General features: G+C 71.5%; 207 protein-coding genes (2 of these 207 only partly in view). 111 read left to right on the forward strand and 96 right to left on the reverse strand.

The window, feature by feature from the left end:
* Positions 1–562 carry the 5' end (the start) of a ligand-binding sensor domain-containing protein gene (locus H4W81_RS06235; RefSeq protein WP_192773892.1) on the reverse strand. 1412 nt of this gene lie to the left of the window's left edge, so only the first 562 of its 1974 coding nucleotides appear in the window; it begins with the start codon at positions 560–562; its stop codon lies beyond the left edge, outside the window.
* Between the two features lie 835 nt (positions 563–1397).
* On the opposite strand from H4W81_RS06235, the gene H4W81_RS06240 reads away from it, so the two are divergent.
* The 4 genes from H4W81_RS06240 to arfA all read left to right on the forward strand — a co-directional run bounded on the left by H4W81_RS06240 (position 1398) and on the right by arfA (position 8993).
* On the forward strand, positions 1398–3059 hold the full coding sequence (locus H4W81_RS06240) for a hypothetical protein (RefSeq protein WP_192773893.1): 1662 nt from the start codon (positions 1398–1400) through the stop codon (positions 3057–3059).
* A 105-nt stretch (positions 3060–3164) separates the two neighbouring features.
* The gene (locus H4W81_RS06245) at positions 3165–6665 is read left to right on the forward strand and encodes a hypothetical protein (RefSeq protein ID WP_192773894.1); all 3501 of its coding nucleotides are present in this window, start codon (positions 3165–3167) and stop codon (positions 6663–6665) included.
* Positions 6666–6723: 58 nt separating this feature from the next.
* Complete coding sequence (locus tag H4W81_RS06250) at positions 6724–7401, forward strand: histidine phosphatase family protein (RefSeq protein WP_192773895.1); 678 nt, start codon at positions 6724–6726, stop codon at positions 7399–7401.
* A gap of 89 nt (positions 7402–7490) precedes the next feature.
* A complete protein-coding gene (arfA, locus tag H4W81_RS06255) occupies positions 7491–8993 on the forward strand; it encodes an arabinosylfuranosidase ArfA (RefSeq protein WP_192773896.1) in 1503 nt (500 codons plus the stop codon).
* Here the strand turns inward: arfA and H4W81_RS06260 are convergent.
* Positions 8971–9531, reverse strand: coding sequence for a uridine kinase family protein (locus H4W81_RS06260; protein ID WP_318781555.1), 561 nt, complete (start codon positions 9529–9531; stop codon positions 8971–8973). The two genes, arfA and H4W81_RS06260, sit on opposite strands and share 23 nt — an antisense overlap.
* A 106-nt stretch (positions 9532–9637) precedes the next feature.
* Here H4W81_RS06260 and H4W81_RS06265 point away from each other — a divergent pair, with 106 nt between their 5' ends.
* Entirely contained in the window at positions 9638–10795 is a 1158-nt protein-coding gene (locus tag H4W81_RS06265; RefSeq protein WP_192773897.1) for a CaiB/BaiF CoA transferase family protein, read from the forward strand.
* Between the two features lie 43 nt (positions 10796–10838).
* Positions 10839–12329 carry a carboxyl transferase domain-containing protein gene (locus H4W81_RS06270; protein WP_318781556.1) on the forward strand — a complete coding sequence of 497 codons (1491 nt, stop codon included), beginning with the start codon at positions 10839–10841 and terminating at the stop codon, positions 12327–12329.
* Here H4W81_RS06270 and H4W81_RS06275 read toward each other — a convergent pair.
* From H4W81_RS06275 to H4W81_RS06315, 9 genes are all read right to left on the reverse strand, one after another.
* Positions 12326–14170 carry a hypothetical protein gene (locus tag H4W81_RS06275; protein ID WP_192773899.1) on the reverse strand — a complete coding sequence of 615 codons (1845 nt, stop codon included), beginning with the start codon at positions 14168–14170 and terminating at the stop codon, positions 12326–12328. The genes H4W81_RS06270 and H4W81_RS06275 overlap by 4 nt on opposite strands.
* Entirely contained in the window at positions 14167–14652 is a 486-nt protein-coding gene (locus tag H4W81_RS06280) for an RNA polymerase sigma factor (RefSeq protein ID WP_192773900.1), read from the reverse strand. Before H4W81_RS06280 ends, H4W81_RS06275 begins: the two co-directional genes overlap by 4 nt.
* A gap of 58 nt (positions 14653–14710) precedes the next feature.
* Positions 14711–15106, reverse strand: coding sequence for a hypothetical protein (locus H4W81_RS06285; protein WP_192773901.1), 396 nt, complete (start codon positions 15104–15106; stop codon positions 14711–14713).
* Positions 15103–15555, reverse strand: coding sequence for a hypothetical protein (locus H4W81_RS06290; RefSeq protein WP_318781557.1), 453 nt, complete (start codon positions 15553–15555; stop codon positions 15103–15105). Before H4W81_RS06290 ends, H4W81_RS06285 begins: the two co-directional genes overlap by 4 nt.
* A 24-nt stretch (positions 15556–15579) precedes the next feature.
* A complete protein-coding gene (locus tag H4W81_RS06295) occupies positions 15580–16356 on the reverse strand; it encodes a carbon-nitrogen hydrolase family protein (RefSeq protein WP_192773902.1) in 777 nt (258 codons plus the stop codon).
* 10 nt (positions 16357–16366) lie between these two features.
* Positions 16367–16843, reverse strand: coding sequence for a hypothetical protein (locus tag H4W81_RS06300; protein WP_192773903.1), 477 nt, complete (start codon positions 16841–16843; stop codon positions 16367–16369).
* Positions 16840–18477, reverse strand: a complete 1638-nt coding sequence (locus tag H4W81_RS06305) for a RyR domain-containing protein (RefSeq protein ID WP_192773904.1) — start codon at positions 18475–18477, stop codon at positions 16840–16842. Before H4W81_RS06305 ends, H4W81_RS06300 begins: the two co-directional genes overlap by 4 nt.
* Before the next feature lie 67 nt (positions 18478–18544).
* Positions 18545–19387, reverse strand: coding sequence for a DUF418 domain-containing protein (locus H4W81_RS49170; protein ID WP_318781558.1), 843 nt, complete (start codon positions 19385–19387; stop codon positions 18545–18547).
* Positions 19384–21084: an alpha/beta fold hydrolase gene (locus H4W81_RS06315; protein WP_192773906.1), complete on the reverse strand. Its 1701-nt coding sequence runs from the start codon at positions 21082–21084 to the stop codon at positions 19384–19386. Before H4W81_RS06315 ends, H4W81_RS49170 begins: the two co-directional genes overlap by 4 nt.
* Positions 21085–21109: 25 nt before the next feature.
* On the opposite strand from H4W81_RS06315, the gene H4W81_RS06320 reads away from it, so the two are divergent.
* Positions 21110–22273 carry a pyridoxal phosphate-dependent aminotransferase gene (locus H4W81_RS06320; RefSeq protein ID WP_192773907.1) on the forward strand — a complete coding sequence of 388 codons (1164 nt, stop codon included), beginning with the start codon at positions 21110–21112 and terminating at the stop codon, positions 22271–22273.
* A gap of 19 nt (positions 22274–22292) precedes the next feature.
* On the opposite strand, the gene H4W81_RS06325 is transcribed toward H4W81_RS06320, so the two are convergent.
* Entirely contained in the window at positions 22293–23237 is a 945-nt protein-coding gene (locus tag H4W81_RS06325; protein WP_192773908.1) for a LysR substrate-binding domain-containing protein, read from the reverse strand.
* A 95-nt stretch (positions 23238–23332) separates the two neighbouring features.
* On the opposite strand from H4W81_RS06325, the gene H4W81_RS06330 reads away from it, so the two are divergent.
* From H4W81_RS06330 to H4W81_RS06340, 3 genes are all read left to right on the forward strand, one after another.
* The gene (locus H4W81_RS06330) at positions 23333–23884 is read left to right on the forward strand and encodes a peroxiredoxin (protein WP_318781559.1); all 552 of its coding nucleotides are present in this window, start codon (positions 23333–23335) and stop codon (positions 23882–23884) included.
* Positions 23881–24417: an alkylhydroperoxidase, AhpD family gene (ahpD, locus tag H4W81_RS06335; RefSeq protein WP_192773909.1), complete on the forward strand. Its 537-nt coding sequence runs from the start codon at positions 23881–23883 to the stop codon at positions 24415–24417. Before H4W81_RS06330 ends, ahpD begins: the two co-directional genes overlap by 4 nt.
* Positions 24418–24508: 91 nt before the next feature.
* On the forward strand, positions 24509–25060 hold the full coding sequence (locus H4W81_RS06340; protein WP_192773910.1) for a TetR/AcrR family transcriptional regulator: 552 nt from the start codon (positions 24509–24511) through the stop codon (positions 25058–25060).
* A 1-nt stretch (position 25061) separates the two neighbouring features.
* On the opposite strand, the gene H4W81_RS06345 is transcribed toward H4W81_RS06340, so the two are convergent.
* A complete protein-coding gene (locus H4W81_RS06345; protein WP_318781560.1) occupies positions 25062–25706 on the reverse strand; it encodes an alpha/beta fold hydrolase in 645 nt (214 codons plus the stop codon).
* 69 nt (positions 25707–25775) lie between these two features.
* Here H4W81_RS06345 and H4W81_RS06350 point away from each other — a divergent pair, with 69 nt between their 5' ends.
* The gene (locus H4W81_RS06350; RefSeq protein WP_318781561.1) at positions 25776–26675 is read left to right on the forward strand and encodes a carbamate kinase; all 900 of its coding nucleotides are present in this window, start codon (positions 25776–25778) and stop codon (positions 26673–26675) included.
* A complete protein-coding gene (gene bar, locus H4W81_RS06355) occupies positions 26676–27767 on the forward strand; it encodes a barbiturase (RefSeq protein WP_192773912.1) in 1092 nt (363 codons plus the stop codon).
* Between the two features lie 80 nt (positions 27768–27847).
* On the opposite strand, the gene H4W81_RS06360 is transcribed toward bar, so the two are convergent.
* Positions 27848–28279: an RpiB/LacA/LacB family sugar-phosphate isomerase gene (locus H4W81_RS06360; protein WP_192773913.1), complete on the reverse strand. Its 432-nt coding sequence runs from the start codon at positions 28277–28279 to the stop codon at positions 27848–27850.
* Positions 28280–28282: 3 nt separating this feature from the next.
* Complete coding sequence (locus tag H4W81_RS06365; RefSeq protein ID WP_192773914.1) at positions 28283–29146, reverse strand: NAD(+)/NADH kinase; 864 nt, start codon at positions 29144–29146, stop codon at positions 28283–28285.
* A 54-nt stretch (positions 29147–29200) separates the two neighbouring features.
* Here H4W81_RS06365 and H4W81_RS06370 point away from each other — a divergent pair, with 54 nt between their 5' ends.
* The 10 genes from H4W81_RS06370 to H4W81_RS06415 all read left to right on the forward strand — a co-directional run bounded on the left by H4W81_RS06370 (position 29201) and on the right by H4W81_RS06415 (position 36974).
* Positions 29201–29746 carry an SseB family protein gene (locus tag H4W81_RS06370; RefSeq protein WP_192773915.1) on the forward strand — a complete coding sequence of 182 codons (546 nt, stop codon included), beginning with the start codon at positions 29201–29203 and terminating at the stop codon, positions 29744–29746.
* A 159-nt stretch (positions 29747–29905) separates the two neighbouring features.
* Complete coding sequence (locus H4W81_RS06375) at positions 29906–30538, forward strand: prepilin peptidase (protein ID WP_192773916.1); 633 nt, start codon at positions 29906–29908, stop codon at positions 30536–30538.
* Positions 30539–30580: 42 nt separating this feature from the next.
* A complete protein-coding gene (gene aroC / locus H4W81_RS06380; protein ID WP_192773917.1) occupies positions 30581–31762 on the forward strand; it encodes a chorismate synthase in 1182 nt (393 codons plus the stop codon).
* Complete coding sequence (locus tag H4W81_RS06385) at positions 31759–32259, forward strand: shikimate kinase (protein ID WP_192773918.1); 501 nt, start codon at positions 31759–31761, stop codon at positions 32257–32259. The genes aroC and H4W81_RS06385 overlap by 4 nt, the downstream gene beginning before the upstream one ends.
* Entirely contained in the window at positions 32256–33326 is a 1071-nt protein-coding gene (gene aroB / locus H4W81_RS06390) for a 3-dehydroquinate synthase (RefSeq protein ID WP_192773919.1), read from the forward strand. Before H4W81_RS06385 ends, aroB begins: the two co-directional genes overlap by 4 nt.
* Positions 33323–33751, forward strand: a complete 429-nt coding sequence (gene aroQ, locus H4W81_RS06395; protein ID WP_192773920.1) for a type II 3-dehydroquinate dehydratase — start codon at positions 33323–33325, stop codon at positions 33749–33751. The genes aroB and aroQ overlap by 4 nt, the downstream gene beginning before the upstream one ends.
* Positions 33748–34512, forward strand: a complete 765-nt coding sequence (locus tag H4W81_RS06400) for an SGNH/GDSL hydrolase family protein (RefSeq protein WP_192773921.1) — start codon at positions 33748–33750, stop codon at positions 34510–34512. The genes aroQ and H4W81_RS06400 overlap by 4 nt, the downstream gene beginning before the upstream one ends.
* A gap of 49 nt (positions 34513–34561) precedes the next feature.
* A complete protein-coding gene (locus tag H4W81_RS06405; protein ID WP_192773922.1) occupies positions 34562–35137 on the forward strand; it encodes an NADPH-dependent FMN reductase in 576 nt (191 codons plus the stop codon).
* Between the two features lie 20 nt (positions 35138–35157).
* Entirely contained in the window at positions 35158–36132 is a 975-nt protein-coding gene (locus tag H4W81_RS06410; protein WP_192773923.1) for an ATP-binding cassette domain-containing protein, read from the forward strand.
* Positions 36129–36974 (forward strand): ABC transporter permease, encoded by an 846-nt coding sequence (locus H4W81_RS06415; RefSeq protein WP_192773924.1) that lies wholly within the window; start codon positions 36129–36131, stop codon positions 36972–36974. The genes H4W81_RS06410 and H4W81_RS06415 overlap by 4 nt, the downstream gene beginning before the upstream one ends.
* A gap of 431 nt (positions 36975–37405) precedes the next feature.
* On the opposite strand, the gene H4W81_RS06420 is transcribed toward H4W81_RS06415, so the two are convergent.
* Positions 37406–41155 (reverse strand): AAA family ATPase, encoded by a 3750-nt coding sequence (locus tag H4W81_RS06420; RefSeq protein ID WP_192773925.1) that lies wholly within the window; start codon positions 41153–41155, stop codon positions 37406–37408.
* Between the two features lie 106 nt (positions 41156–41261).
* Here H4W81_RS06420 and H4W81_RS06425 point away from each other — a divergent pair, with 106 nt between their 5' ends.
* The gene (locus H4W81_RS06425; protein WP_192773926.1) at positions 41262–42080 is read left to right on the forward strand and encodes an MOSC domain-containing protein; all 819 of its coding nucleotides are present in this window, start codon (positions 41262–41264) and stop codon (positions 42078–42080) included.
* A gap of 84 nt (positions 42081–42164) precedes the next feature.
* Here the strand turns inward: H4W81_RS06425 and H4W81_RS06430 are convergent, their stop codons facing one another.
* The gene (locus H4W81_RS06430; RefSeq protein WP_192773927.1) at positions 42165–44162 is read right to left on the reverse strand and encodes an ATP-dependent DNA helicase; all 1998 of its coding nucleotides are present in this window, start codon (positions 44160–44162) and stop codon (positions 42165–42167) included.
* Between the two features lie 237 nt (positions 44163–44399).
* On the opposite strand from H4W81_RS06430, the gene H4W81_RS06435 reads away from it, so the two are divergent.
* A complete protein-coding gene (locus H4W81_RS06435; protein WP_192773928.1) occupies positions 44400–45644 on the forward strand; it encodes a hypothetical protein in 1245 nt (414 codons plus the stop codon).
* An 86-nt stretch (positions 45645–45730) separates the two neighbouring features.
* On the forward strand, positions 45731–47299 hold the full coding sequence (locus H4W81_RS06440; RefSeq protein ID WP_192773929.1) for a Na+/H+ antiporter: 1569 nt from the start codon (positions 45731–45733) through the stop codon (positions 47297–47299).
* Here the strand turns inward: H4W81_RS06440 and H4W81_RS06445 are convergent.
* Positions 47296–47553 (reverse strand): ubiquitin carboxyl-terminal hydrolase 14, encoded by a 258-nt coding sequence (locus H4W81_RS06445; RefSeq protein ID WP_192773930.1) that lies wholly within the window; start codon positions 47551–47553, stop codon positions 47296–47298. The genes H4W81_RS06440 and H4W81_RS06445 overlap by 4 nt on opposite strands.
* A gap of 112 nt (positions 47554–47665) precedes the next feature.
* Here H4W81_RS06445 and H4W81_RS06450 point away from each other — a divergent pair, with 112 nt between their 5' ends.
* From H4W81_RS06450 to H4W81_RS06480, 7 genes are read left to right on the forward strand one after another with little or no spacing between them, the layout of a single operon-like run.
* Positions 47666–48442 carry an ABC transporter ATP-binding protein gene (locus tag H4W81_RS06450; RefSeq protein ID WP_192773931.1) on the forward strand — a complete coding sequence of 259 codons (777 nt, stop codon included), beginning with the start codon at positions 47666–47668 and terminating at the stop codon, positions 48440–48442.
* On the forward strand, positions 48439–49224 hold the full coding sequence (locus H4W81_RS06455; protein ID WP_192773932.1) for an ABC transporter ATP-binding protein: 786 nt from the start codon (positions 48439–48441) through the stop codon (positions 49222–49224). Before H4W81_RS06450 ends, H4W81_RS06455 begins: the two co-directional genes overlap by 4 nt.
* Complete coding sequence (locus H4W81_RS06460) at positions 49221–51053, forward strand: AMP-dependent synthetase/ligase (protein ID WP_192773933.1); 1833 nt, start codon at positions 49221–49223, stop codon at positions 51051–51053. The genes H4W81_RS06455 and H4W81_RS06460 overlap by 4 nt, the downstream gene beginning before the upstream one ends.
* Complete coding sequence (locus H4W81_RS06465) at positions 51050–51937, forward strand: branched-chain amino acid ABC transporter permease (RefSeq protein ID WP_192773934.1); 888 nt, start codon at positions 51050–51052, stop codon at positions 51935–51937. The genes H4W81_RS06460 and H4W81_RS06465 overlap by 4 nt, the downstream gene beginning before the upstream one ends.
* On the forward strand, positions 51934–53076 hold the full coding sequence (locus H4W81_RS06470) for a branched-chain amino acid ABC transporter permease (protein ID WP_192773935.1): 1143 nt from the start codon (positions 51934–51936) through the stop codon (positions 53074–53076). The genes H4W81_RS06465 and H4W81_RS06470 overlap by 4 nt, the downstream gene beginning before the upstream one ends.
* Before the next feature lie 49 nt (positions 53077–53125).
* Positions 53126–54382 (forward strand): ABC transporter substrate-binding protein, encoded by a 1257-nt coding sequence (locus H4W81_RS06475; protein WP_318781562.1) that lies wholly within the window; start codon positions 53126–53128, stop codon positions 54380–54382.
* Between the two features lie 39 nt (positions 54383–54421).
* Positions 54422–54808, forward strand: a complete 387-nt coding sequence (locus tag H4W81_RS06480) for a hypothetical protein (RefSeq protein ID WP_192773937.1) — start codon at positions 54422–54424, stop codon at positions 54806–54808.
* On the opposite strand, the gene H4W81_RS06485 is transcribed toward H4W81_RS06480, so the two are convergent.
* Positions 54805–55722 carry a DUF3500 domain-containing protein gene (locus H4W81_RS06485; RefSeq protein WP_225958488.1) on the reverse strand — a complete coding sequence of 306 codons (918 nt, stop codon included), beginning with the start codon at positions 55720–55722 and terminating at the stop codon, positions 54805–54807. The two genes, H4W81_RS06480 and H4W81_RS06485, sit on opposite strands and share 4 nt — an antisense overlap.
* A gap of 62 nt (positions 55723–55784) precedes the next feature.
* Here H4W81_RS06485 and H4W81_RS06490 point away from each other — a divergent pair, with 62 nt between their 5' ends.
* Together H4W81_RS06490 and H4W81_RS06495 are read left to right on the forward strand one after the other, a co-directional pair.
* Entirely contained in the window at positions 55785–56120 is a 336-nt protein-coding gene (locus H4W81_RS06490; protein ID WP_192773938.1) for a DUF202 domain-containing protein, read from the forward strand.
* 2 nt (positions 56121–56122) lie between these two features.
* Complete coding sequence (locus H4W81_RS06495; RefSeq protein WP_192773939.1) at positions 56123–56455, forward strand: YidH family protein; 333 nt, start codon at positions 56123–56125, stop codon at positions 56453–56455.
* Positions 56456–56469: 14 nt separating this feature from the next.
* Here the strand turns inward: H4W81_RS06495 and H4W81_RS06500 are convergent, their stop codons facing one another.
* Positions 56470–57351 carry an SCO6745 family protein gene (locus H4W81_RS06500; RefSeq protein ID WP_192773940.1) on the reverse strand — a complete coding sequence of 294 codons (882 nt, stop codon included), beginning with the start codon at positions 57349–57351 and terminating at the stop codon, positions 56470–56472.
* Between the two features lie 128 nt (positions 57352–57479).
* Here H4W81_RS06500 and H4W81_RS06505 point away from each other — a divergent pair, with 128 nt between their 5' ends.
* Positions 57480–57791 (forward strand): hypothetical protein, encoded by a 312-nt coding sequence (locus H4W81_RS06505; RefSeq protein WP_192773941.1) that lies wholly within the window; start codon positions 57480–57482, stop codon positions 57789–57791.
* 54 nt (positions 57792–57845) lie between these two features.
* Here the strand turns inward: H4W81_RS06505 and H4W81_RS06510 are convergent, their stop codons facing one another.
* Positions 57846–59666 (reverse strand): ABC transporter ATP-binding protein, encoded by a 1821-nt coding sequence (locus H4W81_RS06510; protein ID WP_192773942.1) that lies wholly within the window; start codon positions 59664–59666, stop codon positions 57846–57848.
* The gene (locus tag H4W81_RS06515) at positions 59663–61369 is read right to left on the reverse strand and encodes an ABC transporter ATP-binding protein (RefSeq protein WP_192773943.1); all 1707 of its coding nucleotides are present in this window, start codon (positions 61367–61369) and stop codon (positions 59663–59665) included. Before H4W81_RS06515 ends, H4W81_RS06510 begins: the two co-directional genes overlap by 4 nt.
* A 229-nt stretch (positions 61370–61598) precedes the next feature.
* Here H4W81_RS06515 and H4W81_RS06520 point away from each other — a divergent pair, with 229 nt between their 5' ends.
* Positions 61599–62975: a sensor histidine kinase gene (locus tag H4W81_RS06520; RefSeq protein WP_192773944.1), complete on the forward strand. Its 1377-nt coding sequence runs from the start codon at positions 61599–61601 to the stop codon at positions 62973–62975.
* On the forward strand, positions 62972–64381 hold the full coding sequence (locus tag H4W81_RS06525; RefSeq protein WP_192773945.1) for a pyridoxal phosphate-dependent decarboxylase family protein: 1410 nt from the start codon (positions 62972–62974) through the stop codon (positions 64379–64381). Before H4W81_RS06520 ends, H4W81_RS06525 begins: the two co-directional genes overlap by 4 nt.
* A 64-nt stretch (positions 64382–64445) precedes the next feature.
* Here the strand turns inward: H4W81_RS06525 and H4W81_RS06530 are convergent, their stop codons facing one another.
* A complete protein-coding gene (locus tag H4W81_RS06530) occupies positions 64446–65561 on the reverse strand; it encodes a ferritin-like domain-containing protein (RefSeq protein WP_192773946.1) in 1116 nt (371 codons plus the stop codon).
* Positions 65562–65640: 79 nt separating this feature from the next.
* Here H4W81_RS06530 and H4W81_RS06535 point away from each other — a divergent pair, with 79 nt between their 5' ends.
* Positions 65641–66288 (forward strand): TetR/AcrR family transcriptional regulator, encoded by a 648-nt coding sequence (locus tag H4W81_RS06535; RefSeq protein ID WP_192773947.1) that lies wholly within the window; start codon positions 65641–65643, stop codon positions 66286–66288.
* Between the two features lie 47 nt (positions 66289–66335).
* Here H4W81_RS06535 and H4W81_RS46795 read toward each other — a convergent pair whose 3' ends face one another.
* Both H4W81_RS46795 and H4W81_RS06545 read right to left on the reverse strand, forming a co-directional pair.
* Entirely contained in the window at positions 66336–66881 is a 546-nt protein-coding gene (locus H4W81_RS46795) for an aggregation-promoting factor C-terminal-like domain-containing protein (protein ID WP_225958489.1), read from the reverse strand.
* 315 nt (positions 66882–67196) lie between these two features.
* Positions 67197–67592, reverse strand: coding sequence for an aggregation-promoting factor C-terminal-like domain-containing protein (locus tag H4W81_RS06545; protein WP_192773948.1), 396 nt, complete (start codon positions 67590–67592; stop codon positions 67197–67199).
* 179 nt (positions 67593–67771) lie between these two features.
* On the opposite strand from H4W81_RS06545, the gene H4W81_RS06550 reads away from it, so the two are divergent.
* Positions 67772–68257: a glutathione peroxidase gene (locus H4W81_RS06550; RefSeq protein WP_192773949.1), complete on the forward strand. Its 486-nt coding sequence runs from the start codon at positions 67772–67774 to the stop codon at positions 68255–68257.
* Positions 68254–68646 (forward strand): YchJ family protein, encoded by a 393-nt coding sequence (locus H4W81_RS06555; RefSeq protein ID WP_318781563.1) that lies wholly within the window; start codon positions 68254–68256, stop codon positions 68644–68646. Before H4W81_RS06550 ends, H4W81_RS06555 begins: the two co-directional genes overlap by 4 nt.
* On the opposite strand, the gene H4W81_RS06560 is transcribed toward H4W81_RS06555, so the two are convergent.
* The gene (locus tag H4W81_RS06560) at positions 68612–69661 is read right to left on the reverse strand and encodes a LacI family DNA-binding transcriptional regulator (protein WP_192773951.1); all 1050 of its coding nucleotides are present in this window, start codon (positions 69659–69661) and stop codon (positions 68612–68614) included. The two genes, H4W81_RS06555 and H4W81_RS06560, sit on opposite strands and share 35 nt — an antisense overlap.
* Before the next feature lie 168 nt (positions 69662–69829).
* On the opposite strand from H4W81_RS06560, the gene H4W81_RS06565 reads away from it, so the two are divergent.
* Positions 69830–71044, forward strand: coding sequence for an ABC transporter ATP-binding protein (locus H4W81_RS06565; protein WP_192773952.1), 1215 nt, complete (start codon positions 69830–69832; stop codon positions 71042–71044).
* A 74-nt stretch (positions 71045–71118) separates the two neighbouring features.
* Here H4W81_RS06565 and H4W81_RS06570 read toward each other — a convergent pair whose 3' ends face one another.
* The 4 genes from H4W81_RS06570 to H4W81_RS06585 all read right to left on the reverse strand — a co-directional run bounded on the left by H4W81_RS06570 (position 71119) and on the right by H4W81_RS06585 (position 74753).
* Positions 71119–71688 (reverse strand): CGNR zinc finger domain-containing protein, encoded by a 570-nt coding sequence (locus H4W81_RS06570; RefSeq protein WP_192780659.1) that lies wholly within the window; start codon positions 71686–71688, stop codon positions 71119–71121.
* A gap of 2 nt (positions 71689–71690) precedes the next feature.
* Entirely contained in the window at positions 71691–72308 is a 618-nt protein-coding gene (locus H4W81_RS06575; protein ID WP_192773953.1) for a pyridoxamine 5'-phosphate oxidase family protein, read from the reverse strand.
* A gap of 76 nt (positions 72309–72384) precedes the next feature.
* Positions 72385–73941 carry a phospholipase D family protein gene (locus H4W81_RS06580; RefSeq protein ID WP_192773954.1) on the reverse strand — a complete coding sequence of 519 codons (1557 nt, stop codon included), beginning with the start codon at positions 73939–73941 and terminating at the stop codon, positions 72385–72387.
* 59 nt (positions 73942–74000) lie between these two features.
* Entirely contained in the window at positions 74001–74753 is a 753-nt protein-coding gene (locus tag H4W81_RS06585; RefSeq protein WP_192773955.1) for an SDR family NAD(P)-dependent oxidoreductase, read from the reverse strand.
* Positions 74754–74846: 93 nt separating this feature from the next.
* Between H4W81_RS06585 and H4W81_RS06590 the strand changes: the two genes are divergently transcribed.
* Both H4W81_RS06590 and H4W81_RS06595 read left to right on the forward strand, forming a co-directional pair.
* Positions 74847–76022: a PQQ-dependent sugar dehydrogenase gene (locus H4W81_RS06590; RefSeq protein ID WP_318781564.1), complete on the forward strand. Its 1176-nt coding sequence runs from the start codon at positions 74847–74849 to the stop codon at positions 76020–76022.
* The gene (locus tag H4W81_RS06595; RefSeq protein WP_192773956.1) at positions 76019–76471 is read left to right on the forward strand and encodes a flavodoxin family protein; all 453 of its coding nucleotides are present in this window, start codon (positions 76019–76021) and stop codon (positions 76469–76471) included. The genes H4W81_RS06590 and H4W81_RS06595 overlap by 4 nt, the downstream gene beginning before the upstream one ends.
* On the opposite strand, the gene H4W81_RS06600 is transcribed toward H4W81_RS06595, so the two are convergent.
* Positions 76461–76754: a carboxymuconolactone decarboxylase family protein gene (locus H4W81_RS06600; protein ID WP_192773957.1), complete on the reverse strand. Its 294-nt coding sequence runs from the start codon at positions 76752–76754 to the stop codon at positions 76461–76463. The genes H4W81_RS06595 and H4W81_RS06600 overlap by 11 nt on opposite strands.
* Before the next feature lie 304 nt (positions 76755–77058).
* Here H4W81_RS06600 and H4W81_RS06605 point away from each other — a divergent pair, with 304 nt between their 5' ends.
* Both H4W81_RS06605 and H4W81_RS06610 read left to right on the forward strand, forming a co-directional pair.
* Positions 77059–77754, forward strand: a complete 696-nt coding sequence (locus H4W81_RS06605; protein WP_192773958.1) for a hypothetical protein — start codon at positions 77059–77061, stop codon at positions 77752–77754.
* Positions 77755–77764: 10 nt separating this feature from the next.
* The gene (locus H4W81_RS06610) at positions 77765–80698 is read left to right on the forward strand and encodes an AAA family ATPase (RefSeq protein WP_318781565.1); all 2934 of its coding nucleotides are present in this window, start codon (positions 77765–77767) and stop codon (positions 80696–80698) included.
* 294 nt (positions 80699–80992) lie between these two features.
* Here H4W81_RS06610 and H4W81_RS06615 read toward each other — a convergent pair whose 3' ends face one another.
* From H4W81_RS06615 to H4W81_RS06625, 3 genes are read right to left on the reverse strand one after another with little or no spacing between them, the layout of a single operon-like run.
* Complete coding sequence (locus tag H4W81_RS06615) at positions 80993–81646, reverse strand: HAD family hydrolase (protein ID WP_192773959.1); 654 nt, start codon at positions 81644–81646, stop codon at positions 80993–80995.
* On the reverse strand, positions 81643–81990 hold the full coding sequence (locus tag H4W81_RS06620; RefSeq protein ID WP_192773960.1) for a nuclear transport factor 2 family protein: 348 nt from the start codon (positions 81988–81990) through the stop codon (positions 81643–81645). Before H4W81_RS06620 ends, H4W81_RS06615 begins: the two co-directional genes overlap by 4 nt.
* A 10-nt stretch (positions 81991–82000) precedes the next feature.
* On the reverse strand, positions 82001–82534 hold the full coding sequence (locus H4W81_RS06625) for a hypothetical protein (protein WP_192773961.1): 534 nt from the start codon (positions 82532–82534) through the stop codon (positions 82001–82003).
* Between the two features lie 56 nt (positions 82535–82590).
* Here H4W81_RS06625 and lysS point away from each other — a divergent pair, with 56 nt between their 5' ends.
* Both lysS and H4W81_RS06635 read left to right on the forward strand, forming a co-directional pair.
* Entirely contained in the window at positions 82591–84252 is a 1662-nt protein-coding gene (lysS, locus tag H4W81_RS06630) for a lysine--tRNA ligase (RefSeq protein WP_192773962.1), read from the forward strand.
* A gap of 10 nt (positions 84253–84262) precedes the next feature.
* A complete protein-coding gene (locus tag H4W81_RS06635) occupies positions 84263–84649 on the forward strand; it encodes a thiol-disulfide oxidoreductase DCC family protein (protein ID WP_192773963.1) in 387 nt (128 codons plus the stop codon).
* Here the strand turns inward: H4W81_RS06635 and H4W81_RS06640 are convergent.
* From H4W81_RS06640 to H4W81_RS06670, 7 genes are all read right to left on the reverse strand, one after another.
* Entirely contained in the window at positions 84545–85408 is an 864-nt protein-coding gene (locus H4W81_RS06640) for a hypothetical protein (RefSeq protein ID WP_192773964.1), read from the reverse strand. The two genes, H4W81_RS06635 and H4W81_RS06640, sit on opposite strands and share 105 nt — an antisense overlap.
* Positions 85393–85836 carry a hypothetical protein gene (locus tag H4W81_RS06645; protein ID WP_192773965.1) on the reverse strand — a complete coding sequence of 148 codons (444 nt, stop codon included), beginning with the start codon at positions 85834–85836 and terminating at the stop codon, positions 85393–85395. Before H4W81_RS06645 ends, H4W81_RS06640 begins: the two co-directional genes overlap by 16 nt.
* 61 nt (positions 85837–85897) lie before the next feature.
* Positions 85898–87472, reverse strand: a complete 1575-nt coding sequence (locus tag H4W81_RS06650; RefSeq protein ID WP_192773966.1) for an ABC transporter permease — start codon at positions 87470–87472, stop codon at positions 85898–85900.
* A complete protein-coding gene (locus H4W81_RS06655; RefSeq protein WP_192773967.1) occupies positions 87469–88350 on the reverse strand; it encodes an ABC transporter ATP-binding protein in 882 nt (293 codons plus the stop codon). The genes H4W81_RS06650 and H4W81_RS06655 overlap by 4 nt, the downstream gene beginning before the upstream one ends.
* A 181-nt stretch (positions 88351–88531) precedes the next feature.
* Entirely contained in the window at positions 88532–89185 is a 654-nt protein-coding gene (locus tag H4W81_RS06660; protein WP_192773968.1) for a potassium channel family protein, read from the reverse strand.
* A 23-nt stretch (positions 89186–89208) separates the two neighbouring features.
* A complete protein-coding gene (locus H4W81_RS06665; protein ID WP_192773969.1) occupies positions 89209–90510 on the reverse strand; it encodes an ArsB/NhaD family transporter in 1302 nt (433 codons plus the stop codon).
* Positions 90507–90944 (reverse strand): CBS domain-containing protein, encoded by a 438-nt coding sequence (locus tag H4W81_RS06670; RefSeq protein ID WP_192773970.1) that lies wholly within the window; start codon positions 90942–90944, stop codon positions 90507–90509. The genes H4W81_RS06665 and H4W81_RS06670 overlap by 4 nt, the downstream gene beginning before the upstream one ends.
* Positions 90945–91016: 72 nt before the next feature.
* Here H4W81_RS06670 and H4W81_RS06675 point away from each other — a divergent pair, with 72 nt between their 5' ends.
* Positions 91017–91484, forward strand: a complete 468-nt coding sequence (locus H4W81_RS06675) for a hypothetical protein (protein ID WP_192773971.1) — start codon at positions 91017–91019, stop codon at positions 91482–91484.
* Between the two features lie 16 nt (positions 91485–91500).
* On the opposite strand, the gene H4W81_RS06680 is transcribed toward H4W81_RS06675, so the two are convergent.
* Positions 91501–92106, reverse strand: a complete 606-nt coding sequence (locus H4W81_RS06680) for a TetR/AcrR family transcriptional regulator (RefSeq protein WP_225958490.1) — start codon at positions 92104–92106, stop codon at positions 91501–91503.
* Between the two features lie 59 nt (positions 92107–92165).
* Here H4W81_RS06680 and H4W81_RS06685 point away from each other — a divergent pair, with 59 nt between their 5' ends.
* The 9 genes from H4W81_RS06685 (at position 92166) to glnII (ending at position 101914) form a co-directional block, all read left to right on the forward strand.
* On the forward strand, positions 92166–93230 hold the full coding sequence (locus H4W81_RS06685; protein WP_225958491.1) for a calcium:cation antiporter: 1065 nt from the start codon (positions 92166–92168) through the stop codon (positions 93228–93230).
* Between the two features lie 40 nt (positions 93231–93270).
* Entirely contained in the window at positions 93271–93576 is a 306-nt protein-coding gene (locus tag H4W81_RS06690) for a Rossmann-fold NAD(P)-binding domain-containing protein (protein WP_192773972.1), read from the forward strand.
* Positions 93570–94670, forward strand: coding sequence for an adenosylhomocysteinase (locus H4W81_RS06695; protein WP_192773973.1), 1101 nt, complete (start codon positions 93570–93572; stop codon positions 94668–94670). The genes H4W81_RS06690 and H4W81_RS06695 overlap by 7 nt, the downstream gene beginning before the upstream one ends.
* A complete protein-coding gene (locus tag H4W81_RS06700; protein WP_192773974.1) occupies positions 94667–96268 on the forward strand; it encodes an ABC transporter ATP-binding protein in 1602 nt (533 codons plus the stop codon). Before H4W81_RS06695 ends, H4W81_RS06700 begins: the two co-directional genes overlap by 4 nt.
* 17 nt (positions 96269–96285) lie before the next feature.
* A complete protein-coding gene (locus tag H4W81_RS06705) occupies positions 96286–96849 on the forward strand; it encodes an ECF transporter S component (RefSeq protein ID WP_192773975.1) in 564 nt (187 codons plus the stop codon).
* A gap of 3 nt (positions 96850–96852) precedes the next feature.
* Positions 96853–97674 carry an energy-coupling factor transporter transmembrane component T family protein gene (locus H4W81_RS06710; RefSeq protein WP_192773976.1) on the forward strand — a complete coding sequence of 274 codons (822 nt, stop codon included), beginning with the start codon at positions 96853–96855 and terminating at the stop codon, positions 97672–97674.
* Positions 97671–98906: an amidohydrolase family protein gene (locus H4W81_RS06715; protein ID WP_318781566.1), complete on the forward strand. Its 1236-nt coding sequence runs from the start codon at positions 97671–97673 to the stop codon at positions 98904–98906. The genes H4W81_RS06710 and H4W81_RS06715 overlap by 4 nt, the downstream gene beginning before the upstream one ends.
* A gap of 2 nt (positions 98907–98908) precedes the next feature.
* Positions 98909–100810: a sensor histidine kinase gene (locus tag H4W81_RS06720; protein ID WP_192773978.1), complete on the forward strand. Its 1902-nt coding sequence runs from the start codon at positions 98909–98911 to the stop codon at positions 100808–100810.
* 84 nt (positions 100811–100894) lie between these two features.
* The gene (gene glnII, locus H4W81_RS49175) at positions 100895–101914 is read left to right on the forward strand and encodes a glutamine synthetase (protein WP_192773979.1); all 1020 of its coding nucleotides are present in this window, start codon (positions 100895–100897) and stop codon (positions 101912–101914) included.
* A 95-nt stretch (positions 101915–102009) separates the two neighbouring features.
* Here glnII and H4W81_RS06730 read toward each other — a convergent pair whose 3' ends face one another.
* The 6 genes from H4W81_RS06730 to H4W81_RS06755 form a co-directional block, all read right to left on the reverse strand.
* Positions 102010–102450 carry a hypothetical protein gene (locus H4W81_RS06730; RefSeq protein ID WP_192773980.1) on the reverse strand — a complete coding sequence of 147 codons (441 nt, stop codon included), beginning with the start codon at positions 102448–102450 and terminating at the stop codon, positions 102010–102012.
* Positions 102447–102707 (reverse strand): hypothetical protein, encoded by a 261-nt coding sequence (locus H4W81_RS06735; RefSeq protein ID WP_192773981.1) that lies wholly within the window; start codon positions 102705–102707, stop codon positions 102447–102449. The genes H4W81_RS06730 and H4W81_RS06735 overlap by 4 nt, the downstream gene beginning before the upstream one ends.
* A gap of 77 nt (positions 102708–102784) precedes the next feature.
* Complete coding sequence (locus H4W81_RS06740) at positions 102785–104794, reverse strand: CehA/McbA family metallohydrolase (protein ID WP_192773982.1); 2010 nt, start codon at positions 104792–104794, stop codon at positions 102785–102787.
* Between the two features lie 117 nt (positions 104795–104911).
* Positions 104912–106447, reverse strand: a complete 1536-nt coding sequence (locus tag H4W81_RS06745) for an aldehyde dehydrogenase family protein (RefSeq protein ID WP_192773983.1) — start codon at positions 106445–106447, stop codon at positions 104912–104914.
* A gap of 67 nt (positions 106448–106514) precedes the next feature.
* The gene (locus H4W81_RS06750; protein WP_192773984.1) at positions 106515–106877 is read right to left on the reverse strand and encodes an iron chaperone; all 363 of its coding nucleotides are present in this window, start codon (positions 106875–106877) and stop codon (positions 106515–106517) included.
* A gap of 18 nt (positions 106878–106895) precedes the next feature.
* Positions 106896–107441: a cupin domain-containing protein gene (locus H4W81_RS06755; RefSeq protein WP_318781567.1), complete on the reverse strand. Its 546-nt coding sequence runs from the start codon at positions 107439–107441 to the stop codon at positions 106896–106898.
* 186 nt (positions 107442–107627) lie between these two features.
* On the opposite strand from H4W81_RS06755, the gene H4W81_RS06760 reads away from it, so the two are divergent.
* The 5 genes from H4W81_RS06760 (at position 107628) to H4W81_RS06780 (ending at position 114699) form a co-directional block, all read left to right on the forward strand.
* On the forward strand, positions 107628–108599 hold the full coding sequence (locus H4W81_RS06760) for an SWIM zinc finger family protein (RefSeq protein WP_192773985.1): 972 nt from the start codon (positions 107628–107630) through the stop codon (positions 108597–108599).
* On the forward strand, positions 108596–109924 hold the full coding sequence (locus H4W81_RS06765; RefSeq protein WP_318781568.1) for a DUF5691 domain-containing protein: 1329 nt from the start codon (positions 108596–108598) through the stop codon (positions 109922–109924). Before H4W81_RS06760 ends, H4W81_RS06765 begins: the two co-directional genes overlap by 4 nt.
* Positions 109921–110988: an ATP-binding protein gene (locus H4W81_RS06770; protein ID WP_192773986.1), complete on the forward strand. Its 1068-nt coding sequence runs from the start codon at positions 109921–109923 to the stop codon at positions 110986–110988. Before H4W81_RS06765 ends, H4W81_RS06770 begins: the two co-directional genes overlap by 4 nt.
* Positions 110989–111016: 28 nt before the next feature.
* Positions 111017–113482 carry a DUF5682 family protein gene (locus tag H4W81_RS06775; protein WP_192773987.1) on the forward strand — a complete coding sequence of 822 codons (2466 nt, stop codon included), beginning with the start codon at positions 111017–111019 and terminating at the stop codon, positions 113480–113482.
* Between the two features lie 83 nt (positions 113483–113565).
* Positions 113566–114699 carry a VWA domain-containing protein gene (locus H4W81_RS06780; RefSeq protein WP_192773988.1) on the forward strand — a complete coding sequence of 378 codons (1134 nt, stop codon included), beginning with the start codon at positions 113566–113568 and terminating at the stop codon, positions 114697–114699.
* A gap of 206 nt (positions 114700–114905) precedes the next feature.
* Here the strand turns inward: H4W81_RS06780 and H4W81_RS06785 are convergent, their stop codons facing one another.
* A complete protein-coding gene (locus tag H4W81_RS06785) occupies positions 114906–116348 on the reverse strand; it encodes a DHA2 family efflux MFS transporter permease subunit (RefSeq protein ID WP_225958492.1) in 1443 nt (480 codons plus the stop codon).
* Between the two features lie 104 nt (positions 116349–116452).
* Here H4W81_RS06785 and H4W81_RS06790 point away from each other — a divergent pair, with 104 nt between their 5' ends.
* From H4W81_RS06790 to H4W81_RS06800, 3 genes are read left to right on the forward strand one after another with little or no spacing between them, the layout of a single operon-like run.
* A complete protein-coding gene (locus H4W81_RS06790; RefSeq protein ID WP_192773989.1) occupies positions 116453–117178 on the forward strand; it encodes a TetR/AcrR family transcriptional regulator C-terminal domain-containing protein in 726 nt (241 codons plus the stop codon).
* 48 nt (positions 117179–117226) lie between these two features.
* Positions 117227–118603, forward strand: a complete 1377-nt coding sequence (locus tag H4W81_RS06795; RefSeq protein ID WP_225958493.1) for an MFS transporter — start codon at positions 117227–117229, stop codon at positions 118601–118603.
* Between the two features lie 8 nt (positions 118604–118611).
* Entirely contained in the window at positions 118612–119616 is a 1005-nt protein-coding gene (locus H4W81_RS06800; protein WP_192773990.1) for an enolase C-terminal domain-like protein, read from the forward strand.
* Between the two features lie 7 nt (positions 119617–119623).
* On the opposite strand, the gene H4W81_RS06805 is transcribed toward H4W81_RS06800, so the two are convergent.
* Positions 119624–120619, reverse strand: coding sequence for an NADP-dependent oxidoreductase (locus H4W81_RS06805; RefSeq protein ID WP_192773991.1), 996 nt, complete (start codon positions 120617–120619; stop codon positions 119624–119626).
* 47 nt (positions 120620–120666) lie between these two features.
* On the opposite strand from H4W81_RS06805, the gene H4W81_RS06810 reads away from it, so the two are divergent.
* Positions 120667–121089 (forward strand): MarR family winged helix-turn-helix transcriptional regulator, encoded by a 423-nt coding sequence (locus H4W81_RS06810; protein ID WP_192773992.1) that lies wholly within the window; start codon positions 120667–120669, stop codon positions 121087–121089.
* A gap of 13 nt (positions 121090–121102) precedes the next feature.
* Here the strand turns inward: H4W81_RS06810 and H4W81_RS06815 are convergent, their stop codons facing one another.
* Entirely contained in the window at positions 121103–122134 is a 1032-nt protein-coding gene (locus H4W81_RS06815) for an endonuclease/exonuclease/phosphatase family protein (protein ID WP_318781569.1), read from the reverse strand.
* 192 nt (positions 122135–122326) lie between these two features.
* On the opposite strand from H4W81_RS06815, the gene H4W81_RS06820 reads away from it, so the two are divergent.
* Entirely contained in the window at positions 122327–123799 is a 1473-nt protein-coding gene (locus H4W81_RS06820) for a mannitol dehydrogenase family protein (RefSeq protein WP_192773994.1), read from the forward strand.
* Here H4W81_RS06820 and xylB read toward each other — a convergent pair.
* Positions 123774–125219 (reverse strand): xylulokinase, encoded by a 1446-nt coding sequence (gene xylB, locus H4W81_RS06825; RefSeq protein WP_192780668.1) that lies wholly within the window; start codon positions 125217–125219, stop codon positions 123774–123776. The two genes, H4W81_RS06820 and xylB, sit on opposite strands and share 26 nt — an antisense overlap.
* A 172-nt stretch (positions 125220–125391) precedes the next feature.
* Between xylB and H4W81_RS06830 the strand changes: the two genes are divergently transcribed.
* From H4W81_RS06830 to H4W81_RS06855, 6 genes are read left to right on the forward strand one after another with little or no spacing between them, the layout of a single operon-like run.
* Positions 125392–126831: an extracellular solute-binding protein gene (locus H4W81_RS06830; protein ID WP_318781570.1), complete on the forward strand. Its 1440-nt coding sequence runs from the start codon at positions 125392–125394 to the stop codon at positions 126829–126831.
* Positions 126832–127767 carry a carbohydrate ABC transporter permease gene (locus H4W81_RS06835; RefSeq protein ID WP_192773996.1) on the forward strand — a complete coding sequence of 312 codons (936 nt, stop codon included), beginning with the start codon at positions 126832–126834 and terminating at the stop codon, positions 127765–127767. It abuts the gene before it with no gap.
* Positions 127764–128642, forward strand: a complete 879-nt coding sequence (locus H4W81_RS06840; protein WP_192773997.1) for a carbohydrate ABC transporter permease — start codon at positions 127764–127766, stop codon at positions 128640–128642. Before H4W81_RS06835 ends, H4W81_RS06840 begins: the two co-directional genes overlap by 4 nt.
* A 5-nt stretch (positions 128643–128647) precedes the next feature.
* Positions 128648–129661, forward strand: coding sequence for an NAD(P)-dependent alcohol dehydrogenase (locus H4W81_RS06845; protein WP_192773998.1), 1014 nt, complete (start codon positions 128648–128650; stop codon positions 129659–129661).
* An 11-nt stretch (positions 129662–129672) separates the two neighbouring features.
* Positions 129673–130803 carry an ABC transporter ATP-binding protein gene (locus H4W81_RS06850; RefSeq protein WP_192773999.1) on the forward strand — a complete coding sequence of 377 codons (1131 nt, stop codon included), beginning with the start codon at positions 129673–129675 and terminating at the stop codon, positions 130801–130803.
* A complete protein-coding gene (locus tag H4W81_RS06855; protein ID WP_192774000.1) occupies positions 130800–131765 on the forward strand; it encodes a carbohydrate kinase family protein in 966 nt (321 codons plus the stop codon). The genes H4W81_RS06850 and H4W81_RS06855 overlap by 4 nt, the downstream gene beginning before the upstream one ends.
* On the opposite strand, the gene H4W81_RS06860 is transcribed toward H4W81_RS06855, so the two are convergent.
* Positions 131740–133173, reverse strand: a complete 1434-nt coding sequence (locus tag H4W81_RS06860; protein WP_318781571.1) for an LCP family protein — start codon at positions 133171–133173, stop codon at positions 131740–131742. The two genes, H4W81_RS06855 and H4W81_RS06860, sit on opposite strands and share 26 nt — an antisense overlap.
* Before the next feature lie 141 nt (positions 133174–133314).
* Between H4W81_RS06860 and H4W81_RS06865 the strand changes: the two genes are divergently transcribed.
* Both H4W81_RS06865 and H4W81_RS06870 read left to right on the forward strand, forming a co-directional pair.
* Positions 133315–134232 carry an enoyl-CoA hydratase-related protein gene (locus tag H4W81_RS06865; protein WP_192774001.1) on the forward strand — a complete coding sequence of 306 codons (918 nt, stop codon included), beginning with the start codon at positions 133315–133317 and terminating at the stop codon, positions 134230–134232.
* Position 134233: 1 nt separating this feature from the next.
* On the forward strand, positions 134234–135142 hold the full coding sequence (locus tag H4W81_RS06870) for an alpha/beta hydrolase (RefSeq protein ID WP_318781572.1): 909 nt from the start codon (positions 134234–134236) through the stop codon (positions 135140–135142).
* Here the strand turns inward: H4W81_RS06870 and H4W81_RS06875 are convergent, their stop codons facing one another.
* Entirely contained in the window at positions 135143–136636 is a 1494-nt protein-coding gene (locus H4W81_RS06875) for an alpha/beta hydrolase family protein (RefSeq protein WP_192774003.1), read from the reverse strand.
* A 106-nt stretch (positions 136637–136742) separates the two neighbouring features.
* Here H4W81_RS06875 and H4W81_RS06880 point away from each other — a divergent pair, with 106 nt between their 5' ends.
* The 4 genes from H4W81_RS06880 to H4W81_RS06895 all read left to right on the forward strand — a co-directional run bounded on the left by H4W81_RS06880 (position 136743) and on the right by H4W81_RS06895 (position 144667).
* On the forward strand, positions 136743–137855 hold the full coding sequence (locus H4W81_RS06880) for an exonuclease SbcCD subunit D (RefSeq protein ID WP_192774004.1): 1113 nt from the start codon (positions 136743–136745) through the stop codon (positions 137853–137855).
* Complete coding sequence (locus tag H4W81_RS06885) at positions 137856–142652, forward strand: AAA family ATPase (protein ID WP_192774005.1); 4797 nt, start codon at positions 137856–137858, stop codon at positions 142650–142652.
* A gap of 245 nt (positions 142653–142897) precedes the next feature.
* Positions 142898–143269: a VOC family protein gene (locus H4W81_RS06890; RefSeq protein ID WP_192774006.1), complete on the forward strand. Its 372-nt coding sequence runs from the start codon at positions 142898–142900 to the stop codon at positions 143267–143269.
* A gap of 114 nt (positions 143270–143383) precedes the next feature.
* Positions 143384–144667, forward strand: coding sequence for an MFS transporter (locus H4W81_RS06895; protein WP_192774007.1), 1284 nt, complete (start codon positions 143384–143386; stop codon positions 144665–144667).
* 195 nt (positions 144668–144862) lie between these two features.
* On the opposite strand, the gene H4W81_RS06900 is transcribed toward H4W81_RS06895, so the two are convergent.
* The 4 genes from H4W81_RS06900 to H4W81_RS06915 are packed head-to-tail and all read right to left on the reverse strand — an operon-like array spanning position 144863 to position 151755.
* Positions 144863–146158: a threonine/serine exporter family protein gene (locus H4W81_RS06900; protein ID WP_192774008.1), complete on the reverse strand. Its 1296-nt coding sequence runs from the start codon at positions 146156–146158 to the stop codon at positions 144863–144865.
* Positions 146159–146167: 9 nt separating this feature from the next.
* The gene (locus H4W81_RS06905) at positions 146168–149326 is read right to left on the reverse strand and encodes a coiled-coil domain-containing protein (RefSeq protein WP_192774009.1); all 3159 of its coding nucleotides are present in this window, start codon (positions 149324–149326) and stop codon (positions 146168–146170) included.
* Positions 149327–150559, reverse strand: a complete 1233-nt coding sequence (locus H4W81_RS06910; protein ID WP_192774010.1) for a hypothetical protein — start codon at positions 150557–150559, stop codon at positions 149327–149329. It lies immediately after the preceding gene.
* Complete coding sequence (locus H4W81_RS06915) at positions 150556–151755, reverse strand: hypothetical protein (protein WP_192774011.1); 1200 nt, start codon at positions 151753–151755, stop codon at positions 150556–150558. The genes H4W81_RS06910 and H4W81_RS06915 overlap by 4 nt, the downstream gene beginning before the upstream one ends.
* Positions 151756–151884: 129 nt before the next feature.
* On the opposite strand from H4W81_RS06915, the gene H4W81_RS06920 reads away from it, so the two are divergent.
* Together H4W81_RS06920 and H4W81_RS06925 are read left to right on the forward strand one after the other, a co-directional pair.
* Positions 151885–153312 carry a hypothetical protein gene (locus tag H4W81_RS06920; protein WP_192774012.1) on the forward strand — a complete coding sequence of 476 codons (1428 nt, stop codon included), beginning with the start codon at positions 151885–151887 and terminating at the stop codon, positions 153310–153312.
* Positions 153313–153467: 155 nt separating this feature from the next.
* Positions 153468–154490 (forward strand): winged helix DNA-binding domain-containing protein, encoded by a 1023-nt coding sequence (locus H4W81_RS06925; RefSeq protein ID WP_192774013.1) that lies wholly within the window; start codon positions 153468–153470, stop codon positions 154488–154490.
* A 19-nt stretch (positions 154491–154509) separates the two neighbouring features.
* Here the strand turns inward: H4W81_RS06925 and H4W81_RS06930 are convergent, their stop codons facing one another.
* The 3 genes from H4W81_RS06930 to H4W81_RS06940 form a co-directional block, all read right to left on the reverse strand.
* Positions 154510–154941 (reverse strand): hypothetical protein, encoded by a 432-nt coding sequence (locus H4W81_RS06930; protein ID WP_192774014.1) that lies wholly within the window; start codon positions 154939–154941, stop codon positions 154510–154512.
* On the reverse strand, positions 154938–155750 hold the full coding sequence (locus tag H4W81_RS06935; RefSeq protein ID WP_192774015.1) for a serine/threonine-protein kinase: 813 nt from the start codon (positions 155748–155750) through the stop codon (positions 154938–154940). Before H4W81_RS06935 ends, H4W81_RS06930 begins: the two co-directional genes overlap by 4 nt.
* A 66-nt stretch (positions 155751–155816) precedes the next feature.
* Positions 155817–156533: a M50 family metallopeptidase gene (locus H4W81_RS06940; RefSeq protein ID WP_192774016.1), complete on the reverse strand. Its 717-nt coding sequence runs from the start codon at positions 156531–156533 to the stop codon at positions 155817–155819.
* Positions 156534–156590: 57 nt separating this feature from the next.
* Here H4W81_RS06940 and H4W81_RS06945 point away from each other — a divergent pair, with 57 nt between their 5' ends.
* From H4W81_RS06945 to H4W81_RS06955, 3 genes are read left to right on the forward strand one after another with little or no spacing between them, the layout of a single operon-like run.
* Positions 156591–157445 carry an amidohydrolase family protein gene (locus tag H4W81_RS06945; protein WP_192774017.1) on the forward strand — a complete coding sequence of 285 codons (855 nt, stop codon included), beginning with the start codon at positions 156591–156593 and terminating at the stop codon, positions 157443–157445.
* A gap of 15 nt (positions 157446–157460) precedes the next feature.
* Positions 157461–157934, forward strand: coding sequence for a nuclear transport factor 2 family protein (locus H4W81_RS06950; RefSeq protein WP_192774018.1), 474 nt, complete (start codon positions 157461–157463; stop codon positions 157932–157934).
* Between the two features lie 12 nt (positions 157935–157946).
* Entirely contained in the window at positions 157947–159041 is a 1095-nt protein-coding gene (locus tag H4W81_RS06955) for a magnesium and cobalt transport protein CorA (protein ID WP_192774019.1), read from the forward strand.
* A gap of 42 nt (positions 159042–159083) precedes the next feature.
* On the opposite strand, the gene H4W81_RS06960 is transcribed toward H4W81_RS06955, so the two are convergent.
* Complete coding sequence (locus H4W81_RS06960) at positions 159084–161306, reverse strand: thiamine pyrophosphate-dependent enzyme (RefSeq protein ID WP_192774020.1); 2223 nt, start codon at positions 161304–161306, stop codon at positions 159084–159086.
* Between the two features lie 189 nt (positions 161307–161495).
* On the opposite strand from H4W81_RS06960, the gene H4W81_RS06965 reads away from it, so the two are divergent.
* Entirely contained in the window at positions 161496–162860 is a 1365-nt protein-coding gene (locus H4W81_RS06965; protein WP_192774021.1) for a hypothetical protein, read from the forward strand.
* A gap of 26 nt (positions 162861–162886) precedes the next feature.
* Here the strand turns inward: H4W81_RS06965 and H4W81_RS06970 are convergent, their stop codons facing one another.
* The 7 genes from H4W81_RS06970 to H4W81_RS07000 all read right to left on the reverse strand — a co-directional run bounded on the left by H4W81_RS06970 (position 162887) and on the right by H4W81_RS07000 (position 168576).
* A complete protein-coding gene (locus tag H4W81_RS06970) occupies positions 162887–163507 on the reverse strand; it encodes a response regulator transcription factor (protein WP_318781573.1) in 621 nt (206 codons plus the stop codon).
* Positions 163483–164610: a sensor histidine kinase gene (locus H4W81_RS06975; protein ID WP_192774022.1), complete on the reverse strand. Its 1128-nt coding sequence runs from the start codon at positions 164608–164610 to the stop codon at positions 163483–163485. The genes H4W81_RS06970 and H4W81_RS06975 overlap by 25 nt, the downstream gene beginning before the upstream one ends.
* 1 nt (position 164611) lies before the next feature.
* On the reverse strand, positions 164612–165310 hold the full coding sequence (locus tag H4W81_RS06980; RefSeq protein ID WP_192774023.1) for an ABC transporter permease: 699 nt from the start codon (positions 165308–165310) through the stop codon (positions 164612–164614).
* The gene (locus H4W81_RS06985; protein ID WP_192774024.1) at positions 165307–166011 is read right to left on the reverse strand and encodes an ABC transporter ATP-binding protein; all 705 of its coding nucleotides are present in this window, start codon (positions 166009–166011) and stop codon (positions 165307–165309) included. Before H4W81_RS06985 ends, H4W81_RS06980 begins: the two co-directional genes overlap by 4 nt.
* 80 nt (positions 166012–166091) lie before the next feature.
* A complete protein-coding gene (locus H4W81_RS06990) occupies positions 166092–166949 on the reverse strand; it encodes an ABC transporter permease (RefSeq protein WP_192774025.1) in 858 nt (285 codons plus the stop codon).
* Positions 166946–167911: an ATP-binding cassette domain-containing protein gene (locus tag H4W81_RS06995; protein ID WP_192774026.1), complete on the reverse strand. Its 966-nt coding sequence runs from the start codon at positions 167909–167911 to the stop codon at positions 166946–166948. The genes H4W81_RS06990 and H4W81_RS06995 overlap by 4 nt, the downstream gene beginning before the upstream one ends.
* 86 nt (positions 167912–167997) lie before the next feature.
* On the reverse strand, positions 167998–168576 hold the full coding sequence (locus H4W81_RS07000; RefSeq protein ID WP_192774027.1) for an SACE_7040 family transcriptional regulator: 579 nt from the start codon (positions 168574–168576) through the stop codon (positions 167998–168000).
* 38 nt (positions 168577–168614) lie between these two features.
* Here H4W81_RS07000 and H4W81_RS07005 point away from each other — a divergent pair, with 38 nt between their 5' ends.
* From H4W81_RS07005 to H4W81_RS07035, 7 genes are all read left to right on the forward strand, one after another.
* The gene (locus H4W81_RS07005) at positions 168615–170135 is read left to right on the forward strand and encodes a carboxyl transferase domain-containing protein (RefSeq protein WP_225958494.1); all 1521 of its coding nucleotides are present in this window, start codon (positions 168615–168617) and stop codon (positions 170133–170135) included.
* 2 nt (positions 170136–170137) lie between these two features.
* Positions 170138–172078, forward strand: coding sequence for an ATP-binding protein (locus H4W81_RS07010; RefSeq protein WP_192780671.1), 1941 nt, complete (start codon positions 170138–170140; stop codon positions 172076–172078).
* Positions 172079–172083: 5 nt separating this feature from the next.
* A complete protein-coding gene (locus H4W81_RS07015) occupies positions 172084–172989 on the forward strand; it encodes a hydroxymethylglutaryl-CoA lyase (RefSeq protein WP_192774029.1) in 906 nt (301 codons plus the stop codon).
* 5 nt (positions 172990–172994) lie between these two features.
* Positions 172995–174131 carry an acyl-CoA dehydrogenase family protein gene (locus tag H4W81_RS07020; RefSeq protein WP_192774030.1) on the forward strand — a complete coding sequence of 379 codons (1137 nt, stop codon included), beginning with the start codon at positions 172995–172997 and terminating at the stop codon, positions 174129–174131.
* Between the two features lie 56 nt (positions 174132–174187).
* Positions 174188–174622, forward strand: coding sequence for a GNAT family N-acetyltransferase (locus H4W81_RS07025; protein WP_192774031.1), 435 nt, complete (start codon positions 174188–174190; stop codon positions 174620–174622).
* A 33-nt stretch (positions 174623–174655) separates the two neighbouring features.
* On the forward strand, positions 174656–177637 hold the full coding sequence (locus tag H4W81_RS07030) for a helix-turn-helix transcriptional regulator (protein WP_192774032.1): 2982 nt from the start codon (positions 174656–174658) through the stop codon (positions 177635–177637).
* Between the two features lie 230 nt (positions 177638–177867).
* Positions 177868–178440: an NADAR family protein gene (locus H4W81_RS07035; RefSeq protein ID WP_192774033.1), complete on the forward strand. Its 573-nt coding sequence runs from the start codon at positions 177868–177870 to the stop codon at positions 178438–178440.
* Positions 178441–178460: 20 nt separating this feature from the next.
* Here H4W81_RS07035 and H4W81_RS07040 read toward each other — a convergent pair whose 3' ends face one another.
* The 5 genes from H4W81_RS07040 to H4W81_RS07060 form a co-directional block, all read right to left on the reverse strand.
* Positions 178461–178958 carry a hypothetical protein gene (locus tag H4W81_RS07040; RefSeq protein WP_192774034.1) on the reverse strand — a complete coding sequence of 166 codons (498 nt, stop codon included), beginning with the start codon at positions 178956–178958 and terminating at the stop codon, positions 178461–178463.
* 106 nt (positions 178959–179064) lie between these two features.
* The gene (locus tag H4W81_RS07045) at positions 179065–181662 is read right to left on the reverse strand and encodes a hypothetical protein (RefSeq protein ID WP_192774035.1); all 2598 of its coding nucleotides are present in this window, start codon (positions 181660–181662) and stop codon (positions 179065–179067) included.
* A 68-nt stretch (positions 181663–181730) separates the two neighbouring features.
* Positions 181731–182657 (reverse strand): carbohydrate kinase family protein, encoded by a 927-nt coding sequence (locus H4W81_RS07050; protein WP_192774036.1) that lies wholly within the window; start codon positions 182655–182657, stop codon positions 181731–181733.
* Positions 182654–183580, reverse strand: a complete 927-nt coding sequence (locus H4W81_RS07055) for a pseudouridine-5'-phosphate glycosidase (RefSeq protein ID WP_192774037.1) — start codon at positions 183578–183580, stop codon at positions 182654–182656. The genes H4W81_RS07050 and H4W81_RS07055 overlap by 4 nt, the downstream gene beginning before the upstream one ends.
* A gap of 350 nt (positions 183581–183930) precedes the next feature.
* Positions 183931–184932, reverse strand: a complete 1002-nt coding sequence (locus tag H4W81_RS07060; protein WP_192774038.1) for a YeiH family protein — start codon at positions 184930–184932, stop codon at positions 183931–183933.
* 70 nt (positions 184933–185002) lie between these two features.
* Between H4W81_RS07060 and H4W81_RS07065 the strand changes: the two genes are divergently transcribed.
* Genes H4W81_RS07065 through H4W81_RS07090 form a run of 6 tightly spaced genes read left to right on the forward strand, consistent with a single transcriptional unit; the run spans position 185003 to position 190447 of the window.
* Positions 185003–185893: a LysR family transcriptional regulator gene (locus H4W81_RS07065; RefSeq protein WP_192774039.1), complete on the forward strand. Its 891-nt coding sequence runs from the start codon at positions 185003–185005 to the stop codon at positions 185891–185893.
* 33 nt (positions 185894–185926) lie between these two features.
* Entirely contained in the window at positions 185927–187420 is a 1494-nt protein-coding gene (locus H4W81_RS07070; RefSeq protein ID WP_192774040.1) for a phytoene desaturase family protein, read from the forward strand.
* Between the two features lie 33 nt (positions 187421–187453).
* Complete coding sequence (locus tag H4W81_RS07075) at positions 187454–188152, forward strand: response regulator transcription factor (RefSeq protein ID WP_192774041.1); 699 nt, start codon at positions 187454–187456, stop codon at positions 188150–188152.
* On the forward strand, positions 188149–189498 hold the full coding sequence (locus tag H4W81_RS07080; protein ID WP_192774042.1) for a HAMP domain-containing sensor histidine kinase: 1350 nt from the start codon (positions 188149–188151) through the stop codon (positions 189496–189498). The genes H4W81_RS07075 and H4W81_RS07080 overlap by 4 nt, the downstream gene beginning before the upstream one ends.
* Entirely contained in the window at positions 189498–189758 is a 261-nt protein-coding gene (locus H4W81_RS07085) for a hypothetical protein (RefSeq protein WP_192774043.1), read from the forward strand. Before H4W81_RS07080 ends, H4W81_RS07085 begins: the two co-directional genes overlap by 1 nt.
* A 53-nt stretch (positions 189759–189811) precedes the next feature.
* The gene (locus H4W81_RS07090; RefSeq protein WP_192774044.1) at positions 189812–190447 is read left to right on the forward strand and encodes a TetR/AcrR family transcriptional regulator; all 636 of its coding nucleotides are present in this window, start codon (positions 189812–189814) and stop codon (positions 190445–190447) included.
* A gap of 126 nt (positions 190448–190573) precedes the next feature.
* On the opposite strand, the gene H4W81_RS07095 is transcribed toward H4W81_RS07090, so the two are convergent.
* Genes H4W81_RS07095 through H4W81_RS07110 form a run of 4 tightly spaced genes read right to left on the reverse strand, consistent with a single transcriptional unit; the run spans position 190574 to position 195109 of the window.
* The gene (locus H4W81_RS07095; protein WP_318781574.1) at positions 190574–191923 is read right to left on the reverse strand and encodes an ABC transporter ATP-binding protein; all 1350 of its coding nucleotides are present in this window, start codon (positions 191921–191923) and stop codon (positions 190574–190576) included.
* Positions 191920–192702 (reverse strand): ABC transporter permease, encoded by a 783-nt coding sequence (locus H4W81_RS07100; RefSeq protein ID WP_192774045.1) that lies wholly within the window; start codon positions 192700–192702, stop codon positions 191920–191922. The genes H4W81_RS07095 and H4W81_RS07100 overlap by 4 nt, the downstream gene beginning before the upstream one ends.
* On the reverse strand, positions 192699–193619 hold the full coding sequence (locus tag H4W81_RS49180; RefSeq protein WP_192774046.1) for an ABC transporter permease: 921 nt from the start codon (positions 193617–193619) through the stop codon (positions 192699–192701). The genes H4W81_RS07100 and H4W81_RS49180 overlap by 4 nt, the downstream gene beginning before the upstream one ends.
* Positions 193595–195109: an ABC transporter substrate-binding protein gene (locus H4W81_RS07110; RefSeq protein ID WP_192774047.1), complete on the reverse strand. Its 1515-nt coding sequence runs from the start codon at positions 195107–195109 to the stop codon at positions 193595–193597. The genes H4W81_RS49180 and H4W81_RS07110 overlap by 25 nt, the downstream gene beginning before the upstream one ends.
* 165 nt (positions 195110–195274) lie before the next feature.
* Here H4W81_RS07110 and H4W81_RS07115 point away from each other — a divergent pair, with 165 nt between their 5' ends.
* Entirely contained in the window at positions 195275–195472 is a 198-nt protein-coding gene (locus tag H4W81_RS07115) for a DUF5708 family protein (protein ID WP_192774048.1), read from the forward strand.
* A gap of 51 nt (positions 195473–195523) precedes the next feature.
* On the opposite strand, the gene H4W81_RS07120 is transcribed toward H4W81_RS07115, so the two are convergent.
* The 6 genes from H4W81_RS07120 to H4W81_RS07145 all read right to left on the reverse strand — a co-directional run bounded on the left by H4W81_RS07120 (position 195524) and on the right by H4W81_RS07145 (position 200189).
* On the reverse strand, positions 195524–195787 hold the full coding sequence (locus H4W81_RS07120; RefSeq protein ID WP_192774049.1) for a hypothetical protein: 264 nt from the start codon (positions 195785–195787) through the stop codon (positions 195524–195526).
* Positions 195788–195860: 73 nt separating this feature from the next.
* Positions 195861–196712: a helix-turn-helix domain-containing protein gene (locus tag H4W81_RS07125; protein ID WP_192774050.1), complete on the reverse strand. Its 852-nt coding sequence runs from the start codon at positions 196710–196712 to the stop codon at positions 195861–195863.
* 61 nt (positions 196713–196773) lie between these two features.
* Positions 196774–196977: a hypothetical protein gene (locus H4W81_RS07130; RefSeq protein ID WP_192774051.1), complete on the reverse strand. Its 204-nt coding sequence runs from the start codon at positions 196975–196977 to the stop codon at positions 196774–196776.
* A gap of 63 nt (positions 196978–197040) precedes the next feature.
* The gene (locus H4W81_RS07135) at positions 197041–198309 is read right to left on the reverse strand and encodes an acyl-CoA dehydrogenase family protein (protein WP_192774052.1); all 1269 of its coding nucleotides are present in this window, start codon (positions 198307–198309) and stop codon (positions 197041–197043) included.
* Entirely contained in the window at positions 198294–199304 is a 1011-nt protein-coding gene (locus tag H4W81_RS07140) for a phosphotransferase family protein (RefSeq protein ID WP_318781575.1), read from the reverse strand. Before H4W81_RS07140 ends, H4W81_RS07135 begins: the two co-directional genes overlap by 16 nt.
* Positions 199305–199373: 69 nt before the next feature.
* Positions 199374–200189, reverse strand: a complete 816-nt coding sequence (locus tag H4W81_RS07145) for a GNAT family N-acetyltransferase (RefSeq protein WP_192774053.1) — start codon at positions 200187–200189, stop codon at positions 199374–199376.
* Positions 200190–200553: 364 nt separating this feature from the next.
* Between H4W81_RS07145 and H4W81_RS07150 the strand changes: the two genes are divergently transcribed.
* A complete protein-coding gene (locus tag H4W81_RS07150) occupies positions 200554–201411 on the forward strand; it encodes an ROK family protein (RefSeq protein WP_318781576.1) in 858 nt (285 codons plus the stop codon).
* 119 nt (positions 201412–201530) lie between these two features.
* Here H4W81_RS07150 and H4W81_RS07155 read toward each other — a convergent pair whose 3' ends face one another.
* The 7 genes from H4W81_RS07155 to H4W81_RS07185 form a co-directional block, all read right to left on the reverse strand.
* A complete protein-coding gene (locus tag H4W81_RS07155; protein ID WP_192780674.1) occupies positions 201531–203228 on the reverse strand; it encodes an acyclic terpene utilization AtuA family protein in 1698 nt (565 codons plus the stop codon).
* Complete coding sequence (locus tag H4W81_RS07160; RefSeq protein ID WP_192774055.1) at positions 203222–203995, reverse strand: enoyl-CoA hydratase-related protein; 774 nt, start codon at positions 203993–203995, stop codon at positions 203222–203224. The genes H4W81_RS07155 and H4W81_RS07160 overlap by 7 nt, the downstream gene beginning before the upstream one ends.
* Positions 203992–205857: an ATP-binding protein gene (locus H4W81_RS07165; protein WP_192774056.1), complete on the reverse strand. Its 1866-nt coding sequence runs from the start codon at positions 205855–205857 to the stop codon at positions 203992–203994. The genes H4W81_RS07160 and H4W81_RS07165 overlap by 4 nt, the downstream gene beginning before the upstream one ends.
* On the reverse strand, positions 205854–207443 hold the full coding sequence (locus tag H4W81_RS07170) for an acyl-CoA carboxylase subunit beta (RefSeq protein ID WP_192774057.1): 1590 nt from the start codon (positions 207441–207443) through the stop codon (positions 205854–205856). The genes H4W81_RS07165 and H4W81_RS07170 overlap by 4 nt, the downstream gene beginning before the upstream one ends.
* Positions 207440–208093: a TetR/AcrR family transcriptional regulator gene (locus tag H4W81_RS07175; RefSeq protein WP_192774058.1), complete on the reverse strand. Its 654-nt coding sequence runs from the start codon at positions 208091–208093 to the stop codon at positions 207440–207442. The genes H4W81_RS07170 and H4W81_RS07175 overlap by 4 nt, the downstream gene beginning before the upstream one ends.
* Before the next feature lie 276 nt (positions 208094–208369).
* Entirely contained in the window at positions 208370–210322 is a 1953-nt protein-coding gene (locus tag H4W81_RS07180; protein WP_192774059.1) for a serine/threonine-protein kinase, read from the reverse strand.
* Between the two features lie 380 nt (positions 210323–210702).
* Complete coding sequence (locus tag H4W81_RS07185) at positions 210703–212058, reverse strand: FAD-binding oxidoreductase (RefSeq protein WP_318781578.1); 1356 nt, start codon at positions 212056–212058, stop codon at positions 210703–210705.
* Between the two features lie 57 nt (positions 212059–212115).
* On the opposite strand from H4W81_RS07185, the gene H4W81_RS07190 reads away from it, so the two are divergent.
* Both H4W81_RS07190 and H4W81_RS07195 read left to right on the forward strand, forming a co-directional pair.
* On the forward strand, positions 212116–212697 hold the full coding sequence (locus H4W81_RS07190) for a hypothetical protein (RefSeq protein ID WP_192774060.1): 582 nt from the start codon (positions 212116–212118) through the stop codon (positions 212695–212697).
* A gap of 18 nt (positions 212698–212715) precedes the next feature.
* Positions 212716–213192 (forward strand): VOC family protein, encoded by a 477-nt coding sequence (locus H4W81_RS07195; protein WP_192774061.1) that lies wholly within the window; start codon positions 212716–212718, stop codon positions 213190–213192.
* Positions 213193–213246: 54 nt separating this feature from the next.
* Here H4W81_RS07195 and H4W81_RS07200 read toward each other — a convergent pair whose 3' ends face one another.
* From H4W81_RS07200 to H4W81_RS07215, 4 genes are all read right to left on the reverse strand, one after another.
* Entirely contained in the window at positions 213247–214500 is a 1254-nt protein-coding gene (locus tag H4W81_RS07200) for an aspartate aminotransferase type Ic (protein WP_318781579.1), read from the reverse strand.
* Positions 214501–214594: 94 nt separating this feature from the next.
* Entirely contained in the window at positions 214595–215680 is a 1086-nt protein-coding gene (locus tag H4W81_RS07205) for a methyltransferase (RefSeq protein WP_192774062.1), read from the reverse strand.
* Between the two features lie 197 nt (positions 215681–215877).
* Entirely contained in the window at positions 215878–217233 is a 1356-nt protein-coding gene (locus H4W81_RS07210; RefSeq protein ID WP_192774063.1) for an MFS transporter, read from the reverse strand.
* Between the two features lie 74 nt (positions 217234–217307).
* Positions 217308–217886 carry a TetR/AcrR family transcriptional regulator gene (locus H4W81_RS07215; protein ID WP_192774064.1) on the reverse strand — a complete coding sequence of 193 codons (579 nt, stop codon included), beginning with the start codon at positions 217884–217886 and terminating at the stop codon, positions 217308–217310.
* A gap of 31 nt (positions 217887–217917) precedes the next feature.
* Here H4W81_RS07215 and H4W81_RS07220 point away from each other — a divergent pair, with 31 nt between their 5' ends.
* On the forward strand, positions 217918–218694 hold the full coding sequence (locus tag H4W81_RS07220; protein WP_192780677.1) for an alpha/beta hydrolase: 777 nt from the start codon (positions 217918–217920) through the stop codon (positions 218692–218694).
* 31 nt (positions 218695–218725) lie between these two features.
* Here H4W81_RS07220 and H4W81_RS07225 read toward each other — a convergent pair whose 3' ends face one another.
* Positions 218726–219502, reverse strand: coding sequence for an IclR family transcriptional regulator (locus tag H4W81_RS07225; RefSeq protein WP_192774065.1), 777 nt, complete (start codon positions 219500–219502; stop codon positions 218726–218728).
* A gap of 43 nt (positions 219503–219545) precedes the next feature.
* On the opposite strand from H4W81_RS07225, the gene H4W81_RS07230 reads away from it, so the two are divergent.
* The 8 genes from H4W81_RS07230 to H4W81_RS07265 form a co-directional block, all read left to right on the forward strand.
* The gene (locus H4W81_RS07230) at positions 219546–221246 is read left to right on the forward strand and encodes an IlvD/Edd family dehydratase (RefSeq protein WP_192774066.1); all 1701 of its coding nucleotides are present in this window, start codon (positions 219546–219548) and stop codon (positions 221244–221246) included.
* 123 nt (positions 221247–221369) lie between these two features.
* Positions 221370–223097 carry an aa3-type cytochrome oxidase subunit I gene (ctaD, locus tag H4W81_RS07235; protein ID WP_318781580.1) on the forward strand — a complete coding sequence of 576 codons (1728 nt, stop codon included), beginning with the start codon at positions 221370–221372 and terminating at the stop codon, positions 223095–223097.
* A gap of 77 nt (positions 223098–223174) precedes the next feature.
* Positions 223175–223408, forward strand: coding sequence for a hypothetical protein (locus H4W81_RS07240; protein WP_192774068.1), 234 nt, complete (start codon positions 223175–223177; stop codon positions 223406–223408).
* A gap of 3 nt (positions 223409–223411) precedes the next feature.
* Positions 223412–225145 (forward strand): fumarate reductase (quinol) flavoprotein subunit, encoded by a 1734-nt coding sequence (gene frdA, locus H4W81_RS07245; RefSeq protein WP_192774069.1) that lies wholly within the window; start codon positions 223412–223414, stop codon positions 225143–225145.
* Positions 225146–225166: 21 nt separating this feature from the next.
* A complete protein-coding gene (sdhB, locus tag H4W81_RS07250) occupies positions 225167–225931 on the forward strand; it encodes a succinate dehydrogenase iron-sulfur subunit (protein WP_192774070.1) in 765 nt (254 codons plus the stop codon).
* Entirely contained in the window at positions 225928–226314 is a 387-nt protein-coding gene (locus H4W81_RS07255) for a succinate dehydrogenase/fumarate reductase transmembrane subunit (RefSeq protein ID WP_192774071.1), read from the forward strand. Before sdhB ends, H4W81_RS07255 begins: the two co-directional genes overlap by 4 nt.
* The gene (gene frdD / locus H4W81_RS07260) at positions 226311–226652 is read left to right on the forward strand and encodes a fumarate reductase subunit FrdD (RefSeq protein ID WP_192774072.1); all 342 of its coding nucleotides are present in this window, start codon (positions 226311–226313) and stop codon (positions 226650–226652) included. Before H4W81_RS07255 ends, frdD begins: the two co-directional genes overlap by 4 nt.
* 111 nt (positions 226653–226763) lie before the next feature.
* A protein-coding gene (locus tag H4W81_RS07265; RefSeq protein ID WP_318781581.1) for an immune inhibitor A domain-containing protein crosses the window boundary here: on the forward strand, positions 226764–227978 show its 5' portion. Its footprint extends 1464 nt past the window's final position; 1215 of the gene's 2679 nt are visible here — the first part of the coding sequence; it begins with the start codon at positions 226764–226766; its stop codon lies beyond the right edge, outside the window.

Below are 227978 nucleotides of genomic sequence, written 5' to 3' on the forward strand. Positions count from 1 at the left end.
CGGGGACCGGGCTGCCGAGGTCGGTGATCTCCCGCGTCGCGGTGTCGTAGCGGACGAGCTTGCCGTGGGGCGAGGTGCCCGCGTACACGGCCGTGCCGTCGGGGCTGGCCGCGACGGTCCACACGAACGACTCGCCTGGGGCGGCCATGCCGAGCTCGCCGACCTGGTCGGTGGACGGGTCGTAACGGTACAGCCGGCCCATCGCGCCCACGGTGGCGTTGTAGCTGCCGACGTAGACCGCGTGGTCGGGAGCGACGGTCACCGCCCACGAGCCGAGGGCGAGGGGGAGGGGGCGTTCGGCGATCAGGCTGCCGTCGTTGGCGTTCCTGATGCCGAGCATCGCGGGGCCCGAGGCGCTGGAGGTCACCGAGTAGACGCGGGGGCCGCCGGGGTGGGTCGCGTCGAGCGCGGTGCCCGCGGTGGTGGCGCCGGTGAGCGGCAGGGTGCCGAGGTTCTTGAAGCCGCAACCGGTGGGCGGAGCGGCGGTTTCGGCCTGGGCCGGGACTAGGGGGGTGAGGGCGAGTAAGAGGGCCAGAGCCGCTGCCCTCCAAGATACGGTCATGGCCGTAATCCTGCCAGCTCCCCTCCTCCCAACGGAAGCACCACCCGCTGCCACGGCGGGGTTCGCCGGCGGTCAGGGCGACCGGGCACCCACCTGACCAGCATCAAACCGCTCCAACGAACCAGGAAGGACACCCTCGGGCCCGTGGAACCCCGCCTACCCGGCGCGTCAACCGGTCTTCACGCTGACCACAGCGTGAAATCAACCCTCAGTCGAACTACTCAACCGACCAGATCGAGGATGGGGCAGGCTTCGAGCAAAGATGCACGCCGATCCTGCGCCGCCAGCCAAACCGCAGATCCGCGAGTCGATCGCGTTCTCCATGATTTTCACAGGTCCCACGTGGCTCCAACCTGCTACAGGCCCCGTGTCGTGATCTGGCAATTGGTTTGCGTATTGCGAGTTAACCTTTACAGAACTTCGGAAATGACAACCGGTGGCGTCACGGAATCGAATCAGAGAGTGAATTCAGATCCATTCAAGTCAAGTAGCGATCTGGCGCCTTTATCATCTGGAACCCAAAAAATCATACCTCTGGATAAGAAATCAAGCTTTTCAATCGTGCCTACCCCGACCACTGGATCTATCGGGCCCAGTCCGCGAATGCTTTTAAACGAAGACGCTGTCGTCCCGGTTTTGGCCCCAAGCCTCCATCTACTCTCGATTCTGGCAAAAGGGCGGCCCGTTCCGATTAATTCCTATTGGCTCAATGTAATCGAGTCCAGGAGACGCTGATCAAGCGACACTTAACGATGTTCGCTGCTTTCCATGGACTCACTTCAAGCAGAGTGGTGCGCTTTTTTTTGCGGCCACCTTCATAAAAAGGAAGCGTTTTATGAGTGCTCAGGATTCCAATCTCTCGTCGACCGGATTCGACTATGTCGTCGCGGTGACGCAGGACAGCATCAACGGTACCCTGGAGGAATACCTCTACAGCGGTCTGCCCGAGGTCATCCTGTGCTACGTTTACAATAACGATTTCCAGCCCATTCCGATCGACTTCGCCACATTCGTGGCCAGCGCCGGCAACACGGATCCTTTCAGCGTGCCCGACGGCACAGAACCATCCGACGCGAGGGTGCAGAATCTCAGCAACGCCAGTTTCGCGTTCGCGATCAAGGCAAAGCTGGGTCTTCCGCCCGGTATCGATCCGGCGTCGCTGCCGCCGATCATCGCCCTGAAGCCGGGGCAGTCGAACGTGACGTACACGCTGATGTTCGGCGAGTTCGTCGCGACGGAGATCAGCTACGGTCCGCATGGGCCGATGGGCTGGTTCAACCAGTCGCAACCGTCCGGCACGAGCTGGTCTTTCTCCGGCGCCGTCGACCTGGACTTCCAGGACGCCTCCTTCACCAGCCTTCCCTCGGACGCGCAGGAACGGCTCAAGGGCATCGGCGACCCCGACATGTTCAGCGTCCAGCAGCTCTACTACGACCTGAACAGCTCCGACCTGGAGCAGGGCTTCCAGTTCAACAACATCCCGACGAACAGCGCCCTCAACGCGTTCATGACGGCCGACTTCATCAACACCTACTGGAAGGCGCTCGGTGGCGCCGAGGTGCTCGGCTACGCCGCGACGCAGGTGGCGCCAACCCAACCGACCTCGCTCGCGGTGACGGACCTGAACTTCTTCACACCGGACGCCGTCGGCTCGGACAATGCACCGCTCACGCTGAACTACCTGTGTGCCGTCAACAACGACCAACTGCCGGATACCACGCACGCCGGGTTCGGCTGGAACTGGATCGAGCCCGACGAGGTTTCCCAGTACGACGGCGTGGCCGCGCTGAACCGGAACGCGTTCGCCAACTATCTCCTCAATACCGACAACAATGGACAATCACTGGCCGCATACATCCAAGGGAATTGCCAGAGGCCTGAGGCGACCGTCCAATGCAGCGGTCAGGAGGCTAAGCATTTCTATATGTATTTCTTCCCCGGTGACCCGACGATAACCTGTCCCCCGTCCGGCCCAGTCATCCTCTCCTGCAACTACACGAGCACCACTTCTGATAAGTGTGGAGGTCCCCTCCTCGGCGGGTCCATACAGATCACCATCACCTACGACATAACGGTGAGCGTCCAAGGCAACACGATGACGATCGCCCAACATCTCGTCGGCTACACCTACATCAGATATCAGGGGAGCAGCGATGGTGGCAATGTCGTCGACAAAAGCATCACAGACGTCTACACGATAGGAGTCAACGACACGGGCCAGATCGTGACTGCCCTGCAGAGTTCGACTCCGGTCGACAATTCAAAGACGCCCGGAGTGAACGGCTTCCTGAACTGGTTCACGGACATCAACGATCTCCTCGATTGGGCGACCGACGCCGTGCGAGGATGTACTGAAACAAGTTTCGCGGATGTCCCGGTCTCGTTCCTGCAGAACTTCGTCTTCCCGGGCGGATCGTCGTTCGTGTTCAACGACGCCGTTTTCTCGGACAACCAGGACCTCGTCGGTCACATCACGTACGCCGACCCGACACTGTGACTTCTTTCTCGGATTTCTGATCCCGATTCCTGGGGTAGTTCCGGACAATCCTCGAGCGGGCGGCGTGTGCCGCCGCCCGTCATGGCCGAAAGCGCTGACATTCCCATGAAAATCTCTTTCGAATCCGAGCTGATGGAGAACCACAAGGCCGCCGTGGTCATGGCCCCCGACCAGGCTTTCGAGGTGCTCCAGTCGCAGGACGGCGACGCGCTCTTCTTCTCGATCGGAACCGACAACGTCTGCTACCTCACCCGCGAGGTGACCGAGACCCCGACCGGTTGGAACAGGATCGACCTCAGCAGCGCACTGTCGGCGAACTACGGCGGCGCGCCGGTGACGGCCAAGGCGTTCGCCGTCACTCAGAACGCCCAGACCCTCGCCATCGACCTCGCGCTCGCGGTGACCGTCAACGGCGCGGACGCCCTGTACCTCTCCCTCGGCAACGCGAACACGGACGCGGCCTGGGCGGACGGCGTCACCTGGACGGCCGTCCCGTTCGACGCGGGCACCGCCCCGGACCCGCTCGGCATCGCCGACGTGAACATCATGAACATCCCCGCGTCCGGCGGCTCCGGGGCCGTCGAGAACATCTTCGTCGACGTCCTGCGCCGGTCGGATGACCCGCTGCGGCTGCTCGACCGCTACTACATCACGCCGGGCAACTCGCCCCAGTGGCGCCCGCACAAGCTCGCCGCCGACCTCGCCGCCAAAAGCATTGTGAACTGCCTCGGGCAGCGGCCGAACGACCCGCGTCCCGACTTTCACATTCCCGGCATCTACACCTTCGGCACGATCAGCGGTGAGCCGCAACTGCTCTTCACGCCGCAGTACAACTACGTCCAGCCCACCCATGCGCCCACCCCCGCCCGGCTGACGCCGCCGCCGGGGACCAGCGCGATCGCATCCGCGCTCAACGGCTCCGGCGTGACCAACCTGTTCGTGGCCGCCGCGGACGGCCTGTACCTCTTCACGCCGGACAACCAGCACGACCTGGCGACGCCGGTCCAGATCGTGACCGACGATCTCATCGCAGGCGCCACCACCCTCGCCGCGGCGACCGACGCCAACCGCACCGCGGTCTGGGGTCTCGGCCCGCAGGGCACTCTGTGCTACGTGAGCTGCCCCGCGGGCAGCGAGGCGGACCCGACCGCATGGTCGACACCGGTGCCGTTGCTGCCTAGCGTGGAGCAGTTCGCGTTCTTCCTGAACATCGGCGCCGGCAACAACGTCCTGTTCGCCGACGTGGACGGCCAGGACCTCGTCCAGCTCACCCAGGATCCCGTCACCACCGACTGGCTCCAGCGCTCCATCCTGTTGCCCGCCACCGATCCGGACGACGTGATCGTCTACAACAGCTTCACCACCCACGTCGCCGTCACCGACGACAGCGGCCTCGCGGCGCCGAACACCGCGGTGGCGGTGACCGCGACCAGCCCGGTGAGCGTCTACCTGAACGACGTATACCACCTGCTCTCGCCGACCGTGCCGGTGAACACGACCACCGACGCGACCGGGGTGCTGACCGTCGTCCAGGAAACCCAGTCCCTGGCCGCCGTCTGCTTCCACATCGTCCTGACCGACACACCGGACGTCGCGGCCGACGTCAACCCCATGAGCAAGGCGACCGCGACGCTGGCTGCCGTACAGACGGGTGACGACCTGCGAGCCGTCGTGGTCACGAACGCGGATGGAACGCAGCAGCCGCTCGTGCCGTCCAGCGTCGCCACGGCGGACAGCGACGCGGCGGCCCAGGCCATCGTGCAGTTCATGAACGTCAATGCCGGACTGCCGCAGGACGGCTCCCGGCAGCGCTCCGGCGACTCCGCCATTCACGTGGCCAGGGCCGACGCCATGCCGCAGGTGTGGGGCATCTCGTTCGCCGGCGGTGGGCTCACCTACCACGAGGGGGCCGACGCCGTCGCGCACCTCGCCCCCCGGGCGGTCGGGGAGGCCCCGCTCGGCATCGGCTCGGACATCGCGGTTGCGATGGGTGACTTCTTCTCATGGCTGAAGCACTGCTTCGAGGATGTCGAGAAATTCGTCGTGCAGGAGGTCGAGGGCATCTACCACTTCGTCGCGACGATTGCGGGCGAGGTCTACGACGTGTTGCTCGACTGCGTCGCCGCGGTGGCGCACGCCGTGGAGTTCATCTTCAACAAGATCAAGGTGTTCTTCGAGGACCTGATCAAGTGGCTGGGCTTCCTGTTTGCCTGGTCGGACATCGTGCGCACGCACAACGTGCTGAAGAACATCTTCACGCGGTATCTGGCGAAGTGCATCGACGGGCTCGGCGACGCCGAGACCCAGGTGCAGAACACGTTCATCCAGCTGCAGGGCTACGTCAACGCGTGGGCCGGCCTGCCGAATGACATTCCGGCGAGCCTGGGCGGCACCACCCGGAGCAGCGCCATGGCGGCCGCCACGCCGGTGCCCGGCCAGGACAGCCCGCAGAGCAACTGGGGGCTGCACCAGCTGAAGAGCAACGCGACCAACGGCACCACGACCGCCGAGCCCAATCAGGGGGTCACGGGTGACGTGACGGCCACGCTCCAGCCGCTGGTGGAGGCCCTGGGCAGGGAGAAGGACATCCTCGAGCTCGCCTTCCGCAGCTTCAAGAGCAACGTCATCGACAAGATCGACCAGCTCTCGTTCACCCAGCTCCTTGAACAAGCGATCGCGATCATCACCGACGCGCTGTTGCAGAGCATCGAGAACGTCCTGGTCGCGGCGATCAACGTACTGGCCGAGCTCGTCGAGGGCTGCATGGAGATCCTGAACGCGACCATCGAGATCCCCGTCCTGTCGTGGCTGTACAGGAAAATCTCCGGCAACGACCTGAGCCTGCTGGACGCGGCCTGCCTGGTGGCCGCGATTCCGGTCACGATCGGCTACAAGCTCATCGCCGACGCTGCGCCATTCCCGGACAACGCCACCACGACCGCGCTGATCGACGCACCGGACTTCGCGACCATCCAACGGATCTGCAGCTCCACGCCCGCCCCGTCCGTCAGGTCGGCGGCCGGGCAGGGCCAGACCTCGGTCAACGACGTCATGGTGCTCACCGGTGGTGTCAGCTCCGTTATCGGAGCGGTGTTGCTGAGTGTGTTCCAGCCGCTGGCCAAGAAGTACCGGCAGAGCGAGATCTTCCCTATGATCAACGGCCCGGCGTACCTGCTCTACGTGACTCCCGACGTCGTGGGCCAGCTTTCCGAGCCGAAGAACCCGAAGTGGTGGGACATCACCAACCAGGTCCTCGGGGATCTCATGACCGTGAAGGCAGTCGTAGACTCGTGCGTCGGGTTGACCGAGGAAGGGTCGGCCGCGGACAAGGCATGGGGCCCGGTGTCTCCCTGGCTGGACTTCGGCGCGAACATCGTGTGGCAGGTCCCGACCCTCGCCGCGTTCGCCTGTTCGGAGGGGGACAAGATCGACGAATTGAACGTCTGGGGCGGCACCTGTTTCGACCTCAACGGCATCATGTCGCCGGTGCTGGCGGACGACAGTGACCCCACCTCCTGGGTCATCGCGGTCGGCATCGCAACAGTGCTCAACCTCGCCTACGGCTCGATGTCCTGCGCGGCCAGCGCCCTGACGTTCAAGTCCTGACACAGATAGCCAGCGGCCTGGCAAGCTGCCCGGCTGCTGATCGGGGCACAATGATCACATGACCGGGCCCCAGCGGATCATCGCGGTACGACACGGCCAGAGCGCGGCGAACCTCGCCTTCCAGGAGTCGATCGGCGTCCCGCTGTTCTACGAGCCGGGCGACGACGAGATCGCGCTGACCGAACTGGGCCGCGCCCAGGCCGCCGCGCTGGGCCGGCACCTGGCCGGCCTCCCGCCGGAGGAGGCGCCCGAGATCGTGTGGTGCTCGCCGTACCTGAGGGCGCGGGAGACCTGGAGGCTCGCCGAACGGTCACGGGGCGGCCCTGCGCTGCCCGTCAGCGTGGACGCGAGGCTGCGCGACAGGGAGTGGGGCGACCTGCGCTTCTACAACCTGGCCGCGTTGGAGCAGCGCTACCCCGAGGAGGTGGCGCGGATGCTGGCCCAGGGTGAGTACGGCTACCGCCCGCCGGGCGGCGAGTCGTTCGGCGATGTAGCGGCCAGGCTCAGGGGGTTCCTCGCCGACCTGGCCGCCCAGGCCGCGGGGCTGCGGGTGCTGATCGTGGCCCACGACTCGGTGGTGCTGATGCTGCGCCACGTCATCGAGCGGGCGCACGACGCCGACCTGGCGGCCGTCGACGCGCACGCGCCGATCAGGAACGCCTCGGTCTCGACGTGGGCGGCGGCGAACGGAAGCCTCGAGCTGGTGTCGTTCAACGAGGTCGGGCACCTCGGCTGAGACGGGGGTTGACCCGGGCAGGGCGCAGCGTTGAGACTCATCTCCGAGTGCTCGAGATGTTAACGCTAACATAATGAGGAGATCCTCCAGTGCTGACCGCGCACCTCACCCTGGATCCCGCCTTCCGGGTGGCCCCCGTGCACCGCCGCACCTTCGGCACCTTCGTCGAGCACCTCGGCCGCTGCGTCTACACCGGGATCTACGAGCCCACGCATCCGACCGCCGACCAGAACGGCTTCCGCCAGGACGTCCTCGACCTGACCAGGCAGCTGGGAGCGACGAGCGTTCGCTACCCGGGCGGCAACTTCGTCTCCGGCTACCGGTGGGAGGACGGCACCGGCCCGCGCGAGCAGCGTCCCACCAGGCTCGACCTCGCCTGGCACTCCACCGAGACCAACGAGTTCGGCCTCGACGAGTTCATGGCCTGGTGCCGCAAGGCGGGCGTCGAGCCGATGATGGCCGTCAACCTCGGCACCAGGGGCATCGAGTCGGCCCTCGACCTGCTGGAGTACTGCAACATCGACTCGGGCACCCACCTGTCCGACCTGCGTGTCGCCAACGGCGCCAAGGAGCCGCACGCCGTCCGCATGTGGTGCCTGGGCAACGAGATGGACGGCCCCTGGCAGATCGGCCACAAGACCGCCAGGGAGTACGGCAGGCTCGCCGCCGAGACCGGCAGGGCGATGCGCGTGATCGACCCCGGACTCGAGCTCGTCGCCTGCGGCAGCTCCGCCTCCAGCATGCCGACCTTCGGCGCGTGGGAGGCGACCGTGCTGGAGGAGGCCTACGACGTGGTCGACTTCGTCTCCTGCCACGCCTACTACGAGGAGCACGACGGCGACCTGGCCAGTTTCCTCGCCTCGGCCACGGACATGGACCACTTCATCGACTCCGTGGTGGCCACCGCCGACAGCGTCGGAGCGCGGCTCAAGAGCAAGAAGAAGATCAACATCTCCTTCGACGAGTGGAACGTCTGGTACCTGTCGCGCTTCCAGAACGCCGAACCCATGACCGACTGGCCGGTCGCCCCTCCGCTGCTGGAGGACCACTACCACCTGGCCGACGCCGTCACGCTCGGCGGGCTGCTCATCTCGCTGCTGCGCCACAGCGACCGCGTCACCTCGGCCTGCCTGGCCCAGCTCGTCAACGTGATCGCCCCGATCATGACCGAGCCCGGCGGGCGCGCCTGGAAGCAGACCACCTTCCACCCCTTCGCCCAGGCCGCGGCCTTGGCCACAGGTGAGGTCCTGCGGGTGGAGTTGACCTCGCCGCGCCACGAGACCAGCAGGTTCGGCGAGGTCACCGCGCTCGACGCGGTCGCCACCCACGACGGCGACTTCACCACCGTCTTCGCGGTCAACCGCTCCGTGGACCGGCCGCTGACCCTCACCGCCGACGTGCGCTCCCTCGGTTCCGTACGGCTGGCGCAGGCCACCACCCTGTCGGGCCCCGACCCCTACGCCCGCAACACCGCCGACACCCCTGACGTGGTGGCCCCCCGCGCCAACCCCGACGCCCGGCTGGCGGACGGCAGGCTCGAGATCACGCTGCCCGCCGTCTCCTGGAACGTCATCCGCCTGGCCCGCTCGTAATCCTGCCCGGTCGCGTCCCGTCGAGGACGGCGTCGGCCCCGCTCCTGGTGCCGTCCTCGGCGAACCACCGCTCCTCCGCCGCGAACCACGCCAGCCACCGTGGCTCCAGCTCGGGCCCGTCGCGCTCCAGCACCCTGGCCATGCGCACCTGCCTCGGCGCCTCGATCCAGACCCTGAAGGCCACAAAGGGCGTACGGCGGGCGGTGCCGACACCTTCGATGACGAGCACGGGCGCCACCGGCACGCGCACCGGCTCGGCGTAGGCCCCGCGCACCCAGTCGTAGCGGCGGAAGGCGCCCGGCCGGCCCGCGGCGAGGGGGCGCAGCACCTGCTCCTCCAGCGCGGCGAACCACGGTCCTGGCCCCTCCTCCCACGGCACGGGGAAGTCGTCGCTGTGCACCACCTGCGCGCCGAGCGCCAGCCCCAGCCGCGCCGCGAACGTGGTCTTGCCGGAGCCGGCGGGCCCGTCGACCGCGACCACCCTGGTGCGGCCGCACGAGGGGGGCCGCTCCATGATGCGTTTCACCAGCTCGTCCACGCACCAGATCCTGCCACGGCGGAACGGGGACCTGACTGTCGAGCGCAGCCTCTCGCCTGAAAGGCTGGAAAGCCGTAGGCTCGGCGACCATCACAGGAGGTTGATCTTGCGCGGACCCCTCGGCGACATCGTCGTCCTCGACCTGTCCAGGGCCCTGGCCGGGCCGCACGCCGCCCAGATGCTCGGCGACCTCGGCGCCAAGGTGATCAAGGTCGAGCATCCGCGCGGTGGCGACGAGTCGCGCGGCTGGGGCCCGCCCTTCGTTGGCCCCGACCACGACATCTCCACCTACTTCCTGGCGGCCAACCGCAACAAGCAGTCCATCGCGATCGACCTGAAGTCCGACGAGGGCAGGCAGCTCGTCGAGCGGCTGGTGCGGCAGAGCGACGTCCTGATCGAGAACTTCCGCACCGGCGTGCTGGATCGCCTCGGCTTCTCCGTCGAGCGCCTGCACGAGCTCAACCCGCGCCTGGTGATCCTGTCCATCACCGGCTTCGGCCACGACGGGCCCGAGGGCGGCAGGCCGGGATACGACCAGATCGCCCAGGGCGAGGCCGGGCTCATGTCGCTGACCGGGCCGTCCAAGGACGAGCCGTACCGGGTGGGCGCCTCCATCGCCGACCTGCTGGCCGGCATCCACGGCGCCTACGGGGTGGTCGCCGCCCTCTACGCGCGTGAGCGCACCGGCAGGGGAGAGGTCGTGCGCACCTCCCTGCTGGCCGCCGTGACCGGGGTGCACTCCTACCACGGCACGGCGTGGACGGTCGGCGGCACGGTGCCGGTCGCGGGCGGCAACCACCACGCCTCCATCGCCCCCTACGGCGCCTTCCGGTGCGCCGACGGGATGCTGCAGATCGCCGCCGCCAACGACGGCCAGTGGCGCAAGGTGGCCGCGTTGCTGGACATCGACCCCGATGACGCGAAGTATGCGACCAACAGGGAGAGATTCGCGCACAGGGATGAGCTGATCGCGGAGATGGAGAAGGCGCTCGCCCGTCACGGCAGGGACAGCTGGCTGACCGCGCTCGCCGACCTGGGCGTGCCCGCGGGCGCCATCCGCACGCTGGATGAGGTGTACTCATGGGAGCAGACGCGTTCCCAGGGGCTGGTCGTGGAGGTGGAGCACCCCGTGCTCGGCCGGATCGAGCTGCCCGGCCCGCCCCTGCGGTTCGAGGGCGGCTCGGCGGTCGAGCACACCGCCCCTCCGGCCCTCGGACAGGACGGCGAGGTCGTGCTTTCGTGGTTGGCGGAACGGGAACGGTGACCCGCGCGTCAACATTGCAGCACTCGACAACAGCAGGGGAGCAGTGGTGAGCCGGCCGGATGCGCGCACTCTCATCGAGACGGTCCTCGACAAGGGGTCGTGGAAGTCATGGGACACGCCGCCCGCCGACCCCGCCACGCCCGGCTCCTCCTACGCCGACGAGCTGACCGCCGCGCGCGCCAAGACCGGGTTCGACGAGTCGGTGATCACCGGCGAGGGCTTCCTCGGCGGGCGCAGGGTGGCCATCGTGGCCTGCGAGTTCGCCTTCATGGCCGGCTCCATCGGGGTGGCCGCGGCCGAGCGGCTGGTGCTGGCGGTCGAGCGCGCCACCCGCGAACGGCTGCCGCTGCTGGCCTCACCCGCCTCGGGCGGCACCCGCATGCAGGAGGGCGCCCTCGCCTTCGCCCAGATGATCAAGATCACGGTGGCGGTGCAGCGGCATCGCGACGCGGGCCTGCCGTACATCGTCTACCTGCGCCACCCGACCACCGGCGGCGTGTTCGCCAGCTGGGGCTCGCTCGGCCACGTGACGGCGGCCGAGCCGGGCGCGCTGATCGGCTTCCTCGGGCCGAGGGTGTTCGAGTCGCTGCACGGCTACGCCTTCCCCGAGGGCGTCCAGGTGGCGGAGAACCTGTTCACGCACGGACTGGTCGACGCCGTGGTCTCCGCCGAGGACGCGAGGGACGTCGCGATCAGGGCGCTGACCGTGCTCGCCGCCGAGAAGGAGGGCCTGGTCACCGGGCCCGCGCCGGACGAGGCGCTGCGCCCGGTGGAGGCGTGGGAGGCCATCACCCGCTCGCGCCGCGACGACCGGCCCGGCATCAGGACCCTGCTCAAGCTCGCCGCCACCGACGTCACCCCGCTGAACGGCACCGGCGAGGGCGAGGCCGACCCCGGGCTGCTGCTCGCCCTGGCCAGGTTCGGCGCGGCGCCCGCGGTCGTGCTCGGCCAGGACCGGCGCAGGCAGCGCGCGATAGCGCCACTGGGCCCTGCCGGGTTGCGGGTGGCCAGGCGCGGCATGCGGCTGGCCGCCGAGCTGGGTCTCCCGCTCGTCACCGTGATCGACACGGCGGGGGCCGCGCTGTCGAAGGCAGCCGAGGAGGGCGGCCTGGCCGCCGAGATCGCCCGCTCGCTGGCCGACCTCGTCATGCTCGAGGCCCCGACGGTCTGCCTGCTGCTCGGCGAGGGCGCGGGCGGCGGCGCGCTGGCCCTGCTGCCGGCCGACAGGGTGCTGGCCGCCCAGCACGCCTGGCTGTCACCGCTGCCGCCGGAGGGGGCCTCGGCGATCCTCTACCGCAGTGTCGACTTCGCCCCCGAGATCGCCCAGGCGCAGGGGGTGCGCGCCACCGACCTGCGCCGCGACGGCATCGTGGACAGGGTCATCCCCGAGGAGCCCGACGCCGCCTACGAGCCGAGGGCCTTCTGCGAACGGGTGGCCAGGGCGCTGGAGTTCGAGATCATCGAGCTCCTGGCGACGCCGAAGGCGGACAGGTTGCCTGCCCGCCTCGCACGCTACCGCGATCTCGGGATCTAGTCGAGTCGCCAGAGCTCCTTACCGGCGGCGTCGTAGCCGATCACCAGATGACCACCCTCGATCTTCGTCGCCGGAGTGGAGAACAGCGTGAGACCGAGGCCCCACGGGTCGGGTGTGGTCGCCGCCGCGCTCAGCCGAGACCCGTCGTCGAAGACCATCTCGACCCGGGCCGTGCCCTTGATCGCGATGCCGGCGAAGACCTCATGGCCGTAGGTGTAGGTGGCGTCCTCGAAGTCACGCATTTCGACGGTGAACTGCTGTTCGCCCTGCCACATGATCAGGCAGTCGTCCTGGTAGGTGACGGTGACCCCACCCGCCAGCGTGGCGGCCGGGCCGACCGGAGGGGAGACCGAGCAGCCGGAGGGCGGCTCGCCGCCGATCGCCATGCCGAGTTCACCCTCGGCGTCGCGCAGGTCGAACGTCTCCGTACCGCCCGGGTAGGGGACGGTCCAGATCTTCAGCGGCGCGCCCGCAGGGGCGTGGATCGTCCCCTTGGCGCCGGACTTCTCCGCCCTCACCTGCGTGATACCGGTCCCTGCCACACCGATCGCCATCTTGCCGAGGTCGGGCAGGCGGCGGGCGTAGTGGGCGCCGACCGGCCGGAAGGCGTCGCAGGTGGTCTTCTTGCCGGGGAGCGAGCGGCACAGGCCGTCCCAGGTCCTGCCGTCGGCGAGCGTCACCTGGCTGAACCACACCTTCGCCTCGCCGATGGTGACGACCTCGCCGATCGGCGGGTGCGGGTCCCAGGCTGGCTTGTCGGCGGGGTGGTCCTCGCGCCACAGCTCCTTGCCGCCGGAGTCGTAGCCGACGAGGGTAAAGCCCTCCAGGTAGAGGTCGCCGGAGACGGCCTCCTCACCGGCGAACAGCCGTACGCCGAACTTCCACGGGTCCTGCTTGACCGCCGCCCTGAGCACCTTGCCGTCCTTGCGGACCAGCTCGACCTTCGCGGTGGCCGGGCGGGCGATGCCGAACCAGCGACCGCCGTTGACCTGCAGGTCGACGTCCATCGGCTTGCCGCCCATGTTGCGCAACAGCTCCTTGGCGCTGTGGTTCAGCCCCAGCTCGCGGCCGTCGAGGCTCCAGATGAGCGTCCTGTCGGGCGTCTTGTAAGGCCGCACGCTCAGCCCGGCGACCTTCGTCGCGTCGCCCGCGGGCTCGCCCTGCTCGGCCTCGGGCGGCATCGCGAAGGGTCTGGCGACCCGCGACAGGAGCCTGCCGTCGGTGGCGGTGAACTCGTAGGCGGTGACCTGGTCCGTGTCCGGGAAGACGACCGTCCAGATCTTGAAGGGCGCGCCGGAGGGCCGGTGGACGGCTCCGGCGACGCGCGTCCCCTTCTTGGTCACCGCCGTCACCGTGGCGACGTCCAGGCGTGCGCCGCCGTAGTCGAGCACGCTTTCGCGCGGAGGGACGGACTGCGTCGTCCCCTCGAACCAGCCGACGCTCTTCATCGCCTGGGCCCCGACGTCGCCGCCGCAAACGGTGTGGGGGGCGTCGCCCGCGTACTGCACGGCCCGGCAGAAGACGAGCAGGCCCTTATGGTCGGTGGCGTACCACAGCCGCATCGGCCGGTTCTCGGCCGGGTTGTCGATGACCAGTGCCTGGCCCACCGGCGTCGGCTTCGGCGGCGAAGCCGTGACCGTCTGCCTGTCCAGGCCCCCGTTGAGCAGGACGGGCACGAGCACGGCCACCAGGGCGACCGGCAGGGCCGCCAGGATGACGGGCCACGCCCACCGGCGGCGTCCGGCCCGCTGCTGGACCTTCGTCCACGCCGTCGGGCTCGCCTCGTACGTCGCGGCGCGGGCGTCGAGCGCGGCGCGCAGCCGCTCTTCCAGGTCGTTCACAGCTTCCCCCTCAGCGCCGCCAGGCCGCGGCTGGCGTGCGTCTTCACCGAGCCCGGCGTCACGCCCATGGCCTCGGCGATCTCACGTTCGGACAGGTCGAGCCAGTAGCGCAGGATCAGCGCCTCGCGCTGGCGGCGCGGCAGCGCGTCGAGGGCGGCCAGCAGCTCGCGGTGCTCCTCGGCGACCAGGACGGCGTGCTCGCTGCTGCGGGCGTGCTCGGGTGGGTCGGGACGGCGCAGCCGCACGATGCGCAGGTGCCGCAGCCGGTTACGGGTCAGGTTGCAGACGGTCGAGCGCAGGTAGCCGAGGGCGGCGCCCTCGTCGCGCAGGCGCCGGGTGTGCAGCCTGGCGAACGCCTCCTGGGCGATGTCCTCGGGGTCGTCCGCGCCCAGGAGCCCCGCCAGCCGGACGAGCGACTGGTAATGGGCGGCGAACAGCTCCGCGTGGCCCGGCGGCGCGGGCGCCATGGTGGGTGTTTCCATCACACCTCAGAGACCCTTGAGCGGGCGGCGGGTTGACGGGGCGGCGAAAGTTCTTTCGCTAGGTGACGGGCAGGCGCTCGACCCTGATCGAGAAGACCTCCTCGCGCGGCACGACGACCTCGTAGGCGCCGTGGTCGACCATCCAGTAACCGAGCGCCTCGGCCTTCATGCCGCTGTGGCCGGTGTAGGCGATGTGCAGGCCGTCGTCGTCCTCGTCGAGGATGACGCACGGCTCGCCGCCGAAGGCGCCGACGGTGCGCACCAGCACGAGCCACTCGAGATCGGAGCGATCGACGGTGCGCCGCCAGTAGCCGGAGACGGCCTCGAAGCCCTCGAGCTCCTCCTCGCTGAACAGCACGACCTCGTCGCTGTCGGGCCCGATCGCGGCCGGATGGGTGCGTCCCCTGTGGCGGGCGACGAACCCCGAGGCCACGGGAACGATCTCGTCGCTCATGCGGCGGGCCGCCAGGTGAGCCCGTCGTAGACGGCGAAGGGCCGCTCGCCCTCGCCGCTCACGTGTACGATCTCGGCCCCCGCGGGAATCGGCATCGGCGCGGTGTGGAACTGGGGCACCACGTGCTCGCGCGAGGTGGTGAACCCGTTGCCGGCGAACGGCGGCGCGTCGCTCCAGTCGCCCCCCATATGCGGCCCGTACGGCACCGCGTAGGTGTCGACGTCACGCGCGTACCACCGCATCACGTACAGCTCGGGCACGTCCGCACTCAGCTCCGATCCCTCGAACGACAGGTCGAGCCCCAGGAACAGGGTCCGCGGCGTGGTCAGCCGCGCGCAGTCCTGTACCCGGTAGACGTAGCCGGAGATGACCGTGCGCTTGCCCGACAGGTAGGGCACGAGCAGCCGAGGCGGCACCACCTTCTGCATCTGCGTCCTACGCTCGTTCACGACACCACTTTACGATCTCTTGGCCTACAGCACTCTGTGTTCGAGGCAGGGCAGGGCCGTGCGAGCCGAAGCGGTCACCTCGGGATCGATCTCGACCACCTGCACCGCGGGTCCGCTACCCAGGTCGGCGCGGACCACGCCCAGCGGATCGACCAGCATGCTGCGTCCGATGCCGAATCCGTCGCCCGACTCGGCGGGGTTGGGCGCCTGGCCGACGGCGGCGGTCCACATCGTGTTCTCCAGCGCCCTGGCCCGCACCAGCGTGATCCAGTGGTCCTCCTTGAGCGGGCCCGAGCCCCAGGCGGCGATCACCGCGAAGAGCTCCGCGCCCCTGTCGACCAGCGCCCTGGCCAGCTCGGGGAAGCGGATGTCGTAGCAGGTGAGCAGCCCGATCCTGAGCCCGGCCAGCTCGACCACGGCGGGCTCGGAGCCGGGGGCGACCAGCTCGGACTCGCGGAAGCCGAAGGAGTCGAACAGGTGGATCTTCCGGTAGGCGGCCACCAGAGAGCCCGAGGCGTCGATCGCCACGGTGGTGTTGTGCACCCGATCCTCGGCGGGCTCGAACACCCCGGCGAGCACCGCGACGCCGTGCTCGCGGGCCGCGTCGGCCAAGCCGGTGACGAAGGGTCCGTCGAGCGGCTCGGCCAGCTCTCCGACGCGCCTGCCGAACCTGGTCAGGGTCGCCTCAGGAAAGATCGCGAGGTCGGCGCCCCCGGCCCTGGCGAGGGCCTCCCTGGCCCGCTTGAGGTTGGCGGCCGGGTCGGGGGAGACGGGCAGCTGGCACAGGGCGATTCTCGTCACGTCTCCGAGACTATGCCCGCATGGAACCGGGCGGCCAGATCACCCGCACCGGCTTGCCCGCCCGCCTGGCCATCGCGACGACGTCGGCCGTGCCGCCGGGCCCCGCGGGCGGCTCGCCGTCCCAGACGGCCACCAGCTCGTCGGCCGCCTCCAGCATCGCCCTGGCGGCGGCGAGATAGGCCGGCTCGCCCGCGTCGTCGAAGGGCAGCTCGACGACGTGGCTGGCCTTGCCGAGCAGCATGTCGTAGGAGTGGCGGGCCTCAGCGGGCAGGCTGTCCCTGTAGCGGTGGGCGGGCAGGACCGCGCGCAGCTCGCCGCCCGCCGCGATGGTCGCGGCCGCGAAGATCTGGTCGGCGCCCTCGGCCAGACAGGAGAGCCCGACCAGCCCGGGTCCCGCGCCGGACAGCTCCTCCCGCAGCGCCCTGCTGACCAGCTCCACGGTGTGCGGGGTCAGCTCGCGGTGACCGGTCACGGCGATCCTCGTCATCGGGTGCGCACCACCTGGAAGCCGGCGATGGCCAGGATGTCGGGCAGGTTCCTGACCGTGTCGCGGTCCTTTTCCTTCGCCGTCGCCGACAACGTCGCCCAATCTCCTATGTCGGGATGTGTCCTCCTCGCATCATCCCTCAGGGGCCCATTCGTCCAGCCACGGGCCAGCATCATCCGCACCCACCGCACGTGCTCCATCTCGGCGAGGATCTCGATCTCCTCCCCGGTGAAGGCGAAGCCGAGGTCGGGGTCGACCCGAGGGCCGAGGGCGCAACCGACCTCCTTGAGCTTCCTGCCGATGTCCTCGGCCAGCAGCCGGTTCGACTCCTTCTTGTCCTCCTCCAGCTCCTCCCACGGCACCAGCGAGGCGTTCAGGGACCGCCTGCCGCCCCTGCTCGCCTGGTCGGCGAGGTAGTGCGTGTGCGCGGCCATGGCCAGGGTCTCCACCAGGTCCTCGGCGATCAGCCCGGGATCGGCGGCGGCGTCGGTGACGGGGAAGACCCTGAGCGCGCCGTCGAGGCCCTCCAGCAGGCCGGCGTCGAAGGCCGCGGCGTGGTCGACGCGGACGACCAGTGACCCGGGCCCGCCGCCCCACAGCCGCAGCGAGGTCAGCGCCGTCTTCAGCGCGAGGTCCTGGTCGGGATAGCAGACATAGACCCGGCGCCAAGGCCCGCCCCGCAGCGCGTCGGGCAGGCTCACCTGCTCGGGCTCCAGATCGGCGGTGGTCAGCTCGCAGGCCTTCAGCAGCAGGTCGTGCCTGGTGGACAGGGTGGCGACGGCGCTCGTCGCGTCCGCGTCGACGACTGTGACGGGCAGCGGACCGGCCGTGGGCGCCCGCAGGCGCCACTGCCTGGCCAGCTCCAGCAGCAGTGTCCTGCCGAACGCCCCGAGACCGATGATCATCACGGGGGCCGGCTCGTCGAGCGGGTCGTTCTTCAGCAGCACCCTGGCCGCCAGCGCGTCGGGGTTGAAGAAGTCGAGATGCAGCCCGGTGGGGCGGGTCAGGCCCAGCCGCCTGGCACGCAGCGCCGCGCACATGTCGGGATCGGAGATGAGCCCGTAGGCCGCCAGCGGGCGGGCCCTGGGCCGCGGCAGGGCGTGCGCGGCCAGCGCGATCGCGGTGTTGGTCGCGCTGTCGGCCTCGCAGGCGTACAGGACCGCGGCGCGTTCGATGCCCGCGGCGCGCAGCACGGCGGCGTCCCTGGGGTCGCCGACGACGTGCAGGACGCCCATGTCGGCACTGGGCGCAGCGGCGATCTGCACCACGCCGCGGCCCGCCGTACGCAGGCGCTGGGTCAGCACGCCCGCGATCGGGCCGGTGCCGCAGATCACCGCGTGCCCGCGCGAACGGCGGGCGCGCAGGCGCCTGATCTCGGTGGAGAACAGCAGCAGGAGACCGGCGACGAGGGCGTAGATGGTCGCCGCCGGCGCGGTGAAGCGGGCCACCTCGAGCGCCCATCCCAGCGGCTCGTGGTCGACGTCGAACGGCGCGGGATCGAGGACGAACAGCTGTAACGAGTAGTAGACGAGGTCGAACACCGAGGAGCCGGGCCCGAGGAAGGCGGCGAACCCGGTGAACCCGAGCACGAACGAGGCGACCACCAGCACGGCGAACGACAGCCGTAGCGTCACAGTGTCTCCCGACCTTGGACAGTTTTCCCGCTTCCCGTGTATCCGCAGGCGCGGGCGCCGTCAACGGTCAGGACCGGACGAGCCTGTTCCCCACCGGCTTCCACCAGGTGAGCATCCGCCACACCCATTCGAGCGGGCCGTACCTGAACCGCGACAACCACCACCAGCTGAACAGCGCCTGCGCCAGCAGCGTCACTCCGGTCACCGCCAGCACCGGCCAGCGCATCGGGCCGGTCAGCACGATGACCACCGTGCCGGCGACGTAGTTGGTCAGCGCCATCCTGCCCATCGGCTCCAGCCAGCGCGGCCGCAGGAACAGGATCGCCGTGGAGTACGCCGCCGCGCCCGCCAGCCCCGCGACCACGTAGATCCACCACTGGTCCATGATCGGATAGACCCAGGTGAGCACCGCCGAGACGGCCGCCGACACCGCGAACCCCGGCAGCAGCCAGCGACGGCCGGGCCGCAGCTCCATCAGCGCCATGCCGATCAGGAAGAGCCCAGGGATGAGCAGGATGCCGCCGCCCATCCAGGTCGCCCACCCGAGCGCCGCCATGCCGAGCACCAGGATCGGCCACCCGGCCGACAGGAACGAGGCGGGCAGCAGCACGCCGAGCCCGAACAGCGCGTAGTCGGTCAGCACCTCGCCCTCGTACCAGGTGTGCTGGACCAGCCCGAACAGCAGCAGCCACAGCAGCCTGCGCAGCAGCACCCACCGCGAGGAGCCGCGCAGCACCAGCACGAAGCTGATGCCGAACAGCAACGAGAAGATCGGGTAGAAGCGGCCCTGGAAGAAGGTGTCGATCCACCACTCGCCCTTGGGCCCCTGGTGGTGCTGCCAGGTGTTGACCAGCATGATCCCGCACACCGCGAAGCCGCGGAGCGCGTCGAGCTCTCTGATGCGCGTCACAGGAACCAGGACCACCACCATACGAGGAACCCCGCCGCGACGACCGTGGCCAGGATGTTGGGGATTGTACGGGCGCGCGCGAAGGCCGCCGCGGTGAGAACCGCGGAGCCCACCGCGACCCACCCGTACGGCTCCAGCACCCGTGGCACGCCGACGGCCAGCGCGGTCTCGTTCACCTTCATCATCCCCCACACCGCGTCGGCGGCCAGACCGGTGAACGCCAGGCCCGTCAGTCCCGCGAAGGCGGTCAGCGCCCGGCCCCTGACGGCGCCGCCGGCCAGCTGGGCCAGGCTCGCCAGCACGAACAGCGCCAGCGGCGCGGCCAGCCACGGGGCGGTCATCGCCTGGTAGGGGGCGCCGGTGACGTGCAGGTCGCCCGGCCGTACCGGGGGGAGGCCGCGCCGGGAGGGGTCGCAGGGCTGAGTCCACCCCTCGGGGTCGGCCAGGAAGGCGGCGATGGTGCGGGCGCCGCACCGGTTCGAGAGGAACACCGCGTGGCCCACACCGGCGAACTCCACGAAGCGGGCGCCGGGCAGCCGTTCCGCGGCGGGCCTGGCGGTCCTGGGCGGCGTGGTCGGGTCGTACTGGCCGCCCAGCACCAGCACGGGCGCCTTCGTGGTGGCCTTTGTGGGTGTGGAGACGGGCAGCTGCCACGCCGCGCATACCGCTTTATCGGCGTTCACAGTGAAGAGTCGCGATTTTTCGGGGAATGTGGCTTCGTCCTGGCACTGGACGGCGTGGTAGAGCCCGAACTCGTGGGAGGTCAGGCCCGGGCCGGTCTGGTCGGCGAGCGGGCGCAGCAGCTCGTCGTGCCCCTCGGCGAGCGCGTCGACCAGCGCGGGAGCCGCGGCGATCACGCTCGCGTCGTGCAGCCCCTCGGCCAGCACCGTCGCCACGTCGTCGCCGGTCAGCCTGGCGGTGAACGTCCTGCCGGTCAGCGGGTCGGTGGTCGGCACCTCGGCGGGGTCGGTGTTGAGCCGCCTGACCATCGCCTCGAACCTGTCGCCGATCCCCAGCGCGGTCACCGTGTCGCTCAGGTTGCGGTCGGCGTCGCCGTACCAGGAGACCTCCTGCGGCAGGAACGAGTCGAGCACCAGCGCGCGGGTGCCACCGGGATCGGCGGCGGCCGCGTCCACCATGACTCTCGTGGAGTAGCTGACCCCGAACAGGTTCCACGTGCGGTAGCCGAGTGCCTTCCGCAGGTCCACGACGTCGGCGGCGATCTCCTTGGTGGTGTACCCGCGCAGGTCGACACCCGCCTGCTGATGGCGCTCGCGGCAGTCGCGCGCGCCCTCGGCCACGTCGGCGGCGGGGGCGCGCAGCCGGTCGAGCATCGCCGCCACGGTCTCGGGGCAGCCGAGGGTGGGCTTGGAGAACCTGCTGCCGCGCTGTTCGAGGGCCACGACGTCACGGTCGGGGAAGAGCGCCGCCAGGTAGCCGGTGAGCTGGATGGAGGCCGAGCCTGGCCCGCCGCTCATGTACACCACAGGGTCGCCCGCGGGGTCCTTCGACCGGTGGACGGCGTAGCCCACCCTGACGGTCTTCCTCGGCTCGTCGCGCCGCTCGGGCACCACCAGGAAGCCGCACCTGGTTCCTTCGGGCACCTCGACCGGGCACGCCCTGCTCTCCAGCGGCGGCGGAGCCACCGTCAAGGGGGCGGACACGAGGGCGAGGGCGAGGGCGACCCGGGTGATCACCTCTCGAGACTAATAGTGTGGGCCCGTGAGCGATCCCCTTGTTTCCCGAATGCGACAGTTCGGCACCACCATCTTCGCCGAGATGAGCGCGCTGGCCGTACGGACCGGATCGATCAATCTCGGGCAGGGCTTCCCTGACACCGACGGTCCCGCCTCGATGCTCGACCGCGCGGTGGAGGCGATCAGGTCGGGCGTCAACCAGTACCCGCCGGGGCCCGGCCTGCCGCAGCTGCGGCAGGCGGTGTCCGAGCACAGGAGCGGGCACTACGGGCTGTCCTACGATCCCGACGGTGAGGTGCTGGTCACCGTGGGGGCGACCGAGGCGATCGCGGCGGCCGTGCTCGCCCTGTGCGACCAGGGCGACGAGGTGATCGCCTTCGAGCCCTACTACGACTCCTACGCCGCCTCCATCGCGCTGGCGGGGGCCAGGCTCGCCGCGGTCACGCTGCGCCCCGTGGAAGGCCGCTTCACCTTCGACCCCGACGAGCTGCGCGCCGCCGTCACGCCGCGGACCAGGGCGATCCTCGTCAACTCCCCGCACAACCCGACGGGCACCGTCTTCACCGCCGAGGAGCTGGCGGTCATCGCCGAGCTGTGCAAGGAGCGCGGCCTGATCGCGATCACCGACGAGGTGTACGAGCACCTCACCTTCGACGGCGTCGCGCACGTCCCGCTCGCCACGCTGCCGGGCATGCGCGAGCGGACCGTGATGATCTCCTCGGCGGGCAAGACGTTCTCCGTCACGGGGTGGAAGACCGGCTGGGTGTGCGCGCCGCCCGAGCTGACGCGGGCGGTGCAGACCGTCAAGCAGTTCCTGACCTTCACCGCGGGCGGGCCGTGGCAGCTGGCCGTCGCCCATGGCCTTCGCGAGGAGCTGGCCTGGGTGGCCGAGCTGCGCGCGGCGCTGCAGAGCAAGCGCGACCGGCTCATGAGCGGGCTGTCGGGGGCGGGCTTCGAGGTGCTGAAGCCGTCGGGCACCTATTTCGTGCAGACCGACATCAGGCCGCTGGGCTTCACCGACGGGCTCGAGCTGACCAGGCGGCTGCCCGAGCTGGCCGGGGTGGTGGCGATCCCGACCCAGGTCTTCTACGACCACCCCGAGCGGGGGCGGCACTTCGTCAGGTTCGCCTTCTGCAAGAAGGACGAGGTCATCGACGAGGCGGTGACCAGGCTCAAGCGGCTCGGCTGAGCCCGGCGCACCGGCGGGCTCAGGAGACCACCTTCACCGGCAGCTTCCGCTGCCTGATGGCCCCGCGGACGGCCTTGGCCAGCTGCGCGTACTCGGTCGCCCGCGCCGAGCTCGCCCGGTAGGCCAGGCCGATCGTCCGCCCGGGGGCGGGATGGGCGAAACGGCGCAGCGCCAGCCGTACCCTCTTGCCCTTCTCCACCGGCACCGCCGACTCGGGCAGCAGGGTCACCCCCAGCCCGCCCGCCACCAGCTGCACCAGCGTCGGCAGGCTGGTGGCGTAGGTGGTCGCGGTGGCCCGCGCGCCCACCTCCCTGCACACGTCGATCGCCTGCTCGCGCAGGCAGTGGCCCTGGTTCAGCAGCACGATGTCGAGCCCCTTCAGCGCGCCCCTGCTCAGCGGCCCGTCGTCGGCGGCCAGGGGATGCCCCTCGGGCAGCGCCAGCAGGAAGTCCTCGTCGTACAGCGGCTCCTCCACCAGCCCGCTCGTCTCGGTCGGCAGCGCCAGCAGCACCAGGTCGAGCCGGCCCTCGCGGACCTCCTCCACGATCGTCTCGGTCTTGGCCTCGTGCACGGTCAGCTTCAGGTGCGGGAAGCGCCTGGCGAACATCGGCAGCAGCGCGGGCAGCACGTACGGCGCGACCGTCGGGATCACCCCGAGGTGCGCGGGCCCGCTGAACGGCTCGCGGTTGCGCGCCACCTCCCCGATGAGGTCGTCGACCGCGGCGAGCACGCGGGTGGCGTGCACGGCCACCCGCTCGCCCGCGGGCGTCAGCAGCACCCTGCGGGTGGTCCGCTCGAGCAGCTGGGTGTCGAGGATCTCCTCCAGCGCCGAGACCGACGCCGACAGCGCCGGCTGGCTCATCCGGAGCTGGGTGGCCGCTTCCCTGAAGTGGAGATGGTCGGCTACAGCGAGGAATGCGCGCAGCTGGGCCAGGGTGGGAGCGGGCTCACTGATAGGAAACACCTCTCAGATTGGTCCGACTGCTCGATTTCTCGGATCAATGCTAGGTGAGGCACTCTGGTGGCCTGACAACGACGTCTTCCCAAGGAGATATTCACGTGCTCACCGTTGGTGACAAGTTCCCCGAGTACGAGCTCACCGCCTGTGTCGACCTCGACCCGGACAAGGCGTTCGCGGAGATCAACCACAAGTCCTACGAGGGCAAGTGGCGCGTGGTGTTCTTCTGGCCGAAGGACTTCACGTTCGTCTGTCCCACCGAGATCGCCGAGTTCGGCCGTCTCAACGACGACTTCGCCGACCGTGACGCCCAGGTCCTGGGTGTCTCCGTCGACTCCGAGTACGTCCACCACGCCTGGCGCAAGGACCACGAGGACCTGCGCGACCTGCCGTTCCCGATGCTGAGCGACATCAAGCGCGAGCTGTCGTCCGAGCTCGGCGTCCTCGGCGAGGACGGCGTCGCCCAGCGCGCCACCTTCATCGTGGACCCCAACAACGAGATCCAGTTCGCGATGGTCACCGCCGGCTCGGTCGGCCGCAACGTCAAGGAGGTCCTGCGGGTCCTCGACGCGCTGCAGTCCGACGAGCTGTGCCCCTGCAACTGGAACAAGGGCGAGAAGGGCCTCGACGCGAAGGCGCTGCTGGGCGCATGAGCGTTGACAACCTGAAGGCGGCGCTGCCCGACTACGCCAAGGACACCAAGCTCAACCTGGGCTCGGTCACGACGACGTCGTCGCTGACCGACCAGCAGCTGTGGGGCGCGGCGCTGGCGTGCGCGATGGCCACCAGGTCGCCGCGGGTCATCGCCGAGATCGCCGACGAGGCCGCCGGGAACCTGTCGGACGAGGCGCTCAAGGCCGCCAAGGCGGCCGCCTCGATCATGGCGATGAACAACGTGTACTACCGGGCCACGCACCTCATCGGCGACGAGCAGTACAGCACGATGCCGGCCAGGCTGCGCATGACCGTCATCGGCAACCCCGGCGTCGACAAGGTCGACTTCGAGCTGTGGTGCCTCGCGGTCTCCGCGGTCAACGGCTGCGGCCGCTGCCTGGAGTCGCACGAGCAGGTGCTGCGCGGCGCGGGCATGCCGCGCGAGCAGATCCAGGAGGCGCTGCGGATCGCCGCGGTGATCAACGCGACGGCCGCGACCCTCGAGGCCGAGGCCGCCCTCGTGACGGTCTGACCTCCATCCGGCGGGACGACGGGGCGCTCCTTCGCGGGAGAGAGCGCCCCTTTTCGCGTCCCCGGAGGGCCGCGAGTGGGAGGATCCAGGTGTGGAAGAGGTACGGCTGCGCGACAGGCACGCCACCAGGCAGCGCATCATGGCGGCGGCCAGGGACCTGTTCGCCGAGCACGGCTACGACCAGGTGACGATGCGCATCATCGCGGCGCGGGCGGAGGCGAACCTCTCCCTGATCAACCGCTACTTCGGCAGCAAGCGGGAGCTGTTCGCCGAGGTCATCGCCCAGCAGGGCCGCTTTCCCGGCGTGCTCGACGAGGCGGGCGGCGACCTGCCGAGAGCGCTGGCCGAGTACGTCGCCGACCGGCTGACCTCGCCGGGCGACAGTGTGCTGGTGGCCACTTTGGCGCGTTCCGCGCCGAGCGCGGAGATCCAGGAGATCCTCCGCGAGCGCATCCGCACCGCGATACTGGAGCCCCTGCGCGAGCGCCTGCCCGGCGACGACGCCGAGCTGCGCGCCGCCCTCGCCACCGCGCTGATCATGGGCAGCGCCCAGCTCCGCAGGGTCTTCGGCCCGGCCGGCGAATGGCGGCGAGAGGCGGTCGTCGAGCGTCTCACCCAGGTCTTCCGCGCCTGCCTCTGCTGACCTACTCCAGGAACTCCTGGACAGCCGCCCAGAACTCCTCGGGCGCGTCCCCGTGGATCAGGTGCCCCACGGGGATCGTGACCAGCTTCGCGCCGGGGATCAGGTCGGCCAGCGGTTCGGCGATGACGTGGCTGGACGGCCCGCCCGCCAGCACCAGCGTGGGAGCCGTGACGCGCTTCAGGCCCTCGGCCCACGCGGGGTCGGGGTCGACGATCTGGCGCTCGGTCTCGACCATCATGGGGGTGTCGTCCTGCAGCGGCGGCCGCGCGTGCGGCACCGGCGCGGGCGGATCCTCCAGCACCAGCAGCGAGACCCGCTCGGGATGGTTCATGGCCAGGTGGTAGGCGACCACGCCGCCGAGCGAGTGGCCGATCAGGACGGCCTGCTCCACGCCGAGCGCGCCGAGCAGGGCCACGATGTCCTCGGCCATGTCCGGCAGCGCGTAGTGCGCGGGGCGCGCGCTGGCGCCGTGGCCGCGTAGATCGGGGGCGATCACGTGGAAGCGGGCGGCGAAGCGGCGGGTGAACAGGTTCCAGTGGTTGTGGTCGGCGGTGCGCCCGTGCAGCAGGACCAGCGCGGGGGCCGCAGGGTCACCCTCCTCCCTGAAGGAGAGATCGATGCCGTTGACGTGTGCGGTGCGAATCACACAGGCACGCTATCTCTTGGGCAAAGGTTGCCAATGAACGGGCCCCTGACCGTGGGTAGCGTCGCGAACGTGGGTGAACGGGTACTCGTCGCGCTCGGCGGCAACGCCATGACAGGTCCTGACGGCAGCGCCTCGCCGCAGGCTCAGCAGGCCGCGGTCGAGGCGGCGATGCGGCAGGTCAGGGCGCTGATAGACGCCGGGCACCAGGTGGTGCTCACCCATGGCAACGGGCCGCAGGTGGGCAACCTGCTGCTGAAGAACCAGCTCGCCGCCGCCGTCGTGCCGCCCGTCCCGCTCGACTGGTGCGGCGCGCAGACGCAGGCCACGATCGGCACGCTCATCCTGAACGCGCTCGGCCGCCCGGCCGCCGCGGTCGTCACCCGCACCCTGGTCGACGCGGGCGATCCCGGCTTCGCGGATCCGGTCAAGCCGATCGGGCGCTACTTCACCGAGGACGAGGCGCGCAGGTTCGAAAAGCTCGGGCAGAGCTGGCGCCGCTTCGAGCGGGGCTGGCGGCGCGTGGTCGCCTCACCAGAGCCCCTGGAGATCCTCGACGCGCCCGCCGCGACCGCGTTGATGGCCGCCGGATTCACGGTCGTGGCCGCGGGCGGCGGGGGAGTCCCCGTCGTACGGCAGGCCGACGGCTCGCTGGCCGGGGTCGAGGCGGTCGTGGACAAGGACCTGGCGGCGGCCCTGCTGGCGCGGGCCGTCCAGGCCGAGGTCCTGGTCATCGCCACCGACGTGCCGCAGGCGGTCGTCGGGTACGGCGGGCCCCATCCGCGGCCGATCGGCGAGATCTCCGCCGGTGAGTTGCGTGTCCTGCACGCCGCCGGGCACTTCGCCGGGGGGAGCATGGGACCGAAGGTGGAGTCGGCCCTGCGGTTCGTCGCGGCAGGGGGCGCGCGGGCCGTGATCACCTCGCTGGAGCACATCGCCGATCCAGGCACAGGTACGAGAGTGGAGAGATAGATGCCCGAACCGATCGAAGTGCGCAAGGTCGCCATCGAGAGCGTGACCGACGCCTCAGGGCTGGAGAAGCTCATCGACGACGGAGTGATCGAGGCGCACCGGGTGCTCGCGGTGATCGGCAAGACCGAGGGCAACGGCGGCGTCAACGACTACACCCGCATCCTGGCCGACACCGCCTTCCGCGGGGTGCTGGCCAGGCGGGGGCATCCGGCGCCGGAGAGCGTGCCGCTGGTGTGGTCGGGCGGCACCGACGGCGTCCTCAGCCCGCACGCCACGATCTTCGCCACCACCGCCTCGGCGCCGGCCACGGACGAGCCCAGGGTCTCGGTCGGCGTCGCGATGAGCGACGTCATCCTGCCCGAGGACATCGGCCGTCCCGCCATGGTCGAGAAGGTCGCCGCGGGCGTGCGCGAGGCGATGAAGGTCGCGGGCATCGACGACCCGCGCGACGTCCACTACGTGCAGACCAAGACGCCGCTGCTCACCCTGGCCACCATCACCGACGCCAAGCGCAGGGGCAAGGACACCGCGATCGAGGAGACGGGCCCCTCCATGGACCTGTCGAACTCCACCACCGCGCTCGGCATCGCCGTCGCCCTCGGCGAGATCGAGATGCCCTCGGCCGACCAGATCCACCGCGACCTGTCGCTCTACAGCAGCGTCGCCTCCTGCTCCAGCGGCGTCGAGCTGGACCGCGCCCAGATCGTCGTGGTCGGCAACGTCAGGGGGATCGGCGGGCGCTACCGCATCGGGCACAGCGTCATGAAGGACGCCCTCGACGCCGACGGCATCTGGGCGGCCATCCGCGACTCCGGTCTCGACCTGCCCGACCGCCCGCACCACTCCGACCTCGGCGGGCGGCTGGTGAACGTCTTCATGAAGTGCGAGGCCGACCCCTCGGGACGGGTGCGCGGGCGGCGCAACATCATGCTGGACGACTCCGACGTGCACTGGCACCGGCAGATCAAGGCCACGGTCGGCGGCGTCGCCGCCTCGGTCACGGGCGACCCGGCCGTGTTCGTCTCCGTCGCCGCCGTCCACCAGGGCCCCTCGGGCGGTGGTCCGGTGGCCGCCATCTCCGACCTCTCCTGACCTTCACCTCAGGTCCGGCACCCCAGGTCCGGCACCCCAGGTCCGGCACCCCAGGTCCGGTACGGCACGCACGGGCGCCGTCACGCCTCCAGGTGCGCCACGTTGGCCACGTCGGCGGGGTCCGTGCTGGCCGTGCCGGCGAACCACGCGTCGAGGATCTCCTTCAGCAGCGGCTCGGAGACCACGCGCAGGCTCAGCGCCAGCACGTTCGCGTCGTTCCACCTGCGCGCGCCGTCCGCGGTGTAGCCGTCGGCGCACAGCGCGGCGCGCACCCCCCGCACCTTGTTGGCCGCGATGGCCGCGCCCGTGCCGGTCCAGCAGCACACCACCGCCTGCTCGGCCCTGCCCTCGGCCACGTCGCGCGCCGCCGCGGCCGAGGCCCACGCCCAGTCGTCGCGCTCGGAGTCGTTCAGCGCGCCGTGCGCGATCACCTCGTGACCGCGCTCGCGCAGCTCCGTCACGACCGTCGCGGCCACCCCGTCGAGGCTGTCGGCCGCCACCGCGATCCGCATGGCTCAGTCCACCTCCGCGCTGCCGTTCACCCGCAGCTTGCGGCGGGCACGCTCGTAGAAGGTCGTCGTGCCCAGCCGTACCACCCACGCGGCGCCGAGCACGGCGGTCACGTTCACGCGGTCGCCGGGGGCCAGCGTGCCCACCACCGCGCCGTCCACCTCGACGGCCAGCGAGCCGCTGGTGGGCAGCAGCTCCAGCGTGACCTCCTCGTCGGCCGAGAGCATCACCGCCCTGCTGAACGTCGAGTGCGCCGCCGCGGGCACCACCAGGAACCCCTCGACCAGCGGCGAGACGATCGGGCCTCCCGCCGAGAAGCTGTAGGCGGTGGAGCCGGTCGAGGTCGCCATGATGACCGCGTCGGCGGCGTAGCGCACGAACGGATGCCCCTGGACGGCCACCGCCACGGCGGCGATCCCGTCGCCCGGCACCCGCACCAGGGCGATGTCGTTGAACGCGGTCACCTCCTGGCCGTCGCGCAACACCGTCCGCACCGCCATGCGCGGTTCCACGGTGTAGCGGTGCTCGTCGATGGCCGACAGCGCCTTGGGCAGCTCGTCCACGTCGATCTCGGCGAGGAAGCCGAGCCTGCCCAGGTTCACGCCGAGAACCGGCGTCTTGAGCCCGGCGATGAGCCGCATGGTGCGCAGCATCGTGCCGTCGCCGCCGAGGCTGACGAGCAGGTCGGAGCGCTCGCACAGGACCTCGGGCTCGACCGCGACCGCGCTGCAGTGGATGCGGTCCACCTCGTCGGGCAGGCCGAGCACCGTCACGCCCCTGGCGGTGGCCCACGAGACGATCGTCTCGATCGCGGTCTCGGAGTCACGCCGCGGATGCAGCACCAGCCCAACGGTTCCGATCATGCCCATGCCGCCCACTCTACTGACGCGGGCGCGGGCCGGCCGCGGGTAGTCTCGGGCGTTGTGCCGAGCATTCCGCAGCCCCTTGTCCCAGGTGACGACGGGAGCGCCGACGACGCCGTCGCCGCCGCGCTGACCGCCTACTCCTCCGGTACGGCCGACGCCACCGCCGTCCTGTCGGCGCTGAGCGCGTCCAGGTTGCTGGTGCCCGTCGTGGCGCTGCTGACCGAGTCCGAGGTGGGCGAGCACGGGCTCAGGCAGGAGAAGGAGAGCGAGATGGCGCTCCCCAAGCTCGTCGGCAAGGACGGCAGGGAGGCGGTGATCGCCTTCACCGGGGTCGAGGCGCTCACCAGGTGGCGCGCCGACGCGCGGCCCATCCAGGCGACCACGCTCCAGGTCTGCCAGGCCGCCGTGCACGAGGGCGCCGCGGCCGTGGTGGTGGACGTGGCGGGGCCGGTGCCGTTCGTCATCGAGGGCGGCGTGCTGGAGGCGATGGCCGCGGTCGAGTCCGGCACGCTCGACCAGGTCGGCCCGTCGGTCACCGTGGCGCGCTTCGCCGCGAGCCCGGAGCCGAAGCGGCGTCGTTTCCCCTGGTCGCGTCGGCGCTGACCACCCGATCGCGAAAGAGGCCTGACGTCACGGCGGGTCACCGTCGCCGCTGGAGCGGCGTGATGGAGGGACGCCCGCCGGTGACCGCGGTGGCCGTTGGCGGCGGGAGCCGTACGGAAAGCCCTGACAGAGACCCCGCAGCGCGGGGAGGATGGCGGGATGGTCTGGGCGGCGCTGGCGGGGTTCGTCGTGGGGGTCCTGGTGCGCGCGCTGGCAGCCGGGTTCGAGCCCGACCCCGCAGACACCCGCGCCGAGGCCAGGCGGGCGTTCACCGGCCTGCCGCGCAGGGCGCGCCCCGGTGGCAGGCCGGTGATCGAGCTGGTGACCGCGGCCGTCTTCGCGCTGCTCGCCTGGCGGATGGCGCCGGCCTACCTGCCCGCGCTGCTGTACGCCGCCGCCGCGGGCACCGCGCTCGCCGTCATCGACTGGCGCACCAGCCGGCTGCCCGACGTGATCACCCTGCCGTCGTATCCGATCCTCGCCCTCCTGCTGCTCCCCACCGGCCGCCTCACCGACGCGCTGCTCGGCGGGGCCGCGCTGCTGGTCCTGTACGGCGTGCTGTGGTTCGTCAGGCCGACGGCCATGGGGCTGGGCGACGTCAAGCTGGCGGGGCTGATCGGCATGGCCGCGGGCGCGGTCGGCTGGAACGCCTGGGTCGCCGCGGCACTGGCCGGACAGCTGCTCGGCGCCCTCTACGCGATCACCCTCCTGGTCATGAGAAAGGCGGACAGATCGGCGGAGTTCCCGTTCGGGCCCTTCATGATCGCGGGGGCGCTCTGTCTCGCCTGGTGAGCGCTGTCCATCTCATCGCTTCGCTCATGGAAGACTTGGAGCATGTTGCGTTGGTTGACCGCCGGAGAGTCCCACGGCCCCGAACTCGTCGCCATCCTGGAGGGCCTGCCCGCCGGCGTGGAGGTGACCACGGCCGCGATCGACGAGGCGCTGCGCCGTCGCCGCCTCGGCTACGGCCGCGGCGCGCGGATGAAGTTCGAGGAGGACAAGGTCTCCATCGTCGGCGGCCTGCGCCACGGCCGCACCCTCGGCAGCCCCGTCGCCATCCGCGTCGGCAACACCGAGTGGCCCAAGTGGGAGAAGGTCATGGCGGCCGACCCGGTCGACCCCGCCGAGCTGGAGGGCATGGCGCGCAACGCCCCGCGCTCGCGCCCCCGCCCCGGCCACGCCGACCTGGCCGGCATGCAGAAATACGGCTTCGACGACGCCCGTCCCGTCCTCGACCGCGCCTCGGCCCGCGAGACCGCCGCCCGCGTCGCGCTCGGCGAGGTCGCCAAGCGCTTCCTCAAGCAGGCCCTCGGCGTCGAGATCTTCAGCCACGTGGTGTCCATCGGCGCCGCCCAGTCGCCTGGCAACGTCTTCCCCGTGCCGGCCGACCTCGACGCGATCGACGCCGACCCCGTCCGCTGCGCCGACCCCGAGGGCAGCGCCGCGATGATCGCCGAGATCGACAAGGCCCACAAGGACGGCGACACCCTCGGCGGCGTCGTCGAGGTCCTGGCCTACGGCCTGCCGCCGGGCCTCGGCAGCTACACCCACTGGGACCGCCGCCTCGACTCTCGCCTGGCCGCCGCCCTCATGGGCATCCAGGCCATCAAGGGCGTCGCGGTCGGCGACGGCTTCGAGACCGCGCGCAGGCCGGGCTCGCGGGCCCACGACGAGATCGAGTACACCACCGACGACGGCGTCAGGCGCGTCACCAACCGCGCGGGCGGCGTCGAGGGCGGCATGACCAACGGCGAGGTCCTGCGCGTCAGCGCCGCGATGAAGCCGATCTCGACCGTTCCGCGGGCCCTGGCCACGATCGACGTCAAGACCGGCGAGGCCGCCAAGGCGCACCACGAGCGCTCCGACGTGTGCGCTGTCCCGGCCGCGGGCATCGTCGCCGAGGCGATGGTCGCCCTGGTGCTGGCCGACGCGGCCCTCGAGAAGTTCGGTGGCGACTCCGTCGAGGAAGTCGCCCGCAACCTGTCCGGCTACCTCTCCTCGATGGTGATCAAATGACCAAGGTCGTGCTGATCGGCCCGCCAGGGTCCGGCAAGACGACGCTCGGCCGCCTGCTGGCGCAGCGGCTCGGCCTCACCTTCCGCGACACCGACGCCGACGTCGAGGCGGTCGCGGGCAAGGCCGTGAGCGAGATCTTCATCGAGGACGGCGAGGAGCGCTTCCGCGAGCTGGAGCACGAGGCCGTCCGCGTGGCGCTGGCCGAGCACGACGGCGTGCTGTCCCTCGGTGGCGGCGCGATCCTGCACGAGAAGACCCAGGAGCTGCTCGACGGCCACCCCGTGGTCTACCTCGAGGTCGGGCTGGCCGACGCCGTCCAGCGGGTCGGCCTCGGCTCTGCCCGCCCGCTGCTGGTGCTCAACCCGCGCAGCCGGCTGAAGAAGCTCATGGACGAGCGCCGCCCGATCTACGAGCGGCTGGCCGTCCTGCGGGTGGTCACCGACAAGCGCGACCCCGAGGAGCTCGTGGACGAGATCGTGAAGGGGCTGCCCGCATGAGCGCCACCCGCATCACCGTGCACGGCGACAGCCCCTACGACGTCGTCGTCGGCACCGGCGTGCTCGGCGAGCTGCCCGGCCTGCTGGGCGAGGGCGTCCGCACGGTCGCCGTCGTCCATCCCGCCACGCTGCCCGAGATCTCGCGCCCGGTGTGCGGGGCGCTGGAGGAGGCGGGCTACGACGTCGTCTCCCTGCCGGTCCCCGACGGCGAGGCGGCCAAGTCGGTCGAGGTCGCCGCCCAGCTGTGGTCGGCTTTCGGCCGGTACGGCATCAGCCGCTCCGACGCCGTCGTCGGCGTGGGCGGCGGCGCCACCACCGACCTGGCGGGCTTCGTCGCCGCCACCTGGCTGCGCGGCGTCAAGGTCGTCATGGTGCCCACCACGCTGCTGGCGATGGTCGACGCCGCGGTGGGCGGCAAGAACGGCATCGACACCCCCGAGGGCAAGAACCTCGTCGGCACCTTCCTGCCGCCCGCGGGCGTGCTCTGCGACCTGGCCACGCTGCCCTCGATGCCGCGCGCCGACTACGTCGCCGGGCTCGCCGAGATCATCAAGGGCGGCTTCATCGCCGACCCGACCATCCTCATGCTCATCGAGGACGATCCCGCGGCCGCGACCAGGCCGGAGGGCGAGCACACCCGCGCGCTCATCGAGCGCAAGATCCAGGTCAAGGCCGACGTGGTCGGCGCCGACCTGCGCGAGGCGGGCCTGCGCGAGATCCTCAACTACGGCCACACCCTGGCTCACGCCATCGAGCGGGCCGAGCACTACCAGATCAGGCACGGCGAGGCCGTCTCGATCGGCATGGTCTACGCCGCCGAGCTGTCGAAGCTGGCGGGCCGGGCCGATCTGGTCGAGCGCACCCGCTCCATCCTCACGTCGGTGGGCCTGCCCACCGCCTACCGCAGGGACGCCTGGCCCGAACTGCGCGACCACATGCGGCTCGACAAGAAGAACCGCGGCGCCAAGCAGCGCTTCGTCGTCCTCGACGGCCTGGCCAAGCCGGGGCGTCTCGAGGATCCCCCCGAGGAGCTGCTGGAGGCCGCCTACCGCGAGGTGGCGCGATGATCTACGTGCTCAACGGCCCCAACCTGTCGCGCCTCGGCACCCGCGAGCCCGACGTCTACGGCGCCGAGACCTTCGACGACCTGCGCGCGCTGTGCGAGGCCACCGGGCGCGAGCTGGGCCTGAAGGTCGAGGTGCGGCAGACCGACGACGAGGCCGAGCTGGTCGGCTGGGTTCACGAGGCGGCCGACGGCAAGATCCCCGTCGTGCTCAACCCGGCCGCGTTCACGCACTACTCCTACGCCCTGCGCGACGCCCTCGCCCAGCGCACCGCGCCGCTGATCGAGGTGCACATCTCCAACCCGGCCGCGCGCGAGGAGTTCCGCCACACCTCGGTCGTGGCCGCCGTCGCGACCGGCACGATCGCGGGCTTCGGCCTGCAGTCCTACGTGCTGGCCCTGCGAGCGATGGCCGACCTGATCAAATGACGCACTACCGTTCGTTCGTCGCGCTGGGCGACAGCTTCACCGAAGGACTCAACGACCCCGGCGCCGACGGCCACTACCGCGGCTGGGCCGACAGGGTCGCCGAGGTGCTGGCGTCGAGGGAGCCCTCCTTCCAGTACGCGAACCTGGCCGTGCGCGGCAAGCTCATCGACCAGATCGTGGCCGAGCAGGTCCCCGCGGCCGTCGCGATGCGGCCTGACCTGGTCAGCTTCTGCGCCGGCGGCAACGACCTGCTCAGGCCGGGCAGCGATCCCGACCAGATGGCCAAGAAGCTGGCGGGCGCCGTACGACAGCTGCGGGCGACCGGCGCGGAGGTGCTGCTGTTCACCGGCGTCGACCCGCGCGACACGCCGCTGATGCGGCGCATGCGCGGCAAGTTCGCCATCTTCTACCTGCACCTGCGCTCCATCGCCGACCTGTACGGCTGCCACGTCGTCGACCAGTGGTCGATGCAGGCCATCCGCGACTGGCGGGCGTGGAGCGACGACCGCCTCCACATGAACGAGGAGGGCCACCGCCTGGTCGCCGCCCGCGTGCTCGACGTGCTGGAGGTGCCCTGCGACGACTCCTGGCGCAAGGACTGGCCCGCGCGCTCGGTCGACCCCAGGGTGAAGCGGCGCGAGGACGCCCGCTGGGTGAGGGAGTTCCTGGTGCCGTGGGTCAACCGGCGCCTGCGCGGCACCTCCTCGGGCGACGGGCTCGACCCCAAGCGGCCCGACCTCGCGCCGTGGGAACTCCGCTAGATCCGATCTAGCGACGATCTAGCGCCTCCTTGGTGAGAGGAGGTGCGGGATGACGCCTACGGGCCCGCTGCGGATGGCCGTGATCATCGGCAGCACACGCGAGGGCAGGGTCGGCGAGAGCATCGGCCGGTGGTTCGCCGCCCGTGCCGAGCTCCGCGACGATCTCGCGGTCTCGGTACTCGACCTGGCCGACTACGCCTTTCCCTGCGGTTTCCCCGCCGTGGCCACGCCCGCGATGCGCGCCTTCACCAGTGCGGTCGCGGGGGCCGAGGCGTTCGCCGTCGTCACGCCCGAGTACAACCGCAGCTTTCCCGCCTCGCTCAAACAGGCGATCGACTTCGCCTACGACGAGTGGCAGGCCAAACCGGTCGGTTTCGTGTCCTACGGGTGCGGCTCCGACGGCATCTACGCGATCGAGCAACTCCGCACCGTCTTCGCCGGGCTGCACGCGGTCACCGTGCGTGACGGTGTGGGCATCGATCTGCTCGGCGGGGGAGTCGACGACGGCGGCACGCCGTACGACACCGACGAACGCTCGCTGGCCGTGACCACCATGCTCGACCAGCTCCTGTGGTGGGGCCTCGCGCTTCGGGCCGCCCGCGCCGCCCGGCCCTTCGCCTCCTGACCATGACAGAAGAGGAAATCATGACAGACCTTGCAATTGAGACAAAAGGCTTGATCAAAACCTTCGGCGACACCCGCGCCGTCGACGGCCTCGACCTGACCGTCCCCGCCGGCGTGGTCTACGGCGTGCTCGGTCCCAACGGCGCCGGCAAGACCACCGCCGTCAGGATGCTGGCCACCCTCCTGCGTCCCGACGGCGGCGAGGGCCGGGTGTTCGGCCACGACATCATCCGCGAGGCCGACGCCGTGCGCAGCAGGGTGAGCCTGACCGGGCAGTACGCCTCGGTCGACGAGGACCTCACCGGCATGGAGAACCTCGTCCTGCTCTCGCGGCTGCTCGGCCACCGCAAGCCCGCCGCCAGGGAGCGGGCCGCACAACTGCTGGAGGCGTTCGGCCTCACCGCCGCGGGGGGCCGCCTGGTCAAGACGTACTCGGGCGGCATGCGGCGCAGGCTCGACATCGCCGCCAGCATCCTCAACACCCCCGACCTGCTCTTCCTCGACGAGCCCACCACCGGGCTCGACCCGCGCAGCCGCAACCAGGTCTGGGACATCATCCGCATCGTCGTCGCCCACGGCACCACCGTGCTGCTGACCACCCAGTACCTCGAGGAGGCCGACCGCCTGGCCAGCCGTATCGCCGTCATCGACCAGGGCAGGGTCATCGCCGAGGGCACCCCGGGCGAGCTGAAGTCCTCCGTCGGCGCGGGCGCCGTCCACGTACGGCTGCGCGACGCCGGCCAGCGCCCCGAGGCCGAGCGGCTGCTGGCCAAGGCGCTCGACGCGCCCGTCTACCTGGAGGCCGACCCGGTCGCGCTGACCGCCCGCCTCTCCGCCGACGGCGCCGCCGCCGCCGAGCAGTCCGCCCTCGCCCTGACCGAGCTGGCCAGGTCGGGCATCGTCGTCGACGACTTCTCCCTCGGCCAGCCCAGCCTCGACGAGGTCTTCCTCGCCCTCACCGACCACCCCGCAACCGAGAAGGAGATCGCGGCATGAGCACGGACACCTCCACCACCGCCGCCTACGTGCCGGTGGCCGAGACCCTCGGCACCGTCCTCGCCCCCGCCGCCCGCCCGCCGCGCCCGAGCGCGCTGTCGGCGTCTGTCACCTTCGGCTGGCGGGCGATGCTGAAGATCAAACACGTGCCCGAGCAGCTCTTCGACGTCACCGCGTTCCCGATCATGATGACGTTGATGTTCACCTTCCTGTTCGGCGGCGCGCTGGCCGGCTCGCCCGGACAGTACCTGCAGTTCGTGCTGCCCGGCATCATGGTCCAGAGCGTCGTGATGATCACCATGTACACCGGCGTCGAGGTCAACAAGGACATCGAGCGCGGCGTGTTCGACCGCTTCCGCACGCTGCCCATCTGGCGGCCCGCGCCCATGGTCGGCTACCTGCTGGGCGACATGCTCCGCTATGTGCTGGCCTCGGTCGTGATCCTGCTGGTGGGCCTGATCCTCGGCTTCCGTCCGGCGGGCGGCGTCGCGGGGGCGGCGGCGGGCATCGCGGTGCTGGTCGGCTTCTCCTTCGCCTTCTCCTGGCTGTGGACCATGCTCGGCCTGATCCTGCGCAGCGAGAAGGCGGTGATGGGGTGGAGCATGATGGTGCTCTTCCCGCTCACCTTCCTCAGCAACGTCTTCGTCGACCCGAGCACCATGCCGGGGTGGCTGCAGGTCTTCGTGGTGGACATCAACCCGATCAGCCACCTGGTCGCCTCGGTCCGCTCGCTGATGGGGGGCCAGCCGAACGTCACCGAACTCGGCTGGGTCCTGGTCGCAAGCCTCGCCCTCATCGCGGTCTTCGGCTCGCTGACCATGCGCCAGTACAACCGCAAGTAACTGCACACCGCCCGGCGGTCCTGGATACCCAGGGCCGCCGGGCGCATCCGGTCTTCCGGGCGCCTCCGGCATTCCGGCGCTTCCGGCTTTCCGGGGGCATCCACCGCGCTTGCCGGTCGCAGCGTGCCCGTGGTCATGATCGACACGTCCCTCTTCGCCAACGCCCTGCTCGATGGGCCCTCTCGCCCTCCTGATGCCGCTGTTCCGGCACCTGCGGGCGCGCCGGTCTCCGGGGAAACGACGACCTCCCGCCCCGCTGATGGCACTCAGGCGCTCGTCGCGGTCCGGGACTCGATGTTGATCCCGGGGACAGCGGGCTCTCCACGGGATTCGGATGTCCCACGTCCGAGAGTCGCTGGTCCCGGGATTCGGCGGTCGCTTCCGTGTGGTTCCTGAGCTCCCGTCCCGCCTTGAGTGCGCGGGGTGGAGGTTCAGAGGCGCCAGGTGATGCCGGGGTTCGGGTGGTAGCGGCAGGTGGTACCCGTCGAGACGGCGTCGCGGAGGTGGGCGGCGAGCTCGGGATGGAGAGCATCGAGCTTGCGCAGGACATCGCGGATCCGCGCCGTGACCGTCTTGCGGGCGCGTTCCGCCTCGTCCCCGAGTCGGCGCGCCCGTCCGCCGAGCCCCGCCGCCGCCCGCAACTCCTCCAGCAGCGCCGCACGCTCCCTGTCGAGCTCCGCCGCCCGCCGGTCGTCACCCAGCTCCAGCGCCCGCTCGGTCTCCTCGTCCAGCCGGGTCAGGTGGCGATGGTAGCGGGCCTTGGCCTCCTCGTCCAGCACCGGGTCGCCACCCATCCGCCGCGCGGCCACCACCACCTCGCCACCCTCGGGCGCGAGCAGCTGAACGGCAGGCAGCTCCGCACCCGGTCTGCTCAGCAGCGTGTGGAGGTCGCGAAGACCCTTGGCGTCGGGCATGTGAACAGTCCGCCCCCCGAACGAGAGAGACCACACCGAGCCCTCCCGCCTGAACTCGTTCCCCGGGGCCCGGTCCCGGTCCACCAACGAGCCCTCGGAACCACGTGACCCCTCACCGGAGACACTCAGCCGGGCCCCACCCACTCGGCCCGTGTCCGAGATCCGGCCGCTGCGACCCGCCGAGCCGTCCACACCATCGTCTCCCCGGACGTCCGGCCGGGGATCACCCGTCCGGCCCGCGTCAAAGGTCCGGTCGCCAGAACCCCCCGAGCCAGCCAAACCCTCATCTCCCCGGACGTCCGGCGGGGAACCATTCGCCCGATCTGCGCTGGAGCCCAGGTCGCTGGGCTCTGCCGCTCCGGGCGCGTTCGGGGGAGAGGGCCGCCTGCCCCCTCGCCCTCCTCCCGAATCCCGGTGCACACCTCCGGGAGAGACGGTCGGCCGCCGAGTCGCGTCCTCGAACTCGGGCATGGTCGTCGGCCCACCGTCCACGCTCCCGGGCGAGGTCGTCGGCCACTGCTCATGGGCCTCTGGCGGCGGTGTCGTCGACGGCGGGTTCGTGCGGCCGGAGACGTCGGTGGTAGGAGACCGTCGCGCGTCCGAACCGCCCGAAGGGCCAGCGGTCGCCGCCCACGGCTCCCCGGCGCGCGGGCCGCGCTCAGGGTCTTCCCGCCACCCCGTCCCCCTGTCGCCGCCGGCAGCGGGGCGCTCCTGGCGTATCCGGGACAGGCGGTCGGTCATGTCGCGAATGCCCAGGTCGGCGGCCTCGGCTGCCACCTCCGTCAGGAGGCGGTCCGCGGTTTCCGCGTCGCCGGGGCGCCCTCGGGCCGTCAGCGCCGCACCCAGCCGCAGCCGGGCCTCCACCGACCACGGGCGGGCCCGCAGGAGCTCCGCCGCGCGCACCGCCGAGGTGAAGCAGTCGATCGCCTCGTCCCACCGCTCCTCGGCGGCCGCCACGACTCCCATCCAGAGGACGACGGGCCCGCTGATGTCCCAGCCGTAGAGGGAGACGGCCCACTCGCCGAGATGGGGCTCCAGAGCCTCGCGAGCCTGCGCGCACAGGTCGGGGTCGCGGGAGAACCCCGCCGCCTCGGCCAGGAACCGCAGCCACACCGGGCGCACCCCGTCGTCCGCGGGCTCGGGCATGGCACGCAGCAGCGCCGGATCGCCGTGCCCCCGCCGCAGGTCGGACAGCGCCTCCAGCAGCCCGGGACACGGATGGCGGCTCGCCCGCAACCGTTCGTGGACCTCCTCCAGCTCGGAGAGGCGCCCCTGCGCCAGCAGCATCGCCCAGCGATGGTGGTCGAGCATGTAGCCGAAGTGCGTGTGGCCGTGACCGCCGCCCACCTCCATGACCTCGCCCATGAGCGCCTCGGCTCTGGCGAAGTCGCCCGTGAGGGTGTCGATGATGCTCTGGTCGATCGAGGTGGACAGGCCGATGTTGGGCTGGTCGCTGGCCCTGCCCATCGCGACGTAGTGGCGGAACTGGTCGGGGAAGCGCGGGTCGCCGAGCTCGAGCAGCGCCACCCAGTGGAGCGCGGAGGTGAAGTGCTCCATGTCGACATCACCCGTACGGCGGGCCAGCCCGCGCAACTCCTCGGTCAGCTCGACCCGCTGCCTGGCCGTGCCGGGACCCCAGATCGTGTCGTGCAGCGCCCACAGCGCGAACGTCAGCGCCTCGTCGTCGTCGCTCTTCCTGGCCAGCACGCTGATGCGCACCGCGAGGTCCTGCGCGAGCCGGTCGGGAGTGGGCGGGTCGCCGGCCGGCGGCGCGCCGACGAGCGCGTGATGCGCCTCGCGCAGGAGCGCGGCGCCGCCGCGGCCGCTCTCCTCGCGCCCGCAGGTGTGGAAGAGGGTGAGCGCGGCCCTGGCCAGCAGCTCGGGATCGTCGAGCGCCCGCACGGTGGCGACCGCCCTGTCGAAGACCCGCGCCGACTCGTCGGACTCGCCGCCGTGGTGGAGCAGGCGGCCGAACTCCAGCCCGATCCTGACCAGCCGCCGTGGATCGCCCGAGCCCGCCAGCTCCATCGCCCTGCGCCAGTGGAGCAGTGCCTCCTCCCTGGCCAGCCGCTGGTTGGCCTGCCTGGCCGCGGCCACCAGGAGGTCGGTGGCGAGCGCGGGATCGACGGCCTCGCCCGCGAGATAGGCGTGGCGGGCCAGCTCGCCCGGCATCGCGTCGGGCAGGTCGCGCAGGGCGTGGACGGTGGCCGCGTGACGCGCGCGCAGGTCGGCCTCGTCGAGGGAGTCGTAGAGCGTCTCGCGGACCAGGTCGTGAGCGAAGGAGAACACCCCGCCCCCCTGCGACCCGACGAGCCTGGCGGCCGCCGCCTGGGCGAGCAGCCGGTCGACGTGCGCGGCCGGGGCGGCGGCGACCGCGGCCAGCACCTGGCGGTGGAACTCGCGCCCCAGCACGGCCGCGTCGGTGAGGAGCCTGACCACGGGAGCGGGCAGCAGCGACAGCCGTCGCCACAGCGTGTCGCGCACCCCCGGCGGGATCGCCGACACCGACCCGCCGCTGCGCCACAGCCGGGCGGTCTGCTCGACGAAGAACGGGTTGCCGCCCGTGCGCCGATGGATCTCCTGGACCACGTCGTCGTCGGGCTCGTGCCCGATCGTGCGGGTGACGAGCGCGGCCACCTGCGCGCGGTCGAGGCCGGTGAGCGTGATCATCGTGGCCCGCGCGGCCAGCGGGGTCAGCAGCGGGCGCAAGGGGTGCTCGCCCTGCTCGACCTCCACGTCGCGGTAGGTGCCGATCAGCAGCAGTCGTTCGAACCAGGTGTGCTGGGCGGCGAACTCGAGCAGTTTCAGCGACGCGCCGTCGGCCCAGTGCAGGTCGTCGAGGACCACGACCACGGGACGCGTCTGCGACAGCGTCACCAGGGCGGTCGTCACGGCGTCGTAGACCTCGAAGGCGTCGGCCCCGTCGACCCGCGCACCGTCGCCGAGCAGCGCCGACAGCCGCCCGCCCGCCGCCTCCTCCACGGCGGGCCACTCGCCGCCGCGCCGCAGCGCCCTGATGACCTGCACCCACGGCCAGTAGCCGGGCGCCGCGTCGGAGTGCCAGCAGGATCCGCTCAGCACCAGCGCGCCCTGCTCTCTGGCCTGCTCGGCCGCGCTGGTCACGAGCGTGGTCTTGCCGATGCCCGCCTCGCCGGTGACCAGCACGAGGCCGCCGTGACTGCCGGTCACGCGGCTGATCTCGGCACGCAGCAACGCGGCAGGGTGCTCCCTGCCGATGAGCTCCGGCCCCGCGTCGTGAGTTCGCATCGTGCTCAGAAGGTAGCGGTTGGTGCCGACAAAACCCGTGCTGATCTCAGGGTACGGCCCGGCGAAACCCGAGAGAGCGCTCTCTCGCGCGGCTACAGTGAGCGGCGTGCTGCTCTCCGAGATCCACATTTATCCGATCAAGTCGGTGACCGGGCGGGCCGTCGACCGCGCCCGGGTGCACCCGTGGGGCCTCGCGGGCGACCGCCGCTGGGCCGTGGTGGGCCCCGACGGGGACAACGTCCGCCTCCGCGAGTACCCCCGCCTGCTCGCCGTCACGGCCAGAGAGATCCCGGACGGCGGGCTGCTGCTGTCCGCGCCGGGCATGCCCGAGCTGAAGGTGCCGCCCGCGGCGGGCCCGAGCGTGCGCGTGGGCTTCACCGGTCTCGACCACGCCGTGCTGGCCGCATCGGAGGCGCACGCGTGGTTCACCGCGCTGCTCGGTGACCCCGCCCGGCTGGTGTGGCTCGACGATCCCGGCCGCCGCTCCATCGACCCTGCCCACGGTGGGCTCCCCGGCGAGGTGGTGACGTTCGCCTGGGACGCGCCGCTGCTGCTCACCACCACGGCCGCCGCCCGCAGGCTGGACGAGTGGATCGAGCAGGGCGCCCTCCGGCGCGGCGAGACCCCGCCCGGCCCGCTGTCACCGCTGCGCTTCAGGCCCAGCGTGATCGTCGACGGCGCGGAGCCGTTCGAGGAGGACGGCTGGCGCGAGGTCCGCATCGGCTCGGTCGACTTCCGCGTCTCGGAGCTGTGCGACCGGTGCGCGGTGACCGTCATCGACCCGGACACCTATCGCAGGGGCAAGGAACCCTTGCGCACGCTCGCCGAACACCGCAGGTGGGACGGCAGGACCTGGTTCGGCATCCGCCTCGTCCCGCGCGGTCCGGGCGAGATCCGGGTGGGAGATCCCGTGATCGCGGGATGAAAGGCGATCTGGGCGCGGACCGAAGGGGGCGCGGGCACGCGAGAGGACCGAAGGAACGCGTGGCCCGAGGGGGGCGAAACCCCCTCAGCCCGTCAGGCGCTTCAGGGCGGTGCGCACCACCGCCGGGTCGGTCGTCCGCCAGAACGGTGGCAGCGAGCTCAGCAGGAACCCGCTGTAGCGCGCCGTGGCCAGCCGAGGGTCGAGCACCGCCACCACCCCTTTGTCGTCCTGCGCCCGCAGCAGCCGCCCCGCACCCTGCGCCAGCAACAGCGCGGCGTGGTTGGCCGCCACCGCCATGAAGCCGTTGCCGCCCTTGGCCACCACGTGCCGCTGCCTGGCCGAGGTGAGCGGGTCGTCGGGCCGGGGGAAGGGCACCCTGTCGATGATCACCAGGCGCAGCGAGGGCCCCGGCACGTCCACGCCCTGCCACAGCGACAGCGTGCCGAACAGGCACGTCGACTCGTCCTCGGCGAACTGCTTGACCAGCAGCATCGTCGAGTCGTCGCCCTGACAGAGCAGTGGCACGTCGAGCCGGTCGCGCAGCGCCTCGGTGGCGGCCTTGGCCGCGCGCATGGAGGAGAACAGCCCCAGCGTGCGCCCGCCCGCCGCCTCGATCAGCTCGGCGATCTCGTCGAGGTAGGCCTGGGGCAGGCCGTCGCGCCCCGGCTGGGGCAGGTGCTTGGCGACGTAGAGGATGCCGGCGCGCGGGTGGTCGAACGGCGAGCCGACGTCGATGCCCGTCCAGCCCCGCCTCCGGTCGTCGCCCTCTCCTCCCGAGCGCTCGGGGTCGCCGAGCCCCCACTGCTTGGCCAGGCCGTCGAAGGTGCCGCCCAGCGCGAGCGTGGCCGAGGTGAGCACCACGGTGCGCTCGCCGAACAGCTTGTCGCGCAGCATGCCGCCCACGCTCAGCGGCGCCACGCGCAGGGTCGCGGGCCGCCGGTCGGTGCTGCCGTCGAGCCACACGACCTCGGCCCTGTCGACCTCCGACGCGTGCCCGTAGGCCTCGAGCATGCGCACGGCCGTGTCGTGCACCTCGTCGAGCGCGGTGAAGGCCGCCTTGCGCAGCCCCGCCTTGTCGGGGTCGTCCTTGTCCGCGCCGCGCGGGCCCATCGCCGTGATGCATCGGGCGGCGCTGTCGCGCACCAGGGCGAGAGTGAGGCCGAGCACCTCGGGCAGCTCGTCGATGCGGCCGGGCGGGGCCGCCTCCAGCAGCGCCTTGAGATCTTCACCCGCCTCGAGGAGCTGGTCGGCGATCGGCTGCTCGATGAGCCTGCCGACCCGCCGTACGGCCAGCGAGACCGACGCCTCCGACAACTCGTCGGTCACCACCGAGGTCACCCTGTCGACCAGCTCGTGCGCCTCGTCGACGACCACCACGTCGTGCTCGGGCAGGATCGACATGCCCTCCATGGCGTCGATCGCCAGCAGCGCGTGGTTGGTGACCACCACGTCGACCTCGCCCGCCCGCGCCTTGGCCAGCTCGGCGAAGCACTCGGCGCCGCTCGGGCAGCGCTGGGCGCCCAGGCACTCCTTCGCGCTCACCGAGAACTGCCGCCAGGCCTGCTCGTTGACACCGGGGACCAGCTCGTCGCGGTCGCCGGTGACCGTCTCCTCCGCCCACTCCTGGATGCGCTGGACCATCCGGCCCGTCGCGCTCACCTCACGCGGGTCGAAGAGCTGGTCCTGCTCCTCCTCGGGCCAGGCCGCGCTCGCCTTGTAGCGGCACAGGTAGTTGCGCCGCCCCTTGAGGATGGCGAACGTCGGCTCGTGCGGCAGCTTCGCGCCCAGGGTCTCGGCCAGGCGCGGCAGGTCGCGGTCGACGAGCTGGCGCTGCAGGGCGATCGTGGCGGTGGAGACCACCACGGGGGAGTCGGACTCCATCGCGTGCCTGATCGACGGCACCAGGTAGGCCAGCGACTTGCCGGTGCCCGTGCCCGCCTGGACGGCGAGGTGCTCCTCGTCGTCGATGGCCTTCTGGACGGCCCTGACCATGGTGATCTGCCCAGGCCGGTCGCTCCCTCCCAGGGCGCCCACGGCGATGGATAGGAGCTCTTCGACTGAAGGGAGAGTGGAGTCCGGCACGGCAGAAACCTACCCGGTCGCGGTGACAGAACGCGCAGTCATTGACCGGACGCATCCTGGCGTTCCAGGCCACACTCGCGATTCGCCGTGGCACACTTGCGGACGTAACCCGCCAGGTCAATGAAGATCTTCCTGCTGTGGCATGTGAGGTTGAAGGTGGGGATGCGACTCTCGGTTCGCTAGGGTTTCTGAAGGTTGAGTGGACGAATAAAGGCTGGTTAAAGCAGTATGTCTGCCATGTCGGAAGTTGTCCCGTTGCCGTCGTTCGGCGAAGTGTTCTTCGATGCCCGAGGTCAGGAGCGGTGTCTCCGGGTCACGTGGCACGAGGGCACCCTGGTGCTCAGCCTGTGGCGAGGGGAGATGTGCACCGGCAGTTTCCGGATGCCGATGGACGATGTCGGGCGGCTGCTCGACACCCTCGACGACGGCTACGCGGAGGCCACGGGCGAGCAGCCCGCCGTCGTGATCCAGCCCCCCGTGGAGGTGGGCGAGTACCCGGGCACCGGGCAGTATCACCGGCCGCCGCCCTTCGAGCACGACCCGCAGCGTCCCCAGCACGACGACCGGCCGACGGCCACGCTCTCGCCCAACGACGTGCTCGTGGCCAGGGGCGCGCCACTACAGCCGGACAAACTCGTCGCCACGACCTACCAGGAGCGAGAAGCCCCCGGCCATCAGGAGCAGCGGGAGAGCCCGGCCTACCCGGAGCAGCGGGAGACCCCGATCGGCCCCGACGGCAGGCCGCGCCACGCCGAGCCGCAGGCCGCCAGGGCCGCCGACCCGCTGGGCGGGCCCGGCTACCAGATGCCCGACTACCAGCCGGCGAGCGCGCCCCAGTCCACCGACCCGTTCGGCTTCCCCGGACAGGGCGGCGCCCACCAGCAGACCCCTTCCGACCCGTTCGCCGCGCAGCCGCAGCACCAGTCCTCTCCGCGACAGGCGCCGCTCCACCAGGACCCCTACACGCAGCCCCAGCAGCCGGTCGCCGCGCCGTACACAGATCCCTTCGCGCCGCCGCAGCGCGCGCAGAGCGTCCCGGCCGCGGCCGGTCTCGGCACGCCCATGCACGGCATCCCCGGCGCGGGCCGCAGGCCCGCCCCCGAGCCCTACCCCCAGCCCGAGCCGTACGGCCGGCAGGAACAGTACGCCCAGCCCGAGCAGTACGGCCGGCAGGAGCAGTACGGCCAGCCCGACCAGTACGGCCGGCAGGAGTACGGGCAGCCGGACCAGTACGGCCAGCAGCCCTCCTACCCGCAGTCGCCGCTGAACCCCGCCGACCCGCTCGGTCTCGGCCCCGACGCCTACCTGTCGCAGCCGCCCCACCAGCAGCCGCCCCACCAGCAGCCGCCTTACCAGGAGCCGCAGCAGCAGGACCCGAGCATGCACCGGCCCTACGTCAACGACCCGATGTTCGTCACCGGCGAACGCCTGCGCCCCGAGCAGCAGCACCACGACGACAGGACCGAGCGCCGGGAGTGGTGATCGGCCCGCGCGCCTAAGATGTCCCCGTGCCGAGTGAGAATGGTGGCGCGGGCCTGACCGGGCTCGCCGCCTAGCAGGGGGACCGCGTGGAAGCGTCGACCGGCCTGTATTGGCTGCTCGTGGCGGGCGGGGCGATCGTCGTCGCCTGGGTGGCCAGGCGTAAGGGCTGGCCCGCGCCGCTGCTGCTGGTGCTGGCCGGGCTGGTGGTCTCGCCGTTCGTGCCGTCCATCAAGCTGGAGCCCGAGCTCATCCTCTACGTGTTCCTGCCGCCGCTGCTCTACTCGGCGGCGCTGGAGAGCTCCTACCTCAGCCTGCGGGAGAACAAGCGCGCGATCGGCCTGCTGTCGATCGGCCTGGTGCTGTTCACCACGCTGGTCGTCGGCGGCGTGGTGCACCTGCTGCTGCCCGACCTGCCGCTGGCCGCCGCGTTCGCGCTGGGCGCGATCGTCGCGCCGCCCGACGCCGTGGCCGCCGTCGCGGTCGGGCGCCGGCTCGGCCTGCCGCGCAGGGCGCTGACCATCCTCATCGGCGAGAGCCTGTTCAACGACGCCACCGCGCTGACCGTGTACCGCGTCGCGATCGGCGCGGCCGTCGGACACGGCATCAGCCTGATGGAGGGGGTCGGCGAGTTCTTCTACACCGCGCTCGGCGGCGTGGTGATCGGCGTGGCCGTCGCGGTGCTGTCCGGCTGGCTGGTGGTGCGGGCGCGCGACGCGCTGGTCGAGAACACCGTGATGCTGCTGATTCCGTTCGCCACCTACCTGGGCGCCGAGTCGGTGCACGCCTCCGGCGTGATCGCGGTGGTGATCGTCGGCCTCTACCTCGGCCACCGGATGCACCGCACGGGGGCGGGCACCCGCCTGCTGCTGTCGTCGGTGTGGAAGGTCGCCGACTTCCTGCTGGAGTCGATCGTCTTCGCGCTGATCGGCCTGCAGCTGGTCCCGGTGCTCGGCGGCCTGGCCGGCCGCAGCGCGTGGGAGGTCGCCGGCTACGTTCTGGCCGTCTTCGCCGCGACCGTGCTGGCCAGGTTCGTGTGGGTCTTCCCCGCGGCGTACGTGCCGCTGCTGTGGCTGAAGAACGCGGACAAGCCGCCGTGGCAGCACGTGGTGATCGTCGGCTGGGCGGGCATGCGCGGCGTGGTCTCGCTGGCCGCCGCCTTCGCCATCCCCGACGGCTTCCCCGAGCGCGACCTGCTGCTGTTGCTGACCTTCAGCACCGTGATCCTCACCCTGCTGGTGCAGGGGCTGACCTTCCCTGCGCTGATCAGGAAGCTGCGTGTCTCGAGTGAGCGCGAGCACTACGAGGACAACCTGTCGGAGGCGGCCGCGCAGCAGGCCGCGGTCGAGGCGGGCCTGGCCAGGCTGGACGAGATCCTGCGCGACGAGCCGGGCGACGCGCTCCACGGCGACGTCATCGACATGCTGCGGCAGAAGTCGGAGCGGCGCGGCCTCAACGCGTGGGAGCGCCTGGGCGGCGGCACGGCCCAGGACGGCGCGGAGACCCCCAGCCGCCTGTACCGGCGCCTGCGCAGGGAGATGCTCGTCGCCGAGCGTGAGGTGTTCGTGCGGCTGCGCGACGAGCGCAGGCTGGACGACGAGGTGCTCCGCCGGGTGACGGCGGAGCTCGACTTCGAAGAGGCGATCCTCGAGCGCTAGCCCATCTTGCTGTCCACGAAGCACCACCGCCAGTTCTCGCCCGGCTCGAACGACTGCATCACGGGATGACCCACCTCGCGGAAGTGCGCGGTGGCGTGCTTGTTGGGCGAGGAGTCGCAGCAGCCGATGTGCCCGCACGCGAGGCAGCGCCGCAGGTGCACCCAGCGGCTCCCCGAGGCCAGACACTCCTCGCACCCCTCCGGCGTACGCGCCGCGGGGTCATTCGCCTGGGAAAGATGCTCGCAATTTGCCATGGCAAGAAGCTTAGAACCAGAGCATGGTTCCAATTTGGTCGCACCTCTTGATCGAGCGCGTGGTGAAGGCGACTCTTTCTCTCATCGGGGGGTCCCCACCTAGGAGGCCCGCTTGCTTGAGGTTCGCAATCTCGAGGTCGTGTACGACGATGTGATGCTCGTGCTGCGCGGAGTCAGTCTCACCGTGCCGCCCGGCTCGATCGTCGCGCTGCTGGGCGCCAACGGCGCGGGCAAGACCACCCTCCTGCGCGCGCTGTCCGGGCTGCTCGACGTGCACGACGGTGAGATCACCAAGGGCTCGGTCACCCTGGACGGCCGGCCGCTGCACACCCTGAGACCCGCCCAGATCGTCCGCCAGGGCGTCAGCCAGGTCATGGAGGGCCGCCGCATCCTGGCCGAGCTCACCGTCGAGGAGAACCTCAAGGTCGGCGGCCACACCGCCACGGAATCGCACCTGGACCGCGTCTACGGCCTGTTCCCCGTGCTCGAGCGGCGCCGCAAGAGCGTGTCGGGCTACCTGTCGGGCGGCGAGCAGCAGATGCTAGCGGTCGGCAGGGCGCTCATGGCCGGACCCCGCTACCTGCTGATGGACGAGCCGAGCCTCGGCCTGGCTCCCGCGCTGGTCGCGCAGATCCGCGACCTCATCATCGAGATCAACAAGCAGGGCACGACCGTCCTGCTGGTCGAGCAGAACGCCACCATGGCGCTGTCGATCGCCGCCCACGGCTACGTGATGGAGACCGGCAAGATCGTCATGGCCAAGCCCGCGGCGGAGCTGCTGGCCGACGACGACATCAAGGAGTTCTACCTGGGTCTGGGCGCCGAGGGAGCCGCCAAGTCCTTCAGGGACGTCAAGCACTACAAGAGAAGGAAGCGGTGGCTCTCATGACCGCCCCGGATCCCGTCCCCGACGTCCTGGAGGTCAGGGACGTGCGGCTGTCGTTCGCCGGGGTGAAGGCGATCGACGGCGTCTCCTTCACCGTCGGCCCCGCCGAGCTGTTCGCCGTGATCGGCCCGAACGGCGCGGGCAAGACCTCCATCTTCAACGTGCTGTCCGGCGTCTACCGCCCCCAGCAGGGCGGCGTCACGTTCCTCGGCGAGGACCTGCTCGGCAGGCGCCCGCACGAGATCGCCGCCATGGGACTGGCCCGCACGTTCCAGAACGTCGAGCTGTTCCACAACCTGACCGTGCTCGACAACCTCATGCTGGGCCGGCACTGCCACTTCCGCTACGGCGCGCTGTCGGCCATCCTCTGGCGCGGCCGGGCCCGCAGGGAGGAGCTGGAGGCCAGGGCCAGGATCGAGGACATCGTCGACTTCCTCGAGCTGGAGGCCTGGCGCAGGCACCCGGTGCGGCTGCTGCCGTACGGGGTCCAGAAGAGGGTGGAGCTCGGGCGCGCGCTGGCGATGGAGCCCAGGCTGCTGCTGCTGGACGAGCCCGTCGCGGGGATGAATCTCGAGGAGACCGAGGACATGGCCAGATTCGTCCTGGACATCCGCGACGAGCTCGGCATCCCCATCGTGCTCGTCGACCACGACATGGGCCTGGTCATGGACCTGGCCGACCGGGTGCTCGTGCTCGACTTCGGCCGTCAGGTCGCGCTCGGCACGCCCGCGCGGGTGCAGCAGGACCCGAAGGTGATCGAGGCGTACCTGGGAGGCGCCGCATGACGATGACGGCAACGAGGACGGAGACGATCGCCACCAGGGTGCGCCGCAGGGCCAAGGAGAACCCGGGCGCGGTGGCGATGCGCCACAAGGACTTCGGGATCTGGAAGGAGGTCACCTGGTTCTCCTACTGGATGCACGTCGAGCTGGTCGCGCACGCCCTGCTGGCCCTGGGCGTGGAGCCAGGCGACCGGGTGGCCGTCCACTCGGAGAACCGGCCCGAATGGCTCTACGCCGACCTGGGCACGGTCGCGATCAGGGGCATCACGGTCGGTCTCTACCCGACCAACCCGCCGGCGGAGGTCGCCTACCTGCTGTCGGACTCGGGGGCGAAGATCCTCATCGCCGAGGACCAGGAGCAGGTCGACAAGGCGCTGGCGGTCATCGACGAGTGCCCCGACCTCGAGCGCATCGTCTACCTGGAGCCGCGCGGCATCAGGGGGCGCTACGACGACCCGCGCCTGATGTCGTGGGAGGAGCTGCTGGCCATGGGCGCCGAGCGGGCCGGTCCGCTGGAGGAGCGGATGGCCGCCGCCGAGCCCGGCGACGTGATGACGCTCATCTACACCTCCGGCACCACGGGACCGCCCAAGGGCGTCATGCTCACCGTGGCGAACGTGGAGTTCGCGGTGCGGACCCTGGTCGAGAACGGCGGCTTCACCTCGCCCCCGCCCTCGGAGCGTGACCTGGTCGTCTCCTACCTGCCGCTGTGCCACGTCGCCGAGCGCGCCTTCACGGTGTGGTTCAACTCGGCGGCGGGCGTGCAGGTGAACTTCGCCGAGTCCATCGACACCGTCCAGGCCAACCTGCGCGAGGTCCAGCCGACCATCCTGTTCGGCGTGCCGCGCATCTGGGAGAAGATCCTCGCCCAGGTCAACATCAAGATCGACTCCGCGTCTCCGCTGAAACGGCTCACCACCCGCCTCTGGCTGCGCGTCGCCGACCGCATCGGCGACACCCTCGTCCGCACCGGCGGCACGCACACGCTCACCACCAGAGTGCTCTACGGCCTGGGCTGGCTGATGTGCTACCGCGCGCTGCGCGAGCGCCTCGGCATGCGGCGCGTCCGCTACGCGGCCTCGGGCGCCGCTCCCATCGCGCCCGACGTGCTCAAGTTCTACATGGGCATCGGCGTGGCCATGCACGAGGTGTACGGCATGAGCGAGAACACCGCGATCGCCACGGGCAACCGTCCGGGCCGGATCAAGCTGGGCACGGTAGGCGAGCCCCACGAGGGCGTCGAGCTCAGGATCGACGAGGTGACGGGCGAGATCCTGACCCGGCACCCCGGCACCTTCGCCGGATACTGGCGCAACCCCCGCGCCACCGCCGACGTCCTGGACGAGGACGGCTGGCTGCACACCGGCGACGTCGGCGAATGGGTCGACGGCACGCACGTGCGCATCACCGACAGGATGAAGGACATCATCATCACCGCCGGCGGCAAGAACGTCGCGCCCAGCGAGATGGAGAACGCGCTGAAGGCCTCGCCGTATGTCAAGGAGGCGGTGGTGATCGGCGACCAGCGGCCCTACCTGGTGGCGCTGATCGGCATCGAGCTCGACACCGTGGGGGAGTGGGCGCGCAGGCGCGGCCTCTCCTACACCACCTACCGGGACCTGTCGGAGAAACGCGAGGTGCGCGAGCTGGTGCAGGGCATCGTCGACGAGGTCAACACGAGGTTCGCCAGAGTCGAGCAGGTCAGGCGTTTCGCCTTCCTGCCCAAGGAGCTCGACCACGAGGACGGCGAGCTCACCGCCACCCAGAAGGTCAAGCGCTCGGCCATCGCCAAGCTCTTCGAGGAGCTGGTCGAAGGGATGTACCGCCGGTGACGGACGTGGTGGAGTCGATCATCAGAGGGCTGGGCAACGGCTCGGTCTACGCGCTGCTCGCGCTCGGCTTCGTGATCATCTACAAGGCGACCAGGGTGATCAGCTTCGCCCAGCCCTCGCTGATGCTGGCGGGTGCCGTCGCGGTCAGCTACCTGGCCGAGGTCACCGGCTTCTATCTGGCGGTGCTGCTGGCGGGGCTGCTGATCGCCGGTGTGGCGCTGGTGATCGAGCGGATCGCGATCAGGCCCATGGTGGGCCGTCCCTTCTTCGTGGTCGCGATCATCACGCTCGGCGTCGACGTGGTGGTGCGGGTGGTCGTGAACGCCTTCATCGGGCGCGACGTGCGGCAGATGGGCGACCCGTGGGGTTTCACGCAGGTCTCCCTCGGCCCGTTCGTGGTGCAGACCAGGTGGCTGGCCATGCTCGCGGTCACGGCCGTGCTCGTCGGCCTGCTGTTCGCCTTCTTCCGCTACACCAGGTACGGCCTGGCCATGCGGGCGGCCGCCTTCGACCAGGAGACCGCGCTCGCCCAGGGGATCTCGGTCGGCATGGTGTTCGCGCTGTCGTGGGGCCTGGCGGGCTTCCTCGCCGCGATCGCCGGGATGTTCGTCGGCACCGGACAGGGCGTCGAGCAGCTGACCTGGATCATCGCGCTCAAGGCGCTGCCCGCGATCATCGTCGGCGGGCTCGACTCGCTCGGCGGCGCGGTGGTCGGCGGGCTCACGATCGGCGTGGTCGAGTCGCTGTTCCAGAGCTACCAGGGCCAGCTCGCGCCATGGCTGGGGCAGAACTTCGCGGTGGTCACGCCGTACGTGGTGATGCTGCTCGTGCTCCTGGTCAGACCCTACGGCCTGTTCGGCACCAGAGAAGTGGAGCGGGTATGACCGTTGCCCCAGACATACCGACCGGACGGTCTCGTAGGCCCCGCGGACGCCCGCTGCTCTACACCTCCTACGCCCAGGACATGGCCCTGCTCGACACCAGGGCCAAGAAGGTCTGGACGGGGCTGCTGGTGCTGACCGCGTTCGGGCTGTCGGTCGTGCTGGCCGACCGCTCGCTCGAGGTGCTGGCCGGCGCCTACGTGCTGGCCATCGGGGCCATCGGGCTCAACATCGTCACCGGCTACGCGGGCCAGGTCTCACTCGGCCACGCCTTCTTCGTCGCGATCGGCGCCTACACCGGGGCCGCGCTGTCGAGCCCGCCCGGCGGCAGGACGATCGGGTTCGGCGTCGCCGAGATCTGGATCTGGCTGCCCGCCGCCGGGCTGCTGGCCGCCCTGGCGGGTGTGCTGGTCGCGCCGCTGGCCACCCGGCTGCGCGGCCTGTACCTCGCCGTCGTCACACTCGGCCTGGTCTTCCTGGGCGAGCACGTCTTCAAGGAGTGGGACGCCCTGACCGGAGGGCCCGGCGTGGGCCGCTCGGCCGCGGTGCCGCAGCTGTTCGGCGTGCGCCTCGACCAGGACGGGCCGCTCGGCACCCGCGAGCAGCTGCTCTACCTGCTGATGCTCGGCGCGCTCATCGCCTTCGCCGTCGCCGCGCGCAACCTCGCGCGCTCGCGCATCGGCAGGGCGTTCATGGCCGTCCGCGACCGCGACATCGCCGCCGAGGTGATGGGGGTGCCGCTGACCAGGTACAAGGTGCTGGCCTTCGGCATCTCCTCCTTCTACGCGGGGTGCGCGGGCGCGCTGCTCTACAGCATCACCGGCTACGTCGAGCCGGGCTCCTTCAGTCTGCTGCTGTCGGTGCAGTTCATCGCGATGGTGCTGATCGGCGGCGTGGCCACGGTGTCTGGCGCCATCGCAGGAGCGCTGTTCATCTCGCTGCTGCAGCCGCTGACCAGGTCGCTGCCCTCGCTGGTGCCGTTCGTCAGCGCCGACACCACGGTCACGCCCAACGTCTTCCAGGTCGAGACCGCGCTGTACGGCCTGCTGATCATCCTGTTCCTGGTCTTCGAGCCGCGCGGCCTGTTCGGAGTCTGGGTCCGCGTACGCAACTACTGGAAGAGCTGGCCCTTCTCCTACTAAGAGAGGAAATTTCGTGAAGAGTCGCTATTTCGTGACTGGAGTTGCGGTAGTGGCCCTTCTGTCCGCGTGCGGCGTCATCCGGGGGGACGACGAGGGCAGCAAGGGCGGCGCCGTGGCAACGGGCGTCACCAAGGAACCGTGTCCCAAGGCGATCGACAAGGCCAAGGGCTGCATCTACCTCGGCACCATCTCCGACCTCACCCAGGGCCCCTTCGCGGCGCTCGCCGTCCCCATCACCGACGCGCAGAAGGCCTTCTGGAAGCGGGTCAACACCGCCGGCGGCATCGGCGGCAAGTACGAGGTGGACGTCGAGAGCTACGTCAGGGACAACAAGTACAACCCCGAGACCCACCGGCAGGTCTACAACGAGATCAAGGACAAGGTGCTCGGCCTGGCCCAGACGCTCGGCTCGCCGACGACCGCGGCGATCATCGACGACCTCAAGGCCAACAGCGTGGTCTCCGCGCCCGCCTCCTGGACCTCCGCCTGGGAGTTCGAGGACGTGATCGTGGAGACCGGGTCCAACTACTGCATCGAGGCCATGAACTCGGTTGACTACGCGATGGAGGCCTACAAGCCGAAGACCGTGATGGCCGTGCACCTGGCCGGTGACTACGGCGCCGACGCGGCGGCGGGCGCGAAGATCGCCGCGGAGAAGAACGGCCTGGAGTTCACCGCCGTGGAGACGCCTCCCGGCGCGACCGAGCAGGGCAGGGCGATCACCGAGATCACCAAGAACAAGCCCGACCTCGTCATCCTCACCACCGGTCCCGCCGACGCCGCCGCCATCATCGGGCAGGCGGCCGCCGCGGGGTTCAAGGGCCGCTTCATCGGCACGGGCCCGACCTGGAACCCGGCGCTGCTCAAGTCGCCCGCCGCGCCCGCGTTGAAGGCGCTGTACGAGCAGTCGTCGCCGGGCCGCCCTTACGGGGCCGACACGCCGGGCCACCAGGCCATGCGTGACGCGCTTCCGGGCGTGACGCCCAACGACGGCTACACCTCGGGCTGGGCGTGGTCCTACCCGCTGAAGGCGGCGCTGGAGAAGATGGTCGCCGGCGGCGACGTCAGCCGCAAGGGCCTGCTCGCGGCGGTCAAGACGCTCTCGACCGTCGACTACGAGGGCATGCTGCCCCCCGAGGCGGGCAACTTCGCCGGCGACGCGAACGCCGCCACCTTCCGCCAGACGCTGATCAACAAGGTGGACGAGTCGGCGCCGACCGGGGTCGCGGAGGTGAAGGACTTCTTCACCGGGCCCACCGCGCAGGGCTACACGATGGACGGCCCCTGCTTCGGCAAACTGTCCTGATCATCGCGAGGGGCGCGGCCGTTGGATAGGGTCGTCGGTATGCGATTCGTTTCCAGCAGGTTCGTGCCCCTCGCCGCATTCGCCGTAGCGGTCTTCGCCACCGGGTGCAGTGAGATCAACGCGACGGTCGACAAGGCCCAGGCCTGCCTGGAGGCCCCCAAAATCATCACCGAGACCGTCACGAAGATCGGCACCCTGGTCAACGACCCCGCGGCGATGGAGAAGGAGCTCAACTCCGCCTCGCAGAAGCTGGGCGAGGTGGCCGACAAGGCCTCCAACACCACGCTCAAGGATGCGACGAACGACCTGGCCACCACGCTCGGCAAGCTCGACGTCAACAGCGCCAACGAGGCGGTCGACGCGGTCCAGAAGGTCGGCACCGACACCACCGCCTACCTGACCAAGCTGAAGGAAGCCTGCAGCTAGGTCCCCTCCCGCTCGCCGGCCAGGTGCGCGGGCAGGATCGCCGCGCCGAAGTCCGCGCCGGGACGCCTGATGACGCTGTGGGCGTGGTCGACGGCGTCCTGCGTGTTGTCGTACTCGATCAGCAGGCCCGGCCCCTGGATCCGGTAGTAGTGCCCGGCCCCCCGCGTGACGGAGCCCGCCCACGCGAACGACAGCTGCGCCGCGTCGTGGCTCCCCCGCAGGTGGGGGGCCAGGCGGTCCAGGTAGACGGCGGTCAGCCCGGCCAGCAGTTCGCGCTCTCCCGAGCCCATGACCGCGCCGCGCAGCCCCAGCGGCTCCAGCGTGGAGGTCACCACCGAGGTGCCGGTCAGGATGTCGGCGGGCGCGTCGTCCGCGACGATCGCCTGCCCGCGCAGGGCGGGTGACAGCTCGTCCAGCAACGCCCTGGCCAGCTCCTCCTCCAGCGGGAGGGGCCGCACCACCGGGGCGCCGCCGTACCAGATCCCCGCGGGGTGGGCGCCGAGGAACAGCGGCGCGACCTCCACCCGCCCGCCGCTGACCGTCGCCGTGACCGACACGTGGTGGCCCTCGAAGCGCCAGCTCCACTCGGCGTCGCCGGGCGTGCCGAAGATCGCCAGATGGTAGTCGTCGCTGTGGCGGCCCCTGCGCCCGCCCTCGTCGAGGTCGAGCACCTCCTCCAGCGCCATGATCGTGACCACCTGGGCGAACGCGTGCCGCGACAGCGCCGTGGCCAGCAGCCGGTGCGCCGCCTTGCGGGCCTCCCTCCCCAGCCCGAGCAGCGAGACGCCGGGCCTGGGCGCGGGCACGTACGTCCAGCGCAGCCGCAGCGCGTCGTCGAACGAGTAGGCGGCGGCCTGCCGCTGGGGCTCTGTGAGGCTGCCGAGGAACTGTGCCGCGATCTCCGCCATGCGCATGATCCCAGGATCTCCTATCCCGGCTTCTCTAGGGGAAATGGGGTCGAATTAGCGTGGGAGGCATGAACGGCACCGAGCCCGATCCCCGGTTCACCCTCGCCAACGAGAGGACGTTCCTCACCTGGTTGAGCACCTCGCTCGCGCTGTGCGCGGGCGGCGTGGCCATGGCCGCCGTGGCCGACCACGTCTTCGTCCCCTGGGCGCGCACCGTCCTGTCCGTGATGCTGGTCGCGCTCGCCGCGCTGGCCGCGGGCATGGCCTATCCGCGCTGGCGCAACATCCAGCGCGCGCTGCGCAACCAGGCCCCGCTGCCGCCGCCCGCGCTGGCCGCGGTCTTCGGGTACGGCGTGGCCGCGGTGGCGGTCGTCGCCCTCGTCCTCATCCTGATGACCGTCTGACCATGTCGAGCGAGATCTGGGACCCTGGACTGCAGAGCGAGCGCACCCGCCTGGCCTGGGTGCGCACCGCCGTCGCGCTGTCGACGGGCGGGCTGGCCGCGGCGGGCCTGTCGGCGCGCGCGGGCCTCGGCCCCCTGTTCGTGACCGGGTTCGTGCTGGCTGCGCTGTGCGGGGGGATCCTGCTCGTCCGCACCGCGGCCCGCTTCCGCGCCGTTCAGCGCGCCCTGCATCGCGGTGACCCGCTCGACGACCGCACCGACGCCCTCCTGGCCTGGATCGGGACCCTGTGCGTGGTCGCCGGCGCGGTCTGCTTCGTGATCGTCTCGCGCTTCTAGGCTTCTGGGACGGCTTACCGCCCGAGCAGCCCCGCGCTCACCACCGCCCGTCCGAACGGCTGGGCGAGCTCGGCCAGCCGCCGGCACCCCTCCTCGCCCAGCGCGGCGTAGGCGGGCAGGGCCAGCGCGTCGGTCCTGGCCTCGATGTGCGCGCGCAGCCGCCTGCCCGCCTCGGTAAGACCCGCGCCGGCCGATCCGCCGCCGGTCGGCCCTCCGCTGCTGGGTCCATCCTCGGTGACGTCCGCGAGCAGACCCCGGGAGCGCAGGGAGGTGGCCGCCGCCGTCCAGGCCTCCTCTGGCCACCCGCGCGTCGCCCTGAGGAAGATCTCGGGCACGTCGCCGCTCGCGGCGTGCAGCGCCAGCGCCTCCACGGGCGACAGGCCCTCCGAGACCAGCACGGCGACATGGCCGTCGCCCCTGAACTCCCTCAGCAGCGTCTGGGCGTGGAACAGGTCGCGCAGCGGCTCGCCCGGCCAGGGCAGCGAGGTGTGCGCGGCGAACAGCGGCCTGCCGTGCGGGTGCTCGGTCGCCGCCTCCGCCGCCCTTCTGGCCAGCGCGAGCGTCTCGTCCAGCGCCCCGGCGCGGTCGATGCCGCCCCTGCGCAGCGCCGCGTCGGCCGCCTCGAGCCTTGCGGCGAGCACCTTGGCGGGGGTGGTCGTCTCCCAGGCGGCTGGCAGCGCCCGCCGGACGAGAACGGGGTTGAAGTTGAAGAAGGTCGCGATGACCACCTCGGGTCCCGCCTCGCCGAAGGCGGCGGCCCTGGAGGCGAAGTAGCCGGACATCCCGGTCAGGCCCAGAGCGGCGTACCGCTCGCTCGCCTCGGGGACGAAGTAGATCATGCCGTGCACCGGCTCGAGGCGTCGCCAAGCGCGCCTCGCCACGTGGGGATCGACCATCGACGCTCTCCTCACTCCTGAACCAACCGGTCGGTATGGGAACCTACGGGCCGCTTTCTCCCTCGTCAATGGCTTGCGAGCGCCGGGGGCTGTGGCGGACACTCGGAAGAGAGCCGGAGGTGGTCCTCGTGCGAGATGGCTTTGACACGAAGGAGACGTGGCCGTTCGAATGCCAGTGCTGCTGGCATGTCTGGGAAGAGGAGTACTTCGTCAGACACATCACCGACGACCACGGCAACGAGGTGGAGGTCTGGCTGAGGTCGGGGCTGCCGGTGCAGCCGCCGAACTCCGATCGGAGCTGCCCGAAGTGCGGGTCGGTCCAGATCACCACGTTCCCCTCGGGATATCTGGCCAGGAGTGCCGAGCCCGTGGTGCCGGCCCCCAGGGAGGTCGCGCAGGACACGGGGCTGAAGTTCACGTGGCGGGCGCCGATCCTGTAGCCGGCGACGTGGGGGTGCGGCTCCGCCGTGGCGGAGCCGCACCCCTTCACCTGCTCAGGCCAGGCTGTCCAGCCAGGCCTGGTGCAGGCCGGCGAAGCGGCCCGACGAGGCGATGAGCTGCTCGGGCGAGCCGTCCTCGACGATCACGCTCTTGTCCATCACCAGCACCCTGTCGGCGATCTCCACCGTCGACAGGCGGTGCGCGATGATCAGCGCGGTCCTGTCGGCCAGGATCGTGCGCAGCGCCCGCTGGACCAGCCGCTCGCTCGGCACGTCGAGCGAGGAGGTGGCCTCGTCCAGGATGAGCACGGCGGGATCGGCCAGGAAGGCGCGGGCGAAGGCGACCAGCTGCCGCTGGCCCGCGGACATGCGGCCGCCGCGCTTGCCGACCTCGGTGTCGTAGCCCTCGGGCAGCGCCGAGACGAACTCGTGCGCGCCGATCGCCTGGGCCGCCTCGACGATCTCTCTGCGGGAGGCACCGGGCCGGCCGAAGCCGATGTTCTCCGCGACCGTGCCGGAGAACAGGAAGTTCTCCTGCGTCACCATCACCACGGCGCCGCGCAGGGTCGTCTCGTCGAGGTCGCGCAGGTCGACTCCGTCGAGCAGCACCCTGCCCTCGGTGGGGTCGTAGAAGCGAGCGATGAGCTTGGCGAGCGTGGTCTTGCCCGCGCCCGTCGCGCCCACGAGCGCCACGCTCTGACCCGCGGGGATGGCCAGGTCGAGCGGCGGCATGATCGGCATCTCGGGCACGTAGGCGAACGCGGTGCCCTCGAAGCGCACCTCGCCCCGCGCCCTGGGCAGCTCCGCGCCGCTCGGGGGCTCGGGGACCGAGGGCTCCTCCTCCAGCACGCCCGACAGCTTCTCCAGCGCAGCGCCCGCCGACTGCAGCGTGTTGTAGAACTGGCTGATCTCCTGCATCGGCTCGTAGAACTGCCGCAGGTAGAGCAGGAAGGCGGCCAGCACGCCGACCGTGACCTCGTCGTGGAAGGCCAGCCAGCCGCCGTAGATCAGCACACCGGCGATCGTGAGGTTGCCGATGAGCTTGATGCCCGGCATGAACAGCGCGATCAGCTGCATCGCGCGGGCGTTCGCGTCGCGGTAGTCGGCGTTGAGCTGGCCGAAGATCTCCTGGTTGCGCGGCTCGCGGCGGAAGGCCTGCACGGCCCTGATGCCGGTCATCGACTCCACGAAGTGGACGATGACCAGCGCGACCGTCTCCCTGGTCCGCCGGTAGGTGATGGCCGACTGGCGGCGGAACCACCGGGTGAACAGCAGCAGGATCGGCAGCGGCACCAGCGCGACCAGCCCCAGGTGCACGTCCAGGATCAGCAGCAGCGCCGCCGTCCCGAACATCGTCAGCACCGCGGTGACCAGCCCGTCGAAGCCCGACTGCAGCAGCTCGGCGATCGCCTCGATGTCGGAGGTCAGCCGCGAGATGACTCTGCCCGAGGTGTACTTCTCGTGGAAGGCCAGCGACAGGCGCTGGAAGTGGTCGAAGACCCTGCGGCGCAGCTCGAGCAGGATGTCCTGGCCGATGCGGCCCGACAGCTTCAGGAAGGCCTGCCTGGTCAGCGCCTGGGTGATGGCCGCGGCCAGGATGACCGCGATCACAGTCAGCAGCGTGCCTGCGCCCTCGCCCCTGGCCATCGGCGGGATGCCTGAGTCGATGCCGACCTTCACCAGGTAGGGGATGGCGAGGCCGGCGCCGCTGGAGCAGACGATGACCGCGGTGAGCAGCGCGATCGCCTTGCGGTGCGGGCTGAGCAGGTCGGTCAGCAGCTTGCGCGAGCGGGTGCGCAGCAGCAGCGAGACCTTCTCGGGCAGGTCGTCCTTGTTCTCCGAGGCGACGCCGCGCCAGTCGGTGGTGGCCGTCATCGCAGCGCTCCTTCCTCGGACAGGTCGGCGTCCTGGGCCAGCAGCTCGCGGTACTCGGGCACGTTGGCCAGCAGCTCCTGGTGGGTGCCGACGTGGGTGATCGTGCCGTCGCGCACCAGCGCCACCTTGTCGGCCAGCAGCACGGTCGAGGCGCGGTGCGCGACCACGATGCCCGTCGCCTCGCGCAGCACGTGCCGCAGCGCCTCCTCCACCAGCGCCTCGGTCTCGACGTCCAGCGCCGACAGCGTGTCGTCGAGGACCAGGATCTTCGGCTGGGACAGGACGGCCCGCGCCAGCGCGAGGCGCTGACGCTGGCCGCCGGACAGCGACATGCCCTGCTCGCCGATGCGGGTGTCGAGACCCCATGGCAGGTCGTAGACGAACGTCGCCTGCGCCACCTCCAGCGCCCCGCGCACCTCCTCGTCGGTGGCGTCGCGGTTGCCGAGCGTGAGGTTCTCGCGCACGCTCATCGAGAACAGCGTGGGCTCCTCGAAGGCGGTGGCGACGACGTCGCGCAGCACGCTCAGCTTCAGGTCGCGCACGTCGTGGCCGTCGATGGTGACCCGGCCCGAGGTCACGTCCACCAGGCGGGGCACCAGCGCGGTCAGCGTGGTCTTGCCCGAGCCCGTGGCGCCGACGACGGCGACGGTCTCGCCCGGCCGTACGTCGAGCCAGACGTCGCGCAGCACCGGGCGGTCGGCGCCGGGGAAGTGGAAGCCCACTCCCTCGAGGCGCAGGTGGCCGCGCGGGTTCTCGATCGTCTCCGAGCCGTCCTGGATCGAGGGCACGGTGTCCATGACCTCCATGACGCGGTCGGCGGAGGTCATCGACTCCTGCGCCATCGCCAGGATGTAGCCGAGGCTCGCGATCGGCCACACCAGCTGCAGCATCAGCGTGGTGAAGGCGACCAGCGTGCCGAGCGTGAGGGCGCCCGTGCCCACCGCCAGCGCGCCCAGCAGCAGCACCAGGGCGAGGGTGAAGTTCGGGATCACCTCGAGGAAGGTGAAGAAGCGGGCCGAGAGGCCGACCTTGTCGAGGGAGGTCGCGTAGACCTTGCGCGCGGAGTCGTCGAAGGTGTCGTAGACGTGGTGGCGGCGGCCGAACGCCTTGATCGTGCGGATCCCGATCGCCGACTCCTCCACGAGCGTGGCGAGGTCGCCCTGCTCGTCCTGGACCTGGCGGGAGATCTTGATGTACTTCTTCTCGAAGCGCAGCGACACCCAGATGATGGGTACGGCCGACGCCGCCACCAGCAGGCCCAGCGGCCAGTACATGTTCAGCAGCACGATCGTCACCGTGGTGAGCTGGATGACGTTCATGACCAGGAACAGCATGCCGAAGCCGAGGAAGCGGCGGATGGTCGACAGGTCGGTCGTCGCGCGGGAGAGCAGCTGACCCGACTGCCAGTCGCTGTGGAAGGCCATCGGCAGGCGCTGCAGGTGCTCGTAGAGGTCGTCGCGGATCTCGGTCTCGAGGCCGAGGACGGGCTTGGTCTGGACCCATCGCCTGAGGAAGATCATCAGGGCTTCCGCGACGCCCACGCCCACCGCCAGGAGCCCCAGCGGGAGCAGGTCGGCGGTCTGCCTGGCGTCGATCACCTCCTTGCCCACCAGGGGGAAGGTGATGCTGGCGGCTATGCCGAGGATGGCGACGAGCCAGATGAAGACCAGCTTGCCGATGTAGGGGCGCAGATAGGACCGCATGCGCCACAGTGAGTTGGAAGAGAGCAGGGGACGTCTGGGGGAGTTCGTATCGGGAGGCATCCCTTCTAGGTTAATCCGTGGGATCAATCCATTTTTTTAATCCGAGCAGGGGCGCGCGTGACCGTCCGCGGACCCGCTCCAGGTTCGTGAGAGGTTCTATAGCCGCTCGTGAGCCGCTCGTGAGCCCCGTTTGCACGAGCCGTGAGCAGCCGTCGGTGACCGTGGAAAGGTGCAGCTCAGCAGATTGCGCCCGCGCTCCATCAGGGCCCGCATGACGGCCGCCACGGTGGCGCTGTTCGGCGTCGTCCTCCTGGCCGGCGTCGTGACCCTCTGCCTGACCGTGCCCTCGTGGGTGCGCGCCGAGCTCGTCGACCGCGCCGACCGGGCCAGCCGCATGGTCACCATCCTCGTCGACGACCGCCCTGTCGAGGGCGCGATCCCGCCGCAGCACGACGTGCGCCTGTTGCAGGTCGTGAACGCGAGGGGAGAGGTGGTCGCCGCCGGCGCCGCGCTCCAGGGGCGGCCGCCGCTCACCCGCGCCGTGCCGGGCGGCGGCGACTCCAGGGTGGTGGACAGGGTCTGCCCCGAGGGCGGCGACTGCCTGATCGTCGTGGGCACGAGCAACAGGTCCACCGCCTACGGCCCCGCCGTGGCCTACGCCGCGGTCGAGGAGTCCGCCGCGCTGAACGTCCCGCTCGTGGCCACGACCCTGACCGCCGGCGCGCTCGCGCTGCTCGGGTTGCTGGGCTGGGCGACGTGGGTCGGCGTCGGCCGCGTCCTGGCCCCGGTGGAACGCATCAGGTCGGGCCTGGAGCAGATCAGCGCCACCGACCTCGGCGACAGGATGCCGGTGCCCGACACGGGAGACGAGGTGGCCGAGCTCACGATCACCGTCAACGACACGCTCGCCCGGCTGGAGGACGCCGTCGAGCGGCAGCGCCGCTTCGTCTCCGACGCCTCGCACGAGCTGCGCACCCCGCTGACCGCGATGCTGGTGCGGCTGGAGGCGTGCGCCGCCACGCCGGACCCTGAGGAGTGCACCCAGACGCTGGAGGAGGTGCTCGGCGACGCCAGGCGGCTGTCGGCCATCGTCCAGGACCTGCTGCTCATGGCCCGTATCGACGCGGGCGCGCGGCCTCCCGAGGAGCTGCTCGACCTCGGCAAGCTGGTGGTCGGCGAACTGGATCGCCACTCCTTCCGGCTGCCCTTCACCACCGGTGTCGAGCCGGGCCTGATGGTGCGGGGCAGCCGCCTGCGCCTCGACCGGCTGCTGGCCAACCTGCTGTCCAACGCCGACAGGTACGGCGGCGGCGCCGTCCACGTCATGGTCTCGCGCTGCGGCTCGCACGGCGTCGTCGAGGTGCGCGACGACGGGCCGGGCATCCCCGCCGACCAGCGGGACGCCGTCTTCCAGCGGTTCACCAGGCTCGACACGGCCCGCTCCCGCGACACCGGCGGCACCGGGCTGGGCCTGGCCATCGCCCGCGACATCGCCACCGAACACGGCGGCACCCTGCACGTCGGCGACTCGGTGAAGGGCGCCCGGCTGGTACTGCGCCTCCCGCTCGCCCCGCCCGGTGAAGAAGGAGGCACAATCCGGGAATGAGTGATCCGTTGTCCGAGCGGGAGCAGGCCCCCGCCGCGCTGAATCTTGTCGCCTCGGCCGCCGAGCCGTACCTCAGCTCACTGGGCGGGCGCCCCGTCCACGACCGCTCCGCCGACCACCTCCTCGACCTGCTGGAAGGCCCGCTCCCCGAGGAGGGAGAAGGCACGATGGCGGCCGTCGAGCGGCTGCTCGCGGTGGGGACGGAGGCCTCCACCCAGACCTCGGGCCCGCGGTTCTTCCATTTCGTCATCGGTGGCGCCACCCCGGCCGCGCAGGCCGCCGACTGGGTGACCTCGCTCCTCGACCAGCCCAGCGGCCTGCACCTGACCTCGCCACTGGCCGCCAGGGCCGAGCGGGTGGCGCTCGAATGGCTCAAGGACCTGTTCGGCCTGCCCTCGGCGTACGGCGGGGTGCTGACCCCGAGCGCCACGTTCGCGAACCTGACGGGCCTGGCGTGCGCCCGGCAGTGGTGGGGCGAGCGTCACGGCGCCGACGTCACCTCTCAGGGACTGGCGGGACTGCCGAGGATGCCGGTGCTGGCGAGCGGCTACATCCATCCCAGCAGCCGCAAGGCGCTGCAGATGCTCGGCGTCGGCCGCGACGGCGTGACCGTGTGCGCGCGTGACGGCGCGGGCCGGGTCGACCTGGCGGCGATGGAGCGGGAACTGGCGGCGCTCGACGGGCCCGCCGTGATCGTCGGGAACGCGGGCGAGGTCAACACGGGAGACTTCGACCCGCTCGCCGACCTCGCCGACCTGGCCGAGAGGTACGACGCCTGGCTGCACGTGGACGGCGCCTTCGGCCTGTTCGCCGCCGCCTCCCCGCGCCTGCGGCACCTGGTGGAGGGCGTGGAGCGGGCCCACTCGGTCACCGCCGACGGGCACAAGTGGCTCAACGTCCCCTACGAGAGCGGCTTCGTCTTCGTCCACGACCAGGACCTGATGTTCAGGTCGTTCGGCGCCTGGGGCGCGCACTACCTGCCCGCCGACGTCAACTACAACAACCTCGGCCCCGAGTCGTCACGCAGGGCGCGGGCGCTGCCGATCTGGGCGACGCTCACCGCGTACGGCAGGCAGGGCTACGCGCGCCTGGTCGAGCGCCACCACGACCTGGCCCTGCGCCTGGCCGAGGCCGTGGAGAAGGCGCCCAACATGGAGCTGCTCGCCCCCGTCCCGCTGTGCGTGGTGTGCTTCAGGCACCGCCCCGAGGGGGTGCCGGAGGAGGAGCTCGACGACCTCAACCGCCGTCTCGGCGAGGCGCTGATCGCCGACGGCCGCGTCTACGCCGGCACGACCACCTACCAGGGCAGGACCGCGCTGCGCCCGGCGATCGTCAACTGGCGCACCACCGAGGAGGACATCGACTACTTCTGGGAGGTGCTCAGGGAGCTCGCCGACCGGCTCTGACCGGCGGCCCGGCGCCGTGGGGTCTCGCCTTCCGCGAGATCCCACACCCGCCGGCCCCGGCTCGTCAGGAAGTCGCGCCCATCGCGATGGTCTCCGACACCTCCGCGTGGCGTTCGGCCTCCTCCGCGGCGAACCGCTCCGCGTCGAGTTTGTCGGCGATGTCCTCGTCCTGCTTCATCAGCGCCTCGAGCGACTGCCCGGCCATCTCCAGCACGCCCATGTCCGCGTAGGCCTGCTGCAGCCTGGGCGACCACAGGCCGATGTCCTTCACGCACGGCACGATCCTGCTGAACAGCAGCGACCTGAACAGCCGCAGGTACTCCGACTGGTCGACGGCGGTCATCGCCTCCTCGACCTCCGCGCGCGAGAGGCCGAGCGTCTCCCAGGTCTCCCTGCCGCGCAGCCGGTCGCGCATCAGGTAGCAGCCCTCGATGACGAAGTCCTCGCGCTCGCGCAGTTCGGTCTCCGACAGGTTCCGGTAGTAGTCGCGCAGGGCCATCCGCCCGAACGCGACGTGCCGCGCCTCGTCCTGCATGACGTAGGCGAGGATCTGCTTGGGCAGCGGCTTGGTGGTGATGTCGCGCATGACGCCGAAGGCGGCCAGCGCCAGGCCCTCGATCAGCACCTGCATCCCCAGGTACGGCATGTCCCACCTGGAGTCGGACAGCGTCGAGTCGAGCAGCGCCTTGAGATGCTCGTTGATCGGGTAGGCCAGGCCCACCTTCTCCTGCAGGAAGCGGGCGTAGGTCTCGGCGTGCCTGGCCTCGTCCATCGTCTGGGTGGCGGCGTAGAACTTCGAGTCGAGGTCGGGCACCGACTCGACGATCCGCGCCGAGCAGATCATCGCGCCCTGCTCGCCGTGCAGGAACTGCGAGAACTGCCAGGCGGCCCCGTGCCTGCGCACCTCGGCCCGCGTCTTCTCGTCCATGCGCTCCCACAGCGGTGTGCCGTAGATGGCGATGGTGTTGTCGGGGATGCCCAGCACGTTGTAGGGGTCGACCTCGAGGTCCCAGTCGATCCTTTTCACCGAGTCCCACTGCTTGTCCTTGCCCTTTTGGTAGAGGGCGAGCATGCGGTCCCTGCCGTCGTCGTACTCCCAGGTGAAACGGCTGGATCCGGCCATGTCCACGTTCCACGTGGAGAGTTCGGCGGGGATCGTGTAAAGATCGTGCGTCGACATGCGGCCTCCAGGGGACGTACACCGTACGTATGTCTTCGAGACTTGCACGTACGCTGTACGTACGTCAATAGAATGAGCTATGCCCTCCGAGCCGCTGTCCCGCGCGCGCATCGTCGCCGCCGCGATCGATCTCATCGAGCGCGAAGGCGCCGACGCGGTGTCCATGCGCAGGATCGCCGCCGACCTCGGTGTCGGGGTGATGTCGCTCTACAACCACGTGCCGAACAAGGCCTCGCTGCTCGACGGCCTCGCCGAGGCCGTGCTGTCGCAGATCGAGTTCACCGACGACCCCGGGGCCCACTGGACTGACAGGGTGCGCATGCAGGCCAGGGCGTTCCGGCAGATCGCCCACCATTACCCGCGCTCCACCATGCTGGTCGTCAGCCGCCAGCTCCACTCCAACGCGGGGCTGCTGCCCGTCGAGCGGGCGCTGTCGACGCTGCGCGAGGCGGGCTTCGACGGGGCCGACGCGGTGCGGATGCTGCGGCTGTTCATCGCCTACATCATCGGCTCGCTGCTGCGCGAGGTGGGCGTCACGCCGACCTTCGCGCCCGTGCAGGGCGCCGCCGCCGTGGTCGAGAAGGTCGATCCCGAACTGTTTCCCGAGGTCAGTTCGCTGGCCTCGCTGCTCGGCGCGTGCGACCACGAGGAGGAGTTCGACTTCGGCCTCGAACTGCTCATCCAGGCGATCGCCGTCCACCTCGACAAGAAGGGCACCCGGGGCTGAGCCCGGGTGCCCTTCCTTGGCAGCCGCCACTTCCCCTTGGCGACTGCCTAGTACCAATTGTGCGATCTGAAGTGACCCCAGGCGCCGCACGGCTTGCCGTACCGGCCCTTGATGTACTTCAGCCCCCAGCGGATCTGGGTGGTCGGGTTGTGCCGCCAGTCGCTTCCCACGCCCGACATCTTGACCGCGGGCAGCGCCTGCGGGATGCCGTACGCCCCCGATGAGGGGTTCTCCGCATGATGGTTCCAGTTGCTCTCCCTTGTCCAGAGGCTGTCCAGGCACTCGAACTCGCGCATCGACCACGATCTCTGCACCACGAGGTCGAGGGCGATCTGCTTGTTGGTGCCCTTGCCCGGCGTGCTGGGCCGCGCCTTGGGCTCCGCCTCTGTCTCCCAGGTGTCGCGATGGATCACCGTGGGATGTGCGTCCGTCGTCCAGATGTGACGATGGATCACCTGAGGCTGCGCGTCCAGTGTCCAGGTCCGCTGGTGGACCTTCCTTGTCGACTCCGTGTCGGCCAGGACGGTCGAGTGTGTCCCGCCGGTGAACGCGACAGAAGCGATCACCAGGACGAGAGCGCGTTTGCTGTCCAACTCGATCCTTGCTGTCCGGTCGCGTGCGGGCGGGCCTCCCGCGAGGGAGCGCCCTGCCGAACCGCGCCCGTGGCTCGGGCGAGGTAGGGCCCGCGCGGCCTTACGGGGATCCTTTTTCCGCCCGATCGTGCTGGACGGCCCCGAAGACGCCGCGACGTGTCTCTAGGCGGTTTCTAGTACGCGATGTCGCCACTGGTCAGGGACCGGAAGCGGGGAAAGGAAAGGACTTTACGAGGTGGCGAATCCGCGTTGGCGCGCCCCGGAGCCCGGGTGACCATGATTATTCGAACAACGGGTGCGAGTCGGGGAAAGCGATCAGTACCAGCCGCGCGACTGGAAGTGGGACCAGGCGGCGCACGGCGCGCCGTACCGCTTCTTGATGTAGGAAAGACCCCATTCGATCTGTGTCCTGGGGTTGGTGCGCCAGTCTCGGCCCGCGCTGGCCATCTTGCGGCCGGGCAGCGCCTGGGGGATGCCGTAGGCGCCCGAGCCGTTGCCCGCGCGGTGGTTCCAGCCGCTCTCCCTGGTCCAGAGCCGCTCGAGGCAGCCGAACTGGGCCTTGCCCCAGCCCTTGTCCGCCACCATGGGCCTGGCGATGGACTTGTTCCTGCTGCTGCTGCTGCCGCTCTCCGCGTAGGCGGCCGTCGCTGTGCCCGCTCCCGCCACCACGAACGTGGCGGCGACGAGCAGCGCGCTGGTACGGCGTGACATGCGGTATTCCCTTTCGAAGGGGATCGGGGGACTGCGTCACCCTGCCGCACCGGGGGCATTTGTCGCTAATTGACCATGAAAAGGTAGATCGTCAGTAAAGATCCGATCTTGTGGTTGTTCAGGGCTTATGACCGGCAAATGTGGACCCCGTCACAATTTTCGCGGAGTAGGGTCGGATCATGAGTCTTCGTGACATCCCGGTCCGCACGATCGCGGACGCCCCGGCCACCCTCGCCGAGCTCACCGGCGACAGCGCGTTCCTCATCGTGAACGTGGCCTCCCGATGCGGCCTGACCCCGCAGTACTCCGGCCTGGTCGAGCTCCAGAAGGAGTACGGACCGCGCGGCTTCACCGTGGTCGGCGTGCCGTGCAACCAGTTCATGGGCCAGGAGCCGGGCTCGGCCGAGGAGATCCAGGAATTCTGCTCCACCACCTATGGCGTCGACTTTCCCCTGCTGGAGAAGGCCGAGGTCAACGGCGAGAACCGGCACCCGCTCTACGCGTCGCTGACCGCCACGCCCGACGCCGAGGGTCAGGCGGGCGACATCCAGTGGAACTTCGAGAAGTTCCTGGTGGACAGGGACGGCGCGGTCGTGGCCAGGTTCCGGCCCGCCACCGAGCCCACCGACCCCGCCGTCGTCTCCGCGATCGAGAAGCTCCTGTGAGTTCCTGCCCGTGCGGGCTGCCCGCGTCGTACGACGAGTGCTGCGGGCGCCTGCACAGGGGTGAGGCGGCGGCCGAGACCGCCGAGCAGCTCATGCGCTCGCGCTACAGCGCCTTCGCGGTGGGCGACGCGGGCTACCTGCTCAGGAGCTGGCACCCCTCCACCAGACCGGCCGAGCTCGGCTTCGAGCCGCACCTGCGGTGGAAGCGGCTGTCGATCGTCGCCACCAGCGGCGGCGGCCCCGCCGACAACGAGGGGACGGTGGAGTTCCGCGCCCGGTTCAGCCGGCGCGGCAAGGCGGGGGAGATGCGCGAGGTCAGCAGGTTCACCAGGCACGATGGCGCGTGGGTCTACCTCAGCGGCGAGGTCCGCAGCTCCCCCGCACGATGAGCTCGGTAGGCAGCAGCACGCTGCGCGGGCGGCGGGTGCCCGCCCGCAGCACCAGCTCGGCCGCGCGGTAGCCGAGGTCGCGCGCGGGCTGCGCGATGACGGTCAGCGGTGGCGAGCACAGCTCCGCCCACGGCACGTCGTCGTACATCACCAGCGACAGGTCGCGCGGGATGCGCAGGTCGAGCTCCCTCGCGGCCAGCACGGCCGCCTCGCCCAGCTGGTTGCCGCCGGCGAGCACGGCCGTCAGGTCGGGGCGGCTCTGGAACAGCCCCGAGGCCGCCGCGTAGGCCGCGTCGCGGGTGCCGCCCGCGAACACGACCAGGTCGTCGTCCACGAGTGGCCCGAGCGCCTCCCTGAACGCCGACACGCGCCGGGAGTGACCGGGGCCGCCGAGGTAGGCGATGCGGCGGTGGCCGAGCCCCCTGAGGTAGCGCACCGCGGTGCGCACGCCCGAGCGGTCGTCGGCCAGCACGGTCGGGATGCCGCCCTCCGCCCTGGCCAGGTCGCCGCCCCTGCTCCTCAGCCCGTCGAGCAGCAGGAGGTCGTCGACGGGCTCCTCGGTGGGCTCGTCGGGCCGTTCGCCCGCGAAGACCACCGTCATGCCGGTCCTGAGCGCGGGACCCCAGGTGTCGGCGTCGCCCGAGGGGACCGCGACCACCTTGTCGACGCTCTGCTCCAGCAGCATGCCGATCAGCTCGGACTCCTGCTCCGGATCGCCGCCGGTCGAGCCCACCAGCACGGGCTCGCCGGCCGAGCGGGCGCAGGCCAGCACGCCCTCGGCGAGCCCGCCGTACAGCGGGTCCGTCAGATCGGGGAGCAGGAGACCGATGCCGCCGGTACGTTGCTGACGGAGGTTGCGGCCCAGCGCGCTGGGGCGGTAGTCGAGATGCGCGGCCACGGCGAGCACGCGCTCGCGGGTCTCGTCACTGGCCGACCCGCCGGACAGCACCCTCGAGACGGTGGCCACGCCGACCCCCGCCGCCTCGGCCACGTCCTTGATGGTCGTGCGCTTCATGGAAACGATTCCAGCATGGGTTCCACCGGCTTTCCAGCTCGAATCAATAACAGCAGCTGGTCTCTTGACAGTCATGTCCGTTTCAGGTGAGATTCATGAAAACGTATCCACACCGAGTGGTCACCCCCACGGTCATCCGGGCCCCCGCCCGTTGCGCGAAGGAATGTCATGGCATCCATCGTCCTGTCAAATGTCGACAAGATCTACGCCGGTGGCGTGAAGGCAGTGAACGGGCTGAACCTTGAGATCAAGGACGGCGAGTTCATGGTGCTGGTCGGCCCGTCCGGTTGCGGCAAGTCGACCGCGCTGCGGATGATCGCCGGCCTGGAGGACATCAGCGGCGGCGAGATCTCCATCGGCGACAAGGTGGTCAACCACCTCCCGCCGAAGGACCGCGACATCGCGATGGTCTTCCAGAACTACGCGCTCTACCCCCACATGACCGTCGAGGAGAACCTCGCCTTCGGTCTCAAGCTCCGCAAGATGCCCAAGCCGGAGATCCAGAAGCGCGTCAACGAGGCCGCCAAGATGCTCGGCCTCGAGACCTACCTCAAGCGCAAGCCGGCCGCCCTCTCCGGTGGTCAGCGCCAGCGTGTCGCCATGGGCCGCGCCATCGTCCGCGAGCCGCAGGCCTTCCTCATGGACGAGCCGCTGTCCAACCTGGACGCCAAGCTCCGCGTCTCCATGCGCGCCTCGCTGAACCAGATGCACGAGCGCCTCGGCGTCACCACCGTCTACGTCACGCACGACCAGGTCGAGGCCATGACCCTGGGTGACAGGGTGTGCGTCCTGCGCGACGGCCTGCTCCAGCAGGTCGACACCCCGCAGAACCTGTTCGACAAGCCGGTCAACCTGTTCGTCGCCGGCTTCATGGGCTCGCCGTCCATGAACTTCGTCACCGCCCAGGTGGTCCGCGACGGCGACGGCGCGGCTGTGACCTTCGCCGACGTCAAGCTGCAGATCCCGGCCTCGACCTTCACCGAGAAGCCCGGCCTCGACCAGTACATCGGCAAGTCGCTCATCCTCGGCATCCGCCCCTCCGACTTCGAGGACGCCAGCGCCGCCGGCAGCCACGCCAACGGCTGGGCCACCCTGCCCGCCAAGGCCGAGGTCACCGAGGAGCTCGGCTCCGAGATCAACGTGCTGTTCCTGATCGACGCCCCGCCGGTCGAGCACAAGGACACCGTCGCCGCCCAGGACACCGGTGACGAGGAAGAGGCCACGCTGCCGCTGGTCGGCGACAAGTCGCTGTGGACGGCCCGCGTCAACGCCCGCAGCCACGTGCGCCCCGGCCAGACGATCGACCTGGTCGTCGACACGCACAACCTGCACTTCTTCGACTCCACCAGCGGCCTGGCCATCGGCCACGAGGCCAACCGCTAGTCAGCGAAGAGAACGTCCCCCCGCCGCGACCCCCTCCCGCGGCGGGGGGATCTTTTCGTCTCCTGGGACGGCGGTCAGCGACCTTCGCGCGCGCGCTCGTAGTGCCTGGCGGCGCGGGCCCTGCTGCCGCAGCCGGCCGAGCACCACTCGCGGCGCGGGTGGTCCTTCACGAAGAACAGCACGCACCCCGGCCCCTGGCAGGCCCGCAGGGCGGCCAGGCCGGGCCCCGCGAACAGGTCGACCGCGGCCTCGGCGACCGCCGACAGCGCGGCGGCGACGGGCGGCGCGGCGGCGTGCGTCAGCGCGACGGGCCGGCCGTCCCAGCGCAGCTCGCGCCAGCGGGGAGCCGACCTCGACCGCTCGTTCAGCGTGGCGAGAGCGCGGGCCGGGGGAGCGGCGCCGGTGACGGCCGCCTCGGCCAGCGCCCTGACGCTCGCGCGCAGCTCGCGGGCGCTCGCCAGGTCGGCCTCGGTGACGACGAGCTCGCTCGGGAGCGGCAGGGGCAGCCTGGACCGCACGCTCTCCAGCCAGGCGGCCAGGTGCTCGGCCGACGGCAGGCCCTCGCGCGGCCGGCCGCGCACGGCGTAGGCGGTGTTGGCCAGCTCGATCGGCAGCGGCTCGCCCAGCAGGGGACCGGTCGTCATGCTCACGTCACGGCCTGCCTGCCGCGAAGTCGCGCGTTCTCGCGCTCCAGCGCGGCGATGCGGTCACGGGCCGACCCGAGCGCCCGCTCCACGAGGTCGCGGGGGTAGAGCTCGGGGATGTGCTGCGAGCAGTTCCAGTCGAAGCCCTCGACGTCGATCAGCACGGCCCGTTCCACCTTGCCAGGGTAGCCGTCCACGGCCAGCCGTCCGATCAGGTCGGGGTCGTCCTCCACCACGCGCGCCCTGCCGAACAGCTTCAGCCTGCCCTTGTTCACGTAGTCCATCAGGAACAGCGAGACCCGGTCGTCGTGGTCCAGGTTGCCGCGGGTGATGTACTGCCGGTTGCCGCGGAAGTCGGCGAAGCCGAGCGTGTGCTCGTCGAGCACCCGCAGGAACCCGGGCGGCCCGCCGCGGTGCTGGATGTACGGCCAGCCGGTCTCGCCGACGGTGGCCAGGTAGAAGCTGTCGCGCTCGCCGATGAACAGCCGCTCGTCGGCGCCGAGCCGGTCGGCGCCCCGCGCGCCCTCCGTCATCCTGCGATAGGCGCGGTCGCTGCCGTGGGCCAGCTGGTGCCGCTGGACGCCGGGGGTGAACGCGATCTGTGCGAACCGACTGCTCATGACGCCTCCGAAACTAACGGTTACATATGGATGTAAGCGTTAGAAGCGTCGATCGATTCCCGCCCAGCGGTCCGCGTCAGAAGTCCTTCGAACGGCGCAGCCGCGGCGGACGCCCGTCGGGGTCGATCACCATCCGGTACAACGGCATGGCCAGCGCCCTGCGCACGCGGCCGAGCTCCGGCTGCGGGTGCGGGCGCAGCCGGCCCGGCGGGCGCGGCCCCCTGCGCCCGCCGTCGTGCCAGGCCTCCAGCCTGGCCGCCGACTCGGCGAACGCCTCGAAGGCGGCCACGGGGTCGCACAGGTCGTCCACGTCGCCGGGGTCGCGATCGAGGTGCTCGGCGGCGAGCGCGAGCCTCAGCCGCCTGGCGTACCCGGCGGCACCGTACGGCGGGCGCGGATCGGCCTCCTCGTCGATCACCGCGCAGCTCAGCTCGGAGTCGAACGTCCACGAGCGCAGGTTGACGTTGTCGGAGCCGACGCCGGCCCACACGTCGTCCACCACGCACACCTTGGCGTGCACGTACACCGGCGTGCCGCGGTGGTTCTCCAGGTCGTAGACCGCGACCCGGCCCTCGCCGGCGCGCGTCAGCCTGGCCAGCGCCTCGGACCTGCCGATCAGGCTGGCAGGCCCGGCCAGCCAGCCGTCCTGATCCGGGTGGCGGGGCACCACGATGATCATGCGGAGCTCCGGCTCCCGCTCCAACGCCTCGGCGAACGGCTCGATCACCTCCGTGGACCACAGGTACTGGTCCTCCAGGTAGACGATCGACCGGGCCCGGCCCAGCACCTTGTGGTAGGCCCTGGCCACGCTCCGCTCGCCCTCCGGCGCGAACGGATAGGCGCGGCGCAGGTGCGGATAGGTCCTCAGCAGCTGGACGGCGTGCGGGCCCACGGGGTCGGGCGGCGGTCCCGGCTCGGGCAGCGGCGGCACGTCGGCCATCCGCTGCACGCGGTCGCGCAGCCGCCTGATCGGCTGACGGGTCTCGGGAGCGGGGTCCTCCCAGCGCTCGCAGAACACCTTCTCCACCTCGGCCACCGCCGGGCCGCGAATGGCCACCTGCACGTCGTGCCAGGGCGGGCGCTCGCTGTACGAACCCGGCATGGGCGCGGCCTGCGGATCGCCGAGATGGGCGGCGTCGTCGCGGCGGCTGTGGCACAGGTCGATGCCGCCGACGAAGGCCACGTCCCTGCCGGGATCGCGGTCGTGGCGCAGGATGACGAACTTCTGGTGGTGCGAGCCGCCGTGCCGTACCCGGGTGTCGAGCAGGGCCTGACCGCCCGCCGCCTCGATCTCCTCACCCAGGTGCCTGTTCTCGGCGGAGCTGAAGCGCAGGAAGTCGAGGTGCGAACGCCAGATCAGGCCTCTGACCAGGGCGCCCCTGCGGGCGGCGGCGGCCATGGCCTTGGCCACCGCCCGTCCTTCGTCGGCGAGCAGCTCGTCGGGATCGCCGCGCCAGTCGGCGAACAGCAGCAGGTCGTCCTTGCCGAGCTCGTCCACACAGGCGGCGAGCTCGGCGAAGTAGGTCGCGCCGTGGATGAGCGGACGCACCAGGTTTCCCCTCGTCCATGCCGCGAGCCTGGTCGAGGGGTTGCCCCGTTCTTCGCCGGTGAGGAACCAGTCCTCGAGCCGCACCGCACCTCCCGCGGGTCGCCTGAACCCTCAAGGTGCCCCCGATCGCGCGCTCTAGACGTTCACTCGCGGCCGATGCGCGCGGAGACCTGCTGGGTCAGGCTCCGCGGGATGAGCTTCCCGACGGCGACGATCGCCTTGTAACGGAGGTCGGGCACGCAGACCCGCCTGCCGAGCGCGAGGTCGCGCATCGCGGCGTTGACCACGTCGTCGGCCTTGAGCCAGAGGAAGTCGGGAATGCCGGAGACGTCCATGGCGGCCCGCTCGTGGAACTCGGTGCGCACGAAGCCGGGGCACAGCGCCATGACGCGGATGCGCGGGTTGCCCAGCTCGGCGGCCGTCGACTCGCTGAAATTGACCACCCAGGCCTTGGAGGCGCTATAGGTGCCGCGGGTGAAGAACGCCGCCACCGACGCCACGTTGACGACCGCGCCCCTGCCGCGGGCGCGCATCCCGGGCAGGACGGCCAGCGTGAGCCTGAGCACGGCCTCGCAGTGCAGCTTGAGCATGCGCAGCTCGTCCTCGACCGGGACCTCGAGGAAGCGGCCCTGATGGCCGAAGCCGGCGTTGTTGACCAGGAGGTCGACGCCGTCGCGCAGCCGAGACTCCACGACCTCGAGCCCGTCGTCGGTGGCGAGGTCGGCGGGGAGGGTCTCGACGGCGACGCCGTACCTCAGCTTGAGCCGGCCGGCCGTCTCGGCGAGCCTGGACTCGTCGCGCGAGACGAGGACCAGCGAGAAGCCGTCGGCGGCCAGGCGGCGGGCGAACGCCGCGCCGATGCCGGCGGTCGCGCCCGTGATCAGTGCGGTAGGCATGCCGTCAGCGTAACCCCAGGAGACCCCGGAGAACCTTCCGCGGGCGGGAGACGTAGGGACGGTAGGAAGAGACCACATGAGAGGATCGACAGCGTGCGCCTCGCGCTACCCACCGCCGTGCTGGTCACGGCACTGACCGCCTGTTCGGCCGCCCCGCCGGCGGCTGTGACGCCCGTGCAGGCGACCCCCTCGTCCACCCCGAGCGTGACCGCGAGCGCGATGCCGAGGGCTTCGGCCGGCGCGGGCGAGGGCCTGCCGGCGAAGCTGAGGTTCACCCAGATCGCGCAGTTCGACAAGCCCGTCGCCTTCGCCGTGCGCAAGGGGGACGACGCGGTCTACATCGCCGAGCAGGGCGGCAGGCTGCACGCGGTGAAGGGCGCCCGCACGACAATGATCGTCGACCTGTCGGCCGAGGTCAGCAAGGGCAACGAGCAGGGCCTGCTCGGCGTCGCCTTCCACCCGTCGGGCAAGTGGCTCTACCTCGACTGGACCGACGCCGAGGGCACCACGCACGTCACCGAGTGGGCCTTCGACGGCACCACGGCGAAGCAGCGTCGCGACGTGCTCACCCAGGACCAGCCGTACGCCAACCACAACGGCGGGCAGCTGGCCTTCGGTCCCGACGGCTATCTCTACATCGGGCTCGGCGACGGCGGGGGCGGCGGCGACCCCCAGGGCAACGGCCAGAAGCTCACCACGTGGCTGGGCAAGATCCTGCGCATCGATCCACGCGGCGAGCCCTACGTCGTCCCCGAGGACAACCCGTTCAAGGACACCCGCGGCGCGAGGCCCGAGATCTGGGCGTACGGCCTGCGCAACCCCTGGCGCTTCAGCTTCGACAAGGAGACGGGCGACCTCTGGATCGGCGACGTGGGCCAGGACTCCTGGGAGGAGGTCGACCACGAGCCCAGGGGACGCGGCGGCCGCAACTACGGATGGAACGCCTTCGAGGGCGACCGGCCCTTCGACCAGGGGGTCGAGGCGGAGGCGGCCGTCGAGCCCGTCATCACCTACCAGCTGGGCGAAGGCGGCAGCTGCTCGGTGATCGCCGGGTACGTCTACCGGGGCACCAAGATCCCTGGCCTGCGCGGGCACTTCCTCTACGGCGACTTCTGCGCGGGCTGGATCAGGGCGGCGCCCGTCGACGACCCCGCCAGGACCGTCGAGGTGGGCAAGGTCGAGCAGCTGTCGTCCTTCGGCCAGGGCAACGACAGCGAGCTCTACGCGCTCAGCCTCCAGGGGCCCGTCTACCGGGTGGACGCCCCGTGAGCAGGGTGCTGATCGTGCACCACACCGCCTCACCCGCCACCCACGAGCTGCTGCAGAAGACGCGCGAGGGCGCCGCCACCGACGAGATCGAGGGCGTCGAGGTCGTGACGAGGGCCGCGCTCCAGGCCACCGCCGCCGACGTGTTCGCCGCCGACGCGATCATCCTCGGCACCCCCGCCAACATCGGCTACATGAGCGGGGCGCTCAAGCACTTCTTCGACACGATCTACTACCCGTGCCTGGAGGAGACGCGGCGGCTGCCGTACGGGCTGTACGTGCACGGCAACAACGACGCCACGGGCGCGGTGCGCGCGGTCGAGTCGATCACGGGCGGGCTCGGCTGGCGGCCGGTGACGGCGCCGGTCGTGGTGATCGGCGCCGTCACCAAGGCGGACCTCGAGGCGTGCTGGGAGCTGGGAGCGACGGTGGCGGCGACGGTCAGCCCATGACCACCCGCTCGATCAGGTTCTCCGCAAGGGCGCTGAGCCTGGCGCCACGGGCCCAGCCCGCGTAGTGCGTGAGGAAGACGACCGCCTCCCTCAGCTCCTCCGCGGACAGATCGCCGGTGCGCAGCGCGGTCTCCAGTTGCACCTCGACCGCCTCGTCGAGTCCTTGGCCGACCAGCAGCCCGACGAGGAGCAGGCGGCGGTCGCGGTCGCTGATCGCGTCGCGCGACCACACCTCGGCGAACAGGTGCTCCACGGTCATGGCGAAGTTGAGGGGTTCGTTCATGGCGCGCTCCGGGCGAGGCGGGAGGGGGATCCGAAGCTCCTTATCCTTCGCCAGTTCGGCGTCAGGGGATAGGCCCTTCGAGAAGACATCATCTCCGTGCGCCGGTTGCGCAAACGTTGCGCAACCGGTAGAGACAGGGAGAGCGAGTCATCTTGGGGATGAATAACTCGCACTTCGACGATCTGTAACAAATGAAGCCTTGTGTCGGCCAAGATTTGGTCAAGACTTCTCTCTCAAAGAGGAGATTAGACGGCAAAAACGGGCACAACCTATGCGTTGGCGGGTAACGCGGAGGTAAGCCCTGGTGAAAGAGACACGGGCTTGGACGAGAAGGGCCGCGATCACGGTCGCGGCCTTCTTGGTGGCCGGAACCGCCGCCTGTGGTCAGGCGGAGTACACCTACGTGCGCGACAGGGAGGGGACCACCTACTTCAGGGTGCCCGCCTCCTTCTCGAAGATCGACTCCACGCAGATCGATCTCCTGCTCAGCGGTGACCATCCCAACTCGGAGACGGCGAAGCTGCGCAAGCAGCTGGTCTGGTCGACCGCTTTCGACCAGTCCGCCGAACCGGCGGCCGACCACCTGCTGGGCTCCCAGGACCCGTTCGTCTACTCGACCGTTCACCTGCTCACCGAGCCCCAGCGCAACATGGTCTCCCTCAACACGATGCGCGACTTCGTGCTGCCGGTGACCGAGGAGATGCGGCAGGCCTACGCCCAGCGGCTGATGGAGGCCGGGCAGCAGCCCATGCTCACCGGGTTCGAACTGCTCAACGACCAGCAGCTCTCGCTCGGTGACGGCGCGCGTGGCGTGCGGGTGCGCTTCAACTACCAGATCGGCGACACGGTCCAGACCTTCGACCAGACGGCCTATCTGGACAAGACCGGCGGAACCGTGTCGGTGCTGCTGATCCGCTGCACGGCCGAGTGCTTCGGCAAGCGGGCCGCGGAGTTCGACAAGATCGCCGAATCCTTCAAGCTGCTCAAGTTGCCGGGATGAGGGTGCCACAGTGACCACGACCTACCAAGAGGGCGGCCTGCGCGCTCCCGGCAGCGGCCCCGTCGATCCCGACACCCTGACCCGCAAGCGGATGGCCTTCTGGGACCGGATCAAGATCCTTTTTGTGCTGTCCCTCGCCTTCCTCGTGCTGGCGTGGAAGGAGATGGCCGACTACGCGGGCATCATGCCCTTCGACGACGCCCTGCGCCGGATCGGCGAGAACCATCCCTGGATCTTCTACCTGCTCGGCGCCGAGTTCGTCAGGCAGGTCCACTTCTTCGTCAGTGAGCGCTCGGCCGGCTACCACCGCTTCTGGAGCAGGGGGGTCTTCGGCGGTTTCGAGCGCTGGACGCACCGCACGTTCAGCGACTGGACGAGGTTCCGCCTGGCCAGGCTCATCAAGATCCTGTTCTGGGTCACGCTGCTCGCCCTCGTGCTGGGCGCGGTCCTCGACACCAGCCCGTTCCTGGCCCTCTTCCAGGCGCCCGCGCTGCTCTTCCAGGCGCTGCCGTACGTCGCCCAGCTGGCCTTCGCGTTCTTCTTCATCATCTTCCAGTTCGTCGGACTGTTCTGGTTCCTGTCGCGCGGCGGCGTGGAGACCTACTATCCCGACGACATCAAGACCCGCTTCCGCGACGTGTGGGGACAGGACCACGTGGTCGAGCGCGTCAAGGAGAACATCGTCTTCCTGGAGCAGCCCGACGCCATCGAGGCCAAGGGCGGTTACGTGCCCAGCGGCCTGCTGCTGTGGGGCCCGCCCGGAACGGGCAAGACGCTGATGGCCGAGGCCGTGGCGGGGGAGACCGGCAAGCCGTACGTCTTCGTCGACCCCGGCGCCTTCGTCAACATGTTCATGGGCATCGGCATCCTGAAGGTGAAGGCGCTTTTCAGGAAGTTGCGCAAGCTCGCGCTCCGCTACGGCGGCGTGATCGTCTTCTTCGACGAGGCCGACTCCCTCGGCCGCAGGGGCCGGCTCGCGGGACAGGCGCCTCCGGGGCAGGGCTTCACCGCCGACGGCTGCCACGGCCTGAACTACCTGTCCGAGCACTCCCGCTCGGTCCTGCTCACCAGGCCCGCGACCGGCGCCGAGGAGAACCGCTTCTTCATGGGCGGCGGCATGAACGGCGGCAGCGGCGACATGGGCACCCTGCAGGCGCTGCTCACCGAGCTGTCAGGGCTGAAGAAGCCGCGCGGCCTGTTCAACAGGCTCGTCCGGCGCGCGCTCGGCATGCGGCCCAAGCCGCCGCCCAAGTACCGCATCCTCGTCATGATGGCGACCAACATGCCCGACGCCCTCGACGAGGCGTTGCTGCGGCCCGGCCGCATCGACCGCATCTACAAGGTCGGCTACCCGTCCAAGGCGGGCAGGGTCCGCACCTACCAGGGCTACTTCGCCAAGGTCCGGCACGAGCTGACCGACGAGCAGATCGACAAGCTCGCCACCATCACCCCGTACGCCACCGGCGCCACGATCAAGGACCTGGTGAACGAGGCGCTGATCACCACGATCCGCGACGGGCGCGAGGTCATCACCTGGACCGACGTGCTGCGGGCCAAGCGGCTCAAGCAGCTCGGGCCGCCCGAGGACGTTGAGTACATCGAGCGCGAACGGCACGCGGTCGCCGTCCACGAGGCCTGCCACGCGGTCGTCGCCTACCGCACCCGCTACCACCTCGAGATCGACATCGCCACGATCGAGAAGGGCGCCGACTACCTCGGCATGGTCGCCTCCATCAAGCCCGAGGACCAGTTCACCCGGTGGAAGTCCGAGCACGAGGCCGACATCATGGTCTCGCTCGCCTCGCTCGCGGGGGAGCGGATGTTCTTCGGCGACGACAACTCCTCCGGCGTCTCGGGCGACCTGATGTCGGCGACGTACCTGGTGGGTCTCATGGAGTCGCACTGGGGCATGGGCACGGGCATCGCGTCGCTGCCGGCGCTGCAGGAGCTCGGCATCCACGCGGGCAAGGCGATGCGCGGACAGCAGGGGCTCGCCCAGGATCCGGCGCCGCGCGAGGGTGCGGTCCCCGAGCACCTCAGCGAGCGCGTCGAGTTCAACCTGGTCAGGCTGCTGGAGCAGACCGAGGAACTGCTGCGTGAGCACCGGCGCGAGGTGCTGTGCCTGGCGCACGCGCTGGAGACGCACAAGACGCTCAACGGCGAGGACGTGGTCGCGGTCCTCGAAGGCCGGCCCGGGCCGCTGGTGGACGGCACGATCTACCGCTCGGCGGAGCTCCTCGAGGAGCTCGAGGAGTACCACCGCGACGCGGCCAGGGCGCACCGCGAGCACAACAGGGTCGAGCGCAACCTGCCTGGGCCCGTGACCGTGGAGGCCGAGGTCGTCCCGGCCGACGTGGTCCACGAGACTGGCTCGTCGCCGGTGGGAGCCGCGCTCGTGCCCGGTGAGGAGTCCCGGCCCGAGTTCGTCCCGTGGGCGCCCGACCCCGCGCTCTCCGCGGCGCCGGCCCCTGCCGTTCTGAACGGCCCGTCCGGCGGTGCCGTCCAGGGCGCGGTCCACGGTGCGGTCCACAGTGCGGGGAACGGCTACGGCGCGGTCCAGGGTGGGGGCACCGGCTTCGGCACGGCGGAACCGCCGCCCGCCCGCCGGTCGCCCGCCACGGTGTGGGTGGTCGCCGGGGCGGTGATCGTGCTGGTGGGCCTCGCGGTGTTCGGCGCGCTGGCGGCGACGGGCGCGGTGGCGGGAGCTCTCTCGCCCGGGCTGCTGCTGGTCCTGTTCATCATCGTGGTCGCGATCGTGGTAGGGATCGGGGTGGCGCTACTCGCGGTGAAGTCGGTGCGCGCCGCTCAGAGACGGGCCGAGCAGGAGCGCGACAGGGCCAACGCGCGGGCGCAGCTGCTGGCCGCGGCGATGGATCCGGAGACGGCGATGCGTCTGCTCGGCTACGACGGCCAACGCGGCCCCGACGACCGACCGTTGGGTTAGGGGGCGGCGCTTGGGCTAGGGGGCACGGGTCCTGCTGGGCTGGGGGCACGGGCCGTCGCGGGCGGCGCGGGCGGGGTTCGCGCGTGGGGGGCCGGGCTCCCACGCATCCCCTGCCGCGCTACCCCCGCCTGCCTTCACCGGGCTCCCCACACCCCTCGCCGGCTCCCATCAGATCCCCTTGTCGGGTCCCACCCCATCCCCTTGCTCGGTTCCCCATGCGGCCTCGTCGGGCTGGCGAGGTCGAAGGGCTGGAAGGGGGGAGAGCATCAGGGCCGCACGATGGCGGGGGGAGGGTCAGCGGGTCAGGGAGTCCACCAGGTCGGGGGTCAGGTCGTCCAGGGACTTGACGATCTCGGCGGCCAGCGCCAGGGCGTCGGGAGCGGGCGGGTAGACGGGGTGCGGGACCGCGATCACCCGCATCCCCGCCGCGTGCGCCGACCGCAGCCCGTTGCTGGAGTCCTCCACCGCCACGCATCCGCCCGGGTCCACGCCCAGGCGCGAGGCCGCCTCCAGGTAGCCGTCGGGGGCGGGCTTGCCGTATGCCACCTCCTCGGTGGAGACCGTCGCGCCGAAGTACGTGCCCAGGCCCGTGGCGTCCAGGACCACGTCGATCAGCGCGCGGGGCGAGGAGCTGGCCAGGCCCAGCGGCCGGCCCGCCGCCAGCCGTACGACCGCCTCCTTCGCGCCGGGCAGGAGCGGGACGCCGTGCCGATAGCGCTCGGCCATCTGCCCGACCACTCCGCGCGCGATCTGCTGAGGCGTCAGCCGTACCCCGAGCTCGGCCAGGTAGGCCGACCACTCGCCGGTGCTCATGCCCATCAACCGCGACTGGGTGTCCGCCCGCCAGGTGCCGCCGTGCTCGGCGACGAAGGCCCTGCGGACCTCCTCCCACACCGGCTCGGAGTCGACGAGCACGCCGTCGAGGTCGAAAATGACCGGAGGTCTCATGCGGGGTGCTCCATCCAGTACTCGATGAACTCGGCGCAGCGGCCCTCGCCGTCCAGCCTGATCACCCACAGGTTGCTGAAGACCCGGTCGGGATAGGTCGTGACGCCCTTGACGGCGGCCGTCCGACCCTCGACGGCGACGGGTTCGTACTCGAACGCCGCAGGGCCGTCCTCGTCCTTGCGCGCCAGCCACTCGCGGACGATCGTGTCACGTCCGCGCCACGGCTCGGCGTAGGGCTCGGTGAAGTAGGCGGCGTCCTCGGTGAACAGGGCGGCGATGTCGTCGGGGTCGTTGGTGTGCCACGCCCGGATGTAGGCGTCCATCCATGTCGCGAGATCGGTCATGGACACTTTCCTACCCCTGACGGGAGAAGAGGATGAGGTCGCAGGCCGAGGCGATGACCAGGGTCCTGCCACTGGAGGAGAAGCCGAAGGCCCGCAACTCGCAGCCCTCCTCGCGGTGGATGTGCCACCAGCGGGAGCCCTGGTACGGCTCGTCGTCCTGGGAGAGGAGCACGCTCTCGACCGGCCAGTCGGGGGCGACGAGATGGACCGCCCATCCGTCGGCGGTCGTGGTGTGCAGGCCGCCGCCCCACAGCCCGGCCATCGGGACCCCGACGCCCGCCAGCGGCCCGATGCCCCCGCGGACCAGCGGATCGTCGGGGTGGACGTCCTCGTGGTCGCGGGCCACCCGCTCGCCGCTCACGCAGTCGAAGACGCCCCTGCCGGCGCTGGAGGCGACGAGCAGGAGGTCGGAGGCCGCCGGCCGGGAGCCGAAGCCGACGTCGGTGAGACCCCCCACCTGCTGTACGGGCACGCGCCGCCAGGGGGCGGGTGGCGGGTGCAGGGGAGCGTCGCGAAAGCGGCGGCGAAGGGGAGTCCAGTCCATGAGTCCTCATTCTTCGGGAAGAATGGGTCGCCACACCTCGATGGAAGGGTTGTTCCATGACCGATTGGGTCTCCCAACTCGCGGACGACGTCATCGCCGAGGCCGAGCGCCGCGCTCCCGGCAAAGCGATCGTCTGCGCCTCGGGGCTCAGCCCCTCGGGCCCGATCCACCTGGGCAACCTGCGCGAGGTCATGACCCCGCACCTGGTGGCCGACGAGATCAGGCGGCGCGGACTCGACTGCGTCCACCTGCTGTCGTGGGACGACTACGACCGCTTCAGGAAGGTGCCCGCCGGCATCCCCGAGGAGTGGGCCGAGCACATCGGCAAGCCGCTCACCTCGGTCCCCGCCCCGCCCGGCAGCGCGTACCCCAACTGGGCCGAGCACTTCAAGACGCCGATGATCTCCGCGCTGGCCAGGCTGGGCGTGACCTACCGCGGCATCAGCCAGACCAAGCAGTACACGTCGGGCGCCTACCGCGAGCAGATCCTGCACGCGATGCGCGAGCGCGACCGCATCGACGCGGTCCTGTCCCGCTTCCGCACCAAGGCCAAGCCCAAGGCGAAGGACGCCGACGAGGCCGCGGCGCTCGAGGGCTCGGGCGCGGCCGAGGAGGAGGCGGGCTACTACCCGTACAAGCCCTACTGCGCGCTGTGCGGGCGCGACCTCACCACCGTCACCGGCTACGACGACGAGACGACCGAGCTGGCCTACACCTGCGCGTGCGGCTACGGCGAGACCGTACGACTGGCGACCCACGACCGCGGAAAGCTGGTGTGGAAGGTCGACTGGCCGATGCGCTGGGCCTACGAGGGCGTCGTCTTCGAGCCCTCGGGCGTCGACCACACCTCGCCCGGCTCCTCCTTCGAGGTCGGCGGGCACCTGGTCGGCGAGGTGTTCGGCGGCCGGCAGCCGATCGGCCCGCGCTACGCCTTCGTCGGCATCAGCGGCATGGCGAAGATGAGCAGCTCCAGGGGCGGCGTGCCGACCGCGGCCGACGCGCTGGAGATCATGGAGGCGCCGCTGCTGCGCTGGATGTACGCGCGCCGCAAGCCCGCCCAGTCGTTCAAGGTCGCCTTCGACCAGGAGATCCAGCGCCTCTACGACGAGTGGGACGCGCTGGAGCGCAAGGTGGCCGACGGCCAGGCGCTGCCCGCCGACCTGACCGCCCACTCCAGGGCGGTGCGCACGGCGGAGGGGCCGCTCGAGTCGACCGAGCGGCGGGTGCCGTACCGGATGCTGGCCTCGATCGCGGACGTGACCACCGGCGACGAGGAGCAGACGCTGCGGATCCTGCGCGAGCTCGACCCCGCCGACCCGATCACCGACCTGGCGCTGGTGCGTCCTCGCCTCGACCGGGCGCAGCGGTGGGTGAGCACGCAGGTGCCCGCCGATCAGCGCACCACCGTCCTGGCCGAGCCCGACGCGGACCTGCTGGCGGGGCTCGGCGACGAGCAGCGCGAGTCGCTGCGGCTGCTGCTCGACGGGCTGGAGGAGCACTGGTCGCTGGAGGGGCTGACCGCCCTGGTGTACGGCGTGCCCAAGCTCCAGGCGGGGCTGCCCGCCGACGCGAAGGCGACGCCCGAGCTGAAGACGGCGCAGCGGGAGTTCTTCGCCCTCCTCTACGCGCTGCTCGTCGGCCGCGACACCGGTCCGAGGCTGCCCACGCTGCTCTTGGCCGTCGGGGCCGATCGCGTCCGCAAGCTCCTCGGGGCATAGAGTGCAGATCATGAGACCTGTGCTCGTCTTCGACGGCGACTGCGGCTTCTGCACCACCTGCGTGCGTTTCGTCGAACGTTACCTGCGCCCCGATGCGACGATCATCGCCTGGCAGTTCGCCGACCTCGGCGAGCTGGGGGTGACCAGGAAGCGGGCCGAGTACGAGCTGCTGTGGATCGATCGGCGGGGCAGGGCCTTCGGCGGCGCGCAGGCCGTGGCCAAGCTGCTGATCCACGCGGGGCTGCCGTGGAGCGCGCTGGGCCTGCTGCTGCGGGTGCCGCCGGTGCGCTGGCTAGCGCACGGGCTCTACCGCGCCGTCGCCGACAACCGGGGCCGGCTGCCCGGCGGCACCCCCGCGTGCGCGCTTCCCGCCGATCGCCGCCCGCTCCAGCGGTAGGAAGACCAGCAGGCAGATCACGTGCGGCAGGAAGTGGATCGTGATCGCCGCCCACGTCATCAGGTGGAACAGCGCGAAGAAGGCGACCCCGGCGTACAGGACGCGCCCGCGGGTGAACAGCAGCACCGGCGCGGCCGTCTCGGCCAGCAGCACGATCCACTGCCCGATCAGCAGCGCGCCCGGCACGGCGGCGACGAACTCGCCGAAGAACGTGCCGCGCCTGCTGACCGCCCACTGGAAGGTGGCGCCGTTCGGCCACTCCCAGCCGCCGTGCCTGATCTTGGCGTAGGCCGACAGGAAGTAGGTGGCGACGACCGCGATCTGGACGCACCTGATCGCCCACCCGGCTGCCTGCTCTCCCGCGCGGGCGGCGGTGGGCAGCACGAACAGGGCGACGATCAGCGCGAGATGGTCGTGGTCGACCTTGCCGTACGACATCGCCAGCAGCGCCCAGTAGAGGTAGCCGGCCGCGACCGTGTAACCGGCCGCGCGGGGCGCCCTGCCCCAGGCGGCCACCAGCGCCGCGCCGACCACCACCGCGAACAGCGCGTAGACCAGCGTGGGGTTGGCGCCCGGCAGGTGCAGCAGCCGGGCCACCAGCACGGGCCGGTAGCCGGTCGGGTTGCCCGCGTTGCCCCAGACGCCGCCGGTGAACAGGATCATGTCCAGCGGGAGGAACAGGTAGACGACCACGGAGAGGATCCGCACGCGTCGCGGCGAGATGGGCGGGAACCACCAGCGATCTAGCGCACCACCCATGACAGCCTCTCCACGTTCGTCGTCCACGCGGGACGGCGGTCCCTGAGCGTGATCACCTTGGTGACCACGATGAGCTTGGTGAGCCTCGGGTCGGCGGGCCTGATCCTGGCGTGGGCGTCGGCCAGGCCCTGTAACAGCTCGGGATGGGCGAGGTAGCGGCTGAGCTGGCCCTCCAGCTCGGCCCTGCGGATGCCGACGTAGTAGGGCTCGATCGGGATCTCCACCCTGGTGCCCGCCGCGGTCTCGGCGTGCAGGTGCAGCGACTTGATCTCGCCGTCGGGCGGGATGCTGAAGGCGTACTGCACCATGGGCCCGAAGGGGAACAGATCGTCGTCCCCCAGGACCGTGCCGTAGCCGAGAGCGGCGAGCACGGCCCCCGCCGCGGTCAGCCGCCATGCCTTGCCCCGCCTGGATAAACCGCCCCGCATGCCAGCAAGCTAGCAGATTATTTCATGAATGATCATGACATTTCCGGCACTGGTCCATGGCTCAGGGCCCGGTCAGATCGCGGCGGCGGAAGGCCAGCAGGCCCGCGGCCACGAGCGCGGCCGCGACCGCGCCGAGCCACAGGAACGGCGCGGCCCCCGCGCCGGCCCCCGGCAGGCTCGGCAGGTGCTCGTACGGCGAGACGCGCCTGATCGCCTCGTCGATCTGGAGCAGCTGGCCCAGCTCGCCGAGCAGCACGCAGGCCAGCAGCGCCGCCCACGCCAGCCCGGTCAGCCGGGGGAGCGCCCCGAACAGCAGCATCGCCAGCCCGGCCAGCACCCAGGCCGCGGGAGCCTGGGCGAGCGCGGCGGCGAGCAGGCGCGGCAGCTGCCCGCTCACGTCGCCGACGCGCAGCCCGTGCGCGAGGCCCGCGCCCAGACCGCCGGCGGCCAGGATCAGCGTGGTTCCGGCCAGCGCCAGGGCCAGGTGGCCGGCGGCCCACCGCCAGCGCGGAACGGCCGTGGCGAGCACGGGTTCGGCGCGGCCCGCCTGCTCCTCCGCGCGCAGCCTGAGCGTGGCGTCGACGGCGTAGCCGCCCGCCACCAGGCCGAGGAGGCCGAGCTCGGTGGCGAAGAAGGTGTCGACCAGCGTTCCCTCGTCGCCGCCCAGCCTGGCCAGCAGCTCGGCGATCTGCGGGTTGTCGGTGACCAGCGCGGTGATGCTCTGGGCGAGCAGCCCGAACAGAGTGCCGACGGCGGCGAAGGCGATCGTCCAGCCGAGCAGGGTCGCGCGGTGCATGCGCCAGGCCGGCGCGAGATGCCTGGCGGCCGCCGCGGGGCCGCGCCTGGCGGGCAGCAGTCCGGCGCCGAGATCGCGCCGCCTGGCCAGCAGGACGGCCGCGCCGACCAGCCCGAGCGCGACGGCGGCGAGCAGGCCGAGCACCCACCACTGTTCTCCGGCGAACGGCCGCACCCGCTGCGCCCACCCGAGCGGCGAGGTCCACGACAGCCACTCCAGGCCCGAAGCGTCACCCGCGGCCCGCAGCACGAAGGCCACGCCGACCGAGGCGTGCCCGATGGCGGAGGCGGTGTGGGCGTGCTGGGTCAGCTGCGCGGCCAGGACGGCCAGCCCCGCGAACAGCCAGCCGGTCCCGGCGATCGACATGCCGAACGCGAAGGCGCCCTGGAGGCCGAGCCCCGCGAGAGCTGCCGTGACGGCCAGCCCGGCCGCGAGGTCGGCGGCGGCCACCAGGATCACCGCGGCGGCGGGCAGCGCGTGGCGGCCCACGACGGCCGAGCCGACCAGCTCGGCCCTGCCGCTCTCCTCCTCGGCCCTGGTGTGCCTGATCACCAGGATCACGCTCATGAGCGCCACCAGGACGGTGGCGACCCCGCACACCCGCCAGGCGGTCAGCCCGCCGAGCGACGTGGGGTCGAAGATCGGGCCGGTCATGGCCACCAGCGCGGGGTTGGCCGCGACCGTCGAGTCGAGCAGGAGGCGCTGGGCGGGGTCGTCGTAGAGCTCGGCGATCGCCGACGCGGTGGCGATCACCACGGCCACCACGACGGCCACCCAGACCGGGAGCATCACCCGGTCGCGGCGCAGCGCCAGCCACAGCAGGGCGAGCGTGCCCGTCATCGCTCCACCGCCTGGTAGTGGCGCAGGAACAGCTGCTCCAGCGTGGGCGGCCGGCAGGTGAGGCTGCGCACGCCCGCGTCGGTGAGCGCTCTCAGCACCGCGTCGAGCCGGTCGGCGTCGACCTCGCACCGCACCCTGCCGCCGTCGACCGTGAGGTCGTGGACGCCGGGTAAGTCGAGCTCGGCGGGCCCGGCCAGCTCGGCGCTGATCGAGGTCCTGGTGAGGTGGCGCAGCTGGGCCAGCGTGCCGCTCTCCACGGCGCGGCCGTCCCTGATGATCGTCACCCGGTCGCACAGGGCCTCGACCTCGGACAGGATGTGGCTCGACAGCAGCACCGTCCGGCCCCTGGCGCGCTCCTCGTTGACGCAGTCCCTGAAGACGGCCTCCATGAGCGGATCGAGCCCGGCGGTCGGCTCGTCGAACAGGAGCAGCTCCACGTCCGAGGCCAGCGCGGCGACGAGGGCCACCTTCTGCCTGTTGCCCTTGGAGTAGGTGCGGCCCTTCTTGGTCGGGTCGAGGTCGAACCGCTCGAGCAGCCTGGCCCTGCGGCGCCGGTCGAGCCCGCCGCGGAGCCTGCCGAGCACGTCGATCGCCTCCCCGCCGGACAGCGAGGGCCACAGCGTCACGTCGCCCGGCACGTAGGCGAGCCTCCTGTGCAGCTCCACCGCGTCGCGCCAGGGATCGCCGCCGAGCAGCTCCGCGTGGCCTCCGCCGGCCCTGATCAGGCCGAGCAGGATGCGCAGGGTGGTGGTCTTGCCGGCGCCGTTGGGGCCGAGGAAGCCGTGCACCTCGCCGGTCTCCACGGTGAGGTCGAGGCCGTCGAGGGCTTTGACGTGGCCGTACCGCTTGGTGAGAGCGCTGGTGAGCACGGCTGGCATGGGGCGCCTCCCTGATAGGGGCTTCATCCTTATGCCGACCAGGCTTCCCGGCGCTCCGCTCGTGACGTTAGCACCGCCCGACGATCTCGCCTAGACGGCGGTCATGGAAACATGATGGACGTGAGAACAGCACGGGCGGTCGCCGGATGGACCTGCCTGCTGCCTCTTGGCGGGGTGGGAGCTAGGGGAGTTCGGCGAAGCGCTCCACGTCTTCGGTGCGGCCGGAGACCAGGATGACGTCCCCATAGGTGAGCTCCGTGTCGGCCGTGGCGTAGGTGAACTCCTGGCCGGGGCTCTTGACGGCGACGACGGTCACCCCGAACTTCTTGCGCAGCCCCGACGCGCCGAGCCGGATCCCCACGTAGTCCTTCGGCGGCCGGGTCTTGGCCAGCGCGAACCCGGCGTCCACCTGCATGTAGTCGAGCATCCGCCCGCTCACCAGATGGGCCACGCGCTCGCCCATGTCGTGCTCGGGCAGGACGACGTGGTGGCAGCCGATCCTGCTGAGGATCTGGCCGTGCTGCCTGCTGACCGCCTTGGCCCAGATGTCGTCGATCTCCATGTCCACCAGGAGGGACGTGGTCAGGATGCTGGCCTCCAGGTCGCTGCCGATCGCGACGACGGCCCGGTAGAAGTCGGGCACGCCGAGCTGGGTGAGCGACTCGAGGTCGGTGGAGTCGGCCGCGGCGATCTGGGTGATCTGACCGGAGAGGGCCTGGACGACCTTGGGACGGTTGTCGATGGCCAGCACCTCGGTGCCGCGTCTGGTCAGCTCCAGTGCGAGCGCGGTGCCGAACCGGCCGAGGCCGATCACGACGACCGGGTCGTTCCTCATGTCAACCAACTATGACCCGTTCCTCAGGTAGCCGTTGCCAAATATCGCACCCAAAAGTAGGGCACGCTCGCAAGAACCGTCACAAAGGTTACGACTAGACCGTATCTGGTGAATTCCCAGAAGCTGATGGGGGTCCTGTTCCGCGCCGCGATGCCGAGGACGACCACGTTCGCCGCCGCTCCCACGGCCGTGGCGTTGCCGCCGAGGTCGGCGCCGACGGCCAGCGCCCACCACAGCACCTGCGCCGGACCGTCGCCGCCGGTGGCGTTGACCAGGTCGGCGACGATCGGGCTCATCGTGGCCACGTACGGGATGTTGTCCACGATCGCCGAGATACCCGCCGAGCCCCACAGCAGCACCATCGTGGTGAGCTGGAGATCGCCGCCGGTGACGTCGACGACCCGGTCGGAGACCTCGCCGATGACGCCCGTCTCCACCAGCGCGCCCACCATGACGAACAGGCCCGCGAAGAAGACCAGGGTCGGCCACTCGACCTCGGCGATGGCCTGCTCGGTGGTGACCTTGGTGGCGGCCACCAGCACGCCCGCGCCCAGCAGCGCCACGACCGAGGGCTCGTAGTGCAGCACGGGGTGCAGCACGAAGGCGGCCATCACGAGGACGAGCACGCCGAGCGACTGCCACAGCAGTGGCCGGTCGCGGATGGCCTCCCGCTCGTTGAGCGCCATGATCTCGGCCGCGCGCTCGGGGTGGTAGACGAACGCCTTGCGGAAGAGGAACCTGCACAACCCGATGAAGATCACGACCAGCACGACGACCAGCGGCGCGAGGTTGGACAGGAAGTCGTTGAACGACAGCCCGCCCCTGCTGGCGATGATGATGTTGGGCGGGTCGCCGACCAGCGTCGCGGTGCCGCCGATGTTGGAGGCCATCGCCTCGGCGATCAGGTACGGCGCGACGGGCAGCGCCAGCCGTTCGCAGACCAGGAAGGTCACCGGCGCGATCAGCAGCACGGTGGTCACGTTGTCGAGCAGCGCCGACGCGGAGGCGGTGATGATGATCAGCAGCACCATCAACCGGAAGGGACGGCCTCTGGCCCGTTTGGCCGCCCAGATGGCCAGGAACTCGAAGACGCCGGTCTCCTTGAGCACCCCGACAATGATCATCATGCCGAGCAGGAGCAGGATGACGTTCCAGTCGATGCCCGTGTCCTCGGAGAAGAACGCGGCCTCGGCTCCCGTGGCGTGAATGAGCAGCATGACCCCCGCGCCGCCCAGGGCCGCCGCGACGCGATGGACCCGCTCGGTCGCTATCAGGGCATAGGAGCACAGAAAGACCACAAGGGTGATCCAGGCCAGAAAAGTCACAGGACTCTGTCCAGCAGCGCCTGGAGCGTGACCGCACCCAGCAGCCGGCCGCGCTCCACGACCGCGACGAGCGGGCTGCGGGTGCGCGCCATCAGCGCCGCCAGCTCGAGCACCGTCGCCTCTGGCCGGGCCACCGGCAGCTCCCGATGCTCCTCGGGCAGGCACTGGCGCACCGACAGGCCGTCGAGCGCGAGCAGGAACCGGTCGGCGTGCTCCTCGTCCACCACCCGCGCCAGCGCGGGGTCGTCCTGGCAGTAGCGGGGGACGGCCAGCCGAAGCACCTGGGTGCCGGGCAGGATCGTGCAGGGCGACCCCGAGGCGTCGACGACGATCAGCCCTGGCAGGTCCTGGTCGGCCAGCAGCCGCGCCGCCTCTATCGCGGGGGAGTCGAGCCCGACGACGGGGAAATCCGCGACCAGATCACGAGCGCGCACATTTCGACGGTATCAAGGGTGAACCTGTCGCGGTCGTCTCACGTCTGTGGAGGTGTGAAAGGTCGGCTGACAGTGCTTCCCGTCCTGAGCGTGCTGCTCGCGCTGCCCGGTTGCGGTGCCGAGAGGATCTGCACGCTCGTCGGCACCCCCGTCGGGGTCTCGCTGGCGATCGACTCTCCGCTGGCGGCCAGGGTGTCGGCGGCGGAGCTGACGGCCTGCTGGAACGGCTCCTGCACGACGGCCAGGCCGCCGCTGCACGTGGCCGACCAGGTCGCCATGCAGACCTGCGACGCGAACGGCTGCCGGGCGAGGCTCGCCCCCACGGACGGCAAGCGCGGCTTCGGCGAGGTCGCCGGGCTGCCGAAGGCCGCGGTGAAGGTGCGGGTGAAGCTGACGGGGGCCAACGGTGACACGGTGCTGGACGAGTCGCTGACGGTCACGCCGCAGGGCCGCTTCCCCAACGGGCCCGACTGCGGCGAAGGCGGGCCGCAGGCCGCGCTCAGGGTCTCGGGCGAGGGCAGGCTCAGCGAGGTGACGTGACCCCGCGGCGCGCCGTTCACGCCCGCTCCCCGCGCAGCGCGCCGTGCATGAAGATCTCGACCAGGGCGGCCGTGCCCGGATCGCCGGTCCTGTCGCGGGCGAACAGCAGGCCGAGGAAGACGGCCGCGGCCTGGTCGGCGGGGACCCGCAGGGAGCCGGGCTCGAACAGCTCGGCGAGCGCGGCCCTGATCGGCTCCATGGAGCGCTCCCGGTCTCCCGAGTGGGCGCCCGAATTGGCACCGGCGGGCTGGCGCCTGGCGTGTCCCGAGGCCATCAGCGCGCCCGCGACCGGGCCGACGCGCGCCAGGTGGGCCGCCAGCGCGTCGGCCGCCTCGGTCAGCCGGTCGGCCAGCGGCTGGTCGAGGGGGATGGCGGCGATCGACTCGACGGCGTGGTCGGGCCGCAGCGCCTCGGCCATGCAGGCGTCGAGCACCGCCTCCTTGTCGGCGAACACGCGGAAGACGGTCGCCTCGCCGATCCCGGCGGCGCGGGCGATCTGGCTGGTCGTCACGGCGGTGCCGTACTCGGCGACCAGGGGCAGCGCGGCTGCGACGATCATGGCGCGGCGCTGGTCTGGGCTCATGCCCGGCGCGCGGCGCCGGGGCGGGGCGGTCGTCGTCATGGCAGGCACGCTAAGGAGTGAGTACTCACTCCGTCAAGTGGGTTCGCTAGTGTGATCACATGATGCGTTGGACCCTTGTCGTGCCCATCGTCGCCTGCCTGGTACTCGTGCTCACGTGGGGCCGCTCGCCCGGCGGCCCACTCGTGGCGGTCGTCGCCCTCGCCCTGATCGGCGCGGTGATCGCCGCCGTGCACCACGCGGAGGTGGTGGCCCACCGGGTGGGCGAGCCGTTCGGCACGCTGATCCTCGCCATCGCGGTCACGGTCATCGAGGTCGGCCTGATCGTCATGATGATGAGCGCGGGCGGCGAGGGGTCGGAGTCGCTGGCCCGCGACACGGTGTTCTCCGCTTTCATGATCGTGTGCAACGGCGTGATGGGCCTGTGTCTGCTCGTCGGCGCGCTCAAGCACCGGGTGCTGGAGTTCAGGGTGGAGGGCGTGACCGCGGCGCTGGCCACGCTGAGCGCGGTCGCGACGCTCGCGCTGGTGCTGCCGTCCTTCACGGTGACCACGCCGGGCCCGACGTACTCGACCGCGCAGCTGGCCTTCGCCGGCGTCGCCTCGCTGATCCTCTACGGCGTGTTCGTCTTCATGCAGACCGTGCGCCACCGCGACTACTTCCTGCCCGTCCAGGCGAAGGGCGAGGACGACCACGCCGACCCGCCGCCCGCGCGCACCGCGCTGATCAGCCTCGGCCTGCTGGTGGTCTGCCTGGTCGCCGTCGTCGGCCTGGCCAAGACCGCCTCGCCGGCCATCGAGGCGAGCGTCAGGGCGATCGGCGCGCCGCACACCACGGTCGGCGTGGCGATCGCGATGCTGGTGCTGCTGCCCGAGACGGCCGCCGCCGTACGCGCCGCCGCCCGCGACAGGGTGCAGAACAGCTTCAACCTCGCGCTGGGGTCGGCGCTGGCGAGCATCGGCCTGACCATCCCGGCGATCGCGGTCGTCACGATCGTCACCGGCGGCAGTCTCGCGCTCGGCCTTGGACCGCTCCAGATCGTCCTGCTCGCGCTGACCGTGGTGGTCACAACGCTGACGGTCGCTCCGGGAAGGGCGACACTCATGCAGGGAACCGTCCATCTGGTGCTTTTCGGTGCGTTCCTCTTCCTTGCCGTAAGCCCCTGATCTCCCCTTTAATCGGAACCTGCGCATTCGGACGGAGACCATGACCCGGCTTCCTGGCGCTCAGGTCGTCATCCAGACCTTCCTGCGCCGCACCAACCTGCTCATGGCGGGCAAACGCGTGTCGATCGTGGGCGATGTCCCAGGACTCGCCACCCGCCTGCGAGCGATGGGCGCCCACCCCGGCGCCCCGCTCGCCGACGCCGACCTCGTCATCGGGGACGGCGTGGACCTCGCCGCGCTCAAACCGGGAGCGATCCTGGCCACCACGCGGCCGGTGGCGGGAGAGCGGATGCGCGAGGGGGTCGTCGCGAGCGGTCACGTGTTCGTGGTGGACCTGACGTGCTGACCGACATCAGCCACCCCGACCGCTGGCGGGAGGGGCTGGAGAAGATCGCCTGGGCCCGCCGCTTCATGCCGGTCCTGGGCGCGCTGCGCTCGGAGCTCTCCCTCGAGGGCGCCAGAGTGGGCCTCGTGCTGGTCCTCGAGCCCAAGACGGCCAACCTCGCGCTCGCGCTCAGAGACGCGGGGGCCGAGGTGACCGTCACCTGTCCCGGCAGGGAGACCATGGACGACGTGGCCGCCGCGCTCGTCCACGAGGGCGTCTCGGTGCTGGCCCGCTCCGACTCCGACCGAGCCCAGGACGACGAGCTGGCCAGGCGGATGCTCGACGGCGGCCTCGACGTCCTGGTCGACGACGGCTCGCGGGTCATCAGGCTGGCCCACGCCGAGGACCGCCTCGGCGGGCTGCGCGGCGCGGCCGAGGAGACCACCAGCGGCCTGCGCCCGCTGCGCGAGATGACGCTGCGGGTGCCCGTCATGGCGGTCAACGACGCCCGCTCGAAGTACCTCTTCGACAACGTCCACGGCACGGGGCAGTCGTGCGTCATGGCCGCCCTCGACCTGTCGGGCCTGGATCTGGACGGCGCCACCGTCGCCGTCGCCGGCTACGGCCACGTCGGGCAGGGCGTCGCCCGCTACGCCGCCGCGCTCGGCGCCAGAGTGATCGTCAGCGAGGTCGACCCGCTGGCCGCGCTGCGCGCCTACCACGACGGGCACGAGGTCAGGCGGCTGGTCGACGCCTGCCCCGAGGCCGACCTGGTCTTCTCCGCGACAGGCGTGCGGCACACGATCACCAGGGAGCACCTGGGGGCACTCAGGCCCGGCGCCTTCGTGGCCGTCGCGGGCGGCGTGCTGGACGAGGTCGAGCCAGGGGTGGAGGGGAAGTACCGGCTGCTGGCCGGCGGCGAGTGCGTCAACTGCGCCGCCGCCGAGGGCAACCCGATCGAGATCATGGATCTGTCCCTGTCGCTGCAGGCCCTCGCGGTCGGCCACCTGCTCACCCACGACCTGCCGCCAGGCCTGCACCTGCTGCCCGGCCACCTCGACGAACGGGTGGCCAGGCTCAAGCTCGACGCGCTCGGACTGGAGCTCGACCAGTGATCATCGACATCCGCGACGCGTCCGTCCGTTACCGCAGCACCGGCCGGCAGGTGCTGAGCGAGGTCTCCCTCGCCGTGGGAGCGGGCGACTTCGCGCTCGTCAGCGGCCCCTCGGGGTGCGGGAAGAGCACCCTGCTCAGGATGATCAACGGCCTGGTCCCGCACTCCTACCGGGCCGAGGTGCGCGGCAGGGTGGACGTCGGCGGTCGGCCCGTCGCCGAGCAGACGATCAGGCAGCTGTCCACCGTGGTCGGCACCCTGCTGCAGGACCCGCACAAGCAGATCGTCGGCGCCACCGTCTTCGCCGAGCTCGCCTTCGGCCCCGAGAACCTCGCCCTGCCCAGAGCCGACATCCTCGCCCGCATCGAGGAGGTCGCCGCCAGGGTCGGCATCACCCACCTGCTCCGGCGCGCCACCCACGAGCTGAGCGGCGGCGAGCTGCAGATGGTGGCCTTCGCGGGCGTGCTGGTCATGCGGCCCCAGGTGGTCGTGGTCGACGAGCCGCTGGCCAACCTCGACCCCGCCGCCAGCCGCCGCCTGCTGGGCGAGCTGCGCCGCTTCGTGGACGACGGCGGCGCGGCCGTCGTCGTCGAGCACCGGGTGGAGGAGCTGCTGGAGTTCGGCCCCACCCAGGTGCTCTACCTGGAGGAGGGGCGGCCACGCTTCACCGGCGACGTGCCCGGCTTCCTGCGCGCGGCGCCGGTCGCGCACGTCAAGCTGCCCTTCGAGGCGCTGGTGGCCAGGGCGGACGAGCTGCCCGAGGCGCCGGCCGTACCGAGGGCGGCGGCCGGGCCCGGGGCGACCCACCTCGAGTACCGGGGCGTCACTCTGGGGTACGGCGAGCGGCCCGTCCTGCGCGAGGTCGACCTGGCGCTCGGGGCGACCGAACGGGTCGCCGTGCTGGGCCGCAACGGCGCGGGCAAGTCGACGCTGCTGCGCGCGGCGGTGCGGCTGATCGAGCCGGAGCCGGGAGAGGTGCTGGTGGACGGCGAGCCCATCGGCGGGCGCTCGGTGCTGAGCCTGGCCACGACGTTCGGCTACGTCTTCCAGAACCCCAGCCAGGCGCTGTTCTCCGCGACGGTGCGGGAGGAGCTGGCCTTCGGCCCGCGCAACCTCGGCTGGACGGCCGACCGGATCGCCGAGGTGTCGAACGAGGCCCTGGCCACGATGCTGCTCCAGCACGAGCCCGACATCATGAACCGCTCGCCCCACACGCTCTCCCACGGTCAGCAGCGCCGCCTCACCGTCGCCCTCGCCCTCGCCATGCGCCCGGAGACGCTCATCCTCGACGAGCCGACCGCGGGTCAGGACCTCCACACCACCACGACGTTCATGGAACGCGTGCTCGGCGGGCTGCGCAGCGTCTACTTCATCACCCACGACGTCGATCTGGCGATCACCTCCGCCGACCGGATCGTGATCGTCGACGGGGGACGGATCGTCGCGGACGCGTCCCCCGCCGAGCTGGCCCACCGCGAGCAGCTGTGGGCCGAGTCGGGCCTGCGCGCCACCAGCCTGGTCCGGGCCGTCCGCGACCGTCTCCAGGGCACGGGAACCGTTCCGCACCCCTTCGAGTTAGCGCGATTAACCCCCCAATAAGGAAGGACTCACCCCCCATGAAGTCCGAGACAGTCCGGCCTCCCCTCTGGGAGATCAACTCCAGAGTGGTGGTCTTCGCCGCCGTCGGCGCCGCCCTCTACGCGGTCCTCGGCCTGATCAGCTTCACCATCCCCGGCACCCAGAACGTCGACATCCGCCCCGCCTTCGCCCTCGTGCCCTTCTTCGGCATGAGGTTCGGGCCGATCGCCGGATTCTTCACCGGCCTGGTCGGCAACATCGTCATCGACCAGATCAAGGGCTACGGCGCGCTCACCTACTGGAACTGGAGCCTGGCCAACGCCCTCACCGGGCTGCTCGCGGGCATCCTGTTCGCGCTCGTCGTCTCGCGGATCAACAAGGAGGCCGTCCGCCTGGTCGCGGTGGGCGTGCTCACCTGGGTGGCGATGCTCATCGCCTTCGCCACCACCATCACCGACATGTGGCTGCAGGACCTGACCTTCGGGGCGTGGGCCGGTATCGCCTTCGGTCCGCTGCTGATCAGCAACACGCTCGTCGCGCTCATCCTCACGCCCGCGCTGGACGCGGTCTGGGAACCGGTCTCCAAGCGCATCGGCAGGTAGCCGATGGACGTCACGCCACGTTACCTGGGCGGGGACTCCTTCCTCGGCCGCCGTGATCCGCGCGTGCTCCTGCTGGTCCCGGTGCTCTACCTCGTGGCCGTGGCGCGCCTCAGCGACCTGCGGGTGATCCTGCTGTGCGGCCTGGTGGCCCTGGCCTACTACCTGTCGGCGGGCATCCCGTGGCGGGCGGTCAGGGCCAACTGGGCGTTCGTGCTGACGCTGATGACGATCACCGTGCTGGTCAACAGCGTCTTCACCGACGCCCTTCAGATCGAGGCGACCACCGAGGCGCCGACCCTGTTCGAGATGCCGATCACCGGCAACGCGGTCAGCACCGCCACGCTGTCGTACTCGGCGACGCTGCTCGTGCGGTTCGTGTCGCTGGCGATGATGGGCTTTCCCGTCGCGTTCTGCGTCGCGCCGGGCGATCTCGGTGTCACCTTCGCCAGGCTCAAGGTCTCGCAGCGGCTGGCCTTCGGGGTGGACCTCACCTTCCGCTTCCTGCCGTCGACCGCGGCCGGGATGCAGGAGATCATCGACGCCCAGCGCGTGCGCGGCTACGACCACCCGCGCACCAGCAACCCGGTCAGGCGGCTGAAGTCGCTCAAGCCCGTCGTCATCCCGCTCACCGTCAACTCCCTCATCGACGCCGAGGACACCTCCAACGCCATGGACCTGCGCGGGTTCGGCGCCAAGCACCGCACCTGGATGCGCGAGCTGGCCTTTGATCGCACCGACTATCTTGTTCTGTCCGCGTTCGCCGCACTGGCGGTGGGCCTGCTCGCCTACAAGATCTTCGGGAGCGACGTCGTATGGGTTCCGTGAGCTACAGCGCCCCTCTGGTCCTGCCCATCTCCGGGCCGGCGGTGCGCGACGGCAGGATCGTCGTGCGCGAGGGCAGGATCGAGGAGATCGGCACCGGCCGGGGCGAGATCCACTACGAGGGGATCCTGGTCGCCGGGCTGGTCAACGCCCACACCCACCTGCAGTACACCGCCATGGCCGAGATCGGCAGGCACGTCTACGCCTCCTTCGAGGACTGGGCGCGCGCCTTCGACCTGGCCTACTTCGGCGGCGAGGACGGCAGCTGGAACTCCGCCCACCGCGAGAGCGCGTGGGACTGGGCGGCGGGCGCGATCGACGGCGCGTGGGAGTGCCTGCGCACCGGCACCACCGCCGCCGCCGACATCGTCACCGACCCCGAGGCGCTCGTCGACACCCCGCTCGGCGGCCTGCGCTACCTGGAGGCGATCGGCGACAGCGAGGACAGCTGGCGCGAGGGCGGCCGCGAACGCTTCCTCGACCTGCTCGCCAAGGCCGACGCCATCTCCCCGCACGCCCCCTACTCCCTCGACACCGGCGTGCTGGCCGACCTGGCCCGCCTGGCGGCCGAGCGGGGCATGCGCACCCACATCCACCTCTCGGAGTCGGTCCACGAGCGCGAGTTCACGATGCACGGCTCGGGCCCGCTGGAGCAGTACGTCACCAAGCTCGGCCTCGACTTCACCATCCTGCGCGAGCACGGCGCGGGCCTGCCGCCCACCGCCTACATCGACTCCACGGGGCTGCTCGGGCCCGGCTGCCACATCGCCCACGGCGTCGACCTCACCGCCGAGGACCGCGCGCTGCTGCGCGAGCGGCGCACCGCGGTCGCGCTCTGCCCCCGCTCCAACCACGTGCTCGGGCTGCCGGGGCCGGACGTGGCCGCGCTGCTGCGCGAGGGCAACCCCATCGCCGTCGGCACCGACTCGCTGTCGTCGTCGCCCTCCCTCGACCTGCTCGCCGACGTCGCCGCGCTCCGAGAGCTGGCCGTACGGCAGGGCTACCGCGAACCCGACCTCGACCGGCGCCTCATCGAGGCCGCGACGCTCGGGGGAGCGCGCGCCATGGGCCTGGAGCACGAGATCGGCAGCCTCACCCCCGGGCACCGCGCCGACTTCGCGGTGTTCGACCTCGACCCCTCCTCCGAGAACCCCTACCGGGCGCTGGCCGAGCACGGCGCGGGCCGCTGCGTGGCGACCGTGGTGGGCGGTTCACCTCTGACCGAAATGACCTGACCATGGCCTCCCAGAGTCTCCGTTTCAAGCTGTACTCGCTGCTCAGCCTGCCGATCGTGGCGCTCATCGGGCTGTGGACGTTCGTGGCGGGGCACACGCTCGGCGACTTCTTCGAGCTGTCCACCGCCACGGCCGTCTTCGAGGAGATCGGCGGGCCGGCCACCGTGGTGGTCGGCTCCCTCCAGCAGGAACGCAGGGACTCCGCCCTCTTCCTCAGCTCCGAGCGGCCCGACACGTTGCGGCTGGCCGACGCGCGCCGCCGTACGGACCAGGCGATCGAGCAGTTCAGGACCAGGGCCACCGGCGAGCGGGCCTCGACCGTGACCAACGAGGAGGTCCGCGTGGCCGTCGAGGCGGTGCTCGACGGCGCCCACGGCCTGACCAGGCTCAGGGAGAAGGTGGACGAGCGGCAGACGAACCGGCTGGAGGCCGTCCAGGCCTACGGCGGCCTCACCGACACCGTGTACCGGCTCTTCGACCGGCTCATCACCGTCCCCGAGGTCAGGCTCTTCCAGCAGGCGATCGCGCTGCGGCGCATCGCCCACGCCCAGGACCTGCTCTCCCGCGAGGACGCGCTCGTCTCGGGCGCGGTGATCTCGGGCAAGCTCACCCACGACGAGTACGAGGCCATGGAGGTCCTGTCGCCCAACCGGCAGCTCCTGCTGACCGACGGCGTCGCCGCGCTCGACACGGAGTTGCGCGCCCCCTTCGAGCGGATGGTCGCCTCACCCGACCACAAGCAGCTCGTCAGCCTCGAGCACGAGATCGTCGAGGAGGCCGGGCTGCCCGCCGACCGCGCCGCCTGGCAGTCCGTCACCAGCAGGCTCGACCCCGCCCTCGACCAGCTGCTGGCCTCGCGCATCGACCTGCTCACCGCGAGGACCGACGACTCCGCGGGCGGCATCATCGTCAGGATCATCATCGTCGGCGGGCTCGGGCTGGCCGCCATCCTGGCCGCCGTCATCTGGTCCGTACGGCTGGGCCGCGGCCTGGTGGAGGAGCTCGACGGCCTGCGCGGCGCCGCCACCGACCTGGCCGAGGTGCGACTGCCGGAGATCGTCGAGCGGTTGCGGCTCGGCCAGCCCGTCGAGGCGGGCGCCCCGCGCATCACCACCTCGGGCGCGACCCAGGAGGTGCGCGACCTCGCCAACGCCTTCGACAGCGTGCAGCGCACGGCCGTCCAGGCCGCCGTCGGCCAGGCCGAGCTGCGCCAGGGGCTCAACAGGGTCTTCCGCAACCTCGCCAGGCGCAACCAGTCCCTCGTCCACCGCCAGCTCGGCCAGCTCGACGCGATGCAGCGCAAGACCGCCGAGCCCGACCAGCTCAGCGACCTGTTCAGGCTCGACCACCTCACCACCCGCATGCGGCGGCAGGCCGAGGGACTGGTCATCCTGTCCGGCGCGCCCGCCGGCCGCCACTGGCGCCGCCCCGTCGCCATGCTCGACGTCGTGCGCGGCGCGGTCGCCGAGGTCGAGGACTACCTGCGCGTCAACGTGCGGCCCATGCCGCACTGCACGCTCACCGGCGGGGCCGCGGCCGACGTCATCCACCTGCTGGCCGAGCTGGTCGAGAACGCGACCGTCTTCTCCCCGCCCACCACCCAGGTCGACGTGGGCGGCGAGCTGGTCGCGCGCGGCTTCGCCGTCGAGATCGAGGACCGCGGGCTCGGCCTGCCCGACGCCGAACGCGCCGAGCTCAACCGCCGCCTGGCCGAACCGCCCGAGTTCGACCTGGCCGACAGCGACAGGCTGGGCCTGTTCGTCGTCGGGCGGCTGGCCGTACGGCACGGCATCAAGGTCACCCTGCAGCGCTCGCCGTACGGCGGGACCACGGCGGTCGTCCTGATCCCTCCGTCGCTCATGACCGACCCCACGAGTGACCTTGCTCACACCCAGGCCGATTAACACGCCGTTCACATACGGGCAAAGACCGCGAAACGGTCCACTGCGAATCTCGGCGTGGCTGAGAAACACCCCGAAAGGACCGCCGTGAGCATCAAGGCTGAGTACATCTGGATCGACGGCACCGAGCCCACGGCTCTGCTCCGCTCGAAGACGAAGATCCTGGCCGACGGCGCCACGCCGCCGGTGTGGGGCTTCGACGGCTCGAGCACGAACCAGGCCGAGGGCCACTCCTCCGACCGGGTGCTCCGCCCTGTCTTCACCTGCCCCGACCCCATTCGCGGTGGTGAGCACATTCTCGTCCTGTGCGAGGTGGAGGAGATCGACGGCCAGGCGCACGGCAGCAACACCCGCGCGCTGCTCCGTCCGATCGCCGAGCGTTTCGCCGACCAGGAGTCGTGGTTCGGCATCGAGCAGGAGTACACCTTCTTCAAGGGCTCGCGCCCGCTCGGCTTCCCCGAGGGCGGCTTCCCCGCCCCGCAGGGCCCGTACTACTGCGGTGTCGGCGCGGACGCCATCTTCGGCCGTGAGATCGTCGAGCTGCACCTCGACCGCTGCCTCGCCGCCGGTCTGGCCATCTCCGGCATCAACGCCGAGGTCATGCCCGGCCAGTGGGAGTTCCAGGTAGGCCCGGCCGGTCCGCTGGAGGTCTCCGACCACCTCTGGATCGCCCGCTGGCTGCTCTACCGCACCGCCGAGGAGTTCGGCGTGGAGGCCACCCTCGACGCCAAGCCCGCCCGCGGCGACTGGAACGGCGCCGGCGCGCACACCAACTTCTCCACCAAGGCGATGCGCGAGGGCTACGACGCCATCATCACCGCGTGTGAGGCGCTGGGCGAGGGCGACAAGCCGATGGAGCACGTCTCCCAGTACGGCTCGGGCATCGAGTCCCGCCTGACCGGCGCCCACGAGACCGCCCCGTGGAACAAGTACAGCTACGGCGTCTCCCACCGCGGCGCGTCGGTGCGCATCCCGTGGCAGGTCGAGGTGGACAAGAAGGGCTACATCGAGGACCGCCGCCCGAACGCCAACGTCGACCCGTACGTGGTGACCCGTCTGCTGGTCGACACCTGCTGCACCGCCCTGGAGAAGGCCGGCCAGGTCTGAGCGCAAGGTCTCTCCCCTTCGGTGGGTTGAGACATCGAAAGCCCGCCGCTGCAGCGCAGCGGCGGGCTTTCGCGTACGGCCACATCAGGGCAAGCTCAACTGTCGAACTCCTGAAGATCTACCACGATCAGGTCCCACGGCAACAGCGGCCTGATCTCTTCACTCCAGCGCTTGCGATCGGCAGTCAGGACAGGCCAGCCGAGTCGGCGCGCCACAGCGGCCGTGTGTGCCGCGACCAGATCAGGGGAACGCCGGCTTGGAGGATCATCCAGCCGCTCGACCAGCACAGTGAGGCGCACGGCGTCATCAAGGCTGGAGAGGCCGTCGAGCTTCACGTGCTCCAGCAGCAGCGCCCCGGCGAGGAGGTCTCGCTGATCCTTGTTCAGGTGCGCCGCGGCGACGGACAGCGCGAGGATCGGGACGCTCATCCGGACGCTCCGCCCGTCAAGCGTGGCAACCAGATCGATCAGGCCGAAGTCTCCGCGCCCCATCTCGGCCAGCAGGGAGGTATCGAGCACGTATCCGAGGTCGATCACTGAGCGCTCATCCGCCGCAGCAGTTCGACGGCGTTGTCCGCACGTTTCAGGGACAGCTCGTGGACCTCCGGGTGCTCGATGCGGCCCTTCGTGAGGGCATCCGCGAACGCCGCTTGGGCCTGCATCCGTCGGGTCTCGTGCTCCTCGATGAGCTGGGCCAGCGCGTCGGCGAGAGGGCGGCGCCCGGCGATGGCGGCGAGTTGGTCGCGAAGGTCTTCCGGTACCCGGATGGACGTCGATTTGGGAGCCTCAGCCATACGGTCAGTATGCGGTGCATACATCATGCATGCAACATGGAGCTTCTGATGTCGCCTCCGTCATGGGGTCCCTTTCCTCAAGCCAGGCGCGAGCGGTACACCCTGCGGGCCTCGTCGAACACCGACAGGTAGTCGTCGAGCTGCCGCCGGTGCTCCAGTCTGGCCGTCGTGCGCACCAGTTCCTCCAGCAGGTCGATCCATCGCAGGCAGAACGTCACGTCGTCCTCCCTCGCCACCCTGCGGTGGTCGACGTCCAGGTAAACCGGGCTGGTGTGGGCGTAGACGTGGGTGAACAGCGAGCGCGGGTGGGCCGCGCCGTCGGCCACCGCCACCACGTACGTCGGCCACTGCACGGTCAGCTCCGCGCTCACCTCGGAGCCCGGTGAGGAGGCCAGCTCGCCGTCGGCCGTCAGCAGCGTCAGCCGCTCCACCTCGGGTCCGACCACCTTGGCCGTCACGCGGACCCGCTCACCCTGCATCAGGTCGAGCGTCTCTCCGGGCCCTCTGCCCTCCACCGACAGCTCGAGGAACGGCCCCGTCGTGGCGAACGTGCGCCCCCGCCGTACGGCGTCGGCGTAGGCGGCCGCGGTCAGCGGCCCCTCCACCCGCGCGTAGGTGCGCTCCCAGCCGACGGGACTGGCCACCATCTCCATCCGCTGCCTGGTGAAGGTGAGCATCGAGTCGGTGCCCGCCACCGCCGCCAGCCGGTTGCCCGCGCCGATCAGCCGCCGGTAGGCCCGCGCCGAGCCTGTCGCGCTGGAGAAGTGCAGCAGCTCGAACCCGTCGACGAGGCCGAGCGCCGCGTCGACGACGACCATCCTGGCCGTGCAGCCCGGCGTGCCGACCAGCTGCTCGGGCGTCTCGGTCGGGCCGCGGAAGGCGTGGGCGTAGCCGACCAGCGCGCCCAGCTCTCTCAGCTCCTTCAGCGCCTCCGTCGTCGGCGGCCAGTCGGGCGCGCCCGCGAACCCCGTCGAGTAGAGCGAGGGCGGGCCGTCGGGCGCGAAGGCGTGCAGGTGGCCGAACAGGTCGTTGCGGTGCTCGACGCCCATCCTGGCCACGTGGGTCGCGTCGGACCACGGCAGGTCCTGCCCCGCCCAGTGCTCCAGCGCCTCCTTGTCGAGCACCCGCTCGCCCGAGACGTTGGCCGCCAGCAGGCTCAGCACGTGGAGGTCTTCGCCGTGCTGGGAGTCGGCCGCCCACTTCGGCGGCGCCACCAGGTCGCCGACGTAGTTGAGGTGGACGTGCAGGTCGCCGCCGTACCAGCCCCTGGCCGCCGCGTCGTAGATGCGCTTGGGCGCCAGCTCCACGAGCGTCTCGATGTGCTCGGGCGGGGTGAGGGAGGTCTCCGCGCAGCCGTACTCCATGCCCCTGGTGACGCGCACCGTCAGCGGCTCGGCGGGGACGGGAAGGACCAGGTCGTCGCCGTGGAAGTACGGCACGCCGTTGTAGTCGCGCTTGGGCGGCACGCCGGGCGGGTACCAGCCCTGGCCGTCGGCGTTCCACACGCTCCACCGGCACGGGAAGCCCGCGCGCAGGCGGAGGGCGGCCCTGGGCGCGGTGCGGGTCAGGCCGGACAGGTTGATGACGCGGCCGTCGATGCGCACGTCGGCGGCCGTGTCGAGCTCCACCAGACGCGCGCCCTTGGCGCCGACCTCGTACTCCTGCTCGTTCACCATCACGTACGCCGCGTGGTCGCACGCGCTGTCGATCAGCAGCGTGAGCGGCAGCGGCGCGCCGCCCACCACCGCCCTCGTGCGGCCACGCAGATCGTGGCCGTCCGGGGTGAGGCGGAGCACCGCCAGCCCCTCGGGCGGGATGGGGCCGAGCGCGCCACGCAGTACCTCGTCGTAGTCGAGCTCGCACTCCAGCCGCTGCAGCTCGGCCGGCCCCGCGCCCGGGACCTGCTCCCTGACCAGGCGCCTGGCCTCGCGCCAGAACGGACCGACCTCCACGAACCGTGACTGGCTCATGACCCTGACATAGGCGATGGGAGGTTCGCCCCAGGTCATCCCGTGGTCGGCGAGGAGCTGTCGGTATTCCTCCAGCATCCGGGCGACGGGCTCTGGAAGCATCGGATCGTCACGCATCGGTATCTCCCCGTAATCGCAGGCGCCGTCATCGTGACACACACCGGCGTTGGCCTGCGGCGGGGCGGATGTGGTTTTCCCCCACCCGGGGTGACGCAGCTACGACCCGGATCAACGTCAGAGGCGGAACTCCAGGTCCGGGACGATGTCGGCGACGTCCATCTGGGCCTTCTGCAGCCTGCCCGAGTGGTCCCAGTTCATCGCCTGCCAGCGGGTGAACTGGTCGAGCACCCACAGTCCGGACTGGCGGCTGCCGTTGCCGGACTTGCCGTTGCCGCCGAAGGGCAGGTGCGCCTCGGCGCCGCTGGTGGAGTTGTTGACGCTGACCATGCCCGCCGAGATGCCCTCGCGGAAGCGGAAGGCGGACCTCGGATCGGTGGTGTAGATCGACGACGACAGGCCGTAGCCGGGCAGGTTCGCCAGCTCGATCGCCTCGTCGAGGGTCCTGAAGGCGGTGACGCCGACGATCGGGCCGAAGGTCTCCTCCAGGAACAGCCGGTCCTCGGGGGTGACGCCGTCGACGATCGTCGGGTGGTAGTAGAGGCCGCCCTCGCCGGTGAAGCCGTCACGCGGGCTGCTCGCCGAGATCTTCCCCGTCGCGCCGGAGACGACCGTGTGGTGCGGCTCGACCCAGGTCAGGAACTCCTCGAACCGGTCGGCGAACTTCTGGTCGAGCAGCGGCCCGGCCAGCACGTCGCCCATCGGCTCGCCGACCTTGGCCGCCTTGACCGCCGTGGCGAAGCGCTCGACGAACGCGTCGTGGATCGACTCGTGCACGATCACCGTGCCGAGGCTGGTGCAGCGCTGGCCCGCCGTGCCGAACCCGGCGAACAGCGCGCCCTCCACGGCCAGGTCGAGGTCGGCGTCGGGCATGACGACCATCGGGTTCTTGCCGCCGAGCTCCAGGCACGGCGACTGCAGGTGCCGTCCGCACAGCTCGCCGATCTTCCTGCCGACCTCGGAGGAGCCGGTGAAGCCGACCTTCTGCACGGTGCCCTCCTCCAGCGCGCGCTCCAGCCCCTCGAAGGTCTGCACGCCGTCGGCGAAGACCACGTTGAGCACGCCCTCGGGCAGCCCGGAGGCGGCGAACAGGCGGTACATCGCGTGCGCGGAGGCGGCGGCGTACTCGGCGGGCTTCCACACCACCGCGTTGCCGCACAGCAGCGCGGGCACGAGATACCAGCTCGGCACCGCCACAGGGAAGTTGCCCGCCGTGATCACCGCCGCGACGCCCACCGGGTTGCGGAAGGTGAACAGGTTCTTGTCCGGCATCTCGGACGGCACTGTCTGGCCGTAGAGCCTGCGGCCCTCACCGAGGAAGAAGTCGCAGGTGTCGACGATCTCGCGGACCTCGCCCAGCGCCTCGGCGTACGGCTTGCCGATCTCCTCGGTGACCAGCGCGGCCAGCGCTTCGGCGTTCGCCTCCACGAGGCGGCCGATCGAGGCGATCACCCTGCCGCGCACCGGCGCGGGCGTGCGCGCCCACTCCCGCTGGGCCTCCTGGGCGGTACGGCAGGCGGCGGCGAAGGTGCCGGCGTCCGCGAACCCCACGCGCGCCACGACCTCCGAGGTCCTGGCCGGGTTGGTGGAGTCGTAGGTGGTGAAGGAGGCGGCATCCTTGCCGCCGACGACGGAGACGATCTGACGGGTCACCGGTGACCTCCTTGTGGAATTTCCTGCAACCAGCCAATCATTCCGCACGACTTGTCGGAAAGCGCCGTCAGCAGACCGGTCCGCGCGTGGCGGCCGTCGCCCTCAGCATGGAGCGGACGAGATCGGCGTCCATCTTGTCGGGGCGGCGGAAGCGCAGGCAGCCCTTGCCCATGTCATGCCCCACGAGACGGTCGGCGTGCGCGTCGCGGACGTCGGTGCGGGTGAGGTAGATGGAGATGTACTGCTTCTGGCTGGCGAAGGCCACCTCCCCGACGCCGTCGCGGGTGTAGGCCGGCATGCCGTACAGGATGGTCTCGGTGAAGCCGGTCAGCTCCTCCAGGCACATCCGCCTGATCAGCGCCATGGCCTCGGCGCGCTCCGGGGGCACCGCCGCGAGGTAGTCGTCGACGGTCAGGGTCTCGGGCCTCATGCTCTCTGGCCTCTCGTCTCAGGCCGTGAAGTCGGCGAACTCGAAGCCGGGGGAGACGACGCAGCTGACCAGCACCGCCTCCTCGCCCGCGGGGCGGGCGGCCTGCCAGACTCCGGCGGGCACCCGCGCCTGGGGCAGCTGGCCCTCCTCGACCAGCGGCCCTAGGGTGATCGTCTCTTCGCCGATGGAGAGGGTGAGCGGGCCGCCCCTGTGCCACAGCCAGACCTCGTCCGACTTGACCATGTGCGGGACGGACTCCTCGCCCGGCTGGAGGAGGAAGTAGATGCCGGTGGCGGTGGCCCTCGGGCCGTCGTAGCCGTCGGGCTCGAAGGTGAGGGCGGTCTTCCAGGTCTGCCTGAACCAGCCGCCCTCGGGGTGGGGGAGGAGGTCGAGGGCCGCCGCGATGGGCGGGCGCTCGACGAAGGCGACGGCCTTGCCGGTGACGTCGCGGCGCAGGAAGCGGGTGCCGTCGAGGACGAGCTGGCCGGGGAGGTCGCTGGCGAGCGCCTCGTCCTCGCCGTCGACGTCGACGCTGGGACCGTCGGGGTAGACCTTCAGCTTCACCGTGCCGAGTCTAGCCGCGGCCCACCTTGACGCCACGCGTGTTGATCACTCCCGGGTCCTCGGAGAGGTGCACGGTCAGGCCGCCGATCTCCTTCGCCGGCCGTCCTCCAGGAGGTGACATCCGACGGCCCGACCGAAAAATCCCCGGACCTGGAATTGTCGGTGCGAGCCGTTAGTGTGCGGCGGGTGATCGAACGGAGGTCCCCCTCGGCGCCGGACGCTCCCTCGGAGGGCGGCGGGCGGAGCGCGCAGGCCCGGCGGGCGAGGGTCGCCGCCGGGCTGTCGGAGCTGGAGAGGTGGCTCGCCGACCAGGTGCGGAAAGGGCTCGCCGCGGCCTCCGAGAGCGAGTGGCAGCACCTGGCGAGGCGGCTCGTCGACGCCCAGGCGCCGGGGGCGGCCGCCATGGTGGGCGCGCTGGGCGAGGCGCGGTCGGCGGCCGACTGGCCCGAGCGGCTGCTGGCTCAGATCACGATGCTCCACCTGCTCGCGGCGGGGCACCGCAGGCTCGACGAACTGCCCGACGACCTCGCACAGACGGTGCGCACCAGAGTCGGCTACCTCGTCACGCGCGAGAAGGTGCTCGCCGGGCCCGCGGTGCGCGATCTCTGGCACGTCGTGGGGCGGCGCGACGAGATTCAAGACCGGCTGGTGGCGCGCAGGGTGTGGTTGCTGGGGCGGCGGACGGGGCGGGCGGCCCTCGTGCTGACCTTCGCGCCGATCGGTCACCCGCTCGACGACTCGCTGGTCACGGGGGAGGTCCTCGACGCCTCGCTCGCCTTCTACCCCGGAGCCGCGCCCTTGCGAGCCCTCGTCGCCACCCGCTTCGACGAGCCCGTAGCCACCCGCCTCGATGAACCCGTTGCCCCTGGCGTCGGTGAGCCGGTGCCGCCGGGCATGTCCGAGGACGAGGCGCTGGACACAGTGGCGAAGGCGCTGGCCGGAGATCCGTGGACCGACTCGTGGCCCCTCGTCCTCGCGGCGGCACTGCCCACCGCCGCCACGCTCGGCGGCCTCCCCCTGCATCCCAGGGTGGCCACCCCCTGGCGGCTGATCGCGCTCTCGGGCGGGCGCCCGCTCACCGTGGCCGTCGAATGGACGCCGCGCGGTCTGGTGCCGCTCACCGCCTGGGACGAGCACGGTCAGGCGGTGATCCTGTGACCGACAGGTGGGCGGAGCTGGTGTCGGCCGCGCTGGTCGGCACGGACCGCCGGCCGTACGACGGTGACCTGCTGGGTGACGCGGCGGTCGAGGTGGTGCGCCTGCGCGCGGGCCAGGTCGCTCCCGGAGCCGCGGCCGGGCGGCCGACGGTGGCGCCCGCGCCGGCGGAGGAGCGCGAGGCGGTCGGGCGCGCGGCGGCCGCGCGGCTGGCGCGCATCCTCGGCGGCGAGCACCCTCGCGTCCTGCCCGAATGGCTGGCCGCGGCGGCCGCCACCGGGCGCAGGGTGCCGCCGCAGGTGCTGCCCGAGCTGCTCGACAAAGGCGCAAGAGACCGTTCGATCAGGCCGCAGCTCGGCGTGCTCGCGGGACGGCGCGGCAGGTGGCTGGCCGCGCTCAACCCCTCCTGGTCCTACCTGCTGGAGGAGCCCACCGGCGAGATCTGGGAGCTGGGCAGCCAGGGCGACCGCAGGGCCTACCTGGCCGACCTGCGCGGCAAGGACCCTGAGGCGGCCAGGCGCCTGCTCGAGGAGGCCTGGGAGAAGGAGACGCCCGACGACCGGGCGCGCCTCCTTCCGCTGCTGGACGAAGGGCTGTCGATGGCCGACGAGCCGTTCCTCGAGAGCGCGCTCGACGACCGGCGCAGGGAAGTGCGCCAGGCGGCCGCAGATCTTCTGACCAGGCTCCCCGAGTCACGCCTCGCGGGCCGGATGGCCGACAGGGCCGCCCGCTGCCTGCGCGTCGAGGGGGCGACGATCGTGGTCGAGCCGCCCGCCGCGTGCGACAGGTCCATGGAGCGCGACGGCATCAGGGCGAGACCGCCCAGGGGTACGGGCGAGCGCGCCTGGTGGCTGCAGCAGGTGGTCTCGCGGGCGCCGCTGCGGATGTGGAGCACCGCGCTGCTCAGGACGAAGATCCCCGACTGGGCCCGCGAGGTGCGGTCGGGGTGGGTGCGGGCCGCGGTGCTGCAGCGGGATCCCGTGTGGGCCAGGGCGCTGTTCGCGTGCGACCCGCTGGCCGATCTGCTGGCCGTCCTGCCGCCGGTCGACCAGGACGAGGTGGCCGCCGACTTCGTGCGCAGGCACGGCGTCGACGGCCAGATGATCATGGTCTTGGGCGGGGCGGCGACCCCGTGGCGGCAGGGGCTCGCCCAGGCCGTGCTGAGCAAGATCAGGCAGGTGGCGGTGACCCAGCCGTGGAACCTCAGCGAGCTGTCGGCGATGGCGGGCGAGCGCATCGACCCCTCGCTGCACTTTCTCGCCGAAGGCGTCGAGGGCGTGCCGGGCCTGCTGCGTTTCCGCGCCGACATGATGAAGGAGCTGCGTTGACCACCGTGCTGCGGCCGCACGCCGAAGACGACCACGCCGAGGAGCTGGCGCTGCTGGCCAAGGAGGACGACAGGGTCAGACCGCCCGGCTGGAAGCTGTCGCCGTGGGCGGTCACGACCTACCTGCTCGGCGACGGCGACCGGATCACCCCGAAGTACGTCGGCGCCAGGCGCGTCGTCGAGGTGGCCGTCGCCACGCTGGCCACCGACCGCGCGCTGCTGCTGCTCGGCGTGCCGGGCACCGCCAAGACGTGGCTGTCGGAGCACCTGGCCGCCGCCATCAGCGGCGACTCCACCCTCCTGGTGCAGGGTACGGCGGGCACAGCCGAGGAGTCGATCCGCTACGGCTGGAACTACGCCAGGCTGCTGGCCGAGGGGCCCTCGCGGGAGGCGCTGACGCCGTCCCCCGTCATGCGCGCCATGGCCGAGGGCCGGATCGCGCGGGTGGAGGAGCTGACCCGCATGCCGTCCGACGTGCAGGACGCGCTGATCACCGTCCTGTCGGAGAAGACGCTGCCGATCCCCGAGCTCAACCAGGAGGTGCAGGCGCGGCGCGGGTTCAACGTCATCGCCACCGCCAACGACCGCGACAGGGGCGTCAACGAGCTGTCCAGCGCCCTGCGGCGGCGCTTCAACACCGTCGTGCTGTCCCTGCCGGCCACCGCCGAGGAGGAGGTCGACATCGTCACGCGGCGCGTCGCCCAGCTCGGCCGGTCGCTGGAGCTGCCCGAGGCGACGACCGGGATGTCCGAGATCCGCAGGGTCGTCACCGTCTTCCGCGAGCTGCGCGACGGCGTCACCGAGGACGGGCGCACCAAGGTCAAGTCGCCGAGCGGCACCCTGTCCACCGCCGAGGCCATCTCCGTGCTGACCAACGGCCTCGCCCTGGCCGCCCACTTCGGCGACGGGGTCCTGCGGGCTGCCGACGTGGCGGCCGGCATCGTCGGCGCGGTCGTGCAGGAGCCGGTGTCCGACCAGGTGGTGTGGCGCGAATACCTCGAGACCGTCGTGCGCGAACGCGAAGACTGGCGCGACTTCTACCGCGCCTGCAGGGAGGTCTCCTGATGCCGCGCGGCGGCCGTCCGGAGGTGTCGTGAGCGTCACCGTCCTCGGGGTCAGGCACCATGGGCCGGGCTCGGCGCGGGCCGTCCACGCCGAGCTCGCCCGGCTGCGCCCCGACGCGATCCTCATCGAGGGGCCGCCCGAGGCCGACGGGCTGATCCCCCTCGCGCCCGAGATGGAGCCGCCGGTCGCGTTGCTCGCGCACACGCCGGGCTCGCCGCGCTCCGCGTTCTGGCCATTCGCGGTGTTCTCGCCCGAATGGCAGGCCATCCTGTACGGCACGACGGCGGGCGTCCCGGTGCGCTTCGTCGACCTGCCCGCCGTCCACACGCTGGCCATGGAGAGCGACGACAGCCCGCACGCCGACCCCCTCGGCGAGCTGGCGGCGGCGGCCGGATACGACGACCCCGAGCGCTGGTGGGAGGACGTCGTCGAGCACAGGGGCGACACCCCCTTCCAGACGATCGCCGAGGCGATGGCCGCCGTGCGGGAGGGCCACGTGCCGGGTCCGCACGAGGCGCGCCGCGAGGCCCACATGCGCCGCTGCCTGCGCGCGGCGGTGAAGGAGGGTTTCGAGCGGATCGCGGTGGTGTGCGGGGCCTGGCACGTCCCCGCCCTCACCGGGGCGCTGCCGTCCGCGACGGCCGACAACGCGCTGCTGCGCGGGCTGCCCAAGGTGAAGGCCGAGCTGACCTGGGTGCCCTGGACGTACGGCAGGCTCGCCGCGCGCAGCGGCTACGGCGCGGGCATCACCTCGCCCGGCTGGTACCACCACCTGTTCGCCGTCGCCGACCGGCCGGTCGAACGCTGGCTCACGTCGGCGGCGGCGGTGCTCAGGGAGGAGGGCATGGCCGTCTCTCCCGCTCACGTCATCGAGGCCGTACGGCTGGCCGAGAGCCTCGCGGCGCTGCGCGGGCGGCCCCTCGCCGGGCTGAGCGAGGTCACCGAGGCGGTGCGCGCGGTGCTGTGCGACGGCGACGAGCTCCTCGTGCGGCTGGTCCAGCGGCGGCTGGTGGTGGGCGATCGGCTCGGCACGGTCAGCCCGCGCACCCCGATGGTGCCGCTGCAGCGCGACCTGCGCGACCAGCAGCGGCGGGTGAAGCTCGGCCCCGAGGCGGTGGAGCGGGAGCTCGACCTCGACCTGCGCAAGCCGCTCGACCTGGCGCGCAGCCGCCTGCTGCACCGGTTGCGGCTGCTCGGGGTCGACTGGGGGCGGCCGGGGGAGTCGCGGGGAAGGGGGACGTTCAGGGAGGTGTGGCGGCTGGCGTGGCGTCCCGAGTACGACGTCGTCCTGATCGAGTCGGCCGCCCTCGGCACCAGCGTGGAGTCCGCCGCCACCCATCGCGCCCGCACCATGGCCACCGGCGGCTCGGCTCATCCCGAGACTCCCGTTCCCGGCCCAGCTCCCGGACTGCTTCCCGGCCCGGCTCCCGGACTGCTTCCCGGCCCGGCTGCTGGCCCGCCTCCCGGTCCGGCTGCTCACGGAGTTCCCGGTTCGGGTGCTCACCGGGCTTCGGGGGCGGCTCACGGGGTGTCGTTGGCGGAGTTGACCGGGCTGGTGGAGCGGTGCCTGCTGGCCGACCTGGGCGGGGCGCTGCCTGAGGTGCTGGCCGCGCTGTCGAACAGGGCGGCCCTCGACACCGACGTCACCCATCTCATGGCCGCCCTGCCCGCGATGGTGCGCGCCCAGCGGTACGGGGACGTGCGCGGGACCCCGTCGGACGGTCTCGAGGCGATCGCGGAGTCGATGCTGGACCGGATCTGCGCGGGGTTGCCGGTGGCGGTGACGGGGATCGACGACGAGGCGGCCGCTGGGCTGGTCGAACACCTCGAGGCCGTCCACGCCGCCGTCGCCCTCCTGACCCCACCACCAACGGCCGGAGGGTCGGGCGGGGGCCCTCCCGCGAGTGTGGGAGAGACCCCTTCCGATCACGACACCGGGGGTGTGGGTCGTGTCTCTGAGGGTGCGGGGGAGGGCTCTGGAGGTCTTGTCCCTGGGGGCGTTCCATCGGGTCGTGTCCCGGCGGGGTGGAGGCGGTGGGTGGTGACGTTGCGGGCCGTTTGCGACCGCGCTCGCCCGCATCCGCTCATCGAGGGGCGCCTCACCCGGCTCCTTCTCGACGCGGGCGAGCTCACCCCCTCCGATGCGGGCGACCGCATGGCGCGGTCGATGTCCAGGGGCAATCCTCCTGCCAGGGCGGCCGCGTGGGTGGAGGGGTTCATGGCGGGCAAGGGGCTGCTGCTCGTGCACGACTCCCGCCTGCTCTCCCTGGTGGACGGCTGGCTGATCGGCCTCACCCCCGAGGAGTTCACCGGCGTGCTCCCGCTGCTGCGCCGTACCTTCAGCAGGTTCGAGGCACCCGAGCGGCGCGCGATCGGCGAGCGCGTCCGAGCCTCCGGCACCGCCGCCGACGGGCGACGGCGCGAGGTGGACGAAGGCAGGGCCGCGGCGGCCGTACGGACAGCGCGGCTGATCCTGGGGGTGCCACGTGGATGAACGGGCGCGCGGGTGGCGGATGATCGCGGGATGCCGCGTGGATGAGTGGCGGCGCGGGTGGAGGATGATCGTGGGGGTGCCGAGTGGATGAGCGGCTGCGCAGGTGGCGGCTGGTGCTGGGCGGCGGCGACGCGGACGGCACCGGGTTCGCCCCGCAGGGGAGCGACGCCCGGATGGACGAGGCGCTCGGCGCCGTCTACGACCCACGCCCCGAACGGGCGGGCGGGCTCGGTGCGTCGGCCCCGAGGGTGGCGCGCTGGCTCGGCGACATCAGGTCGTACTTCCCCTCGACCGTGGTCCAGGTCATGCAGCAGGACGCGATCGAGCGGCTCGACCTCACCAGCCTGCTGCTCGAACCCGAGATGCTCGAGGCGGTCGAGCCCGACGTGCACCTGGTCGGCACGCTGCTCGCGCTCAACAACGTCATGCCCGACAGGGCGCGCGAGTCGGCGAGGGCGGTGGTGCGCAGGGTCGTCTCCGCGCTCGAACGCGAGATGGCCCAGCGCCTCAGGTCGGCCGTCGACGGCGCGCTGAACAGGGCGGCCAGGACGCACCGGCCCAGGCGGGCGGCCGACATCGACTGGGACCGCACGATCAGGGTCAACCTCCGGCACTACCTGCCCGACCGGCGCACGGTCGTGCCGTCCAGGCTGGTCGGTTACGCGCGACGGCAGCGCGGCGTCCAGCGGGAGGTCGTGCTCTGCGTCGACCAGAGCGGCTCGATGGCCTCCTCGGTCGTCCACGCGGGGGTGTTCGGGGCGGTGCTGGCCTCGATGAGGTCGTTGAAGACGTCGCTGGTGGTGTTCGACACGGCGGTGGCCGATCTCACCGAGCACCTGCACGACCCGATGGAGGTGCTGTTCGGCACCCAGCTCGGCGGCGGCACCGACATCAACAGGGCGGTCGCCTACGCCAAGGGGCTGATCACCAGGCCGGCCGACTCGATCTTCGTCCTGGTCAGCGACCTGTTCGAGGGCGGCGTGCGGCAGGAGATGCTGCGCAGGATCGCGGCGATGACCAGGGCGGGGGTGCAGGTGATCGTGCTGCTCGCGCTGTCGGACGACGGCGCGCCCTTCTACGACCACGACAACGCGGCGGCGCTGGCGGCGATGGGGGTGCCGGCGTTCGCGTGCACACCCGACGCCTTCCCGGCCCTGATGGCGGCAGCCATCGAACGCCGCGACCTCGCGGGGTGGGCCGAACGCGACCCGCCCTGAGGGGGTTTCCGCGTTCCAGAGGGCCCGCTCTCAGAGGGTTCCCCGCATCTCACGGTGTCCCCGCATCTCGGAGGGTTCCCGCATCTCAGAGGGTCCCCCGCAACCCGAGGAGGTCCCTTACGTCCCGCCAGGGTTTCGGCACCCCGGCGGGGGCTCTGGCTCGCGGCCAGGCGAGAACCCCGGCCGGGGCATGTGGCGTACGGAGGTCAGTGGGCGGGCTCCTCGCGAGCGTGTCGGGGCAGCAGGAAGGAGAGCGCGCAGGTGACGAGCAGCAGCCCGATCTCCACCCCCACCATCACCTGCATCGCGTCGCCGAAGCTCCACTGACTCTTGAGCAGGTTGAAGAACAGCGTGCCCAGGAGGGCCGCGCCGAGCGCCCCGCCGAGCTGCTGGATCGCCGTGAGCGTCCCGGAGGCAGAGCCCGACTCGTGTGGCTCGACGCCGGCCAGGACGATGTCGAAGAACGGCGCCATGGTCAGTCCCATCCCGATGCCGACCAGGGCGAGCCCGGGAGCCAGCTGCCAGGCGTCGATGTCGAGCCCCGCCAGGTGGATGGTCAGTCCGAGCGCGCCGGCGCCCGCCGCCATGACCCCGGTCCCGATCTGCAGCAGTGTCCTGCCCAGCTTCGCGACCAGGGCCATGGCGATGCCGAAGCCGACCACGCCGCCGATCGCCTGGGGCAGGCCGGTCAGGCCCGCCTTGAGCGGGCTGAAGTGGAGTCCCTCCTGGACGTAGAGCATGAAGACCAGCGACAGCCCGATCATGCCGGTGAAGAAGGACAGCCCCGCGACGAGGCCGCCGGTGAAGGCGCGCTTGCGGAACAGGCCGGGCGTGACGAGCGGGTCCTTGCCCGCGCGCTGCCGGCGTGACTCGTAGGCGCCGAAGAGGGCGAACATCGCGATCGAGCCCGCCATGCAGACGAAGGTCCAGGCCGGCCAGCCGGCCTCCTGGCCCTGGATGAGCGGGAAGATCAGCAGGAACGCGGCGGCGGAGACCAGGAGCATGCCGACGAGGTCGAGCCTGGTGGCGTTCGAGAGGCGGAACTCGGGCAGGAACTTCAGCGCGGCGAGCACGGCGGCCAGCCCGATCGGCAGGTTGATCAGGAAGATCATGCGCCAGCCGGTGCCGAACAGGTCGGCGTCGACCAGCCATCCCGCCAGCACGGGTCCGCCGACCGAGGAGATGGTCATGACGGGCCCGAACAGGCCGAACGCCTTGCCAATCTCCTCCGGCGGGAACATCTCCTTGATCAGGCCGAGGCCCTGGGGGATCATGACGGCGCCGAACAGGCCCTGCAGCACGCGCGAGCCGATCAGCATCTCGGGGCTCACGGACACGCCGCACAGCAGCGACGCGACGGTGAAACCGAGCGCGCCGATCACGAACATGCGCTTGCGGCCGTAGAGGTCGCCGAGACGGCCGCCGGTGATCAGGCCGACCGCCATCGCCAGCGTGTAGCCGGAGACCAGCCACTGGATCAGGCCGGCCGAGCCGCCGATCTCCTTCTGGATGGTGGGCGCGGCGATCTGCGTGATCAGCGCGTCGATCAGGTCCATCACCTCGGCGGCGAGGATCACGAACAGGGCGGGCCAGCGCCACCGGTAGGCGGCGGGACGCTCCAGCGTCGTGGCCGTCATGGGGGAGTTCATTTGGGGGAGTCTCCTCGGGGGAACGTTGTTCTTTAGGCGAACGGTGTTCGTTGGCAAACACTGTTCTATGTACGAACGGTGTTCGTGTCAAGTACATTGTTCGTATGGAGCCAGTGCCCGCGCCGCCGTGGCGCAAGACGCGCCCTGTCAAGCCGGTGAAGCCGCAGCTCACCCAGGCCCTCATCGTGGAGACCGGCCTGCGGATCGTGGATGCGGAGGGTCTCGACGCGCTGAGCATGCGCAGGGTCGCCCAGGAGCTCGACACCGGCCCCGCCTCGCTCTACGCGCACGTCGCGAACAAGGACGAGCTGCTGGACCTGATCTACGAGCGGGTCCTGGAGGAGATCGAGCTGCCCGCGCCCGAGCCGGAGCGGTGGGCCGAGCAGCTGCGCGAGGCGGTGTTCGCCATGCACGAGGTGTTCAACACCCACGCCGACATCGCGAGGGTCTCGCTGGCCAACATCCCCACCGGCGCCAACGCCATGCGCGTCGCCGAGGGCATGATGGCCATCATGGTCGAGGGAGGGGTGCCACCGACCGCCGCCGCCATCGCCATCGACCGCATCAGCCTGCTGGTCGCGGCCGACGCCCACGAGGGCGCGCTCTACCGCGGGATGCAGCGGGCCAGCGGCATGGCGGAGGAGGAGTTCGTCGCCGAGCATTTCCGCCAGGTCGAGCAGTACATACGCAGCCTGCCCGCCGACCGCTTCCCCTATCTGGCGCGTTTCGCCAACGAGCTGGTGCGGCCGAGCGGGGAGGAGAGGTTCGCGTTCGGCCTCGATCTGATGATCGCGGGCCTGGCCGCGGGTGCCGTCCGCCCAATGACCTAGGACCGCTGCCCGATGTGCCGGCCAGGGGTCCGGCCATACGTTTCCGGCATGACTGCGACTGTTGAGACCGCACCCCCGGTCAGCGTGATATCCGCGAAGTACCGTTCGCTCAGCTCTGGACTCGTCGCCCTCGTCATGCTGGTGGCGTTCGAGGCGATGGCCGTGGCCACGGCCATGCCGGTCGTGGCCAGGGAGCTCGACGGCATGCACCTGTACAACCTGGCCTTCAGCGCCACCCTCGCGGCCAGCGTGATCGCCACGGTGCTCGGTGGCAGATGGAGCGACGTGAAGGGCCCGCTGCCGCCCATCGCCGTCGGTGTGGTGACCTTCGTCGCGGGACTGCTGGTCGCCGGTTTCGCCCCCACGATGGAGATCTTCGTGGGCGGTCGCTTCGTCCAGGGCCTGGGCGCGGGCCTGATCCAGGTCTCCCTGTACGTGCTCGTCGCGAGGGCCTACCCGCAGGCGATGCATCCGAAGGTCTTCGCGCTGTTCTCCGCGGCATGGGTGATCCCGTCCATGGTGGGCCCCGCGATCGCCGGCCTGGTCGTGGAGAACGTCGACTGGCGCTGGGTGTTCCTCGGCGTGGCGCTGATCGTCGTCCCCTCCGCCCTGCTGCTCTGGCGGGGTACGGCGGGCCAGCGGCTCGACGGCGGCGCCGCCGAGCCCGCCCCCGGTCTGGGCGGCAAGCTGGTCTGGGCCACCCTGACCGCCGTGGCCGCCGCCCTCATCCAGTACGGCAGCGCGCTGGCGCTCGGCGGGATCCCGCTGCTGGCCGGCGGCGTCGTGCTGCTGGCCGTGGCGCTGCCCAAGTTGCTGCTGCCCGGCTCCCTCAAGGCTGCCCGCGGCCTGCCGAGCGCCCCGGTGCTGCGCGGCCTGGCCTTCGGCTCGCTGACCGCCTCGCAGGTGCTGATCCCGCTCATGCTGATCAGCGAGCGCGACCTGTCGCCGACCGGCGCGGGCATCGTGCTGACCGTCGGCGCGCTGGGCTGGTCCACCGGCTCGTGGATCAAGGGCCGCGGCACGATCGGCAACCTCACCGCCATGCGCGGCGGCGCCATCCTCATCGCTCTCGGCATCGCGCTCATCGCGCTCGTGCTGGTCGACGCGGTGCCCATCGCGCTGGCCTACGTCGCCATGGCACTGTCGGGCCTCGGCATCGGCGCCCTGCACCCCACGGTCTCGGTGCTGGTGCTGGAGATGTCCAAGCAGGGCGAGGAGGGACAGAACACCGCCGCCGTCGGCGTCGGGGAGTCCGTCTTCACCGTCGTCGCCGTCGCGGTCACCGGAGCGCTGTTCACCGCCTCGGGCGAGATGTACCTCGTCGGGTTCGGCTTCACTTTCGTCCTGGCCATCCTGGCCGCGCTCATCGCGCCCCGTTTTGCGCAGTCCGCTCCGGCGGGCACCATGGAGGGAGTCCGTTCTTAGGGGGGAACATGCCGCGTGTGCGGGAGCTTGAGGTTTTCCGGCTGGTCCTGCCGTACGGCAGGCGGCCGGAGACACTGCTCGTCCGGCTCACCGACCACGGCGGGATGAGCGGATGGGGCGAGCTCGTCTCGCCCGAGCCGAAGCTGTGGAGCGCCCTGGAGGAGGGGCTGGCCGCCCAGCTGATCGGCGTCGACTGGGAGCACCCCGACCAGGTGCCCGGCGGAGGCAGCGCGGTCGACATGGCGCTGTGGGACCTCTGGACCAGGATGCGCGGCGTTCCCCTCGCCCACGCGCTGGGCGGCGCGGGCACCTCGCTGATGGCCACCGTCCGGCTGGGGCTCGACCCCTCGACCGAGAGCCTGGTCTCGCGGGTCAACCAGCAGGTCTGCGGCGGCTACGCGCACGTCACGCTGGACGTGCGGCCCGGCTGGGACGTCGAGCCGGTGCGCGCCGTACGGCAGGCCTACCCCGCGCTCAGCCTCGCGGTCGACTGCGGCGGCGCCTACACCTCACCTGAGCAGCTCGTGGCGCTGGACGAGTACGGTCTCGAGGTGATCGAGCGCCCGTTCCGCGTCGACGACTCCTACGCCCACGCCGACCTCCAGGACAGGGTGCGCGCCTCGGTCGCCGTGGAGCCCCGCTCGACCGCCGAGCTCGACGACTACCTCACCCTGCGCGCGGCCAAGGTGCTGCTGCTGCGGCCCGCCGCGCTGCCGTCCCTCAGCGACGCCAGGCGCGCGCACGACAGGGCGGCCGCGGCCGGCTGGGACATCCAGTGCGCGGGCGGGCAGGGCGCGGGGCTGTCCAGGGCGGCGGCGGTCGCCGTGGCGAGCCTGCCGGGCTGCACGCTGCCGTGCGACGTGACGCAGCCGCCGCGCAACGCGCAGATCGTGACCCCCGCGGTGGGGGCGTCGGGGGGAGTGGTGGCGGTGCCGCTCACCCAGCCGGGTCTCGGCCACACCATCGACGAGGAGCGGGTGCGGCGGCTGGCGAAGGACGCCTTCCGCGCCTGACCGGCGGCTACACCCGGACGATCATCTTTCCGGTGTTCTCGCCGCGCAGCATGCCGAGGAAGGCCTCGGGCGCGTTCTCCAGCCCGTCGACGACGGTCTCCTCGTACGACAGCCTGCCCTCGCGCAGCCACCCGCCCAGCTCGGTCACCATGTCGGACATCCTGGCGGCGTGGTCGCTGACGATGAACCCGCGCAGCGTCAGCCGCTTGCCGATCGCCAGGGCGAGGTTGCGCGGCGCGGGCGTCGGCTCGGTGCTGTTGTAGACGGCGATCGCCCCGCACATCGCCACCCTGCCGAAGTTCCGCAGCGATCCGATGGCCGCCTCGAGGTGGTCGGCGCCGACGTTGTCGAAGTAGACGTCGATCCCGTCGGGAGCGGCCTGCTTCAGCTGCTCGGCCACGGGCGCGTCCCTGTAGTTGAAGGCGGCGTCGTAGCCGATGCCGCGCAGGTACTCGACCTTCTCCGCCGAGCCCGCGCTGCCGATGACGCGCGAGGCGCCCTTCAGCTTGGCGATCTGGCCCGCGATGCTCCCGACCGCCCCCGCGGCCCCCGAGACGAAGACGGCGTCGCCCTCCTTGAAGGCGGCCACGTCCAGCAGGCCCACGTACGCCGTGAGCGAGGTCATGCCGAGCACGGCGAGAAAGGCCGAGGGGGACAGGCCCTCGACGGGTTCGAGGCGACGCGCCCGCGCGGCGTCGAGCACGGCCTCGTCGCGCCAGCCGAGCCCGTGCAGGACGAGGTCGCCCTCGGCGAGGCCGGCCGAGCGCGACTCCACGACCACGCCGACCGCGCCGCCGTCGAGGGGCCGGCCCAGCTGGAACGGCGGGATGTAGGACGGCACGTCGTTCATCCGCGCCCGCATGTAGGGGTCGACGGACATGAACTGGTTGCGGACCCTGACCTGGCCCTCGCCCAGCGGTTGCGACGCGACCTCGACCAGCTCGAAGTTGCCGGCCGTCGGCCACCCGGACGGGCGGGAGGCGAGGTTGATCTGACGAGGCATAGTTGACTCCCCAAAAAGGTTGATGCACATCAACTATACTCGAAGGCATGAGTGTGACCCGGGAGGTCGTGACCCTGTTCGCGGAGGTGGCGGCCAGGTACAACGAGGGCTACGAGCAGGCCGCGGCGGCGAGGCGGCTGACCGCGCTCCAGGCCAAGGCGCTGGTGCTGCTGGAGCGCGAGCCGCTGCCGATGCGGCGGATGGCCGAGGTGTTCAGCTGCGACCCCTCCAACGTCACCGGCATCGTCGACCGCCTGGAGCGGCGGGGGCTGGTCAGCCGCGAACCGGCCGCGGCCGACCGCCGGGTGAAGAACGTCACGCTGACCGCCGAGGGCGCGCGCGTGGCGGAGGAGCTGCGGGGCGTGCTCGGCTTTGCGGGCGAGCCGCTGGCCGGGCTGAGCCAGGCCGAGCGGGTGCAGCTGAGGGACCTGCTGCTGCGGATGCTCGGCCGCCGGCCGGCCAGCCCGTGACGTCCGGAATCAACTAGCGGGACAGGCGAAGGTCGGCGACCACCGCGGCGTGGTCGGAGTAGAACGTGCCCTGGCCGTGGCGGTGCATCCGCTGGTCGACCACCTGGGCGCCCTCGACGGTGACCGGGCCCCTGGCGAAGATCAGGTCGATGCGCTGCGGCGTGATGAGCCGCTCGGTCGGCAGCGGTGACCAGGTCCTGCCCTCCACCGCGCCCGCGTCGGGGTGCGCGGCGCGGAAGGTGTCGACGAAGCCCGCGTCGGTGACGACCTTGGTCGCGGTGAGCGGGTAGCTCATGCCGAGATGGTTGGGCGCGGCCGCCCAGGTGGCGCTCCAGTCGTCGGCGGGCACGGTGTTGAGGTCGCCGCCGATCACCACGGGATCGGTGTTGCCGGCGAGCATGGCGGGCAGGTGCTGGTCGACGAGCTCCTTCAGCTGCGCGGTCTGGCGCTGGTCGGCGGCCACGACCTGCTCGGCGGTGTGCCGGGGGGTGAGCCCCGCCCTGATGCCCGCGGCGTTCTCGTCGATGAGGTAGCCGACCCACGGGTCGGTGTAGTTGATCCAGGTGACGAAGGCGTTCAGGTGCTGCCCGTCGGCCAGCCGTACGCGGATGCCGCCGAGGTTGAAGTCGGTGATGTGCCGGCCGCCCGCGGGCTTGGGGTAGACGTGGGCGATGGGCAGATGGGTGAAGATCCACAGGTTGTCCCTGCCCGCGGGCCTGTCGGTGATCTGCACACCGGTGTACTTGCCGTGGCCGGCGCCGCGCGACAGCGCCTCGCGGATCGCCTCGCCCGAGCCGTACGTCTCGACCGCGAGGTAGATGTCCGGCCGCAGGTCCACGAGCTGGTCCAGGACGTGCGGCAGGTTGCCCGCGCCGATGCCGTGGCCGCCCTTGTAGATGTTCCAGGTCACCACCCGCACCGAGGCGGCCGACCGGCCGGCCGTGGCGGCGCCTGCGGGGGTGGAGGGCAGCAGGCCGGCGCCGGCGGCCACTGTGGCGGCGGCCGCACTGGTGCGGAACAGGTCACGACGTGAGAAGGGGGACACGGCTTTCTCCTTCGGGGGGTGGTACGGCAACGCTGGAGAGCGGGCCGCCGCGACCATATAGTGCTCATTTCTGCTCAGTCAATGGCGTCTATGAACATCTGTGCTCACTTGGTCGGCGAGAAGCCCGTCGCCCGGCACGCGTTTGAAGCCGCCGGTGTGGGCGATGCTGACCATGGGGGGAGATGTCCAGGCGTGACAGCACTGACGCAGGAGACCGTCGCCGCGCTGCCCGAGGCCGTGGCGGTCCCGTCCTATGACCGGTCCCGGCTCACGGTCGGCATCGTGCACATCGGCGTGGGCGGGTTCCACCGCGCCCACCAGGCGATGTACCTCGACCGGCTGATGAACGAGGGCAAGGCGCACGACTGGGCGATCTGTGGTGTCGGCGTCCTGCCGGGCGACGCGCGGATGCGAGACGCGCTGATCGCCCAGGACGGCCTCTACACGCTCGTGCTGAAGCATCCCGACGGCACCCGTGAGGCCCGGGTCATCGGGTCGATAACCGACTACCTCTTCGCCCCCGACGACCCCGAAGCGGTCATCGAGAAGATGGCCGACCCCACGGTGCGCATCGTCTCCCTGACCGTCACCGAGGGCGGCTACAACATCCACCCCGTCACGGGGGCCTTCGACGCCGGGTCCCCCGCGATCCGCGCCGACCTGGAGCCCGGCGCGGTCCCGGCGACGGTGTTCGGGCTGGTCACCGAGGCCCTGCGGCGTCGCCGCGCCCGCGGGCTCGTCCCGTTCACCGTGATGTCCTGCGACAACATCCAGGGGAACGGGGAAGTCGCGCGCCACTCCTTCACGGCGTTCGCCCGGCTGGTCGACGCCGGGCTCGCCGACTGGATCGAGGCCGCCGTCGCCTTCCCCAACTCCATGGTCGACCGCATCACCCCCGTCACCACCGACGAGGACCGTGAAGCGGTGACCGAGCTGTTCGGCGTCCTGGACGCCTGGCCCGTCACCTGCGAGCCGTTCACGCAGTGGGTGCTGGAGGACGACTTCTCCCGCGGACGGCCTCCGTTCGAAGAGGCGGGGGTCCAGGTCGTCGCGGACGTGGAGCCGTACGAGCTGATGAAGCTGCGCCTGCTCAACGCCGGGCACCAGGCGTTGTGCTACTTCGGGTACCTCAGCGGCCACCGATACGTCCACGAGGCGGCCACCGACCCCGCCATCGCGAAGTTCCTGCTCGACTACATGGACCTCGAGGCCACCCCGACGCTCAGGCCGGTGCCGGGCGTGGACCTGGACGGCTACAAGCGGACCCTCATCGAGAGGTTCTCGAACGCGGAGGTGCGCGACACGCTGGCGCGGCTGTGCGCCGAGTCGTCGGACCGGATCCCGAAGTGGCTGCTTCCCGTGGTGCGCGAGCAGTTGGCAGGCGGCGGCCCGGTGACCCGCGCGGCCGCCGTGGTGGCCAGCTGGGCCCGGTACGCCGAGGGGGCCGACGAGTCGGGCGAGCCGATCGTGGTCGTCGACCGGCTGAGGGAGCGGCTCATGGCGGCCGCGAAGGCGCAGCGGCAACGGCCCACGGCCTTCATCGAGGACAGGGAGCTGTTCGGCGATCTCGCCGACGACGAGCGCTTCGTCGAGCCGTACCTGCGCGCGCTCGAATCGCTGCACGCCAAGGGCGCCCGCGCTACGGTGCGGTGGCTGGCGGGCTGAGCCTGCCGCCGATCGCGTAGCGGGCGTACTGCCGCCTGATGACCGGCTGGTGGTCGGGCGCGGGCTCGGCGGCGATGGACACCGGCCAGCGCGGCCGCGACCCCGTGAGCACCCATGCCGCCTGGACCGCGGCCCCGTCGGCGACGTACTCGCCGGGTTCGGGAACGACCACGGGCGGCTCGAACGTCTGCGCCGCGATCCGCTGCACGGCGGCGTTCTGGGCGGCCCCGCCGATGAGCAGCACCCGTTCGCTCGCGACTCCCTGGCCGCGGACGGCGTCGAGGCCGTCGGCCAGGCCGCACAGCATGCCCTCGATCGCCGCGCGCGCGAGCGCCGGGCGGGTGGTGGCGGCGAGCGTCATCCCGAAGAGCGTGGCCGTGGCGTCGGGCAGGTTGGGCGTGCGCTCGCCCTCGAAGTACGGCTGCAGCACCAGGCCGTGCGCGCCCGGAGGGGCCTCGAGCGCGAGCCTGCCGAGCCCGTCGTGGTCGACGTCGAGCAGGCCCGCCACGGCGTCGAGCACGCGGGCCGCGTTCAACGTCGCGATCAGCGGCAGGAACAGCCCGCTCGCGTCGGCGAAGCCGGCGACGGTGCCGCTCTCGTCGCAGGTCGGACGGTCGGTCACGGCGAAGACGGTGCCGCTGGTGCCGATGGAGACGACGACGTCGCCGCTGGCGGCGCCGAGGCCGAGCGCCCCTCCCGCGTTGTCGCCCGCGCCCGGTCCGACGACGGTCGAGGCGCCGGCGACCGTGCCGGCGACCGTGCCGGCGCGTTCGGCCGGCCCGAGGACCCTCGGCACGATCGCCGGGTGTCCCAGCGCCAGCTCGAGGAGGTCGAGATCGTAGTCGCCGGTGAACGGGTTCCAGTAGGCCGTGCCGCTCGCGTCGGACCGGTCGGTCACGAGCGCGTCGAGATCGGGCCCGAGCGGGGCCGAACCGGCCGGGCCGTACCCGCGCAGCCGCCAGGTCAGCCAGTCGTGCGGCAGCGCGACGGCGGCGACCCGCGCGGCGTTGCCGGGCTCGTGATCGCGCAGCCAGCGCAGCTTGGCGGCGGTGAAGGAGGCCACGGGAACGGTGCCGGTCCGCCGGGCGTAGGCGGCGGCGCCGACTTCGGCGGCCAGGTCGCGGGCGGCGGCGGCCGACCGCGTGTCGTTCCAGAGCAGGGCGGGCCTGATGACGTGGCCGGCGCCGTCGAGGGCGATGAGGCCGTGCTGCTGCCCGGCGATCGCGAGCGCCGCGACGTCGTCGATGCCGCCCGCGTCGGCGATCGCCGCAACCAGGGCTTCCCACCAGCACGCAGGATCCACCTCGGTGCCTGGCGGGTGGCCGGCCCTGCCCGAGCGGACGAGCCCGCCGGTGGCGACTTCCCGTATCACGACCTTGCAGTTCTGGGTCGATGAATCGACGCCGGCGACCAGTGTCATCACGCGCCCGAGTGTACGGCGGCAGCTCAAAAGAAGGCCGCTGACCAGGCAAAACCAAAATATCATATCATTTTCGAGAAAATCTCACATGTGCATTTACATTGATATTTAAAAGAGAAATCCTGTTTACATTGCTATGAGCCGCTGCAGTAGCCGGGGGGTGCAGTGGACAGTGGATCGACCCAGTAGACGCGACGTCCTCCGTGGCGCCCTGGCCGCAGGGGCCGCGCTGACCTTGGGCGGCTGCGGATCACGCGGCGACGCGCCCAGAACCGCCGGCGGCGACCAGTGGCGCCAGTACCAGGGCACCACCCTGAACTTCATCTCGGAGAACACCGCGCCCACCGCGGCCATCGCCGCCGACATCCGCCCGTTCACCGACCTGACCGGGATCGACGTCAGGATCGTGACGCTCGAGCTGACCGCGCTGGTCCAGCGGGTCGCCCTCGATCTGGCCTCGGGCCGGGCCCAGTACCAGGTCATCTACGCCGACCCCTACCAGGTGCTCGCGCCGTACCAGCGCGGGCTGGTGGACCTGCGGACGCTGCAGGCCGACGCCAACCTGCCCGACCTGCCGGGCGGCGTCGCCGACTTCATCCCCGCCCAGCTGGACGCCGCGGGCCGGTTCGTCGACCGGGGAGCGGTCTACGCCCTGCCGTACGACGCGCCGACGATGATCTGGCAGTACCGGCGCGACCTGTTCGACAAGTACCGCGGCCGCATGGCCGCCGACCTCGGCTTCGATCCCACCCCTGGCGGTGACAGGACGTGGGAGGAGTACTTCCGGATGGCCGAGTGGTTCAACAAGAACGCCACCTCGGACGTCAGGTACGGCACCGGCCACCAGGCCCGCCAGCACGACTCCCTGATGAACGACTTCAGCAACGTGCTGTGGTCCTACGGCGGGACGTACTTCGACGACGGCAAGGAAGTGGGGCGGCTGGGGTCGCGTGACCCGGGCCCGTGCCGGCTCGACTCCGACGCCGCGATCGCAGGCGCGGAGTTCTACCAACGCCTGCTGGGCATCGCCGACCCCGCCTCGAAGACGTGGGACTGGGACGGCGTCGGCGCAGCCTTCCGCGCGGGACGGCTTGCGATGTGCCCCAACTGGCACGAGTTCGCCGCCAGCAACGAGCAGGTGCTGCCGGGAAAGGTCGGCTACGCGGCGCTGCCCAAGGGCCCGGCAGGTACGGCGAACATGTACGGCGGCACGGGCGTGGCGATCAGCGCGAACACGCTGCCCAACGAGCGTGGCGCGGCCTGGCTGTTCCTGGTCTGGTCCACCTCGCCGCAGACCCAGCTCGCCAACCTCAAGAGCAAGGCAGGCGGGGGCACCCCGACCCGCACCTCCGTCTACGAGTTGCCCGAGGTGCGCGCGGCCGAGCAGCGGCCCTCGCAGATGCCCAACATGCTCACGGCCGCCGCCGTACGGCAGGCCTGGCAGGCCGACCGCATCGGCCTGCGCCCCAAGATCCCGATGTGGAACGAGTGCAACACCGCGATCTTCACCCAGCTGTCCCGCATGCTCACCGGCGGCGCGTCGCCGGAGGAGGCGATGCGGTCGATCAAGTCGCGGGTTGACCAGATCGTGGCGCGAGGGTGGGTGGCCTAGATGGCGCATCGCGCGACCTCCTCACCGGTGCTCAGCCGGGCCGCCCGGCCGGAGACGCGCGCCCCCAGGGCGCCGTGGATCGGCTTCGAGGGCCGGATGATGACGCCGGGCCTGATCCTGCTGGCCGCGCTGTCGATCGTGCCGTTCCTCGCGCTGATCGCGATGAGCTTCTCCCGCGTCAGGCTGCTGGGCGGAGTGGCGCTCGACGTGGTGGGCCTCACCAACTGGGTGCGCTTCTTCACCGACGCCGACATGTGGATGTCGTGGCTGCGCACGATCATCTATTTCGTGCTCACGGTCGGCTTCGAGATGGTCCTCGGCATCGGTATCGCGCTGTGCCTGTACCGGGTGCTGCGCGGCCGCAACATCCTGCTCGGCCTGCTGCTGCTGCCGATGTTCGCCGCCCCCTCGATCGTGGGCCTGCTGGGCCGCTACCTCACCGACTCGACCTTCGGCCTCTACGCCTGGGTGCTGCGCTCGCTCGGCTACGCCGGCGACATCCTCGGCAGCCCCACCACCGCCTTCGCGGCGGTCGTGCTGATGGACGTGTGGGAGTGGACGCCGCTGATCGCGCTGATCACGCTCGCGGGCCTGTCGAGCGTGCCGCAGTCGGTGCGGGAGGCGGCCGCCGTCGACGGGGCCGGCGGGTGGATGGCCCTGCGCTACATCATCTTCCCCGCGATCTCGAACGTGCTGCTCGTCGCGCTGCTCATCCGGTCGATGGACGCCATCCGCTACTTCGACATCATCTGGGTCACCACCGGCGGCGGGCCCGCCGACGCGACCAAGATCGTCCCAGTTCGGTTGTACGAGACGGCGTTCCGCTTCTTCGATCTCGGCTACGCCGCGGCGATCGGCCTGGCGATGCTGGCCTTCTCGATCATCATCGCCCGCACGTTCGTCCGGCTGCTGGACGTGAGGGGGTTGACCCGATGAGCACCGTCATCACCGCCCCGCGCAAGGCGCCGCAGTCCCCGCTCGAGGCGAGCAGCCGCCGCTCGCGCTGGGTGGTGGTGCTCCTGCTCGCCCTGGCCCTGCTCTGGACGCTGGTCCCGCTGCTCTGGATGCTGCTGTCGTCGTTCAAGAACCGCGCGGACGTGACCGCCGCCACGCCCCAGCTCCTGTTCGCGCCGACGCTGGACAACTACCGCAACCTGTTCTCCGGACCGAACAACCTCGGTCCCTACATCTGGCACAGCGTGCTCGCCGCCGGGATCTCCGCGCTGCTCGCGGTCTGCCTGGGCGCGCTGGCCGGGTACGGCCTGGCACGGACCCAGATGCGCGGGAAGCGGCACCTGGCCTTCTGGATCATCTCGACCCGCATGGCGCCGATCGCGGCGGTCGTCGTCCCGCTGTTCCTCATCTTCCGCGGACTCGGCCTGATCGACTCCATCCCAGGGCTGGTGCTCGCCTACCTCACCTTCAACCTGCCGTTCGCCATCTGGCTGATGAGCGCGTTCTTCGCCGAGGTTCCGGCCTCGCTGGAGGAGTCGGCGCTGGTGGCCGGCTGCACCCGCTGGCAGGCCTTCTGGACGGTCGTCCTGCCGCTGACCAAGTCGGGGCTGGTGACCACCTTCATCCTGTGCCTCGTCTTCGCCTGGAACGACTACGCGTTCGCCGTGGTCTTCTCCGGGCCGAACTCCCAGACGCTGCCGATCGCCGCCTCCCAGCTGGTGACCCAGACGGGCGTCGACTGGGGCCAGCTCACGGCCATCGGCACGATCGTGGTCGTGCCGATGATGCTCGCCGGCCTCGCCGTACGCCGGTGGCTGGTCACCGGGCTCACCCTCGGCGCGGTCACCGGAGAGTAGGAAGCATGCGCGCAGCCGTACTTCATGGCGTCGGGAAGATCCAGCTGGAGGAGCGGCCGCGGCCCGAGCCGGGCCGCCGCGAGGTGCTCGTGCGGGTCGCCTCGGTCGGCACGTGCGGCTCGGACGTGCACTACTACGAGCACGGCCGGATCGGCGACTTCGTGGTGGAGTCCCCGCTCGTGCTCGGCCACGAGCCGTCGGGGACGGTGGTCGCCACCGGGGACGGCGCCACCCGCCACCGCCCGGGGCAGCGGGTCTCGCTGGAGCCCGGCGTGCCCGACTTCACCTGCCCGCAGTGCCTGGCGGGACGGTACAACCTCTGCCCGCGGATGCGGTTCTTCGGCACCCCTCCGATCGACGGCGCCTTCTGCGAGTACGTCGTCGTGCGCGAGGAGTTCGCCTACGCCGTTCCCGACAGCCTGTCGGACGACGCGGCCGCCCTCATCGAGCCGCTGTCGGTGGGCGTGTGGGCCTGCGGGAAGGCGCGGGTCGGACCCGGCACGCGCGTGCTCGTCACCGGCGCGGGCCCGGTCGGGCTGCTGTGCATGCAGGCCGCGCTGGCCTTCGGCGCCACCGAGGTCGTGATCACGGACGTCAACCCCGCCCGGCTGCGGCTGGCCCGCGAGCTGGGGGCGAGCGCGACGCTCGACGTGCGGGAGAACCGCCTGGCCGAGGCGGGGTTCGATCCCGACGTGCTGCTGGAGTGCTCGGGTCATCCGGCCGCCATCGGCGAGGCCGTCCGCTCGGTCGCCAGGGCGGGGCGGGTGGTCCTCGTCGGCATGGGTGGCGACGAGATCCCGCTGCCGCTGGCCCACGTGCAGACGCGCGAGCTCGAGGTCACGGGCACCTTCCGCTACGCCAACACCTGGCCGCCGGCCATCGCGCTCGCCGCCGCCGGACGCGTCCAGCTGGACGCGCTGGTCACCGGCCACCACGGCCTGGCCGAGGTGGAGCAGGCGCTCGTGGCGGGCGGCCGCGATCCCGAGGTGGTCAAGGTCGTTGTCCGGCCACAGGAGTGATGGAGAGATCGATGGCTACAGTCATTTACGACGAGGCGACCCGCGTCTATCCCGGATCCGAGCGGCCCGCGGTGGACGCGCTCGACCTCGACATCAAGGACGGCGAGTTCCTCGTCCTCGTGGGGCCGTCGGGCTGCGGGAAGTCCACCTCCCTGCGCATGCTGGCCGGGCTCGAACGGGTCGACGCCGGCCGCATCAGCATCGGCGACCGCGACGTCACCCACCTGGCGCCGCGCGACAGGGACATCGCGATGGTGTTCCAGAACTACGCGCTGTACCCGCACATGTCGGTGGCCGACAACATGGGCTTCGCGCTGCGGGTGATGAAGGCGCCCAAGGAGGAGCGCGACCGCAGGGTTCGCGAGGCTGCCCGCCTCCTCGACCTGGAGGAGTTCCTCGACCGCAAGCCCAAGGAGCTCTCCGGCGGGCAGCGGCAGCGCGTGGCCATGGGCAGGGCGATCGTGCGCGAGCCGAAGGTGTTCCTCATGGACGAGCCGCTGTCCAACCTGGACGCCAAGCTGCGCGTGCAGACCCGCACCCAGGTCGCCGCGCTGCAGCGCAGGCTCGGGGTGACGACGGTCTACGTGACCCACGACCAGGTCGAGGCCATGACGATGGGCGACAGGGTGGCCGTGCTGAAGGACGGCGTGCTCCAGCAGGTCGACACGCCGCTGCGGCTCTACCAGCACCCGGCCAACGTCTTCGTCGCCGGCTTCATCGGCTCGCCCGCGATGAACCTCGCCGAGTACCGCGTCGAGGGCGAGGAAGCCGTCCTCGGCGAGATGCGGGTACGGCTGAGCCGCGAGACCCTCAAGGCGATCGAGGAGGAGGGCGTCGACCGCGTCGTCCTCGGCTTCCGGCCAGAGGCCGTCGATGTGGTCGGCGACGACGACACCGACCACCCCGCCTTCCCCGTCACCGTCACCGTCGTCGAGGAGCTCGGCTCGGACGCCTTCCTGTACGGCCAGCACGCCGACACCAACGACCCCGCGCTCCTCGGTCAGACCGTCATCGCGCGGGTCGATCCCAACGCGCCGCCTGCCAAGGGCGACCGGGTGCGGCTGCGGATCCTGCACGGCAAGGAGCGGCTCTTCTCCGCCGTGACCGGCATGCGGCTGCCAGCCGCGGAGTCCAGCGGATGATCGTGTCCTGCGGGGAGGCACTGATCGACCTGGTGCCCCGGCAGGACGGCGCCTACCTGCCGCGGCCGGGAGGCAGCCCGGCCAACGTCGCCGTCGGTCTCGGCCGCCTCGGTGCCGAGGCCGCCCTGCTGGCCCGGCTCGCCGGCGACGGGTTCGGCAGGCTGCTGCGCGCGCACCTGACGCGGTCGCACGTCGACCTCGGCCTTGCCGTACCCGCTGAGGAGCCCACCACGCTGGCCGTCGTCACCCTCGACGCCGCGGGCGGCGCCGAGTACGCCTTCTACGTCGAGGGCAGCGCCGACGGCGCCTGGCGGCCCGACCGGCTGCCGCCCGCGCTGCCCGAACGGGCCCGCTGCCTGCACGTCAGCGGGTCGTTCGCGCTCGCCGTACCCGGCATGGGCGACACGCTGGAGCTGCTGCTCCAGCGGGAACGACCCCGGCGCGCCCTCACCTTCGACCCCAACCTGAGACCGCGGCTGGCCCGCGACCCGGCCCGCCTGCGCGAGCGGCTGGAGCGCTGGATCGCCCTGGCGGACCTGATCAAGGTCAGCTCCGACGACGTCGCATGGCTCGCTCGCGGCGAGCCGGTCGAGGCCATCGCGGCCCGCTGGCGCAGCCGCGGGCCGAGCGTCGTCGTGGTGACGCGCGGGGCGGACGGCGTGCACGCGGCCGGGCCGGCGGGCACCGTCGACCTGCCGGCGGAACGGGTACGGGTCGTCGACACGGTCGGCGCGGGGGACGCGTTCATGTCCGGCCTGCTGGCCGCCCTCGACCGGGACGGGAGCCTGACCCGGCAGCGGCTGGCCACCCTCTCCGCCGACACGCTGACCGGCGCGCTGGCCTATGCCCAGCGCGTCGCGGCCATCACCTGCACCCGCGTGGGCGCGGACCCGCCCTGGCGCTCGGAGCTGGACCCCCTGACCGCCGAACAGGGCGCTACAGGCCGCCGCAGCCGTCCGTGATGCCCTTCGGCGATGCCGCGTCGGAGGGCTTGGGCGTGGCGGTCGAGGTGGCCGAGGTCTTGGGGGAGGGCGCGGCCGAGGCGACGCTGGGCTTCGGCGTGACCGAGTCCTTGATGGCCTTGGCGGTGACGGCGCGGATCTTCGTCCAGTCGGGGTAGCCGGTGTTGATCAGCGGGGGCACGAACTGCACGCTGGTCACCTTCGCGTTCTTCACCTTCAGCGCCAACGGGACCAGGTGCTGGAGCATGTCGCGGGGGATGTCGGTCCGCACGAGTTCCCTGGCCGCGAGCGCGATCCCGTTGAACCTGGTCAGGACGGTCGCGGGATCGGCCTGCTGGAGCAGCGCGCCCATGACGCAGCGCTGCCTGCGCATGCGGGTGAAGTCGTCGCTGTAGGTGCGCGAGCGGGCGTACCACATCGCGTCGGCGCCCTTGAGCTTGCGCGTGCCCGCCTTGACCAGGCCCTCGTTGTACTTGCCGAACACGACGTCCTGCTCGACCGTGATCGTGATGCCGCCGATCGCGTCGATGAGCCTGGCGAAGCCCCACATGTTGACCAGCGCGTACCAGTCGATCTTGAGGCCGAGCGTGTAGCCGATGGTGTCCATCAGCACCTGCGCCCCCTGTCCCTTCCTGCCGCCGAAGAGCTCGGGGTGCGCGTCGGCGTACTCCCACACGCTGTTGAGCAGGTCGCTGCGGCCGCCGGCGCCGTCACGGGGGAGCCTGAACCCGTCGGGGAAGCGCCTGGCCATCGGGCTGCCGGGCGGGAAGCGCACGTCCTCCAGGTTGCGCGGAAGGCTGAGCAGCACGGTGTTGCCGGTCTTCACGTCGATGCTGGCGACGTTCATGCTGTCGGTGCGCACGCCGGTCCTGTTGTCGTCGGCGTCGCCGCCGAGCAGCAGGATGTTCACCCGCGTCCGGCTCGCCCACGGGTTGACCGGCTTGCGCTCGCCGGCCAGCGGCTCCGTCGACCGGTTGAAGACGCTGTCGATGGTCCGGTTCCCGACCCACACGGCCTGCGTGACCAGGCCGAACGGCAGGACGACCGCGACCGACAGCAGCCCCGCGGCCATGCCGGTGAGGAACTGCCCACGCTGGGGCAGCCTGCCGGGCCGCAGCACCAGAAACGAGTGGATGATCAGGGCGAACCACCCCAGGCCGAGCAGCGCCGCGCCGACCGTGACCGCCGTCATCCTGGCGCCGGAGGTCAGCAGCGCGCCGAACAGGTCCCCGTCGGCCGTCAGCACCAGCCACAGGACGCCCAGCAGCAGCAGGGCGTAGCCGGTCAGCAGCGCGAGACCCGTCCTGCGCCACCCCGCGCGCAGGTGGGCCGCGCCGGGAGCCACCGCGGACAGCAGCATCCAGCCCAGCACCGCGCCCGATCCGGCGGGTCTCGTCCTGTCCGTCACGCGTAACCTGCTTCCCCGTACGGTCCGTCGTAGGCCGACGGGAGCCTACGGACCCAGTACGAAATATGCGCCTATAGGCGGATGAACATCCAGCAAACCCTGTCTTCTTGGCGGAGGGGTCGACCGAATAACATTCGGTTCATGCCCTTCTCTCAGATCGAGTACGGCATCGCCACCCTGACATTGAATCGCCCCGAGCGGCTGAATGCGTTCACGTTCACGATGCGCAGCGAGCTGATCGAGGCCTTCGACCTGGCCGACGCCGACGACTCCGTACGGGCCGTGGTCGTCACGGGCGCGGGACGGGCCTTCTGCGCGGGCGCGGACCTGGGCGGCGGCGGGGAGACCTTCAACCGGGCAGGCGACGGCAACCGGGCAGGCGACGGCGACCGGGCAGGCGACGGCGACCGGGCAGACGACGGCAACCGGGCGGACGACGGGCGGCGCGAGACCGTCGATGGCGCGCCGCGCGACGGCGGCGGCACGGTCGCCCTGCGCATCGCCGCCTCGCTCAAGCCGGTCATCGGCGCGATCAACGGCCCAGCGGTCGGGGTCGGCGTCACGATGACCCTCCCCATGGACATCAGGATCGCCGCCGACAGCGCCAGGTTCGGCTTCGTCTTCGCCCGGCGCGGCATCGTCACCGAGGCGGCGTCCAGCTGGTTCCTGCCGCGGATCGTGGGCATCTCGCAGGCCATGGAGTGGGCGGCGACCGGGCGTGTCTTCCCCGCCGCCGAGGCGCTGGAGGGACGGCTGGTCTCCAGGGTCTGCCCCGCCGAGGAACTGCTGCCCGCCGCCTACGCGCTGGCGCGCGAGATCGCCGACAACACCTCGGGCGTCTCGGTCGCGGCGATCAGGCGGCTGATGTGGTCGGGCCTGTCGGCCCAGTCGCCGTGGGAGGCGCACGCCGCCGACTCCAGGCTCATGGCCGAGCTCGGCGGGGCCGCCGACGCGGTCGAGGGCGTGACGTCCTTCCTCGAGAAGCGCCCGCCCGCCTTCACGATGAAGATCAGCGAGGCTGATGTGCCGATCTGGCCGAGGAATCCCTATCGTGACTAGCGTGTACGAGACAACGGTCCTGCGCCTGCCGTCCGACTTCGAGGGCGAGGTGGTCGCCACCCTGGTCGCCAGGACGGCGGGCTCGCGCCGCGCGGTCCTCTACCTGCACGGCTTCACCGACTACTTCTTCCAGGATCACCTGGCCGACTACTACCTGGAGAGGGACGTCGACTTCTACGCCCTCGATCTGCGGAAGTACGGCAGGTCGCTGCTGCCGCACCAGACCAGGGGGCTGATCAGGAGCGTCACCGACTACTTCCCCGAGATCGACGAGGCCGTCCGCGTCATCAGGAAGGACCACGACGAGCTCACGCTGAACGCCCACTCCACCGGCGGCCTGGTCGCCTCCCTCTGGGCCGACAGGGTGCGCGGCAGAGGGTTGGTCCAGGGGCTCGTGCTCAACAGCCCGTTCCTCGACCTCAACGTCCCCTACCCGCTGCGGCTGGCCGCCGACCTGCTCAAGACCCCGCTGTCCTACACCACGAGGCCGCTGCCGCTCGGGGTCAGCACCGCGTACGGCAAGAGCATCCACCGCGACCACGGCGGCGAATGGGACTTCGACCTGGAGCTCAAGCCCCTGGGCGGGTTCGACGTGCACGCCACCTGGCTGGCGGCCATCCGCAGGGCGCAGCGCCGCCTGCACAAGGGGCTCGCCGTCGACGTGCCCGTGCTGGTGCTCGCCGCGGCGGCCGGGCTCAGGGTGCGCGACTTCGTCCCCGAGGCGCGCTCGGCGGACGTGGTGCTCGACCCGCGCCAGATCGCCAGATGGTCCACCTCGATCGGGCCGCACGTCACCTGCGTGCGGGTGCGCGACGGCATCCATGACCTCGTGCTGTCGGCCGAGCCCGTGCGCAAGCAGGTCTTCGAGGAGATCGACCGCTGGACCCGCGCCTACATCCACGCCTCATGATCACCAGGGGAAGGCGAACAGGCCGTAGTAGGCGGCGGCCACCAGCAGCAGCCCGGTGCCGCCGAGCGCCCCGGCGATCGCCACGTGCTGCCACCTGCTCGGCCGCATGCCCTCACGCAGGCCCGACACCACCGCCGCCACGGCCGTCACCTCCTGCAGCAGCATGAGGACGGCCAGCACCCTGACCACCATCCAGCCGGCCAGCACGGCGGGCCACGCGCCCGCCTGGTTGATCGAGAACATCACCAGCAGCGTGATGAAGGCGAGCACCGCGGCCAGCAGGCCGACGCCCGTCCACGCCATCCTGCGCAGCCTGCGCCTGATCGGCGGCCACAGCCTGGCGTTGGTCTCCTCCAGCGACGTGTGGCGGCCGCGCAGCCTGACGAACATCACGGCCACGGGGCCCGCGACGTAGCCGACGGCGGCCAGGCAGATCGTCAGGCCGAGCATCGCGCCCCCGGCGTACCAAGGGGCGGCGGGCACGTCGCTGGCCGCGAAGCGCTGCACCGGGGTGGCGCCGGCCAGGTGCAGCGCGGGCTGGGCGGTGCCGGGCAGGCCAAGGACCCAGTTGCCGAGCGTGTCGAGGTAGCCGGGGGTGAAGGGGCCGCCGCCGATGCGCATCGCGTGGTCGGCGCTGGCCAGGTAGCGGATCGTGTAGGAGTCGTTGCCCGCCGTGGTCAGGCCCTTGATCAGGGCCTCGGTGCTCTCGACGAAGGGGATGGAGGGGTCGGCGGTGCCGTACAGCGCGAGAACGGGTTGCTTGATGCCCTGCAGCGCGGGCAGCGCGTCGTAGCGCAGGAAGTTGAAGCCCACGCCGCCCATCGCCCTGGTCAGCAGGTCGCGCGCGCCGATCGGCGCGCGCAGGCGCAGCAGCTGCTCGTTCAGCGCCCACGCGACCTGGCGCAGCGGCGAGACGTTCGGGGAGGAGACGAGCACGATGAAGCCGACGTCGGAGCTCTTGGCCGCGGCGATCGGCACCACCCAGCCGCCCTCGCTGACCCCCCACACGCCGGTGCGGGCCGGATCGACGTCGGGCCTGGCGCGCAGGTGCCCCACCATCCGCAGCACGTCGTCGGCGAGCAGGCCGAAGTCTCTGCTGCGGAAGTCGTAGCCGATCTCCCGCTTGTCGTAGGCGAGCGTGACCACGCCCGCCCTCGCCAGGAACTCCGCCTGCGGCGTGAACTCCTCACGCGAGCCGTTGCCCGAACCCGACACGAACACCATCGCCGGATGCCTGCCCGGCCTCAGCGGCACCCTGATCGTGCCGTGCAGCCACTGGCGCTCGGCCTGGATGGAGAACCGCTCGGTGCGGAAGGAGCCGGTCGCCGCCACGGGCCGCCGCTCGTGGGCGGGCTGCGGGGGCAGCGACTGGAACATCGGATCGGCCGTCAGCGGCGGTGGATCGAAGGCCGGCGGCAACGCGTAGCCCACCGTCGCGAGTGCCATCAGCACCAGGCCGACGGCCACGCTCAATGTGCCTCGGCCGGTGCGCATCGGCCTCCCCATGTGAGTGGTTTGCCCGCCGATCTTCTAGCCTACTCCCGGCGGTCTCGCCGACGCTCGCGATAAATGTCAGCCGAAGCTGTTAGCTTCCTGCCTCATGCGCCTCTTGCACACCTCCGACTGGCACCTCGGCCGGTCCTTCCACCGCGAGAGCCTCCTCGAAGGCCAGGCCGCCTTCGTCGACCACCTGGTCGAGACGGTCCGCGCGGAGAAGGTGGAGGTGGTGGCGGTCGCCGGCGACGTCTACGACCGGGCGCTGCCGTCGGTCGACGCGGTCGCGCTGTGCAACGAGGCCCTGCGGCGGCTGGCGGGCGCGGGGGCGCGCGTCGTCCTGATCAGCGGCAACCACGACTCCGCGCGCCGGCTCGGCTTCGGCGCCGACCTGATCGACGCGGCCGGCGTCCACCTGCGCACCGACCCGTCCCGCGCGTGGGAGCCGGTGCTCGTCGGCGACGTCGCCTTCTACGGCATCCCCTACCTCGAGCCCGAGCTGGTGCGCGGCCCGTGGGAGCTGGCCGAGCGCAGCCACACCGCGGCCCTGTCCCATGCGATGGCGCGCGTCAGATCCTCTCTCGTACGGCACCGCCGCTCGGTCGTGCTCGCCCACGCCTTCGTGGCGGGCGGCGCCGCCAGCGACAGCGAACGCGACATCAGCGTCGGCGGCGTCGCCCACGTGCCCCTCTCGGTCTTCGACGGCGTCGACTACGTCGCGCTCGGCCACCTGCACGGCCGCCAGCGCATGTCCCCTTCGGTGCGCTACTCGGGCTCGCCGCTGGTCTACTCCTTCTCCGAGGCCGACCACGTGAAGGGCTCGTGGCTGGTGACGGTCGGCTCGTCGGAGGCCGACTTCGTCCCCGCCCCTGTGCCCCGCAAGGTCGGCCGCCTGCGCGGCACCCTGGAGTCCCTGCTGACCGACCCGTCGCTGGCCGACCGCGAGGACCACTGGCTTCAGGTGACGCTCACCGACGCGACCCGGCCCAAGGCCGCCATGGACCGGCTGCGCGCCCGCTTCCCCCACACGCTGGCCCTCGCCTTCGACCCGCAGGGCGCGGTGCCGGGCGCTTCCGCCGCGCCGCTGATCGGGCGGCCCGAGGCGGAGGTCGCCCTCGACTTCGTCCGCGAGGTGCGCGGCGAGCCCGCCGACCCCATGGAGGAGCGGTTGCTGCGCGAGGCCGTCGAGGCGTCGAGGATCAAGGAGGTCCTGGTCTAGATGCGGCCGCACCGGCTGACCCTCACGGCTTTCGGGTCGTTCCCCGGCACCGAGACGGTCGACTTCGACTCTCTCGCCGAGGCGGGCCTCTTCCTTGTCCACGGGCCCACGGGCGCGGGCAAGACCACCCTGCTCGACGCGCTCTGCTTCGCCCTCTACGGGGTGGTGCCCGGGCAGCGCAACAGCGCGCGCAGCCTGCGCTGCGACCACGCTCCGCCGTCCGCGGGGCCCTCGGTCGAGCTGGAGGTGACGCTGAGAGGGCGCACGCTTCGCATCCAGCGCTCGCCCGCGTGGACCCGTCCCAAGCTGCGCGGCACCGGGTTCACCGAGGAGAAGGCCAAGGTCGTCGTCTCCGAACGGGTGCGCGGCCACGAGTGGCAGGGGCTGACCACACGTCACGACGAGGCGGGCGACCTGATCGGGCAGCTGCTCGGCATGAACGCCGACCAGTTCTGCCAGGTCGCGATGTTGCCCCAAGGGGATTTCGCGCGCTTCCTCCGGGCCGACGGTGAGGAACGGCGGCGGCTGCTGGAGCGGCTGTTCACGGTGAAGGTGTTCACGGCGGCCGAGGCGTGGCTGGCCGAACACCGCAAGCGGACGTGGCGGGAGTCGCAGGAGGGGCGGCAGGAGGTCGAGTTCACGGTCAAACGCCTGGAGGAGGCCGCCGGGGAAACCCTGCTCCACGCGGTTTCCCCCGTGTATTCAAGCTCGGTGTCCTCGGGTCCGGTGTCTTCGGGTCCGCTGTCTTCAGGTTCCGCGTCTGTGCCGGGGGCGGGGGTGGTTCCCGCGCCGCGGCCGGGGGCGGACGGCGAGGCGGCGCCCACGCCGGAGAGCGACCCGCTTCGCTGGTCGGGCCGGTTGCTCGACGCGGCGAGGGCGGTCGCCGACCAGACCACCGCGGCCTGGTCGGCGGGAGAGGCCAGGCTCCGAGAGCATCGTGACAGGCTCGAGCAGGCCACGGCCCTCGCCGACCGGCAGCGCCGTCACGCGGAGGCGACCCGGCAGCGCCGCGCCCTCGACGAACGCGCGGAGGAGCGCTCCGACCTCCTCACCATCCTCGACGAGGCCACCAGGGCCGACCGCGTGCTCCCGCTCATCATCGCCGCCAGGCAACGCGCCGAGACGGCGGGCAAGGCCCGCGGCCTCGCCGCCGACGCCCTGGCCCGCGCCCGCCCCCTCCTCAACCAGATGGCCCACCCCGCCGGCACCGCCCCCTCCTCTACCAGCCCACGGACGGCCCCCTCCTCTCGCGACGGGTTGATGGCCTCCGAAGGCGCGGGCCGCTCTGCCGTCGGCCACCGGTCGGGCCCCTCCTCCGGCGACGGGTTGATGGACCCTGAAGGCGCGGGCCGCTCCCCTCTCGGCCGTCGCACGGAAAGCGAGAACACCGCCCGCCCGCACCTCGGACCACAAGAAGGCGTGGAGGACACCGGCGGCTCATCCCTCGGCCCGATGGTGGGCGCTGAGAGGGCTGGATCGGTCAACCTCGGCATGCTCGCCGGGATGGAGCGCGAGCGGCTGAACGAGATCAGCAGGATCTCCGAGCTTCTCCTCGACGAGACCAGGCTCGCCCAGCTGCACCGCGACCGGCGGACCGTCGAGCACGAGATCGTCACCCTGTCCGCCAGGGAACGTGCGGCCGCCTCCCGGCTGGAGGTGCTGCCCGACCTGGTGAGGGCCGCCGAGGAGACCGCCGCGCAGGCCAGGCTCGACGCGGCGCGCATACCCGCCGCCGAGGCCGCCCTCTCCTCCGCCACAGCCCGGCTCGAAGCGATCGACCGCCGCGACCGTCTCTCGGCCGAGCTCGCCACAGCTCACACCGACCTGGTGACCCGACTGCGCGCCGCCGCCCACCTCTCGCCCACCCTGGCCACCCTCGCGTCACTTTCTCCCACGTCGTCTCCTACCGCGTCGCTCCCCGTCGCGCGGCGGTTTGCCGCTTCTCCCTCTGCCGCTTCCCCTTCTTGCGCGTCGCCTTCTTCGACGTTGGCCTCTCCGACCTCGGAGTTCCACGACCAGCTCACCATCGGGCGCGATGACGAGCTGATCGAGCCGATCGAGGCGCACCAGGCCCGCGAGGCGCAAGAGACTCGGCAGGCACCCGACGCGGGCCAGGCGAACGAGGCGGGCCAGGTCGGCGGCGGGCGAGCGGATCAGCTCTGGCGAGCGGTCAAAGACGAGGCGCGCAGGGTCGAGCGCATCCTTGGGGACCAGCTCGCCACCCTGGACGGCCTGCGCGCCGACGAGTCCAGGCTGATCGAGCTCGACGATCGGCTGGCCGTACTGGAAGCTGAACTGTCCGTCCTCGCCGAACGCGAGGTGGCCGCCCGGGCCGCGACCGACGAACTGCCCGCGGCGCTCCACGAGGTCACAGAGCAGCTGACGGAGGCGAGGGCCGCCGCCGGGCGGCTGGCGTCCGCGACGGCGGCGCGCGAAGCGGCGGCCTCCCGGCTCGCGACGGCCCGGCGCAGGCAGGAGCTGGAAGGGGAGGTGGCGGCGGCCCGCGAGGCGTACGGCGCGGCCGTCGAGATCGCGCAGGCCCTCCGCGACCGGCTGCAGGAGATCCGCCAGGCCCGTATCGAGGGCATGGCCGCCGAGCTCGCCGCCCAGCTGTCCGACGGCGATCCGTGTGCGGTGTGCGGCTCGCCCGACCACCCGGCGCCGGCTGTACCGGCGCCCATGGCGTACGTCGCCGACGACGAGAGCGAGGCGCAGGCGGCCTACGACGCGGCTCTGGCGGAGCGCCAGTCGGCCGACAGCGTCCTGTCCTCGCTCAGCTCGCGGCTGGACGAGCTCGCGGTCGCGCCCGCCCTGGACGAGGCCGAGGCCGAGCTGGCCGCGCTCTCCGACGCGCTCGACGCGCTGACCGGGCTGGCAGCCGGGGAGGCGGGCTTCGAGCGGGTGACGCAGCGGCTGGAGTCCGAGCTCGAACAGGCCCTCGACCAGCTCCACGACACGGAACGAAGGCTGACGGAGGCTCGTACGGCCCGCGAGGGGTTGGCGGGGGAGCGAGACCGCGTCCTGGCCAGGCTGGACGAGGCGCGAGGCGCCGACGTGAGCCTGGGCGCACGAAGGGAGCGGCTGGGGCGCGAGATCATCGGCCTGGCCGAGCTGGCCGGGGCCGCCGAGCGGGTCGGCGAGATCGGCGCCCGCCTCGACGACGCCCTCACCACGCTCGCCGGCCTCCTCGCCTCGCCCACACCTGGCCCCGTCACCACCACGACCTCACACGCCGCAGCGCCGGACGCGGCGGCCGTCGACTCCGCCGTGAATGCGGACACGACTGCCACGAAGACGGGCAACCCGGGGCCCGGTGCTGCGGGTGAGGTGCCACCGGATACGACACCGGGTACCGCGGGCACGGGCAACGCGCGGGCCGATGCGGCGGGGGAGGCGCGGGCCGACGCGACGCCGGGTCCTGCGGAGGTGGGCGACGCGAGGACGGGCGCGGCGTGGGCTGATGCGACGCCCGGTTCCACGGACATGGGCGACGCGAACGCCAGGTCGACTGCGGGTGCGGTCGAGGTGGGGAGGGCGTGGGCTGTAAGGGAGCGGGATGCCGCCGAGCGGGAACTCGCCAGGTTGCGGCGGGCCGCCGACGCCTATCCCGCCCTGGCGGGCACCGCGGCCGAGCTGGCGGCCGAGCAGGTACGGCTGGCCGCGACCTTCCGCGAGCTCGGCGTCAGCCTGGCCGCCTGCCGTACCCGGGCGGAGGAGCTCGAAGCCGAGGCCGCGAGGCTCGCCGAGCGGATCCACGCCGCCAGGGGTCAGGACCCGTCGCTCACCGCCAGGCTCGACCGGCTGCGGGAGGAGGCACAGCTGCTCCGGGAGGCGCACGAGGCGACGCAGGCCGCCGTGAGCGCCGCCGCCGAACATCGCAGCGCCGTCGCGGCGGCGGAGGAGGCGGCCAGGGAGGCGGGATTCCTGGACGCGGACGACGTCCTGCCCGCCGTACGCACGCACGAAGAGAAGGAAGAGAAGGCCGTGCGGCTGCGCGAGCTCGACGCGCGGCACGCGGCGGTGACGCGCACGCTGGCCGACCCCGCGCTGGTCGCGGCCGCCGCGCAGCCGCCGCAGGACCTGGTGGCGCTGGAGGCGGAGCGGGAGCGGGCCGAACGGGAGCACACCGCGCTGGCCTCGGCCCGCGACCGGGCGGAGCGGCGGGTGACCAGGCTCGCCGAGCTGCACGAGGAGCTGGCGGCGTGCCTCGGCCGCTGGCAGCCCGCCGCCGACCGGCATCGCCTGGCCGAACGGCTGGCGGCGCTGGCCAGCGGCACCTCGGGCGACAACCAGTGGAGCATGAGCCTGTCGTCGTACGTGCTGGGGGAGCGGCTCAGGCAGGTCGTCGACGCGGCCAACGAACGGCTCGACCACATGTCGGGCGGGCGCTACCGGCTCCAGCACGACCTGCGCAAGACGGCGGGAGCGCGCGGCAGGGCGGGCGGCGGGCTCGGGCTGCGGGTGCTCGACGGGTGGACCGGGGTGGACCGTGATCCCGCGACGCTGTCGGGAGGGGAGTCCTTCATCACCTCGCTGGCGCTGGCCCTCGGGCTGGCGGACGTGGTGACGGCCGAGGCGGGGGGCGCGGAGATCGGCACGCTCTTCGTGGACGAGGGCTTCGGGACGCTCGACGAGGACACCCTCGACGGGGTCCTCGACATCCTCGACGGGCTGCGGGACGGCGGGCGGGCGGTCGGCATCGTGAGCCACGTCGGCGAACTGCGCACCCGGATCCCGGCCCAGCTCAGGGTCACCAAGACGCGGACGGGCTCGACGCTGTCGGTGGACGCGGGCTGACATCCGGCGCATCGTGCTGCGCGCCCGTCCGTTGCGTATGAGCCCGCATGGACTTCGTGCCAGCGCCACTGCACAGTCCCCAGTCCGCGTGGGCGCCGGTCTCGCGTTGATTCTCTTGCTCGAACACGGAAGCGACTCGGCGCGGTCTGTGGTGTGAGCTCGCTGTCCGTAAGACAGGCAATGTGACTACAGAGGTTGGAGGGGTGGAGGTTTCGCAGGGGGCGATGTCCTGACACGATTGGGTCATGGTGAGTATTGGTCAAGTAGTCATCGGTGTGGACGACATGCGGCGGGCCGTCCGCTTCTGGACGCAGGCGCTGCACTACATCCCCCGTTCGGGGGCGGTATCGGACGACTGGACCATCCTCGATCCCGTGAACGGCCTCGGCACGCCGCTGGCGCTGGACGTCAGCGAGTCTCCCGTGCAGGAACATCCGAGGATGCACCTCGATCTGTTCACCGAGAACGCCGACGAGCACGCGGCCGAGGTGGAGCGGCTGATCGCGCTGGGCGCGCAGAAGGTCGACTGGGACCTCTACCCCGCCGACCCCGACTTCACGGTGCTCGCCGATCCCGAGGGCAACCGGTTCTGCGTGATCGACCTCAGCCACGGCTGACGGTCCGACCGGCGGATCGACAGAGGTGACCGCACGGTGTCAGGAGCCGTCCGGTGAACTGGTACGGTCGGCGGATCACCACGTAAGACGCAATCCCGCATAGTGAGACACAGTATGGTCCAGGCCCCCGCCACGCAGCCCTCGAGAACGCGCATCGCCGCCGCCAGCCTCATCGGCACCGCGATCGAGTTCTACGACTTCTACATCTACGGCACCGCCGCCGCCCTGGTGCTCAACACCGCCTTCTTCCCCGAGATGGACAACCTGGCGGGCAGGCTGGCGGCCTTCTCGACGTTCGCCGTCGCGTTCGTCTCCCGCCCGCTGGGCTCGGCGATCTTCGGGCACTGGGGCGACCGCATCGGCCGCAAGTCCATGCTGGTCGTCTCGCTGTTGCTGATGGGCCTGTCCACGGTCGCCATCGGGTTGCTGCCCGGCTACACCGCGATGGGCGTGGCGGCGCCCGTCCTGCTGGTGCTGTTGCGGTTCACTCAGGGCATCGGCCTCGGCGGCGAGTGGGGCGGCGCGGCGCTGCTGGCAACCGAGCACGCCCCACCGGGCAAGCGCGGCTTCTACGCCATGTTCCCGCAGCTCGGCCCGTCCGTCGGGTTCATCGCCGCCAACGGCCTGTTCCTCATCCTCGGCGCGGTGCTCACCGACGAGCAGTTCGTGAGCTGGGGCTGGCGGCTGCCGTTCGTCGCGAGCCTGCTGCTCGTGGTGATCGGCCTGTACGTCCGGCTGAAGATCTCCGAGACGCCGGTCTTCCAGGCGGCGATGGACGAGCGGAAGATCGCCAAGGTGCCGTTCGTCGGCCTCATGCGCCACCAGTGGCGGCGCGTGCTGCTCGGGGCGGGCGCGATGGTGATCACCTACACCCTCTTCTACACCGCCACCACCTACTGCCTGTCGTACGGCACCGCGACGCTGGGGATTCCGCGCACCACGATGCTGGCGCTCACGATGATCGGAGTGCTGTTCATGGCGGGCGGCACGGTCGTCTCCTCGCTCGTCTCGGACCGGCTCGGCCGCCGCCGCACCCTCCTCGCGGGGACCGGCGTGGCGATCGCGTGGGGTCTGGTGATGTTCCCGCTGATGGAGACCGCCTCGGTGCCGCTGGTCGGGCTCGCACTGGCCGGGGCGCTGGCGCTGATGGGACTGATCTTCGGCCCGATGGGCGCGTACCTGCCGGAGCTGTTCCGCACCGAGTACCGCTACAGCGGCGCCTCCGTCGCCTACAGCCTGGGCGGCGTCCTCGGCGGCGCGGTCCCGCCGCTGGTCGCCACCCAGATGCAGGCCGGCGACCTGGGGGTGTTCTCCGTGGGGGTGTACGTCTCCGCGATGGCGGTCCTCAGCCTGCTGTGCCTGCTCGCCCTCCCGGAAACCGGCGACGAGACCCTGTAACTGGGCGAGGACCGCTCGCGGGCCCCACCGAACCGGCACTCCGGCCCCGCCGATTCAGCGAAGTATCTGGAACGGGCGCGCCGTACGGTGACCTGGACGCTCCCCGGCCAGTAGCCGCGCGTGCGGCGCGCGCCGTACCGTGACCGGGATGTTTTCCGGTTGGCAGCCGCGCGTGCGGCGCGCGAGCCGCCCCGGCTAGTAGCCGCGGGTGCGGCGCGCGGCGGGCCGGATCCTGCGGGCGATGCCGCGCCCCCTGAAGGCGCGCAGGATCTCCGCCCCCAAGATCACCCCGGCGCCGATGCCGACGGCGATCGACAGCGCCCCGATCAGGTGCAGCGCGCCGGCGGAGACGTTGTCCAGGCTGAGTTCCAGCATGCCGCGGTACAGCGCGCTGCCGGGCAGCAGCGGGCCGATCGCCGGGATCACGAAGATCGCCGAAGGCACCCGCACCCTGCGCGCGTACGCGGTGCCGAGCAGGCCGACCACGGCGGCGGCGATCGTCGTGGCGCCGATCAGCGGCACGCCGTGCCGCGCCAGCCACACGAACGTCAGCCAGATCACTCCGCCGCCGAGGGCGCCGGGCAGCAGGTGGCGGGGCGGCACGAGCAGGGCCACGGCGAACGTCAGGCTCAGCCCCAGCGCCCCGGCCAGCTGCGGTGGCGCGAGGGTCAGCGGCGCGGACGGCACGTTCTCCACGCTGATCGGCACGCCCAGCCGGACCGCGACGGTCAGCGTGGCGCCGATCCCCGCGATCACCGCCGCCACGATGAACACCACCTCGGTCAGCCTGGCGGTCGCCGTGACGTACTCGCCGGCGATGCCGTCCTGGACGCATGCCACCAGCGGCCGGCCCGGCAGCAGCGCGACCACCGCGCCGACCACCACGGCGGACGCCTCCACGGGCACGCGCATCGCGATGAGCAGGACCGCCACCAGGGAGCCGAACATCGCGGCCACGGCGAGCTGGAAGAACTCGGCCACGCCCCTGCGCCCGAGCCACGCGCCCGCCCGGTCGCCCAGCACCGTCGCGACGAACGCCGCCATCGCCACGACGGGCCCGCCGCCGATCAGCACCGCCGCGGACGCCGAGATCAGCGCCAGCGCGGTCACCACCGCCCAGCTCGGGTAGACCCGCACCCGCCTGGTGATCTCCCGCAGCCGCTCCTCGGTCTCGCCGAGCGGCAGCTCGCGCGCGGTGACCTCGCCGACCAGGTGGTGCACCGCGATCAGCCGGTCGTAGTCGGGATTGCGCCTGCGCACCCGCCGCTCGGCCGTGGCGGGCGGCCTGCCGTCGTCGGGGACGTGCGACAGCGTGATCGCCGACAGGTTGACGTCCGCCTCGACGTGGCGCATGCCGTACGCCTCCAGGATCCTGCGCATGGCGCCGCCGACGTTCTCGGTCGCCTCGCCGCTGCCCAGCAGGAGTTCGCCGACCCGCAACGCCAGCGCCATGGCCCGATGCCCCTCGGCATCCGAAGCGGTGTATGTCATCGCACCGCGTCATACCCCCTGATCACGGCTTTGATCGAGGATCGGCGCGGCACCCCTCCCCACGTAGGAGGCAAGGGCGCGGACCCTGTCGGCGTGCTGGTCGTGACCCACGATCACCGGCGGCTCGTTGTAGGCCATGGCGTCGGAGCTGCGCCGCAGCTTGATGTACTGCCCGCAGGCGTCGATGGCGTAGGGCTCCATGTCGTCCTGCAACGCGCCGATCACCGTGATGCCGTATGTCTCGCCGATCCTGCGGAACAGCGCCACCGCCTCCCTGCGGTGCTCCTTGCCCAGGTTGCGCCCGAGCTCGTCGAGGACCAGGCACAGATGGCCGCCGCCGGACGACGCGATGGCCGCCGCGCAGACGAGCTTGACCGCCTTCTCGTCCATCAGCGCGGTGTTGGCCCTGCGGTTGTACGGCACGAAGCCCTGCCCCTCGCCGCGCCGCCACTTCGGCGTCACCCGCCACTGCCAGCGCTGCTCGGGGTCGGCGGGAGCGGGCGGCACCGGGAACTCCAGCGTCGCGCCGTAGCCGCCGTAGGAGGTGTCGAGCTTCTCGAACTCCTCCGCCACCCGCGTCAGCCGCGACTTGATCGCCGCCGTCAGCGCCGCCCGGTGCACCGCCGTCGACTGCGCGGCCTCCTCGGCGCCCTTCTCCGCGGCCGAGAGGTCGCGCTGCCGGGTCACGATCTGCGACTCGATCTGGCGGCGCTGGTGCTTCTCGTACTCCTCCTGCCCGCGCAGGTAGGAGGCCAGCGCCCCGCAGACCGCCGCGAACGTCGCCTGCTCCCTGCTGGAGCGCCCCGTGCGCTCGCTCATCAGGAAGCGCAGCTCCTCCGGCACCTCCTCCTCGTCGTCGCCGGGAAAGGTGTCGCGGAAGGCGCTGTCGAGGTGGCGCTCGGCGACCCGCCACCACTCCTCGGCCGTGCGCGGCCGCTCCTCCTCGGGCAGCGCCGCGATCCACTCCCTGGCGCCGTCGACCGTGCCGCCCCAGTCGCGGCCCAGCTCCGCCAGCCGCAGGCCCTCGCGCTCGGCCGTGACCCTGGCCGCCTGGTCGCGCGCCTGGGCGCGCTCGGCCTCGTGCCTGCCCCTGCGGCCCTCCATGCGCTCGATCTCGAGGTCGCGGGTGCGGGCCCGGAAGTCGAGCGAGCCCGCCTGCTGCTCGGCCACGGCGACCGCGGGGGTGAGCTCCTCCAGGGCGCTCGTCAGCTCGGCGAGCCTGGCCCGCCGCTCGGCCAGGCGGCGCTCGATGCCGTCGAGCTGGACGCCCGCCTTCGCGCCCTCCAGCCTGCGCTGCGCGGTCGCCACCCGCTCCTCGCCGGCGCCCACGGCCTGGGCGGCCTCCTCCTGCGTGTCGCGGGCCCGATTGAGCCGCTGCTCGGCGGCCTTGATGCGGGCCTCCCTGCCGGTCGCGACGCCGTCGAAGGCGCCGACCACGCTGACGCCCGCCGAGCTGACCAGCACCGAGCCAGGCAGGCCGGCGAGCGCCCTGGTGGCGGCGGCGAGGTGATCGGCGTCGACGACCACGGCGTGCTCGGTCGGCCATCCGCGCAGCTCGTCGAGGCCGGAGGCGCGGGTGTGGTCGCGCGCCTGCTCGGCCACGTCGAGGGAGTCGAGCAGGCCGGTCGCGCTCACGCCCGCCGCCGCGAGGGCGGTGAGCTGGGCGGCGGCCGGACCGCCCTCGGCGTCGTCAAGCGCCGCCTGCGCCGAGGCCACCTCACGGTCGGCCACGCCCAGCGCCTTCAGCGCCTCGTTCAGCTCGGCCCGCGCCGCGGCGAGCTCGCGCTCGGCGGTGGGCACGTCGCGGCCGTCGGCCAGCCGCCGCGTCTCCTCCAGCGAGGGGATCTGGCCGCGCAGCTCGTCGGCGGAGTTCTCCGCGACCGCGCGGTCGGCCTCGAGCTTGGCCGCCCTCGACTGCAGGGCGGCCAGCTCCCTGCGGGCCTCGACCACCATGCGGTCGAGCGTGTCGTCCTTGAGCGTGGCGATCTCGGCCTTGACCACCGCGATCGCCTCGGCCGTCGTCTCCTGCGCCGCCTCCAGCGTCTCGAGCTGGGCGGCGAGCGCCTCGTCGCGCTCGGCCGCGTCGGCCAGCCGGCGCGCCTGACGCCCGCGCCAGCAGCGCAGCGCCTCCGCCAGCCTGACCCTGGCCTGGTCGCGCCGGTCGAAGGTGGCCAGGAGGGCGCTCGACTCGGCCTCGAACTCCTTCAGCCGCTCGCCCGCCTGCGCGGCCCTGACGCGCCTGGCGTGCTCGTCGCGGCGGGCCTCACGCTCCTGCTCCAGCTCGGCGTCGAGACCGGTCAGCGCGGCGATCGCCTCGAAGACCCGCTCGGGGGAGATCTCGTTGAGCGGCTGCGACAGCAGGTTGGTGGCCACCTTGCTGCGCACGGAGGTGGACAGGAACGACACGCAGCGGACGCGTTCGCCGTACAGGACCTTGGTGAGGTCGCGGGCGACCACGTCGCGGCGGCCCGCGGACCGCGGCAGGGACGACCACACCTCGTCGGCTCTGGCGACCCGCTCGGCCTCGGAGCTGGCGGCGGCCAGATGGACGCCCTCCCGCCAGCGGATCTCCAGGTGCGGCGCCTCCTGGTTGACGCGCAACCACACGGTGACCGGCCCGCCGGTGGCATCGGGCTCAGGAAAGAGCCCCTCGCCGGCGGCCGCCTCGTTGTCGGAGGCCCCTGAGTCGGAGGCCCCTGAGTCGGAGGCCCCTGAGTCGGAGGACCCTGAATCGGTGGCGTCCGGGTCGGTGGCCCCCGAGTCGGTCGCCGACGAGCCGGTGGCCGACGAGCCGGGAGGAGCGTCGAGGAGCGCCGCGGCGGGGTATCCGTCGTGGCCAGACGGCCCGAACACGCCCACGATGTAGCCGTGGTCGGCGCTCGCCCACTGGCGCCCGCCCGCGCCGCTGGCCAGCTCGGCGTTGAACAGCAGCTCCGAGACCGCCTTCGCCCCCGAGGCGAAGCGCCACTGCTCATCACCGAGCAACGCCGTGATCGAGGCGATGAACGAGGACTTGCCCGCCCCGTTGGAGTCCTTCGGCCCCGCCCCCGCCACGACGATCAGCGTGCCGGGCACGGTCGGCACCGGGTGGGTGGACAACCGTGAGATGTTGACCGCCTGCACGGCGATCAGCACCCGATCGCCGACGACGTTCTCCGCCAGAGCCACTTACTCGTCCCCCGTCTTCCGCTGTGCTCGTACGGCCGCCGCGAGAGGCGTGTGCGGCCCCGCGGCGAGGATCAGCTCTTCCTGCAGGCGGCGCCGCGCCGCCTGGGTGAGGCGGTGGAACTGCGGGCCCGGCACGTAGCCGCCCGCCTCCTCACCCGCCTTGACCTGCGCGAGCAGCCCCGCGTGGCGCAGCACCCGCAGCGCCGCCTCCAGCTCGCCGATCGGCAGCTGGGTGTGGCGGCGCAGCTCGTCGACCGGGGTGGCGTGGGGGGACAGCCAGCTGTCCTCGGGCAGCAGCCCCTCCGCGCGCGGGATCGCCACCGAGTGGATGAGCACCAGCGTCAGCACCGCCCGCTCGCTCTCGCCCAGCGCGGTGCCGGTCTTCGCGGCCACCGCGTCGTCGTAGCCCGAGGTCCACCGCTCGCGCTGCTGGATCAGCGTGCGCCCGCGCCTGGCCAGCATCTCGGCGAGGACGCGGCGCGGCGCGGGATCCCTGAGCGCGGGGAAACGCGTCTCCTGGACGGGCTCGGCGGCGAACTCCAGCGCCATGAACGCCGCCACCATCTCGGCCCTGCGCCGCTCGTCGAAGGCGTCGAGGAGGTCGTCGAACTCGGCCCGCGCGCCCTCGACCCGCCCGGCGAGGGGCTGCGCCTGCGCCTCGGCGTCACTGCCGGCGTCACTGCCGGCGTCGGGCGCGGGGCCCGCGGCCTCGACCAGGTCGGCGTCGCGCAGGACGGTCAGCTCCCTGCGTTCGGGCTCGGGCAGCCGCCGCACCAGCTCCTTCAGCTGCCCGTAGGACTCCACGGGCCAGGTGGCGCACCTGGGCCCCAGCCGGACGAACCCGTCGGCCATCACCACCCAGGAGGAGTCGTGCAGCCGGCGCAGCGCCCCCACCGCCCAGTTGCGCATCACGTCGTCGGTGCGCCCGATCAGCGCCCGGTAGGTGTCGAGCACGCGCTCGACCGGCGCGGTCACCCCTGGCCACGGATCGGCCGACAGGTCGGCCCAGCAGCACTTCAGGCAGGCGGCGAGCACCCGCCTGGTCTCACCGGACCGTTCCACCGGCGGCGGGCTGACCTGGTACTCCTCCAGCAGGGACGGCGTCACCCCGTCGGGCCACACAGGTACGGCCAGGCCCGCCAGCCGTACCATGCCCGGCGGCGTCCGCGCGCCCTCGGCGACCGGCAGCGGACCCGCCGCCCTGGCCAGGGCGTGGGAGTAGGCGGCGGTCATGAGGTGCGCTCCAGGAAACCGTGGGACAGCCAGGCGGGCTCGTGCTCGGGGTCGACGGTCAGCTCGTCGGACCAGGTCAGCCGGTAGGGCAGCTCGGGCCGCAGGTCGACGCTGGTGAGGTCGGCCAGCAGGCGGCGGGCTGCGGGCCAGTCGGCGGCGAGCAGGTCGGCCAGCGCCACCCTGTCGGCCCCGCCCAGCGCGGACTCGGCCAGCTCGGTCAGCCGCTCGACGGCCGCGCCGGGCGACCGGTCGAGGGAGTCGGCAGGCCCGGGGTCGGGCAGGTCGGAGCGCGGCGGGGTGGGCTGGGCCGGCGCGGGCCGCGGGCTCTCGGCGACGGCGCGGACGATCGCCGCCGGATCGTGCCACGGCGCGGGAGCGTCGAAGACGAACCCGTCGAGGACGGCGGCCAGCCGCTCCTTGGAAGCGGTCTGGGCGAAGGTGCGCCAGGTCTCGGACGGCAGCAGCGTCAGGTTGCGCGTCGTGCCCGCGGAGTCGGCCAGCCGTCCCGCCGCCCGCCGGGAGGCGTCGCTGTAGGCGTAGATGGCCGCCCGCAGGTCGGTGCAGACCCTGTCGAGCTCGGGCCAGCGGGTGAGGATGGTGCCGTGGAGGTTCTGCGCGCGGCGGGCGATCTCCTCGGTGCCCCACAGCTTGGGCGCCTGCTCGCGCAGCTCCTCGATGGTGCCGGTGGTGAGCGTGATCAGCTCGAGCGCCCACAGCCTGAAGGCCCTGGCCAGGTTGACGGCGCTCTGCCTGGCCTGCTCCATCGTGGTGCGCGGATCGGCGACGTTGAGATCCTCGAGGGCCAGCAGCCTGTGCATCTCCGACTGCCCGCCGTCGTCCATCATCCGCCTGATGAACATCAGCCCGACCACGCTGGTGAAGGAGGCGCGGTAGCGCAGCTGGTTGGGCTTGGGGAACACCTCGCGGATCGCCCCGAGCCCCTTGAGCACCCGCAGCCTGTTGTCGAACTGGTCGGACGGATAGGCGCGGCAGGCGAAACGCATCTGCTCGTGCGTCAGCCACTCCTCGCCCGCCTCGGCGAAGGCGGCGAAGAGGGTCTCGGCGATGTCGACCATGGCGGGATCGTCGACGACCGCACCGCTGTCGCGGGCCAGGGCCGCGAACATCCTGCGGTAGGTCGACAGCACCGCCTCCTCCGAGAGGGCGGCGTCGAGGGTCAGAGGCTGTTCGGACACGCGCTCTAAGGTAGGGCCTGACCCCGACAGTCTTGGACCTCCTGGCCGGACTCCTGCCACCGAGTACGCGAGCACGCTAAGGTGAGCCCCGTTAAAAGGGGGACATAAGCGCATACGGGTAGAGTTGCTGTGCGTGGGGATAGGATCACCGCGCTGGTCGCGGGCGGGGTGGTCGCGGTCCTGGCGGGCGCGGCGGCGGTCTTCGGCGTGGGCGTCTCGAGCGCCAATCCGAAGCTGGCCGACGTGGGCGCGTGGCTGTGGACCAAGGCACGCGGCAAGGTCGTCCACGTCAACGGCCTGTCGGGCGAGGTCGACGGCTACCTGAACGACAAGCGCGGCCGGCCGATGAAGGTCGTCCAGGACGGCTCGAACGTGCTGCTCGTCGACGACACCACGGGCTTCGTCAGCAGGATCGAGCCGAGCCAGCTCACCGTCTCCCAGACCAGGAACTTCGGCGCCGCGGGCCTGCAGCTGGTCGTCAGCGGCGCCACCGCCTACGCGGTCGATCCCGAGGGCTCGGTCCAGCGGATCGACCTCGTCACCCTCAACTCCGCCGGGGCGCCTCTCGCGCTGCCAGGACCGCTCGGCTCCGCGCGCATCGACGGCGGCGGCAGGCTGTGGGTGCCGGTGACCGCGACCGGCGAGGCCGTACCCATCAGGGCGGGGGTGAAGGAGAAGGCGGTCAAGGTCGGCGCGGCGGGCGAGGAGCTGTCCGTCACCATCGCGGGCGGCCTGCCGGTTATCACCAACACCCGCGCGGCGTCCACCGTCATCATCGGCGCGGACGGCGGCACGGGCGAGATCACGCTGCCCAAGGAGGTCGCCCAGGCCGGGGAGGGCGGCGTGCTGACGCCCGCCGCGACGGAGGGCTCCCTCATGCCGATCCTGACGCCCGGACGGCACGGCCTGCTCGTGGTGATCGACACCCTGTCCAACGCCGTGCTCACCACCGACCTCGCCGTGACGGACGCGGGCGTGCCGCAGGTGCTCGGCACCAAGGTCTACGTCCCCGACCAGCGCACCGGCGCGATGATCGTGTGGGACACCGCGGCGGGCGGCGACCCCGTGCGCATGCAGGTGGCCGAGCGTCCCGGCCCGATCGAGGTGTTCGTCAAGGACGGCCTGCTGTGGGCCAACGACGAGAACGGCGACCGGGCGGTCGTGATCGACCCCGAGGGCCGCAGGCACGCCGTCGACAAGGACGACACCGACGTGCCGGGCCCCTCGCGCACGCCCAAGCCGCGGCCCACCCCGAGGACCGTGCCGAGCAGCACCGCTCCGGAGCCGGACCCCGATCCCGACCCCACGGCGAGCGCCCTCGGTAAGCACTCACTCACCGCCGCCGAGATCGTGGCCGCGTACCCAGGACCCGAAGAGCTGAAGCCGCTCGCCGCCCTGGCCAACCACGTCCGCTACGCCCCTGACACCCTTCCACCGCACGCCGCCGCCGAGGCGTGGCGCTACAGCGACGCCATCCGCACACACGCCCGCCGCACCACCCCTCTCCACACCCGCCTGACCCGCCGCCTCAACCCTCGAACCCTCACCCGCCGCTAAGGGCAAGAAGCGGGTGCAGAGCCATTCGTTGCCGAAGGCTGCACTCATTTTCCTCGGAAGCCGATGGGCTCCGGGGCGGTCGGCCGGCCAGGGTGCGTATGGGGGCTGGTGGTCGGGCGGTTGGCTTGGGTCGATGGGGCAGTAGGCTCCCGGCTGTGCCGAATGAGACGCGCAGCGCCCGCATGACCGCCCAGCTCCTCCATCGGCCGCCGGGCCTCGACGCAGGGGAGATGGTGCGCCACCTGCTGGCCGTCCAGGCGCAGGACGTGCCGTCCGCGCTGCTCGCCTTCCGTGCCAGATCCGCCACGCTCACCATCGAGCGGATCGAGGCCGCCTGGCACTCCCGCGAGATCGTCAGGGCGTGGGGACCACGCGGCACCCTCCATTTCGTGCATCGCGACGACCTGCCGTGGCTGCTCGCCCTCACGCGCAACGACACCGGCACCCTGCGCAGGCTGGCCCAGGAGGGCGTCACGGGCGACGATCTGCCCCGCCTGATCGGCGACGCCCTCGAAGGACAGGGTCCGCTCACCAAGGCCCAGCTCGAGGAACGGCTCGCGGGCCGCGCCAAGGGTCAGGGCGTCGTCCATCTGGTGGCACTCGCCGCCTTCCACGGGCTGGCCGTCCTCGGGCCGCTTCAGGGCGGGAAGCCTACCTACGTCCACACCGCCGACTGGTTGGGCGCGCCCATCTCCTTCGAGGTCGACCACGACAGGGCGCTCGCGGAGCTGGCCGTCCGCTACCTGCGCTCCCACGCCCCTGCCACCCCCGAGGACCTGTCCGCCTGGTCGGGCCTGCCCCTGGGCACCGCCCGCGCCGCCTTCCGCCTGGCCGCCCCCTCTCCGCCGGCCGACGCGTCCGAGTCTGGTGGGGTACGGCTGGCGCCCGCGTTCGACGAGTACCTGCTCGGCTGGGCGGACCGCACGCTGATCCTCGACGAGCGGCACCGGCGAGAGGTGTTCCCCGGGGGCGGCATCCTGCGACCGATCATGCTGGTCGACGGCGTGATCAGGGGCACGTGGTCGCGCAAGGGCGAGGCGGTGACCCTCGCCCCGTTCGAGGACGGCGACCCGCCAGGGTGGACGGACGAGGTGGCCGACGTACGCGCCTTCCTCAGCGGCTCCCCGCGCCCTGACGAAGTTCGGCTTCGACCCTCAGCGGCTCACTCCGCGCCCTGACGCGGTGCGGGTTTGGCTCTCAGCGGCTCACCGCGCCTCTGATGCAGTGGGGCTTCGACCAGGCGACCGTGCTCTTGCGGCTGATCTCCAGCGCCGCGCCCACCAGGAAGCAGTAGCCGGTGTCGGGGTCGAGGCCGAGCACCTTGGCCGAGGTGGCGCCCGCCTCCATGGTCATGAGCCGCTGCCCGTCGGCGGGCTCGCGCTGGAGCACGAGGGGGTAGCGGCGGGTCTTCGCCGGCAGGTACCAGCGGATGGTGACGACGGCCCCCTGGTCGGACACCACCCGAAGCCCTCGGGGAGCGAGCGCGGTCAGTGTCGACCTGCTGATCTCTGTGGGTCCAGTCGACCGGGTGGCCGTGGGCGTGGGCCGACCCTGCGGCCCCTGACCCGGCAGGACGACGGCGAGGACCGTTCCCGCGACGGCGACGGCGGCGACCGTCCCGCCGATCACCAGCTGACCACGCGACCGCGACCCGCGCGCTCGACGGGCGTCGTCGGCTGTCCCGACCCGGAGACGGATCCGGGCCCGGGCTCGGAGACGGGCCCGGGCCTGGAGACGGGCCCGACACTGACCCGGAGGAATAGACGGACGGCGGGGAGACCAGACTCCGGCCGAGGATCCGTCGGCGAGTGGAAGGCGGGCTGCCCCGCGAGCAGGTGGTAGAGCGTGGGCCCGAACGAGTAGACGTCCGACGAGACGCTGTGCGGCTGGCCGCTCACCACCTCCGGCGCCGCGTGCAACGGCGTGAAGGCCTGCGACGTCGCCGACATCTCCGACGAGTCGACCACCCGCGCGACGCCGAAGTCGGCGATCGCCGGCTCGCCGTACCGGGAGACGAGGATGTTCTGCGGCTTGATGTCGCCGTGCAGCACCCCCGCCTCGTGCACCGCCGCCAGTGCGGCGGCCAGTTTGACGCCGGTGCGCAGCACGTCGGCCAGCGGCAACGGGCCCTGCGCGCGCACCCTGTCGCGCAGCGAGCCGTTCTCGAAGAACTCCATGGCGATGTACGGCTTGCCGGGCCGCGTCGTGCCGGTGTCGAAGACGGTGACCACGTTCGGATGCCCGGTCAGCCGCCCCGTGAGCTGCAACTCGCGCTGGAACCTGCGCATGGTCCGCTGGTCGACCTTGTCGACGGTCAGGACCTTGAGCGCAACGACGCGGTCGAGCCGTTCCTGGTAGGCCTTGTAGACCACGCCGAACCCGCCCTGGCCCGCCGTGTCGAGCACCCGGTAGCCCGGGGCGTCCTTCCCTGAACGCACGCCGCCTCCCCCTGTTCCCCGGGCGAGTTCAGTGGGGCTTGCGGTGCTTCATGGGGTATAGCGGCATCACAGCGAGGTCAGCACGGTCGCGGGAACCATGAGCCAGGCGCCGCCCGCCACCGAGGCGCCGGCGACCAGCAGGAAGAACAGCACGTAGAAGCCGCCGGGCAGGAACGTCAGCCGGGCCAGCTGGTCGGCGTCGGAGTCGGCGGCCTGGCCCCTGCGCCGCTTGCGCTGGAGCTCGAGGATCGGCCGGACTCCGCCGAACAGCAGGAACCACACCGCGACCTGCGCCACGACCATCTGGACGTCGTCAGGGGCGTACATCGACAGGGCGAACACCGCGCCGCCGGTCACCAGCAGGATCAGCGCGCCGTACAGGTTGCGGATCAGCAGCAGCATGCAGACCAGGAACAGCAGCACGCTCCACACCAGCAGGGTGACCCGCCCCTGGGCGGTCAGCCACGCGCCGCCCAGCCCGAGCAGCGAAGGGGCCACGTAGCCCGCGAGCGCGGTGAAGATCATGCCGGGCCCGGTGGGCCGGCCCCTGGTCAGGGTGACGCCCGAGGTGTCGGAGTGCAGCCGGATGCCCTGCAGCTTGCGGCGGCTGAGCAGCGCCACCAGCGCGTGGCCGCCCTCGTGGGCGATGGTGACCAGGCCCCTGGTCAGCTGCCACGACGTGCGGTAGGCGACGATCACGAAGGCGGCCAGGGCCGAGAGCGCCACGAGCCACAGCTCGGGTGGCTGCTGAGCCTCGACCAGGTGGGCCCATAGCTTGTCCATCACGCCCGACCCTATCCAGGTAAGGTCACGACTGTGGCCATAGAACAAGATTCTGCCGTGCCTGGCTGGTGGCAGGCGCTCGGTCTGCCCGGCCTGGTCGACCTGCACGTCCACTTCCTGCCCGAGCGCATGGAGCGCAGGGTGTGGCACCACTTCGACAACGGCGGCCCGCTCATGGGGCGGGGCTGGACGATCCGCTACCGGCAGCCGGTGGAGGAGCGCGTCGCCCTGCTGACCGGGATGGGCCTGCGGGCCTTCCCCGCGCTCGCCTACGCGCACCGGCCTGGGATGGCCGCCGACCTCAACGCCTGGACCCTCGACTTCGCGCGCAAGGTGCCCGAGTGCCTGCCGTCGGCGACGTTCTTCCCCGAGCCGGGTGTCCTCGGCTACGTACGGCAGGCGCTCGACGACGGCGTCAAGATCTTCAAGATCCACCTCCAGGTCGGCGGCTTCGACCCCGGCCTGCCCGAGCTGGACCCGGTCTGGGGCCTGCTCGCCGAGGCGGGCACCCCCGTCGTGGTGCACGCCAGCTCGGTGCCGGTGCCCGGCGGCTGCGTCGGCGTCGCCCCCGTCAGCGAGGTCATGCGCCGCCACCCCCGCCTGCGCATGGTGATCGCCCACCTGGGGATGCCCGAGTACGAGGACTTCTTCGACCTGGCCGAACGCCACGAGCGCGTCGCCCTGGACACTACGATGGCGTTCACCGACTTCGCCGAGCTCGGGATGCCCTTCCCCGTACGGCTCAAGCCGAGGCTGCGTGAGCTCGGCCTGGCGGGGAAGGTGGTGCTCGGCAGCGACTTCCCCACCATCCCGCACTCCTACGCCCACCAGCTCGACGGGCTGGACCGACTTGGCCTGGGTGGTGACTGGTTGCGCGCCGTGTGCTGGGAGAATGCGATACGCATGATCTGACTGAAGGGGGATGTCATGAACGACCGGCACGTGGCCCTGCTGAACACGTTCTTCGAGGCGTTCAGCAAGAGCGACACCGACGCGATGGAGCGGTGTTACCACCCTGAGGTCAGCTTCGGCGACCCGCTCTTCCAGGAGCTGGTCGGCCGCGACAGGGTGATGGCCATGTGGCGGCTGATGCTTTCGAGGGGGAGCGGCATCGACGTGGCCTACCGCGACATCACCGCCGACGACTTCACCGGCAGCGCCAGATGGACGGCCCGCTACACCTTCACCAGCACGGGCCGCGAGGTGGTCAACGAGGTGGAGGCGTTCTTCCGGTTCGAGGACGGGCTGATCGTGCGCCACCATGACGACTTCGACTTCCGCAACTGGTCCAGGATGGCGCTGGGCAGGCCGACCGGGTTGCTGCTCGGCTGGACCCCCATGTTCCGCAAGACCGTCAGGGATCGCGCCCGGCAGGCGCTCACCGAGTTCCAGTTGTCGTAAGGAGGGCCGGGCATGGCACGGATGAGGGGCTTCCTGCGCAGCGGCGTGCGCGAGCCCGCCCCCGAACACTCGATGGACCCCCGGAGTGCGGAATCGGCGCCCTACCGCCCTACCGTCATCGACAACGCCCTCTACCTCGACGGCCAGCGCATCGGCACGCCCGCCTCGCTCGCCGACGCCTTCGACGGCCTCAAGAACACGCCCGGCAGCATGGCCTGGATCGGCCTCTACCGGCCGAAGGACTGGGAGCTGGCCAAGCTGGCCGCCGAGTTCGGCCTGCACGAGCTGGCGCTGGAGGACGCCATCGTCGGCCACCAGCGCCCCAAGGCCGACCGCTACGGCGAGATGCTCTTCGTGGTGCTGCGCGCCGCCACCTACCTGGACGACGTCGAGGAGGTCGCCTTCGGCGAGGTGCACGTCTTCGTCGGCAACAACTTCGTGGTGACCGTACGGCACGCCGAGTCCCCCGACCTGGGCGCGGTGCGCAGGCGCATGGAGTCGGATCCCGACCTGCTGCGCCAGGGACCGCAGGCGGTGCTCTACGCCATCCTCGACGCCGTGGTCGACGGCTACGCCCCCGTCGTGGCGGGGCTGCAGAAGGACATCGAGGAGATCGAGGTGCAGGTCTTCGGCGGCGACCCCACGGTCTCCCGCCGCGTCTACGAGCTGTTCGGCGAGGTCATCGAGTTCCAGCGGGCCACCAGCCCGCTGCTGCCGATGATCGACGGCTTCATCGCGGGCGCCAGCAAGTACGGCGTCAACGAGGAACTGCAGAGCTACCTGCGCGACGTCGCCGACCACGCGATCACCGTCTCGGAGCGGGTGGCGGGCTTCCGCCAGCTGCTGCAGAACATCCTCATGATCAACTCGACGCTCGTGGCGCAGGAGCAGACCAGGGCCAGCTACGCGCAGAGCGAGGAGGTCAAGAAGATCTCCGCGTGGGCGGCCATCCTGTTCGCGCCCACGCTGGTCGGCACCATCTACGGGATGAACTTCGACCACATGCCCGAGACCCATTGGGCCTTCGGCTACCCGTTCGCGATCGTGCTGATGGCCGCGGTGTGCGTCATCCTCTACGTGGTGTTCAAGCGCCGCGACTGGTTGTGAAGCCGGGCGGGTACGGCGCGCCGGGCCCGCCCGGGGGAGCGATCAGCTCAGCAGCTTGCGCGCCGCCTGCTCGATCTCGGCCTCCGACAGCAGCACGTGGTTGGCCGCCTCGCCCAGCGGGATGAAGCTGTCGGCCGAGGTGACCCTGGCGATCTGACCGGTGAAGCCCGCGTCGAGCATCTCGGTGACGATGCCCTCGGAGACGCCGCCGGTGCGCCTGCTCTCGTCGGCGACCAGCACCTTGCCGGTCAGCTCGGCGGCCCTGAGCAGGTCCTCCATCGGCAGCGGCGCCAGCCACCGCAGGTCGAGCACCCGGCAGCTCACCCCGTCCTGGGTGAGCTTGACCGCCGCCCGCAGGCTCATCCGCAGGCCGTTGCCGTAGGTCACGATCGTCAGGTCACGGCCGTCGCCGTAGCCGCGCGCCCTGCCGATCGGCACGTGCGTCTCGGCCCACCTGGTCGGCGGCGCGTACGGCGCGAGCCAGCCGTTGTCGCCCTCGTCGAACAGGTCGCGGGTGTTGTAGAGCGCGATCGGCTCGATGAACACGCACACCGAACCCTCGGTGCGCGCGGCCGCCAGGCACGTGCGCAGCATCGCCGAGGCGTCGTCGGGCCTGGACGGCGAGGCGATGACGATGCCGGGGATGTCGCGCAGCGCGGCGATGGAGTTGTCGTTGTGGAAGTGGCCGCCGAACCCCTTCTGGTAGGCGTAGCCCGCCACGCGCACCACCATCGGGTTGCGGTAGGCGCCGCGGGAGAAGAACGACATCGTCGCCGCCTCGCCGCGGATCTGGTCGAGCGCGTTGTGCAGGTAGGCGAGGTACTGGATCTCCGGCACCGGCAGCATCCTGGACACGCCGGAGCCGAGCGCGAGGCCGAGCACGGCCTGCTCGTCGAGGAGCGTGTCGAAGACCCGGCCCGCGCCGAACCGCTTCTGCAGGCCGCGCGTCACGCCGTAGACGCCGCCCTTCTTGGCGACGTCCTCGCCGAAGACCATCATCTCCGGGTAGACGGCCAGCGCGTCGGCCAGCGTGCGGTTGATCGCCTGGGAGAGCGTGAGCGGCTTGTCCTCCTTCTCTGGCAGTTGCCCGGCGAAGGCCTTCTCCCTGACCGCGGGCTCGGCGGCGACCGGGCTGATCTTGGCGATCATCTCGGCCCTGCGCGGGGCGAGCGGCTCGGTGATCTCGCGGGCGGAGGTGAGCTTGGGCGCGCGCGTCGCCTCCATCGCCATCCGCAGCAGGTGCTCGCGCTCGGCCTCGTAGCGCTTGAGCAGCTCCTCGGGCGTGGCCAGCCCCGCCTCGACCAGCAGGGCGGCGGTCCGCAGCAGCGGGTCGCGGGCGTAGTCGGCGCGGATCTCGCGCTGGGTGCGGTAGGCGGACTCCACGTCGGAGCCCGCGTGGCCCATCAGCCGCACGGTGCTCAGGTGCAGGAAGACGGGCGTGCGCTGGGTGCGCACGTGCTCGGCGGCGCGGGTGGCCGCGTCGTACGCCTCGGCCAGGTCGCAGCCGTCGGCCTGGATGTACTCGATGCCGGGACGGCGCGCGGCCGCCTCCACCCAGCCCTTGGGCGTGCGGACCGAGATGCCGAGGCCGTTGTCCTCGCACACGAACAGGATCGGCAGCGGCTGGCCCTGGTAGGTGGCGTAGGAGGCGGTGTTGAAGCCCGACAGGGCGCTGGCGTGGTTGATCGAGGCGTCGCCGAAGCTGCACACCGCGATCGCGTCGGCGGGCCAGGGCGAGGGCACGCCGAGCGCCCTGGCCCGTTCGATGGCCAGCGCGACGCCCACCGAGCGCGGCAGGTGGCTGGCGATCGTGGAGGTCTGCGGGATGATCGCCAGGTCGGGATGGCCGAACACCTTGTGCCTGCCGCCGGCGACCGGCTCGTCGGCCGAGGCGGTCAGCCCCAGCAGCACGTCGCGAACGCCCTGCTCGGGCAGGCGCCCCGCCATGACCGAGCGAGTCAGGTAGAAGGCTCCCGAGCGGTAGTGCAGGAGAGCGGGGTCGGTGGTCCGCACGGCCGCGGCCACCGCGGCGTTGCCCTCGTGGCCGGCCGAGCCGATGGTGTAGAAGCCCTCGTTCTGCTCGCGCAGCCATCTGGCGGCGAAGTCGAGCAGCCGGCTGCCCTGCTGGCGGTCGTACAGCTCACGGCATCGCTCGCCGGTCAGCGTGCTGCCCTCCTTGACGGGCAGGGCCGGATCTCGGGGAGCGCCCGCCTTGAGCGTCGCAACCGCTTCGGTGAAGTGAGTCTCAACAGTGTCGCGCGCCACAAGCCCGATTATGTCCCCCAGACACCGCGTACGTCTGCCCGTCCGTGATGACGAAGTTCTTGTCTGACCGATCTGAATGACAGTTTGTCAGGTTTTCAAACTCTTTACCTGTCCAAAACGTCTACTTTAAGTACGACGTGGCACCCTCATGCCGCGTTCAACCAACGGGGAAAGGAACGGAGTACCCGAATGTTGCAACGCTTCCGCGTGGCAGCCGTGGCACTCGCGGTAGGCGCAGGGGCACTCGCCCTGGCGCCCACCGCCACCGCGGCGGCCGCACCGAGCATCTCGAACGTGGATGTCTCCCCTTCGCCGATCGTCGTGACCGGCGCCGACAAGGTCACCGCGACCTTCACGTTCACCACCAAGGACGCAGGCAAGGCCGAGCTGCAGCTCAAGGCCCCCGGCGACGTGAGCGTGGGCACCCCCGTCGATCTCACCGCCTCGCCGCACGGCCAGGAGACCAGGTGGACGGGTAAGAAGACCTTCGACGCCAAGGACGCCGGCAAGTGGAACTTCCTGGCCATCGCCCACTCGGGCGACGGCGCGGAGAAGTCGACCAACGGCTCCTTCAGCGTCGAGACCAAGACGACCGCCGTGGACACGAAGATCGTAGACTTCGGCGCGCACCCTGACGTGGTCGCCAAGGGCGACCGTATCTCCGTCTCCGGCCGCCTGCTCGCCGAGCGCGACGGCTGGAAGGGATACGGCGACCAGCGCGTCACCATCACCTTCCGCGAGAAGGGCACCGACGCCTACCGGCACATCACCACGGTCGGCACCAGCCGTAGCGGCTGGTTCTCCGCCAGGGTGAGCGTCGAGGCCACCGGCTGGTGGCGGGCGGAGTTCGGCGGCAACGCCAACGCCAAGGGCTCGGTCAGCGACACCGACAGGGTCGACGTCAGGCACCGCTCGGCCGACAGCAGGATCGTCGGCTTCACCGCCTACCCCGAGCCCGTGGACAAGGGCGACCGGCTCAACTTCAGGGGCGCCCTGCAGGTCGACGGCTCCCACGGCTGGGACGGCCTGAGCGGCCAGCGGGTCACCATCCTGTTCAAGGCCCACGGCTCCAGCAGGTGGGAGGCCGTGACCGGCGACAGGACCGGCCGCGACGGCCGCTTCTGGGCCTCGGCCACCGCGCAGACCTCCGGCTGGTGGCGCGCGGTGTACTCCGGGACCAGGGGTGTCGAGGGCTCCAGCAGCTCGAGCGACTGGGTGCGGGTCGTCACACCGACGCCCCCGCCGAGCAGGGACAAGAGCAAGCTGGTCTCGTTCAACGCCTACCCCGAGCCGGTCAAGTACGGTGACTACCTGCGCTTCAGGGGCGTGCTGCTGGTCGACGGCGGCGGCTACGAGGCCAAGGTCGGGCTGTACTTCAAGCCCAAGGGCTCCAGCAAGTGGCAGTTCGTGAAGACGACGAACTCCACCGGCAGCGGCAAGCTCTACACCAAGGTCAAGGCCTACAAGTCGGGCTACTGGAAGTTCGTCTTCAAGGGCGACTCGGACGCCTACGGCTCCCAGAGCGGCAGGGACTACGTCCGCGTCAAGCGGTAAGCATCGGTGAACGAGGGGCCTGGTCGTCAGATCAGGCCCCTCTTCATCGCCGTGACCACGGCGGCCGCCCTGTTGTCCACGCCGAGCTTGCCGAAGACGTGCCGCAGGTGCGTCTTGACCGTGGTCTCGCTGATCAGCAGCCGCCTGGCGATCTCCTTGTTGCCCGCCCCCGCGGCGACCAGGCGCAGCACCTCCAGCTCGCGCGGGCTCGGCTCGGCCCGCTCGCGCAGGCCGAGCAGCCTGGACGTGATCGAGGGGGCGATCATCGGATGTCCGTGCGCCGCCGTGCGGACCGCCTTGTGCAGCTCCTCGCGTGGCGCGTCCTTCAGCAGGTAGCCGACCACGCCGTGCGCCAGCGCCCTGGAGACGTCCTCGTCGGAGTCGTAGGTGGTCAGCACGATCACCCTGATCTCCGGACGCTCGGCCCGCAGCCTCCTGATCGCGCCCACCCCGTCGAGCCCCGGCATCCGCAGGTCCATGAGCACCACGTCGGGCCGGGCGCGCTCGGCCAGCACCAGCGCCGCGTGCCCGTCGCCCGCCTCTGCCACCACCTCGATGTCGGGCACGCCGTGGAACATGCCACGCAGCCCGTCGCGCACCACCGGGTGGTCGTCGACGATCATCAGGCGCAGGGGATGCTCACGCACAGCGCCGTCCCCTCTCCCCGCGCCGACTCCACCGTGACCGCGCCGCCCACGCGAGCCGCCCGCTCCCGCATCACGGCCAGCCCGTAGCCGCCCTCCCGTCCCGGGTCATCGAACCTGGTGCCGTCGAACCCGGCGCCGTCGAATCCGGCGCCGTCGAATCCGGTGCCGTCGTCCAGCACGTCGAGCGTGACCTCCCCGTCCATGTACGTCAGCGTGAGCGCCACCGAGGCCGCCCGCGCGTGCCTGGCCACGTTGGCCAGGCCCTCCTGCGCCGCGCGCAGCAGCACGACCTCCACCTCGGGGGCGAGCGGGCGGGGCGGCCCGCTGACCGCCATCCGGGCGCGAATGCCGCTCTCCGCCGACCAGCGCCTGGCCACGCCCGCCAGCGCGAGGTCGAGCCGCTCCCTGCGCAGCGGTTCGGGCCGCAGCTGGTGCACCGACCTGCGCGCCTCCGCCAGGCTCTCCCTCGCCAGCCGCTTCGCGCCGGCGATCCGCTCCCGTACGGCCGCCAGGTCGTCGCCCGCCTGCTCGGCCGCCTCCAGCTGGGTGATCACCCCGCTGAACCCCTGCGCCAGCGTGTCGTGGATCTCCCCTGCGAGCCTGGTCCGCTCCTCCAGCACCCCGAGCTCCCTGTTGCGCTCACCGGCCTTGACCAGAAAGTTGGCGAACCACCCCATCAGGACGGCCAGCGCGATGCCGCCGAGGAGCGAGGCGGCCCTGGAGGGATCCCTGGTGATCTCGGCCAGGCCACCGGAGGCGGTGAAGGCCGTCGTCACGAGCGCCGCCGCGCCGCCGTACGCCCATCTGCCGGGAAGCAGGAGGTACGGCAGCGGCAGCATGCCGAAGATCAGAGTCTCGTAGGCGGGATCGAGGACGATCAGCAGCGCCATGAGCGCGATGAGCACCGCCAGGTGCCAGGCCATGGGGTGCAGCCGCTCGAACCTGTCCTTGCCGCGGACGACGAAGAGCCAGTAGTAGAGCCCCATCGCCGCGGCCACCGCCCACGTGAGCGTCCTGTCCTCGCGGCCGGTCAGTGCCGGGACGGTCAGGCACGCGTAGAAGAGCACGTGGAAGGCCCGATACCACCTGGCCCCTTCGTCCATCTCACTCCCAGCGGAACAGCGCGGCCGAAATCGCGGTGGACACCACGATTATCCCCGTGAGCGCCAGCAGGGGAAGCGCCGTGGGCGTCCCCGCCCAGCCCTCGCGCAGCGCGGTGACCGCGGGGCCGAGCGGCAGGTACTCGCCGATCGCGCGCAGCGACGCGGGCAGTCCCTCCCTGGGGATCGCCGCCCCGCTGAGGAAGATCATCGGAAACATGACCATGAGCCCGAGGAGGTCGGCCACCCTGACCGTGCGCGCGACGGCGGCGATCAGGAACCCGAGCGAGCAGGTCATCAGCACGGTCAGCACGAAGGCCAGCGCCAGCGGGGCCGGATGCGCGGGAGCGTCCACCCCGAAGGCGGCCATGGCCGCGACCACGATGACGGCCGCGCCCGCCAGCCCCATGACCAGCTGCGCCACCACCTGGGCGGCCAGGACGGCCAGCGGCACGATCGGCGTGGTGGCCAGCCGGCGCAGAACCTTGCGCTCGCGGTAGGTCACCACGAAGCCGGGGAGCGCGGAGATCCCGCCGATGGCCAGGATCATGGCCAGGTAGCTCGGCACGAGCACCCCCATCCTGTCGCTGCCGGTGTGGAGCACCAGCAGCATCAGCGGGAAGGCCACCATGAAGAAGAGCGTGCCGGAGTCGCGGGACAGCAGGGTCAGCTCGGTGGCCGACATGCGGGTGAAGGCTCTCATCGGACCAGCTCCAGGTAGGCGTCGTCCAGGGAGCTCGTCCCCGTGGCGGTCATGAGCTCGGCGGGGGTGCCGAGCGAGGCGATCCTCCCCCTGACGAAGACGGCGATCCTGTCGCACAGCGCCTCGGCCTCGTCCATGAAGTGGCTGACCAGCACGACGGTGACGCCCGCGGTCTTGAGCTCGCCCACCAGCGCCCAGGTCTCGCGCCTGGCGACGGGGTCGAGCCCGGTGGTGAGCTCGTCGAGGATCACCAGCTCCGGCCTGCCGACCAGGGCCAGCGCGATCTGCAGGCGCTGGCGCTGGCCGCCCGACAGGTCGCCGTAGGCCTTGCGCGCCAGAGGGGCGAGCCCCCAGCGCTCCATCACCTTCCGCCAGTCCTCGGGGCGCCGGTAGAAGGCCGCGAAGAGCCTGAGCGCCTCCGCGACCTTGAGCCGGTCGGGCAGCCCGGCCTCCTGGAGCTGGACGCCGATCCGCTCGGCGAGCGCGCGGCGGTGGCGCGCGGGGTCGAGCCCGAGCACCTCGACCGATCCCGCGTCGGGGCGGCGCAGGCCCGACAGGCACTCGACCGTGGTGGTCTTGCCCGCCCCGTTGTGCCCGACGACGCCTAAGGTCTCCCCGGCGCCGACGGTGAACGACACGTCGTCGACGGCGACGTTCCGTCCGTACGTCCTGCGTAGTCCGTTGACTCGTATGGCTGTCATGCCGCAAGCCTCGCCGCGGGGCGGGCTCCCGGCATCGACCTGGACGGCGCCCCCGCATCGTCCTTTCGGACGATGGGGAGCTATTCGGCCTTCCTGAACTGCGCGATCGCGATGCCCAGCAGGGCCGCGCCGATCAGCGCCACCAGGCCGAGCTCGACGGCCACGGGCACCTGCCAGCCGTACCACTGGACGCCGGGGTTGAGCACCGCGTCGACCTGCGGAGGGATGTCGAGGTGGGCGAAGACCGCCTGGCGCATCGGGTCGACGGCGTAGGTGAGCGGGTTGACCGTGGTCAGCAGGTGCAGCCACGAGGGCAGGTTGGCCAGCGGGAACATCGCGCCCGACAGGAACATCATCGGCATGATCGCCATCTGCATCAGGCCGAAGAAGGTCTGCATGTTGCGCATGCGGGCGGCCAGCGTGACCCCGAAGGCGGTGATCGTGAACGCCGCGAGGAACATCTCTCCCAGCAGCGTCAGCATCAGCCCCGGCGAGTACGGCACGCCCACCAGCCCGGCCATCGCCAGGATGATGAGGCCCTGCGCGCAGGCCACGACCGCCCCGCCGAGGCACTTGCCGACCACGATCGCGCCGCGCGAGACCGGCGCCACGAGCATCTCGCGCAGGAAGCCGAACTCCCTGTCCCACACGATCGAGCCCGCCGAGAACATCGCGGTCATGATGACCGTCATCGAGATCATGCCGGGGTACATGAACGTGCGGAAGTCGACGCCGGGGATGGAGCCGCTCACCAGTGTGCCGAGGCCGGTGCCCATCACGAACAGCCACAGCACCGGCTGGACCAGCATCGACAGCATGCGCGTGCGGTCGCTGACGAAGCGCAGCATCTCGCGGTGCAGCACCACCTTGACCGCCCGCAGGTCGTGTCCCGCGCCGGAGGCGGGTATCCGGACGTCCACCACGCCGGTCGCCGTCATCGCCTCGCCATCGCCTTCATCCACTCGTTGCCCGAGCCGGACTCCGCGTCCCTGATCGTGGAGCCCGTGTAGGACATGAACACATCGTCGAGCGAGGGCCTCGACACGCTCACCGCCTTGATGGGCAGCCCCAGCTCGGCGAACAGGCGGGGCACGAACTCCTCGCCCGAGGCCACCGCGAACGTCACCGCGCCCTCGTGGACGGCCGCCTCGAGGCCGAACCGCTCCTGGAGCGCCGCGATGGCCCTGGCGTCGTCGCCGGTGTGGATCTGCACCCTGTCCTTGCCGACGCTGGCCTTCAGCGCCTCCGGTGAGTCGATGACCACGATCTCGCCGTGGTCGATGATCGCGATCCGGTCGCAGTACTCGGCCTCGTCCATGTAGTGCGTCGTCATGAAGATCGTGATGTCCTCCTTGTGACGCAGCTTGTTGATGTATCCCCAGATGGCCGACCTGGTCTGCGGGTCGAGGCCGACGGTCGGCTCGTCGAGGAAGAGCACGCGGGGCGAGTGCAACAGGCCGCGCGCGATCTCCAGGCGCCGCTTCATGCCGCCGGAGAAGGTCATCACCTTGGCGTCCTTGCGGTCCCAGAGCGCCACCATCTCCATGACCTGCCTGATGCGGTCGCCGACCAGTTGCTTCGGCACGCCGTACAGCTCGGCGTGGAAACGGAGGTTCTGCTCGGCGGTCAGGTAGCCGTCGAGCGTCGGGTCCTGGAAGACCAGCCCGATGTTGCGCCGCACCTGGTCGCGCTCCCTGACCACGTCGTGTCCCGCGACGCTCGCGCTGCCGCCCGTGGGGTTGACCAGCGTGCAGAGCATGCTGATCGTGGTGGTCTTGCCCGCGCCGTTGGGGCCGAGGAAGCCGAAGACCTCGCCGGGCCGCACCTCGAAGTCGACGCCCTTGACGGCCTCGACCTTGCCGTAGGTCTTCTTCAGGCCCTTCACCGTGACCGCGCTCATACGCCCTCCGCCGCCCCGACTATCGATACTTCAAAGATATATCTAGACAATGGAGACAGCAAGGCCCGGCGTTTTGTTAAGGGTCATTAACTGAGCGTGGACAGAGCCGCGCGGGCCATCGCGCGCAGGAGCTCGCGCATCGCCTCGGGCGGCAGCTCACCCGCGCTGTGCGGCGTCGAGTTGAGCAGTCCGAACGCCGCGTGCGTCGCGGCCCGCAGGCGCGGCGGCGGGCAGCCGGGGTGCAACTCCGCCAGGACGGTCACCCACTCCTCGACGTAGAGCCGCTGCAGGCGCCTGATCTGTCGCCGGTGCGGCTCGGGCACATTGCCCAACTCCCTGTCGTGCACCGTGATCAGCGCGGGCTGCTCCAGCGCGAACGTGATCTGAGTGTCGAGCAGCGCCTCCAGCGCCTCCGACGGATCCACCGCGGAGGTGACCACCGCGACCGCCGCCTCGCGCAGGCGCGTGCTCACGTCGGTGAGCATCTCGGTCAGCAGCGCCTCCTTGCCGCTGAAGTGGCGGTAGAGCGCGGGACCCGAGACACCGACCGCGCCGCCGATGTCCTCGATGGACACCCCGTGGTACCCGCGCGCGGCGAACAGGGTCGCGGCGGCCTCCAGGATCTCGGTGCGGCGATTTCGGGTAGGGGTTCTCACATCTCGCATTCTAGACACAGAGGTTAATGATGATTAACCTTCTGGGCATGTTCAAGCGCAACGCCGAGGTCAACGAGCGCCTGGCGGCCGAGCTGCGTGAGCGCCTGGCCGAGGCCGCGAAGGGTGGCCCCGAGCGGTCCCGGCAGCGCCATGTCGAGCGCGGCAAGCTGCTGCCGCGCGACAGGGTCGACGGCCTGCTCGACCCCGGGTCCCGCTTCCTGGAGCTGTCGCCGCTGGCGGCCAACGGCCTCTACGACGACCAGGCCCCCGCCGCGGGCATCATCACGGGAGTCGGCAGGGTGTCGGGCCGCGAGTGCGTGGTCGTGGCCAACGACGCCACGGTCAAGGGCGGCACCTACTACCCGATGACCGTGAAGAAGCACCTCAGGGCACAGGAGGTGGCGCTGCAGAACCACCTGCCCTGCCTCTACCTGGTCGACTCGGGCGGCGCCTTCCTGCCGAAGCAGGACGAGGTCTTCCCCGACCGCGAGCACTTCGGGCGGATCTTCTACAACCAGGCCACGATGTCGGCGCGCGGCATCCCGCAGATCGCCGCGGTCCTCGGCTCCTGCACGGCGGGCGGCGCCTACGTCCCCGCGATGAGCGACGAGGCCGTCATCGTGCGCGACCAGGGCACGATCTTCCTCGGCGGGCCCCCGCTGGTGAAGGCGGCCACGGGGGAGGAGGTCACCGCCGAGGAGCTCGGCGGCGGCGACCTGCACGCGCGCGTCAGCGGCGTCACCGACCACCTGGCGGAGGACGACGCGCACGCGCTCGCCATCGTCCGCGACATCGTCGCGACGCTCGCGCCGAAGCCCGCCTGCCCCTGGGAGCGCGCCGCCGCGGAGGAGCCCGACCTCGATCCGCGGGAGCTGTACGGCATCGTGCCGCCCGACCCCCGCACGCCCTACGACGTCCGCGAGGTCGTCCGCCGCATCGTCGACGGCTCGCGCTTCCTGGAGTTCAAGGCCGAGTACGGCACCACGCTGGTCACCGGCTTCGCCCACATCCACGGCCACCCCGTCGGGATCGTGGCCAACAACGGCATCCTGTTCAGCGAGTCGGCGCTGAAGGGCGCGCACTTCATCGAGCTGTGCGACCGGCGGAAGATCCCTCTGGTCTTCCTGCAGAACATCAGCGGCTTCATGGTCGGCAAGGCCTACGAGGCGGGCGGCATCGCCAAGCACGGCGCGAAGATGGTGACCGCGGTGTCGTGCGCGCGGGTGCCGAAGTTCACCGTCGTGATCGGCGGGTCGTTCGGGGCCGGCAACTACGCGATGGCGGGCAGGGCGTACTCACCCAGGTTCCTGTGGATGTGGCCCAACGCCCGCATCTCGGTCATGGGCGGCGAGCAGGCGGCCACCGTGCTCACCACGGTCGGCAACGCGGACGCCGACGCGATCAGGGCGCAGTACGAACACCAGGGCAACCCCTACTACTCGACGGCCAGGCTGTGGGACGACGGCGTGATCGACCCCATCGACACCCGCACCGTCCTCGGGCTCGGGCTGTCGGCGGCGGCCAACGCGCCGCTCGACCCCATCGGCTACGGCGTCTTCCGGATGTGATGATGTTCAGCACCGTACTGATCGCGAACAGGGGCGAGATCGCCGTGCGGATCATCCGCACGCTCCGCTCCATGGGCATCGCCTCGGTCGCCGTCCACGTCGAGGCGGACGCGGGCGCGCTGCACGTGCGCCTGGCCGACCACGCCCTCCAGGTCCCGAGATATCTGGACATGGAGGCGGTGGTCGCGGCGGCGCTGTCGTCGGGAGCGCAGGCCGTCCACCCCGGCTACGGGTTCCTGGCCGAGAACGCCGAGTTCGCCCGCAGGTGCGCGGCGGAGGGGCTGGCCTTCATCGGCCCGCCGGCAGAGGCCATCGAGGCGATGGGCGACAAGATCCGCGCCAAGCGGACGGTCGCGGCGGCGGGCGTGCCGGTCGTGCCCGGCGGCACCGCCGACCTGGCCGCGTGGAGCGACTTCCCCGCGCTCATCAAGCCGTCGGCCGGTGGCGGCGGCAAGGGCATGGTGCTGGTGCGGTCGGCCGCCGAGCTGCCCGAGGCGCTCGCCTCCGCCCGCCGTACGGCGGAGGCGGCCTTCGGCGACGGCACCCTGCTGATCGAGCGCTACATCGAGAACCCCAGGCACATCGAGATCCAGGTGCTCGCCGACGCGCACGGCAACGTCGTGCACCTGGGCGAGCGCGAGTGCAGCCTCCAACGCCGCCACCAGAAGATCATCGAGGAGGCGCCCTCGCCCTTCGTCACCGCCGAGACGCGTCAGGCGATGGGGGCGGCGGCCGTCGAGGCGGCCCGATCCGTCGGCTACACCGGCGCGGGCACCGTCGAGTTCATCGTCGACGGGCGCTCGGGCGACTACCACTTCATGGAGATGAACACCAGGCTGCAGGTCGAGCACCCGGTCACCGAGCTGGTCACCGGGCTCGACCTGGTGGAGCTGCAGGTGCGGGTGGCCGCGGGCGAGCCGCTGCCCTTCGGCCAGGAGTCGGTACGGCTGCGCGGCCACGCGGTCGAGGCGCGCGTCTACGCCGAGGACCCGGCGCGCGGCTTCCTGCCCACGGGCGGCCGGGTGCTCGCGCTGCGCGAGCCGTCCGCCGTCAGGGTCGACTCCTCGCTGGCCGAAGGGCTGGTCGTCGGCAGCGACTTCGACCCGATGCTGTCGAAGGTGATCGCATGGGCCGAGGACCGGTCCGCCGCGTTGCGGTCGCTGGATCGGGCGCTGGCGTCCACGACGGTGCTGGGCGTGACGACGAACATCCCGTTCCTGCGGGCGCTGCTGGCCGAGCCGGGCGTCGTCGCGGGCACGCTGGACACCGGCCTGGTGGAGAGGGTGCTGCCCTCGCTCGAATTGGCCGCTCCCGTGCCCGGCGAGGTGCTGGCCGCCGCCGCGCTCGCCTTCCACACCACGCCGCCCGCGCGGGATCCGTGGGAGATCGCCGACGGATGGCGGGTGGGCGAGCGCGCCTGGACGACCTGGCGGCTGGAGTCGCGCGACGGCGTGCACGAGGTGGGGGTGCGCGGGCTGCCCGCCTCGGGCGTGGAGGTCCGCCTGCCCGCCGGCGCGGCGCACGCCGCCCCTCAGGTCGTGGAGGCCAGGGCGGTGGCCGAAGGGGACGAGCTGGCCGTCACTCTCGGCGGCCGGGCCTTCCGCTTCACCGTGGCCAGGCAGGGGGAGACGGTCTGGCTCGGGCGCGAGGGACAGGCGTGGGCGCTGACCAGGCACCGGATCGGCGACCCCGGCGACAGGGCGGGCGCGGCCGGCTCCGGCGACGGCGTGGTGCGCAGCCCGATGCCCGGCACCGTCCTGCTGGTCAAGGTCGCGCCGGGCGACCAGGTGAACGAAGGACAGCCGCTGGTGATCGTGGAGGCGATGAAGATGGAGCACACCGTCACCGCGCCCCTGGCGGGCGTGGTCTCCGAGCTGCCGGTCAAGGCGGGGCAGTCCGTCGACATGGACGCGGTCCTGGCCGTCGTGAACCCGGAGGAGTGAGCCGCGTGCCATTCAAGATCGATGGTCTGCCCGAGCGGGTGACGGTCTACGAGGTGGGGCCGCGCGACGGCCTGCAGAACGAGAAGGCGGTCGTCCCCGTCGAGGTGAAGGCCGAGTTCGTCGACAGGCTCGCCGACGCGGGCCACACGGTGATCGAGGCGACCAGCTTCGTGCACCCGAAGTGGGTCCCGCAGCTGGCCGACTCGGGAGAGCTGCTGGCGATGCTCGACCGGCGGCCCGGCATCCGCTACCCGGTGCTGGTGCCCAACGAGCGGGGCCTCGACCGGGCCCTGGAGAGCGGCGTCGACGAGGTCGCGGTCTTCGCCAGCGCCACCGAGACCTTCGCCGCCAAGAACCTCAACAGGAGCCTCGAGACCCAGTTCGACATGTTCGAGCCGGTCATCGCCCGCGCCCTGGCGGCGGGGGTGAAGGTCCGCGCGTACGTCTCGATGGTGTTCGGCGACCCGTGGGAGGGCCCGACCCCGATCGAGCAGGTCGTACGGGTCGGCACCAGGCTGCTCGACCTCGGCTGCCACGAGCTGTCGCTCGGCGACACCATCGGCGTGGGCACCCCCGGCCACGCCACCGCGCTGGTCGAGGCGTTCGGCGACCCGTCCAGGCTCGCCGTCCACTTCCACGACACCTACGGCCAGGCACTGGCCAACACGCTCGCCGCGCTCAGGGCGGGCGTCACCGTCGTCGACGCCTCCACGGGAGGCATCGGCGGCTGCCCCTACGCCGAGTCGGCCACCGGCAACCTCGCCACCGAGGACCTGGTGTGGATGCTGCGAGGGCTCGGCATCGACACCGGACTCGACCTCGGCAAGCTCGTCGCCACCAGCGTCTGGCTCGCCGAACGGCTCGGCCGTCCCAGCCCCTCCCGGGTCGTCCAGGCCCTCTCGAAAAGGTGACAACCATGCTCAACGACGAGTACGAAGAGTTGCGCAAGACCGTCGAGTCCTTCGCCCGCGAGGTGGTGGCGCCCGTCATCGGCGACTACTACGAGCGCGAGGAGTTCCCCTACGACATCGTCCGCCAGATGGGCGCCATGGGACTGTTCGGCCTGCCCATCCCCGAGGAGTACGGCGGCATGGGCGGCGACTACTTCGCCCTCTGCCTCGCCCTCGAGGAGCTGGCGCGGGTCGACTCCAGCGTGTCCATCACGCTGGAGGCGGCGGTGTCCCTGGGCGCGATGCCGATCTACCGCTTCGGGACGGCCGAGCAGAAGGAGCGCTGGCTGCCCGAGCTGACCTCGGGCCGGATGCTCGGCGCCTTCGGCCTCACCGAGCCCGGCGGCGGCAGCGACGTCCCCGGCGGGATGCGCACCACGGCCGTCCTCGACGGCGACGAGTGGGTGCTGAACGGCACCAAGGCGTTCATCACCAACTCGGGCACCTCGCTGACCGGCGTGGTCGCGGTGGCCGCCCTGACGGGTGAGCGCGAGATCTCCACGATCCTGGTGCCCAGCGGCACGCCCGGCTTCACCGTGTCGAAGAAGTACTCCAAGGTCGGATGGAACGCCTCCGACACCCGCGAGCTGTCCTTCACCGACTGCCGGGTGCCGGCGGCGAACCTGCTGGGCGAGCGGGGACGCGGCTACGCGCAGTTCCTGCAGACCCTCGACGAGGGCCGCATCGCGATCGCGGCGCTCAGCGTCGGGCTCGCGCAGGGCTGCGTGGACGAGTCGCTGCGCTACGTCCGCGACAGGCGCGCCTTCGGCCACCCCATCGGCCACTACCAGGCCATCCAGTTCAAGGTCGCCGACATGGAGGTGCGCGCGCACACCGCGCGCCTGGCCTACTACCACGCGGCGTCGCTCATGCTGGCCGGCAGGCCGTTCAAGAAGGAGGCGGCCATCGCCAAGCTGGTCTCCTCCAACGCGGCCATGGACAACGCCCGCGACGCCACCCAGATCTTCGGCGGCTACGGCTTCATGAACGAGTTCCCCGTCGGGCGCTTCTACCGGGACGCCAAGATCCTCGAGATCGGCGAGGGCACCAGCGAGGTCCAGCGCATGCTGATCGCCAGGCAGCTCGGCCTGGCGGATCTGTAGTGATGCTGGAGTCCCGGATTGGACGGACGGTGCGGGAACGATCTATGGTCCACGTCATGACCTCAGACGATCCGCAGATCCGGAGGGCGGACGCGAGCGACGCAGATGAGATCTTCGCGCTGGCGCGGGAGTTCGGGCTGACCTTCAGGCCCGAGCGCGCGGCGTTCGACCTGGCTTTCCCGCAGCTGCTCGAGAACAAGGACGCGCTGATCCTCACCGCGGTGGCCGACGGCCGCGTCCAGGGCTACCTACTGGGCTTCGTCCACCTCACCCTGTTCGCCAACGGACCCGTGGCGTGGGTGGAGGAGGCCATGGTGCAGTCCGGTTTCCGCAGGCAGGGCATCGGCAGGTCGCTGCTCGAGGAGTTCGAGGTCTGGGCGCGCGAACGGCAGGCGGGCTACGTCGCCCTGGCCACGCGGCGCGCCCCCGAGTTCTACCAGGCGCTCGGCTACGAGGAGTCGGCGAACTTCTATCGCAAGGTGCTGCGCTGAGTTCCGTCGGTGCCTGATGGCATCCTGTTGGGCGTGAGTACCAACACGGTGAGCCCCCTGTTCGTCGGCAGGGCCGACGAGCTCGCCCTCCTCGAAGGAGCCCTCGGCCGCGCGCGTGACGGCGCGGCCTCCACCGTCCTGGTCGGCGGCGAGGCGGGCGTGGGGAAGACCAGGCTGATCCGCGAGTTCGCCGAGCGGGCCGAAGGGGCCAGGGTGCTCGTCGGCGGTTGCCTGGAGCTCGGCACCGACGGCCTGCCGTTCGCGCCCTTCACCGCGGTGCTCCGCAGACTCGTGCGCGACCTCGGCCGCGACGCGATCGCCGAGCTGCTGCCCGGCGGCTCCACCCGCGGCCTCGGCCGCCTGCTGCCCGAGTTCGGCGAGCCCGAGGGTGACGGGCCCGAGGCCCGCGCCCGCCTGTTCGAGCAGGTCCTCGGGCTGCTCGAACGGCTGGCCGAGCAGCGCGAGACCGTCCTCATCGTGGAGGACGCCCACTGGGCCGACCGCTCCACCCGCGACCTGCTGTCCTTCCTGGTGCGCTACCAGCGCTCCGACCTGCCGCTGCTCATCGTCGTCACCTACCGGGCCGACGAGCTGCACCGCACCCACCCGCTCCGTCCGTTACTGGCCGAGCTGGGCAGGGTCGACTGGGTCACCCGTCTCGAGCTGCGCAGGCTGAGCCGCCGCGAGGTGGTCGAGCAGGCGACGAGCATCCTCGGCGGGCTGCCCGGCAGGTTCGACGTCGACGACGTCTACTCCCGCAGCGAGGGCAACCCGCTGTTCGTCGAGGCGCTGCTGTCCGGCGACGGGCACGACGCCGTCCCCGAGTCGCTGCGCGACCTGCTGCTGGCCAGCGTCGAGCGGCTGCCCGAGGAGACCCAGGAACTGCTGCGGGTGGCCAGCGCCGGCGGCGCCAGGATCGAGCACGCGCTGCTGACGGCCGTCGCGGGGCTCGATGAAGGGTCGCTGTCCAGGGCGCTGCGCCCCGCCGTGGCCGGAAACGTGCTGGTCGTCGACGGCGAGGGCTACTCCTTCCGCCACGCGCTGATCCGCGAGGCCGTCCACGACGACCTGCTGCCCGGCGAGCGCACCCGCCTGCACACCCGCTTCGCGCGGACACTCGAGGACAACCCGCTGCTGCTGCCCGCCACCAGGGCGGCGATCGAGCTGGCCCACCACTGGCACGCCGCCCACGACGTCAGGCCCGCGCTGGTCAGCGCCTGGCGGGCCGCGGCGGCCGCCAGGCGGGCCACCGCCTTCGACGAGCAGCTCAGGATGCTCAGCAGGGTGCTGGAGCTGTGGGACCAGGTGCCCGACGCCGCCGGGCTCGTCGAGACCGACCACCTCGAGGTGCTGGACACCGTCATCCTCGTGGCGCACCTCGCGGGCGAGTTCGAGCGGGCCATCTCCCTGTCGCGGGCCGCGCTGCGGCTGGTCGACGCCGAACGCGACCCCATCACCACCGCAGGGCTGCTGCGCAGGCGCGGCCTGGCCGCGTACGACCTCGGGCGCGCGGGCTATGTCGACGACCTGCGCACGGCGGCCCGCCTGGTGCCCGCCTCGCCGCCCAGCGCGCTGCGCGCCAAGATCCTGGAGGCCCTGGCGCGCATGCTGAACACGCCCGACGTCTGGGCGGAGAAGGAGGCGCACGCCGAGGAGGCGCTGCGCATCGCCCGCCAGATCGGCGACGCGAAGACCGAGGCGCAGTCGCTCATCACGCTGACCTGGTCGCGCGGTCATCGCGCGGTCGGCGACCAGGACCTCAGCGGCTACGCCGAGGCCAGAACGATCGCCGGTGGGGCGCGGGCCTACACCGCGCTGATGCGGGCGGCCATCTCCGAGTCCGACACGCTAGAGGGCTGGGGCCGCCACGAGGCGGCCACAGAGGTCGCCCGCAGGGGCATCGCCGAGGCCGAGGAGTACGGCGTGTCCCGCACCTCCGGCGCGTTCCTCGCCATCAACCTGGCCGAGCCGCTGGTGTCGCTCGGGCGGTGGGACGAAGCGCTCGAGGTCATCGAGCACGCCCTCGACCTGGCGCCGCCACCTCCCTACCGGGCCAGCCTGATGGGCTTCTCCCTCGACATCCTGCTGGCCCGCGGCGACCTCGAAGGGGCCGAGGCGCTCTTCCACGAGAGCCGCGGCATCCTGGCCCAGGGCACCTACCGCGATCAGACCCTGCTGCCCAACCTGCGCAGGGAGCTGGAGCTGCGGCTGGCCCAGGGAGACGACGCGCGGGCGCTGGAGCTGATCGCCGCGGCCCTGCGCGAACGGAACGGGCACGTCAACCCCCGCCTGGCCAGCCCCCGCTACGGCTGGCCCTTCCTGGTCTCCGCCCTCCACGCCACCACCGTGACCCTCCCCACCCGGACCAGCCCCTCTTCCGTTACGGCCGGCGCGCCCGGCCCCGCGGGCGAGCCCGCGACCCTCGAGGAGGTAGTGCGAGAACTCCGAGACGTCGCCGCCAAGCTCGAGATCAGAGGTGACCTCCAGCGGGCGCAGAGTCTCACCTTCGCCGCGCTGACGGCTCACGACCTGGCCACGTGGGACACCGCGACACAGGCGTGGGAAGAACTCGGCCAGCCGTACGCGCGGGCCCAGGCCCTCCTCGCCGCCGCCGAGGCCGCACTCGCACCGCCGGGCGGCAGGGAGCCGGAGGGCCAGCCGAGCGCCGTCCGCGAGTCGGTGGCACAACGCTTGTCCACGGCCCGCGCCCTGGCCGAGCGGCTCGGGGCCGTCCCCCTCCTGACCGAGATCGACGCACTGGCCCGTCGCGCCCGCATCTCGCTCACCGGGGAGGCGCTCGCCGAGGAGACCAGGCTGGGGCTCACCGCCCGCGAGTTCGAGGTGCTGAAGCTGGTCACCAGGGGGATGAGCAACAGGGAGATCGCAGGGGAGCTGTTCATCTCGGTCAAGACCGTCAGCGTCCACGTCTCGAACATCCTCGGCAAGCTGGGGGCCTCCTCGCGCGGAGAGGCCGCCGCGACCGCCCACCGCCTCCACCTCTTCGCCACCCCCTAACTCGCCAGCGCCTACCTCACCATCCCCTGCTCACCATCCCCGCCCTCTGTCCGCCGCCCCCTGACCGGCCGGGTGCGGCGGTGCTGGTCAGTTCGGCGTCGGCGCGGCACGCTCCCTGACCCGGTTGCCCGCCGGCCCGCGGACTCTCTTCTGTCTGCAGGCCCCTCTGCTCCGCGATCAGGTGGATAACCCGTTGGCCGGGCCGGTCGAGCTATGGCACGGTATGGCGCGTGCTCGACCACCTTCCCCTGCCCCGCACCCTGGACGAGGCGATCGCCGCGGAACAGGCCGGCCAGTCCCTGCGCTACCTGTACTTCTGGGGCCACAGGCCCGCGAGAGACGGCGGCGTCGGCCCCGGATGCCTGTCCCAATGGTGGCCGATCGCCTTCACCGAAGGCGGGCACGTCTTCGCCTCGGCGGAGCACTACATGATGGCGCACAAGGCCTGGCTCTTCGGCGACGACCGGAGCGCCGTCGCGATCCTCGCGGCCCGCCATCCAGGAGAGGCCAAGCGGCTGGGCCGTGCCGTACAGGGCTTCGACGAGGAGATCTGGAACGCCCACCGCTTCGAGGTCGTGGTGCGCGGCTCCATCGCCAAGTTCAGCCAGCATGCCGACCTCAGGCACTTTCTCCTGGCCACCGGACGAAGGGTCCTGGTCGAGGCCAGCCCACTGGACCGGATCTGGGGCATCGGCCTGACCGCGACCGACGAGCGGGCGGCCGCGCCGTCCGCCTGGCAGGGCCTGAACCTCCTCGGCTTCGCCCTGATGGCCGCCCGAGAGTCCCTCGAGACGAGGCCATGAGCCTGGACCTCAGGCCTTGATCACGGACAGCCCAGAGGGACGACATACACGGGGAAAGGCCTGTCCGCAGGTTCCTCATCAGGGGTGGCTTCCACCGGGCGCAGGTCAGCCCAGCTGATCAACCCAGGGTGGGAGTCAGCGGCGATGGCCGCACTGACCGCCGTGGGGTCGGTGTCAGGACGGTACGGGCCGCCGAAGGGCAGCGCGTCAGGAGCGGCCGAGCACATGGACATCCGGAGCTGCCCGGCCTGCTCGTCACACCAGGCGTAGCCGGTCAACAGGGAGCGCGCCGAAGCGAACCGCAGCCGGAGCACCGCCGCCATCTCAGTCAGCGCTGCTCGGACGTCCTCAGTGTCGATGCCGGTGTCATCGGCATGCCCGTCCTCGTCACAGGGGATGGGGATCCAGAAGGTGTTCCGCTCCATCTCTCGCTCCCTGTCTTCAGGGGCGACGAGCAGGTCGACGGCGGCGAATGAGCTGATCTCCGCGAGGAAGCCGGAGACCTCCCGACCCCTCATGTCGCTCCGACGGTGCCGCGCTCACACATAGGGCGATCCCAGCAACTTCTCGGCCCTCCGCGGGGTGAAGTGCGGCGCCTGGTGAGGGCGCCGCAGTGTGGGAGCGTCAGCTGGTGAGTTGGGCGTCGAGGCGGTAGCCGTCGACCGTGACGTACACCTGGTCGCCGGGCCGGGCGTTCAGGCGCATCAGCACGGGCTGCAGCGAGTCGAAGACCGGTTGCTGGTCGCGCCAGACGAGTACCACCGCGTTGTCGCCGGGCCCCGTGACCGACAGCAGGGTGCCTGGACGCATGCCGAGCTGGGCGGCGTACCCCTCGGGAACCGCCACGGGGGCGCCGCGCAGGTGCTCGGGGGTGACGTCGATGCGCTGCCATCGGCGCGGATCGGAGGTGGGGCTCGGTGGCGGGGGCGGCGGGGTGGAGGGCGCGCCCGCCAGCAGCGGAGGTGGCGTGGACGGGCCGCCGAGCAGGGGGGAGCGTCCGCCGGACAGGGCCGACAGCGTCGCCAGCGCCGCGCTGGGATCGATCTGCTGCGGGGGCGCGGGCGGCACGGGCTGCCCGCCTCTGTGGTGGTGGCCGTTGGCCCCGGGCGTACGGCGTGGCAAAGGCTGCTGGACGGCGGGCTGCGCGCTGGCCGCCTCGTGGGGCGCCTCGGCGGGCAGTGCGTCGAGCCAGGCCTTGGCGGAGTGCCGCCTGATGCCGAGCTCGGTGAGCAGTTCCTCGACGTCGGCATCCGGGGGATGGGCCGCGAGCAGGCGCCTGGTGCGCTCCTGCAACCCGGTCAGGTCGCCCACGACGAGCCAGCCGTCCTGCAGGCGGCGGTCGGGCATGAGCGTGACCAGCACCCGCCACAGCGGGCTGCGCAGGGTCGGCACGATGACGGGGTGCGCGGGGTCGGCGCCGATGAGCTGGTCCTCGGTGGCGGCGGTGCCGAGCCACTCGGTGAGGCGGAACATGTGGCCGGTCACGGGCGCGGACTCGGAGGAGCGCAGCCAGTGCAGCACACGTTCCTCGGCGGTGCGCTGAGCCTGGGACAGCACGTCCCTGTCGACCAGGAGCTTGTGGGCGAGGGTGCGCAGGGTGTCGGGCTCGGCGGCGAACAGGCGGTTGACCGCCACGGCCAGCTCCAGCCGGTCGAAGGAGCGGAACAGGCCGTCGACCACGCGCACCATCGGGTAGTCGTCGTCCGGTGTCCCCGCGATGGGAGAGGCGAAGGTGGGCGGCGCGTAGGAGCCCTGTGTCGGCGCGGCGAAAGGCGGGGCCGGAGTCGGCGACTGACCAGGCTGTCCGGGCTGAGCGGCCTGACCTTGGCCGGGCTGACCGGGCTGACCGGGCTGGCCTGAACCGGGCTGACCGGACTGGCCCGGCGCCTGCCTGGCGGCGGCGCCCGCCTGCCCAGGCGCACCTGGCTGTCCCGAGGCCCCGACCTGTCCAGAAGTCCCGACCTGTCCAGAAGTCCCGACCTGTCCAGAAGTCCCGACCTGTCCGGAGGCCGCGGGGTGCCCAAGCGCAGGATGCCCAGGAGCGCCTGCTTGCCCGGGCCCGCCGGTCTGGCCCGGGTGCGTGCCGTTGGAGGCGGGACCGGACGCGGTGCCCGGCTGCCCGGCGCCCCCGGCCTGACCGGGGAAGGAGCCGGTGGAAGGAGCGCCGCCGGGCTGCCCGGGGAAGGGCCCGGTGGACGGCGCGCCGCCTGGCTGGCTGGGGAAGGAGCCGGTGGAAGACGCACCCTGCCCGGGGAAGGGCCCGGTTGGCGGGGCATCGCCGGACTGGCTGGGGAAGGAGCCGCTGGTCGGGGCATCGCCTGGCTGGCTGGGGAAGGAGCCGCTCGCAGGGCCGGCGATGGGCTGGCTCGGAAAGGAGCCGGTGGAGGGTCCGGAGCCAGAGGCGCCAGGCTGGTTCGGGAACGAGCCGGTGGAGGGTTCAGAGCCGGAGGCGCCAGGCTGGTTCGGGAAGGGGCCGGTGGAGGGCGCGCCGCCGGGCTGGCTGGGGAAGGAGCCGGTTGACGGGCGCTGCGGCAGTCGCGTGCCCGCGCCCTGCCCCTGGGACGACGGCCGGCCGTTTCCCGGGGAGGAGGGAGCCGGTGGCCCTGACGAGGCCGAATCCGGGGAGCCCGCCCCGGGCGCCGGCGAGCCGAGCGCAGGTGCGCCCGGATGCGGAGAGGATCCCGAACCGCCCTGCTGCGGCGAGAAGAACCCGCCCGAAGGCGTCCCCTGCGCGGCGCCGCCCCCCGGACGCTGGGGGAGTGCCCCTGCCGGGCGTACGGCTGAAGCGTCCGAGGTCGCCGGGATGCGTCCCAGCACCTCCCTGAACACCGATCCCACCACGACCTCGGTCGAGGCGGAGGAGGCGGGCGAGCCCAGATCCCCCGTGCTGAGCCTGCGGAGCACCCGCCATCCGCCCAGCCCGGTGATCACCGTGCGGGCGGCCTCGGGCCATCCCGGCAGGGCCGGATCCACGTGGTGCACGTGCAGCGCGGGCAGCACGTCGGCCAGCGGCAGGTGGTCCCAGCGGGAGGCCGCGAGCCGCGCGAGCCGCTCGCACATCCACTCGACACCGGTGGTGCCGAGGGCTCGCGACAGCGAGAGCGAACCCCACCAACCGGCGGGGAGTCGAGGGTCGGCCAAGGCTTCGGCGACCTGCTGAGGACGGCTCCAGCGCAGCGCAGGGACCAGGTCGCTCAGGCAGATCGATGACTCGACGTCCATCGGCGGACCGCATCCTCCCCAAAAGTTGTGACGCGTGTGGCTAATGGTGCAGCCTACGCCGCAAGCTATCAATCGGTGTGAATAGGGTAAAGACGATTGGAACCCAAACCGTACCGTGGACGACCCCCGACGATGGCCACGGCGTCCGCTCCCGCGGAGCACCCGGCCTCGAGAGCGGCCAGGTCAGCGGCCCCCTCGAGCATCGCGGTGAGAAAACCCGCGGCGAACGCGTCACCCGCGCCGGTGGAGTCGATCACCTCGCGCTCCCTGCCCTCGGTGGCGGCGGTTACGCGTCCGTCCCTGGCGAGGATCGCGCCCTCGGCGCCGAGCTTCACGACCGCGGTGCCGTACCTGAGGCTGAGGGCGGAGGCGGCGGCCTGCGGAGAGGTGGCGCCGGTCAGCAGGAGCGCCTCGTCCCTGTTCGGGATGATCAGGCCGGCGGGCGCGGTCTCGGCGAGGAAGCGTTCGACGCCGAAGTCGCGCAGGAAGCCGGTCGAGGCGGGGTCCACGCTGATCGTCAGGCCGAGCGCCGAGGCGGCGGCCATGGCCAGCCTGGCCAGCTGGAGCCCTGGCTCGGCGAACAGCGTGTAGCCGGACAGGTGGAGGTGGCGCACGCCGTCCAGCAGGTCGGGAGACCAGTCGTCGGCCGAGATGTGGCCGCCGGCGCCCCGGTTGGTGAGCATGGAGCGCTCCCCGGTGACGTCGACCATCGCGATCACCACCGCGGTGGGGTGGTCGGGGTCGACGCGGGCGTGCGGCCGCACACCCGCCTTGGTCAGCTCGGCGGTGTGCCACTCGCCGGTGTCGAAGCCGACCCTGGTCAGCAGCCGGACGTCGGCGCCCAGGTGGGCGGCCCAGGAGGCGGTGTTCGCCCCCGAGCCGCCCGGACGCAGCACGATGTCGGCCGCGGTGTCGGTGCCGGTGCTCACGGGCGCGCCGTGGAGGGCGACGACGTCCGTGACGACGTCGCCGATCACCAGGAGCCCTGCGCTCATCTCCCGGCCCACGCGACCGCGATGTCGGAGGCGACGCGGACGTTGCCGCGGACGGCGGCCAGGTTGGCCTCGAGGGAGGCCCCGTCGGTGCCGCGCACCAGGTACGACAGCAGGAACGGGGTGATGGCCTGCCCGGTGACGCCCTCGCGCTCGGCGGCGGCCAGCGCCTCGGCCAGCACGCGGTCGTGCAGGGCCGGATCGAGCTGCTCCTCGACGGGCACCGGGTTGGCGATGATCAGCGCGGTCTCGGGGCCGCCGAAGGCGTCCTGACCCCGCATGATGGCCGCGGCCTGCTCGGCCGACTCGATCCGCCAGTCGATCGGCTCGCCCGAGCTGTGCAGGTAGAAGCCGGGGAAGGTGTCGGTGCGCAGCCCCGCGATCGTGACGCCGCGGGTCTCGAGGCGCTGCAGCGTGGCGGGCACGTCGAGGATCGACTTCACGCCCGCGCAGACGACGGTGATGCGGGTGCGGGCCAGCGTGTCGAGGTCGGCGGACTCGTCCTGCTCCTCGGTCCAGCCGCGGTGCACCCCGCCGAGGCCGCCGGTGGCGAAGATCCGGATGCCCGCGCGGGCGGCGAGGAACGAGGTCGCCGAGACGGTGGTGGCGCCGCTGGCCCCGAGGGCGGCGGCGACGGGCAGGTCCCGCTGGCCCAGCTTGCGCAGGCCCGGCTCGGTGGCGATGCGCACGAGCTCGGTCTCGTCGAGGCCGATCCTGGCGACCCCGTCCAGCACGGCGATCGTGGCGGGAACCGCGCCCGCCTTGCGGACGATGTCCTCCAGCTCCCTGGCGACCTCCAGGTTCCTCGGCTGCGGCAGCCCGTGGGAGATGATCGTGGACTCCAGGGCCACGACGGGAGCGCCTGAGGCGAGCGCCTCGGCGACCTCGGCGGAAGGGCGGAGGGCGGGGTCAGTGGTGCTGGGCATGAGGCGGTTCGAGCTCCTTGGACGTGCCGGCGCTGGTCTTTTTGGAACGGGGCAATGGCCGGGGATTGTTCCAAAAGGAGCAGGTTACCCAAGGTCGGCAGGCATCGGCTCCAGGCCGAGGTGAGTGCGGCTTCGCAGGGACGGCCGACCTCATCCCAACGGACCCATTCCGGTGGTTCTTGGTCAGGAGATCGAATAAGCGCGGGTCACGGAAGTCATCTGGGTCATGTCCAGCGAGGTGGTGTATGAGTTGACCTAGCGTCAACCGCCCCGGCCACCATCTCGGCAGCATGCTGCACCGGTAGTACGGGAGATCCCGATCCTTTAGGTCGGGAGGAAGTCAATCAAGGTCAGACCAGGACTGCGACGAGGGCGAGGGAGAACGTCCCGATCAGCGCGGTGGAGAGCGCGCCGAGCAGCAGCGCCCTGCCGCCTCTGAGGAGTTTGCGCACGTCGATGCCGGTGCCGAGGCCGAACAACGCGGCCGCCAGCAGCAGGCCGCTCACCTGGGGCGCCACGTCGGTGACCGCCTGCGGCGCCAGCCCCGTGCTCCGTACGGCCACCATCGCCAGGAACCCGAGCACGAAGAGCGGGACCAGCGGGGTCGAACGCCGGCGGGACAGGCCGGTCCACAGCATGGTCAGCGCGACGACCGGGGCCAGCAGCATCACCCTGGCCAGCTTCACCGTCACCGCAACCGCCAGGACCGCCCCGCCCGTGGCCGCGCCGATGGCCGCCACCTGGGCGACCTCGTGCACCGAGGCGCCCGTCCACACGCCGAGCTGCCGCGCCGACAGGCCCAGCCAGGAGGCGATGAGGGGGAGCAGCACGATCAGCGCCGTGCCGTACAGGACGACCACGCTCAGCGCGCCGGCGACGTCGTCGTCGTCGCTGACGCCGCCCTCGCCGCCCGTGGCCTCGTGCATCCCCGCCACGGCCGCCGCGCCGCAGATGGACACGCCCGTGGCCACCAGCAGCGAGGCGCCGGGGGACAGGCCGAGGCGGCGGCCGAGCAACGGGGTGAGCGTGAAGGTCAGGCCGGTGGCCAGCGCGATGATCACGATGGGCTGCCAGCCGAGCGCCAGCACGTCGGGCACCGCGATCTGCAGGCCGAGCAGGACGATCGCGCTTCGCAGCACCGTGCGGGAGACGAACCTGACCCCGGGCGCGACCGACGGGCCTACGCCTGCGGTGTTGGCCAGGATCGCGCCCAGCGTCACGGCGACGACCGCGGGGCTGAGCGCGGGCACCAGCCTGTTCACCACCAGCGCGACGCCCACCGCGACGGCGGTGAGGACGAGGCCGGGCAGCAGCCTGCCGGTGGCGGGGGGAGCGCTGGCGGTGAGGGTCATGGTTCCAGTGTTCGGCCTGGCGGGGACGGCCAGTAGACCGATCTTGGCGGGGAGGTCATAGCCTGAGGCTATGAGTGAATTGCCCGACCTGGAGTCGCTGCAGCTCCTGGTCGACGTCGGCGAGCTGGGCAGCCTCGGCCAGGCGGCCAGGGCCGCGGGCATCGCGCAGCCCTCGGCGAGCAAGCGCATCGCCCGCCTGGAGCGCCGCCTCGGCGTGCCGCTCCTCGAGCGCACGCCGCGCGGCTCGGCGCTCACCGCCGAGGGCAGGATGGTCGCCGGCTGGGCGGCCCACGTGCTGGCCGCCGCGCGCGAGCTGATGCGCGGGGTCGAGGCCGTACGGCAGGGCGAGGCCGCGCAGCTGCACGTCGCGGCCAGCATGACGGTGGCGGAGTACCTGGTGCCGCGCTGGCTGGGCGAGTTGCAGGCCCGAGAGCCCGACATCCAGGTCGGCCTCGACGTCATGAACTCCACCGACGTCGCGGCCAGGGTGCTCGGCGAGAAGGTCGAGCTGGGGTTCGTGGAGGGGCCGACGGTGCCGGACGGCCTGGCCAGCAGGGTCGTGGCCACCGACAGGCTCGTGGTGGTGGTCGGTCCCGCGCATCCGTGGGCGCGCCGCCGTACGGTGCTGAGGGTGGCGGAGCTGGCGGCCACCCCGCTGGTGGTGCGGGAGCCCGGATCGGGCACCAGGGAGACGCTCGACCTGGCCTTCGCCGGGCAGCACGTGGCCAGCCCCCGCCTGGAGCTGGGGTCGAACGCGGCGGTGAAGGGCGCGGCGCAGGCGGGCGCCGCCCCCGCGGTGCTGAGCGGGCACGCGGTGGAGGCGGAGCTGGCGACCGGACGGCTGGTCGAGGTGCCGCTGGCCGGGCTCAACCTGGTGCGCAGCCTGCGCGCGGTCTGGCGGCGCGGCAGGACGCTGACCGGACCCGCCGCCACCTTGCTGGCGATCGCCTCCCGCCCTTGACGATTCACCAGCCATCCAGGACAAATAGGACGTATGTCGTACGATGTCGTGATCGCAGGCGCGGGACACAACGGCCTGGTCGCAGCCGCCTACCTGGCGCGGGCGGGACGCAGGGTGCTCGTGCTGGAACGGCAGGACCACGTCGGTGGCCTGGCCATCTCCACCAGGGCCTTCCCCGGCGTGGACGCCCGCCTGTCGCGCTACTCCTATCTCGTCAGCCTGCTCCCGACGAAGGTCGTCAAGGACCTGCGGCTCCGTCTCGAGCTGCGCGGCCGGCGCTACGCCTCCTACACCCCCGTCGGGGACGGCGGCCTGCTGGTCGACAACGCCGACGAGGAGCGCACCAGGGCGTCGTTCGCGCGGGTCACCGGCGGCGAGTCCGACTACCGGGCCTGGCGGGAGTTCTACGGCATGACCGCGCGCCTGGCCGAGCGCGTCGCGCCGACGCTGCTCGAACCGCTGCGCCCCGAGTGGGAGCTGCGCGAGCTGGTCGACGACGAGGTAGCGTGGCGCGATCTGTTCGAGCGCCCGATCGGGCAGACGGTCGACGAGAGGTTCGCCGACGACGTCGTGCGCGGGGTGGTGCTGACCGACGCGCTGATCGGCACCTTCGCCGACCCCTCCGCGGACCTGCTGGCCAACAGGTGCTTCCTCTACCACGTGATCGGCGACGGCACCGGCGACTGGAACGTGCCCGTCGGCGGCATGGGCGCGGTCACGCAGGCGCTGGAGTCGGCCGCCAGGGAGGCGGGCGCCGAGATCAGGACGAGCGCCGAGATCGTGGGGATCGACCCCTCGGGTGAGGTGACCTTCCGCGACGCCCAGGGCGAGCACGCGGTGAACGGCGCCCACGTGCTGGTCAACCTGCCGCCGGCGGTGCTGGACCGGCTGATGGGGCGCGCCCCGTCGACCCCCGAGGGGGCGCAGCTCAAGATCAACATGGTGCTGAGCAGGCTGCCCAGGCTGAAGGACGCGAGCGTGGACCCGCGCGAGGCCTTCAGCGGCACCTTCCACATCAACGAGGGACGCGACCAGCTCGCCCGCGCCTACGAGCAGGCGGCCCGCGGCGAGGTGCCCGAGCTGCCGCCGGCCGAGGTCTACTGCCATTCGCTGACCGACCCGTCGATCCTGGGTCCGGGGCTGGAGGCCGAGACCATGACCCTGTTCGGCCTCCACATGCCCGCCCGACTTTTCCCGAAATATCGGGATGAAGCGGTGGCGGCGACGCTGCGGTCGATCAACTCCGTCCTCGCCGAGCCCCTGGAGGACTGCCTGCTGCCCGCCCCGGACGGCACGCCGTGCATCGAGGCCAAGACCCCCGACGACCTGGAGAAGGAGGCCGGTCTGCCCGGCGGGCACATCTTCCACCAGGACCTCAGCTGGCCGTACGGCGAGGCGGGCCGGTGGGGCGTCGAGACCGAGCACCCCCGGATCCTGCTGTGCGGAGCGGGCGCGCGACGCGGGGGAGGCGTCAGCGGCATTCCAGGACACAACGCCGCGATGGCCCTTCTGACCGGACGTTCATGACGTTCTCATGAAGCCGGTCTACCGTTGGTGACCATGAGTGATGGCGCACGGTTGCTGGTGGTCGACGACGAGCCCGCGCTGCGGGAGGCGCTGCAGTCGAGCCTCGAGTTCGAGGGCTACCAGGTCGTCACCGTCCCCGACGGCCAGGCCGCGCTCGAGGAGCTGGCGCGCGAGAGCTACGACGCCGTGCTCCTCGACGTCATGATGCCGCGCCTCGACGGGCTGACCGCCTGCCGCAGGCTGCGCGCGGGCGGCGACCACGTGCCCGTCCTCATGCTCACCGCCCGCGACGCGGTCGGCGACAGGGTCTCGGGCCTCGACGCGGGCGCCGACGACTACCTCGTCAAGCCGTTCGAGCTGGACGAGCTGCTGGCCAGGGTGCGGGCGCTGCTGCGGCGCGGCTCGCTCGGCGGCGGCGGTTCCGAGCGGGCCGCGCTCGCCTTCGGCGACCTGCGCATGGAGCCCGCCACCCGCGAGGTCACCAGGGGCGCGCGGCGGCTCGACCTGACGCGGACCGAGTACCTGCTCCTGGAGCTGCTGCTCGCCCATCCACGCCAGGTGCTGACGCGCGAGCAGATCCTCGAGGAGGTGTGGGGCTTCGACTTCGAGCCCTCCTCCAACTCGCTCGACGTCTACGTGATGTACCTGCGGCGCAAACTGGAGGCCGAGGGCGAGCCCCGGTTGATCCACACGGTTCGCGGGGTGGGATACGTCCTGCGGGCCGCCGCGTGAGACGACGCAGCCTGCGGTCGCGGCTGACGCTGCTGGTCACGGTGGCGGTGGCGGTGGCGATCGCGGCCTCGGCGGGCCTGTGCTGGTTCATCGTCAGCAGGGAGCTCTACCACCAGCTGGACCAGTCCATGGCCGAGCCCGAGAGCCCCGAGAACAAGCGCTGGCTCGTCGAGAACTGCAAGGCGGAGGGGACGAGCGACCCCTTCCAGGGCATCGCCACCGTCCTGTACGCCGACGGCACGACCTGCTCGCTCGGCCCGCCGATCAAGGCGTCCCCCCAGGACCGGCACGCCCTCGACCATCCCGGACGGCCGGAGTTCCGCTTCGGCAGCACGACGGACGGCAAGGCGCTGCGCGTCATGACGACCTTCGAGCGGCCGGGCATGGCGATCCTGGAGGCGCGGCCCATCTACCAGGCGCAGAACACGCTCCGCAATCTCGCCCTCGTGCTGGCCGTGGTGGCGGCGATCGGCGTGCTGGGCGCCGCCTCCGCCGGCCTGCTCGTCTCCCGTACGGCCCTGCGCCCGGTGGGCCGCCTCACCAGGGCCGTCGAGCACATCGCCCAGACCGAGGACCTCAACACCACCATCCCCGTCGAGGGCACCGACGAGATCGCCCGCCTCAGCCGCTCCTTCAACGCCATGACCGCCGCGCTCGCCGGATCCCGTGACCGCCAGCAGCAGCTCGTCGCCGACGCGGGGCACGAGCTGCGCACCCCGCTCACCAGCCTGCGCACCAACATCGACCTGCTGCTGCGCAGCGAGCACACCGGCAGGGCCATCGACCCCAAGGCCAAGGAGCGCCTGCTCGTCAACGTCAAGGCCCAGTTCGAGGAGCTCTCCACGCTCGTCGGCGACCTGCTCCAGCTCTCGCGCGGGGAGAGCGACCACGAGCCGCACGTCGAGCTGGCCTTCCACGACGTCGTCAACGCCGCCGTCGCCCGCGCCCGGCTGCGCGGCGCCGACGTCACCACCGACCTCGACCCCTGGTACGTCGAGGGCAACCCCACCTCGCTGGAACGCGCGGTCGTGAACCTGCTCGACAACGCGGCCAAGTTCAGCCCGGGCGGCAAGGTCGAGGTGGCGCTGCGCGGGGGCGAGCTGACGGTCCGCGACCACGGGCCGGGCATCCACGCCGAGGAACTGCCGCACGTCTTCGAGCGGTTCTGGCGCTCGCCCTCCGCGCGCAGCCTGCCCGGCTCGGGGCTCGGCCTCGCGATCGTGGCGCAGGCCATCCAGGAGGCGGGGGGAGAGGTACGGCTGGACAACGCCGCCGGAGGCGGCGCGGTCGCCTGGGTGCGGCTCCCCGGTTCGTCCGGTGACAGCCGGTCTTCATCATCCGCTTAGTGAGGTCCAAGTCGATGGCCAGCGACCGGCTACGGGAGCTCGTCGCCTTGGGCCGGCTCAGATACGTCATGGCCGAGGACGATCGCAGGGACGACCGGGACGACCGGGACGACCGGGACGACCGGGACGACCGGGACGACCGGGACGACCGGGACGACCGCAGGGACGATCGCAGGGCCGGCGGAGAGGTCACCGCCTGGGTGCGGGCCACCTGCGCGGCGGTGGACGGGCAGGACGGCCTGTACCTCTGCGCCCCCTGACCTCCGCAGACTCGGGCGCCGGACGAATGTCCCGGATCGGCTACTCTTGGCCGGTGCGACGTGTGGACGGTGCCCGAGGCAGCAGGGCGGACCAGGCTGACCAGCGCAGAGCCGAGCTGCTGGAGGCCACGCGCAGGGTCGTGCTCGAACGCGGGCTGGCCAACACCCGCGTCGCCGACATCGCCAAGGCGGTCAACGTCAGCGGCGGGCTCATCCACTACCACTTCGCCACCAAGGACGAGCTGATCACCGCCATGCTGCGGGCCACGCTCGAAATCGAGAGCGCCCGCCTCGACCAGCTGGTCACCGGCGAGGGCAGCGCGGTCGAACGCCTCGACAGGGTGCTGCGCTTCAACATCCCGCAGTCGCGCTCCGACCAGAGCTGGCTGCTGTGGATCGACGCGTGGAACACCGCGCTCAGGGAGCCCACCGTCCGCCAGATCGTCCTGGAGCTCGAGACCATCTGGCTGCGCGCCCTCGAACAGGTCATCTCCGAGGGCGCCGACACCGGCGAGTTCGCCTGCGACGACCCGGCGGGGGCCGCCGAGCGCATCGACGCCATGCTGGACGGCCTGATCATCCGCTACACCCTGCATCCGAACGTCCTCTCGCGTCCCCGCCTGCTCGAGCACGCCCACATGGCCGCCGCCCGCGAGGTCGGCATCTCGCCTGACGCCTTCCCCCGCTAACGGCTGGATCCCGGCGACGGCGGCCCCGCCGGTCGTGGGTCGGCGTCGCGGCGACGTCCCCTGGTAGCGGCGTTCGATGGCATCGGAGTCCAGGTGGAGAACGGAGCGGGCCATCCGTTCCGCGGGTCAGCGCGAAAGGATGACGCCGTCGTGCATGAGGTGCACGTCGTCGCAGAGCCCGCCCAGCAGGTCGAGGTCGTGGCTGACGACCACCACGGCCGTTCCCGAGTCCGCGGCCGCGCGGAGCAGGCCCGCCACCTGGCCCGCCGCCACCGTGTCCAGGCCCGAGGTGGGCTCGTCGGCCACGATGAGCGCCGGCCTGGCCATCACCGCGCGCAGGATCGCCACCCGCTGGCACTGTCCCGCCGACAGCCGTCCCGGCCTGGTGCGCGGATCGAGGTGGCCGAGGCCGACGGAGGCGAGCCCCGCCACGGCCCTGGCCCGCCGCTCCGCCGCGCGCAGGCGGGTGAGCGGCTCGGTGATCGTGCGCCAGATCGGCCACAGCGGGTCCAGGCTGGCCCTGGCGTCCTGGAAGACGGGCATCGCCCACCCGGGCCGCGAGTCCGGCAGGCTCAGCGCGCCCCCGTCGGGCGGCTCCAGTCCCGCCAGCAGGCGCAGCAGCGTGGACTTGCCCGACCCCGACCTCCCGTGCACGCCCACCACCTGACCGGGCCCGATCGACAGGGAGGCGTCCCTGACGGCGGCGACGCCACCGTAGTGACGCGCGAGGTGCCGCGCCGTCACCAGCGCGGGCCCTTGGGAGGCGGCGGCCCGCCCGGCCGAGGCGGCGGGAAGCGCCGCCACCAGCGCCCGCGTGTGCGGATGCCGGGGATCGGACAGCAGCCGCCCGGCGGGCCCGGTCTCCACGACGCTCCCCTCGTACAGGACCGCGACCCGCGAGGCCCAGTCTGCGGCCAGCCGCAGATCGTGGGTGATCACCAGCAGCGCTCCGGCCGACCGCGCCAGCGCCGCCATCACCTCGTCGGCCAGGCCGACGTCGAGCGCGCTGGTCGGCTCGTCGGCGACGGTCAGGGCGGGCGACAGCGCGCCCGCCGCCGCGATCGCCGCCCGCTGCAGCATGCCGCCCGACCACTGGTGCGGATGGCGGGCGAGCGCGCCCGGGTCCAGCGCGAGCGCCGCCACCGCGGCCTCTGCGGCGCCGGGCGGCGGACGCAGCCCCGCCGCCCGCCACGCCTCCCGTACGTGGTGCCCGACCGTCCGCAGCGGGTCGCACGCGGTGAAGGGGTCCTGGGCGACGTATCCGGGCCTGCCGCCGGTGCGGATCGACCCCTCGGCGCGGGCGCCGCGCGGCAACAGGCCGAGGACGGCCCGCGCCAGCGTGGACTTCCCGCTCCCCGACGCCCCCACGACGGCGAGGCGCTCGCCGGGCGCCACCGTGAGGGAGACCTCGCGCAGCGCCCGCGTGCCGTCCCGATAGGTCACCGAGAGCCCCGAGACCTCCAGGGCCGCGCTCACAGCCGCTCCCTGAGCGCGTCGCTGAGCAGCCCCGCCGCGGTGACCGCGAGCAGGATCGCCACGCCGGGGCCGGCCAGGAGCCAGGGGGAGGAGGCCAGGTCGTAGCGGCTCTCGGCGAGCATCTGCCCCCACTCGGCGGTGGGCGGCTGGGCACCGAGGCCGAGGAAGGACAGGCCGGAGAGGCCGATGATCGTCTCGCCCAGCCCCAGCGCGGCCACGGCCAGCACGCGCAGGAAGGCGCCCGGCAGCACGTGGCCGAGCACGATGCGCCCGCGGCCGATCCCGGCCATCCTGGCGGCGATCACGTCGGGCCTGGCGGCGGAGGTGAGCACGTGCGAGCGGGTGAGCCTGGCCACGGGCGCCCACGCCGCCACCGACATGGCCAGCACCAGGTTGGCCAGCCCGGGACCGAGCGCGCCGACCACGGCCAGCGCGACCAGGGTGCTCGGCACGGCCAGCAGGACGTCCACGACCCTGGAGATCGCCGCGTCGACGACCCCGCGCGCGTATCCGGCCACCCCGCCCGCGACGATGCCGATCGCCGCGCCGAGCGCGGTGACGGCGAGCGCGGCGCCCAGCGTCACCCTGGCCCCGCTCGCCAGCCGCGCCAGCACGTCGCGGCCGAGCTGGTCGGTGCCGAGGGGGTGGGCGGCGCCGGGCGGAAGGAGCTTGGCCGCGTAGTCGGGGACGTCGGGGTCGGGAAGCGCCCAGGGGCCCGCCACCGCCAGCACGGCGAGCAGCGCGGCGGCGGCCGTACCGGCGATCAGGGAGGCTCTCACAGGCGCGGGTCCGCGGCTCGGGTGGCCAGGTCGGCGGCGAGCGCCCCGGCCAGGAAGGCGAGCACGCCCACGAGCACGCACCCCTGCACCACGGGCAGGTCGCGGGCGGTGATGGCCTCCACCAGCAGCCGCCCGACGCCCGGCCAGGTGAAGACGCTCTCGACCACGGCCGCCCCGGCGAGCAGCCCGCCGACGGTCATGCCCGCGACGGCGAGCAGCGGGGGAGCGGCGTGCGGGAGGCCGTGGACCAGCAGCACGCGCAGCTCGCCGGAGCCACGGGCGCGCGAGACGTCGGCGAACGGCGCGGTCGCCGCGTCGACCAGCGCGCCCCTGGTCACCCGCGCCCACTGCGCGGCGATGCCCGCGGCGAGGGTGGCGGCGGGCAGGAGCGTGTCGGCCCATCCGCCGTCGGCCACCACCCTTCCGACGCCCCAGCGCACCACCACGATCTCCAGCAGCGCCACCCCCAGCAGGAAGGACGGCACGGCGGCGCCGGCGAACATCAGGCCCCTCGACAGCGCGTCGGGCCAGCGGTGCCGGCCGAGCGCGCCCGCGAGGGCGAGGACGAGCGCGGGCAGGATCGCCAGCGCCACCGCCGTCAGGCACAGCCGCAGCGTGGCCGGCAGCCGTTCGGCGAGCTCGGCGGTGACCGGCCGGCCCGTTCGCCAGGAGGCGCCCAGGTCGCCGGTGAGCGCGCCGCCGAGCCAGCGGGCGTACCTGACCGGCGCCGCGTCGCCGAGGCCGAGCTCGGCGCGGACCGCCTCGATCTGCGCCTCGACCGGCGCGCCCACGCCCCTGGACAGCAGCACCTGGCGCGCGGGGTCGCCGGGGGACAGCTCGGCCAGGCCCCACACCAGCAGGCTGGCGGCCAGCAGCGTGCCGGCCGCCGAGACTAGGAGCCGCAGGAGGCGCCGCACGGACCTGTGGTGGCGTCGAGGTGCAGCAGCACCGACGAGGGCCGGTAGTCGCGGTAGCGAGGACCGGCCACGACCCTGGGCACCCGGTCCACGACGATCAGGTGGTAGGCCTGCTCGTCCACCGCGATGCGCTGCGCCTCGCGCAGCAGCCTGTCGCGCTCGGCGGGCTCGAAGGCGCCCGCGAGTTCGTCGATGACGGCGTCGAGGCCGGAGTCGGCGATCCCGCCGAGGTTGCGCGGGCCCTTCGTGCGCATCATCTGGGCCAGCGGCGCGACCGGGTCGAACCCGTAGGACAGCGAGCCGTCGAAGCTGAGGCCCACGTCCCAGCCGTCGGCCGACCGCATCGCCGCGTAGTTCTCGGGCACCTCCGCCACCTCGGCCCGGAAGCCGGCCTTCGCCAGCTGCGCCTGCATGGCCACGGCGAGCGGCTTGGTGTCGGGCTGCGGCGAGTAGGCGTTGATCGTGATCGCCAGGGGCCTGCCGTCCTTGGTCCTCGTCCCGTCGGCGCCCTTGCGCCAGCCCGCCTGCTCCAGCAGCCGCTCGGCGGCGGCGAGGTCGGTGCGCAGGTTCTTGACGGAGTACGGCAGCGCTTCGGGATAGACCCCCGAGGGCGTGCGGTAGAAGCCGTCCATCACCGTCTCGGCCAGCTCCTTCCTGTCCACGGCGAGCGACAGCGCCCGCCGTACCCTGGAGTCGTCGAGGGGAGCCTTGCGCACGTTGAGGAAGCCGCGCAACTGCCCCGTCGCCAGCGCCGCCTCCCTGACCGAGACCCGCGCGTCGCCCTTCAGCGTCCGCAGCGCGTCGGTCGGCGGGTAGAAGGCGAGGTCGGCCTCGCCGCTGCGGACGGCGAGCGTGCGCGCCTGTCCGTCGGGCACGAACCGCACCTCGACCCCGTCGAGGCGCACCTTCCCTCCCCAGTAGTCAGGGTCCCCGGCCAGCACCAGCTTCCGGGAGTCGAGGCTCTTCACCTCGAAGGGCCCGGTGAAGGTCCCGCTCGCCACGTCGAAGACGGAGAACATGCTCTCGTCGGCCAGCAGGCTCGGCAGGTTGGCCACCGGGCCCTCCGTCTCCAGCCGTACGGCCAGCGGCCCCGCGACGGTGACCTTCGCCCCCTCCAGCGCCGCCCGCACGGCCGGGTTCCCCGCGAGGTGCGCGTCCATCAGCTCCTTCAGCGCGGCGGCGTCGAGCGCCCTGCCGCTCTGGAAGCGCACGCCCTGCCGGAGGGTGAGCGTCCACGCCGACTCGCCCTGCCTGGTCAGCGCGGCCAGCAGCCACGGCTCCACCGTGCCGCTCTCCGTCGAGCGCATGAGCAGCTCGCCGTAGCCCCACCCCGAGGCCCAGAACCCCTGTTTGATCGGGTCCAGGCTCTTCACGCTGTACGGCGTGACCACTCTCAGCGGTGCCTGCGCCACGGGCTCCTGAGCGCCGCAGGCGGCCAGCGCGGCCACCAGGGCGACGGCGAGGAGCGGCCGTTTCACATCAATCGACATGAACCACGACAATGCAGCCAATGAAAACCATTGTCAACGGCGGTGGTGTCACTCGAAAGATGTAGATCGATCTCCTCAGCGCGCAGGAGCTTCGGCGTCCGGCCCTTCACTAGCGTTGCCAGGGAACGGGGCAAGCGTGGCCCCTCGTGATCGAAAGAGGTTTTCATGGCCCCCGCCCACAAGACGCTCCTCACCGGTCTGGCCACCTTCGTCGGCGGGACGTTGCTGTGGCTGTTCGGGCTCGATGAGGAGATCGTCATCTTCGTGCCCTCGAAGATCGGTCTGTTCCTGATGGTCCTCGGCGCCGTGGAGACCCTCTACGGCGCCTACCGGGTCATGCGCGACCACCGCGACCCCGCCTAGGCTCCGCCGCTCCGGCACGTGGGAGGCGCTGGTCTGCCGGAAGGCAGGGGGTCAGGCGGGGAGGGCGGCCAGCAGGTAGGCCAGGCGGGCGGCGGCGCCGTCCACGTCGTCCACGGTGCCGAGCCGGTAGCCCCAGGAGGTGACGAAGGCGCCCTCGGGGGAGCAGGTCACGGTCTCGATCAGGGTCAGCGAGAAGCGGTTGACCACCGAGACGAAGGCGGGCTCACTGGCAAGGGCGAGATGCTGGACACGCAGATCCGCGTGGGTTCCAGCAGCCCTGGCGAATGCCTCGAGGCACAGCATGGTGTCGAGCATCGTGCATCACCTCCGCGTCAACTGTGCGCTAGGGTTGCACGATCTTGCTTGGGTAGGCAAGCAATTGTCGGGATTAATGTTGCGATTGTTTCGCGTAGTCGTGATTCACGCGCATGATGACAGACCTAGCCTCTTCCCCGTAGACCGCCACCTTGTGGTACTCATCGAACACGCGGGCGTAGAACTCCACGTCCTGGCGCTCGCTCGTGCGGACCTCCTTCGACCGCGTGGGCACCAGGACCTGGTCGTTGTCGAAGAGCCAGAAGCCGGTCAGCGGCACCGAGGGGTGCTGCTGCTCGAACGGGATGATGCCCAGCTCGATGCTGGGGAGCGTGGTGACCGCCAGCAGCCTGTCCATCTGGCCCTGCATCACCTGGCTCGGCGCGAGCTTCGTGCGCAGCGCGGCCTCGGGCATGATGAACCTGAACGTGCGCGAGGTGTCGTAGAGGATCTCCTGGCGCTGCATCCGCACCCGCACCGCCGCGTCGAGTTCGCCGGTCGCGCCGTACTCACGCTTGAGGGTGAGGAAGATGTGCCGCGCGTACTCCGCGGTCTGCAGCAACCCGATGATCACGCCGGGTTCGAACACCCTGAACAGGGTCGCCCTGGCCTCCTGACCTCGCACGTCCTCCTGTGAGGCGGCCAGGCCGCTGGAGGCCCAGTGCCGCCAGTCGGAGCGGCGCAGCTCGATGGCCGCGGCCCGCTCCTTCAGCTCCGCCAGTTCCTCCGGCTCGGCCCGTACGGCGGCGGCCCAGGCGCTCACGTCGTCGTCGGTGGCGCTCTGCCTGGCGTTCTCGAGGCGGGAGACCTTGGACGGCTGCCAGTCGAGCAGCTCCGCGAGATCCTTGCCGGACAGCCCGGCCGCCTCGCGCAACTGCCGCAACCGGATGCCCATCTCGACCCGGGCCTGCTGGAATGACGTCACGCCGCACGAGGCTAGACCCAGCGGGGACGATCATGCCAGGGGTAGTGGCGCAATTGTGACGTCAGAGCACCCTGCGCGCGATGTCCACCAGCAACTCGCGGGGGACCTCCACGGCGCTCTCGCCGTCGAGCACGTCGCGCAGGTCGGCCAGGGCCTCCCTGTCGGTCACGGTCAGGCCCTGGACGACGATGGTTCCGCGGTCGGTCTCGTAGAGCGTCGGGCAGGCGCCCGCCTCGGACGTGGAGCCGAGAAACCTCATGCGCATGATGGATCCTTCCCCGAAACCCGCAATGGCAATTGCGCGCAATTGTACGGGGAAGATCACGCCTTAGGGGGAAATATCGCCATATTTGGTATGGGCGGCGGCGCGCTTGTCCGGAAGATACTCGCTCGGCCACAGGCCAGGCTGCGGCGAGTAGCCGCGCAGCACCCGTCGCGCGATGGAGGCCTGGTGCACCTCCGTCGGGCCGTCCATGATGCCCATGAGCGGCGCCGCCTGCCACAGCCTGGCCAGCGGGGTGTCGGTGGAGACGCCGAGCGCGCCGTGCAGGTGCATCGCCCGGTAGACGACGTCGTGGAATACCCGCGCCGCCGCCACCTTGCAGGCGGCGATCTGGGTGCGGGCCTCCCTGGTCGACGACCGGTCGATCAGCCACGCCGTGTGCAGCACCAGCAGCCGGAACTGCTGGATCTGCAGGTAGGAGTCGGCGATGGCGGCCTGCACGAGCTGCTTGTCGGCCAGCACGCCGTCCACGGTCTGCCTGGACAGCGCCCGCTCGCACATCATGTCGAAGGCCCGCTTGACCGCGGCGACCGTGCGCATCGCGTGGTGGACCCGTCCGCCGCCCAGCCTCGCCTGAGCCACGGCGAAGGCGCCGCCCTCCTCGCCGAGCAGCGCGTCGGCGCCCACCCTGACCCGGTTGTACCGGATGTGCGCGTGGTGGCCCGAGCGCTCTCCCATCGTGCCGATGTTGCGCAGGATCTCCACGCCTCCGGTGTCGGCGGGCACCAGGAACATCGACATCCGTTCGTACGGGTGCGCGTCGGGGTCGGTGACGGCCATGACGATGAGGAAGTCGGCGTTGGCCGCGTTGGAGGTGAAGTACTTCTCCCCGTCCAGGACCCAGCCGTCCCCGTCGCGCACGGCTCGCATGGTGAACAGGCGGGGGTCCGATCCGCCCTGCGGCTCGGTCATCGAGTAGGCGGAGAAGACCTCGCCGTCGAGCAGCGGACGCAGGTAGCGCTCCTTCTGCTCGGCGGTGCCGTACATCGCGATGATCTCGGCGTTGCCCGTGTCGGGCGCCTGGCAGCCGAAGATCACCGGGGCCCAGGTGGAGCGGCCGATGAGCTCGTTCATGAGGGCGAGCTTCAGCTGGCCGTAGCCCTGGCCGCCGAGCTCGGCCCCGAGGTGACAGGCCCACAGCCCGCGCTCGCGCACCTGCTCCTTCAGCGGATCGACGATCTTGCGCAGGCGGTCGTCCAGCTTCTGGTACGCCTTGCCGGGGAAGGCCAGATCGAGCGGTTCGACCTCCTCCGTGATGAAGGCGTCCATCCAGTCAAGCTTGGCCTGGAACTCCGGTTCTACCGAGAAATCCATGTCTGCGCCCTCGCGAACAGATCGAGTGTGGTCTGGTGGAGAAGATCACCGATGTCCTTGGGCGCCTTGCCCGCGCAGGCGCGCGCGTGGGTGCCCTCCAGCACGATGCCGAGCTTGAAGCAGGCCATCACCACGTACCAGTCGACCGCGGACAGGTCGCGCTCGGACAGCTCGGCATAGCAGGTGACGAGCTCCTCGGCGGCGGGCAGCCCCGGAATCTGCAGCTCCGACGAGGGCCACGTGGCCACCAGCCAGCCCAGGTCGAGCAGCGGGTCGCCGATCGTGCACATCTCCCAGTCGACGATCGCCGCCACCCACGGGCCCTCGCGGGAGAACATGAGGTTGGCCAGGTGGTAGTCGCCGTGCATGATGCCGGGCGTGAACGTGCGGGGCCGGTTGCGCTCCAGCCACTCGGCCGTCTCGCGCAGCCGGGGGATCTCGGGGCCAGGGTAGCCGTCGAGCTTGCCGTACGACTCGAGCTCGCCCATCCAGCGCGGCACCTGCCGTTCCAAAAAGCCCTCGGGCCTGCCGAACCCTGGCAGCACGTCGGGCGAGACCCGGCCGAGCGCGGCCAGCGCGACGGCGGCCTCCAGCCCCATGCGCTGCCTCATGGCGGGATCGGAGGCGTGCGGCTCGGGCAGCCCGGTCGTCGCGTTGAACCCGTCGACCGGTTCCATGAGGTAGAACACCGGCTCGTCCACCGTCTGCGCGGCCACCAGCCTGGGCGCGGGCACCCCGGTGCCGCGCAGCGCGGCCAGCACCCGCGCCTCACGGCGCAGGACCTCGTTGCTCTTCGCGCGCACGTGCAGGGGCGGCCTGCGCAGCACGTACGGCACGCCGCCCCGCTCGAAGGCGACCATCACGTTCTGCGTGCCGCCCAGGACCGGCCGCGCGTTCTCGAACGGCCCGCCGGGCAGGCCCTCGGCGTCCATCCAGGCGCCCAGCACGTCGAAGTCGATCACGCTGACGTCGATGTGCGCGGGGGTCGTGGTCACGACAGAACCGAACCATGTTCTGGTTGCCAGGTCAACCCGGACGCCCGCACCGCCGTTCTGTTGATCCGGTCAGCCCAGTGCCTGCATCGTCGGCGTGAACAGCCTCGCCTGGTCGCCCGGCAGTTCGCCGCCGCGCACCATCGCGCTGGTGGTGAAGGCGTGGGTCACGCCCCGCTCGACCACCCAGTCCACGAGGTCGGGACGGCTGTCGTCGAGGTCGACGCGCACCGGCAGCGTGGAGCCCGCCGCGAGGTCGGCGATGAGGTCGCGCGCGGTGGCCTGGTCCTCGGCGACCACCGGCCCGATCACCAGCGTGTCGTCGTTGCGCCATGCCCCGCCGAATCCCGTCATCCGCCCGTCGCGCTCGGCCACGCGCACCTGCTCGTGGAAGTCCGGCATCCGGCGCAGCACGGCCGACCGGTCGGCGCCGAAGCGCTCGGCGTCGAACGCCACGATGGCGTCGAGGTCGTCCGCCTTGTGGGTGCGGCCCGAGGCCTGCCCGGTGAAGACGCCCTTGTGGGTCACGATGGTGGCGACCGCGCGGAAGCCGGTGCGCTCGTACAGGGGACGGCCGTACGCGGTGGCGTGCAGCGACACCGTCCTTCCGGCCGCCCGGTCCAGGACGTGGTCCATGAGCGCGCGGCCCAGGCCCTGCCTGCCGTACCTCTCGGCGGTGAGGACCATGCTGATCACGGCGTGGTCGGCGCCGTAGAGCGTGACGATGTTCGTGGCGGCCAGTCCGTCGCCGTCCGGCGCGTCGATGCCGTACGCCTCGCCGACGTCCAGCAGGAACCGCCATTTGCGGCTTTCGGCGCCCCAGTTCCGGCTGAGGGCGAGGCGGCCGCAGGCGGGCAGGTCGTCTGGGGTGAGGCGGCGGATCTGCATGCGGGCCATCCTGGCGCACACCTCTGACCTGGTTCAAACCGGTTTCCCCGCCCTGACTCCGCCACCGGTTCTCTCGGCCCGCCCGCAGCGCTCCAGTCCCCGCCCCGTTCTCCCGGCCCGATTTCCTGCCGTCCGAGTTAGGCGACGGCCACGAAGTTCCCCGGTGCCGCCGTCGGCGGGTGGGCAGACGGCCGGGAGGTCTACGCGTGCCACGGCGTGACGAGCGTCGACAACCCGCTGCCCGTCGACAGGGACACGCTGTACCTGCTGGGCCTGCTGATCAACTCCACCTGCCGCATGGTCGCGCAGCACCCCCAACGCGGTTGCCGGTCTCGAAGCCCGGGTTCCGGGGGAGGATGGGCGGGTGGAGTGTGTTGTCGCGGTCGATGTAGGCGGAACCTTCATGAAGGGCGGACTCATCCGCGACGGCACGGTCCTGCACGCCGAGCGCCGCCCCACCCCTCGCGCGGAAGGACCCGCACGCGTGATCGCGGCCATCTCCGCCTTCGTCGCCGACCTCGCCGTCCCGCGCCAGGGCCTGCGTCCCACGGCCGTCGGGCTGGCCGTCCCTGGGCTGGTCACTCCCACGCACGCGGTCTTCTCCGCCGCCTTCGGCTGGCGCGACGTGCCCGCCGCCGCCTTCACCGACGTGCCGCTGCCCGTCGCGCTCGGCCACGACGTCCGCTCGGCGGGGGAGGCCGAGCTGGCCTACGGCGCTGCCCGTGACGAGCGCGACGTCCTGTTCCTCCCCATCGGCACCGGCATCGCGGGCGCGATGGTCCTGTCCGCCGGCCTGTACGGCGGAGCGGCCGGCTGGGCGGGCCAGATCGGCCACGTCCCCGTGCGTCCCGGCGGCCTGCCGTGCGGATGCGGCCAGTCGGGATGCCTGTCCGCCTACGCCTCGGCCGCCTCGATCGCGGCCCGCTGCGGCGAGAGGTCGGCCGCCGCCGTGGTGGCGCGCGACGACCCGCTCGCCAGGCAGGTGTGGGCCGAGGCGGTCGAGGCGCTCGCCCTGGCCCTGGCGACGTACACGCTGCTGCTGGACCCCGCGCTGATCGTCATCGGCGGCGGCCTGGCGCTGTCCGGCGAGGCGCTCCTCGCGCCGCTACGGGCCCGGCTGGCCGCGCGGCTGGCCTTCAGACCGGCGCCAAGAATCGCACTGTCCTCCCTGGGCCCGCACGCCGGCATGCTCGGCGCCGCCCTCCTGGCCACCCGCGCCTAGCCCACCACGCGACCGGACCGCTGCGCCCCATGCACCTCTCACCTCCGCACCCGAGCCCTTGAGGCCCCCTGGATCTGGGCGCCGAAAGCACCCCCGGCCCTCAGACCGGGATCGTCCTTCTACCGAGGGCCGTCCGGCGACACGAAGGACACGGGGATGGGCATCGGCCGGGCTCGCAGCTCCTCGCCCAGCGCCTTGGCCTGCGGGTCCAGCCGGGGGCTGGCGGCGACGCCCCTGCCGAGCAGGCCGTGGACGACGAAGTTCAGCGCGTTGAGGTTCGCGAACTCGTGGCGGTCGACCTTCAACGCTCCCAGCGCGGGGAGCAGCTCCTTGAGCCGTTCGACGCTCAGTGTCCCGGCCAGCCAGGCGTACTGCTCGGGGGTCCTGACCCAGACACCCAGGTTGGCGTTGCCGCCCTTGTCGCCCGAGCGGGCTCCGGCGATCACACCGAGGGGCGCGTCGACGGTCGGCTCTCCTTCGGACGAGGGCACCGCCGCCGACGTGACCGGCGCCGGCTCGCGGCCCGCCGGTTCATCGGCCCCGGCCGTGACCGGCGACTCGTCCTCGAAGGTCAGTTCCTCGCCGTCGAGGAAGACCCTCGCCGTCACCTCGCCGGCGGGGATCAGGGTCGGCCAGTAGACCCCGTACGGCGACGCGTCGCCCGGCGGCGTCAGCCCGTAGAAGCCCGGATAGCTGGCCAGGCCCGTCTCTACCACGGCCGAGGAGAAGGCGCGCCCCGCCTTGCGCGCGTCGCGGTCCATGACGGTGATCCGCAGCAGCGGCGGGTCGAAGGAGACGTCCACCGAGTCGAACGACTCGCGGGGCACCCGGGCCCAGATCGCCTCCTGCGCGATCCTGGCCTTCTCCTCCAGCTCGAGCCCGGTCAGCATCAGCGTCATGGTGTTGCGGTAGCCGCCCAGGTAGTTGACGGCGACCTTCAGCGTGTCAGGCGCGGGCTCGCCCTTCACCCCCGACACCCTGACCCGGTCGGGACCCTCCTGCGACAGTTCGATGGTGTCGAAGCGGGCCACCACGTCGGGTCCGAGGTAGCGGGGGGAGCCGATCTCGTACAGCAGCTGCGCGGTGACCGTGCCGACCGAGACCAGGCCGCCCGTGCCGGGGTGCTTGGTCACCACGGACGAGCCGTCCTCGTGCAGCTCGACCAGGGGGAAGCCGCAGTGCGCCAGGTCGGGCACCTCGTGGAAGAAGGAGTAGTTGCCGCCCGTGGCCTGGCAGCCGCACTCGATGACGTGCCCGGCGACGACCGAGCCCGCCAGCGCGTCGAGGTCGCCCGGGCGCCAGCCGTACCGCCAGATGCCGGGGCCGGTGACGAGGGCGGCGTCGGTGACCCTGCCGGTGACGACGACGTCGGCGCCGGCCGACAGGGCTGCGGCGATGGGACGGGCCCCGAGGTAGGCGTTGGCGGTCAGGACGGGCTCGGCGAGCTTCTCACCGGTGTCGAGGTTGACCAGGTCGAGGTCGTGCCCGGTGACGTCGTCTCCGGTGACGTAGGCGACCTTGGCGGCGAGGCCCAGCTTCTCGATCGCCGCCGCGCAGCCCTGGGGGTCGAGGCCCCCGGCATTGGAGACGATCTTGATGCCACGCTCCAGGCAGGTGCCGAGCACCTGTTCCATCTGCCTGACGAAGGTGGGGGCATAGCCGGGACGGCCCTTGAGCCGGTTGCCCGCCAGGATCAGCATGGTCAGCTCGGCCAGCCAGTCGCCGGTCAGCACGTCGATGGGGCCGCCCTCGACCATCTCACGCGCGGCCGACAGGCGGTCGCCGTAGAAGCCGCTGCAGTTGGCGATCCTCAGCACCACTTCGGCGGCCTCTTCTCCATGAACGCCGCGATGCCCTCCTGGCCCTCCTCGGAGGTGAAACGCTGCGCCGACAGCGCGGCCATCTGCCGCAGACCCTCCTCGAAGGAGACCGACGGCAGGTCGCGGACCAGCCGCTTGGTGATGGCCAGGGCCTCGGGGCCGCCCTTGACCAGCATGTCGGCGTAGTGGGCGACCGTGGCGTCGAGCTCCTCCATCGGCACCGCCCTGTTGATCAGGCCGATCTCCTGGGCCCTGGCGGCGTCGAACACCTCGCCCGTCATCAGGTACTCGGAGGCCGCCCTGGCCTCCAGCCGCCGCAGCACCGGCACGGAGATCATCGCGGGCACGACGCCGAGCCGTACCTCGGAGAAGGCGAACGAGGCGGTCAGCGGCGCGATCGCGAAGTCGCACGAGGCCACCAGGCCGAGGCCGCCCGCGCGGGCGGTGCCGTTCATGCGGCAGATGACCGGCTTCGGGCTCTCCCAGATCAGCGACATGATCTCGGGGAACGACGCGGTCACGGGGGCGTCGCTGACGCCGCGCGCGGGCTCGATGCGCTGCTCCTTGAGGTCGGCGCCCGAGCAGAAGACCGTGCCCGTGGCCGTCAGCACGATCACCCGGACCTCGGGCTCGGCCAGCGCCCAGTTCAGCCGGTCCTCCAGGTCGCCCAGCAGCCGCACCGACAGCGCGTTGCGGTTGGGCGGCGAGTCGAGGGTGATGGTGGCGATGCCACCCTCCAGCTCCTTGTGGACCAGGCGCGTCATGCTTCCCCTTCCTCGATGATCGCCAGCACGGCTCCCGCCTCGACCTGCGAGCCCTTCTCGACCATGACGGCCGAGACGACTCCCGCGGCGGGCGCGGCGATCTGATGCTCCATCTTCATCGCCTCGAGCACCAGGACCACCTGTCCCTTGCTGACAGCGGCGCCCTGCTCGACCTCGACGCGCAGCACGCTACCCGGCATCGGGGCCAGCAGGGAGCCAGGCGCGTGCTCCTCGGCGGGTTCGGGCAGGCGGGGGAGTGGCGTGAGGCGGGTGTCACCGACGTAGACGCAGCTCTCGTAGTGCGCGATCTCGAAGGTCCGCCGCAGGCCGTCCGTCTCCATGACCACCTGGTACGGCCCGGCGCGCACCACCCCGGGCGGCGGCGGATCGTAGACCGCCTCCGCCTCCTCGAACCTGGCGACCTGCGGCTGCGACCTGACGTTGCGCCAGCCGCCGGGAAGGCTCCGCTGCACGGTGGCCTCGCTCCTGTGGCGGGCTGCGATCGCGAGGGCCGCCGCCAGCACTTCCTGCTCCGTGGGCGGCTGGTGCGCGTCGATCCGGTGTTCCTCGAGGAAGCCGGTGTGGGTGTCGCCATCGCGGAAGGCCCTGCTGCGCAGGATGTTGCGCAACAGGACGCGGTTGGTGGTCAGGCCGTGGATCCTGGCGCGGTCGAGGGCGGTGGTCAGCTTCCTGATCGCCTCGCCCCTGCTGTGCCCGAACGAGATGATCTTCGCGAGCATCGGGTCGTAGTGCGTGGAGACCGTCGAACCAGACTCCACGCCGGAATCGACCCGCACCGGGCCGCGCACCTCGAACAGGTCGACGGTGCCCGACTGGGGAAGGTACGCGCCGTCCTCGGCGTAGAGCCTCACCTCGATCGCGTGGCCGGTGGGCGAGGGCCGCGCGCCGGGCAGCGGCTCGCCCTCGGCGACGCGCAGCTGCAGCTCGACCAGGTCCAGGCCGTAGACCAGCTCGGTGACGGGGTGCTCGACCTGCAGGCGGGTGTTCATCTCGAGGAAGGCGACCGTGTCGCCCTTGACCAGGAACTCGACGGTGCCCGCGCCGACGTACCCGATCGCCTCCGCCGCCCTGACGGCGGCCGCCTCCAGGGTGGCGCGCAGCTCGGGGGTCACGGCGGGGGAGGGGCACTCCTCCACCACCTTCTGGTGGCGGCGCTGGATGGAGCACTCCCGCTCGCCCAGCGCCCAGACCGTGCCGTGGACGTCGGCGAGGATCTGGACCTCGATGTGGCGGGCGCGCTCCAGGAGCGGCTCGACGAACACGGTCCCGTCGCCGAACGCCGCCTCGGCCTCGCGCCGCGCCGAGGCCAGCGCCCGGTCGAGATCGGCGGGCGTGCCGACGACGCGCATGCCGCGCCCGCCGCCGCCCGCCGCCGCCTTGACGAGCAGCGGATACTGCCAGCCGCCTGTCGCGCCTCCGATGATCTCCCCGTCGGCCGCCCGGACAGTGAGCGAGGGAAGCACGGGGACGCCCGCCTCGGCCATGAGCCGCTTCGCCTCGATCTTGGAGCCCATCGCCGCGATGGCCGCGGGTGGCGGGCCCACCCAGGTCAACCCGGCCTCGATCACCGCCTCGGCGAAGGCGGCGTGCTCCGACAGGAAGCCGTAGCCGGGGTGGACCGCGTCGGCGCCCGACCGCTCGGCCGCCCGGACGATCGCCTCGATGTCCAGGTACGCCATGGGATCGCCCAGCCGTACGGCGAGGTCGGCCTCGGACACGTGCGGCGCGCCCGCGTCGGCGTCGGAGTAGCCGGCGACCGTCTCGATGCCCAGCTCGCGGCAGGTCCTGAAGATCCTGCGCGCGATCTCGCCGCGGTTCGCCACCAGCAGTCTCGTGATCATGGCCTGAACACCCCGAATCCGGCCGCCTCGGGGACGGGCGCGCTGTTGATCGCCGACAGGCAGAGCCCGAGGACCGTGCGGGTGTCGCGCGGGTCGATCACCCCGTCGTCGTAGAGCCGTCCCGACAGGAAGAACGGCAGCGACTCCTGCTCGATCTGCGCCTCCACCATCGCCCGCATCGCCGCGTCGGCCTCCTCGTCGTACGCCTGGCCGCGCGCCTGGGCGGCCTGCCGTCCGACGATCGAGAGCACCCCCGCCAGCTGCGCGGGGCCCATCACCGCCGACTTCGCGCTCGGCCACGCGAACAGGAAACGCGGATCATAGGCGCGCCCGCACATGCCGTAGTTGCCCGCGCCGTAGGAGGCGCCCATGACCACCGTCAGGTGCGGGACCGTCGAGTTCGACACCGCGTTGATCATCATCGCGCCGTGCTTGATGATGCCGCCCTGCTCGTACTCCTTGCCGACCATGTAACCGGTCGTGTTCTGCAGGAACACCAGCGGCGTGCGGGACTGGTCGGCCAGCTGGATGAACTGCGTGGCCTTCTGCGACTCCTGGCTGAACAGCACGCCGCGCGCGTTGGCCAGGATCCCGATCGGATAGCCGTGCAACCGCGCCCAGCCGGTCACCAGCGACGCGCCGTAGAGCGGCTTGAACTCCTCGAACTCGCTGCCGTCGACGATCCTGGCGATCACCTCGCGCGGATCGAAGGGGATCTTGAGATCCTCGGGGACGATCCCGAGCAGGTCGTCCTGCGGATATCGGGGCTCGACGACGGGGCCAGGGGTCGTCCCCAGCTTCCGCCACCCCCACGATTTCACGATATTTCGGCCTATGCGGAGGGCGTCGTACTCGTCGGCGGCCAGGTAGTCGGCCAGCCCGCTGGTACGCGCGTGCATCTCGGCCCCGCCGAGCGACTCGTCGTCGGACTCCTCGCCGGTGGCCATCTTCACCAGCGGGGGGCCGCCCAGGAACACCTTGGCGCGCTCCTTGACCATGACGACGTAGTCGCTCATCCCCGGGACGTACGCCCCGCCCGCCGTGGAGTTGCCGAAGACCAGCGCGACCGTCGGGATCCCCGCGGCCGACAGCCGCGTCAGATCCCTGAAGATCCGGCCCCCCGGGATGAAGATCTCCTTCTGTGTCGGCAGGTCCGCGCCGCCCGACTCCACCAGGTTGAGGTACGGCAGGCGGTTGCGCAGCGCGATCTCGGCCGAGCGCAGGCTCTTCCTGAGCGTCCACGGATTGGAGGCGCCGCCGCGCACGGTCGGATCGTTGGCGGTGATCACGCATTCGACGCCCTCGACCACCCCGATGCCGGTCACGACGCTCGCGCCGACCGGGAAGTCGCTGCCCCACGCGGCCAGCGGCGAGAGCTCGAGGAAGGCCGAGCCCGGGTCGAGGAGCAGCTCCACGCGCTCCCGGGCGAGGAGCTTGCCGCGCCCGCGGTGCCGTTCGACGTACTTCGCGCCGCCGCCCGCGACCGCCTTGGCGTGCTCGGCGTCGAGGTCGGCCAGCTTGGCGAGCATGGCGTTCCTGCGCTCCTGGTGATCGGCGCTCGCCGGATCCAGGCGACTGATGATCATGCCTCACCCCTTTCCTCTTGGTGTGGCCGGCATGAAGTTGACGCGTGCGTCAGCCCGATGGCGCGGGCCCACAGGCGCGTCAGATGGTCGACGGCGGTACGCTCGTCGGCCTGCTCGCCGAGGTCCAGCCAGACGTGGGCGAAGTGCTCCACCATGCCGCCGAGCATGATCGCGGTGAGCCTCGGGTCGAGGTCGCGGTCGGCCAGGCCCTGCTCCTGCAGGCGGCGCAGGCCCTCGGCGCCCCGCCTGACGAACACCTCCCGCAGCTCCAGCAGCAGCCTGCCGAACCGGTCGTCGGTGGTCGCCGCGTGCTCCAGCATCCGCACCAGCCTGGAGTTGGCCGCCCAGGCGCGCAGGTAGAGCCGGTTGGCGGCCTCGACGCGGGCGTAGGGATCGTCGGGCACGGCCGGCCCCACCATGCTGGCGGCGAACATCTCGCCCACCACGGCCCCCGCCACCTCGCCGAAGAGTGACTCCTTCGAGTCGAAGTAGGTGTAGAAGGTGCCGTGCGAGACCCCGGCCCTGGCGCACACGTCGTCGATGCGGACGGCGTCGTACCCGTGCTCCTCGAAGGCCTCCCGTCCGGCTTCGAGCAGGGCGGCCCTGGTGCGCCTGCCCCTCGCGGTCAGCGCGTCCGATTTGACGATCACGTCAACAACGTAATCCCGACTGGGACGCCTCCGCAAGAACCCGAGCCAAGACCCCGCCCGCTCCGACGCTTGAGGGTCTGCCGGCGTCCAAGAGTCCGTTGTCTTCAGGACGACAGGAGATCTTGATGGAATCCCAGAAGGAAGAGCGCGACGGCGATCCGGCGCAGGTCCCTGGACCGGGCGGTCTCCATCTGGCCGGAGATGCGTCGACGGCCCGCGTCGGGTGACGCGGGCCGTCGGATACAGCCTGCAAGGCGCAGGGGCGCCGTCCGTGGATCAGCCGCAGTGGCTCCAGCCGCTCTTCCAGCTGAGCGTGCCCCAGCTGCCGCCCCAGATGACGCACTTCTTGACCGCCGCCAGCCGGACCGGCCCCGCGTACGCGGTGAACTTGCCCGGGTTGGCGCCGCTGGCGCCGCCCTTCACCTGGAGGATGGCGTTCATCGACACCTTGGCGGGCACCTCGTACTTCGACATGGTGACCACGCAGTTCTTCCCCGCGCTGGTGTTGTACAGCAGGTAGATCGTGGCCTTGGTGCTCAGCGCGTGCGAGTTGATCACCTTGTACCCGGAGCCGCAGACCGTCGTCGCCCGGTACGGGTTCAGCTTCGGCGTGGGCTTGGGTGTCGGCTTCGGCGCCACCGTCGGCTTCGGCGCAGCTGTCGGCTTCGCGGTCGGCTTGGTGCTCGGCTTAGAGGAGTGGCCGTAGTAGTCGCCGGTGGTCGGCTCCATCAGACCCGTGGGCTCGGGCTCGGGGTCCACCAGGCCCGTGTTCTTGGTGGGCTTGACCTTGGGCGTGGAGGGCTTGGCCGTCGACGCCGTCGGCCGGGTCACCGGGGGTGCGACCGTGGTGTGCGGCACGGAGACCGCCGGTTCTTCGGCCTTCTTGGACTTGGTCGCCTTCGGCGTCGGAGAGTCGTCGATCAGCTCGGGCGTCAGCGTCGGATCGATCGGCGGGTCGACGGGCGCCTCGGTGGAGGCCGCCGCGGGATCGGTCGCGGGGTCGGCGGCGGCCGAGGTGGCCGGGCCGTTCGCGGCGACCAGCTCGGCGGTGGTCTTCTTGCCCGCCTGCGCCCACACGACGGTGCCGGCGAGCACGAGCGCACCCGCCGCCGCGGCCGAGATCGCGATGGTCAGGGTACGGCGGCGCGTGGCCGAGCCGGCCGTACCGCCCGAGGGCGGACGCTGGCCGGGGACATGGGTCCCGGGAAAGCCGTGCGGACCGGGAACCGGGCCGCCGGGCGCGCCGGGAGCACCCGGCTGGCCGGGAACGGGCCCGCCGGGAACCTGGGGCCTCGGGCCGCCGGGAGCGCCGGGGACGGGACCGCCCTGCGGTGCCGCGGCCGGACGGGCGCCTGGGTGCGGGAACGGGGGAGGGAGCTGGCTGCCGGTCTGGTGGACGGCGACCGGGCTCTCACCGGTCTGCTGGCCGGTCAGGCGGGCGATCAGCTGTTCGGCGGTCGGGCGCAGCGCGGGGTCCTTCGACAGGCAGGCCTCGACCAGCCCGCCGAGCACCCCTTCGAGCCCGCCGATCTCCGGCTCCTCGTTGAGGATCCGGTTCATGACCACCGGGATGGAGTCGGAGCCGAACGCGGGCTTGCCCGTGGCGGCGAACACCATCGTGACGCCCCACGCGAACACGTCCGCGGCCTCCGACACCGGGGCGCCGCTCAGCTGCTCGGGCGCGAGGTAGGCAGGCGTCCCCATCGCCATGCCCGTGGCCGTCGCGCCGGGGGAGTCGAGCGCCCGCGCGATGCCGAAGTCGATCACGACCGGGCCCTCGGGGCCCATCAGCACGTTGGCGGGCTTGAAGTCGCGGTGCAGGATGCCCGCGCGGTGGATGGCCGCCAGTGCGGTGGCCGTGCTGATCGCGAGGCGTTCGAGTGCCGCTCCCCTGCGCGGCCCTTCCCTGTCGACCAGTTGCCGCAGCGAGGGCCCCGGCACGTAGTCGGTCACGATGTACGGCCGGCTGCCCTCGAGATCGGCGTGCAGCACGGGCGCGGTGCAGAACCTGGCCACCCGTTGCGCCACCGCCACTTCGCGCAGGAACCGCGTCCTGGCGTCGGCGTCGGCCACCAGCGCGTTGTGCAGGAGCTTGACCGCCACCTGCTCGCCCGCCTGCCCCTTGGCCAGGTAGACCACACCCTGTCCGCCCTCGCCGAGCCTGGCGACGATCTCGAACGCACCCAGCCGTCGCGGGTCGTCCGCCGCCAACGGCTGAAACTGAGTCACGTCGAACCCCCGGTTATTTCGTGATAGGTGGGGCAAAACGCTATCAGTGTGGCCGGTGTGTCGTCCCACCGGTTTCACGATATGTCCGTATCGCAATGGTCTTGGCGTATTCCGCCGACCCCGTGTCGGCCTCTACGTCGGAGGTCACGCCCTCGTGGACGATGAGGACCTGGGAGGCGCCGCGCGGGCCGTCGCGGCGATGCCCGCCATCCACGCGGCGTCCAGCTCGCGGAAGCGCGGACCGAGGCGGACCTCCCCGTCGTGGGTGAACGTGATGCACGAGGGCGTGTCCACGCCGAAGGTCGGCCAGGGATCTCCTGAAGGGCGCGGGCGAGCGAGGACGTGCCCAGAGCTCTATCCGCCGTTCAGCATGATGACGGTCAAATCGCCTTCCCCGGGTTGAGGATGCCGAGCGGGTCGAAGACCCGCTTGATGCCCTTCTGTATTTCGTCCACGACGGGCCCCGACTCCAGCGCGAGCCAGCGCCGCTTCAGCAGCCCCACCCCGTGCTCGCCGGTCAGCGTGCCGCCCAGGTCGAGGGCGGCCTTGAACACCTCGTCGGCCGCCGCCCACACGTTGGCGGGCGGCTCCACGGTGCCGTGGTCGAAGATGAACACCGGGTGCAGGTTGCCGTCGCCCGCGTGGGCGACCGTGCAGATCATCACGTCGTGCCTGGCGGCCGCCGCCTCGATGGCGGAGATCATGTCGGGCAGCGCCGAGCGCGGCACGCACACGTCCTCCACCAGGCAGGCGCCGAGGCGCTCCTTGGCCTGGTAGGCCATGCGCCTGATGCCGATGAGGTCCTCGGTCTCCTCGGGCGTCGAGGACACCGCCACGAAGGAGGCGCCGTTCGCCTCGCACAGCTCCCGCATCATCTCCGCCATCGCCTGGCCGTCGGAGGCGTCGGACTGGCCGATCAGCATGGCCTGGGTGGAGTCCTCCAGGCCGATGTTGCGCCAGTCGTCGATGGCCTTCAGCGTCGCCCGGTCCAGCAGCTCCATGAGGGACGGCTGGCAGCCCGCCGCGATGATCGCCGAGACGGCCGCGGCGGCGTCGCGCAGGGAGCCGAACTCCGCGGCGATCGTCGCGGGCGGCGCGACCGGCGCGCGGCGCAGCCGTACGGTGGCCGAGGTGATGACGCCGAGCGTGCCCTCCGAGCCCACGAACAGGCCGGTCAGGTCGTAGCCCGTCACGCCCTTGACCGTGCGGCGGCCGGTGTTCAGGATCCGGCCGTCGGCCAGCACGACCTCGAGGCCGAGCGCGGAGTCGCGGGTCACGCCGTACTTCACGCAGCGCAGTCCGCCGGCGTTGGTCGCCAGGTTCCCGCCGATGGTGGAGATCTCGTAGGACGACGGGTCGGGCGCGTACATCAGCCCGTGCTCCCGCGCCGCCCGGTCGAGGTCGGCGGTGATCACGCCCGGCTCGACCACGGCGATCTCGTCGGCCGGGTTCAGCTCGCGGATCGCCGTCATCCTCGCCAGCGACAGCACGATCGACCCCTCGCTGGCGGTCGCCGCGCCCGCGAGGCCGGTGCCCGCTCCGCGCGGCACCACCGGCACCCGGTGCTCGGTGGCCCAGCGCATCGTCGTCACCACCTCCTCGCGGGTGGTGGCCAGAACCACCCCCAGAGCCTTGCCCGGCTCGAGGAACGTGCGGTCGCGCGCGTAGGAGTCGACCACGTCGGGGTCGGTCAGCACCCTTCCCTCGGGAAGAGCCTTCACAAGTGCGTCAATCACGCTGTGGACTCTACGACCCGATTTGCGGGATCCGCACGCCAGGGCCACACTGCCCGGATGGATCTGTCCTGTCCGGAGTGCGGCCTTGCTGACAGGGTGGCGTCGGTGCCGGGGGTCGTGGCCGACGGAACGAGTTTCCGCCTCGGGCGCGCGAGCATGCCGAAGGAGCGGGCCGTCGTCGACCTGCCGGCCGCCTCGCTGATCGGCACCAGGAAGCACGCGATGACCAGGACGCAGCTCGCGGTGTGGCTCTCCTTCCCCGCCAGGCACGAGGTGCCGCGCGCGCGGCACCAGGGCTACGTCATGCTCGGCTTCGCCGCCCTCGCGCACGTCGTGCTGGCGCTGACGCTGGCGATGAGCGAGCAGACGAACCTGCTCATGGACCTGCTGGCGCCGTTCTGCGTGACCGGGGTCTTCTGGTGGTTCGGGCTGCTGTTCGTCGTCGGCGCGCACGGCGCGCGCCGGCGCGACCAGGCCGAGGCGTCCGCTCGCGAGCAGGCGCTGCTGGTGTGGCAGGAGCTCTACCACTGTCCGCGCGACAACGTGGCCTTCGAGCCGGGCGTGGGTCTCGCCTTCCATCCCAGCGAGACGCGGGAGTACATCTTCGGCTTCAGGTACGGCAGACGCCGTCCCCTCTAGCCGGATACAGTCCGGTCCATGGCACTTGGGGTGGTGAGAATCAGGCACGTGAAGCTGCCCGTGACCGACCTCCGGCGCAGCGTCGCCTGGTACACGTCCCTGCTCGACCTCGAGGTCGCGGCCGAGTTCGCCGAGCAGGGCACGGTCAGGGGCGTTCAGCTCTCGGCGGCCGACGGCGGCTTCGCGATCGCGCTGAGGGAGCGGGCGTTCTGCGCGAGCACGCCCGACCTCGACGGGTTCGACGCGTTCGCCCTGGAGGTGGAGTCGGTGGCGGCGCTGCACGAGCTGGCCGCGCGGTGCGAGCGGCTCGCGATCGCCTGCGGTGGCGTCCAGGACAGAGGTGAGTACGGCGCGAACCTCGACATCCCCGATCCCGACGGGAGCGTGCTGCGCTTCCTGGCCGGCAACGTGATCGGGCCGGGCGCCTTCCTCGGGGTCGACCTCGACGGCGAGGGCAGACCCTCGATCTACGCCGAACCGAAGCTCCCCGTCTAGCCGTCGCCGTTGTCCCCGCCCGCCGGGGTGACCGGAGCGGGCGGGGAGGGCGGCTCAGCCCTGGGAGAGCAGCTTCTCGGTGGCGACGAGGCGGACGCAGACGGTCAGGCCGGTGATCGCCTCCTCCAACTCCTCCAGGTCGGGGTAGGTGGGGGCGATGCGGATCGTGCGGTCGGCGGGGTCGTCGCCGTACGGGTGGGTGGCGCCTGCGGGAGTGAGCGCGATGCCGGCGGCCTTGGCCTTGGCCACGACCTCCTTGGCGCACCCCTCGGGGACGTCGAGGCTGATGAAGTAGCCGCCCGAGGGGGCCGTCCAACCAGCCAGCCCGGTGCCGCCGAGCTCCTTGGTGAGGATCCTGTCGACGGCCTCGAACTTCGGCCACACCAGCTCGGCGTGCCTGCGCATGTGCGCGGCCACGCCCTCGGCGTCGCGCAGGAACTCCACATGGCGCAGCTGGTTCATCTTGTCGGGGCCGATGCTCTGCTTGGACAGGTTGCCCAGGTACCAGGCGACGTTGGCGGGGGAGCCGCCGAAGAAGGCCACACCGCTTCCCGCGAGGGTCACCTTGGAGGTGGAGCCGAAGACGAAGGCGCGGTCGGCGTTGCCGTACTCCGCGCAGAGGGCGAGCAGGTCGGCGAGCTCGGCGTGCTCGTCGGTGAGGTGGTGGATCGCGTAGGCGTTGTCCCAGAAGATCCGGAAGTCGGGCGCGGCGGTGGTCATCGCGGCCAGGCGGCGCACGGTCTCGTCGCCGTAGGTGACGCCGGAGGGGTTGCTGTACTTCGGGACGCACCAGATGCCCTTGACCCTCGGGTCGTCGGCGACCAGCCGCTCGACGACGTCCATGTCGGGGCCCTCGGCGGTCATCGGCACCTGCACCATCGTGATGCCGAACCGCTCGCACAGCGCGAAGTGCCTGTCGTAGCCGGGCACGGGGCACAGGAAGACGATCTCCTGCTCGTCCGCCCAGCGGCGCGCCGCGCCCGGCAGCACGCTGAGCAGCGAGAAGACGATGGTGTCGTGCATCATCGCCAGGCTGGAGTTGCCTCCGGCGAGCAGTTGCGCCGCGGGGACCTGCAGCAGGTCGGCGAACAGCTCGCGGATCTCGGCCAGGCCCTGCAGGTTGCCGTAGTTGCGGCAGTCGGTGCCGTCGGCGGCCAGGTGCGTCGAGGGCAGGGCGGTCATCCTGGCGGACAGATCGAGCTGGTGCGGCGAGGGCTTGCCCCTGGTCAGATCGAGCTTCAGGCCTCGCCTGACGAGAGCGTCGTAGTCACGGGCGGCCAGGTCGCGCTGGGCGGTCAGCTCGGTCACGGGGATGTTCCTTCCTGAGACTGGGACATGACGAGGATAGTGGGCCCGGCCGGGGGAACCGTCGGCAGACAGCGCTTTCGCGCGAGTCCTCGAGTCAGCGCTTCAGCCGCCACAGGCTCGTCACCTCCGCGGCCCTCGCCCGGTGCAGGGGATCGGCGCCGTCACGGGCCCGCGGATGCCTGGGCGCGATGTCCAGGCGGCCCGCGACCCGCAGTCCCGCCTCGGCGAAGGAGGTCAGCAGCTCCTGCCTGCTGTGCAGGCCGAGGTGCTCGGCGAGGTCCGACAGGATCAGCCAGCCCTCGCCGTCCGGTTCGAGGTGGTGGGTCAGCTCGCCGAGGAAGCCGCGGAGCATCCGGCCCTCTGGGTCGTAGACGGCCTGGTCGCGCCGGGTGCCGGGCCGTACGGGCAGCCACGGGGGATTGCACACCACCAGCGGCGCGCGGCCCTCGGGGAACAGGTCGCGCCTGGCCACCTCGACCCGGCCGGACAGGCCGAGGCGCGAGAGGTTGTCGCGGGCGCACGCGACGGCCCGCTCGTCGAGGTCGGTGGCCACCACGCGCTCGACGCCTCTCCTGGCCAGCAGCGCGGCCAGCACGCCGGTGCCGGTGCCGATGTCGAAGGCGGCCGTGCGCGCCGGCAGCGGCGCGCGGGCCACCAGGTCGACGTATTCTCCGCGGACCGGGGAGAAGACGCCGTAGTGCGGGTGGATGCGCGCGCCGAGCGCGGGCACCGCCACGCCCTTCCTGCGCCACTCGTGCGCGCCGATCACGCCGAGCAGCTCGGTGAGCGGGACGAGCGTGGGCCCCTCGGCCGGGCCGTACGCCTCCAGGCAGGCACGCCGTACGTCGGGGGCCCTGCGCAGCGGCACGGTCAGCTCCTCCGACAGCGGCACCAGCAGCCTGCCCAGTAGCACGGCCTTCCTGGCGCGGGCCTGCCGGTAGGCGTGGAAGTCGGCCGGCGGCGGCTGCCTGTCGGCCCTGCGGGCCAGCGCGCGCAGGAGCTGTCTGGCGTTGTGGAAGTCGCCGCGCCACACCAGCGCGACACCCTCACGGGCCAGGCGATGGGCGGTGTCGGCTCGCGTCGTGTCGTCGGCGGCGACCAGGCGCGACGGCGGCGGCTCGGGTGAGCGCCACCCTGCCGACAGTTCGCGGCCTGCTTCGTTCCAGTGGACGTCGGGCACCGTGTGCTCCTCTTGATCGAACGGGACTGTCGATGAAGAGCACTTCGACGTGGAGGGGGTGGGCTAGCGGGTCTCGGACCTCCACGAGGAAGCGCGAGCCGCGGCGTCGCCGAGAACGCAGCCGAGAACGGCGAACGACATGATCAACCTCCTTGGAGTCACCCCATGCTAGCCCCCTGGACGATCGCCCTTCCCGGTCAGTGCCCGTGCCCCTGGCCGTGGCCATGACCATGACCGACGAGCGCGGCGGGCCTGCCGGACGGCACCAGCCCGAGCGCCACCACCCCCGCCACCGCCGCGGCCCCCGCGCACCAGGCCAGCGTCGTGCCGAAACCGCCGACCGCCAGGCTGGAGACCACCGCCACCCCGATCGAGCCGCCCAGCTCGTGGAAGGTGTTGACGACCCCCGAGGCCACCCCCGCCTCGCCCCGCGGCACGTTGGCCATGGTCGTCGCCGTGGCGGCGACGAAGGCGGGCCCGATGCCGAAGGCGGCGAGCACGAAACCGGGCAGCAGCGTGGTGTAGACGCCGGCCTCGGGCGAGACGCGGGTCATGAGGGCGGCGCCCGCCGCGGTCAGCAGGAAGGCGCCGACGGCCACGGGCCGCCCGCCGATCCGGCCGATGAGGCGTCCGCCGAGGTGCGCGCCGAGCGTGATGGAGATCGCGACGGGCAGGAACAGCAGCCCCGTCTCCAGCGCGCCGAAGCGCAGTTCCTGCTGCAGGTAGAGCGAGCTGACGAAGAACAGCCCGAGCATCAGCCCGGTTGCCATGAGCATGACGAACACGCCGGACAGCACCGGCCGCCTGGCCATCGTCTCGGCGCGCATGAGCGGCGCCTCGGCCACCCGCTCGACCCACACGAAGGCCGCGTACAGCGCCGCGGAGGCGGCCAGCCAGACGCCCGCCGTACCCCAGCCCGAGTCTCCGGCGGCGACCAGGCCGTAGATGAGCAGCCCGGTCGCGGCGGTGACCAGCAGGGCGCCCGGCACGTCGAGCGGACGGCGCCCCGAGGGGGCGGCGGCGGGCACGACGGAGGGCAGCGCCGCCATGACCGCCAGCCCGACCGGCACGTTGACGAAGAACGCCCACTCCCAGCCGGGACCCGCGGTGAGCAGGCCGCCGACCAGCACGCCGACCGCGGCGCCGGTGCCGCCGATCGCCGCCCAGACCGCCAGCGCCCTGGTGCGGCGCTCGCCGTGGAAGATCGTGGTGATGGTGGCCAGCGCGGCGGGCGACAGCAGCGCCGCGCCGACGCCCTGCAGCGCGCGTCCCGCGATGAGCGTCGCGCCGTCGGGGGCGAGGCCGCACAGCAGCGAGGCCGACGTGAACAGGGCGAGCCCTGTCAGCAGCACGCGCCGGGCGCCGAAGGCGTCGGCGAGACGTCCGCCGAGCACCATCAGCCCGCCGAAGCACAGCGTGTAGGTGGTGACGACCCAGGTCAGCGCCTCGCGGTCGAGGCCGAGGCCGGCGCCGATGGACGGCAGCGCGACCTGGACGACCGTGATGTCGATGATCAGGATGAACTGGGCCAGGCAGAGCAGGACCAGCAGCATGTTCCCTCCCCAATAACTCGTACAGTAGTGTTCGAGTTATGAGGCAAGCATACGGAAGCGGGGTATGTCTACTTTTATTGAGTGACGAGCAGGGAACGCAGGGTCTCGGTCAGCACCCCGGCCGCCTCCTCGCGCGGCAGCCGGCCCGCCTCGATCTCGCCCGCCGCCGTGTGCAGCACCGCGAGGAACGTGCTGACCAGCCACGACAGCGGCAGATCGGTGCGGAAGGCGCCTTCGTCCCTGCCTCGCCCGATGAGCCGCTCGACCCTGGCGAGCGGGCCGCTGTGCCGTTCGCGGATGCGCTCGCCGGGCAGCGCACGGTCGGCGGCCACGAACAGGCGGCTGTGCCTGTCGAGGATCTCCCAGGAGGAGGTGACCAGCCGTTCCAGCGCCTCGGCCGCGGGCAGCCCGTCGAGGTCGAGCCCCGACAGCACCTGCTCGGCCTGGTCGACCGCGCGCTCGAGGACGGCGTCGACCAGCGACTCCCTGGAGGGGAAGTGGCCGTAGAGGGTGACCCTGCCGACGCCCGCCGCCTTGGCGATCTCCGCGACGCTCGCGCCCGGGTCGGCGCTCAGCAGGCGGGTGGCCGTGGCCAGGATCGCGGCGATGTTGCGCTCGGCGTCCGCCCTGCGCGGCGGCGTGGTCTTCCCCATGGTCAAACTCTAGAACCCGGACGTACGCTCCCTGGATGTCCCCAGAATCGCCATCAGAGTCTGGCCGAACGAGCGTCCCCGCTACCTCGCGATCCTCGTCCACGGGTACGGCGAGCACCTCGGCCGCTACGAGCACGTGGCCGCCGCCCTCGTGGCGCACGGCGCGGCCGTCTACGGCCCCGACCACCGGGGCCACGGGCTGTCGCAGGGAGAGCGCGTGCTGATCGAGGACTTCGAGGACGTCGTCACCGACGTGCACGCCGTCGCCGAGCGCGCGAGGGCCGAGCACCCGGGCGTGCCGGTCGTCGTCATCGGCCACTCCATGGGCGGCCTGATCGCCACCCGCTACGCCCAGCGGTACGGCCCGTCCCTGGCCGCGCTGGTCCTGTCGGGCCCCGTCATCGGCAGATGGGAGGCGATCGACCTGCTGCTCACGCTGGAGGAGATGCCTGACATCCCCATCGACCCCGCCACCCTCTCCCGCGACCTCACGGTCGGCGCGGCCTACGCCGCCGACACCCTCGTCTGGCACGGCCCCTTCAAACGCCCGACGGTCGAGGCCTTCGCCGCCACGATGGAGGAGATCGCCAAGGCGGGCTCCCTCGGAGCGCTGCCCACGCTGTGGATCCACGGCGCCGACGACCGGCTCGTGCCGCTGGAGGGCAGCAGGAGGGGCATCGAGGCGGTCAGGGGGGACGACCTGACCGAGCGGATCTACCCGGGCGCCCGCCACGAGGTGTTCAACGAGACCAACAAGGAGGAGGTGCTGGCCGAGGTCACCGCCTTCGTCGACAGGGTCCTGGGCTGACGCGGACCGGCGGCTCGGCCCAGCGAAACGATTACAGCTCGCGCACGATCGCGCGGATCTCGGGCAGTGCCGCGACCAGCGCGGACAGTGGCGTCCGGTAGGCGAGGGCGCTGACGCTGACCGCGCCGCTCGGCCTGGTCGGAGAGGTCAGGAACGCTGGAACGGCCACGCAGGTGACGCCCTCCTCGTTCTCCTGGTCGTCCACGGCGTAGCCGCGCTCGCGCACGGCCGCGAGCTCCGCCGCCAGCTCCCCGGCGCTCACCTTGGTGCGCGGGGTGCGCCGCTCCAGCGGGCCGCCGGCCGCCCACGCGGCCACCGCCGCGTCGTCGGGCAGCGCCCAGGCCAGCAGCAGCTTGCCGACGCCGGTGTTGTGCGCGGGGTTGCGCCCGCCGACCGTGGAGGTGAGCCGCACCGGCCCCGACGGCGGGTCGACCTTCGCCCGGTAGACGACCTCGCGGCCGTCGAGCACGGCGTAGTGCGCGGTCTCGCCGAACCTCGCGGCCAGCCGCTCCAGCGCGGGCCGGATCCTGACGTGGTCGGGGCGCGCCTCGTGGTGGGCGAAGGCGAGCCTGAGGAAGTCGTCGCCCAGCACGTAGCGGCCCCTGCCGTCCTGGCCGGCGAACCCGGCGCGGCGCAGCGCGGCCAGCGCCCGGTGCGCGGTCGGCTTGGGACTGCCGACCGCCTTGGCCATCTCCTCCAGGCCGATGCCCTCGGGGTGCTCGGCCAGCACCCGCAGCACCACGAGCACCCGGTCGGAGCCGACGAGCCGGTCTTCTCCTCGGGCCGTTTCGGGGCTAGAGTCGATCACGTTCCGAATGTTAGATCAGTGTTCCGGTTAATGGAAGAAGCGCATGCGTAGTTCGCACTGGTACGCAGGAACCGATCGAAACGCCTACATTCACCGCGCCTGGATGCGCCGCGGCCTGCCCCGGGAGGCCTTCGAGGGCGACCGGCCGCACATCGCGATCGCCAACACCGCCTCCGACCTCACCCCGTGCAACGCCCACCTCGACGAGGTCGCCACCAGCGTCAAGCAGGGCATCTGGGAGGCGGGCGGCGTCCCGCTGAACCTGCCGGTCATGTCACTCGGCGAGACCAACGTCAGGCCGACCGCCATGCTCTGGCGCAACCTGGCCGCCATGGCGACCGAGGAGATGCTGCGCGCCAACCCCATCGACGGCGTGGTCCTGCTCGGCGGCTGCGACAAGACGATCCCCTCGCTGCTCATGGCCGCCGCCTCGGTCGACCTGCCCGCCGTCATCGTGCCCGGCGGCCCGATGCTGACGGGGCACTTCCGCGGCGTGCCCCTCGGCTGCGGCACCGACGTGTGGCGCCTCAGCGAGGAGGTGCGGGCAGGGACGCTGTCGAGGGAGGCCTTCCTGCGCTCGGAGTCGGCGATGATCCGCAGCAAGGGCCACTGCAACACGATGGGCACCGCCTCCACGATGGCGTGCGTCGCCGAGGCGCTCGGCATGACCATCCCCGGTACGGCAGGCACCCCCGCCCCCGACAGCAGGCTGCTGGAGCGGGCCCACGAGACCGGACGGCTCGCGGTCGAGCTGGTCGCCGAGGACAGGACTCCGAGCAGGGTGCTCACCCGCGCCTCCTTCCACAACGCGATCGTCACGCTGGCCGCGATCGGCGGCTCCACGAACGCGGTCGTGCACCTGCTGGCCATCGCCGGACGGCTCGGCGTCGAGCTGACCCTCGACGACTTCGACCGCATCGGGTCGGGAGTGCCGCTGCTGGTCGACCTCCAGCCCGCGGGGCGGCACCTGATGGACGACCTGTTCAGGGCGGGCGGGCTGCTCGCCGTGCTGAAGGAGGTGGGCGACCTGCTCGACCCCTCCGCGCCGACCGTCACGGGCGAGCCGCTGACCGCGTACCTGGACGCGGCGGAGATCTGGGACGACACCGTCATCAGGCGCAGGTCGGCGCCGCTGCTGGCGGACGCGGGCATCGCCGTCCTGCGCGGCAACCTCGCCCCGCGCGGCGCGGTCATCAAGCCCGCCGCCGCCTCGCCCGGACTGCTGCGGCACCGCGGCAGGGCGGTGGTCTTCGACAGCGTCGAGGACCTCAACGCCAGGCTCGACTCGCCCGACCTCGACGTGGACGAGACCAGCGTGCTCATCCTGCGCGGCTGCGGCCCCCGCGGCTACCCGGGGATGCCCGAGGTCGGCAACCTGCCCCTGCCGCGCAGGCTGCTGGAGAAGGGCGTGCGCGACATGGTGCGTGTCAGCGACGCCAGGATGAGCGGCACCGCCTACGGCACCGTCGTCCTGCACACCGCGCCGGAGGCGGCCGTCGGCGGGCCGCTCGCGCTGGTGCGCACCGGGGACCCGATCGTCCTCGACGTGCCCGCGCGCAGGCTCGACATCGACCTCCCCCAGCGGGAGCTGTCGGGCAGGACACCGGTGACCACCGGGTTCGCCGAACCGGCCAGGGGCTGGCAGCGCCTCTACATCGACCACGTCCTGCAGGCCGACCAGGGCGCGGACCTCGACTTCCTGGTCGGCTCCAGCGGCCACGAGGTGAGCAGGGAGTCGCACTGAGCGCACCCGCCGTCGCCGGGCAGAGCGATCCATGGAGAAATCCGTGGTTACGGCTTTCGATACGGCGGGCATGGGCGTGAAATGGGAGTGACCGGGGTCACACCCAGCGTGGAGGGAGCTGCCGTGACGACTGTTCGCGAGACCTCGCTCGAACAGGTCAGGCGCCGACGCACCGGCACCGTCGTCGCCGCCTGGCTGTCGACGACCGACCACAAGGTCATCGGCTACCTCTACCTGATCACCTCGTTCGCGTTCTTCCTCATCGCGGGCGTCATGGCCATGGTCATCCGGGCCGAACTCGCCCAGCCCGGCCTCGAGTTCGTCAGCCAGCAGCAGTACAACGCCCTGTTCACCATGCACGGGACGATCATGCTGCTGCTCTTCGCCACCCCGCTGTTCGCCGGGTTCGCCAACGTCATCATGCCGCTGCAGATCGGCGCGCCCGACGTCGCCTTCCCCCGGCTGAACGCCGTCGCGTACTGGCTGTTCCTGTTCGGCGGCATCATCGTGCTGGGCGGGTTCGCCACTCCGGGCGGCGCGGCGGACTTCGGCTGGTTCGGCTACGCGCCGCTGTCCACCGCGACGTTCTCGCCCAGCATGGGCGGCGACCTGTGGATCATGGGGCTGGCGCTGGCCGGTCTCGGCACGATCCTGGGCAGCGTCAACTTCATCACCACGATCATCTGCATGCGCGCTCCCGGCATGACGATGTTCAGGATGCCGCTGTTCACCTGGAACACGCTGCTGACCAGCATGATGGTGCTCATGGCCTTCCCCGTGCTGGCCGCCGCGCTGCTGGCCCTCGAGTCCGACCGCAAGTTCGGCACCCACATCTACGACCCGGCGACGGGCGGGCCGCTGCTGTGGCAGCACCTGTTCTGGTTCTTCGGCCACCCCGAGGTCTACATCATCGCGCTGCCGTTCTTCGGGATCATCACCGAGGTGATCCCGGTCTTCAGCCGCAAGCCCATCTTCGGCTACATCGGCCTGGTCGCCGCCACGATCACCATCGCGGGCCTGTCGATGACGGTGTGGGCGCACCACATGTTCGCCACGGGGCAGGTGCTGCTGCCCTTCTTCTCGTTCATGACGTTCCTGATCGCGGTGCCGACAGGGGTGAAGTTCTTCAACTGGATCGGCACGATGTGGCGGGGCCATCTCAGCTTCGAGACGCCCATGCTGTTCGCGATCGGCTTCCTGGTGACCTTCCTGCTCGGCGGGCTGACCGGGATCATCCTCGCCTCTCCGCCGCTCGACTTCCACATCAGCGACACCTACTTCGTCGTCGCGCACTTCCACTACGTGGTCTTCGGCACCGTGGTGTTCGCGATGTTCTCGGGGTTCTACTTCTGGTGGCCGAAGATGACCGGGCGGATGCTCGACGACCGCCTGGGCAAGGTGCACTTCTGGTCGCTGTTCATCGGCTTCCACACCACCTTCCTCGTCCAGCACTGGCTGGGGATGGCGGGCTTCCCCCGCAGGTACGCCGACTACAGCGCGGGCGACGGCTTCACCACCCTGAACCTGATCTCCTCGGTCGGCGCGTTCCTGCTCGGGGTGTCCACGCTGCCGTTCCTCTACAACGTGTGGAAGACCGCGCGCAGGGCGCCCAGAGTCACGGTCGACGACCCGTGGGGCTTCGCCAACAGCCTCGAATGGGCCACCTCGTGCCCGCCGCCCCGGCACAACTTCGTGTTCATCCCGCAGATCAGGTCCGAACGGCCCGCCTTCGACCTGCACTATCCGCGGGCGGTCCAGCCGGACGACACCGTGACCGGCGCGCCGACCGAACTCGACGCCGTCGGCGGCGAGGAGCACAAGACCTCAGGAGAGGGGCCGCCGGCGGGCTGAGCCGGTGAGGGGGTTTCGGAAACCCGCTCCCGGTGCTTACGTGGAAGGGACGATTCGCCAATCAAGGGAGGTCGGCGATGACAGGCACACGCACCCCCTTCGCACCCGAGATCGCACCCTGCGGCAGGCAGTGCGGTGGTGAGCGGTTCGTCGAGGACGACGGCTACGGCCTGCTCATCAGGGACCAGTACTTCGACTGCGGCTGCCGCAGGATCCGCCACGAGTACCACGACGGCAGCATCCATCTGACAGCCGTGCGCCACGACGGCAAGCCCGTCAGAGACCAGGTCCAGCCCGACCACGGGAGCTGAGGCATGATCGACGTGCTCATCGTCGGGGGAGGAGGGGCCGGTCTCCGGGCGGCCATCGCGGTCGCCGAGACCGACCCGTCGATGACGGTGGCGGTGGTGTCGAAGGTCTACCCCATGCGCAGCCACACGGTCTCCGCCGAGGGCGGCGCCGCGGGCGTCATCGCCGACGGCGACACGCTCGACGAGCACGCCTACGACACCATCTCCGGCGGCGACTGGCTGTGCGACCAGGACGCGGTCGAGGCGTTCGTGGCCGAGGCGCCGCGCGAGCTGATGCGCCTGGAGCACTGGGGCTGCCCCTGGAGCAGGGAGCGCGACGGGCGCGTCGCGGTGCGGCCCTTCGGCGGGATGAAGCGGATGCGCACCTGGTACGCCGCCGACAAGACCGGCTTCCACCTGCTCCACACCCTGTTCCAGACCACGCTGAAGTACCGGGAGATCGTTAGGTACGACGAGTGGTACGTCACCCGGCTCATCGTCGACGACGGACGCGTCCACGGCGTCGTCGCGGTCGAGATCAGGACGGGCAGGGTCGAGGCGATCGCGGCCAGGACCGTCATCCTGGCCACCGGCGGGTGCGGGCGCGTCTTCCCCTTCACCACCAACGCCGCCATCAAGACCGGCGACGGCATGGCACTGGCCTACCGGGCGGGCGCGCCGCTCAAGGACATGGAGTTCGTTCAGTACCACCCGACCGGCCTGCCGTTCACCGGCATCCTCATCACCGAGGCGGCCAGGGCGGAGGGCGGCTGGCTGATCAACAAGGACGGCTACCGCTACCTGCAGGACTACGACCTCGGGCAGCCCACGCAGACCCCGAAGCTGCGCAGCATGGAGCTCGGCCCCCGCGACCGGCTCTCGCAGGCCTTCGTCGCCGAGCAGAACAAGGGGCGGACGGTCGAGACGCCCTACGGCCCCGTCGTCTACCTCGACCTGCGCCACCTCGGCGAGGCCAAGATCGACTCCCGCATCCCGTTCGTGCGGGAGCTGTGCCGCAGCTACCAGAACCTCGACCCCGCCACCGACCTGATCCCGGTCCGGCCCGTCGTGCACTACATGATGGGCGGCGTCCACACCGACCTCGCCGGCGCGACCCCGGTCGCCGGACTGTTCGCGGCGGGGGAGACGGCCTGCGTGAGCATCAACGGCGCCAACCGCCTGGGCTCCAACTCGCTGCCGGAGATCCTGGTCTTCGGCGCCCGCGCCGGGGCGGCGGCCGCCGCGTTCGCGCGGGAGCACCGCGACGGCGAGGCGGCCGCCGTCCGCAGCCAGGGCGCCGACGAGCAGCGGAGGCTGCGCCGCATCCTGGAGGGCGGCGGCACCGGGCCGAGGATCGCCGACCTGCGCGAGGAGATGCAGCACACGCTGGAGGGCGCGGCGGGGATCTACCGCACTCACGACACCCTCGCCAAGGCGGTGGACACACTGGCGACGCTGCGGGAGCGGGCGGTGGACGCCCGGGTGGACGACCAGAGCGCGACCTTCAACACCGAGCTGATCTCGCTGGTGGAGCTGCACGCGATGCTCGACGTCGCCGAGACGATCGTCGCCAGCGCGCTGAACAGGACCGAGTCGCGCGGCGCGCACCAGCGTCTCGACTTCCCCGCCCGCGACGACGAGCGCTTCCTGGCCCACTCGCTGGTCCACCGCGCCCCCTCGGGGACCCCCTCGGTCGGGCTCCTGCCCGTCGCCCTCACCCGCTGGCCGCCGGGCGAGAGGATCTACGGCCGTGACTGATCTCGTACGGAGGTGCGGGCGATGAGCACCAAGGCGACAAGGGCGGCACGGTCCACCGGCGGCGAACGCACGATCACACTGGAGATCAGCCGCTTCCGCCCGGAACAGGACACCGAGCCCGTCTTCGAGACCTTCGACGTGCCGCTGCGCGACGACTGGGCCGTCCTCGACGGCCTCAACCACGTCAAGGACCAGCTGGACGGCTCGCTGTCGTTCCGCTGGTCGTGCCGGATGGGCGTCTGCGGCTCCTGCGGCATGAACGTCAACGGCAAACCCAGGCTCACCTGCGGCACCTTCCTCACCGAGTTCGGCGCCGGCCCGGTCAGGATCGAGCCGCTCAAGGGCTTCCCGGTGATCCGCGACCTGGTCGTGGAGATCGACGACTTCCTGGCCAAGCTCTCCCACGTCCGGCCCTGGCTGATCAGGGAGGGCGAGGAGCTGCCGCTGACCGCCGAGTACGCCCAGACGCCCGAGCAGCTCGAGGCCTACAAGCAGTACTCGATGTGCATCAACTGCATGCTGTGCTACTCGGCCTGCCCGGTGTACGTGCTCAACCCCGACTTCCTCGGCCCGGCCGCGATCGCTCTCGCGCAGCGCTACAACCTCGACTCGCGTGACCAGGGCGACCGGCTCGACCTGCTCAACACCGACGAGGGCGTGTGGGGCTGCACGTTCGTGGGCGAGTGCACGAGCGCCTGCCCCAAGCACGTCGATCCGGCCGAGGCGATCCAGCGCTTCAAGGTCACCGCCGCCATGCGTTCGGTCCTGCCCTGGGGGCGGCGATGACGGGCCCGGCCAGGACCTACCGGCCCCCACGCGACCGGATCTGGTTCCTGCGCTCCAGGGCCTACACGCTCTTCGTGGCCAGGGAGTTGACCAGCGTCTTCGTCGCCTGGACGATCGCCTATCTGGTGCTGCTCGTGGCCGCCGTGCTGGGCGGCACGCTCGCGGACTTCACCGCCCTCGCCGGCCGGCCCTGGATGATCGCGCTCAACGTGGTCGCGCTGGCCGCGACCGCCTTCCACTCGGTCACCTTCCTCAACCTCGCGCCCAAGGCCACGGTCGTCAGGCTCGATGGCTGGCGGGTGCCCGCGTTCATGATCCAGGGCGGCAACCACACCGCCTGGCTGCTGGTCTCGGCCGTGCTGTTCTGGGTGGTGACCCGATGAGGCGCACGCCGGAGCCGTACTTGTGGTTGCTGTTCAGCGGCGGCGGCGTGGTCGCCGCGCTGCTGCTGCCGGTGCTGGTGCTGCTGTTCGGGGTGCTCATGCCGCTGGGCGTGCTCGACTGGCCGTCGCAGGCGGAGCTGGCCGCCCTCCTCGACCCCCTTCTCGTACGGCTGGCGCTGCTCGCGGTGGTCGTGCTCTGCCTCTTCCACGCCGCGCACCGGATCCGCTTCACCAGCGAGGAGATCCTCGGCCTCGCCAGGTTCGACCTGGTCATCGCCCCCCTCTGCTACGGCGCGGCCGTCGCGGGCGGGGTCGTGGCCGCCCTGCTGCTGTTCTGACATACCGCTTTTGACAAAGCGCGGAATGATCTCCGGTTTCGCGCCTAACGTCCGCACTGCACGACCTCTGAGGCCATTCACCCGGTAGATCCCGGGGAGAGAGGGAATGTGGTGCCAAGCGCGAAGCGCCTGCTCGTGGCGCTCCCCCTGGTGGCGCTGGTCGCGGGCGGGCTGCCGGCCGTCCAGGCCGACACCGCCGCCCGCTACGAACCGGCGGCCACCGACCAGTACATCAACTACGTCCCGCCCGCCGAGGGCTTCACCCCCGACGACCCGCCCAGGCCGGGCAGGGACGCGCGGGCCCGCATCCCCGCGCGGAAGCTCGACGCGCAGTTCGCCGGCGGCAATCCGGTGACCGCCAGAGTGCTGGCCGCGCGGGAGGAGCAGGCCGTCAGGACCGGGCGCAACCCCGCCGACTTCATCTTCAAGAAGTCCCGCCGGACGAAGACGGCCAGGCTGCTGACGATCCTGGTGGAGTTCAACGACCGGGCCGGCGACGACTTCTCGGGGTTCCAGCGGCTCAGCGGGCCGAGGAGCGCGCCCGACGACTGCGTCACCGAGCCGCCCGGCACCCGGCTGAACGGCCCCCTGCACAACCGCATCCCCGACCCCGCCACCCTGCCGCACAAGGACGACTTCTCCTTCTGGGTGCCCGACTTCAGCCCCGGCCACTACGACCGGCTGCTCTACTCCAAGCAGGGCCTGACCACCAAGGTCAGGGGCGTCGACCTGTCCGGGCTCACGATGCGGAACATGTACGAGGAGATGTCCAAGGGCGCCTACTCGGTCTCCGGCTCGGCGGTGGGCTGGATCAAGGTCCCGCACTCCGAGGCCTGGTACGGCGCGGCGGCGTGCGGCCAGCCCTACCAGGACATGTCGGGACACCCGGACAACCCGCGCGGGTACGCCCAGCTCCCCGTCGACGCCGTGAACGCGCTCGCCGCCGCCCAGCCGCGCTTCGACTGGTCAAGCTATGACCGCGAGGACCTCGGCGACGCCGACCATGACGGGAACGTCGACGAGCCCGACGGCGTCATCGACCACCTCGTGCTGGTCCACGCGGGCAAGGACAGGTCCATCGACGGCGGTGCCCAGGGCGCCTACGCGTTATGGGCGCACGCCGGCGCGGTCGCGGGCGGCCACCCCGTCCCCGGCACGAAGCTGAAGATCTCCAACTACATCGTGCAGCCCGAGGACGCGGGCGTCGGCGTCTTCGCCCACGAGTACGGCCACGACCTCGGCCTGCCCGACCTCTACGACACCAGCGGCGCCAGTTCGGCTGTGGAGTTCTGGGATCTGATGGCCAGCGGCTCGCACAGCGGCCCC

Origin of the sequence: Nonomuraea africana, assembly GCF_014873535.1 — a bacterium.
GTDB classification, from domain to species: Bacteria; Actinomycetota; Actinomycetes; order Streptosporangiales; family Streptosporangiaceae; genus Nonomuraea; species Nonomuraea africana.

What these genes read in the sequence shown, in the direction of transcription:
- H4W81_RS06240 (WP_192773893.1), top strand. Translation starts at nt 1,398, where the DNA reads ATGAGTGCTCAGGATTCCAATCTCTCGTCGACCGGATTCGACTATGTC.
- H4W81_RS06245 (WP_192773894.1), top strand. Translation starts at nt 3,165, where the DNA reads ATGAAAATCTCTTTCGAATCCGAGCTGATGGAGAACCACAAGGCCGCC.
- H4W81_RS06250 (WP_192773895.1), top strand. Translation starts at nt 6,724, where the DNA reads ATGACCGGGCCCCAGCGGATCATCGCGGTACGACACGGCCAGAGCGCG.
- H4W81_RS06280 (WP_192773900.1), bottom strand. Translation starts at nt 14,652, where the DNA reads ATGGAAACACCCACCATGGCGCCCGCGCCGCCGGGCCACGCGGAGCTG.
- H4W81_RS06285 (WP_192773901.1), bottom strand. Translation starts at nt 15,106, where the DNA reads ATGAGCGACGAGATCGTTCCCGTGGCCTCGGGGTTCGTCGCCCGCCAC.
- H4W81_RS06300 (WP_192773903.1), bottom strand. Translation starts at nt 16,843, where the DNA reads ATGACGAGGATCGCCGTGACCGGTCACCGCGAGCTGACCCCGCACACC.
- ahpD (WP_192773909.1), top strand. Translation starts at nt 23,881, where the DNA reads ATGAGCGTTGACAACCTGAAGGCGGCGCTGCCCGACTACGCCAAGGAC.
- bar (WP_192773912.1), top strand. Translation starts at nt 26,676, where the DNA reads ATGCCCGAACCGATCGAAGTGCGCAAGGTCGCCATCGAGAGCGTGACC.
- H4W81_RS06360 (WP_192773913.1), bottom strand. Translation starts at nt 28,279, where the DNA reads ATGCGGATCGCGGTGGCGGCCGACAGCCTCGACGGGGTGGCCGCGACG.
- H4W81_RS06365 (WP_192773914.1), bottom strand. Translation starts at nt 29,146, where the DNA reads ATGGGCATGATCGGAACCGTTGGGCTGGTGCTGCATCCGCGGCGTGAC.
- H4W81_RS06375 (WP_192773916.1), top strand. Translation starts at nt 29,906, where the DNA reads ATGGTCTGGGCGGCGCTGGCGGGGTTCGTCGTGGGGGTCCTGGTGCGC.
- aroC (WP_192773917.1), top strand. Translation starts at nt 30,581, where the DNA reads ATGTTGCGTTGGTTGACCGCCGGAGAGTCCCACGGCCCCGAACTCGTC.
- H4W81_RS06385 (WP_192773918.1), top strand. Translation starts at nt 31,759, where the DNA reads ATGACCAAGGTCGTGCTGATCGGCCCGCCAGGGTCCGGCAAGACGACG.
- aroB (WP_192773919.1), top strand. Translation starts at nt 32,256, where the DNA reads ATGAGCGCCACCCGCATCACCGTGCACGGCGACAGCCCCTACGACGTC.
- aroQ (WP_192773920.1), top strand. Translation starts at nt 33,323, where the DNA reads ATGATCTACGTGCTCAACGGCCCCAACCTGTCGCGCCTCGGCACCCGC.
- H4W81_RS06400 (WP_192773921.1), top strand. Translation starts at nt 33,748, where the DNA reads ATGACGCACTACCGTTCGTTCGTCGCGCTGGGCGACAGCTTCACCGAA.
- H4W81_RS06405 (WP_192773922.1), top strand. Translation starts at nt 34,562, where the DNA reads ATGACGCCTACGGGCCCGCTGCGGATGGCCGTGATCATCGGCAGCACA.
- H4W81_RS06410 (WP_192773923.1), top strand. Translation starts at nt 35,158, where the DNA reads ATGACAGACCTTGCAATTGAGACAAAAGGCTTGATCAAAACCTTCGGC.
- H4W81_RS06415 (WP_192773924.1), top strand. Translation starts at nt 36,129, where the DNA reads ATGAGCACGGACACCTCCACCACCGCCGCCTACGTGCCGGTGGCCGAG.
- H4W81_RS06420 (WP_192773925.1), bottom strand. Translation starts at nt 41,155, where the DNA reads ATGCGAACTCACGACGCGGGGCCGGAGCTCATCGGCAGGGAGCACCCT.
- H4W81_RS06435 (WP_192773928.1), top strand. Translation starts at nt 44,400, where the DNA reads ATGTCGGAAGTTGTCCCGTTGCCGTCGTTCGGCGAAGTGTTCTTCGAT.
- H4W81_RS06445 (WP_192773930.1), bottom strand. Translation starts at nt 47,553, where the DNA reads ATGGCAAATTGCGAGCATCTTTCCCAGGCGAATGACCCCGCGGCGCGT.
- H4W81_RS06455 (WP_192773932.1), top strand. Translation starts at nt 48,439, where the DNA reads ATGACCGCCCCGGATCCCGTCCCCGACGTCCTGGAGGTCAGGGACGTG.
- H4W81_RS06460 (WP_192773933.1), top strand. Translation starts at nt 49,221, where the DNA reads ATGACGATGACGGCAACGAGGACGGAGACGATCGCCACCAGGGTGCGC.
- H4W81_RS06470 (WP_192773935.1), top strand. Translation starts at nt 51,934, where the DNA reads ATGACCGTTGCCCCAGACATACCGACCGGACGGTCTCGTAGGCCCCGC.
- H4W81_RS06480 (WP_192773937.1), top strand. Translation starts at nt 54,422, where the DNA reads ATGCGATTCGTTTCCAGCAGGTTCGTGCCCCTCGCCGCATTCGCCGTA.
- H4W81_RS06485 (WP_225958488.1), bottom strand. Translation starts at nt 55,722, where the DNA reads ATGCGCATGGCGGAGATCGCGGCACAGTTCCTCGGCAGCCTCACAGAG.
- H4W81_RS06490 (WP_192773938.1), top strand. Translation starts at nt 55,785, where the DNA reads ATGAACGGCACCGAGCCCGATCCCCGGTTCACCCTCGCCAACGAGAGG.
- H4W81_RS06495 (WP_192773939.1), top strand. Translation starts at nt 56,123, where the DNA reads ATGTCGAGCGAGATCTGGGACCCTGGACTGCAGAGCGAGCGCACCCGC.
- H4W81_RS06500 (WP_192773940.1), bottom strand. Translation starts at nt 57,351, where the DNA reads ATGGTCGATCCCCACGTGGCGAGGCGCGCTTGGCGACGCCTCGAGCCG.
- H4W81_RS06510 (WP_192773942.1), bottom strand. Translation starts at nt 59,666, where the DNA reads ATGACGGCCACCACCGACTGGCGCGGCGTCGCCTCGGAGAACAAGGAC.
- H4W81_RS06515 (WP_192773943.1), bottom strand. Translation starts at nt 61,369, where the DNA reads ATGCGGTCCTATCTGCGCCCCTACATCGGCAAGCTGGTCTTCATCTGG.
- H4W81_RS06525 (WP_192773945.1), top strand. Translation starts at nt 62,972, where the DNA reads ATGAGTGATCCGTTGTCCGAGCGGGAGCAGGCCCCCGCCGCGCTGAAT.
- H4W81_RS06530 (WP_192773946.1), bottom strand. Translation starts at nt 65,561, where the DNA reads ATGTCGACGCACGATCTTTACACGATCCCCGCCGAACTCTCCACGTGG.
- H4W81_RS06535 (WP_192773947.1), top strand. Translation starts at nt 65,641, where the DNA reads ATGCCCTCCGAGCCGCTGTCCCGCGCGCGCATCGTCGCCGCCGCGATC.
- H4W81_RS06545 (WP_192773948.1), bottom strand. Translation starts at nt 67,592, where the DNA reads ATGTCACGCCGTACCAGCGCGCTGCTCGTCGCCGCCACGTTCGTGGTG.
- H4W81_RS06550 (WP_192773949.1), top strand. Translation starts at nt 67,772, where the DNA reads ATGAGTCTTCGTGACATCCCGGTCCGCACGATCGCGGACGCCCCGGCC.
- H4W81_RS06560 (WP_192773951.1), bottom strand. Translation starts at nt 69,661, where the DNA reads ATGAAGCGCACGACCATCAAGGACGTGGCCGAGGCGGCGGGGGTCGGC.
- H4W81_RS06565 (WP_192773952.1), top strand. Translation starts at nt 69,830, where the DNA reads ATGGCATCCATCGTCCTGTCAAATGTCGACAAGATCTACGCCGGTGGC.
- H4W81_RS06570 (WP_192780659.1), bottom strand. Translation starts at nt 71,688, where the DNA reads ATGACGACCGGTCCCCTGCTGGGCGAGCCGCTGCCGATCGAGCTGGCC.
- H4W81_RS06575 (WP_192773953.1), bottom strand. Translation starts at nt 72,308, where the DNA reads ATGAGCAGTCGGTTCGCACAGATCGCGTTCACCCCCGGCGTCCAGCGG.
- H4W81_RS06585 (WP_192773955.1), bottom strand. Translation starts at nt 74,753, where the DNA reads ATGCCTACCGCACTGATCACGGGCGCGACCGCCGGCATCGGCGCGGCG.
- H4W81_RS06600 (WP_192773957.1), bottom strand. Translation starts at nt 76,754, where the DNA reads ATGAACGAACCCCTCAACTTCGCCATGACCGTGGAGCACCTGTTCGCC.
- H4W81_RS06615 (WP_192773959.1), bottom strand. Translation starts at nt 81,646, where the DNA reads ATGAGACCTCCGGTCATTTTCGACCTCGACGGCGTGCTCGTCGACTCC.
- H4W81_RS06620 (WP_192773960.1), bottom strand. Translation starts at nt 81,990, where the DNA reads ATGACCGATCTCGCGACATGGATGGACGCCTACATCCGGGCGTGGCAC.
- H4W81_RS06625 (WP_192773961.1), bottom strand. Translation starts at nt 82,534, where the DNA reads ATGGACTGGACTCCCCTTCGCCGCCGCTTTCGCGACGCTCCCCTGCAC.
- lysS (WP_192773962.1), top strand. Translation starts at nt 82,591, where the DNA reads ATGACCGATTGGGTCTCCCAACTCGCGGACGACGTCATCGCCGAGGCC.
- H4W81_RS06635 (WP_192773963.1), top strand. Translation starts at nt 84,263, where the DNA reads ATGAGACCTGTGCTCGTCTTCGACGGCGACTGCGGCTTCTGCACCACC.
- H4W81_RS06640 (WP_192773964.1), bottom strand. Translation starts at nt 85,408, where the DNA reads ATGGGTGGTGCGCTAGATCGCTGGTGGTTCCCGCCCATCTCGCCGCGA.
- H4W81_RS06645 (WP_192773965.1), bottom strand. Translation starts at nt 85,836, where the DNA reads ATGCGGGGCGGTTTATCCAGGCGGGGCAAGGCATGGCGGCTGACCGCG.
- H4W81_RS06650 (WP_192773966.1), bottom strand. Translation starts at nt 87,472, where the DNA reads ATGACGGGCACGCTCGCCCTGCTGTGGCTGGCGCTGCGCCGCGACCGG.
- H4W81_RS06655 (WP_192773967.1), bottom strand. Translation starts at nt 88,350, where the DNA reads ATGCCAGCCGTGCTCACCAGCGCTCTCACCAAGCGGTACGGCCACGTC.
- H4W81_RS06660 (WP_192773968.1), bottom strand. Translation starts at nt 89,185, where the DNA reads ATGAGGAACGACCCGGTCGTCGTGATCGGCCTCGGCCGGTTCGGCACC.
- H4W81_RS06680 (WP_225958490.1), bottom strand. Translation starts at nt 92,106, where the DNA reads ATGACGACGACCGCCCCGCCCCGGCGCCGCGCGCCGGGCATGAGCCCA.
- H4W81_RS06685 (WP_225958491.1), top strand. Translation starts at nt 92,166, where the DNA reads ATGATGCGTTGGACCCTTGTCGTGCCCATCGTCGCCTGCCTGGTACTC.
- H4W81_RS06690 (WP_192773972.1), top strand. Translation starts at nt 93,271, where the DNA reads ATGACCCGGCTTCCTGGCGCTCAGGTCGTCATCCAGACCTTCCTGCGC.
- H4W81_RS06705 (WP_192773975.1), top strand. Translation starts at nt 96,286, where the DNA reads ATGAAGTCCGAGACAGTCCGGCCTCCCCTCTGGGAGATCAACTCCAGA.
- H4W81_RS06710 (WP_192773976.1), top strand. Translation starts at nt 96,853, where the DNA reads ATGGACGTCACGCCACGTTACCTGGGCGGGGACTCCTTCCTCGGCCGC.
- H4W81_RS06720 (WP_192773978.1), top strand. Translation starts at nt 98,909, where the DNA reads ATGGCCTCCCAGAGTCTCCGTTTCAAGCTGTACTCGCTGCTCAGCCTG.
- H4W81_RS06735 (WP_192773981.1), bottom strand. Translation starts at nt 102,707, where the DNA reads ATGGCTGAGGCTCCCAAATCGACGTCCATCCGGGTACCGGAAGACCTT.
- H4W81_RS06740 (WP_192773982.1), bottom strand. Translation starts at nt 104,794, where the DNA reads ATGCGTGACGATCCGATGCTTCCAGAGCCCGTCGCCCGGATGCTGGAG.
- H4W81_RS06750 (WP_192773984.1), bottom strand. Translation starts at nt 106,877, where the DNA reads ATGAGGCCCGAGACCCTGACCGTCGACGACTACCTCGCGGCGGTGCCC.
- H4W81_RS06785 (WP_225958492.1), bottom strand. Translation starts at nt 116,348, where the DNA reads ATGAACTCCCCCATGACGGCCACGACGCTGGAGCGTCCCGCCGCCTAC.
- H4W81_RS06790 (WP_192773989.1), top strand. Translation starts at nt 116,453, where the DNA reads ATGGAGCCAGTGCCCGCGCCGCCGTGGCGCAAGACGCGCCCTGTCAAG.
- H4W81_RS06795 (WP_225958493.1), top strand. Translation starts at nt 117,227, where the DNA reads ATGACTGCGACTGTTGAGACCGCACCCCCGGTCAGCGTGATATCCGCG.
- H4W81_RS06800 (WP_192773990.1), top strand. Translation starts at nt 118,612, where the DNA reads ATGCCGCGTGTGCGGGAGCTTGAGGTTTTCCGGCTGGTCCTGCCGTAC.
- H4W81_RS06805 (WP_192773991.1), bottom strand. Translation starts at nt 120,619, where the DNA reads ATGCCTCGTCAGATCAACCTCGCCTCCCGCCCGTCCGGGTGGCCGACG.
- H4W81_RS06810 (WP_192773992.1), top strand. Translation starts at nt 120,667, where the DNA reads ATGAGTGTGACCCGGGAGGTCGTGACCCTGTTCGCGGAGGTGGCGGCC.
- xylB (WP_192780668.1), bottom strand. Translation starts at nt 125,219, where the DNA reads ATGACACTGGTCGCCGGCGTCGATTCATCGACCCAGAACTGCAAGGTC.
- H4W81_RS06835 (WP_192773996.1), top strand. Translation starts at nt 126,832, where the DNA reads ATGGCGCATCGCGCGACCTCCTCACCGGTGCTCAGCCGGGCCGCCCGG.
- H4W81_RS06840 (WP_192773997.1), top strand. Translation starts at nt 127,764, where the DNA reads ATGAGCACCGTCATCACCGCCCCGCGCAAGGCGCCGCAGTCCCCGCTC.
- H4W81_RS06845 (WP_192773998.1), top strand. Translation starts at nt 128,648, where the DNA reads ATGCGCGCAGCCGTACTTCATGGCGTCGGGAAGATCCAGCTGGAGGAG.
- H4W81_RS06850 (WP_192773999.1), top strand. Translation starts at nt 129,673, where the DNA reads ATGGCTACAGTCATTTACGACGAGGCGACCCGCGTCTATCCCGGATCC.
- H4W81_RS06855 (WP_192774000.1), top strand. Translation starts at nt 130,800, where the DNA reads ATGATCGTGTCCTGCGGGGAGGCACTGATCGACCTGGTGCCCCGGCAG.
- H4W81_RS06865 (WP_192774001.1), top strand. Translation starts at nt 133,315, where the DNA reads ATGCCCTTCTCTCAGATCGAGTACGGCATCGCCACCCTGACATTGAAT.
- H4W81_RS06875 (WP_192774003.1), bottom strand. Translation starts at nt 136,636, where the DNA reads ATGCGCACCGGCCGAGGCACATTGAGCGTGGCCGTCGGCCTGGTGCTG.
- H4W81_RS06880 (WP_192774004.1), top strand. Translation starts at nt 136,743, where the DNA reads ATGCGCCTCTTGCACACCTCCGACTGGCACCTCGGCCGGTCCTTCCAC.
- H4W81_RS06885 (WP_192774005.1), top strand. Translation starts at nt 137,856, where the DNA reads ATGCGGCCGCACCGGCTGACCCTCACGGCTTTCGGGTCGTTCCCCGGC.
- H4W81_RS06890 (WP_192774006.1), top strand. Translation starts at nt 142,898, where the DNA reads ATGGTGAGTATTGGTCAAGTAGTCATCGGTGTGGACGACATGCGGCGG.
- H4W81_RS06895 (WP_192774007.1), top strand. Translation starts at nt 143,384, where the DNA reads ATGGTCCAGGCCCCCGCCACGCAGCCCTCGAGAACGCGCATCGCCGCC.
- H4W81_RS06900 (WP_192774008.1), bottom strand. Translation starts at nt 146,158, where the DNA reads ATGACATACACCGCTTCGGATGCCGAGGGGCATCGGGCCATGGCGCTG.
- H4W81_RS06910 (WP_192774010.1), bottom strand. Translation starts at nt 150,559, where the DNA reads ATGACCGCCGCCTACTCCCACGCCCTGGCCAGGGCGGCGGGTCCGCTG.
- H4W81_RS06940 (WP_192774016.1), bottom strand. Translation starts at nt 156,533, where the DNA reads ATGGACAAGCTATGGGCCCACCTGGTCGAGGCTCAGCAGCCACCCGAG.
- H4W81_RS06950 (WP_192774018.1), top strand. Translation starts at nt 157,461, where the DNA reads ATGAACGACCGGCACGTGGCCCTGCTGAACACGTTCTTCGAGGCGTTC.
- H4W81_RS06955 (WP_192774019.1), top strand. Translation starts at nt 157,947, where the DNA reads ATGGCACGGATGAGGGGCTTCCTGCGCAGCGGCGTGCGCGAGCCCGCC.
- H4W81_RS06965 (WP_192774021.1), top strand. Translation starts at nt 161,496, where the DNA reads ATGTTGCAACGCTTCCGCGTGGCAGCCGTGGCACTCGCGGTAGGCGCA.
- H4W81_RS06975 (WP_192774022.1), bottom strand. Translation starts at nt 164,610, where the DNA reads ATGGACGAAGGGGCCAGGTGGTATCGGGCCTTCCACGTGCTCTTCTAC.
- H4W81_RS06980 (WP_192774023.1), bottom strand. Translation starts at nt 165,310, where the DNA reads ATGAGAGCCTTCACCCGCATGTCGGCCACCGAGCTGACCCTGCTGTCC.
- H4W81_RS06985 (WP_192774024.1), bottom strand. Translation starts at nt 166,011, where the DNA reads ATGACAGCCATACGAGTCAACGGACTACGCAGGACGTACGGACGGAAC.
- H4W81_RS06990 (WP_192774025.1), bottom strand. Translation starts at nt 166,949, where the DNA reads ATGACGGCGACCGGCGTGGTGGACGTCCGGATACCCGCCTCCGGCGCG.
- H4W81_RS06995 (WP_192774026.1), bottom strand. Translation starts at nt 167,911, where the DNA reads ATGAGCGCGGTCACGGTGAAGGGCCTGAAGAAGACCTACGGCAAGGTC.
- H4W81_RS07000 (WP_192774027.1), bottom strand. Translation starts at nt 168,576, where the DNA reads ATGCGAGATGTGAGAACCCCTACCCGAAATCGCCGCACCGAGATCCTG.
- H4W81_RS07005 (WP_225958494.1), top strand. Translation starts at nt 168,615, where the DNA reads ATGTTCAAGCGCAACGCCGAGGTCAACGAGCGCCTGGCGGCCGAGCTG.
- H4W81_RS07010 (WP_192780671.1), top strand. Translation starts at nt 170,138, where the DNA reads ATGTTCAGCACCGTACTGATCGCGAACAGGGGCGAGATCGCCGTGCGG.
- H4W81_RS07020 (WP_192774030.1), top strand. Translation starts at nt 172,995, where the DNA reads ATGCTCAACGACGAGTACGAAGAGTTGCGCAAGACCGTCGAGTCCTTC.
- H4W81_RS07025 (WP_192774031.1), top strand. Translation starts at nt 174,188, where the DNA reads ATGACCTCAGACGATCCGCAGATCCGGAGGGCGGACGCGAGCGACGCA.
- H4W81_RS07040 (WP_192774034.1), bottom strand. Translation starts at nt 178,958, where the DNA reads ATGAGGGGTCGGGAGGTCTCCGGCTTCCTCGCGGAGATCAGCTCATTC.
- H4W81_RS07045 (WP_192774035.1), bottom strand. Translation starts at nt 181,662, where the DNA reads ATGGACGTCGAGTCATCGATCTGCCTGAGCGACCTGGTCCCTGCGCTG.
- H4W81_RS07050 (WP_192774036.1), bottom strand. Translation starts at nt 182,657, where the DNA reads ATGAGCGCAGGGCTCCTGGTGATCGGCGACGTCGTCACGGACGTCGTC.
- H4W81_RS07055 (WP_192774037.1), bottom strand. Translation starts at nt 183,580, where the DNA reads ATGCCCAGCACCACTGACCCCGCCCTCCGCCCTTCCGCCGAGGTCGCC.
- H4W81_RS07060 (WP_192774038.1), bottom strand. Translation starts at nt 184,932, where the DNA reads ATGACCCTCACCGCCAGCGCTCCCCCCGCCACCGGCAGGCTGCTGCCC.
- H4W81_RS07065 (WP_192774039.1), top strand. Translation starts at nt 185,003, where the DNA reads ATGAGTGAATTGCCCGACCTGGAGTCGCTGCAGCTCCTGGTCGACGTC.
- H4W81_RS07070 (WP_192774040.1), top strand. Translation starts at nt 185,927, where the DNA reads ATGTCGTACGATGTCGTGATCGCAGGCGCGGGACACAACGGCCTGGTC.
- H4W81_RS07075 (WP_192774041.1), top strand. Translation starts at nt 187,454, where the DNA reads ATGAGTGATGGCGCACGGTTGCTGGTGGTCGACGACGAGCCCGCGCTG.
- H4W81_RS07110 (WP_192774047.1), bottom strand. Translation starts at nt 195,109, where the DNA reads ATGTCGATTGATGTGAAACGGCCGCTCCTCGCCGTCGCCCTGGTGGCC.
- H4W81_RS07115 (WP_192774048.1), top strand. Translation starts at nt 195,275, where the DNA reads ATGGCCCCCGCCCACAAGACGCTCCTCACCGGTCTGGCCACCTTCGTC.
- H4W81_RS07120 (WP_192774049.1), bottom strand. Translation starts at nt 195,787, where the DNA reads ATGCTCGACACCATGCTGTGCCTCGAGGCATTCGCCAGGGCTGCTGGA.
- H4W81_RS07130 (WP_192774051.1), bottom strand. Translation starts at nt 196,977, where the DNA reads ATGCGCATGAGGTTTCTCGGCTCCACGTCCGAGGCGGGCGCCTGCCCG.
- H4W81_RS07135 (WP_192774052.1), bottom strand. Translation starts at nt 198,309, where the DNA reads ATGGATTTCTCGGTAGAACCGGAGTTCCAGGCCAAGCTTGACTGGATG.
- H4W81_RS07145 (WP_192774053.1), bottom strand. Translation starts at nt 200,189, where the DNA reads ATGCAGATCCGCCGCCTCACCCCAGACGACCTGCCCGCCTGCGGCCGC.
- H4W81_RS07160 (WP_192774055.1), bottom strand. Translation starts at nt 203,995, where the DNA reads ATGACGCGCCTGGTCCACAAGGAGCTGGAGGGTGGCATCGCCACCATC.
- H4W81_RS07165 (WP_192774056.1), bottom strand. Translation starts at nt 205,857, where the DNA reads ATGATCACGAGACTGCTGGTGGCGAACCGCGGCGAGATCGCGCGCAGG.
- H4W81_RS07170 (WP_192774057.1), bottom strand. Translation starts at nt 207,443, where the DNA reads ATGATCATCAGTCGCCTGGATCCGGCGAGCGCCGATCACCAGGAGCGC.
- H4W81_RS07190 (WP_192774060.1), top strand. Translation starts at nt 212,116, where the DNA reads ATGGATCTGTCCTGTCCGGAGTGCGGCCTTGCTGACAGGGTGGCGTCG.
- H4W81_RS07195 (WP_192774061.1), top strand. Translation starts at nt 212,716, where the DNA reads ATGGCACTTGGGGTGGTGAGAATCAGGCACGTGAAGCTGCCCGTGACC.
- H4W81_RS07210 (WP_192774063.1), bottom strand. Translation starts at nt 217,233, where the DNA reads ATGCTGCTGGTCCTGCTCTGCCTGGCCCAGTTCATCCTGATCATCGAC.
- H4W81_RS07215 (WP_192774064.1), bottom strand. Translation starts at nt 217,886, where the DNA reads ATGGGGAAGACCACGCCGCCGCGCAGGGCGGACGCCGAGCGCAACATC.
- H4W81_RS07230 (WP_192774066.1), top strand. Translation starts at nt 219,546, where the DNA reads ATGCGTAGTTCGCACTGGTACGCAGGAACCGATCGAAACGCCTACATT.
- H4W81_RS07240 (WP_192774068.1), top strand. Translation starts at nt 223,175, where the DNA reads ATGACAGGCACACGCACCCCCTTCGCACCCGAGATCGCACCCTGCGGC.
- frdA (WP_192774069.1), top strand. Translation starts at nt 223,412, where the DNA reads ATGATCGACGTGCTCATCGTCGGGGGAGGAGGGGCCGGTCTCCGGGCG.
- sdhB (WP_192774070.1), top strand. Translation starts at nt 225,167, where the DNA reads ATGAGCACCAAGGCGACAAGGGCGGCACGGTCCACCGGCGGCGAACGC.
- H4W81_RS07255 (WP_192774071.1), top strand. Translation starts at nt 225,928, where the DNA reads ATGACGGGCCCGGCCAGGACCTACCGGCCCCCACGCGACCGGATCTGG.
- frdD (WP_192774072.1), top strand. Translation starts at nt 226,311, where the DNA reads ATGAGGCGCACGCCGGAGCCGTACTTGTGGTTGCTGTTCAGCGGCGGC.